Consider the following 230,686-nt stretch of genomic DNA (forward strand, 5'->3'; position numbering starts at 1 on the left):
GGAGTTTAGGAATAGTGTGCTCAATGAAATGCAATAATTGGGCGGGTGAAGTAGTTTCGTGATGAATGGCATAGTGTTTTTCAGGCACGTCCAATACTTTAAACACTCGTACTCTCTCTATGGTTTTATTAGTGTTTATAGTAGGTAAATAAACGTTTTGTAGCCATTCTTGCCACTGGGGGAATACCTCATCGCTTATCACCACTGTTAAATTATATACATACATTACCCATTTATTTTTTGCAAAGATAATAAATAATTCATAACTTTGCAACCAATTTATAAATAAATTAAAAACGTATGGCAAGTATTCGCAATTTAAAAAAGGACATTAACTACGTGTTGGGTGATATTATCGATGCAGTGTATTTCACAGGAAAGATGCAAACAGAAGGAGGTAAGGCTCTTGTAACCGAAATTCTCAACGATTTTGATACGCTTATCGATAAAGTAGCCGATAAAACAGTGGAAAACAGAGGCGCCCACCTCAAACAAGTGAGAAGAGACTTTGAACAAAAAGCGGGCGCTCTTATCGAGAAACTCAACGCACTACCGTAAGTTAGAAATATAGCTTAAACACTGAAAAAGTTTATTTGTAAGAGTATTGCAAAATACCCTTATGGGGTTGCTTGTGTCTGTTTTTGAGAAAGAGATACAGAAGATAAGTTTGGCAAAAAGTATGCAATAAGCCCCATCAAAGGCAAGAAAGAACATAGTTTATAAACGAAGTCAATATTGGTTATGTCTATCAATTTACCTAATACTGCCGAAGCCAATCCGCCCATACCAAAAGCAAAACCGTAGAAAAAGCCTGAAATCATTCCTATTTTCTGGGGCAAAAGTTCTTGTGAATAGACTAAAATAGAGGCAAAAGCCGATGAGATGATAAACCCTATCAGCACGATGAGTACTGCCGTAGTGGTAGCATCGGCGTAAGGCAACCAAAGCGCAAAGGGGGCAGCCCCTAAGATTGAAAACCAAATAATAAATTTTCTTCCTACTTTATCACCTAAAAACCCTCCAACAAGTGAGCCCGCAGCTACCGCTCCTAAAAAGTAAAATAGGTATACTTGTGCCTCAGCATTACTAAATCCGAATTTTTTAATAGTATAAAACTGAAAATAATTGTTGATAGCTGCTGTATAGAAGTTCTTGGAGAATACTAACAACATCAGTATAATCATAGAGTTGCGTATTTGTGCACGAGTGAGATTGGGCAACACTACAGGTTTTTTAGCTTTCTTTTTGAGCAATTTAAGCAGAATGCTACGCCATTTGCCTATGAGGAGCAGTATGAGCATTGCAAAGATAGAGAACCCTGCAAACCATACCAAATTACCTTGATGACTTTCTTCTACAACTCGTCCGTCGATTACTTTTTTGCTGAACAATAGTAATATCACCAATAGAGGGGCTAAGGCTGTTCCAAAGTTACCACCCAACTGGAAGATAGCTTGTGCGAACGAGCGCTTGCCTCCTGAGGCTAAAAACGCTACTCTGGACGATTCGGGGTGGAATACCGATGAACCTACCCCTATGAATACCACCGAGCACAGTATAGCTGTATAGCTACTCGCCAACGATAAACTCACGATTCCCATAGTAGTAAATGCCATTCCTAATACTTGTGAGTAGGGCTTAGGGTGCTTATCGGTATAATTGCCTACTAAGGGTTGCAATATAGAGGCTGAAAGTTGGTAACAGAGTGTAATCACTCCTACTTGCGTCATTGTGAGAGCATATTTGGTTTGCAGAGCAGGATAAATAGACGGAATGACCCCTTGAATGAGGTCATTGAGTCCGTGTGCTAAGGCGATAAGCAGTAAAATGCGATATTGTGGTTTGTTTTCTTGATACATTTTAAGCGTAGAACAACTGTGTGAGTACCGAGTTAGAAAGGATAATCACTATACTTGTCCATACAAACGAAACGGTACTTGCTTTCCCAACGTCCAGTGCACCTCCTTTCATATAATAGCCGTGATAGGACGGGATAGTAGCCAAGAAGAAGGCAAATACTATCGTTTTGGTGAAAGCGTATATCATACTGTAAGGTTTGAAGTCGTATTGTACTCCTTGCACAAATTCGGCAGAGGTGGTATAACCACTCATCACCGCTGAAGCCCAGCCTCCTAATACCCCTAAGTACATACCTAAGGCGATGAGAAAAGGCATTAACATTAGGGCTACTATTTTTGGGAATACTAGATAATTCACTGAATTTACTCCCATAATATCAAGAGCATCAATCTGTTCGGTTACGCGCATCGTACCTATACTGGAAGTGATAAACGACCCTATTTTTCCTGCTAAGATGATAGCTGTAAAGGTGGGGGCAAACTCCAATACAATAGATTGACGAGTGGCGAAACCTATGAGATATTTAGGAATAAAAGGGTTATCGATATTTAGGGCAGTTTGTACTGCTACTACCCCTCCTACAAAGAAAGAGATAAAAGTCACGATACCTATTGACCCAAATATTAAATCGTCTATCTCACGCAAGATAAGGTCTTTCATTATCGACCAGCGGGTGCGTTTACGAAAGACATCATAAAGCATTATAAAATAGCCTCCTACGGCTGCAATGTGTTTCATACGTTGTTTAAAAAGCGTTTATTAGTGTTTAAAATGTCGTACTCCTGTGAACACCATTCCCATTTGGTGTGCATCGCAATAATCGATGCTGGCTTGGTCTTTGATAGACCCCCCAGGTTGTATCACCGAGCGGATACCTTCGTTGTGAGCGATTTCTACACAATCGGGGAAGGGGAAGAAGGCATCGCTTGCCATTACTGCATCGTTGAGGTCAAACTGAAATTCTTTAGCCTTTTCAATAGCTTGTTTAAGAGCATCTACACGACTGGTTTGTCCTGTGCCACTTGCAATGAGCTGTTTATTCTTTGCCAATACAATGGTATTCGATTTGGTATTCTTACATATTTTAGAAGCAAAGAAGAGGTCTTCGAGCACTTCAGCTGAGGGTTTTACAGCAGTTACGTATTGTACATCTTCTATGCTATCGGTTTTGAGGTCTTTTTCTTGTACCAAATAGCCGTTGAGACACGAGCGCACACTTGTTGTAGGCATTTTGGCTTTCTTCTGTACTAAAATAATACGATTTTTCTTCTGTTCGAGTATTTTTAGGGCTTCATCGCTGTAAGAAGGCGCAATGATTACCTCAAAGAATAGCGAGTGAATGGTTTCGGCAGTAGCTGAATCTATCTTAGTATTAGAGATGAGAATGCCACCAAAAGCTGATACGGGGTCGCCTGCAAGAGCATCTTTATATGCCTCGTGGATAGTTTTGCGAGTTGCTACGCCACAAGCATTGTTGTGTTTCAGTATGGCAAAAGTAGGGTCGTCACCTACAAATTCAGCCATTAAGTTTACGGCGGCATCTACATCTAACAAATTGTTATAAGAGAGCTCTTTGCCGTGTAATTTATCGAAAAGGGCATCGAAATTACCGTAAAATTCTCCTTTTTGATGAGGGTTTTCGCCATAGCGTAATACTTGTCCGTCGCACTCGTTAATCGCTAAGGTAGGAATTTCTTCTGTTTGATTAAAATAGTTGAAGATAGCGGTATCGTAGTGTGAGGATACTCGGAAAGCCTTAGTAGCAAAGGAGTGGCGCTCTTCCAAAGTAGAGCTACCGTGCTGTTCGTTTAAGATGTACAAAAGGTCAGCATATTGGTTTGCTAATGCCACACAAAGTACATCTTTATAGTTTTTGGCAGCTGCACGAATAAGCGAAATACCTCCTATATCTATCTTTTCAATAATCTCTTGCTCGCTGGCACCGCTGGTTACTGTTTTTTCGAAAGGATATAAGTCTACAATCACTATATCGATTTGAGGAATAGCGTATTGCTTCATTTCTTCAGTATCTTGTGCATTATCCTGACGGTTGAGGATACCTCCGAAGATTTTAGGGTGGAGCGTCTTGACACGTCCGCCGAAAATAGGGGGATAATCGGTGATAGATTCGACGGGAACTACCTCTACGCCTAATTTCTTGATAAAATCTTCAGTACCTCCTGTGGAGTAAATAGTAATTCCTAAGGTTTTCATTCTGTGAATGATAGGCTCTAAACCTGTTTTGTCGAAAACAGATATTAAGGCAGATTTTGCTTGTTTTGCAGTGCTCATTTGGAAAAAAGGTTTCATTTTAGGCTACAAAAATACTACTTTTTATCAATACCAAGCAAACAAAAGATTAAAAAAATGCCAATAATACCAGGAAATGAGGAAATTAGAAAATGAGGAAATTGGAAAATGAGGTGTGAGGTTGAGTTAGAGGAATGAGGCTGTGCCTCAGAAATTAAATAAAAATTAAACAAAATCAAGGCTACGCCTTGTAAACCAGCAGAAGGATTGTTAGTTTGAGATGAAAAAGCGATGTATTGGGACTGTTAGGAGAATTCGGAAGGAAACGAAGATTTTCAGAAGGAGACTAGGAGGTCTTTTGATGAAAAAAGACTATAAGGAGGGTGTGGGTAGCTTATAGAAAGCTTATAGGAAGCTTATACGAATCTTGGACGATTGGTATAGAAAGGGTATACAAGTATTTGACTCATAGTATAATACAGCGATACAAAAAATGGTAAAAAGAGGGTTTCGAGGCGAAAGAAAGAGGAAGAGGTGCTAGGCCTTAGGTCATAGGCACTAGGGGAAGTATGACGGGAAAGGGGAAGTGTAGTGACGGAGAAAGTGAAGGTAATGTGGGGTAAATGTGGAGGAGATTTTAACTTTACTAAAGTTTTAAATTATGGAAAAGTTTGCGATGCAAAAGCGATTTTGAGACTTTTCAAGCATCTCCGGGGTAACGACACAAAGAAAAAAGGGTGAGTGCGGCAACGTTATAGTGAAGGGCTATTGTTTGTAAAATCTTGTGTTTTGGGAGTTGATTTTTTCGTAGATAGCAGTTAATTCAAAAAAAAGTTGTATTTTTGACCCCTCAATAAAACTATACAGAAAGAACTTTGTTACATTATAAACGTCAACTCACTTTCATTATCAGCTTATTAGTGGTAAGCTCCTGTCTTTGGTATGCGGAATCATTTGCCTTTAAGTCGGGTGGTTTTCACTATACAACTCCGTGGGCAGTGCGCGATACTATCAAAAAAGATACAGTAGAGCCTAAAAACGACCGCCGTGGGCGACGTATCAAGCCTAAGAAACCTTCGGAAAAAGCTAAAGATTCCCTTAAAAACGATACGATTAAAAAACCTAAGAATGCCTTGGAAGACATCGTGAAATACAAGGCTAAGGACAGTATTGTGTTCAACAAGGTGAAGAACGAAATCATTTTGTACAACGAAACTAATGTGCAATATACTGATATTGACATCACTGCGGGAATAGACGTGATTAACTATGAGAAAGGCGAAGTGTATGCCGGACGCCTAAAAGACAGCGTGGGAGAATATACCCAACACCCTGTATTTAAGCAAGGTAGTGATGTAATAGAGCCCGATTCGATACGTTTTAATTACCGCAACCAGAAGGCGATTATCCGCAATGCTTATACCAAGCAGGACGAAAACAACATAAAAGGCGAAATCATCAAGAAGGAGAATGACTCTACTTACTTTATGAGAAACGCGATTATCACTACTGCCGAAGACCTCGACGACCCTGATTATTACATCAAAGTGCGCAAAGCGAAGTTCGTGCCTAAGAAGAAGGTTATTGCAGGGTTTAGCAATATGTATATCGTGGATATTCCTACGCCTTTGGCTATTCCGTTCGCTTATTACCCTATGGTATCGGGACGCACTTCGGGGCTTATCTTCCCAACCTTTGGAGAAGTGAATAACCGTGGCTATTTTTTGCAGAACATAGGTTATTACTTTGTAATTAGCGACAATTTTGACCTTTCGCTTACGGGTGACTATTATACCAATGGTAGCTATGGGCTTAGGGCACAATCGGCTTATGTGAAGCGCTACAAGTATTCAGGGAACTTCAATCTTTCATTTGAGAATAACATATACAGTATGAAGGGTTTACCTGACTATTCAGGTAGCCGTATGTACAATATCCAGTGGTCGCATTCCAAAGACGGCAAAGCCAACCCTAATTCCAACTTTTCGGCTTCGGTGAACCTATCGAGCAACAGTAGATATTATCAAGAATCCTACAATCAAGCGAATACGTCGAACTTTTTAAACAACACGATGATGTCGTCTATCTCGTATTCCAAGACGTTCCCAGCGTATCCTTCGATTAACTTATCGCTATCGGCATCGCATTCACAAAATACGAATACGAAAAGTATTGATATGACACTCCCTTCGATGCGTGCGAGTATGGAGCGCATTTATCCTTTTGCCCGTGAAGGACAAACGAAGAAAGGACTTATCAAGAGTTTGAATTTCCAGTACAGTATGCAAGCTGATAACCGTTTTTCGACCTATGACAGTTTGTTCTTTACTAAAAAAATGTTTGACGAGGCGAGAAACGGGGTGCGACACTCTATACCAGTGAGTACAACTGCTAAGCTATTTAAATACGTTACCTTAGGGTTGAACTCATCAGTAAACGAGACGTGGCAATTTAAGACAATTCGCCGTAAGGACTTCAACAGCAATACGGGCAAGGTGGGTATTGACACCCTCAGCGGTTTTGACCGTTTTATGACGTACAACCTCGGGGCGAGTCTCGGTACGACTATCTACGGTACTTTCCGTTTTGGCAAGAACGCTAAAATACAAGCTATTCGCCACGTGATGCGACCCTCGGTGAGTTATGGTTATAATCCTTCTTTTGACCAGTATTACGATTATTATATTTCGGACGCTTATGGCAACCGCTCACAATACACCCGTTTTGAGGGGGGTATCTACGGTACGCCAAGTTTGGGTGAGTCGCAATCGATAGGGTTCTCATTGGCAAACACCTTTGAAGCCAAAGTGAAACAAAAAGATAGCACTGATGCTGAGCCGAAAAAAGTAATGCTCTTGAACAGTCTCAATTTCAGTTCTAACTACAACGTGATTACCAAGCAGTTTAGTCCGCTGAACATTACGGGGGGTACTTCGTTCTTCAACGGGAAGCTCGGGGTGAACTTTGGGGCAACACTCAACCCTTATGCAATAGACAACAACGGACGACAAATGGAGAAATGGAATATAGACAACGGCGGTAGTCTTTTTAGGCTTACTAACGCCAATATTTCTACTAACTATTCATTCTCGAACAAAGATAAAAAAGACAAGAATAAAGACAAACAGACGGGTAACGTAGCGGGAGGACGTACTGATGACCTCTTTGGGTCGTCGAAACCGCTAAGCGAAGTGCAGGATATGGATAAGAATCGCAAAGAAGGCGAGGATAAAGAAGAGAAGAAGACCTTTTACAAGGCAGTTATCCCTTGGGACATAACCTTAGCACACTCGCTTACTTATAGCAATCAGGCACGCGAAAATAAGATATCCAACAACTCGCTAATGTTCTCAGGGAACGTATCGCTCACGCCCAAATGGCAGGTAGGAGTTTCGAGCGGTTATGACTTTGTAAACCAAGGATTCACCTATACCCAATTACGTTTTGAGCGCGATTTGAGCAGTTTCCGTATGAGTTTTCAGTTCACTCCGTTCGGTTATCGCAGTTCGTGGTATTTCTTTATCGGCATCAAAGCCTCAATGCTTTCAGACCTAAAATGGGAGAAGAACAAAGAGCCAGATAGGGTCTTAAGGTAAAAGGTAAGAGGTAAAAGGTAACAAGGAAAATTATGAAAGAAAAGATACAACAACTTCGGGAGGAACTCAATGAGCACAATTATAACTACTATGTTTTAGACAATCCTACGATTTCGGATTATGAGTTCGACCAAAAGCTTAAAGAACTACAAGCCTTAGAGCAAGCATACCCAGAGTTTTACGATGAGAATTCGCCTACTGTACGCGTGGGAGGTTCTGTTACTAAAAGTTTTCCAACCGTAGTACACGAATACCGTATGTACTCGTTAGATAACTCTTATTCTAAAGAAGACTTAGAGGAATGGGAACAGCGTATTATCAAGACGTTGGGCAGTGACCAAATTAACTTTACTTGCGAACTGAAATACGACGGTGCTTCTATAGATTTGTTGTACGAAAACGGCAAGCTTAAACAAGCTACTACTCGTGGCGATGGTATTCAAGGTGACGATATTACCGCCAATGTGCGTACGATTCGTTCAGTACCCTTGCAACTAAAAGGCGATTACCCTGAACGTTTTTACATTCGCGGGGAGATAGTAATGCCTAAAAAAGCCTTTGAAAGCCTCAATAAAGAACGTATAGCAGCTGGCGAAGACCCTTTTATGAACCCTCGTAACACCGCCAGCGGTAGTCTCAAATTGCAAGATACTGCCGAGGTTGCTAAACGAGGTTTAGATTGCTTGTTGTACTTTTTGGTAGGGAACACAGGTATAAAGAGTCAGTTTGAGAGTTTAGAAAAAGCACGCGAATGGGGCTTTAAAGTACCTAATATTTCCAAATTGTGCCATTCTACTGCCGAAGTGATGGACTTTATCAACGAATGGGATACCAAGCGCCACACTTTGCCTTATGAAACTGATGGAGTAGTGGTAAAGGTAGATAGTATTTCCCAGCAAGAAGAGTTAGGATATACTTCAAAATCACCGCGTTGGGCAATGGCTTACAAGTTCAAAGCAGAACAAGTAGACACTGTTTTAGAGAGTATTTCCTACCAAGTGGGACGTACGGGAGCTATTACTCCGGTGGCAAATCTCAACCCCGTGTTATTAGCGGGAACCGTAGTAAAACGCGCTTCATTACATAATGCTGACCAGATTGAAAAGCTTGATATTCGCATAGGCGACTCGGTATATGTAGAAAAAGGCGGGGAGATTATCCCTAAAATTGTAGGCGTGAACTTAGATAAGCGCGAAGCAGATGCTCAGCCCGTGCAATATATCACCCATTGTCCTGAATGTGGTACCGAGTTGGTGCGTAACGAAGGCGAAGCGCAACACTACTGTCCTAATGCTTATGGCTGTCCGCCCCAGATTACAGGTAAGATTCAACATTTTATCTCACGCAAAGCAATGGATATAGAAGGCTTAGGTGAAGAGACAGTAGAACAACTCTTCCGTGCTGGTATTATCCATACTTATGCTGACCTCTATGAGGTAACCGTAGAGAAATTGCTCCCCTTAGAGCGTATGGCACAAAAGAGTGCTGAGAATATTGTTAAAGGTATTCAGAAATCAAAAGAAATACCTTTTGAACGCGTGCTTTTTGCTTTGGGGATTAGGTATGTAGGAGAGACTGTTGCTAAGAAGCTGGCACGCCACTACAAAACGATTGAAGCCCTAGAAAATGCCACTATCGAACAGTTGGTGGAAGTAGATGAAATAGGGAACCAAATAGCTAGCAGTATAGTAAACTTCTTCGCTGATGACTACAACCGTCAACTCATCGATAGGCTGAAAGGCTATGGCTTGCAGTTTTCGATTAATGAACAAGCTACCGAAGGTCAAACTGATACCCTCAAAGGGCTTACTTTTGTGGTCTCTGGAATCTTTCACTTGTATTCACGGGAGGAACTCAAAGCCCTTATTGAACAACACGGAGGTAAAGTAGGGTCATCTATCTCTTCTAAAACTAATTACGTAATAGTAGGCGATAATATGGGACCAAGTAAGAAAGAAAAAGCCGAGCAATTAGGTGTGAAGATGATTAGTGAAGAAGAATTTAATGCAATGATTTTGTAAGTAGAGTTGGATATCCTTTTATGCTATAGCCTTCTCTTTGTTTGTTAAAATAAATAATCCTTCTCATAAAAAGCAATGCCCCCAAAAGTATTATCTTTTGGGGGCATTTGTCATTATTATTCTAAATTGATTATACTTACTATTTCAATTCAAAAGTTGTTTTACGAGCTAACTGACGTGCTCTTGAAGAGTTCTTATCAACACTTGCATCTACGCCTTTTCCTTCGGCAGTAATACGAGAGCCATCAATACCTGCTTTCACAAGCAAATCTTTCACAGCATCAGCACGTTTTTGTGATAAAGTTTGGTTGTACTGAGTACCTCCTAATTCATCAGCATAACCATTAATATTAATGTGTGCATTAGGATTAGATTTCATATATTTAGCTACAAAATCTACAGCCCAAGAAGATGATATCTGTGGTTTAGATGAATTAAAATCAAAGTAAGCATTGATATAACCTTTTCTGATAAGGTCAGCAGCTACATCATCATCTTTTACTTCTCCGTTTTCACCTACTTTATCTTTTGCTTTATAATTGTCGTTTAAGTAGCTTTCAATTTCATCAGGAACGTTGTTGCCATTAGCATCGTTCATTTTGTTTTGCTTGTTAGCCACTTCGCTCTTCAAATCAGCAACATTATTTTCAAGGTTAGCTACGCGTTGAGCTACTTCTTCTAATTCGTCTTTTTTAGAAGTTGCTGCCCAATCAGCGTGTTTACCGTGTTTACCGAGAGCAATGTTTAAACCAGCAGTAAGGGTAAAGTGGTTTCCTTGGAAGCCTTGTTGTCCATTAGCTGACTTAGTGTCATAAGTAAGTTGTTGCTTACTATTGATGTACATTGACGCATCAAGCAAAAAGGCTATACGGTTAGAAATTCTCAGCTGAGGGGTAAGACCTACTGTAAGAAATGCTATTTGGTCGGGTTTAGAAATATAATCACTATTAAGCTGTGAATATCCAAAACCTGCGTGCAATAGTAATCCTAAGTCACTTGTCCATTCTTCAAAGCTAAGAACACTCGCAAGGTTTGCTACCCCTTGTAGGTTTACATTCCAAAGTCTAGATTCAAAATTAGGTGTATCGTCATCATTTTTAAAAACGTCGTAACCACCGCCTAAGCGAACCCCAAACTTGTTGTTTGCCATATAGCGCACACCTGCATTTGCGCTCCATAAATTAAGCGTATTAGTATTATACCCACTTGTAAAAGGAGTGGTAGGTTTATTAAACCCTCCATTTATATCAATAGACCATTTGTTATAGTCATTCTGTTGTGCTTGGACTCCAAAGAAAACCAATGAAGCCAATAGTAAAATGCTTCTTTTCATTACTTTCTGATTATATAATTATACAAAAACTGGGGCAAAGGTATAACTTTTTTTTGTATTCAAAAAGTTTTTAACAAACTTTAAAACTTCTGCTCTTCTCTATTGCATAAGTTTTTAGTGCTTATCTTTGTGTCTTAATAACATTCTTTCCAATGGTGTGATAGCACTATCAACCCCTTCTTCAAAAGTCTTAAATTGTTTCTTTACCACAAGACTTTCTCCTGGGATATGTACTTTCACTTCTACTATTTTATTTTCTTTGGTATTGGTATTTTCCAACTTCAAATGCACATCTGCTTCGATAATCCTATCGTAAAAATTATCGAGCTTATCAAGTTTTTTCTGAATAAAGTCTACTAATTTTTGGTCGACTGTAAAATCAACTGGGTGTACGTGTACTTTCATAATGTTTACAAATTTAAGGTTTAACAATTCAATTATTCTTCCTCATTGCTATTGCCGTTTGCCCGAGGGTGTGCTTTCTTATACTGCTTTTTGAGTTCAGCCAAGCTGGTGTTCGTATACACTTGGGTAGAAGCCAAGCTGGAATGCCCCAGTAGTTCCTTCACAGTATAAAGGTCTGCTCCATTATCTAACAAATGACTCGCAAATGAGTGTCTCAATACGTGAGGACTCACATCTTTCTTTGTTGTTACGACACTAAAATACGAATTAATAATTCTGTATACCAGCGTCGAATATATCTTTTTACCATTCTTTACTAAAAATAGATAATCCTGGCTTTTTTCATTCTTTACCTCTTCTCTTAAAACCAAATATTCTTTAAGAGTGTTTTCAAGCTCAGGAATAATAGGTATATACCGCTCTTTATCACCTTTCCCAAGCACTTTTATTTGCTTTTGTTCAAAATCCACATCGCTTACTTTCAGTCCAGCCAACTCTGAGCGACGTATACCCGTAGCATAAAGCGTCTCAATCACTGCCCTATTCCTCACTTCATCAAATGAGTCCTTCGATGAAAAAAAGGACAACACCTTTTCAATCTCAGCTTCCGAAAAAGGCAACTTGTGCTTCTTCTCCGTTTTCAATAAAAATATACCTTTCTCGAACGGACTTATTTCTATCTGTTTCGTCTTCTTCAAGAAATTGTAATAAGTCTTTAAAGCCGATAACTTCCTATTGATACTCCTAAATGAAATAGTTTCATCCGATAGGTGTATAATCCATTTCTTTATATCTTCTTGGTCAGCTTGTTCCAAACAGCAATCTTCCCCTTTTTCCTCATATAGATTCTTAATAAACTTCTCAAAACTCCTAAGGTCGTGTTTATAAGCCTCAACTGTATGGTCAGAATATTTCATCTCTATCGAAAGATAAATAATAAAGGCGTTGATAGACATAGGTTAAAAATTTAGTTGATTAGTAAACTCAGTTTCTCAAGCAAGGCTTTCACCTTTCTTCGCTACAAAATAAGTAAATATTTTTGACATACTCCATAAAAAAAGTGTTAAATTTTAAGATGAAGTGTTAATTATTTTTTTACTTGTAGAAAATGAGAGAGTTATATTTCTCTTTTTCTTCCTATAAAATTTCTTTTCTTCCTAAATATATTGAAATCACTTTACATTACTGTCCGGTTCTAATCGCTTCCACAGGATTGAGCCGTGCAGCCGACGATGCAGGTATAATACCCGAAAGCAAACCTACTACAAACGAGATTCCTAAGCCTATCGCTACGTTCTTAAACGATAGCACAAAGTTAAACCCATCACTACTACTCGGAATAATAAAAGTTAGTAACCACACAAAGAACAACCCAAAAAGTCCTCCGATGATAGCCAAAAGCACCGCTTCAAACAAAAACTGAAACAAGATAAACTGGTTTTTAGCTCCTAACGACTTTTGTACGCCTATAAGGCTCGTGCGTTCTTTCACACTCACAAACATAATATTAGCAATACCAAAGCCCCCTACCAAGATAGAAAAGCCTCCTATAATCCAGCCTACCACATTCATCATACTAATCGTCTCGTCTATCATATCGGTAAACGACGATATTTTATTGACAAAAAAGTTATCTATATCCTCAGGTTTGAGTCCGCGATAAGCACGGAATTTCTGGCGCAATACCGCTTCATACTCCGCCATATCTACTCCTTTTTTAGGCTTTAACACTACTCCACTGGGTAGCCCTTGTGGGCCTGTGTTCATAAATCCTCTTACAAAATTAGCTGGCACATAAGCATTATCATCGGGACCTCCCCCCAGTTCGCCATATTTTTTCAGTACCCCAATAACTGTGAGTCGGCGACCAAAAATGCGTATCTCTTTATTCATAGGGTCTTCCTCACCAAAAAGCTGTTCAGCCAGATTATGCCCTAATATAACTACCGCAGTACCGGCATTCGCTTCAGCTTCGTTGTAAAACCTACCTTTTTCTATCCTAATATCACTTATTTGTTCAACTCCTGCTGAAGTAGATTGTATAGTAGGCGACGGAATCGTTTTGCCATTGTATTTTATCGTCGAAAATACCCCAAACAATTCATACACCACAGCTTCAGTATTAGGTATTTCGCGTTTCATAAATTCGTATTCCTGATAGCTAACTTGCGGAAAGTTCAAGCGTTGCCAACGGGGTACATCGGTAGGAGCAAAAGAGAATTTAGAGACGTTTATCATATTCTTGTCTAACCCCGAAAGGCTCTCCTGAATACTTCTATTCAGCGAATCAACCGCCGCTAATACCGATATAATAGAGAAGATTCCCACCGTTACACCCAATAACGAAAGGAAAGTACGGAGCTTATTGTCTCGCAACGATTTGATTGCGAAGTTAAAACTCTCCTTTAATAGCTGCAAATAAATAAACATAGGTCAGTTATACTTGTATTTCTTTTTTGCAAATGTACATTATTTTTTTTAATTAAATACGAAATATTTTTTTCTTTCCTCCGCTTCTTCTTCACTACACTCCCCTTTTTGAAGATAGCCAGCGAGAAGTTTTCACCACATTCCCTTCATCTTTGCCGTCACCACATTCCCCTTTTGAAAATAGACAGCGACAGCTGGGTATGTGCCCCGCGAGAGCCGAGTATGTGTAAAGGGGGAGGTTTCTTTTGATTTTCCGTCACACTCCCTCCTAGTGCCTATAGCCTAAGGCCTAGTGCCTTTTCTCTTTCTTTCGACTCGAAACCCCATTTTTGGCATTTTTGGCATTGTTGTATTAAGCTATTAATCAATTTTTTACACACCCTTTCTATACCAATCATCCAAGATTCGTATAAGCTTCCTATAAGCTCTCTATAAGCTACCCCCACCCATCTTACACCCTTTTTTCATCAAAATCCCTCTTAACCTTCTTCCGAATCTCTCCGATATCTTCCGAAAGTTCAGAACCTCTCTAAGATTCTCCAAAAACTCCGACCAACCTCTCTCCCCATTTCACAAGGCGTAGCCTTGATTTTGTTTAAAATTTGTTCAATTTCTAAGGCACAGCCTCATTCCTCTAACTCAACCTCGCACCTCATTTCCTCATTCTCTCATTTCCTCATTCTCTCATTTCCTCATTTCCTCATTTTTTCATTTCTTGGTATTAAAAAATTATTTCTTATCTTTGCATTGCATTTACATCTACATTTGAGAAAGGAAAAACGATGATAACGCTCAAAAATATCAAAGCATTTATTAAAAAATCACTTGTGTTCAAGGTTTTAGCCTTTGCTGTAGCCTTAGTACTCATCTTGCAAGTATTTCCCGAAAAAGCGAAATTTAAATACGAATTTCGCAAAGGAGAGCTTTGGCAACACGAAAACCTATATGCCCCTTTTGATTTTCCCTTAAAGAAAACAGAAGAGCAAATAAAAGCCGAAAAACAACAAATAACCAACCAATCTACGGTGTATTACAAGCAAGATACTACCGCTTTTGTGAGTGCTAAGCAAAAGTTTGAACAGAAAAAGTACGCTTATTTCAAACATCTGCCCGATGATAAACGAGAACTCTTGCTTAAAAAAGCTGAGGCTTTTTTAGCGGAAAGCTATCGCAATGGAGTGATGCTCAATCAGCCTGCGTTTAGTCCTTCTGAAATCTTCATTATCAAGCATAACAATCAAATAGTAGAAGTACCTGCCGAACGTGTGTTATATCTTCAACAGTTGGCAACAGCTATTAAAAACTATTTCGATACCGCTCCTTATAATGAGTATCACAAAAATTACTACGACCTTTTCTTTGAAATCCTTACTCCTAACCTCGTAATCGACCAAAATTTCACTCAAAAAGCACTTACTCAAAACCTTAAAGAGATAGTCTATACGCGCGGTTGGGTAAATAAAGGGAAACTCATCATTGCCAAAGGTGAATTGGTAGAGGGCGAAAAACTGAATACCTTGCTGTCGCTCAAAGACGAGTACGAAACCCAAACGTGGAGTCAGAACAACTATAATTGGTCGCTTTTAGGTTATTACACGTTAGTAGCTATGGTATTGCTACTGATGGCGTTATACTTAAAAATATACGAAAATAAATTATATAAAAGCAACCTTAAATTGAGTGTTATTTTACTCAATATGCTCAGTATGATTCTTTTCGTAGGGCTCATTTCAAGGTATTTCCCCGATTATATCTATATTGTCCCCGTAGGAATGATGGTGCTCATTCTCAAGTCGTTTTTCGATTTGCGTACCGTCCTCTTTGTGTATATCAGCACCATACTCATCACAGGCTTTATTGTGCCCAATAGCTTCCAGTTTGTATTCATACAGATTGTGGCTGCTATGGCTATCATTCTCACCCCTAAGGGAATGCACTACCGATTGAGCAGTTTTGTATCGGCGGGGCTCATCACGGCTGCCTATTTAATTATTTATATCGCTTTCCATACCATTACCGAAGGAACACTCAAAGGACTCGATATCTCTCTACTTACGCTCTTTATCCTCAATGGTATTGGTATTCTCTTTTCGCAACCCTTTACGTATATCTACGAACGTACTTTTGGCTTAGTTTCCGATGTCTCTCTCTTAGAACTCTCCGATACGAATACCAAGCTCTTGCGTCAGCTTTCCGAAAAAGCTCCAGGCACCTTCCAGCACTCTATGCAAGTGGCTAATCTTGCCGAAGCTGCTGCTGCCGAGATTGGAGCTAATACCCTCTTGGTGCGTGTAGGTGCCCTCTATCACGACATCGGTAAGATGGAAAACCCTATTTACTTTACCGAAAACCAAAAAACAAGTCTCAACCCTCACGACCAGCTCACTCCTGAACAAAGCGCTAAGGTGATTATCAAGCACGTAGCCGATGGAGTAGAACTCGCTCATAAAAACAAACTGCCAAAACGCATTATCGATTTCATTAAAACCCATCACGGGCGCAGTCTTACTTATTATTTCTATCGCAAAGCCTTAGACTTAAATCCCGAAGGTACTAAGGAAGAAGATTTCCGTTATCCAGGTCCTATTCCTTTCTCCAAAGAAACTGCTATTCTTATGATGGCTGATTCGGTTGAAGCAGCTACTAAGAGCCTCAAAAATCCTACCTTCGAAGCTCTCAATGAGTTTGTAGACCGTATTATCAAAAAACAGTTGGACGATAATCAGTTTGCCAATTCCGATATATCTTTCAAAGAAATCGAAGCTATCAAACGCATATTTAAAAGCAAACTTACCAATATCTATCACGTACGCATCGAATACCCTGAATAACCCAATGAAGATAATAAAACTACCATCGGTGCTTGGCACTTGTATCTTACTTTTTTTTACGTGGGTAATCTACGGGCAAAACCCTACGGAATACTATTTTAAACGTATTTCCATTGAACACGGTCTCTCTCAATCGGGCGTTACCGCTATTGTACGTGACCATAAGGGAATTTTGTGGATAGGTACTCGTCAGGGTATCAATAGGGTAGACCGTAATCATATCAAAAGGTATACTGAGTCTTACATCTACCATCTTTATGAAGATACCCAGCATAACCTTTGGGCTGTAACCGATAAAGGTGTATGGCAATACGACCCAAATAAAGATACTTTTACCTCTAAAATCCAGCAACAACTTTTCTCTATTTGTGCTACTGAGCAAGGGGTTTACTTTGGTGGATATAGTGCTATCTACCAGTATAACTACAAAACTAAAAATATAGGGCGTTTGCCTTTGAGGAAAGAACCTAAAACAAAAGATAAAGAATGCCTCATTACCTATCTATGTCCTGTTGATAATACAACCTTTCTTGTAGGCACTGAAAACGATGGCATTTATAAGTATTCTCTTACCTCAGAACTGTTGAGTTTGTTTATTGAAAATACAAGTCCACTGAGTTCTTTGTATTATGATGCTCAACGCAAAGAAGTGTATTATTCTATTTTTCAAAAAGGGCTTTTTCGTGCTACCCTTGCAGGTGAATTACGCTCACATTACGATACTCACAATACTCTTTTGCCCAATGATATAATCTTAGATATCAAGCCTTATAAAGGCAATATATGGTTAGCCACCGATGGGGGAGGGGTATCGGTTTTTAGTCCTGAGAAGAACACTTTTTACAATATTCAGCATAGTGCCGGTAATATACATTCGTTGCCGGTCAATTCCATTACAGTGCTTTATGAAGATCCTAATCATAACCTTTGGGCAGGTACAGTGCGCGATGGTGTTTTTCTCTTTAAAGAAACCTATATCAAGACTTATACCGATAGTGCGTTAGGAAGTAGCAATGGGTTAAGTGAACGCGCTGTGATAAGTTTGTTCGAAGCTCCCAATGGCATCATATGGATAGGCACCGATGGAGGAGGTATCAATGCTTTTAATCCCAAAACAGAACAATTTGTACATCATACCAATACGTATAACGATAAGGTCTCTTCTATAACCTACTTTTCACCTAATGAGTTGTTAGTTTCTCTCTATGGCAAAGGTCTTTTCATATATAATATTCTGAGTCGTTCCTACACTCCTTTCTTGCTCATCGATGAAGCTACTGACCAGCAAGAGTGTCACGCGGGCTTTACTCCCTTTGTATATTACATTGATAAAGATAAAATACTCATTACAGCTAAAAATACCTATCTGTATAATCTTCAAAACAAAGAGTTTTATAAAATTTCTTTTGCCGAAGGACTTACTCCTAAAAATGCCCTACAACTCAAAGCACAACAAGGTGATACTTTATTTCTCTCCAAAGGAAATGTACTCTACCAAATGAAGTTATCGGAAGCTAAGATAACACGTTATCTAACCCTTAATGAGGGGTATACTATTAGTGCAGTATGCAATGATAAAGCTCATCACACCCTTTGGATTGCTACTTCCAACGGGTTGTTTAGCTATGCGATACCACAAAAGAAACTCAGTGCCGTAGGAACCGATAATATGTTCCACCAAATTAGCTATATGCAACTCGATACTGAACAGCGTTTGTGGATTAATGCTTCCAATGTGCTGTTTTCTTATCATATTCCCGATAAGAAGATAATGATTTGGGACGATTCCGATGGCTTTCTCCACAACGATGTGCTTACAGGCTATGTACAGTTGTTGCCTTCCCCTTACATCTATATGGGAGGAGTGGGTGGTTTTGTGAAGATAAATAAGAATATTCACACCGAAGAGAGTAGTACTCCTTTACTCTTTTTGCAAAATATAGAATTGAACGGCAAAATATACACCGCCGAAAACTTTCCAAAAGAAGTACCCCCTTATTTCAATACCTTAAAACTAAATGTAGGATTGAATGAAAAAGATATGTTTAGGCGCATACTCTTCCGTTTTAAGATTAAAAATAACGCCCAAACTTCGGTGATTGAAACTTATGACAATAGTTTAGATATCTCTTTGCTTTCAGTAGGAAAATACCAAGTAGAAGTCGCTTGTATGACTAAAAATGGCTATTGGACGAAAGATACCCCATTGCTCAACTTCGAAGTGCTTCCTGTGTGGTATCAGCGCACTTCTTTTTTGGTGGGAGTTTCTTTGCTTTTGTTGGCTATTATTGCAGGTGTAATGTGGGGTTATCTGCGTCGTAAAAAACAACAACTCAAATGGCAAATAGCTTTGCATCAGCAGGAACTCAATGAAGATAAAATACAATTCCTCACCAATGTAAGTCACGAATTGCGCACGCCTCTTACCCTCATTTATGCACCGTTAAAGCGTCTGCTTAATCATACCGAGAGTGGTAAACTCACGCGTTCACAGAAAACCCAGTTAGAGAGTGCTTTCCGTCAAGCTACTACTATGAAGAATATTATCAATTGGCTATTAGACTACAACCGTAATACTTCGTTAGAAAATACACTCACCAAAGCCTATACTGATTTGAATCACCTTATCACCGATAGTGCTAAAGATTTTGAACAAGAATTTGAAACAAAGCATATAAGTTTAGAACTACACCTCGATAAAAATCTACCTCCTGTAGAGTTAGATAGTGCCAAAATAAGGGTAGTCCTATCTAACCTACTAATGAATGCAGTAAAGTTTAGTAATGAGTATTCTACTATACACATTCGCAGTAGTTATAACGAACAAAAAGTGCGTTTTCAAGTAGAAAATACCGGTATAGGATTGCATAATATTGATATGGATAAGCTCTTTACTCGCTTTGAACAAGGAAAACACAACCAGCGAGGTAGTGGTATAGGGTTGGCTTATTGTAAAGAATTAGTAGAGAAACATCTCGGTACTATTGGGGCATATCAAGATGAAGAAGAGCAAACGGTTTTTTATGTAGAATTACCTTACTCTCATAGCACTGAGGGCGTCCTTCACAAGTTTGAAGGTGAAGAAGAACAAACTGAAGCCCCAGAGAAGATAGCAGTAACTATGGATACCTCTATGTATTCTGTACTCTTAGTAGATGATAATCCTGATTTTTTAAATTATCTTTATGATGAACTTCGTCCGTTGTTTAAAAGCGTTTTAAAAGCAGTAAATGGTGAGGAGGCTTTGTTGTTATTAAAAACGCATCAGCCCGATATTATTATCAGCGATGTGATGATGCCTGTAATGAATGGTTATCAGTTGTGTAAAGAGGTGAAAGAGCATTTGCAAATCAGTCATATTCCCGTAATATTACTCACGGCTAAAAGTGATACCGAAAGTCAAAAGATAGGCTATAAATTAGGTGCCGATGCTTATCTCTCTAAACCTTTTGATATAGACCTTTTGCTTTCAGTAATAGGTAATTTGCTCAAACAAAAAGAGCTTATTAAGCAACGTTATGAAAAAGAACTATTGATTCCTTCACCTGCACTTACTACTATCAGCAATGCTGACGAAGTGTTTATGATAAAACTTAATGAAATCATCAAAAAGCACTATAGTAATATTGACTTAGATGTAACAATGATTTCTGAAGCAATGGCAATGAGTCGTGCTTCGGTGTATAATAAAATGAAACAAATTACAGGCATTGGTATCAGTGAATATATCAATAAGTATCGTATAGAAGTAGCTTGCCAGCTCTTAAAACAAACAGAAAAATCAGTTACTGATATAGCTTTTGAAGTAGGATTTAACTCTTCTAAGTATTTTAGTACAGTTTTTAAACAAGCTACTAAAATAACACCACGTGATTATAGAGAAGGTATGAAGTGATAAAGAAAAACAAAAAAGAGAGGCTACCTCAAAACTTTTTGAGGTAGCCTCTCTAAATATGTAATACTATGAGTTTCTATTTCCAATCTTTTTTCTTAGAGGTCTTACCAATACCTGGGTTAAAGCTATTGGTAGGGTCAAGAGAGTTGTAAAAGTTCTTAAGGTCGTCGTTAGCGTGATATAAATGCCCTACATTGTGTTCTGCAGGATATTGTGCGCCACGAGTGTCTAATATTTTGAGCATCTCTTCTTCTATTTCCTCACAGTTGTAACCTTTCTTAATCACGTAATCTTGATGGAATACGTGGCACATAAAGTGACCATAGTACAATTTGTAAAGTATCTTAGCGTCGAGTTCAGGAGGAAGCTTTTCAAACCAATCTTCATCATTGCGACGCAAAGCGATGTCTAAAGCGACGATATCTTCTACCTCATCTTCGTGTACGGAACGATAGCGAATAGCTGCTGAAGCCACAGCAAAGCGCAAGAGCATTGCTACTTGTGCAAGTTTGGCATCACACTCTATATAAGCTCCTTTAGTGCTATCGGCAAATTCTTTTTGCAAATAAGCTCTAGCTTCGTCTACCCCTTTGCCTCCCATTTTTAAAATGAGATGGTGCTCGTATTGGTTGCGGTAATCCCACAATATTTTGGGGAGGTGTTGAGGCATTAGTTTAGAGGTGAATTGCAAGAATTTTTCACTGAAATGGTTGGGCATAAAAGGTAGTTTTTTGGCTACGCGGTCGCCCCACGCTTTGAGAGAAAAGAGCTTGGGTAAGTATTCAGTACCTACATTTTTGATATACCAAAAAGTATCTTTACCGTATTTAGCAGCGATATTAAAGGCGGTACGGTGAATATACTCGCCAGAGATAGGAATTTCTTCGAAAGTACCGAGCATATCACGGCGCAATTTGGTAAGTACCGCTGTGTTGTTAGTACCTATATAGAATACAGCTGTTTTTTTCTCGGCAGGGAAAGTATCCACGCGTACGGCAAAAACTCCTAAACGACCTGCACTACCTGAGGCTTCGTATAAGCGAGCTGGGTCGGCATTGAAGCGAGCAGGCGTATTGGCATTAATCTCACGTACGTGGTTACAATAGTCGTGATCGTGTCCTTTCTTATCAGAAGTGTGAATATCCTTTGCTTGGTATCTACCCTCTTGCAGATTGGTAAGTATTTCCTTAGGAGTACTTCCTAAATCAATACCTAAGTGATTAATAAGTTCTAATTTACCGTTAGCATTGCGTTGGGCATAAAGTGCCATTTCAGTATAAGCAGGACCACGTTGTACTAAAGAACCGCCAGAGTTGTTACACACGCCTCCAATAACTGAAGCCCCAATGCAAGAGGAGCCTATTACTGAATGAGGTTCGCGGTTATGGGGTTTTAACTCTTGTTCCAAGTGGTTGAGTGTTGCTCCTGTAAGACATATAGCTTGTTTAGCATCAAGTATAAGCTGAATGTTGTCATTACGCATCGTGTTGATGATTACTACATCGCGGTCGTAATCGTTACCAAAAGGATTAGATCCTCCCGTGATACCTGTATTGGCAGCTTGTGAAATTACAATCACATCAGCTGCTACACAAGCTTCCAGTACTTGCCATTGTTCCCACAAAGTAGCGGGACGCACCACGGCAATTGCATTTCCGGTACCAAAACGATACCCAGTGCGGTAACGTTCAGTTTTTGAAGGGTCGGTAATAACGTACTTTGCACCAACAATGTGGCGCAAGGTTTCTAATAGATTTTGTGTGGTCATTATTTCTTGGATTTATAGTTGAGTGTCAAGCCAAATTGGGGCTGTGTGAGGAAATCGTGTTGAATGAAAGGCTCTACTGTGAGGCGTTCATCTACATTGAATTGTTTGAGATGTGCATCGACATTCGCCTCGATGATATTCAGCGCATATAAGCCTATCCCTATAAGAATAGAAAGCTCTTTATTACGACGATAGAACTGTATGCCTCGTCTCAATCCATCGGTACTGAGACGCGGTTGTCCACTGGGGGTAGTGCCATAAAATTCATCATCGGTAAATCCTTGTTGACGACGTTTGTAGGCAGTGAGGTAACGATCGTATTCCTTAGAGTTTTGTATGTAGAAGTATATTGGGGTACCGATAGCAATATACACCAAAGGTACTTTCCAATAGCTCTTGTTGTATATCTGACCTAAACCTGGGATAACCGCTGAATAGAAGGCGGCTTTAGCAGGCGAAAGAGGGTCGGTATTCCAAGGAACTTTTTTCATATTGTCTTGCATAACAGCTATCTGCACAGAGTCTGAGGGTGTTTTCACCACTTCCTCTGTATCGTCTTGTGCATACGAAATACCCACTCCCATAAGTAGGGCTATTATCAAAACAATCTTTCTACTCATCCTTTTTGTGTAATAAACTTTGAATACGTTTGAAATCTTCCTCTGAACTAAAAGGAATGGTAAGGCTACCTTTGCCGTTCTTACTCATCTTTACAGTAACTTTAGTACCAAAAAAATGATTAAAACTACTCATATTTTCTTTGATATAAGTAGGTACTTCAGTTTTACTATTGCTTTTAGGGATTTGGATACTTACCACATTAGGTGTTTCGGAGTTTTGCAAGCGGCGCACTAACTCCTCGGTATCACGCACTGATAGGTTATCGGAAATGATACGCTGGTATACTTCTGCTTGTTGTTCAGGGTTTTCTATGGCGATTATTGCACGACCGTGCCCCATAGAAATGAATCCGTCACGTATGCCTGTTTGAATGATAGGAGCGAGTTTGAGCAAACGCAAATAGTTTGTAATGGTAGAACGTTTCTTGCCCACACGTTTGCTCATTTGGTCTTGAGTGAGATTCACCTGCTCGATGAGCTGTTGGTAAGAAAGAGCAATCTCTATGGGATCTAAATCTTGACGCTGAATATTCTCTACCAAAGCCATTGTGAGTGACTCGTTGTCATCAGCAATGCGAATATAGGCAGGAATGGTTTTTAGTCCAGCTAATTTAGAAGCTCTGAAACGGCGTTCGCCCGAAATGAGTTGATATTTGTTTTCTCCGTCGAGTTTGCGTACAGTGATAGGTTGCACTACCCCTAATTCCTCAATAGAGGAAGCGAGCCCTTGTAACTCTTCTTCATTAAAAGAAGTACGAGGCTGAAAAGGGTTCGTTTCTATCAGGTCGAGTTCAAGTTCTATGATATTTCCTACAATCTTATCGGCATTTTTATCTTTGATAGAATTAATAGCCACTTCGGGGCTATTGCCAAAAATAGCTGAAATGCCTCTCCCCAAGGCAGGTTTTTTAGCAGGTTTTGTCATTATACTGTTTTGTTTTTATCTATAATCTCTTGAGCTAAGTTGATGTGATTGGTAGCTCCTTTGCTGGTAGCATCGTAGTTGATGATAGTTTCACCAAAACTAGGTGCTTCACTAAGGCGCACATTACGCTGGATAATGGTTTTGAATACCATATCGCTGAAGTGTTTTTGTACCTCTTCTACTACTTGGTTAGACAAACGTAAGCGCGCATCGTACATAGTGAGTAATAAGCCTTCGATATCCAAATTGGGATTGAAGGTTTTTTGTACACTCTTGATAGTATTGAGGAGTTTACCCAACCCTTCCAAAGCGAAATACTCACACTGGATAGGTATAATCACCGAGTTAGCTGCTGTAAGAGCATTCAGGGTGATAAGTCCCAACGAGGGTGCACAGTCTATCAAAATGTAATCGTATTGGTCTTTGATAGGCTCTAAGGCTTTTTTGAGCATATATTCTCGTTGTTCTTTGTCTACGAGCTCAATCTCAATAGCCACTAAGTTGATGTGAGCAGCAATAAGGTCGAGATTAGGAGAGCTGGTGTGAACAATCATATCTTTAGCCTCCATAGTGTGTTCCAAAAGCTCGTAAGTACCGTGCTCAATAGAATCTACATCAATACCTATGCCAGAAGTAGCATTTGCCTGCGGGTCGGCATCGATAAGTAATACTTTTTTCTCCAATACGCCCAATGCGGCGGCTAAGTTCACGGAAGTAGTGGTTTTACCTACTCCTCCTTTTTGGTTTGCAATAGCTATTATTTTACCCATAGATTTATATTTTAAAAGTTAAACGGAAGCTCTTGTTTGGCTACTTCAGCCAAGGTAGCTTCATTTTTATCGGTAACACTCTTAATGTTTTTGTTTAAGGTAACTATCCAAAAGTCTTTGATTTCTTGGAGTTTGCCCACCATATCCATCATATTTTCAAACATAATATTTTATTCTTTCAGAGGGCAAAAGTACAACTTTTTTTGAAACGTCACACAAAAAATACAATCAATAATTGTGCTACCATTATTCGCAAGAATGTAGTAAGCGGATATACACTTGCATAAGTGAGTGCGGGAATCTCGGAGTTCGACATATCATTAGCAAAAGCCAAAGCTGGCGGGTCGGTTGAAGCTCCAGAGAGTAATCCGCAGATACCCAAATAGTCTAATTTTGCTTTAAATCGTGCTACTAAAGAGGTGATAATAAGTGGTATAAGAGTGATGAGTGCTCCTAAACACATCCAGTACAAGCCTTGTCCGTGCAAGATAGTTTCTATAAAAGTAGCTCCTGCGTCTAAGCCTACACTGGCAAGGAAGAGCACAATACCTATCTCTCGTACCATCAGGTTGGCACTTTGCGATACGTAGTGAGTTACTGAGAATTTACCGCCATAACGGCTGATGAGAATGGCAACAATCAGAGGGCCTCCCGCTAACCCTAATTTTACAGGTACAGGTATGCCAGGGATAGCAAACGGAATGCTTCCTAATAATACACCAAGAGTAATACCCATAAAGAGCTCGGCTATGTGAGGGGTTTGCATACGTCGTTTAGAATTACCGAACTCTTTGCTTACGAGTTGTATGTGCGATTCATCGCCTATTACAGTAATGGTATCACCAAACTGTAATTTGGTATCGGCAGCAGGTACAAACTCAATACCTGCACGATATACACGAGTGATAGTTACTCCAAAACGTTTGCGTACATCGAGCTCTGCAAGAGTTTTGGTGAAAATAGCACGTTGGGTAACGTTGATACGGCGTGAAGTATAGCGCATATCTTTTACATCAGGGAAATAATCCAAAATGGAAACGCTGTCACCTATTAGGGTCAAAAACTTCTCATTTTCTTTTTGGTTAGCTACTATCAGTACAATGTCTCCTTCTTCTATCAGTGTGTCGGCACTAGCTAATATAATCTCTCCTTTTCTACACATACGTGAGATGGTAAAGTCGAAATCAAGAGTTTGTTTGATAACGCTCAATTTTTTACCAAAGAGGGCAGGATTGCTTACTTTTATCGCGAATCGATTGATCACTACTTGGTCTTTAGAGTGACGTACAGAATTTAAACGTTTTTCAACATCTAAATTCACTTTTAAGAAAGCTTTGAGTCCTAACATTACCAAGATAATTCCTAACACCCCAAAAGGATAAGCAACAGCATAGGCGGTAGAGAGGTTCGGCATTGTAGCTGGGTCGCCTTTAAATACATCTTCTAAAGTAGCTTGAGCAGCTCCTAACCCTGGGGTATTGGTTACGGCACCTGACATTATACCTACCAAGGTACCCATATCGGTTTGGGTGATGTAGTGGATAGCAATTACAGTAAGTACACAACTCACAATAGAGAGCACTGCCAAGAGATTGAATTTGATACCTTCTTTTTGGAAGGAGGCAAAAAAGCCAGGACCTACTTGTAGTCCGATGGTGTAGACGAACAGAATCAATCCGAACTCTTTTACAAAATGTTGAATATGGGGGTTTACAGTGAATCCTAATTCGGCCATAGCGATACCTGCGAAAAGTACCCAAGCAATACCAAATGAGATGCCAAATATTTTAATTTTTCCTAAAGCAACTCCTACTGCGATGACCACGCTATACACTATCACAGTGTAAGCCACACTCTCGTGGTTAGTCATCAAGTTCCAAAGCCATTCCATTTAATGTCTAATGATTAATGTTTAGTGTTTAATGATTAATTAAGCCCCCGACCTCCGAAGAGGGACAATCCACAAGTACAAGTGTTTGTAAGGGAACTGTTTTTATATAGATTTAAGAGAAACTTTGCTAAAGGAGCGAGCTACACGGGCAGAAAACTTTGGCAAAGTTAAAATTTTATTTATTATCCTAAGAATGGATAACGATAGTCTACTGGTGGTACAAAAGTTTCTTTGATAAGGCGTGGCGATACCCAGCGTAATAGGTTTTGGGCAGACCCAGCTTTGTCGTTAGTACCTGAGGCGCGTGCGCCACCGAAAGGTTGTTGCCCTACTACGGCTCCCGTAGGTTTATCGTTGATATAGAAATTACCCGCTGCGTTTTCGAGTACTTTTACTGCTTCGTCTAACGCATAACGACAAGTACCAAATACAGCTCCTGTGAGTGCATAAACTGAAGTTTCATCAACGAGTTTCAAGGTTTCTTCCCATTTAGAGTCATCATATACATACACAGTTACTACAGGTCCGAAAAGTTCGGTTTCCATAGTGGTATAATGAGGATTGGTAGTAACAATAACAGTAGGTTCTATAAAGTACCCTTTGCTTTTATCATATCCACCACCTACAAATATCTCGGCATCTTTGTCTTTTTTAGCTTGGTCTATATATTTAGCTAATTTATCGAAAGAATGTTCGTGAATTACCGCAGTGATGAAGTTCTCAAAGTTTTCGGGAGAACCCATTTTGAAAGAGAGTACATCTTTTTTTACCAATTTCAGCGTTTCGTCAGCCTTCGATTTAGGTAAGTACACGCGAGAAGCAGCACTACATTTTTGTCCTTGATATTCAAAAGCTCCACGAGTAATAGCCGTAGCTACTTGTTTGGGGCAAGCACTTGGGTGGGCGATGATAAAGTCTTTACCACCTGTTTCACCTACAATTTTAGGATAAGAGCGATAGAGATGAATATTGTTACCTATCTTTTTCCAAATATCTTGGAATACTTCGGTTGAGCCTGTAAAATGAATACCTGCAAAATGAGGGCTTGCTAAAACAGTATCGGTAATCATAGCTGCATCGCCGTGCAATACGTTGATAACACCATCGGGTAAACCTGCTTTTTTGAGGACTTCTACTATCATTTCAGCCGAAAAAATTTGTGAAGTACTAGGCTTCCAAATGACTACATTTCCCATAAGGGCAGCACTGGTAGGGAGGTTACCTGAGATGGCGGTGAAGTTAAAAGGTGTAACAGCATATACAAAACCTTCCAACGGACGGTATTCTACACGATTCCATACGCCTTCGGAAGAGTTAGGTTGGTCGTTATAGATATTAGCCATAAACTGCACATTAAAGCGCAAGAAGTCTATCAGCTCGCAAGCAGAATCTATTTCGGCTTGGTGTACGGTTTTAGACTGCGCTATCATAGTAGCAGCGTTCATTTTAGCACGGTAAGGACCTGCAATAAGGTCGGCAGCTTTTAAAAAGATAGCAGCGCGTTCTTCCCACGCAAGATTAGCCCACTGAGTACGCGCCTTTAGCGCTGCTTCAATGGTTTGTTGCACGTGTTCTTTGCTCGCTTTGTGGTAAACACCCAATGAGTGCTTATGGTCGTGAGGGGAATGCATTTCACCTGTCTGACCTGTACGTACGGCTTCACCTCCAATATAGAGAGGGGCATCTACTTTAGTATTCCACAATTCTTTATAGGCTTGTAGTACAGCCTCACGCTCAGTACTTCCTGGCGCATAACTTTTTACGGGTTCATTGGTAGCTTTAGGAACCTTAAAAAATCCTTTTCCCATAGTATAGTTGTTTTTAGTTGTTGATACAATTCAAAAATTTCGGCTAAATTACAACAATTATTTGAATGTGCAAATTTTGATGAGATAATTTCTCAATTTGGGTGAAAGATAAAAGGTAGAGAGTAAAAGGTGTGTTATAACTTCATACAATTGTTTTAACTCGTTTGATAACTTTTTATGCTGTGAGCAAGTTGAGATATTTTAGTGAAAAGTAAAGAGAGAAAAATGTTTTGAGGAGGAAAATGTATCTGAATATCAATGTTTATTTGAAGGAAGAGCAAAGCTAAGACGAACAAAAGACGAACAAAAGACGAACAATGAACGGTGCAAAACACGCGGATAGATATAGAATGAACGGAGGGTAATAGGAGTAAAACGAGTATAAACTGTTTTTATTAGCTTTACTTATTGTTTAAAAAAGAGACTGTTCCTTAAAAAAGAACAGTCTCTTTTATTATTGCTAAGTGATATACACAAAATTATAAAAAGGTACCACTGCTTTCAGGAGAAAGATCAGAAGCTATAATGTCGTCTTGATCTTTTTTTATTTCGGCTTTACTAACGCCAAATTCGCGCATTGCATCTTCTACCGTCTTGTCTTCTCGCAAAAGGTCTGTGTAGATATGTATAGGTATTTTTACATCTAACACTTTATTAGCAGGCACAGTATTATAGGCTAGATTTGCGGGCTTGGTAGCGAAAACACCTAATACGATTTGCAAATCGAAGTTTATATAGGTTCTTTTTACTTCAAAAAAGCCTTTCAAGCCTATCTGCTCTTTACGAAGTACTCCTTTAGGGGCATTAGGGTTTTTATCAAAACCACCGCCTTTGATGTACAACTCTTCAGGATTAGTGTCACGATATTTGTAGTCGAGTGCTTCAGCTTGGGTAGGTACAGTTGTATTGCTGGCTACTGCTGCAAAATTATTGGCAATAAAGAAGAATTGGTAGTGATTGGGAGCATCACCGGTGCTCAGTTGTGCATTTACACGCTTGCCGTCTTTGTCGTAAAAAATCAATTCTATACCGTATAAGCTCACGCCTGCATTGTGCTGGTGATTGTGGAGCGCATCTTCGTCCTCATCTTCATCGTGGTGATTATCAGCCACTACATCAGTTCCTTCCCAGCGGATAGCAGTTGGGTTATCGGTGGCAGGGGTAGGCACTCCATTTATGTTATTAAAATAGAAACGTTGTACTGTTTTGAGGTATTTCACAGGGTAATCGGGGTTTCCGTGAAAATAGCCGTGAGAATGCCCTTTGGTAAAGCGCACTTCGAGTTTGCTCCACACAAATTCAGTAGGGTCTGTAATAATACGGTTTTCTGGGTCTTTGTCCTTACTGCAAGAATTTAGGGTTATTGTTACAAATAGTAAAAATAAACTGATTTTTAAGATATAATATATTCTTTTCATCGTTTTTTAATATTAAAAGTTATTGTTTTGTAAATAATGTATTAGCAAGGTATCACCTTTGCCAAAGTTTAAAATTTTGGCAAAGTTCATAATACACACAGCTAACGAATAATCTGTATAGGGAGTATCATATCAGAGTCTAATTGAAAGGCGTTAGAATACTCCACTACGTTGTATGGACGCTCTTCTTGAGTTTTAGGGTTGAGCTTATTAGCAATAAGAAAGTGTGCTAACTTGATGCGCAACTTGTAATCACCTGCGGTAGCCTCGTCTTTAATGTGAAAGACGCCTTTTAGTCCAATAGGGTCGCGTTGCTCAGGGTTGGTTTTATCCCAAGTGCGCAAGCGCAATTTCACTCCTTGTGTGCCGTAAGTACCATTTTCGGGGTCGGTATCCTGATATACATAGCTTACCGCTTTGTTCATAGCCGTTACCATAGCGGTTCTTCCTGCTTCATCTTTAGGATACTCTCCTTGAAATAACTGAAAGAAGTGCTGATGAATAGGAGCCATTTTGGCACTTACAAACTCGTGGTTCATACGAGCTCCATTGTTGTAATAGACAATCTCGAAACGATATTCGTGTCCCACTTGCCATTTTATAGGCTCGGTGATGTCATACACTATTCCTTTAGCTGACTTGTTGGCGGTGCGCTCTTGCACCTCGTTAGTTCCTAAATTGGTAATGATAAACTGCACTTTGTCGGGCATATCGTGCCCTCTGTCTTTGGTTTCATCGGTTGGAGGAGTGGGTTTAGTGTTGTCTTTACTACAACTGCCCATTGTAAAACATACTAATGCTATTAGACTAATAGCTTTTAAATGATAAGATGTCTTTTTCATTTTAATAGTGTTTAAAAATTGTAATTTATTCTTAAATATACGTTCCTACCCAAATCGTGGGCATAATACCTAAAACGATTGGTGTATTCCTTATATTCAGTATTAAAAAGGTTTTCGGCGGATAACCTTATGTCCAGGGTTTGGCGTTTTCCTATATCCAAAGTACCTCCTATGCTCGCCTCGAAAAGGTGATAGGCATCGGGTGTAGTAGGTACTAACTCTTGTGAGGGCTCAAAGCGTGTTTGCTTGGCTACAAAAGTATGCCCTATGCTAGCACTCATACGGCTTAATAAACTGTTGCGGTGCGTTTTGTTATATTCTAGCGACTGACTGAAACGAGGGGCAGGGATAAACGGAAAGTAACGCCCCGTTTTCACTTCGTTAGCCCATACTACTGAGGCTTTCAAATGGTAGTCTAAACTTGTAGGATTGCCTACTTGTGCTACTCTGTTTTTGTTTAACAAACGAACAGTAGCATCGAGGTCAGCACCTCTAAAAAACGCATTGGCTTGGGTGTACTGAAAGATAGGATACACGCCTGAAAAGAGGGTTTGCACTTCGCCGGTAGGATAATCGTAAATGTAATTCTTAATATATTGAATATAAAGGTCGAGATTTACATTCCAACGTTTATTCTCATTGTTTAGCAAAAGTGAGGTAACCCACTTCACTCCTGTTTCTGATTCGAGCTTATCGTCACCTAAATCATAAGTACCTGCGCCGTGATGAAGTCCGCTACTGTACAGTTCGTTCACCTGAGGAGCACGCCACGCCACGCCTATGTTAGATTTCAGTTGTGAAACTCGTGAAAGAGGCATTGTTCCTCCTAAGGTATAGGTGAAATTATGGAAGTTGTGTTCGCCTCCGTAACGCTGTGAGTACATATCGTAACCATCGGCATTGAGGTACTTATAGTCGTAACGTACACCTGCTTCTAATAACCAAGCATCTCGCTGAAAACGTTGTATTGCAAAAGCACCATAACTAAGAGAGGCATAGTTAGGGATTACAGGTACTACCCCCGTACCGGGTTGGTTGTAGTTGTCCTGCTTGTTGAAACTACCCCCTATGGTACTCTTCCATTTGCTGTAAGCGTTTTCCCAATACACATCGAGTGCGTGGGTAGTGAGCTCCATATTTAAGGCTGGGATGCGGGTTCTGTCCATTCGGCGAACACTGAACTCCTGACGAATATCTTTCTGAAAAGCGTATTGTGCGGTGAGTTTTCCTCCGAAGGGCAAGAAATAGAACGCTTTACCTTTTAACAGGTGGTGCACTACTTTTTGCTTGGGCGCATTGATGCTATACGAAAACGGATAGGTGGTAAGCGGTCTTCCAATTTCGAACCGAGCGAGCAAATCGTCTAAATTCCCAATATGCGAACCGTAGAACACACTGCTTTCGTTCTCATACCTACTGTAAAATATTTCAGCAGAACCTTTATCCTTCTGAACGCCTGTCGCTACTGAGAAATTGGCTTCACGAGCAGCAGTGTTATTCAGCAGGTAATTAGCTGTACTGATGTCGCCTGAACGTTTTAAAGTTCCTTGTACACGCCACGCCCAAGAAGGTAACTCGGGGACTGAACTTTCGACTTTTAACGTAGTACTCAATTTGTGTCCGTTAGAGCCAAACGAAGAAGCTAAGTTGGCGTGCAGACCATCGCTATAAGGGAGTTTTTTTTGTTCTATGAGAATCACTCCACCTAAGGCATCAGAGCCATAACGCACCGATTCAGCACCTTTTACCACCGTTATTTGGTCGGCTACCAAAGGGTCAATTTCGGGAGCGTGGTCGGCACCCCATTGTTGTCCTTCTTGGCGCACTTCGTTGTTGAGTATTAAGATACGATTGCTGTGCAAGCCGTGAATTACCGGTTTGGCAATAGTTGCGCCTGTTTGTATCATCGATACTCCCGATATAGAGGTGAGCACTTTGGCTAAATCGTCGCCTTGTTTCTCTATCAAGCTATTTCTTTTGAGTGAAATAGATATGATAGAAGGGGTTAAGCCTCTCACATACTGCTGAGTTGTATGCCCTGATACGGTAGTCCCTTCGAGTACGCTCACTGCTTCTTTCATTACAATCACAAGAGGTTGTGAGTGTGGAATGATGACAGTACTTTCGTAATCGTGATAGCCTAAATAGGTTACTTTGATAGGGTAAGAGCCCTTGCTGAGTTTTTTTATGGTTACCTTCCCATCGGCATCGCTTATAAAGTGCTTTCCAACGAAATGCACTACCGCATTGCCTAAGGGTAGTTTTTGAGTGTCTTCTATTTGTAGTTGCAAGGTTTCTTGCGCATATAGCGAGAATGCACAACTGAGTAGCAGAAGACTGAATATCTTTTGCATAAAATCAATTTGAAAATTTTGGGAATTTGAAAATTAGCAAGCTGGGTAAGAAGAGGAATGACTTCTCTTTTGCTAATTTACTAATTAACTCATCAGCTAATTACATCGGAGGACCTCTTGAAAAGATAGTAAAGGTGCTTTGAGGAAAGCCTTTTTCGATAAAGAAGAATACTGCTGTTGTACTTTGCTCTAAGAATTGATAGATAAAAAATGAAGGAGCAAAGAATTGATGCAGTTGTACAAAAATACAATCGTGATGAGTGTCTACCGCTGAAAGGTGAGCGTTGTGATGACACTTATCGCCGGTAGCTATGGTGCATAACTCTTCCTGAGTGTGGTGATTATGAAAGAATTCACCCACCGGAAAGGCTACTTTCAGCATACAAAACAGTAGCAGAAAGGCGAAGATGCGCGTGTGTAACGATTGTTTTTTCATAGTTTTCAAGATGCAAAATTACAAAATAATTATGAATTGCAAAAAAAAAATGTTAATAATGCCAATAATCAACTTTGCCAAAGGTGCGAGCCGCACAGGCAGTGTGAGCCACACGGGCAAAATTTTTGGCAAAGTGTATACCGCAAAATGACGTATAGGAGTTTTCGGAAGATATCGGAGAAGTTCGGAAGAGGGGAGGGAGGTTTTTTGATGAAAAAAGGCTATTAGATGGGTGGGGGTAGCTTATAGAGAGCTTATAGGAAGCTTATACGAATCTTGGACGATTGGTATAGGAAGGGTGTATAAGTATTTGAAAGTGAGTGATTAAAAGATGAGAGAAAGAGGTGGTTTTGAGGGTAATAAAACGAAGTGAAACGGAAGTGAAGAGGTGGTTGAGATATATGAAAACCATATTTGAACGATATGTGTGAATAATTTTGTATATTTGCCGAAAATTAGAATGTATGATAAAACTTATTGTAACGGATATTGATGGTACTTTGGTGAATAATCAGAAGGAGGTACCTGAGAGTTTTTGGGAAGTTTTTAAGGAGATACGAGCCCGTGGAATTAATTTTTGCGTGGCAAGTGGACGACAAATACAGAGTTTGCACGAGCTTTTTGCACCTATTAAAGACGAGATAGCTTTTGCTCCTGATAACGGAGCTTCGCTAATATACAAAGGGGAGACTCTTTTTGAAAACCCTTTGAACCCTAATGGTATTCGCCCCATATTGGAAACTTGTGAACAGATTGGGCAGATAGGAGTAGCGCTTTGTGGAAGAGAGAATGCCTATATTAAGACGGATAGTGTTACTATTTTTGATGAAATAGCCAGACATTATCCCGCTCATACAAAGGTGATGAACTTTTCGGAAGTGAATGATGACATCTTTAAGATAACTATTTGTGATGAAGGAATTTCAAGGATTAATAGCTATCCTCTTTTGAAGAAGTATGAGAATGATTTTAATGTGGTGGTCTCAGGTGAGATATGGCTTGATATTACCCGAAGTGATGTGAATAAAGGGGTGGCGGTAAAACGTCTGCAAGAGAAATTAGGTGTTTTGCCATCGGAAACAGTGGTTTTTGGCGACCATATGAACGATGTGGAAATGATACAAACCGCTGAGATGAGTTATGCGATGAAGAATGCCCAAGAGGCTTTGAAAGCTATTGCTAATTACGTGACTGAATACGATAATAACGAGGCGGGAGTAGTGAAAACTATTCAGCATTTGATAAAATAAAAGAAGAGTAGCAGAAAAGAAGGAGTACAAAACTCATAAAAAAACAGGAAAGGTTACCTGTTGATTTTCAATAGGTAACCTTCTTTTTTGCGAGAAAACTTCAAAATTGGACGTAAAAAAATACTACAAAATATATATAAGATACAAATATCTTTTGTATCTTTGCACCCAGAAATTACAAAAACACTAATATATTTTATTTATGACAGCTAAGAAATTATGGATTTGGCTTGGGGCAACAGTGGCTGCTTCATTCCTTGTGCTGATTCTCTTCGGTGTAGAAATATACCGTACAACACCTCCTTTTCCCGAAAGGATTGTAACGACCAATGGGGAAGTGCTCTATGAAGGGCAGGACATTAAAGATGGTCAGAATGTTTGGCAATCGATGGGCGGTCAGACCGTAGGTAGTATCTGGGGACACGGTGCTTATATAGCACCCGACTGGAATGCTGATTATCTACATCGCGAATCGGTATTGCTATTAGAGCTTTTTGCTCAGAAAGACGGTAAGGTGTACAAAGACCTGCCTGAAGATGAGCAAGCGAAGTACCAAGTGCAGTTGCGCAAAGAGTTGCGTACGAACACCTTTAACCAAGAAACAGGTGTGATTACCTTCTCGCCAGAGCGTGCTCAGGTGGCTAAAGAGTTGGCTGCGTATTACACCAAACTCTTTATGAACGACCCTTCGCTGAGTGAAACGCGCACTCATTATGCGATTCCGAAGAATGCTATCAAAGACCCTGTGCGTATGCAACAGATGAATGCATTCTTTACGTGGACTTCTTGGGTATGTAGCACTAATCGTCCTAATAGCGATGTAACCTATACCAATAACTGGCCTTATGACCCTGTGATAGGCAATCACCCCTCGACTTCACTACAAATGTGGTCAGGATTTAGCGTACTGATGTTGCTTTTTGGGGTAGGACTCTTGGTGTATTATCACGCAAGCAACAAAGAGGAAGAAGAAAATGAACATCTTCCTGCGGAAGACCCAATGCGCGGTATGAAACCTACACCTTCAATGAAAGCTACCCTTAAATACATTTGGATAGTATCGTTACTTATCTTGGTACAGATGGTGGCAGGGGTGATCACAGCGCACTATGGTGTAGAAGGGGGAGGTTTCTTTGGTATTCCCCTTGATATGATATTTCCACAGGCTATTTCGCGTAGCTGGCACGTACAGTTGGCTATTTTCTGGATAGCAACCTCTTGGCTGGCTACAGGGCTTTACATAGCTCCTGCGGTATCAGGACACGAGCCTAAATATCAAAAATTGGGGGTAAATATACTCTTTATTGCCCTACTGATAGTGGTGTTAGGTTCTTTGGCAGGACAATGGTTTGGCGTGATGCAAAAATTGGGCTTAGTAGAAAACTTCTACTTTGGACATCAAGGTTATGAATACCTCGAATTGGGTCGTTTTTGGCAAATACTATTGCTTGTGGGCTTATTCTTGTGGTTGTTCTTGATGGTAAGAGCTTTATTACCTGCTTTACGAAAGAAAGACGAAAACCGCCATTTGTTATTACTCTTTGTATTGGCTTCTATAGCTATTGCCGCTTTCTATGGAGCAGGCTTGATGTACGGTCGCCAAACACATATGGCTATCGCCGAATATTGGCGTTGGTGGGTAGTTCACCTTTGGGTAGAAGGCTTCTTTGAAGTATTTGCTACCGTAGTGGCTGCTTTCTTGTTCTCACGTATGGGCTTGTTACGCTTGAAAGTGGCGAGTGCTTCGGTATTGTTCTCTACCATTATATTCTTAGCAGGGGGTATATTGGGTACATTCCACCACTTGTATTTTAGTGCTACCCCTACGGGTGTATTAGCCTTAGGAGCTACTTTTAGTGCTTTGGAGATTGTGCCTTTGGTACTCATAGGATATGAGGCTTATCACAACTACAAGATTTCTAAATCTACTGAGTGGATAAAAGCCTACAAATGGCCTATCTATTGCTTTATTGCGATGTGTTTCTGGAACTTTCTTGGGGCAGGTATCTTTGGTTTTGCCATTAACCCGCCTATTGCCTTGTACTACATTCAAGGATTGAACACTACGGCAGTTCACGGACACGCAGCCCTCTTTGGGGTATATGGTATCCTTGGTATTGGACTTATCTTGTTTGTGCTTCGCGGTTTGTATCCTGATCGTCACTGGAATAACAAGATTCTTGGTTGGGCATTCTGGTTGATAAATATAGGGTTGCTTGTGATGTTGGTAGGAAGCTTACTTCCTATAGGTATTATGCAAGCAGTAGAAGCTATTCAAAACGGCTATTGGTCAGCGCGTTCTGAGGAGTTTATGCACACCGATTTGATGCAAACCATACGTTGGTTACGCATTCCAGGTGATATACTCTTAGCAATAGGTGAATTGCTATTGGTATACTTCATCATTGGACTTAAAACCGGTTGGTCATTAAGAGACAAGCGATAATTTACAAAATAAACTTGAAAAAGCCAAAGGGCTGTCCTCTTTTGAGGACAGCCCTTTGGCTTTTTGGGTATAAAAAAGAGCAAATCATAAGCCGGATTCTGTACCTACCCTTGCTGAGTAGGTGCTTATCATTTATCTCGGTTAATGATTGCTCATTAGCTCTAACCGCCTACCCTCCAACATCGGGCGAGCAACCCTCAAACGCTGGTTTACGCGACGTTGCACCTCATAGAGTTTACCTGATTTCACTATGGCATTACCCATACATTCTTTCTGTTGCACTTGTCCTCGCCTCACGGCGGACGGGTGTTACCCGCTATGATGCTCTGTGGTGTCCAGACTTTCCTCTACTTTCGTAGCGATAAGCTGATTTGCTCTTTTAATCTTTATTAGTAGTCTCCTAAAGTTTCAGGATTCTGTGCTAAGCCTTTGGCTAATTGCTCGTCGTTAGGAGCTTTACCGTGCCAAGCGTGAGTGCCCATCATAAAGTCTACCCCATTACCCATTTCGGTATGGAGTAAGATACACACGGGTTTGCCTTTGCCGGTTAAAGCTTTGGCATCTGCCAATCCTTTTAAGATAGAGGCGATATCGTTACCCTTTTCAATATCAATTACTTGCCAACCGAAGGCTTCCCATTTGGCGCGCAAGTTGCCCAAAGGCATTACTTTATCGGTAGGTCCATCAATCTGTTTGTGGTTGTAATCTACAGTAGCGATGAGGTTGTCTACTCCTTTACCACCTGCGTACATTGCTGCTTCCCATATTTGTCCTTCTTGCAGTTCACCATCGCCGTGGAGAGTATATACCAAGTGGTCATCGCCGTTAAGTTTTTTAGCCAAAGCTACTCCAATTGCTACTGAAAGCCCTTGTCCTAACGAACCCGAAGCCACGCGCACGCCTTCCAACCCTTCGTGAGGGGTAGGGTGTCCTTGTAAGCGAGAATTGAGCAAGCGGAAAGTGTTCAGTTCACTTACTGGAAAGAACCCACGTCGTGCTAATACACTGTAAAACACTGGCGATATATGTCCGTTAGAGAGGAAGAATAAGTCCTCGTTTTTACCTTCCATAGAGAAAGGTAGTTTGATATCCATTACCTCGTTGTAGAGGCATACAAGGAATTCAGCGCAACCCAAAGAGCCCCCTGGGTGACCTGAATTTACATTGTGAACCATTCTGAGGATATCTCTACGCACCTGCGTAGTAAGGTCGGTAAGTTGTTGGATATTCATTGTATTTCTTCAGTTTTACGTTTTTAATACCGCAAAGGTACAATTTTTAAAGACAAAAGCAACAACGAAAGGATAATAAATTTTATTTCTTCATATAATGAGCTTTCTTATACATTATCTTTGAAAGCAGGAAAGAGGGCATATATGAGAGGAAACGCATTAACCATTTCATTTGTTTTGGGAATAAAAGCAATGCTTTCTTTTCAGTAATAGCTTGCGTGATTTCCCTCACAGCTTGGGCTTCGGTTACAAGAAAAGGTTTCTTAGAGAGGTCGTTGTGGTTGAGGTCGCGTAGTTTTTGGGTGTCTACATAGCCTGGAGCAATGGTAGTAATTGCGATTCCATACCGACGCAAAGCACGGCGATAAGCATCGGCTATTTGCATTACACTACGCTTGGTCTTAGTGTATAGGCTTGACTCGGGGTAGTCTAAAATACCCGAAATAGATGCGAGTAAGACTATTTGTCCGCCTGTGTGGCACATTGCTTTTCGTCCAACTTCTAAGCAGTTCACCGTTCCCATAATATTGGTTTGAAGCATTGCCACAGCTTCTTCATAGCTAATATCATCTGCTACATCTTCAGCATAACTACCTGCACAATTGATGAGCAACGACAAAGTCCTCTCACCTACGAATTGCTGTATAACGTTTTGTAATTGCACTATATTGGTTACATCGGCTTGGTACTTCTCAAAACGCGATTCATCAGCGAGCTTTTGCAAATCTCTTCCACATACACCTACGCGATTGCCTTGTAGGTGATAATAGCTTGCCAATGCTAACCCTATGCCTGAGGTGCCTCCTATGATAAATACATTCATTGTTTAAAAGCGTTTATTGTAGTTTGATAACCGTAGTCCCATTGTTTTTCTACTTGTTCACGATAGTGAGCGTAGCTTTTTGGAAAGTGAATATCTACCGCACATCGCTTCCAGTTGATATACTTCTCTGAGTAAAATTCTTTTAAGACCATAGTAGCATCGCGGGTATTGATGAGACAAGCGGGATATTGTGCTACTTCGGCTAAACGCTCGTTGCCACTAAAACCTAAAACTGCACGCACTAACGCTTCTTCAGTAGAACTATAAGGCTGTTTTTCCTCTCTTATCACTTCTTGCGAAAGAGTATTTGCTAATTCTATAGGTAGTAAATCTATTGCGCCTCCTGCAAACACATTATCTGCTATATTTACCGGAGCTACGTAGAACATATCAGAAACTGAAATGCGGGCAGCAGTGAGCATTGGTATCTCTGTTTTAAGGAGAATATCTTTAGCAACTGCCGATTGTAAATAGTTATCAGAAGAGATTTGAATGGCTTGCAGATTTATATGTCTTGCAGTTTCTGTATCGGTAAAGAGTACTTTTTGGTAAAGCTTACGAGCCCCTCTCCGTTTGCCACATTCATCAGGAGTGAATAACATTTTAGAACCGACAATAATAGTAGGTAGGGTAGAGGAGAAGTGCACTTTCGAGACACTTGGCAATAGGTTAGAAAGGTCTTGTGCCATTGTTACCAAATAGCGATGATACACATCTTCAATATAAGGAGCGTGCCTCTTGTCGTATTGTTTTTTTAGAGCTAAAAAGCCTATACGGTATAATTGACTATAAGGGGTGAGAGAAAGACTCTTGATGAAGTTATAAAATTCTTCGGATTGCAGGTAGGCTTTGCGAGCAGTATGTGTAGGAAAAGCATTGATGATTAGAGTTGCAAAAGCACCTCCACAAGAGGCTATCAGTAGCGAAGGAGTTTTGCCTAAATCATCTAAAGCATTGTACATACCGCCATAAAGGGCAAAACGTGTACCTCCTCCTGAGAAGACTAAGGAGCGATGAAATGTTTTTACTGTACCCATAGAAAGAACCATATACTGTTAAACAAAAGGCTATCCATACGGTCTAAAAGTCCGCCGTGACCAGGAATAAGATTGCCAGTATCCTTTACGCCTGCTTTGCGTTTGAGAAAGGAAATACATACATCACCCCAAAAGCCGAAAAAGCTAATAGCTACCCCTAAGAGTAGCCACGTGTAAAGGGACGCTTGCAAACCGAGCGTATATGCCAAACACACGCTTACAAAAGGCGTGAGTAAAATTCCTCCTACGCAACCTGCTATAGTTTTATTTGGACTCACCTCGGGCAGTATTTTCCGTTTGCCAAAGCATTTACCTGATAAGTATTGAAACACGTCATTCAGTTCGGTGGAAACAACTAAAAAAATAACCCATAACAAGCCGTTAGGTACTGAAAGCAAAAAAAACAAATGTGGATAAGCGAATAGAACGATACCCAAAGAAAGAGCTATATAAAGTACTTTGTTTTTGGCTACAAAGAAAGTTCCTAAAACTGAAATAATGAGCAGAACTATAGCTCCTAATAAATAAATTTGATAATGAGGAAAACAGAAAAGCAAAACGCCGTGTAGTATAGCAATAACAATAGGTAAGTAACGGGTATTGAAAGAAAAGAGCCGTCCTAACTCTTTTAAACATTGAAAACTCACCCAACATATAAAAATACGCATTGTAAGTTTACTATATACAGCCCCGGCGAAGACAGCAATAATGAATACCCAACTCCTAATGCGAAGAGGTACATCGGCAAACTTACTATGGCTATTAGTGTTGGGCATAAAGTCCTTTTTTGAGACGAATAAAGGTACTGAGGAACAGTAAAACAATTATAATCCCGAAGACAATCGCTGAGTAGGAAGTGATAGAAACGCCCAAGAAAGCTAAAAGTCCGTAAATGCCTATCAGTAAGGCACGGTCGCTTTTACCCATAGGTCCTTCATAGCGTCTTTCACCGCCTAACACTTTGCCCATTACGCCTGCAAATTCATTAAGAACACTGAGCACAATAAAAATAACTACTAAATAAAGGCTTTCGGGGTGATATTTCAGCAAAGGGAAGAAGATAAACACATCAGAAACCACATCACCCAATTCGTTGAGGATTTCACCTAAATAAGTGGTTTGCTGGAACTCGCGAGCCATCATTCCGTCAAGTGCATTGAGAATCATACGCAAGAGTAAACCTATAGGTAAGGCTAAGAAGAAGTAACGACATTCAGAGGCTTGCCAAAAGAGCACTCCAATTATTAAAGAAAACAAAATAGCAACTATCGTTATTTGGTTTGCAGTTACTTTCTTACGATGCAAGAACAGCAAGATAGGGTGTAGCAACTGCTGAAATTTAGGTTTTAGTTTGTAAACCGAAATCATATACTGAACTATATAAACATTGATGAGGCAAAAGTAATAAAAAATAGTGAAAAACAAAACTTGCTTTTCACTATTTACTAATCATTTCTTAAGCCAATTGTTTTCAAACTTACAGTTCTTGTATTCTCCGTTTACTGAAATATAAGTTTTCTCAATATGTTCTTTCATCCACTTACTGATGGCTTTCAGTTGTTTTTCTTTCAGAGCTAAATCTTGTATCTTTACGTAATCCTTTACAAAGTCGGCTTGGTGTTCCTCAATACGGTTGGTGATTTGGTAAATCTTATAGGTCTTTTTGCCTGTTCTATCTTCGTCGAGGAAAGGTACTGATACCTCATTGTCTTTAAGGTCTGAAATGCGAGCGTAAAGAGTAGGTTCTATACGGGTAAGTTCAAAACGAGTAGAAAGATCTTCGGGGTTGATGAGCTGACCGCCATCGTTGCGGGTTTCTTTTTCATCGGAGAAATTACGTGCAGCCTCGTCGAAAGTAAGCTCTTTGTTTACAATACGGTCGCGTATTTTGGCTATCTTCTCTTTAGCTTCGTTGAGGGCTTCTTGAGGAATTTCAGGCATTAACAAGATGTGTCGTACACTTACTTCCTTACCGCGAATCTTGTCCATTTGGATAATATGCCAACCGAAGCTAGACTCAAAGGGCTTAGATATTTCTCCTTCCCGCAGAGTGAAGGCTACGTCTTTAAAAGCTTTATCAAAAGCAGAGTTACGGTTGAAGGTGAGTACTTGTCCGCCAGTAGCGCGGTCTTGGGAGTAGAGAATGGCTTTGGTAGAAAAACTCATACCGTTTTCCTCTACATCTTTTTTAATATCGTTGAGTTGGTCTATTACTTTTTGTACCGAACTCTTGGGAGCTACAGGATTGACTACAATTTGAGCGATTTCTAATTCAGTACCAAAGTGCGGACGTTCATCGGCTGGAATAGCGTTGAAGAAAGTACGTACTTCCTCAGGAGTTACTTCTATATCTTTTATAATTTGTTGTTTCATACGCTGAGCGAGCATACTCACTTTTAGGAGGTTGAAAAGCTCATCGCGCATAGATTGTTCGTCGTCTTTTTTATAGAACTCTAAAAGTTTCTTAATGTCTCCACCTAACTGAGCGGTCAAAAACTCAATACGTTGGTTCACTTGGTCACGTACTTCGCTATCGGTGAGCTTCACACTGTCTTGCACAGCTTGGTGAGCGTAGAGTTTGTCCTCCATCAGTTTGCCGAGCATCTGGCAACGGTTGATTTCACGAGTGTCTACCTCTTGCTGTTGCAAATCAATATACGCCTTGTCGATATCTGATTCTAAAATCAAATAATCACCTACTACCGCTGCTACACCATCTACCTTTCTGCGCTCATTGTTTTGGGCAAAAAAAGGAGTAGTGAACAACAATATTACAAGTACTGACCAAATTTTTGTTTTATTCATAAACTTCGTTATTAACTTTAAACGTTCTGTTATTATATCAAAAGATGTGCCTAATTGCACTAACTAATTTGCAAAAGTAGTATTTATATTGGAAAAACGAAACTTTCTACTTTATTTTATTTTAAAACTACCGATGAGCCACCCTATTGCGGGAAAGTAAAAAAGAGCAGTGAATGCCCATAACCATTCATAAAAATTACTGAAAATAGGATAGTTTACAATTACTGAAAAACCTTTATAGGTGATGAGTATCTCGGTGGTGATAAAAGCAAAGAGAAACAGATAAACGAGCCATCGGTTTACTTTGTATACTTCTTCTAAAAACAGCAAGAGACCTATGGTTACAATCCCTAGAAAATTAAAGTGCAAGTAACTTATCAACAGGTCGATGTTTTTAAACAAATAAGGCGTAAGAACAGGGAAAGCACCTGTGAACATCATCACTACTTTGGCGATAAAGAAACTGATAAATACAGTAGCTAAAAAACTCTTAGGTTGAGTTTTTAGGTATAAACGCAATATCATCACTACTGCAATGAGCCAAATAAGCACCGAAGCTCCTCCTACGATATAGTAAATAGGATAGCTAAAATAGCCTACCCAAGAGATGAAAAGCGAACCTATAATTCCCGCTTGAAACAGAATGAATATGCGCTTGATGAGCTGAGGATATTGAACGTTCCAACCGTATTTCTTTATAAAGAGTCCCATTAGGCTACTGAGCATAAAACCATTGTATTGAAAGTGCAAAAAGAAGGCAATGGCACACATATACATATCAGAGAACTTGCCATATTTCACTATGGTTACGGGCATTAGCCATATTCCCAAACTCGATAGGATAAGATACCAAATTCCCATTTTTACAAAAGGAGAAGTGGCATACTTCATAAAAAACTTCGCAAAAAAATAGGTACAGAAGATAAACACTGATGAAAAACTGATAGAAACAGCCCCATATCCTTGAAAAGGAAAGCTACATAACATACCTAATACCGATAACTGAGTGATGTAGAACAGCCATCGGTAATGTTTGTGAAGTTGAGCGTTAAGAGGAATGAAAGTTCGCACTAAAATAGCCGAGAGCAGTACGTATACAAACCCTAAAAGTGCTAAATGCGAATGAGTATGCACGATATTTCGATAATTGAAATAGAAAGGATAGTCCACTACTTGTACCGAGCGCATAAATATACCCAAGCACACTACTATAACGAAATAGGTGAATGCCCATCGTACATCAGTTCGTATGTTTAATTTAGTATTCAAAAGTACCATATTCGCTTTTTATAGTGAGACATTTATTATCTGATGAGGCTACCCTACCTATGATTTGCGCTTCTACATTAAATGATCTTGCAATAGTGATAATATCTTCTGCAACAGCTTCCTCTACATAGAGCTCCATACGATGCCCACAGTTGAACACTTGGTACATCTCTTTCCAATCGGTTTTTGATTCTTCTTGAATGAGTTTGAAAAGGGGTGGGGTAGGGAAAAGGTTGTCTTTGATAATATGCAAGTTATCTACAAAGTGCAATATTTTAGTTTGTGCGCCTCCACTGCAATGCACCATTCCACATATTTGGGTATTGTTGTACTTTTCTAATATCTTCTTGATGATGGGTGCATAGGTACGGGTAGGAGAGAGAACGAGTTTTCCAGCGTTTAACGGACTGCCAATTACCTTGTCGGTAAGTTGTTTCGTGCCAGCATATACGAGCTCACTGGGGACAGCGGCATCAAAACTTTCGGGGTATTTGTGTGCTAATACTTTTGCAAACACATCGTGACGCGCTGAGGTGAGTCCGTTGCTACCCATACCACCATTGTATTGGTTTTCGTAGGTAGCTTGACCGTAGGAGGCGAGTCCTACAATCACATTGCCCGCTTTGATGTTTGCGTTATCAATCACTTTACGGCGTTCTATGCGCGCTGTAACGGTAGAATCGACAATGATAGTGCGCACCAAATCACCTACATCGGCAGTTTCTCCCCCTGTAGAATGGATATGCACCCCAAAGGCAGAGAGTTCTGCAATCAGCTCTTCTGTTCCGTTGATAATAGCTGAAATGACTTCCGCAGGAATGAGGTTTTTATTGCGCCCAATGGTGGACGAAAGCATAATATTATCGACAGCTCCCACGCACAATAAATCGTCTATGTTCATTATGAGGGCATCTTGTGCAATGCCTTTCCACACGCTTAAGTCACCGGTTTCTTTCCAATACATATATGCCAAAGCCGACTTGGTACCGGCGCCATCGGCGTGCATTATAAGACAATAGTTGTCGTCGCCCGTAAGGTAATCGGGGACTATTTTACAAAAGGCTTTGGGGAATAATCCTTTATTAATATTTTTGATAGCTTTATGCACTTCGTCTTTGGCTGCCGAAACTCCGCGTTGTGCATAACGTTTGCTTACTTCCATTATAGTTTATTTTTGAGAGGCAAAGGTAAGAATAATTTATCAATTAGCAAATTTGGTACAGTGTGGTGTGAGCCACAAGGGTAGGTAAAGAATGAACGAACAATAGGTGAAAGAAGGCTTGTAGTTAATGATTAATGGTTAATGGTGAAATTGGGAGAGGATTATACAAAGCTTATAGGATAATCGAACAATGAGTGGCTCTACAGTGGCTCTACAGTGGCTCTACAGTGGCTCTACAGTGGCTCTACAGTGGCTCTACAGTGGCTCTACAGTGGCTCTACAGTGGCTCTACAGTGGCTCTACAGTGGCTCTACAATAGGGCAACAGTGATGAATAAACGAAGGAATAACGAAGAATGAACGAAGAATGAACGAAGAATGAACGAAGGAATAACGAAGAATGAACGAAGAATGAACGAAGAAACAATAAATCTAAGATGAATGGAAGGAGTAAATGTGTTGTGTATATGACGGTCTTTTGGTGCTGAAAAGGGGAATTTGTACAATTGTTTTTATTTTACTACTTTTGCCAAAAATTCTGTACTGATGGAAACAAATGTTATCAGAGCTGGAAATTACAACGTTTATTTTAATGAGGAAGGAACTGATTTCATCAATCGAATGGTTGCGGAAAAACGTCCTTCGAAGTTGTTTTTGTTGGTGGACAGTCATACCAATGAAAGATGTTTGCCTGTGTTTTTACCCACTCTCATTACTGATATTCCGATAGAAATTATAGAAATAGAAGCGGGAGAACTGCATAAAAACCTCGATACTTGTACGCAAGTGTGGCACGCACTTTCAGAATTAGGAGCCGACCGCAAGAGCTTGCTCATAAACGTAGGAGGAGGAGTGGTAACCGATTTAGGAGGCTTTGTGGCTTCTACCTATATGCGCGGAATGCCCTTTATTAATGTGCCGACGAGTTTACTGGCAATGGTAGATGCCTCGGTAGGGGGGAAGACGGGGGTGGATTTAGGTCCTTTGAAAAATCTTGTAGGAGTGATAAACAATCCGTTGGGGGTGGTGATAGACTCACAATATTTAGGAACGTTACCTGCTGAGGAATTGCGTAGCGGAATGGCAGAGATGTTTAAGCACGGACTTATTAGTTCGGAGGCTTATTGGAACAAAATGTGTGATTTGAGAAGCCTTTCGTTAGCTGATTTAGACAGTCTTATTCACGAATCGGTGGTGATAAAGAACGAGGTGGTAATGCAAGACCCGAAAGAATGTGGATTGAGAAAAATACTGAATTACGGTCATACGCTGGGGCACGCTATTGAGTCGTATTGTTTGGAAAACCCTAATCGCCAATGTTTGTTGCACGGAGAAGCTATTGCGATAGGAATAGTGTTGGCTACTTACCTATCGGTGAAAAAGTTAGGATTCCCTAAGGATAAATGCGATAAGGTGAAAAGCGTGTTGGGTGAGTATTTCAGCAAACAAACTTTTCATAAAGAAGATATTGAGGATATTTGTGAGTTGATGCGTTTTGACAAGAAGAATGTAGCGGGCAGAGTACACTTTGTGCTTTTGGAGGAGATAGGTAAGCCTAAAACGGATTGTGTAGTGCCTGAGGAAGAGATTTACGAGGCGTTTGAGTACTATAGTGCGAGCCACACGAGGAGATAAAAGGTAGGACGTAAAAGGTAAAAGGTAAAGCCAGTGAGGGCTAACAGCTGGGTGTGTGGAGGCGGATTAATTAGCAAATGAGGAAATGAGAAAATGAGGGAATGGGAAAATGGGGAGATGAGAAAATTTGACTAATAAAACAATAATTAATTATGACAACCTTTTTTAGGACGTGACAGTGATTTTTTTGGTGAATATTAAGTGAGGAAGCAAAAGAAATTAAAAATATATAAAGAATTAAACATTGAGATATAGCAATTACAATAGTATTTTTTGGTTATTTATTTTGGTGGTGTTACAAGGGTCGGCACAGAGTTATTGGCGCAAAGCTGATTTCTCCACTCAGCGCAGTGCAGCAGTAACTACTAATAACCCCAATTATCAGTATTTTACACTGAATAAAAAGGCGTTTGCACGTGCTTTGGAAACCGATAGTAGACGCAGTGAGGCTACCGTTCAGATACCTGATGCCAACGGAACACTCATTACTTATCGCATTGCACCTACGCAGGTTCTTTCGGAAGCAGTTGCACGCAAATATCCTTCTATTAAAACTTTTGTGGGTAAATCAGTAACTGACCCCTCTAAACATATTCGTTTTACGTGGAGCGATTATGGACTTGATGCTATTATGGAAGAAGAGTTGAGCTATTCGTTTATAGAAGCAGAAGATAAAGAAGGTGTTTATTACAGGGTTTATCGTCGTAAGGATGTTGAAAAAGCATTCATAGACTGTAAAACATTGGATGTGCCTACTCTTTTGCAAGAAAGTAAAGCGGCTCAACGCCCTTCATTTCAGACTAAACCTATGCAACGTACTTTTCGCATTGCAATTGCTTGTACCCACGAATATACTGATTATTTCTGGGGGAAGGCTTCAGCTTTTGCCCAAATAGTCAGTACGCTAAACCGTGTAAATGAGGTCTATGGGCAGCAGCTGTCGATTGTTTTTCAGTTAGTTTCGGATGATAGTGTAGTATATGAGACTAAAGATACTGACCCTTTTACTGGTATTAACTACGAAAAAGAATGGTACGACAATAAAGCTCTTGTATTGCAACAAGTTTTGGACAGCAAGATAGGTAATGCTAATTATGATATAGGGCAGTTGTTTCACAATGCCGCAGAAGGAGGTAATGCAGGTTGTATAGGGTGCGTGTGTACCAACGACCGCAAGGGACAGGGATTTTCGTCTTATCCGTTTGCTTACGTACGCAATAGAAGTGCTTTTGATATAGATGTGGTAGCTCACGAGATAGGACATCAACTGGGGGCACGGCATACTTTTTCTTATCGCAGAGAATATGGGTCGGGGTCGCAGATGGAACCAGGGAGTGGTACTACTATTATGAGCTACGCAGGAGTTACGCGATATTATGATGTGCAACAGAATGCTGACCCTTATTTTCATCACCGCACTATTTACGACATTACAGATAATCTACAAGGCAAGTCTTGTGCTACCGAAAATTCTACGGGCAATACCCCTCCTGAGATACCCGACTTGAAAAGCTATACTATTCCGTATGGAACTGCCTATTTATTAGAAGGTACTGCTACCGATACTGATGGCGATGCATTGCTTTATACGTGGGAAGAAAGCGACAATTATACAGAAACGGGTAATTATTATTTTTCACCTACAATACGTTCAGGAGCTACGGCACGCTCTATGAAACCCTCAGCACAATCATATCGCTATATTCCGCGTTTGGAACGTATAGTAGCGGGTACGCTCACCCAGCAGAATCCTAAAAAAGGAGATGCTTGGGAAACAGTGCTCAACATAGGGCGTACCTTGCATTGGACTTTTATGGTTATCGACCGTCCTTTAGCAAGCAATCAAACAGGGAATACAGCTTATAAAACCATTGATGTGGTAGTGAGTGCAGATGCGGGTCCGTTTAAAGTGAGTTCGCATACCGAGCAAAGCACTTGGTATGTAGGACAAAAAGTAAGTTTGCAGTGGGATGTAGCTAATACTGATAAAGCACCTGTGAACGCCGAAAAAGTGAAAATACTCTTTTCGACTGACGGGGGAGTTACTTTTTCGCATACCTTAGCTACGGGCTTACCCAATAACGGGAAAGCTGAAATAAGCGTGCCTGATGCTATTAAAACGCAGCAAGGAAGGTTTATGGTGAAAGCTGAAGAGAACCTATTTTTGGCGGTGAATGCAGGGAATATCACCGTAAAAGAAGATGATGATATGGATAATGACGGTATACCTTCGCGTATGGATAACTGTCCGACTGTAGCCAACCCTGACCAAGCTGATGCTGATAATGACGGTGTAGGTGATGTTTGTGATGACGATATGGACGGTGATGGAATTTTAAATGTTTTGGATAACTGCCCTACCGTGTCTAACACTACCCAACAAGACACTGACAACGATGGTATAGGAGATGCTTGCGATAACGATATAGATGGAGATGGTTTCTTAAATGACCAAGATAATTGTCCTAATGTATACAATCCAGACCAAGCTGATTTAGACGATGACGGTATAGGCGACGCTTGTGATGACGATGTAGATGGCGACGGAATCCCGAATGCACAAGACCCACAGGTGGATTATGTGCTTATCTCCAACGCTTTTACCCCTAATGGCGATGGGGTGAATGATACTTATGTGATAGCGCGCGCTGAACGATACCCTAATAACACCCTGTATATATTCAATACCTTAGGGCAATTAGTCTACTCGGCTCACGGGTATAAGAACCAATGGGACGGAAAGAAATCTGATGGTACCTTAGTGCCACGAGGTTCGTATGTAGCTATTTTCAGCATTGACGGCAGTGAAAAGAACAAGAAACAACTTTGGATTTACATTAATTATTAAGAAGAGAAAAACACAGAATCCTATGAAAAAGATATTATTAAGTATGTTGGTAATAGGCACAAGTGCTTTGCACGCACAAGCTACAGACCCTACATACATTTTTTATCAACAACACGAAAACCTAATAAATCCAGCGGCAGTGGGAATGGAGTTTGGACACACTATTTCGGTGGATATACGCAACCAGTGGCGAGGAATGACCGAAGCCCCACAAACACAAACCCTTTTTACTACGCATCGTTTGAGTGACCGCGTGGGGTTAGGTTTTTCATTGGCAAGCAACAAAGTATTTATACAGAAACAAGCAGGCATTTACGCCGATTTCTCGTATGCAATACCCATTTCGTACAACTCGCGATTGATAGGAGGAATTAAATTTGGCGGTGATTTCTATAATATAGACGGAAGTGATATGACGTATTATAACGGCTTGTATAACCAATATTACCCTAATGGCACACGTATGCACCCTACTTATTATTACGACCCCTATTTGCAAACCATTTCAGGAAAGTTCCAGACTAACTTTGGGGCAGGGCTGTATTATGACCATCCTAACTTTTACGTAGGTTTTTCTATCCCGAATATGCTTGCTACCGATAGGGTGCGAATGGATAACGACCAAATGACTTCTTTAGCCGAAACGATGTACTTCTATACCATAGCAGGCTATTACTGGCGTCTTACTCCTGATTTCACTATTAAACCGCGTTTGCAGATGCGCTTAGCCAAAGGCGAATATCCCTCGACCGATATTACAGTAGCAGGAAACTTTTTGGAACGAGCAGAATTAGGGATTACTTATCGCACAGATAAAGCTGTGAATGCTTATGTGTTATTTAACATTCCTAACTATTATGTATCTATAGGCTATGGTTTTGAGAGCTATTTTCAAACCCATATGAATTTACAGTCGCGCAATTCTCACGAGTTTTTGGTGCAATTTAAATGGTAAGGCTAAGAGGTGAAAATGAAACAAAGAGTGTTATTATAATTCAGAATTTAAGTGTTTGAGTTGTTTTTGTTTCTAATTGTTAGTTTATATTGCCTTTACTCAAATATTGGAGCTTTGTAGTTACAATTTGCTCTTATCCTTTATTAGAAGAAATTATTATCAGAATGAAAAGAAGATTACTTATCAGTGTTTTTTTGCTTATCGCAGGAGCACTACAAGCTCAATCTATAGATCCTACGTACATATTTTATCAACAACACCAAAACTTGCTGAATCCAGCTGTAGTGGGTATGGAAAAGGGGCATACTATTTCAGCAGACATTCGTAACCAATGGCGAGGAATGAATGAAGCTCCTCAAACGCAAACTTTCTTTACCACTCACAAGGTAACTGACCGCGTGGGCTTAGGACTTTCAGTAACCAATAATAAAGTATTTATTCAGAAACAAACGGGTGTTTTTGGGGACTTTTCTTATAGAGTGCCTATAAACGAGCATTCTAATATTGTAGGAGGAATTAAGTTTGGAGGAGAGTTTTTTAATATTGATATAAGCCAAATACGCACATATAATCACTTGTACAATGCGGGACAGAATGCTACGCGCTACGACCCCTATTTGCAAGATATCTCGGGGAAGTTCCAATTCAACTTTGGGACTGGAGTTTATTATGAATTGCGTCACTTTTATGTAGGGCTATCTATCCCCAATATGCTCGCTTCTGATAAAGTGGGTATGGAAAATGATGTAATGACTTCCGTCGCTGAGAATATGTTGTATTATGCAATGGCGGGCTATCATTGGCACATTTCCTCTGATTTTACTCTAAAACCAAGTGTACAAATACGTCTTGCTAAAAAACAAGAAGCCTCAACAAACTTCACTGTAGCTACTGACTATTTAAACCGTGCTGAGGTAGGGCTTACCTATCGCACTGATAAGGCTTTTAGCTCTTATGTGCTCTTCAATATTCCGAATTATTATATATCAGTGGGATATGGTTTTGAAACCTACTTTCAAACACATCTCAATTTACAATCGCGTAACTCTCACGAGTTTTTGGTACAAGTGAAGTGGTAGTGTGAGCTGCACGAGCAATTATTTTACTGTATATTGTAGCGTAGTATACTGTGCCACCCGAAAACCTCCAAGAGGGTTCTCACGAGAATTTCCTTTGTTCACAATATTACCTATGGGGCGCGTAGGAATAGTAAACGGACCTTGTCCTTCTGATAGTCTTATAAGCATTTGCACAAATTCTTTGTATTGAGGGTGAATCCGATAAAGTGTAATACCAACTATGTCACCCTTGTTTAGTTTATCATTGTTCAATCCCGCCATCGAAAAGAAAAACTTATGGTTAGCTATATAGTTATCATCCAAAGTCCCGTAAGTAATTTTTTTACTGCTACTTTGTGTTAGTCTTACTAAATAAGCATTGGCTACACCATCACTAATACCGTCAAAGTAGAATTTTAACTCTATTCGGTCACCTAAAAAGCCTCCGTTTTCTTTCTGTACTATTTTGTCAGAAGGTATTATAGGAGCTTCAAGCATTTTGCTCTTAGCAGTATAGGTTTGTCCGTTGAGTTCTATGATAAGTTCATAGTCCTTGCCTAATTTAGGAGTGATACCTGCGGGAAATACATAACGGCTACCGCCTTTTAATGTAGCTACGTTATCAGTGGTAATGGTAGAAGTACCGTCCCATAACGAGAGTTGGTACTCTTGTGTCTGGGTTTGAGTATGTGCTTTGATTTTTACAATGGCATTATCAATAGCAGGTGAAGGCGTATCGCCAAAATAGGCTTCCGTATAACTGATGTCCACTACAGGATAGGCTTTTGTTTCTCCTTTCTTCCAATCGAGAGATGCATCAATCACTAACTTTTGAGGAGCAGAGTCCAATTTTAAATCTATGACCTCTTCACAAGAAGTTAAAGCTAAAGCACTGAGAAGTATAATATAAATATTTCTTATTTTCATAGTAAATAGAGGTTTAAGCATTAGAAACTAAAATTATAAGTTACACTGGGTATAATACCAAAAATAGAGAGTTTAACGGCTTCATTTTTATGGGTGTCTAAGTTCTCACGGAAGGAAACGCTTACAGCATTCTTGCGGTTGTACACGTTGTAAATACCGAATACCCATTCGCTTTTCCAACGCTTGTTTGGGCGTTGTGGTGTATAGGTAGCCGAAAGATCCAAACGGTGATAAGTAGGCAAGCGGTATTCGTTGCGTTTGCTATAGTCAGGAACACTCATTCCTAAGTAGTTATAACGCCCTATGGGGTAATTAGTAGGTAAGCCTGATTGAAAGTTAAATACAGCTCCGAATGTCCATTTAGCAGAGAGCTCATAGGTAGCCGTAATCGAAACATCGTGAGGTTTGTCGTAGGGGGCGCTATACCAGTCGCCGTAGTTGATACCTATTTCTTCAGAGGTACGTCCTTTAGTTTGCATTTCCGATTTTGAGAGCGTATAAGCTATCCACCCAGTGAGTTTACCGGTGTTTTTACGCAATAACAGTTCTAAACCATAAGCTCTGTTTTCCCCTGTTAGCAATACTTGTTCAATCGCTTCGTTAGCAATGAGGTTCGCACCGTCTATATAGTCTAAGCGATTTTTCACTTTCTTGTAATAAGTTTCAACCTCTATGCTGTATTTATCGTCCGAGAAGTTAGAAGCATAACCCAACGCCACTTGGTCAGCTAACTGTGGTTTGATAAACCCATCACTCGGTGCCCATACGTTCAAAGGCGAAGGCGAAGCTGTGTTAGAAATCAAATGTACATATTGAGCCGTACGCGCATAACTTGCTTTTATTGATTTATTATCGTTGAAAGCATAACTCATAGTAAAGCGCGGTTCGAAGTTAGAGTACAAATTTATGATACGGTTACTACCGTAGTACTTCGTCCCAATAGGAGTCGCTTTCTGATAGATTTGTCGGCTAGCGTTAAATATCACAGGGTTGTCATCTTTATACACATTTACAGTACGCTTTCCTAAGTGATAAAAATTACTGAAGCGCAAGCCGTATGATACTGTAAGAGCTTCTCCTAATTTCTGTTCGGCATCAGCATAGAATCCCAATTCAGCAGCATATTTATTGTCTAATATTTTTTCTTTAATAGTAGAAGCAGGAGAGGTAGGTACTATTTTACCAGGTTTGAAGGTATAATATAGTCCTTGAAAACCGTAGGTAAATTTAAACTTCTCTGATACATAGTTCTTGAAATCATATTTTAGGTTGAAATTCTCTATCCCTGAAGTCCATATCATATCAATCCAGTTAAAGTCAAACTTATAGTCGTAATTGCTATAAATAGCAGATAAATTAGAGAAGAGCTTCTCAGTAAATAAGTGATTCCAACGCAAATTCACTAAGGCATTACCATAAGCATTAGTAAGGTTATCGCTCAGTTTAAAAAAGTCCCTACCAAAGTAACCCGAAAGATACAACGCATTGTTTTGGTTCAGTTGGTAAGAGAGTTTTGTATTGAGGTCGTAAAAGTACATCGAATTTTCATTGTCGCTCAGTTTGAGGAAGAGATGAGCGTAAGAGGCGCGACCTCCTACTAAAAATGAGGCTTTGTCTTTCACTATAGGACCTTCCGCAAGTAATCGTGAAGAGAGCACCCCTATACCCCCTGTAGCTCCAAACTTGTTCTTGTTACCCTCTTTCTGATAAATATCCAAAACCGAAGCGATACGCCCACCATAGCGTGCTGGAATTCCTCCTTTGTAGAGTTTCATATCACGTATAGCATCAGCGTTGAAGACACTCAAAAAACCAAAGAGATGTGATGCGTTGAAAATCGTTGCTTCATCAAGAAGTACTAAATTCTGGTCGGCAGCACCTCCACGCACGTTAAATCCTGATGATGCTTCGCCTGCGTTGCTCACCCCTGGCATCTGCATCAGCGTTTTGATAATATCTACTTCACCTACCAATACAGGCAGTTTCTTCACCGTAGCGATAGGAATAGAAGCTACACTCATTTCAGGCTTGCGTACTGCTGTTTTCTGGGTTGTGGCATTTGCAGTTACGTCTACTCCTGTAAGCTGAATAGTCTCAGGCTTCAGTTTGTAATCTTTGCGGATATTCTTGTTTAATACTATAGTTTCTTGGTAAGTCCCATAGCCTATATACTCAATGGTAATGGTATATTTGCCTTCGGGCAAGGTAATAGAATAGAACCCGTACTCGTTGGTAGAGGTACCCGTGTGCAGTTCTTTGATGATAAAGTTTACCCCTAAGAGCTTTTCGCCGTTAGAAGCATCAGCAATCGAACCACTAAGGGTGTATTTGTGCTGTGCAAAAACAGCAGTTGTAGCTACTAAAAACAATAGTAGCAAACATTTTCTTTTCATATGTTACTGTTTTTATTTTTCGGTACAAAAGTATAAGACAAGATGTTTATAGCACTTATCTATTTCTTTTAATAAGTTATCAATTTTGTGTCTTTTTGAGTGCAAAGGTATAACAATATTGTGATTTATACAAAAAACTAATCAATGATTAGTGAAATAATAACCAACGCTTGATTGTTTTTTTATGAAACTTACAACTTCAAAAATCTACTAATTTACCAATTTAAAAAATACCTATCGTGCTACGACTGCTTGTGTGGCTCGCACTTTCTATTCACTCTTCCATACAAAAAGTCAGCAATTAGCTTTACACTAACTGCTGACTCTTATCTCATTTGTTAATTCATTAATTGTTTGTGCGACTCGCACCGACTCGCACTATTTTCCTTTACCACCGATAGCAGGGTCTTTCATTCCCTCTTCAATCATAGTGTAGAATTGGTCAAGCTTAGGCAATATCACAATACGAGTACGACGGTTTAAGGCACGTCCGTTAGCATCACCATTGCTTGCTAATGGCACGTAGTAGCTACGTCCGGCAGCGGTCATACGCTCAGGAGCAACTCCAAAGTCTTTTTGTAAAACACGTACAATCTCGGTAGCACGCATTACGCTCAAATCCCAGTTGTCACGAATACAACTTGTTTTGATGTTTACGTTATCGGTGTGTCCTTCCACCATAAACTCAAAGTCAGGTTTATTTTTAACCACTTTTGCAACTTTTTCAAGTACGCTCTTTGCGTTTTTAGAAATAGTGTAGCTACCACTGCTGAAAAGCATCTTATCAGAGATATTGATAAATACCACACCTTTTTCTACTTTGATGTCTACATCTTGGTCGTCTAAGTTACCCAACACTCCTTTGAGGCTTTGTACCAAGGCGAGGTTTATTGAGTCACGACGGGTAACAGCATCGCGCAAATTCTTGATAGTTAAATCTTTTTCACGCAAGCTTTCCAATGATTTTTCAAGGTTCTCAGCACCTTTTTGGGTAAGCGTAGTAAGGTTACCCATATTGTTGATGAGCTGCTGATTGTTTTCTTTGAGCAAGTCGTTCTGATTTTTCATACTCTCCAACTTGTGAGTCAAGTTGTTCTTTTCGTCTAAACACATATTGAGTTTTACGGTAGCAGTGTTTAGCAAATCCTCAGTCTGTTTGTTTCTTGCTTCTAATTCAGCATACTTCTTTTTGGATACGCACGATGTGGTAATTAATCCCAACACCGACATTGCGATAATAAATTTTTTCATATAGTTTATGTTTTAAAATTAATCAATAGGCAAATGTACGCCTTTTTTTATTATTGTGCAATAAAAATGCCAACTTTTCGTCTTATTTGCTTTTTGGCTTCTCTTTAGCCTTCTCTTTCCCTGCCTTATTCTCTTTTTTAAGCGACGGATTTGCAAGCAGATTTTCCTCCTCGTCTATCTCCTCAGGAGTCTTCATTCCCTTAATTTTCTTGGGTTTTATTTTCTTCTCCGCATCGCTAAAAATCTCTTCTTTACTGCGGATACGTTCATCACCTCGCCATATAAATTCCTTAAACTTGCGGTCGTTCACGTGTAATTTATCGTCTGGGTATAAATTCCCCGATGGTTGTGTAATAAACACCGTTTGTTGTATTTGCTGGTCTTTGTTTAAATAGAGCTTAATATGACTACAAGTCAGTTTGTTGATACCTACCAGCTCCTTAGCGTCGTTATACACGTAATAAATAGACTCGGTATTCTGCAAAAAGTCTATTTGTCGCAAAACATTTTTCTTGAATTTGCCATACAAGAACTTACCTTTCACTTGGTTATAGCCATCGCCCAAACTGTCTTTCTCTACCACCAGTGCGTTGTTAAACACTTTCAAAGAGTCCAATTGCTCGGTCTTCGTATTGGCAATCAGGTGAATATTGTCACCCGTCATTTGGCTTTCGCCCGTCCACGCTACAGGTTTGCCCACCATTTGGGTCAGCCCATTAGCCTCGTCAGAGTGAATCGAATCGCACTTGGCTTGCATATCACTTTTGAAAATACGAGCATCGGGGTAAGCGCGAATCACGCGGTGTTGCGGTTTGCCAGTAACCAAAATGCGCTTGCCGTGCATATACATCGAGTCTTTCTCCACTAATGTGATTACCACTGCCTTTTTGGTGATAAACATCGAATCTTTTGCCTTGTGAATTTCGCCGTAATGCCCTCTTACAAAGGTCTTGTTTACCGTGTCCGAAATGAAGATATTGTTAGAACCCGAAGAAAACTGACGGCGTTTATCAAAATACAAACTATCGCCCACCAAGGTTTTCAGGTCGTATTCTATCTTGGCGTGCTTCATAAAATAACCCAATTGTCGACGCGTATCGTAAAAACCTCGCTCGCAATACACTTTGTAGTCAGCGCCCACAATGGTAGTTTTGCCGTAAAAATAGGCGTTGCCCGAATTGTGATAATAGTCCAACACCTGCGAATTAACCGTAAAATCTCTATTGACAATCTTTACCGAATTGGTAAATTGGTTTTTCTTGGTCGTTACGTAATACTTTCCTGTTTTACTGGTGAGCTCATTTTCAGGGTCAGTAATTTTCCCGAAATTGTTGTAATAAGCCTCCTGAGAGTTGCGGTCGAAGAAGAGTTCTTGGGTTTCCAGCGTCATATTCCCATTGCGCAATAGCACGTTCTCGCGGGCTACAGCTGTTTTAGTATTCCCTTTATACGATACGTACTGACTGTTCATTTGTAGCGTGTCGCCTTGTTGTAACACTACATTGCCGTGTGCAATCACCTCGTTTTTCTCCTCGTAGAGCACAGCCAAATCGCACCACACGTCTAACCCTTGATGTCGAAACTGTACCCGTTGTCCGTCCGATTTAAAGATAGTAGCCCCAGGGTATTTCTCATTGTCAATCGTAAATTCCCCCCGTAGATAATTTCGATACGGCGGGTCTTGCTATTGTCATTCTGAGCCCAAAGGTTAGTACAAAAGGTTAATAAACAAGTGAATAATATATAGTAATACGTTTTTTTCATTCAAATTCATTCCAATGATGGTGCAAAGATACGAAAATAATCATAAATGCCAATACATCTATGCCCCACACATCAATTTTTATACCATTCTCTTCCAGTTCACAGCCTTTACGGTTTCTATATTTCTCCTTTTTCGTCTCTATATACTTTCGTTTCTCCATTCTTTACCCTTCGCCTAATTAACACTTTTTAACTCTTTAATCTTCGCTCTTAATCCCTCATTCTTAACTACTTATATACCCCTTCTATACCAATCGTCCAAGATTCGTATAAGCTTCCTATAAGCTTTCTATAAGCTAACTATACCATAACCCTATCTTCGATACTTTCCGATTCCCTCCGAGATTCTCCGATAACACACCTTTACAATCCCTTCATAACCTTATCCATTTCCTCATTCTCACATTTTCTCATTTTCTCATTCTCTCATTCACCATTAATTTAAATTTGGTGGTTGAGTATTAAATTCGTACCTTTGCACTCTATTATATCACGTAGCAAGTAAATGAACAATAACACCTCCTATCATACTCCTGTACTCTTAACGCAAAGCATTGAGGGACTGAATATCAAAGATAATGGCACTTATGTCGACGTTACCTTTGGTGGTGGAGGGCATTCGCGCGAAATCTTAAAGCACCTCGGTAAAAACGGACGCCTCTATGCGTTCGACCAAGATACCGACGCCCTTAATAATACCATCGATGATGAACGTTTTACTCTTATTCAGCAAAACTTTAAGTATCTGCGTCAGTATTTGCGTTTTTACGGAGTAACACAAGTAGATGGGGTTTTGGGTGATTTTGGGGTTTCCTCTCACCAGTTCGATGTAGCTGAGCGTGGTTTCTCTACTCGTTTTGAAGGTACACTCGATATGCGTATGAACCAGCAAGCTCCTCTTTCAGCCCAAGAAGTCGTCAATGAGTATGGCGAGATAGAACTCACTCATATCTTTTTTCAATATGGCGAACTGAAAAATGCCAAAGCGATAGCCCGTGCCATAATCAGTTACCGAGAGCAGAAGCCAATACGCTTAGGCAGTGAACTACAAGAAGCAGTAAAAGCTCTCTTGCCTAAATTTAAAGAGAACAAAGTGTTAGCACAAATCTATCAAGCCATTCGTATAGAGGTAAATGCCGAAATAGAAGCTTTGGAATCATTTTTGCTACAACTCCCTGCCGTAGTCAAGCCCCAAGGGCGTATCAGCCTTATCAGCTATCATTCACTCGAAGACCGCTGCGTAAAACGCTTCATTCGAGACGGACAGTTAGAAGGAGCTCCTGAGAAAGATTGGTATGGCAATGTGTCAGTACCCTTTAAAAAAGTAGGCGGTCTCATCACTCCTGATGATACTGAAATAGCACAAAACAGCCGTGCCCGTAGTGCGAAACTCCGTATCGCCGAACGTTTAAACTCATAACTGAAAAAAATGGGAAAAGCCACTGATGAAATAAAGAATATATTGCGAGGAAAATTTTTGGTAGAAGGTAAAGAAGCTACCCGAAATTGGTTCTTCATAAGCTTTCTTTTTGCTTTGGGAGTTATAATGATAGCCAGCTCACATATGGTAGACCGCAAAGTACACCAAATAGCTAAGCTCAACGACGAAGTAAATGAGCTCAAAAGTGAATTCGTCGATGTGCGTTCGCGTTTGCAGAAAGTGCGTTTGGAGTCTACGCTTTTAGAACAATTAGAAAGCAAAGGACTCAAACAACCCGAAAAACCACCACAAAAAATAAAGGCAATTGTAGAAGAATAATCTTTGAGATAATAGATAATACAAGTAGAAAGAAGCATTGGAAAAAAACGATAAAAAGATAACATCGCGCACTTATTTGGTAACCATTATGATGCTACTGATGATAGGTGTCATTGCGGTAAAGCTCATAAAAATACAAATTGACGGTGATGAGTATCGCGCCAAAGTAGACGAAACTACCTTGCGAGAAGCTGATATTATCCCCAGTCAAGGTAATTTGTATTCTGATGATGGTAGTTTGCTTGCCACTTCGGTAACTCGGTATGATATCCGTTGGGACGGTATTGCGCCTTCCAGAGCTAATTTCAATAGGTATGTAAAACCCCTCAGCGATTCGCTTTCGCGTATGTTTGGAAAACCCAATAGCTATTACTTAAATCTCTTTAAAAAAGAACGTAGCTTAAAGAATCGCTATATGCTCGTAGCCACTAATCTGGGTTATAGCGAGTACTCCCGAATCAAGAAATTCCCCCTCTTCAATAAAGGTCCTTATAAAGGCGGTATTATCGTCGAGCGCAATATAAAACGCGAATATCCATTAGGAGGTATTGCACACCGCAGTATCGGTTATGCCCGTACTGATGAAACAGGCTATACTACCCGTGTAGGTTTGGAAGGTGCTTATGCCAGCTATTTATTAGGAACCAAAGGTCGACGCGTAGAACAAAAAATAGCACAAGGACAGTGGAAACTTGCCAGTGGTTTTAATATCATCGAACCTAAGGACGGCTACGATGTAGTATCTACTATCAATATTAATATCCAAGATATCGCTCACCACGCTTTGCTTACACAACTTAAAAAATACAAAGCTCAGCACGGTTGTGTGATAGTAATGGAGGTGAATACAGGTGAGATAAAAGCTATTTCTAACTTAGAGCTGAATACTAGAAACGATACGTATTCTGAGCGTTATAACTTTGCTATTGGTGAAGCACACGAACCTGGTTCAGTCTTCAAACTAATGACGGTAGTAGCCGCTATGGAAGCCCGCAATATCGATACGACTTATGTAGTAGATATCAAGGAAGGAAAACAACAGTATTACGATAAGACTTTTCAAGACTCTCAACATAGGTTTACAGGAAATATAAGTCTCAACAAAGCTTTTTCGGTCTCTTCTAATGTCGGAATGACTGAACTAGTGCATAGTCTTTTTTCAAAATCTCCTTCTGATTTTACTACCAAGCTCATTCAAATGAACCTAAATCAACCCTTAGGCTTACCTATTTTAGGCGAAGGTATTCCCTATATTCCTACACCTCGCGACAAAATATGGAGTGGGGTAACGCTTGAGTCAATGGCAATAGGTTATTCCGTAAAACTTACTCCTTTGCAAAGCTTGGCTTTTTATAATGCAATTGCCAACGGAGGAGTAATGGTCAAACCTCGAATGATAAAAGAAGTAAAGGAATGGAATAAAACAGTAGAGAAGTTTAATGTAGAAATTGTCAATGGTAAAATATGTTCTAAACAAACTGCTGACCGTGCCAAGGGACTATTGGCTAATGTAGTAGAACGTTCCTACGGTTCAGGGCATCGTCTCCATTCTCCCGATTTCTCAATGGCAGGTAAAACAGGTACAGCCCGTAAGAACTATGCCAGTGCCGATAAGAGTAAACTTAGCTATATATCTTCATTTGCAGGGTTCTTTCCTGTCGATAACCCTAAATACTCTTGTATAGTGGTAATTCACGAACCCGATAAGAGTGTAGGTTTCTATGGTGCCGATGTATCAGGGCCTGTATTTAAGAGTATTGCTCATAAAATCTATACCAATTCGCTGTTGATAGATACGGTAGAAAACGTAGATAAAATATCAGCCAGTACTACTACAAACTACGAAGATTATTATGCCAAAGCTGCTAAGTACAAAACCATAATGCCCGACCTTAGCGGTATGAATGTAATGGACGCTGTTGCTCTCTTGGAGAATATGGGCTTACGAGTGAAATTCTCAGGTGAAGGTAAAGTAAGTGCACAATCAATTGCCAAAGGCACTAAAGTACCCCGCAATATAGTAGTAGTGTTACAATGTGGCAAATTAGAGAATTAGCTGACGTGCTAATATACTAATTTTACACTCTGCATTCTATTGTACATTTGTACCCTATAAACTCCAACCAGTCCTACTGGTCTGTATTATCCGATTTAAACTAACAACTAAAAAATAATGCTTTTTGATGATTGGAAAGACAAAGACCCTTTAGAAGTTTCTCCTACTTTACTTTGGGATTACGACCTCTCTACCTTTGATTGGGAGAAAGGAAAAGTAATAGTCATACAACGCATTGTAGAAAGGGGGTGGGACAACGATTTTTATGCCGCTATGCAATTATATGGGGGCTTAGAAGCGTTTATAGAAATAGTAAAACAAGTGCCTTACCTAAACGAAAAGGATATGAATTTCGTTTCAAAGGCATTTCAAATAGATTTAAACGATTTACAATGTTACAAGAACAAACAGTACCGGGAGCAACTTTTGAACTCCTGAAAATCTTGATGAAAGATGAGAAGCTGAATGAATTCTATTTAGCTGGAGGTACTGCTATTACCTTGTATTTAGGGCATCGCATCAGTATTGATTTAGATTTATTTTCGTTAGAAGATTTCGATAATACTGAATTAGAGTCTTATCTATCTCAGCAATATAACTTTCTTACTGACAATAAGGCTCGCAGTACTCTAAAAGGAAGTATAGAAGGGGTTAAAATAGACTTTATTACTTTTAATACTCCTTTGTGTGAACAGATACAAAACATAGGAGGTATAAGGCTATTCAGTTTGCAGGATATTATTGCAATGAAACTCTTAGCTATTGCCGATAATGGTACGCGGTTGAAAGATTTTATTGATATAGCCTATTTGTCAATGCGATTTTCTTTTGATGAGATGCTCTCATTTGTAGCTTATAAATTTCCTAATAAAAATCTACAAATATACCGAAAAGCTCTTTTGTTTCATAATGATATTTATTTTGATGTTCCTATTCAACTCACTGAAAAGAAATATCAATGGGGAAAGATAGCAAAACGTCTCAAAGAAATGGTTTCCTCTCCTAAGAAAGTTTTTGAACATTCGCCTTTGTAAAATGACACTGACAAATAGAAAATCGGCTAATTAACTAATTAACATTATGAACTTAAAAACATTACTTAAAAATATCACTATAAAAACTTCCCTTTATGTGGAAGATAAAGATATCACTTCCGTTTGCTTCGACTCCCGCAAGGCGGAAAAAGGAAGTATGTTTGTTGCCATCACGGGTACGCAATCTAACGGACACGAATACATAGACCAAGCTATACGCAGTGGTGCTACTGCTATCGTATGTGAGCAATTACCTCAACAACCTTTGCCTAATGTAAGCTATATAGTAGTTCCTAATACCCATAGTGTTTTAGCCTTGATTGCAGCTAACTTCTATGGCAATCCTTCCGAAAAACTTACCTTAGTAGGTGTAACGGGTACAAACGGCAAGACTACTATTGCTACGTTACTCTACCAATTGTTTAGAAAAGCAGGACAAAAAGCGGGGTTACTCTCCACAGTGGCGGTATACGTAGACGATCAGCGTTTTGAAGCTACTCACACCACCCCCGACCCTCTTCAACTGAATCATTATCTGCATTTAATGGTAGAACAAGGGGTGAAATACTGCTTTATGGAAGTCAGTTCGCACGGCATCGACCAGCATCGTACCGAAGGGCTACAGTTCGCAGGAGGTATCTTCACTAACCTCACCCGCGACCACCTCGACTATCACAAAACCTTTGCTGCTTATCGCGATGTGAAAAAACGCTTCTTTGATGCGTTACCCGTTACCGCTTTTGCCTTAGTAAACAACGATGATAAGAATGGGGCTTTTATGCTACAAAATACCAAAGCTCAAAAGAAAACATACGCACTCAAAACTCACGCAGATTATAAGGCATATATCATCGAGAGCAGATTTGACGGCTTGCTGTTGCGTATCAATCAGCACGAGGTATGGACAAAACTCATAGGTGAGTTCAATGCCTATAATCTTTTGGCGGTATATGCTACAGCTACTCTATTGGGTATTGACGAACTCGAAGCGCTTACTCTTATCAGTGCCATAGAACCTGTGGCAGGACGTTTTCAGTATGCAGTATCGGCTACGGGAGTGATTACCATAGTGGATTATGCTCATACCCCCGATGCTCTTGAAAACGTTCTGAAAACCATCAACGATATACGCACTCACAACGAAACCCTCACTACCGTAGTGGGCTGTGGAGGCAATCGCGATAAAGGTAAACGCCCTATAATGGCTGATATAGCTACAACCCTCAGCGATAATGTAATCCTCACTTCCGACAACCCGCGCAACGAAGAACCTGAGACGATTCTTTCCGAAATGGAACAAGGGGTACAGCCACAACAATTCCACAAAGTACAAACCATCACCGATCGTCGTCAGGCAATACAATCCGTTTGCAAGAACGCTCAAAAAGGTGATATTATCCTCATCGCCGGTAAGGGACACGAAACGTACCAAGAAATTAAAGGCATTAGACACCATTTCGACGACTTTGAAATCGTACGGGAATACTTGGAGCTTTATAAGAAATAAAAATAGGTTTTAAGAGGAAAGTTTTTAAGTGTTTACATCATTATAAAAATAAACTTTTCCAAGAATTTAAAGCTCTTGGAAAAGTTTATTATGCCACTACTTTGTTTTAATATTTAAATTGTGTATATTTATTTTCCTTATACGACGTTCATTAAGATAAAAAAAGCTCCAACTTGGTTGGAGCTTTTTTCGTGACCTCGACAGGATTCAAACCTGTAACCTTCTGAGCCGTAATCAGATGCGCTATTCAGTTGCGCCACGAGGCCATTGTTGTTCTTGTTTTACGGGTGCAAAGGTACGACCTTTTTTGAAACCTGCAAACTTTTTCACAACTTTTTCACAAATTATTTTCTTCTTACTTTACTTGCACTCTCCAGCCGAAGGGATCTTCAGCCTTGTTATACTGAATGTTAAGTATCGCTTGTTTAATTTTATCGGTGTACAATTCTGCAGGACGATTTACGCTGTAATCTTTGCCCTTATAGCCAAATCCAGATATAGGGCTAATCACCGCAGCCGTTCCACAACCAAATGCTTCTTTCAATTCACCTTTTTCAGCTGCTTCGATAAGTTCGGTTACTTTCACTGGGCGTACTTCGGTTTTGATACCTAATCTTTCGGCTACTGCAATGATACTTTTACGAGTTACTCCATCGAGAATACGCTCACTAGTAGGGCAAGTAACAAGGGTGTTACCAAAACGGAACCATAGGTTCATTGTACCTGCTTCTTCTAAGAATTGGTGAGTAGCATCATCTGTCCACATTACTTGTTGGTAACCTTCATTGGCAGCTTCCTGAGTAGGGAAAAACTGACCTGCGTAGTTACCTGCAGCTTTAGCAAAACCAAAACCACCATTAGCAGCACGGCTATAATAGTCCGCTATTTTTACTTTTACATCGCCTTTGTAATAAGCTTGTACAGGGGCAGTAATAATCATAAAGAGGTAGTTTTTAGCAGGAGCCGCTTGCACGCCAGCAGTAGTAGCAATCATAAATGGGCGCAAATAGAGAGCATTGCCAAATCCGGGTTTTATCCACTCACTATCAATATCTACAAGAGTACGGAGAGCTTGGTCAAACCATTCTTCAGGAAACTCAGGCATTGCCAAGCGTGAGCAGGATTTATTGATACGTTTGTAGTTTTCTTGCGGACGGAATAAAAAAACGTGTCCGTTGTCATCTTTATAAGCTTTCATTCCCTCAAAAACAGCTTGTCCGTAATGAAATACGCTTGCCGAAGGCTCAAGGGTTATAGGAGCATAAGGTTTGATGGTTGGGTTTTGCCACTGTCCATCTTTGTATTCACAGATGAACATATGGTCAGCAAAAGTTTTACCAAAACTCAGTTTTGAAAAGTCTATCTGGTTAATACGACTTTCTTTTACTTTTTCAATCTTTAAATTCATATTGTTTTAGTTTTTGATTTTGTCTAAATTTTTGTCAAAGGTACAAAATATTTTTTAACTTTGTCGCGTAAAACACAAAAATCTTTACCTATATTTTTCAACACACTAACTATTAAACGATTACTTGTTATCTTTTATCTTTTACCTGAATAATGACTCACGAACTTATAAAAACCTCCGATGGCTCTACCAGCCTTTATATTCCACAGTTGGACGAGACCTATCACTCAGTACACGGCGCGCTTCAAGAAACTCAGCACGTGTTTATCAAAAACGGACTGCAACTATTTGACCACCAAAGCATCTCTATCTTAGAAATTGGCTTTGGCACGGGGCTTAACGCTTTGGCTACTTACAAGGAACACGAATCTTTGCAACTGAATATTCGTTACGAAACGGTAGAAGCCTACCCACTTTCGTGTGACGAAGCCTCGCAAATGAACTTTCCACAGATGCTTAACGCTCCAGCACTCGTGCCCGTTTTTGAGCAGATGCACCGTTGTGAGTGGAACAAACTCATTACCCTATTACCCTCTTTTAGTTTCAAAAAGCGATTACAACGTTTTGAAACTATCAACGATACCGATACTTTCGACCTTATTTATTTCGATGCTTTTGGGGCGCAAGTGCAACCTGAATTGTGGCAAGAAGCTATTTTCCAACAAATGTACACCGCTCTCAAAACTGGAGGCTATTTGGTAACCTACGCCGCCAAAGGCTCTGTGCGTCGTGCAATGCAGGCTTGTGGCTTTACGGTCGAGCGATTGCCCGGACCGCCTATGAAAAGGGAAATGTTACGCGCTCACAAGGATTAAAGCCTATATGTCCGTTTTCTACATACAAAGGAAAAGGTATATTGTTTGTATACAGCGTTCCCGTGCCTAAGCCTTGGGGCATTGGGTTGCGAAGTGTGTACGTCCATTGTGCAATGGCATTGAGCCCTATATTGCTCTCCAAAGCCGATGTTACCCACCAACCTATACCCAATGTTTCGGAGAGGGTTATCCATTCTTCAGAACCTCTATAACCTCCTATAAGCGAAGGTTTTAAAATGATATACTGCGGTTGTATCTCTCTCAGAAGTCGTTGTTTTTCTTCCCTTGTAAATACCCCAATCAATTCCTCATCAAGGGCGATAGGCAGAGGTGTTTGCTCACATAGTTCAGACATCGCTTCCCACTGTCCTGCCCGTATAGGTTGCTCAATAGAGTGTAATTGCAAAGTAGCCAAGCGTTCTAAATACCTCAGTGCCTCAGTTGCTTGAAACGCACCATTAGCATCTACCCGTATTTCTATATCGTTTGCTGAAAACTCATTGCGCAAGGCTTTCAAGATACGGTATTCTTCTTCAAAGTCAATCGCTCCTATCTTCATTTTGATACAGCGAAAACCCTGAGCGAGTTTCTCTTTTATCTGCGTTTTCATAAAGTCTGGAGAGCCCATCCAAATGAGCCCATTAATAGGTATAGCGTCTTTTCCCTTCGTAAAGTTCGAAGGAAAGAGCTCGTACCAGTGTGGAGCTGCTACCGACCTAAATGCTTGTTCCACCCCAAATTGTATAGACGGAAAAGTCTTGAGCTCTTCTAATAAAGCCTTTTCTCCCAAGTGTAAGTGTTGTTCTACCCATTGCAATTTAGCCTTATAATCAGGTACGTCATCGGCACTAAGCCCACGAAAGAGGTTGCATTCTCCTATGCCTTTTTTGCCCTCTTGTTCTATTACTAAAAAGAAGGTTTCTTTGGAGGTAAGAACTCCTCTTGATGTCCCCGAAGGACGTTTAAAATTGAGAATGTGTTTAATCATAATTTGTCGATTTGATGCGAGCCACACGGGCAATTTGCTAATTTTCTAATTGCTAACTACTAATTTTCTATGGTTTTTATCTATTTGTATCAATTCGACTGTGGTATAAGTATCAGGCAAGTATTTTTCAACCTTTTCCGCCCATTCAATAAAACACCAATCGCCCGAATAGAGGTATTCTTCAAAACCAATATCAAAAGCTTCTTCCTCGTTTTTGATACGGTAAAAATCAAAATGGTAAATACGACTATCAGCACCTTCATAAGGGTTCACAAGGCTAAAAGTAGGACTGCTCACATTGTCGGTACTACCTAAGGCACGCGCCAAGGCTTTGATGAGTGTTGTTTTGCCAAATCCCATTCCTCCTCTGAAAATCACCACTTTGCAGTGTAAGTGAGGCAGAAGTTTTTTTGCAATTGTATCAATGTCCGCTAAAGTGTAGGTAAATTCCATAACGTTATTTTTGAGGGCAAAGGTAGCAAATAATTGCGAATGACCTCCGTTCGACATTGAAAAGAATTTTTAATGTTATATACAGAAATCTTAAAAAATCAAAAAATGGAAATTAATTAAATTATAGAAATTAAGTTATTTTTAACTATTGTATATCAAGTGTTTATGTATCATTTCTATATCAATCGTCCAACATTCGTCCATCATTCCTATATCCTTTCTATAAGCTAAATATAGGTTATCTTCTAAATAAAAAAGTTCTTTTTATTTTAAAAAATATTCTTTTTTTCTTTTTTGTTTTCAAAAACTTTCGTATCTTTGACCCGAAATTAGTAGTTGTTAATTGTTATTGTCAATTATTCATTGAATATGATATATATAGAATTATTAATCGTACTCCTCGCTATCTTTGTAGGAGCCAGAGTAGGAGGTATTGGGCTCGGTATCTTCGGTATGATAGGTTTAGGAATTCTGGTTTTTTGTTTCGGACTCAAACCTGGCGATCCGCCTATTGATGTAATGCTTATCATTGTAGCAGTTATTACAGCGGCTGCTACCTTGCAAGCAGCGGGAGGTTTAGATTATTTGGTGAAGGTAGCCGAGAAAATTCTGCGCAAAAATCCCGCTATGATTACTTTCTTGGCACCCGTAGTCTGCTACTTTTTTACTTTGTTTTCAGGTACAGGTCACATTGCCTATTCGCTTTTGCCTATCATCTCCGAAATTGCTACCGATAGCAAGGTACGCCCTGAGCGTCCGCTTTCTATATCGGTAATAGCTTCGCAACAGGCTATTACAGCCAGCCCTATTTCGGCAGCTACAGCCGCTTTACTTTCAGCTGAGCTCTTAGGTAGTAAAGGTATTACGTTAGGCAATATCCTGATGGTATGTATCCCCGCTACGCTCATAGGGGTGATTGTAGGCGCCATAGCCGTGAGTTTTATGGGCGTTCCTCTCGAAAAAGACCCTGAATACCAACGCCGTTTACGTGAAGGTCTTTTAGAAAAAGAAAGTCATACCGCTTCACAAATGACCAGTAAAGACTTGCAAAGAGCCAAAACGTCAGTGATTATTTTCCTTATAGGAGTCCTCTCTATCGTACTTTTTGGTTCTATTGATAGCCTCCGTCCATCTTTTGAAGTAGGAGGTGAGAAAGTACAGATGGGAATGACCCAACTCATCGAAATTATAATGATGTCTATTGCTGGCTTGATGATTATCTTTGCTCGAGTAGACATCAATAAAGCAGTAAAAGGTTCGGTATTTATTGCAGGTATGCAAGCCGTGATAGCTATTTTTGGGATTGCTTGGATGGGAGATACTTTTTTCAATGGCAATATTGAGTTCTTCAAAATGCACATCGAACAAATAGTTACTCAATATCCTTTCCTCTTTGCAGTAGCTCTTTTTGTAATGTCTGTTCTTTTATTTAGTCAAGCCGCTACGGTACGAACTCTTTATCCGTTAGGGATTGCCTTAGGCATTCACCCAATGGCAATGATAGCAATGTTCCCTGCGGTGAATGGCTATTTCTTTATCCCTAATTATCCTACCGTAGTAGCTGCTATCAATTTCGATAGAACAGGCACCACTCGCATAGGCAAGTACGTGCTGAACCACTCGTTCCAAATTCCTGGTTTTGTAGCTACTATTGTAGCCATTGCAGTAGGTTACCTAATAATTATGTTTATGTGAAATATCTAATTTCTAATTCTTAACTTTCCATTTAAAACTAATAACTAAAATTATATATGATAACATTGATGAAAAAAATTGCCCTCTCATTGCTCTTAATGATGACTGTGGCAGTCTTTGCACAACAAAAGCCAAAGATTCGTATTTTAGCTACTGGCGGTACTATCGCTGGAGTAAGTAAATCGAATACTGAAACCAACTATAAAGCTGGTGAGCTCGGTATTTACCAACTCTTGGAAGCAGTGCCCGAAGTGAAGAATATAGCCAATATAAGTGGTGAACAGATTGTGAAAATCGGTTCACAAGATATGAACGATGAGGTATGGCTCACCCTTGCCAAACGCATCAATCAGCTCTTAAATAAAGAAGGATATGATGGTGTGGTAATCACTCACGGTACCGATACAATGGAAGAAACTGCCTACTTCCTCAACCTTACCGTACACAGCAAAAAACCTGTGGTAATGGTAGGAGCAATGCGCCCTGCTACCGGTATGAGTGCCGATGGACCTCTAAACCTCTATAACGCAGTAGTAACTGCTGCCGATAAGAATGCTATGGGGCGTGGAGTAATGGTGTGTATGAACGATATTGTACTTGATGCCAAAGATGTGATTAAAACCAATACTACAGCTGTCGAAACTTTCCAAGGAGCTAACTATGGCAAATTGGCATATATTCACAACGGTAAGGTATTCTTTAATCGCACTCCTGAAAACAAACACACTTATCAATCTGTGTTTAATGTGGACAATCTTAAAGAATTGCCTAAAGTAGGTATTGTATACAGTTATTCTAACGTATCCGAATTGCCAATGAAAGCTTTTATGGACGCTAAATTTGATGGTATTGTACACGCAGGAGTAGGTAATGGTAACCTCTATCACACTATCTTCGATTTGGCAGTAAAAGCCAGAGAGCAAGGTATTCAGTTTGTGCGCTCTTCACGCGTACCTACAGGAGCTACTACCCTCGATGCCGAAGTAGATGATGCTAAATATCAATTTGTAGCTGCACAAGCACTCAACCCACAAAAAGCCCGCGTACTACTGATGTTGGCACTCACTAAAACTAAGGATTGGAAACAAATCCAAAAATATTTCAATGAATACTAAAACAAGTAAGAGATAATAAGTAACAAGTAAAAAGTAAAAAATGCCTCTTATCTCTTACCTCTTACCTTTTACCTTATTATGAAAAGAATATTATTGGCAATGAGCCTTCTGGTAGGAGGTGTTGCCACTGCACAACAAGATTTGCAAGACCAAATCAACCAATTGAGGGCAGAAATCGACCAGTTAAAAGCTAATGCTCCTGCGCCTTTACCTATGTCACAAGATGAAGAGGAAAACCCTATTCATAAGAAGTTTAATATGTACTTCAACTTTCAATCGAGCTTTGATCTTGAAAAAGTAAAAGACCAAGATATGACCGCTCAATTCAAAGCGCGCCAATTGCGATTGGAGGTTCGAGGTGATATTACCGACCGTATTTTCTATCGCTTCCGTCATCGTTTGAACAAATCAAATGCAGCGACTTCTTTGGATAATCTCGCCAAAGCTACCGATATGCTCTATGCAGGTTTCCGTTTAGACGATAAATGGACACTTACTGCAGGTAAAATGTGCCAAGCGTGGGGAGGTTTTGAGTTTGACCTAAACCCAATGAATATCTATGAATACTCTGATTTCGTAGACCATATGGATAATTTTATGTTAGGTGCGATGATTACTTATGCCCCTAATAAAAATCACGAGTTTAACTTCCAAATTACCGATGTGCGTAATGATAGTTTTGAAAAACTATACGCAGGAAGTAGCTTTGAAGCAAGCAAATCACCACTTACTTATATTTTTAACTGGAATGGTAGTTTCTTTGATAATAAATTGCAAACACGTTGGGGAGCAGGGATTCAGCAAGAAGCTAAAAATATAGCCAATTCGATGGTTATGTTGGGTACTAAGCTAAACTTACCTAAGTTTCAAGTCTTCTTCGATTATATGATGGCTTATGAAAACTTAGACCGTTTGCAATACGCTTCTGTTTATACCACAACTGTCGTAGCTGTTCCTGCTTATTTAGAAGATACATCCTATAATTCTTTTGTAGTAAAAGCCGAATACCAGCCTATTCCACAACTGAATATTTTTGCACAAGGAATGTATGAAATGGCTGATGTGAAAAATAGTAGTCTCCCTTCTGGGGCTTATAATAACAACTATCGTTCTTATGGCTATTATGCAGGGGTTGAATATTTGCCTTTTGAAAAGCAAGATTTGCGTTTCTTCTTGGCTTATATAGGGCGAGCATATGATTATGAACACCAACCGCTTTCTCCTATGTTAGATAAAAATAGAGTAAGTATTGGTTTGATGTACCGTATTAAGGCATTTTAGTGAATAGTGGATATAGCTGTTAAACATATTACATTACAACAATTCTCCACACCTGCACGTGTGGAGAATTATTGTGTATTTATATTTCGAGGAGAAGGAACTATTGCCGTAGATACGGTGCCCTATTCCTATGAAGGTAATACACTACTTTTTCTATCACCTTATCAATATTTTCAATGGGTAGAAGGCACTGCCAATGATAGCCTACTGTTGGAATTCCACGGTGATTTCTACTGTATTGAGTACCACAAAAAAGAAGTAGCCTGTAACGGACTCCTATTTAACGCTATCTTCTTGCATCCTCATATCAAGGTTACTGATAAACGTTTTGCTGAAATAATAACTCTTTTTGAACGTATAGAAGACGAAAGCAAAACGCCTTCCCTTTATTCAGAACCAGTACTCAAATCATACTTGCAACTTATTTTGGCTTTAGCAAGTAAAGAAAAAAGCCTATTATTAGAGCATACCTCTCTTAAAACTGAACATCATTTAGCTAACGACTTCCAAAAACTCTTAGAAAACCATTTTATTACAGAACGCAACGTGTCCTTTTATGCATCAGCATTATGCCTTACTCCCGATAGTTTTAGCAAGAAAATAAAAGCACTTTTAGGGAAAACACCCAATAAACTCATACAAGAACGTGTAGTGCTCGAAGCTAAAAAACTGCTTCATCTCACCTATAAATCCATTAAAGAAGTAGCCTTTGAACTCAACTTTGAAGATGAGTTTTATTTCAGTAGGTTTTTTAAGAAAAATGTAGGTCTCTCACCTAAACACTTCCGAAAAAAGGTGGGAATCTCTATCGTTGCCCAGCCTAAAACGGAAAAGTCTATGAAATAACCTTTTTTATCCATTCGAGATACAAAATAATGCCGTATCTTTGCCCCCGCAAATAAAAAGTTAATTTTAAATATTAAATCACTATGCAAAAATTATTATCATTTTTAGCCGATAGCGAACGTTGCTTTGTAAACTTTATCAGGGTCGCTATCTTTATTGTAATGGCTTGGATTGGTGGACTTAAAGTGTGCCAGTACGAAGCCGATGGTATTGTTCCCTTTGTAACGAATAGCCCGTTTATGAGTTTCTTCTACAACAATTCAGGCAAAACTGCCATTGATGAGAACGGCGTGACAGGTGAAGCAAACAAAGGTAAAGAAGTAGCCCAATACAAGCTACACAAGAATCCTGAAGGGAAGATGGTAAAAGCTAATATTGAATGGCATAAAGAGAACGGTACTTATGTGTTCTCATATGGCTTAGGGGCTTTTATTTGTTTGATAGGGTTGCTTACCTTATTGGGTATTTGGTCGCCTAAAATAGGGGTGATAGGAGGATTACTCACTTTTGGTATGAGTATAGTTACCCTCTCTTTTCTCATCACGACTCCTGAGGTGTATGTGCCTAACTTAGGTGGAGATATGCCTACGCCTGCTTACGGATTCCCTTATCTATCGGGAGCGGGACGTTTAGTATTGAAAGATATTATTATGTCGGCAGGTGGATTGATAGCAGCCTCGGAAGCTGCTCGCCGATTGCTAAAAAAGAATTAGAATTAGGAGAATATTAATTCTATCATCTAATTATAAGGGCTGTCTACCGCAAGGTAGACAGCCCTTTATATAATAAGTAAAGTGGGATTATTTATCTTCAAAAGTCCAATCGCCACGCACTTTAAGCACTTGTTCTATAATATCGCGCACAGCTCCCTGTCCGCCTTCAAGATGCGAAATGTAATCGGATACGGCTCTTACTTCGGGCACGGCATCTACGGGGCAAATAGCCAATCCTGCTCGTTTCATTGGGGGGATATCGGGCATATCGTCACCCATATAAAGTATTTGTTCTCTTTTAAGATGTTTCTCCTTTTGGTATTTCAGAAAGGTTTCGAGCTTTTGGTGACGGAGCATAAAGATATCTTTTACACCGAGGTTTTCGAAGCGTTTTTGTACGCCTACGTTACCTCCTCCTGTAATGATACATATGTTGTACCCTTTGGCGATAGCTGTTTTTACCGCAAATCCGTCCTTCATATTCATACTGCGCAATAGGTCGCCGTCGTTATTTACAAACACTTGAGTATTGGTAAATACGCCATCAACATCAAAAATAAAAGTTGTGATGTTCTTTAAACGTTCTTTATAGTTCTTTCTTTCCATAGGTGTTTATTATTGATTTTGTAATTATATTGTATATTTTTCGTTCATAACCTGCAAGCAAAGCCAAATGGTTAGCAATAGTTTGAGTGTCGCCACGTCGTGCAGGTCCTGTTTGTGCTTCGAGGGCGGGCATTGTTTGGAGTTTTTTGAAAGTATTTTTTAGCAAAGGTTCTAATATTTCAAAAGGAATGGCGTGTGCCTCGCATATTCTTTGACTGATAGCCACCAAATGATTGGTGAAATTATTAACGAAAACAGCCGATAGGTGCAGTATACTGCGTTGGTAGCTACTGAGCGGATACACTTTTGTAGAAAGCTTTTGGGCTAATGGGTATAGAAATTTTTCCATATCCTCAGTATGTTCAGCCTCTAAACAAAAAGGAATGCTTGAAAAATTGACCTGAGTGCTTTTTGAAAAGGATTGTAAAGGGTAAAACACGCCACGTCGGTTTTTGGGTGAGAGTACCTCCATAGGGGTATTGCCAGAGGTGTGCACAACCAATTGCCCTTCGAAAGGAAGAGAGGCTGAAACTTCACTAATAGCTTCGTCTTTCACGGCTATAATACATATATCGGTGGGTCGCAAGTCGGTAAGGCTGTGAATTTTATCTACCTGAAAATCACTAAACTCAGGACTGAACTCACTGCGGTTATACAATTGCCGAAGGTGCACCTCAGGGAGCTGATAGAGGGCTTTGGTGAGGTGATAAGCCACATTGCCTCCTCCTATGATACTAATATTAATAGCCATATTGACTGCAAAAAAAATGTTAAAAATTGCTTTTTCGCGAATATTCTTCAAAAAAAGACAAGGTTCTGTTTTTTCACCTCAAAAATACAAAAGGTTGATAATCAATGAATGTTTTTAGTTCTTATCTTTTACTTTACCTCTACTTTACTCGAACCTAAGACGAAGGTAAGACGAACCTAAGACGAACCTAAGGCGAAGGAAAGAGGGTATTAAGCTGAATATCAAACGGAAAAAAGCTGTTTTTAGTTTATTGAGAAAAAAATGTTAAAATTGCGTTTTTGGCGAAAAAAACGCAAAAAATAAATATCATATATTCAGTAAGGGCACAAAGGTAGGAAAATAAAAGCAAATGACAAATTTTATAGAAAAAGTATATAGATTCATTTATTTTGTATATATTTGCAAAAAAATAGGGCTCATTGTATTATCTGCTGGGCAGATATGAATGGAATAAAATACTTCTTTTGTTGATTTTCAACGAATAAGAAGATTAAGTATTAGTTAGATTGCCAATTGTAAAAAACGGATTGTCAATGAATTTATTTAGAAGATTATTTAAAAGAAATGATATAAAAAGTGAAGATGAAGCACGCAAGTTAAATGAACAGCTTCCTGCTGATGAGCAATTTGCGATGAATTTTACTAAAAATGGCGGAAAGTTTATTTATTGCACTACCGAAATACAGGTGCAAGAGGTTTTTCGGCATATACTGAAAGAGTTGGGCGTATATGTGAAGATGAGTAGTAATGCTTCTCACACTATTAAGACGATGTTTGAAGAACACACGCCATTGTTTACTGCTGATATCGAAACTTCGAACGTGTATTTGACGGATTGTGAGTATCTTATCACTACTTTGGGCGGGATTATGCTCTCTTCGCATCAGTTGAGGCATAAGAATATCAATGAATTACCTGAAATATTCATTGTCTTTGCCAAAACGAGTCAGATGGTGAGAGATATTCCCGAAGGAATGAGAGGTATAAAGAACAAATACCCGCAACAATTTCCTACGGGGCTCATTACACTACAAAGTTTTACTGATGACCCTGAGGAGAAAACTATCAACCATTACGGCACGAGTTCTAAGAGGACGTACCTGATACTCTTAGAAGATTTACCTATTGATAAATAATAATTTATGAACGAACTCTTCAAAAGAACCATTACAGGCTTTATTTATGTTTTTCTATTGCTATCGGCGATTATGCTCAATGCTGATGCTTTTGACTTCTTGTTCTTATCCTTTGGTATTATTTGTTTATTTGAGTTTAAAAGGCTTATCAGATTAAAGGAATTGCATATATTTTTGCTTTTTTTGTTGGTTTGGTGGCTGTTTATTCACTTAAAAACTTATCCTTTCTCGGTTTATATACTGCTTTTGGCTACTTTGCTTACTAATATATACCTCACGATGATGCTTTTCAACGAAAAAACGCCTATCCGCAAGCAAAGTAACAATACTAAACTGCTTATTAGCCTACTGTATATAGGAGGAGGTTGTATATTTATGCCTCTGATTTACAAATATGAGAATAATCCGAATCCTAATTATTTTTATCAGAATATATTCAACAACGAGTCGCAAATTACGATGATAGGACTGTTGTGTATTATATGGGCGAGTGATAGTTTTGCGTATCTTACAGGCAAAGCCTTTGGCAAACACAAGCTCTTTGAGCGCATTTCGCCTAAGAAAACTATTGAGGGTTTTGTGGGCGGACTCATAGGGGCGATGCTTATCGCTACGGCTATTTCGTATTACAGTGGCAGACCACTATGGCAATGGCTTATATTGGCAGTGATTTTGGTAGTTACCGGTGCGGTAGGCGACCTGGTAGAGTCTAGCTTTAAACGAACTGCTAAGGTAAAGGACAGCGGGACGATACTGCCAGGACACGGAGGTTTACTCGACCGCCTGGATAGCCTTATTTTTGCCTCGCCTTTTGCGTACTTAACGCTACTAATTTTTGACCTTTTTTAAAGGTAAGAGGTAAAAGGTAAAAGGTAAAAAAACAGAGGCGGATACAAATTTAAATAAAAAATAGAGAACTTGAAGTTTGTTATGTGAGTAGGAAAAAAGAAGAAAAGAAGAAAAGAATTTGAAAACTACTAATAAAAGACCAACAAAATGAGTAAAAGCATTGTAAGAGAAAAATCGAAAGATTTTGCAGTGAGGATTGTGCATTTATATCAATACTTGAAAGAAACGAAGAAAGAGTTTGTTATGTCCAAACAATTGTTGAGATCAGGGACAAGTGTTGGAGCAAACTTATCAGAACAAGAATTTGCTATTTCAGATGCTGATTATTTAAGTAAAACTAGTATTGCACTGAAAGAAGGAGCAGAGACAATTTATTGGTTAGAACTTTTGTTTAAAACAGAGTATTTAACAGAAAAAGAATATAATACAATTAATAATGATTGTAAAGAAATTGTAAGTATGCTTGTACAATCAGTTAAAACAAATAAAGAAAGACTCAATAGAGTTTAAGTTTTTACTTTTTATCTAAATAAGATGAAATTCTATAAATATCAAGGAACAGGGAATGATTTTGTGATGATAGACAATCGCAAAGGGGTATTTCCTAAAAATAACGAAACGCTTGTGGCACAATTGTGTCATAGGCGTTTTGGCATTGGAGCCGATGGATTAATATTGCTTGAGAACGACCCGCAGTATGATTTCCGTATGGTGTATTACAATTCTGACGGGCGTGAAAGTACGATGTGTGGCAATGGCGGGCGCTGTGTGGTGGCTTTTGCAAAACAATTGGGTATTATAGAACACGAAACACTATTTATAGCTGTAGATGGGGAACATCGTGCTACGATTGAAGGCGATAGCTACGTGCGCTTGCAAATGAAAAATGTAACTGAGGTAGAAGAACACAAAGGCTACGTATTCTTAAATACAGGGTCGCCTCACCACGTGCAGTGGGTGGAAGAGGTAGAAACCGTAGACGTGAAAAATGAAGGAGCTACTATACGCTATGGAGAACTTTATGCTGATAAAGGCGGTAGTAACGTGAATTTTGTGAGCAAAGGAGAGAAAGGCTTTAAAGTACGCACCTATGAGCGCGGAGTGGAAGATGAAACTTACTCTTGCGGTACAGGGGTTACAGCTGTAGCGATTGCTCTTTATCACATAGGAGAAACTGATGCACAACAGATTACCCTGCACACTCGAGGAGGTGACTTGCAAGTGGCTTTCGATAGGGTAGGAGAGGGGTATGAGAATATCTATTTGAGTGGTAGCACTCAATTTGTGTTTGAAGGAACGATAGACGAGTTAAAAGGTAAAGAATGATAAAGTTAAGAGCGTTAGAACCTGAGGATATAGATTTCTTGTATCAGTTAGAAAACGAAGAAACCTTGTGGGAGGTGAGCGACACCCAATTGCCTTTTGCCAAGCATTTGCTACAAGATTATATACGGAATGCCCAACAGGATATTTACGAAGCCAAGCAGTACCGCTATGTGATATCGCTTGACGAAGGAACGCCTATGGGCTGTATAGATTTATACGATTTTAGTCCGAAGCACCGTAGAGCAGCTGTGGGGATAGCTCTTTTGCCCGTCTATCGAGGGAAAGGTTATGCCAAAAAAGCCTTGCAACAGTTGATGGCTTATGCGCAACAATACTTAGACTTACACCAACTGATTGCTTATATCCCTGCGGATAATGAGGTGAGTATACGCCTTTTTGAGGGAGTAGGATTTAGTTGCAGTGGTGTACAAAAAGACTGGCTTTACAGTCAAGGAGTTTATAAAGATATGTTATTATACCAAAATATTTTCAGATAAGTCATAAAATGATACGAGATATTATCACTTATTTAGAGACTATTAACCCTATACTTGCTGCCTTATATGCTACCATTTTTACGTGGAGTGTAACAGCTTTGGGGGCTACAGTGGTATTCTTTTTTAAGAAAGAAAACAAGACCGTGTTAGATGGTATGTTAGGCTTTACAGGAGGGGTGATGCTGGCAGCCAGTGTGTGGAGTTTGATAATACCCTCAATTAATATGACGGGAGGTGAAGGTTTTATAAAGGTTCTTCCTGCTACGGTAGGGATATTTATGGGAGCACTTTTTCTTTACATATTAGATAAGTTATTACCACACTTTCACGCCAACTTCAAACAAACAGAAGGCATTAAAACCGATTGGCAAAAAACTACTTTGCTTATTTTAGCTATCACCTTGCACAACATTCCCGAAGGATTGGCGGTAGGGGTACTCTTTGGAGGAGTAGCCGCTGGTATTCCCGAAGCTTCTATTGCCGGAGCAGTAACTCTTGCCATTGGTATTGGGCTACAGAACTTTCCTGAAGGAATAGCCGTAGCGATGCCACTCAGACGTATGGGGGTGAGCAGGTGTAAGAGCTTTTTTTATGGGCAGCTTTCGGCTATTGTAGAGCCCATAGCAGGAGTATTGGGTGCCTTTGCAGTACTCTTTTTTACCCCGATACTTCCTTATGCCCTTGCTTTTGCGGCAGGAGCTATGATTTATGTGGTCATAGAAGAGGTAATACCTGAAGCCCAGCAAAATGAGAACACCGATGTTTCTACCATAGGCTTTTTAATAGGTTTTGTAGTGATGATGGCAATGGACGTGGTATTGGGCTAACAAATATTTCTTTACAGATGTTTGTGTGATACTGAAAAAAAGCATATATTTGCCCAGAAATAGAAGCAATGAGAAGAGTATTAAACATTAAATAATTTTAATATGCAAAGAGACATTGATATTTTTGAACTAATTGAAGACGAAAGAGAGCGCCAAGAGTTGGGGATTGAGCTCATCGCCTCCGAAAACTTTGTAAGCGACCAAGTAATGGAAGCCGCAGGGTCTGTACTTACTAACAAATACGCCGAAGGTTATCCCGGCAAGCGTTACTATGGTGGTTGTGAAGTGATTGACGAAATCGAACAAATAGCTATTGATCGCGCTAAAGCGCTTTTTGGTGCTAAATATGCCAATGTACAACCTCATAGCGGTTCGCAAGCTAATGCGGCAGTTTATGCTACTTGTCTTAAACCAGGTGATAAAATTCTCGGCTTTGACCTCTCACACGGTGGACACCTTACCCACGGCTCACCTGTGAATTTCTCAGGTAGGTTGTATGAGCCCGTATTTTATGGGGTAGAAAAGGAAACAGGAAGACTCAATTACAACAATATATTAGAAATAGCGGAACAAGAGCGCCCTAAAATGATAGTAGCAGGAGCTTCGGCGTATTCTCGTGATATCGATTTTAAATGCTTTAGGGAAATAGCCGATAAGGTAGGTGCTATTCTCTTTGCTGATATTGCACACCCTGCGGGGCTTATAGCCAAAGGACTCTTGAACGACCCTATCCCGTATTGTCATATTGTAACTACTACTACTCATAAAACACTGCGAGGGCCTCGAGGAGGACTTATCTTGATGGGTAAAGATTTTGAGAACCCTTTTGGTATAAAGACTCCTAAGGGAGAAGTGCGAATGATGTCGTCACTTATAGACAGTGCGGTATTCCCAGGTAACCAAGGAGGTCCTTTGGAACATATCATCGCAGCAAAAGCGGTTGCCTTTGGCGAAGCTCTTTCTGATGATTTTCTCTATTACGCTATACAAGTGCAAAAGAATGCGCGTAAATTAGCATCTGTACTTTTAGCAAAAGGTTATGATATCATCTCTAAGGGAACTGACAATCACTTAATGCTTATTGATTTGCGTAATAAAGATGTAAGCGGTAAAGAAGCAGAAGAAGCCCTTGGTAAAGCAGATATTACTGTGAACAAGAATATGGTGCCTTTTGATACTCGCTCGCCTTTTATAACCAGTGGTATTAGGGTAGGAGTATCAGCAATCACTACTCGTGGACTGAAAGAAGCTGATATGGAACGTATTGCCGACTTTATAGACCGTGCGATTACTAATCGAGATAATGACGAAGTGCTTGAAGAAATAGCAGAAGAAGTGAACAAGTTTATGGAAGATAGACCTTTGTTTGCATATTAGTAAATTAAAGGCTACTTATATAAAAAGTATAAACATAGGCTCTTACTAAGTTTTTAGGATTTAGTAGGAGCTTTTTTGTTGCAATACTTCGTAGACTGTAGGCGATACCCATATCTGCACCTTCAACCGGAACTAATGGTGCTAACAATGTGATTGACGTATTGCAAAACGATACTTCCCCGGAAAGTCTAAAAAGTCCAACTACTTTACTCACTTGCCTATCGTGCTACGACCTCTGGCAAAGATGATTATTGGTATTTTTGATATTACTGGTGGTAAGTTAAAAAAGTTAGTTGCTAATTGTGAATTATGAATTATTTATTATCTTTGCACCATCAAATTTGTTATAAAAGATAAAAACAACAAAGCAACGATGGAATCATCACAAGATGAAATGTCCTTTTTAGACCATTTGGAAGCCTTGCGCTGGCACTTGATACGTGCTATTATAGCTGTTTTAGCAGTGGGTGTGGTAGCGTTTGTGTGTAAGGATTTTATTTTCCAAATCATCTTTGCTCCTAAGAATGGCGATTTCTTTACTTACAGAATGTTCTGTAAGATAGGTCATCTTTTTGGATTTGAAAGTGCTTTTTGTGCCGAACAATTGCCTTTTACGATTCAAAGCCGTACAATGGCAGGGCAGTTTTCAGCTCATATCTGGACGTCTATTTGGACAGGAGTGATTCTCGCATTTCCTTATGTACTTTATGAAGTGTGGAAATTCATCAGTCCAGCACTCTATGAAAACGAACGCAAGCTGGCTCGTGGCTTTATTCTCATTGCTTCTTTGCTGTTTTTTATAGGAGTTTTGTTTGGCTATTATCTTATTACTCCACTATCAGTGAATTTCTTAGGGTCTTATTCAGTAAGTCCCGAAGTGAGAAACCAAATAGATTTAAACTCTTATATTTCGGTAGTACGCTCATCAGTCATTTCGTGTGGCATTATTTTTGAGCTACCTATTGTTGTTTATTTTCTTACCAAATTAGGAGTGATAACACCTGCTTTTATGCGAAAATATCGCCGGCACGCAGTCATTGTAGTGCTTATCATTGCAGCAATTATTACCCCTCCTGATGTAGTAAGCCAAATTATCGTGTCGATACCGATAATGCTCTTATACGAAATAAGTATTTTTATTTCAGCTTACGTTTTAAAAAAGAACAAAACAAGGTAATTTAATATTTTTAATGGATTGTAATACCTACTTACAGCACCTACCCAACGTGAAAACGTTGAAACAGCTTTGCAAAGGCGAAGCCGTATTAGATTGGATTATTTGTGGTCACGAGTTTGAAGTTTATCATACCTACTACAAAGTAAATGAAGAAGAATACGAAGGCTATGAAGCCCAATGGGGGCACGGCTTTGAAGATGAAGACGGTTCGTCGCTGTCGTTTTATTTTATTGATAAAGCCTGCTTAATCGTTCCCTCTTCGAGCGCCGAAGATAGCAAAGGGGGCGATAATCACGATTTCGAGAAGCGTATCCCGAAAGTGTTCTTGCCGTACTATCGTAAAAACTTTTCAGAAAGTGATATTCCTTTCGTGATATACTCTTTAGATGGCGAAACGTGGCAATGTGTAGAGAACTTCCCTGTGGAAGAACATATCGATAAGTTTGAGTATATTTCTACTGACCCTATGAAATACAAAGAATGGGCAGTAGAATATTTGGGCGACGAAGGCTTCTTGCAAGAAGTAATGAGCGAACAAACCATTACCGACCTTTACGAAGGGAAAGTGCTTACCGAAGAGATGGTGTACAGTATCGTAACCGAAGTGCACGATTGGGTAGATTTAGAAACAGAACTCAACGAAATGCCTTATCGCTTTTCGTTTTAAGATTATATGAAATTAGTAGTAAATAACATCATCAAAATATACAAAGGAAGAAAAGTAGTAAAAGGCGTTTCGCTGGAAGTAAACCAAGGCGAAATCGTAGGACTCTTGGGACCTAACGGAGCAGGAAAAACGACTTCCTTTTATATGATAGTGGGACTCATCAAGCCCAACGGTGGTACTATTTTTTTGGATAATACCGAAATTACCAGTTATCCGATGTACAAACGTGCTCAAAGCGGTATTGGATATTTGGCACAAGAGGCTTCGGTATTTAGAAAGCTGAGTATTGAGGACAATATCAAAAGTGTCCTACAACTCACCAAACTCTCTAAGGCAGAACAACAACGCAAAACCGATGAGCTGATAGAAGAGTTTGGCTTAGGACATATTCGTAAAAATCGTGGAGACTTGCTTTCAGGGGGAGAACGTCGTCGTACAGAAATTGCACGTGCTTTGGCTACCAGTCCGAAGTTTATCTTGCTCGACGAGCCTTTTGCAGGGGTAGACCCTATAGCGGTGGAAGATATCCAACGCATTGTAGCACAGCTCAAAGACAAGAATATAGGTATTCTCATCACCGACCACAATGTACAGGAAACACTAGCCATTACCGACCGCACTTATTTGATGTTCGAGGGAGGAATCCTCAAATCAGGGGTGCCTGAAGAATTGGCAGCTGATGAGATGGTAAGAAAAGTATACCTTGGAAGAAACTTTGAATTGAGACGCAAGAAAATATTAGAAGATTAGCCAATTAACAATAAAAAGAAATAACTAAAAACTATAATATAATGAAAAATTTAGTAGACCGTTTTATTAAGTATATAAAAATAGACTCTCAGTCCAACCCTGAGAGCGAAACAACTCCTAGCACCGAAAAACAATGGAATATGGCAAACCTATTGGTAGAAGAATTGAAAGCTATTGGTTTGCAAGACGTAACTGTAGATGAAAACGCCTACGTGATGGCTACGTTGCCATCGAATGTAGATTACCCAGTGCCTACCATTGGTTTTATTTCTCACTTCGATACATCACCTGACTTCTCTGGTGAAAACGTAAATCCACAGTTTATAGAAAATTATGATGGGGGAGATATCGTCCTCAACAAAGAACAAAACATAGTGTTATCACCTTCTTATTTTGAGGATTTGTTGCTCTATAAAGGCAATACCATTATCACAACCGATGGTACTACCCTTTTAGGAGCTGACGATAAGGCGGGGATTGCCGAAATCGTAACCGCTATGGAATACCTTGTGCAACACCCCGAAATCAAACACGGCAAAATACGCGTAGGCTTTACCCCTGATGAGGAAATAGGACGTGGAGCACATAAATTCGATGTGAAAAAATTCGCTGCCGACTGGGCTTATACAATGGACGGCGGACAAATAGGCGAACTTGAATATGAGAGTTTCAATGCAGCTGGGGCTAAAATTCACTTCAAAGGAAAGAACGTGCATCCTGGTACTGCCAAAAACAAAATGATAAACTCAATGCTCGTAGCTACTCAGTTTATCAATGCACTACCAGCCGATGAGATTCCAGCGCGCACCGAAGGTCGCGAAGGGTTCTACCACATTACCGATATTTCTGGAGATGTAGAAAATACGGTAGTACAGCTTATCATCCGCGACCACGACCGCGACCTTTTCAACAAACGCAAAGCCGTAGTACAGCAAATTGTAGACGACCTTAACAAGCAAATTCCTAATGTGGCAGTGGCCGAAATAAAAGACCAATACTACAATATGGGTGAAAAAATCAAACCTGTGATGCATATTGTGGAAGTAGCCGAACGTGCGATGAAAGAATTAGGTATTACTCCTATTACCAAACCTATCCGCGGTGGTACCGATGGTTCTCAACTTAGCTTTATGGGATTGCCTTGCCCTAATATCTTTGCAGGCGGACATAATTTCCACGGTAAATACGAATTTGTACCTGTAGAAAACCTCGAAAAAGCTACCGAAGTGATTATTCGCATTGCTGAATTAGTAGCAAAAAAATAATATAATTAGCCGATTTATCAATTAGCCAATGTGTTAATTGACAAATTGGCTAATTTGCTAATTTTTCATTAACCATTAATAATTAAAAAAATGCCTACAATATCACATAGAGCGCAAATATTGCCTCAGTCACCCATTAGAAAACTGACCCCTTACGCTGAAAAAGCAGCTAAGGAAGGGAAGACTATTTATCACCTCAATATCGGTCAGCCTGACATTAAAACCCCTGAAATAGCCGTACAAGCCGTAAAAGATTTTACCCCTAAGGTATTGGAATATACCAAAAGTGAGGGAATCGATTCTCTTAGAGAAAAGGTGGTGGAATACTACAAAAAACACGATATTAGGGTCAATAGCAATGATATTATCATCACTTGTGGAGGTTCTGAAGCTCTTACTTATGTAATTGCTACTGTTGCCAATGCCGATGATGAAATTATCATTCCAGAACCTTACTATGCGAACTATATTAGCTTTTCAGAAGCCTTTGATGCAGTGTGTGTGCCTATCACTTCTTCTTTTGATGATAACTTTGCCTTACCTCCTATAGAAGAGTTTGAGAAAAAGATAACTCCTAAAACCAAAGCTTTTCTCATTTGTAACCCCGGAAATCCTACAGGCTATTTGTATTCTAAAGAAGAAATCTTGCAATTGGCAGCAATAGCTAAAAAATACGATATTTTCCTTATTTTCGATGAGGTATACCGAGAGTTCGTGTACGATGGTGCTACCCATTATTCCATTATGCAAGTAGAAGGCATTGAACAAAATGCTATAATGATAGATTCGGTATCTAAACGTTTCAGTATGTGTGGAGCGCGCATCGGGTGGGTAGTCTCTAAGAATAAGGACGTGATGATGTCTGTTTTGAAGTTCGCTCAAGCCCGCTTGTCTCCTCCTACTTATTCACAAATAGGAGCCGAACGCGCTTTTGATGTACCCGAAACTTATTTTGAAGAGGTATTAAAGGAATATACTCAGCGTAGGAACGTGCTCATTGAAGAACTCCGAAAAGTAGAAGGTGTACGTGTATCGATGCCTAAGGGGGCTTTCTATTGTATAGCCGAATTGCCTGTAGAAAATGCAGAAGACTTCTGTATATGGCTTTTAGGCCATTTTTCAGTAAATAACGAAACGGTAATGTTAGCCCCTGCTGAAGGTTTTTATGCTACCGAAGGTTTAGGGTGCAACCAAGTGCGTATAGCTTATGTGCTCGAGAAGGAGAAGATAGTAAAAGCCATTCACATATTAGGTGAAGCTTTAAAGGAATACAACAAACATTAAGATTTAATGAAGATTTTATAAAACTAACTTTTAACACCTATTTTCTAATTCCTAATAAACTAAATAGTTATATTTTTTAGTGTTAAAAAAACACATAAAATTATTGCTATATCAAAAATATTTTGTACTTTTGAGGCGGAAAATTAAAAACAGACAATGTCAGTAAAAAAAATAGCAGTATTAACATCAGGAGGAGACGCTCCTGGTATGAACGCCGCCATTCGTTCAGTGGTACGTACTTGTGCATATCACAACATCGAAGTGGTAGGTGTATATCGTGGCTATCAGGGAATGATAGAAGGCGATTTCGAACCAATGAACGCTCGTAGCGTTCGCGATATTATCAACAGAGGGGGTACTATTTTAAAATCAGCCCGCTCTAAAGACTTTAGAACTCCTGAAGGGCGCAAAGTAGCCTATGAAAAATTAAAAGCAGCAGGAGTAGATTCTTTAGTAGTAATAGGAGGTGACGGCTCTTTTACCGGAGCACTCTTGTTCAACAAAGAATTTGGCTTCCCCGTAATGGGAATCCCTGGTACCATCGATAATGACATTTATGGTACTGATTTTACTTTAGGCTATGATACAGCTCTCAACACTGTAATTGAGGCTATCGACAAAATTAGAGATACAGCAAGCTCTCACAACCGCTTGTTCTTCATCGAAGTAATGGGGCGTGACGCAGGACACATCGCTCTCAACTCTGGAGTAGGAGCAGGAGCTGAAGAGATCTTGATCCCAGAAGAGAATATAGGACTTAAAAAACTACTTGAATCTTTGGAAAAAAGTCGTATGACTGGTAAAACTTCTAGCTTGGTAGTGGTTGCTGAAGGCGATAAAATAGGTAAAAACGTATTCGAACTTAAAGAATACGTAGAACAACATCACCCCGATTACGATGTGCGTGTATCTGTATTAGGGCATATGCAACGTGGAGGTGCTCCTTCTTGCTTCGACCGTGTATTGGCAAGCCGTATGGGGGTAAAAGCAGTAGAATCACTCCTTGAAGGAAAATCTAACTATATGGTAGGAATCCGCAATAATAAAATGGAACTCACTCCGCTTGAAAAAGCTATCAAAGGCAGTTCTAAAATAGATACGGAACTCCTCCGTGTAGCCGAAATAATGGCAACTTAGTAACGTAACAAACTTAAAATTAAATAACGAATAAATTAAATTTAACAGAATTATGTCAGTAAAAATTGGAATTAACGGTTTCGGACGTATTGGTCGTCTCGTATTCCGTGCTGCTTATGAAAGAGCCGACGTAGAAATCGTTGGTATTAACGATCTTTTGGATGTAGATTACATCGCTTACCTTTTGAAATACGATTCAGTTCACGGAACTTTTAAAGGTGATGTGAAAGTAGAAAATGGTCACTTAGTAGTAGATGGCAAAAAAGTGCGTATCACTGCTGAAAAAGACCCTAACAACCTTAAATGGAACGAAGTACACGCCGATGTAGTTGCTGAATGTACTGGTATCTTCACTACCTTAGAAAAAGCACAAGCTCACATCAATGCAGGGGCTAAAAAAGTAGTTATTTCTGCTCCATCAGCTGATGCTCCTATGTTTGTAATGGGTGTGAACCACAAATCAGTAAAACCTACTGATACTATCGTGTCTAACGCTTCTTGTACAACTAACTGCTTGGCGCCTATCGCTAAAGTATTGAACGATAACTTCGGTATCGAAGAAGCCCTAATGACTACAGTTCACGCTACAACTGCTACTCAGTTAACAGTAGACGGTCCTTCTAAAAAAGATTGGAGAGGTGGACGTTCAGCTCTTTGCAACATCATTCCTTCAACCACAGGTGCTGCTAAAGCTGTAGGTAAAGTAATTCCTGAACTCAACGGTAAACTTACTGGTATGGCATTCCGTGTGCCTACTGCCGATGTTTCAGTTGTTGATTTGACTTTCCGTACTAAAAAATCAACTACTTTAGAGGAAATCAACGCTGCTATGAAAAAAGCATCTGAAGGTGAATTGAAAGGTATCCTTGGATACACTGAAGATTTGGTTGTTTCTCAAGACTTCGTAGGTTGCAAAAATACATCTATTTTCGATGCTAAAGCTGGTATCGGCTTGAGTGCTAACTTCTTCAAAGTAGTTTCTTGGTACGATAATGAAACTGGTTATTCAAACAAATTAGTAGATTTAGCACAACACGTTGCTAAATTGTAATTCTTAAAGAAAGAAGGTGAGTTGCCTATGGGCATACTCACCTTTTTTAATAGTATTAAAAACAACTTAATAAAACCGAAACGATATGATTTTAATTGTAGACAGTGGTGCTACTAAGGCGGATTGGACTGCCTTAAATAGCAAAGGTGAAAAAATATTTTTTACGCAAACTTTAGGGTTGAACCCCGAAGTACTTACAGAAGAAATTCTTGTAGAGCGTATTACCACCAATTATCAATTGTTTGAAAATAGAAATTCAGTATCCGAAATTTATTTCTATGGTGCTGGTTGTGGTACTGAACGCATTCGTTACTTTGTAGAACGCAGTTTGGCAACTATCTTCAAAAATGCTAAAATAGATGTGAAAGAAGATACTTATGCAGCTGTGTTTGCCACTACAGCCCCTACTGATAAAGCTATTGTATGTATCTTAGGTACAGGTGCTAACTGCTCTTATTGGAATGGTAAAGAATTATACCAAGCAGTAGATTCATTAGGCTATATTTTGATGGACGAATCGAGTGGGAACTTTTATGGTAAACGATTGATTATCGACTATTACTTCAAGAAAATGCCATCAGACCTTGTACAAAAATTTGAAAACCAATATGAATTGGGCTCAGATGTGATTAAAAATCATTTGTACAAGATGCCAAATCCTAACAGTTACTTGGCTACTTTTGCGAAATTTGTAGTAGAAAATAAGAATCACGAATATTGCCGTGAGATGGTGAGAAAAGGTATGCAACTATTTGTAGACCACTGGATTTCTCAGTATGAAGACCGTTACGAAGTGCCTATCAACTTTGTAGGTAGTATTGCTTTCTTCCTCCAAGATATTTTGGAAGAAATATTGACAGAAAACAACCTTAAATTGGGTACAGTGCTAAGAAAACCAATTGATGGTTTGGTTGCTTTCCACGTAAACAAATTCTTTTAATAACGAATAAAAGATAAAATAAAAAAGACACTCACTATTGTGGGTGTCTTTTTTATTTTAGAACAGTCCGTAGAGGAGAGCATCTATTTTATTGATGATTTCACCTAAATCTTCAGGGTTGTTTACGAAATCAATGTTGTCTACTTCTATAATGAGTAGTTTCCCCTTGTCGTAACTTTTTATCCACTGTTCGTATCGCTGGTTGAGGCGGTTGAGATAGTCTATCGAGATTGTATTTTCGTAATCTCGACCGCGCTTTTGTATTTGGTTTACTAAGTTGGGTACTGAGCTTCTGAGGTAAATCAGTAGGTCTGGTGGGAGAACAAGGCGCTCCATCAGAGCGAATAGTGACTTGTAATTATCGAAATCACGAGAGCTCATCAGTCCCATTTCGTGTAAGTTAGGGGCAAAGATGTGAGCATCTTCGTAAATAGTGCGGTCTTGAATGATGTTATTTCCTTTCTCTCTAAAATCCAAAATCTGTCGGAAGCGACTGTTTAGAAAGTATATTTGTAAATTAAAACTCCAGCGCTCCATTTGGTGATAAAAATCATCTAAATAAGGGTTATCTACCACATCTTCGAAATGGGCTTCCCATTGGTAGTGTTTGGCTAATAGAGAGGTAAGGGTAGTTTTTCCAGCTCCTATATTTCCTGCAATTGCTATGTGCATTTTTAATTAGTTTTTTCAGCTTCCTCACGTAGACATTTAATCATAGAGGTGTTCTTGATTTCTTGTATTACGAAAGAGCTTTGAATGTTAGAGATAATTTCTAATTTAGATATTTTGTGTACTACAAATCTCTGATAATCCTCCATATCGTTGAGCATAACTTTTAGCAGAAAGTCGTAGCCTCCTGCCATATACGAGGCTTCTAACACTTCATCTAAAGTGCTTATATATTTTTCGAACTCATTAAATAATTCGGCACTATGCTTAAGAAGTTTTACTTGACAATAAGCTACCAATTTTTTTCCGAGAGCTTTAGGATTGGCTACCGCTACATATCTTTGAATTATTCCTAGTGATTCTAATCGTTTGATACGTTCGTGAACTGGAGTGATTGATAGGCTTACTTTTTCGGATAATTTTTTAATAGATTGTTTGCTATCTTGTTGTAATTCATCTAAAAGTGCTAAATCAATACGGTCTAATGCATACATACTTTTATAAATTTATTGGGGGTAAAATTAGAAAATATTTTTGATATAGCAGGGGAAAAGACAAAATATTTTTTCTGTTTTTTTATAAAAGGCTCATAATCATTATTATTTTTAGATGAATAATTGGGTTGCAAAAGGCTAAAACTATAGAAATATTTTCTGAGTAAAGTATATTTTACAGAATAGGTTATTTTCAATAATGGTTTGTATTGTCTTTAAATTGATTATCAATTGAATCAGCTTTGCCAAAGTGTGTGTCGCAAAAAGGACACATTAGAGTTTTTGGAAAGACACAGAATCATCGAAGGGAAACGAAGAATATCAAAAGATGATTGGAGGGGTTTTTGGTGAAAAAAGGGTGTAAGGAGGGTGAGGTTAGCTTATAGAGAGCTTATAGGAAGCTTATACGAATCTTGGACGATTGGTATAGAAAGGGTATATAAGTAATTGATTCATACTGTAATACAGCAAGACTAAAAATGCTAAAAACGGGGTTTCGAGGCGAAAGTAATGGAAAGGTAAAATGAGAATAGAGCGATGGTTTGGTAATTGCCGACAACCCCAATGAGGGTGAATTGTAGCAATGAAAATATAAGATTTTACATTTAATTTTGCTCATTTCGTTTAATTATTGTAGCTTTGCCACTGCTATTAAAACAATATTACATTTAAGATGAACGAAATAGACTACAAATTTGTACATAAAGATTTTAGAATCAATGGATTTCCTATAGATAGAGAACGACTTATTATCTTGGCGGTAGCCTACGTGAAAGATGGTTTGCCTTACCGCAAATCGGTGGGGAGGTTTCTTTTGGATTGGCTTGACGACAGGGATTATATAGAAGCGACAACCTCTGGTTCTACTGGCATTCCTAAGCAAATTCACCTTAAGAAACAAGGTATGGTTAATTCGGCTTTGGCTACGGGTGAATACCTTAATCTTTCACCTAAGAATCGTGCTTTGTTGTGTTTGCCAGCTGACTTTATTGCAGGTAAGATGATGCTTATTCGCGCCATTATTTTAGGTTTACACCTTGATATTATTCGCCCTTCGTCTATGCCTTTATCGCTTACCAGTAAGGATTATGATTTTTGTGCAATGATACCTTTGCAAGCGGCGAAATCTCTTACTGATTTACCTCGTGTGAAGAAGGTAATATTAGGAGGAGCTTCTATTGATGGAGAATTAGAGGCTAAATTGCAGAATATTCCCACAGAAGTGTATTCGTCTTACGGAATGACTGAAACTATTTCGCATATTGCGATGCGCAGGGTAAATCACACGATGGAGCACGAAACTACCTATAAAGCAATGCCTAATGTTACGTTTACCCAAGACGACCGCAATTGTTTGGTAATAAATGCACCTTTGATTGCTGACCACCCTGTGATTACTAATGATATTGTAAATCTCATATCGCATAGTGAATTTGAGTGGTTAGGGCGTTTTGACAATATTATCAATTCGGGAGGCTTTAAAGTCTTTCCAGAAAGTGTAGAGCACAAGATTAAGAAGTACATCAAAGGTGATTACTTTATTACTAAAGAACCTGATGATGAATTAGGACAACGAGCAGTGCTTTACGTACAGGGTGAGGAGAAGGATTACCCTACTTTGGCACACGATATTTATATGGATAAAGATATACTGAAATACGAAGTGCCTCGCCAAATCTATTTCGTTCCTAAGTTTGTGTATACCGATAATCAAAAGCTAAGAAGGGACGAAACGGTTAAGAAATACAAGAAATAAGATGAAACTCAAGAGATTTATCCCTTATATATTGCCTTATAAGAAACAGGCAATACTGAACATATTTTTCAATATTCTTTATTCACTCTTTAGTGCACTTTCGTTTGTGGCACTTATCCCGATGCTTGATGTACTTTTTGGCAAAGCGCAAACAGTAGCTGAAGCTCCTGTATATTCGGGTAATTTGTTGGATTTAGGGAGTTATGGTAAAGCCTACTTAAACTACAAAGTAGGAATTCTTGCGGGAGAAAATACTATTTGGGCTCTTGGAATAGTGATTGCTTTGGTAATTTCACTCTTCTTGCTGAAGAATATGTTTAGCTATTTAGCTTCTTTTTTCATCACTTACCTTCGCAATGGTGTATTACGCGATTTGCGTGATGCACTTTACAAAAAAGTTGTAAGCCAACCGATAGCATTTTTCTCAGAACAACGCAAAGGCGATATTATGTCGCGTATGGTAGGTGATGTAAACGAAGTACAATACTCATTGCTCTCGGGATTGGAGGCTTTTGTGAGAGAACCTCTTACTATTCTCTTTTCTATTTTGGTGATGCTAGGTATTAGCGTGAAACTCACAGTATTTACCTTTGTATTTATTCCTATTGCAGCAGCAGTAATTTCGAGGATAGGCAAATCACTAAAAAAGAATTCAATAGCTTTACAACAAGAACAAGGGCGATTTCTTTCGCTCATAGAAGAGACTATAGGAGGATTGCGCATTATAAAGGCATTTAATGCTGAGGGTATTTTCTCTAAGAAATTTAAGGAATCTAGCAATACTTTTAACCGATTGAGCAATAAGGTAATGAACCGTCAGAACTTAGGGTCGCCAATGAGTGAGTTTCTCGGTATCCTGATGATTGCTATTTTGCTGTGGTTTGGAGGCTCGTTAGTTTTGGTAGATAAAACATTAGAGGGCACTCAATTCATTGCCTTTATGGGATTGGCGTACAATATTCTCACTCCCGCAAAGGCTATCAGTAAGGCATCATACGATATGCGAAAAGGGAATGCAGCAGCCGAACGTATTTTGGAAATTCTTGATTACGAGAATCCTATTAAAGAGTGTGAAAATCCTGTTGTAATTTCTGATTTTACCACTGCTGTAGCTCTGAAAGATATTACTTTTGCGTATGCTGAACTGCCCGTACTCAGTCATTTTTCTTTGGAAATACCTAAAGGAAAGACAATTGCCTTAGTAGGACAATCGGGGAGTGGCAAGAGTACTATTGCTAATCTTATCACTCGTTTTTACGATGTAAATCACGGAGAGGTACTTATCGATGGGGTGAATGTAAAAGATATGCAAACTGCCTCCTTGCGAAAGCTCATAGGGGTGGTGTCACAAGATTCTATTCTTTTTAATGATACGGTAAAGAACAATCTGCTGATAGGAAAGCCCGATGCTACTGATGAAGAACTAGTGACAGCGGCTAAAATAGCCAATGCTTATGAATTTATAAAAGACCTTCCCAAGGGTTTCGATACCAACATAGGCGATGCAGGTAGTAAACTGAGTGGCGGGCAAAAACAACGCCTTAGTATTGCTCGTGCAGTACTGAAAAACCCACCTATAATGGTACTCGATGAGGCAACTTCGGCACTTGATACTGAAAGCGAACGTTTGGTACAGAATGCCTTAGAAAATATGATGAAGAACCGCACTTCGGTAGTGATTGCACACCGCCTTTCAACAATCCAAAATGCTGACCAAATAGTAGTAATGCAAAAAGGGCAAATAGTAGAGCAGGGTACCCATACTGAACTGATACAAAAGAACGGTATGTATAAAAAGTTAGTGGAAATGCAATCGTTTGAGCAATAAGCTTAGGGTATAGGTGCGAGTCGCACGGTCAGATAAACAAAAGACGAACAAAAGACGAACAAAAGACGAACAAAAGACGAACAATGAACGAACAATGAACGAACAATGAACGAACCTAAACCGAAGAAAAGGCGGATAATAAAACAACTACAAACAGATATTTATACTTACATATTTAGAACTTTAGCAAGAAGAGAAGAGTGTTTTTACTTTTTTCGTACCTTTGCCCAAATTATAAATTATAAACGAACAAAAACTAATGAAGAATTTTATAGAAGAATTGCGTTGGCGTGGTATGATTCAGGATATAATGCCTGAAACGGAACAACACCTTATGGAAGGATTACGCGCCGCTTATGTGGGGTTTGACCCTACAGCCGATTCGTTACATATCGGGAACTTAGTGAGCGTGATGATGTTGCGCCATTTCCAAAATTGCGGTCATAAACCTTATGCACTCGTAGGAGGTGCAACAGGTATGATAGGTGACCCTTCAGGTAAATCGGTAGAACGCAATTTGCTCACCGAAGAAGTATTAGCACACAATATAGCAGGTATCAAAAAACAATTGGCAAAGTTTCTTGATTTTGAAAGCACTGCACCTAATCGTGCTGAACTCGTGAATAACTACGATTGGATGAAAGAGTTCTCATTCCTTTCATTCATTCGCGATATCGGTAAACACATCACCGTAAATTATATGATGGCTAAGGATTCAGTAAAAAAACGCTTCGACCCTAATGAAAATACTGATGGGATGTCGTTTACTGAGTTCTCATACCAACTCTTGCAAGGTTATGACTTTTTGCATCTCTATCGTGAGAAAAACCTCACCTTGCAAATGGGTGGCTCTGACCAATGGGGAAACATTACCACAGGTACTGAGCTCATTCGCCGTATAGCAGGAGGGAAGGCGTATGCCCTTACTTGTCCGCTGATTACTAAAGCCGATGGTACTAAATTCGGTAAGAGTGAAGGAGGTAACGTATGGCTCGACCCTGAGAAAACTTCACCTTACAAGTTCTTCCAATATTGGATTAATACTTCCGATGCCGATGCCGAACGCTATATTAAAATCTTTACAATGCTCAGCAAAGAGGAAATCAATAGTCTCATCGCACAGCACACCGAGGCACCTCACTTGCGTGTATTGCAAAACAAATTGGCAGAAGAACTCACCCTATTAGTACACGGACGCGAAGAGCTTGAGAAAGCTAAAAAAGCATCACAAATCCTCTTTGGTAACTCTACTTCTGCCGATTTGCGTACTTTAGACGAGAAAACTTTCTTAGAAGTGTTTGACGGCGTACCTCAAGCCGAAGTAAGTGCCGCCGATATTACTGGTGGACTTGATATGATTGCCATTCTTTCAGCAAAAACGGGCTTCATTAGTTCTAACTCCGAAGCACGTCGTGCCTTGAAAGAGAACTCTATTTCCGTAAATAAAGAGAAAGTAGGTGAAGACTATCAAATAGGGGAAAAAGACCTTGTAGATGAGAAATTTATCTTATTACAACGTGGAAAGAAAAACTACTTTATAGTGAAGAAAGTGTAGCTCTCTATAATATTCAACTTTGCCAAAGGTACTAGCCGTGCAGACAGAAAAACTTTGGCAAAGTTTTTAACTTCTAGCTCTTAACGATGAAACTCCTCTTACTCTTTATTTTATGCTTCTTACTTATCGCTTGTAAAACAGTAGATATGACTGTGCTAAACGATGTGCCTTTTTGGTATACCAACAACAAAAGGCAGTAGTAAAAAGCTTTCGGTTGCATTTTTTAAAAATAGATACAAATAGACAATCAATGAAAGTAAGCACCCAAGAAAAGAAACACCCTAATCTTCTTCTATTATATGTACCCCAAAGAGATTACTAAAAATCTCTTTTACTTTTATAAAATCACTTTGTCGTACGGCTAAATGTAGCACGCAGTTTTCGGTGAGCAGTTGATGAGTGATGGTGAGGTTCTGCTCTTTTACTACCCGCATTACTTTGTTCATCAGTGGATATTCAAAACTGATGATAAGTTCCTCGGTAATGAGCTTTTCTACAATTTCTACTTCTTGCAAGGTGAGTTGAGCAGTAGTTTTGTAAGCCTGCACCAATCCGCCTACCCCTAATTTAATCCCTCCGAAATAACGCACTACTACCACCAGTACGTTAGTAAGCTCAAATGACTGTATTTGCCCATAAATAGGAATCCCTGCTGTATTGTTAGGTTCACCGTCGTCGTTAGTGCGATAACGCTGGGTAGTGCCATATCCCAACTGCCACGCATAACACCAATGCCGTGCCGAGAAATGTGCTTTCTTCACAGCTTCGAGATGCACCTTTATCTCCTCTTCAGAAGTAATCGGGAAAGCATAGCCTAAAAACTTACTGCTTTTCTCCTTAAAAATCACCTCTTCTACCGAGGTTGCTATGGTTTTGTAGGTATCCAAATCAGCTAATTATTGAAAGGTATATTTCACTGAAAGTCCTGTGCGAATAGTCGTCATTGGGAAGGCAGTTGAGATAGCCGATTTAGAGAAATTGTATTGGAAATAATACGATGCCAAAAGGTTACGAGTAAGAGCATATTCGGCAGTGAGGTTACCCAACCACGAGGTTTGTCCTGCCGTTACTTGGTTGTTGAATATTTCCATATTGCGTATTACCGTAAACTCATTGAGGTAGGAAAGAGTGCCTTTCAGTACCAAATCGCTCTTCAAGGTAGTAAGATTACCATTTACTCGGGTAACAAAGCGCAAATCTTTAAATCGGTATCCTACCCCGAATTTGTATTCGCGTTTGAGAATCTCAGTTAGGTAATCATTATCTAAACTGATAGAAATAGTACGGTCTCGGTTGAATTCTGCCAAGAAGCTCATAGAGTTTTTGAATTCCATATCTGCCCTAATAAGCGGATTGAATTGCTCAGCGAGCGTAACAGTAGAATAGAGTTTCTCATTGAGAAAATCACCTGCTACGTTCGTTTTATTAGGGTTAGCCGGTTCATATTCTAAGTTAGTGCGAAACTCACTAAGCGAGTAGCTAGCACGATAACCGTGTGCCAATGAGAAACGACGGAAAGTATTCTTGATAAACTCTACGCGCATTAGTCCGGTATAGCGTATATTCCATTCAGGGATAGGAATATTCTTGAAAGCGTCAAGCGATACGCCACTGGCGCTACTTCCTGAATAGGCTGCAAAGAAAGCAGGTATCATCACTGCTTGGCTCTTTTTGCTATAACCTATAGGGTAACCTTCTGCATCTACGCTACCTGGATTCAAACCGCGCGCCTCAGCCAAACGACGTGCTACGGTAAGTCGGTTTTCTTTGAAACGTTCAAAGGCTTCCGACTTGTATTCATCAATCTTATTAAAGGTAGTAGCTATCAAGTTGGTAGAGATATTGAAGCTACCTACTTGGTTACCTACTAATGGATTATAAACAAAGTTCCGCACTTCAAAGGTTTCAGTATAGTTCTCGGTATACTGACGATTAGCCTTTAAATTGATTTGCAAATCAGGAACAGGTTGCAAATTAGCCGTAAGCAATAGTTGTCTTTCTTGTGATTTGATGTATTGGTCGTTGAAATCAGGAAACTCAGTAAGGTAACCGCGTTTTGCCATCTCGTAACGCAAGTCAGTTTGGTCGCCAAACATAAAGCCTGCCGATGGTTTAAAGGTGCCTAAGAAGCCTACTTGTTGCGTATATCCTGGTATGGTGCGAGCATTGGTAACTGAGTAGTTCACTCCTACTGTTTTGAGCATTGTCAAGAAAGTTTTAGCTACACTGGCTTTTTCTCCTCTTGGAGTAGCTTTTACGCCTAAGTAACGATACAGCTGGTCGAAAGTAAGGTTTGCTGTAAAGTTATGCGTATTGCCGTTTTGCAAGGTGTTTACTTCTTGGCGTGCCAATTGTAAGAGAGTTTGTGAACCGCGCTGATAATCGAAATCACCAGAATAAGTATAGTTAGCTTTCATAAATTCAAAGAAAGGAAACTTACTAAAAGGCAAATCGTAGTTCACTTGGAACTTCGAGAAGAAGTGGTCTGGAGTTCCTAAATCCCAGAAATCTGACCAAAGTGATACTTCTTTATTAATGCCTGATATATCGCCATTGCCATCGTACACATAGTAGTTGCGAATGATACTGTTATTAGTAGCGTTGAAGTTCAATCGCAATGATTTAGTCAAATTGTAGTTGATAGCGTATTGGTGATTCATCTGGTAATTGCGCTGTTGTAGCTCAGGGAGTGCTTTTTGCTGATTTGCATTCACACCATCAAAATGTACATCGCGGAACAATTGCTTGGTAAAAGAACGATTGATATCAGTAGTGAACATAATGCTGGTAGGCAGAATGTTCAAGTTTACATCTGCTAACCATTGCCAATAGCGCTTATTAGCAAACTTACTACTTTTCTTGAAAGGCTCTACGGCAGTAGGTTTGAAAGTATAGTTGTACATAAAGCCTGCGCGCACTTGTTGTTCATCTTCGTAACGCAACTCGTAATCGCGGTGGTTCTTCTCGTTGTAAGCGTAGTTAAAAGTAAAGTTCTCTATGTTGTAAATACGGTTTTTCTGTCCTTCGCCTAAGTTTTTCTTCACCCCGATGAGGTTAATACCGCGTCTTAGTGTATAATCTTCCGCTTGTTCTTTAATAATTTCTCGCTCGCGTGCGTTTTGTGCTACGTCCAATCGGTCTTCTAATTTGATGTCTTGATATACGGGGTCGTACTCTGGGGTCGAGAGTTTCTGCGAGTGATTCAAACCTACTGGTATTTGCATATTCCACTTAGGAGGGAGCAGTTTTCCCGCATTGATGTTCATCATTACATCGTATTCGCGGGTACTTTCTAAGGCGCGCTGATTAGGAGCTTGGTCTACCGCTCCAAAACCTACGGTATGCATACGTCCTGTAGCCGAGATGTTCATTAGTTCAGAGGCATTCGCATCAAGAGAGCCTACGGCTGCCCAACCGCCGTGGTTTTCCAATTCGGCTACACGCAATTCGTTGAACCAATATTCCCCACTCAGTCCATTACTGCCCGATACGTTTTTCACCCCTATCATTACGGCTCTTACACTACCGAGCGATGGATTCCCTTTGATTACATAACGGTTTTGTCCCGCTACGTGTGGCGCACTCTCAGGTACTACATTGAAGTTTGCATCGTAGTATACCGCATCACTCATTGTTTGGTTGCGTATGCTTATAGCTTTTAACTTGGTGAGCACGTCCATTGGGATAACCAATTGGTTGTTTTGCGGCCATATCAGTTGCTCTGTCGAAGCACCCGCAGGCGTTACCTGTAAGGGTACTTCCACTTGATAATAGTTGTCGTTAAAGTCAGTACCTACCCGCAAGAAAGCCACTGCCTGATTATCGCTCAGCGGTTTGTTCTTATAGGCTTCAGCGTGTACAAACATCTTGATATACTTGTATTGTCGCAAGTCAAAGCGCATTGCCTTGTATACCGCCCTACTATCGTTGTTTTCAAGGTTATCCACTATGTAAGATAAAGCCTGCTCGTTTTGTTCTACCAAGGTATTGTTGGTATTAATACGCTCACGGCGTACCCCTGGTGGCATACGGTAAGGGATAGGCTGACGGGTTTCGTTCTCAATTAAATTTACTGAATTGATTTCTACTTTGGTGCCGTCATCACTTGGGTCGTCCTTATCAGTGCTGAGGGTATAGTTGTAATAACGCCAATCACCGCGAATAAGGTCAAGTGTACCAAAGCGTAATAGCATTTCTTGAGGGAAGCCTGTAAGGTACATACGCATATGGGTCATCGAGTTGATGATATCCATCTTGTCGTTGTTGTTCAATGGGTATTGGAACCCTTCTCGCCACATCTCACCGCTGGCAATCGGTATTTTAAACTGTATCCAGCGGGCACTTACTTGTTGTCCGTTAGGTGCTTCTACCGATACCACGCGAATATCATTCACATAAGGGTCAGCAGTGGTGATATTAGGTTTAATACGCACTCTGTATTCAAGGTAGTTGTTGGCGGTGTTCATCGTATAATCACCGTTGATATCTTCATAATCAGGAATTGTGGTCGAACCTCTGTTCGTATTAGTCACTGCCACAGGCGAGTTTCCTTGCGTACCATTGTAGTTGTAATAACGGTTTAAGATACCACCACTACGCGCCAAAAAGTATTCGTAGTTATCCATCGCAGGGTCGTTAGGTGAGGTAGCTACGTTATTGTTGTATATTCTCGATTCTTCGGCGTCGTTGAGTCCATCTAATCCTATATCTTGCAAGGCACGGTTAGATGAGTTGTCATCAAAAGCATAGATCAGTGATTGTGCCGCAGGTACTTTACCCCAAGACGAGGTATTAATACTTGAAGTAGAAGAAAGTCCTGGTAAGCCGTTTTCGTATTGTTTTCTACCGTCTTTAAGCACGTCTTCTGATATATTTCCTAAGTTGAAAACCAATTCTCCATTACCACTGTATTCACCTGAATAATAAGGATCCATTACCCAGAACTGCAAGAACTCTATGTTACTTTCTTGAAAATCCGAATAGCTCATACCGCGCATAATCCCTGCCCATTTGTCGTTTTGGGTACGTGAAGCAAAACTTGGGTCGTTGTTATAAGGCCCTTTTACATTAGGGTAATAAGCTAAGTCTAAGGTAGTTTGTACTAACGATTGTCCTTGGGCTAATTGCTGTTGTGGGAAGATTTCTTCTATAAAAATGCGACGCGTACTATTCTTAGAGATTTCGCTACTGCTTATCTCCGAAGGCTTTTGGTTTGAATAGAACACAGGGTCTATGGTATACCACGACAGTTTAGCACGCCCATAACCATTGCGTAGGTTATCGGGGTCATCAGGCCCATTACCGTATAGGGTGCGCGAAGCTGTACCACTGCCTTGTCCAAATTCCAAAGGTGTGCTCGCCAATTTCCACGCAAGAGGCGAACGCATATCAATAGTGGCTTGCGCTGCCTCAAAGTCGTCTAAGTACACGGTAGTTTCCCCGTCAAAATCATCTGCCTTAGGGGTGCCGGCTCTTAGGTAAGCAAATTCACCTCGTATAGATAGATTCGACGGCGCATCGCTCTTAATAGTAGGAATGCGGTTTACCCAGCGAGTAAGGAAAGGTAGCTCAGTAGAGTAGGTTCCTCCAAAACCGAAGATAGTATTGTTTACGGCTTCTTGTCCGTAGCTGGTCTTTTGGGTATAAGGTCGTTCGCGTAGGTTCACGATAGAACCCCCGATGATAAATTTATCGTTGAATTTGTGTTCCACATTCACGCCCATAAAGCGAGTGGTTTGTCCACCAAAAATCAGGTTGTTCTCTACTGAAACCTGTATAGGCAAGTTGCTGGCTTCAAGACTCGGATTGATAATCTCCACAATTCCTGATTGATAGTCTACTAAATAGTCTAACCCTTCTACCAGTATACGCCCACCTGCAATCACGGTTACTGAACCACGAGGCACATTGAAAGCCCCTAACGAAATCCCTCTTCTTCCCGATGACTTATAGCGTCCTTTCATTTGGAACTTATTCTTATCACCGTCCATCTGGGCTTGGGTTTTCGTATTTTTGTATAATGAAGTATAAACGTATTTTCGTTGGTTGTCATTATAAGTTGCAGGGTCGTCGTAATTTGCACCACCACCTAAGGTGTTGTAGAGGTATTCACCAAAAGGCTCTACTTTGGTAAAGAATATTTTTCCGTATTGTTCGTCTACGGTAATGCCCGGAACAAAATCAAAGAACCCGTCACCACCTGGCTGAGGGTCGTTGTATTTGTTGAGGCGGTCGAAGTTGAAGAGATTTAACAAAATGCGGTCTTCCAATCCTGTGGGCCAACCGTTATTGTTTACTTTTTCGATATAGTTAATAGGGGAGGGGTTGGAGTAGAAGATATTCATACGGAAATCTTCTGGTGAAAGCTGTGCTGAACCTACTGAATACACGTTCTTCATCATCAAATCCCAAATAGGGTCTTTCACATTTAGGCGGTTACTTTTAAGCATCTTCAACACCAAAAGGTTGTTGGTAATTGCATTGTTACCACCTCCGTAGAACTGATTGGTAGTTGCCGAGATACCGTCGTTGGCAAACTCACCCACTTGATACACTTGGCTACCGTAGGTATATTGATAAGCCACCGCCAATACCTCATCGCTACTAAGGGCTGTGTTCAGCGATATATAACCGAGTTTGGTATCTACTTTATAGTCCACTCCCTCTTCAAGTTTACGAGCGTTCTCTATAACGGCGTAGTCGTAACCCTGACTCACGTAGGAGCTGTTCGTACCAAAACCTTGTTGTACCGTAGCCACATCGCGAATAGCGCTGGTAAGTACCGAATTTGGCGTGCCCAAACGTGTAGGGTCGTATTTGTTAGCCCCATTGGCAGGCATATTATTGGTAGTAGCATTAAAGAAACTGGCTCCTGCTTTATTTCCCAAACGTGTATTCTCCATTTTGGGTTCACCTAAGTCTTGTACAGCCAAGATATTGCGGATATTCCCCATACGGCTATTGCGGTTGGTTACCCACACCTCCAAACGGGTAATTTGCACTTTACTATTGATAAATGGGTAGTTTTCTAAAGCGCGGTCGTAGTTATCACGGAAGAATTGTGCGAGGAAGTAGTTGCGGTTTTCATCGTAGTCAAGAGCCGAAAATTCAAACTCTGTAATAGTACCACTGCCTTGGGCACTTACGGTCTTTCGCTCCGATTTCTGTTCAGAGAAAACACCCGTGATAGTAGTACGCCCAAATTTAAGTTCTGTCTTCACCCCGAAAAGGCTCTGCGAACCTGTGATGAGTGAGTTAGACATCGGCATTGAGATATTACCCAATTCTATTTTTTGTACGATATCGTCTTCATCAGGGGTATATTCTAATTTAAATACATTTTGGAAATCAAAAGAGGCTTGTGTGTCGTACTGAGCGTTAAGCGTTAGGCGTGTACCTATCTTACCGGTAAGCCCTAAGCTGATGCGCTGTTCAAAATCTAAGCCCCACGAACTGCGGTAACGCGGACTCACTACGGGGTTGTCGTTGCGCGTATAGCGTACACCTAAATCTACCCCTACACTTCCCTGCGGAACCAGTTCTATATTGCGCCCCCCGAACACGCTTTCAAAAAAGTCAGAATTTACGTATAATTCGGGCAAGAGGTCGCGTTGCGTTTTTTTCTTATCGGCAGTATTGCTTTGGGTATCGCCTATGGCGTCCAATTTAGTTCGGTAGTATTCCTTCATACGCTCACGCAAAACCAAGTTTTCATATTGTTGCACTGTGAGAAACATAGGGGTAGAAAGGTCGTAATTCCCTAATTTCTCAGTGTATACATAGCGGTCGAGCGTCGGGTTATAGGTGTACTGATACACAATGCTTTTAGGTTGCTCTAACCCTATACGCCCAATGCCATTCCGCACAGTCGTCTCAGTTTGAGTACTCGTAGCGGTTTGGGTCGTAGGGGTTACTTGTGCTTGAACACTGAATCCTGCTAAAAGTAGTAGAAATAAGGTTAAACGTTGCTTTACTGACATCTTATAAGAAATAATTAAACACCTATAAACCAAATTATTGCTATAACGTTATAACCTCTTTTTTGGCAGATAGGTACATTATGAGATAATGTAATTTGGTGCAAAAATATAAAATAAAGTATAATTAGCAAAGGATATCACTTTTTTTCTACACCAAATGTGTAAATTATTTTTTTAAATATACTTCACCTTCACCCTATCTTATCATTATCCTACCTTCGCCTTTCAAACGGATAACCACCCCAGTTGAAATCACCTTCCTCCTCCCAACTCGCTCTTCACTTTCGTTTTTCCCCTCTTTACTCTTCGCTTAATTAACATTTTTTAACTTTTTAATATCTACTCTTACCCTCTCATTATTAACTGCTTATATACCCTTTCTATACCAATCGTCCAAGATTCGTATAAGCTTCCTATAAGCTTTCTATAAGCTAACTATACCATAACCCTATCTTCGATATCTTCCGTGTGTATCCGAAATACTCCGATAATGTACTTTTGTAAATCCCTCTCTTTTGCAAAAAATAAGGCAATGGTTTTTCATACCATTGCCTTATAGCAGTTACTCTTTATATTTCTTTTTTACGTTTATCTATTAACTCTCACCTGCCCTTGTGGCTCGCACTTTTACATCAAACTACCGTCAAAAAGGAAAGGTAGTAAATCTTTGATAGAAGCTGTTCTGATGATATTCCCTTTTGCTCCCATAAAATAAACAGGTATTAGCTTTTTCTGCTTAGTCTCGTATTCTGAAAGTGATTGCCTACACGCTCCACACGGAGAAACAGGGTAACAAGTAGGGTCTTCGGCAGTGCCCGAAATAGCAATCATCTCTATTTCTTCATCAGGACATTGGGTAGAAGCCTGATAAATAGCCACTCTTTCAGCACATAACCCCGACGGATAAGCAGCATTCTCCTGATTAGAACCTATGAAAATCTGTCCGTTTTTAAGACGAACCGCCGCTCCTACTTTAAATTTGGAGTAAGGAGCATAAGCATTTTCTCTAGCCATAATCGCTTGTTGCATTAGTTCTTGTGCTTTTTTTGGCAGGTCAGTAACCCCCTCAAAAATGCTATATTTAATATTTAATTGTTTTTCCGTTTTCATAAGTGAATATTCAATATTTGATTTATGGGGCAAATATACAGAAAATAATCAAAACTAATACACTTTTGTTATGGTTTCAGCATTTTAAAATCTTCTCTACTCTCAATAGGCGTATTTTGGTACTCTAACGTCCAGCCCACAGCTCGGGTAGCAAAAATAAGATTAGAAAGTTCGGTAAGTAATCGATTTTCGGCATTGCTCCTTAGGGTTGAAGCATTCACTTTGCGTTCCAACTCGGCTTTTACCTTCTTCTGTATCTTCTCTACATCGGTAGGAGTAAAAGGGTTCACCTGACTCTGGCTCACGTCGTAATATTTCATCGTTGGGTATATCTTTACCTCTGCCTCTGGTAGCGATTTAATGATGACTTTCTTTTGCTCTTCGTTTACCTCATAGCTGATTTTGTGCAGGTCGTAAGCTACTGTTACATCAGCATTTACTACTGTGAGGATTTTCTTATCAAACGAAAGCAAATCCATAAAGTACTTTTGAGTATCGGTATACGAGAGTACTTCTGCAAAATGTCCTTCAGTAACAACCAACTTGCTTACGTTGGCTATTTGCGTTTGTATCAGAGCCGTATCAGCCTCCAATCTCTCTTTGTCTTCTTTCTTATCAGTAAAATACTTTATTAATAGCAAGGCTACTACAGCCACAGCTACTCCTAACAAAAATTTCTTCATTGTCGTATATATCTCTTAATGTATAAACTTCTTATTTAAATACCAGCTATTGCTAGCTTAATCTATTACCTTTTATCTATTGCCTATAATGTATCCCAAAAAGCACGCCAAAATTCCTAATCCTACGCTTCCTACTATATAAAAAGTAGCTTTTAGTAGTTCATTTTGCTGAAATAATTGCAGTACTTCCAATGAAAAAGTAGAAAACGTGGTGAAGCCTCCCAAAATGCCTGTCATTAGTAATAAAACTAAATAGCTATCTACTTCTTTATTCTTGAAATAACCGTAGAGTATTCCTATCAAGAAACACCCCAATATATTTACCATAAAAATACTTATGGGGAAGGACAATATTTTACCCCATCTGCTCAATCCTACTGAAAGCACATAACGAAAAACTCCGCCCATAAAGCTCCCAAGCCCTACTATTAAAACTGATTTTATCATACTTACAATTATTTGTTAATACTGTTAGATTTGTTTATCGCCTGCCCAACTCACAAAAACCGTCATTAAATGAGTTTCGAGGGCTTCGCAATAGCCTACAAAGAAGAAATCTTCTCTGTCCACTAGCTCTTCGGAGAACTTTATATTTTCCACTTGTTTTATTTTTATCTTCTCTTGATAGTTCGCTGTGATGTTGTTTGTTTACTTGTAATAATAATACCAATTTCCGTTCCACTCTTTGTCGCAATCTTCCTGAGAGGCAAAAGTACAGTCCTTTATACCTTCCTCAGGGTATTGTTGCTCACGCAATAGTTTTTGGTGATAGTTGTTTATCTTTTGCAGTAAGCCTGTTTCCTTTGCTTTGCTCAGTTCTTCCTCTGTTTTAAAGATGTAAGACACAAAGTAATCTTTCGGGGCTATATAAGCTCCGAAATCTACAGAAGCGTATAGTTCTTGAAAAGTTGCCTTTACTTCTTCTTGTGTTTGGGCAATGATATTTTTCCATATTTTGCTCATAATTTTTTATTTATTACTCTATCAGCCATTGTTCATCAGTAAAACCTTTGCGGTAAGCCTTGCCGTGTACATCAATCACAGCGTGCCATTCTTGGCAGGTTTCTAAGGGAATTTTAGCCACTAAGGGCATACACTCTTCGCGGAGAGCTTTATAGGTTTGTGCAGAAGAGAGATTCAGGCGGTTCAAAAGTCGTATAGCGTACTGGTCGGCTATGAACACTTTTCGCTCAAAAATGTACAACAACATTGCATCGGCAGTTTCTTCGCCTACACCTTTGATAGAGAGCAGTTCCTTGCGAAGCTCCTCAGTAGTAGCGTTTTCAAACACTGTTAAAGAAGCCCCGTGCGACACATACCATTCTATAAGGGCTTTGATGTAAGTGCTTTTCTGCTTGTAGAAGCCTGCCGGACGTATATATTCCTGCAAAGTGTTCAGTTCCATAGCGTGTAAAGCCTCTACTGATAAGTTACCCTCTAAGTTAGCAAGGGCTTTTTCGGTATTCTGTTGGGTGGTTTGCTGAATGAGAATCATCGAAATCCAGTCGGTAATGCGATTGGGGTCATTCCACCAATGTTGCTTGCCGTAATGGGCTAATAATTTATTAAAAACTTTGATTTTTTGAGGCATAAAATAATTTGCCGATTTACCGATTTGTCGATTTGCTGATTTGTGATGAGGCAAAAGTACAAAACAATTGACAATTGGCAATTGATAATTAGCAAATTATTATTATCTTTGTACCTAAAAAAAACATATTATGGAATTGCAAGTAGGAAAGAGCTATCGGGTAAAAAATGATATTTTCAGCTTTAAAGCGGGTGAAGTTTGGTCGTTAGTAGATGAGGGATACCAAGCGTACTTCGGCGAACACAATTTTGTATTCGTTAATGCCGAGAAAAATTGTCACTTTATGGTATTACGAAATACTTCCGATGAAGATATGGAAATAGGATGCCATTTGGATAGGTATTTTGAGGAAATTGAAGAGTAGAATATCAGTAATTGTCAATTATGAAATTATCACTATCTTTGCACCCTTTAAAAAAAGTACACAAAAAGATGAAGAAAAGATTTTTGATAGCAGCGTTATTCACGCTATTTTTAGGAGGTATTGCCACAGCACAGTCTCAAGAGCAACCCTCAACCCTTGCCGAGCTACAAGCCGAAAAAGAAAGATTGGAAGCAAAACTTGCTAAAGTCCTCGAAGACAAAGAAAATGCAAAAAATTCTTTAACAGGCAAATACGCGGATGTAGCGTTTGCTTTTAATAGGCATATCAGCAAAAAGCAAAAAAAGTTTGCTAAGACTCTCGAACGAGGTGCCAAACGCCAAGAAAAACAAATCAAAAAGAAATTGAAAAAACTCAACAAACGCATTGAGGAAATTAGCAAATTAGAGAAGTAACAAATAAAAAAACCTCCCCACTTGTAACAAGCAGGGAGGTTTAATTTTACATTTCTAATGAATAGGTTACTATTAGCTTAATCTCCACTTATACGTATTTTCTCTATTTCTGCTTGCTCTAATAGTTTTATTATAGGAAAAAGTTCAGGAAGTGAAAGCGTTTTAAGGTCTTCAACAAAGTTTGTAAGTGTTTTCCCCATAAAAATAATATCTGTAAGGTAATAATCCTTGATTTTATAGAGCTCTCTGCATCTACCTTGTTTTATAGCGTCCTGAGAAAACATCAATTGATGTAGTTTTTCATCAATTGACACATATTCTTTCTCCTTTCCTTGCTTAAAAATAACAATATCCAATGGCATAATAGAAAATAGTATAAATAGTTTTTGAGACTACAAAGGTACAAAACAATTGATAATTGATAAAACCTTCCTCATAAGTAAGGTTTTCTAGCAATGAGGGCAAAACGATTCCGCTAATTTGTCAAAAGTTTGTGCAGTTGAGCGTTGAACGAGGGCTGTTCGGTTGCCAAAATACTGAAAAATTCATCGTCGAAAGCCTCGACCTTAGCGACAGCTTGCGCGATGAGTTCGGCACCTTGAGCGGTGATAGCAACTACTTTGGCGCGGGTGTCGGTCTTGTGTTCTTCCCTTGTAATGAGGTCTTTGCTCTGCAAAGTACGCACCACTTGCGAGATGGTCATTGGGTCTATCTTGGTGAAATTTGCCAAAGATACTTGCGTGATTTCCTTTCCTTGTTGGGCAAACCACTGAGCACTCGCCAAGAGTACAAATTGGGGATGTGTGAGGTCGAAAGGTTGCAACACTTTTTTGATTCCGCGTTGCCATAACATACTTACCTGCCAAAGTAAAAGCCCTGAGCTTTCTTCGGCTCTTAAACTAAAAATTGAGTGCTGAGAGGTCATTGTGTAACATTTTAGAGGCTATAAGTTTAAAATCGTTCTCGGATATTTCCAAAATACCAAAGCGAAAAGGATATCCCCACGCCTTTTTGTTAGGGATAAAGTCCAATAGCTCGATAAGGTCGGCTATGGGCGTTTCTTCGCAGTCTACAAAAATAATATTTCTCCTAAACGGACAGAAATTTTCACTCATCTGAAAGGCATAGACTTCCTCGTCTTTCACTTTGCCAATAGCTGTGAAGGCTTGGCATTTGTCTTCCTTTCCAAAATAGCGTTTGGAAGAGTAATAGAGAATACCGTCTCCCTCCTGCATACGTTTCAAAGGCTGTGCCTTGCCGTGGCAAGCTTGGGCAAATCCTCCCGCAACGCCCATTTGTACGTGGTCTTTGCTCGCCACGATAATCCAATATTTGATAGGTCTGTTTTTCATTTATAAATGGAATAAAAACCGTGTGACACACTGCCACACGGCGATTTTTATCAATTGCAAAATTAGTTTAATTCTTTGATTTTCGCAACCAATCGAGCGGCGTGATCTTTGGCTCTTTGTTGTAAGATTGTAAGTGCTTCTTTGGGCATTACCTCTGGAATGTACTTCATTCCATAAGAGATTACAGGCTCTTGGAATAGCAGTTTGCAGTGATTGGCAGTTTGGCGGTGAATATTGAGAAAATCGGTAAACGGATAGTTCTGTGCGCCACCGTGTTGGTAAGCCTCTTCAGGTGCTCCGGTGGTAAAAGAAAGGATGAGTTTCTTGCCCATCAGCTTGTTGTCGCCATAAGCAAAGCCGTGTGAAAACACGTTGTCTAACCATTTTTTCAGCAAGGCAGGAAGCGAATACCAATTCACAGGGAATTGCCATACAATTACATCTGCTTTTACAAGTTTAGCTTGTTCGGCAGTTACATCAATTTGATAGTTAGGGTAGAGAGCTTGCAAGTTACTTACTTCAGCCTCAGGGAGCAAGCGTTTTACTTCTTCTAAAATAGCCTTATTGGCGTTAGACGTCTCCATAGTAGGATGCCCGTTGATAATTAAAATTTTCATATAAAATTTAAATTTACTTCTTTATTCGGGTGCAAAAGTAATATGTTTTTATATAATAAGCAAACTTACTATATATTATTTTATAAATATTTTTTTAAGGTGTAGGTATTACTATGAGTTAGGGATATAAAAACTCCCCGCCGGTAGATTTCTCTACAAGTGGGGAGGTTTTTATTTATCGTTAATACCTTACTCAGGTGCGGAATAGGTTACGATATCAATACCGATGCCGTTGGGGTCTATAATGGCAAAATGGCGATCGCCCCAAGGTTCTTCGCGTAAGTCTATGGCAATGGGTACGCCCTGCTCTTTTAACTTGTGGTAATACTCGTCTACATTCTCTACTTCAATGGTGAGGTATACGCCCTGTTGGGTAAAAGGTTTTTGGAAGAGAGGCTGTTGAGAAGGGTGGTTAGGTAATAAAAAACTGATTTCTGCTTCGTGATTAGGAGTGTGCAACAGCAAATAAAAGTCGTTTTCAAAAGTAACACCAAATTGCAATACTTGGGTGTAGAAAGCCTTGCTCTCGGCTAATTTCTCGGTGATAATACCTGCGTTTAATTTCATTCTGATAATGTATTTGTTATTTGGGGGCAAAAGTACTGCAAGCACAGGGAATACGATTGTAAAAAACGGACATTCTTCAGCCTAACACCTTACTCGGGGTATCGCCATAGAATGTTTTAAACGATTTGATAAAGTGGGCTTGGTCGTAATAAGTGTCTAAAAAGGAATGGTTGTGGTAGGATTTTGTGCTTAGTATATGCTGAAAACGCACAATGTTGCTAAAAGTCTTAGGACTATCGCCTATGTAGTAGTCGAAAAGGCGGCGCAACTGTCGGGTACTTATACCGGTATCTAACTGACTGATGTGCATCGTGCCTTTGCTCTGTAATATCTGCAAAAGTGCCGAGAAAAAGCGCTTGTCTATCTGCAAAGAGCGTTGTGATAGGTGACGGAGAAAATAGTTGTCCAAGCGTTGTGCTATGGTAGCTAACGAAAGGGGAGCTTCCAACTGCTGAGTGATAAAAATAGCTAGTGAGGGTACTACCTCGCGTAAGGGGATTTCTTGAGCGCTGATTTCAAAAGCATCCTGACCAAAAAGCAGCGGAAAGGCACTGGGCAGAAAGCGCACTCCTACATAGTGGAAAGCCCCCGTTATAGGAAACTCTATGTATGTATTGCAATAACCCATAACGGAACTCATCTGCGGGGCGTTGCAGTCAAAAAATAGGTCTATACAACCATCGGCAACTACTCGGTAAAAGAAAGGTGTGTTACGCAGAGGAGATTTCAGTTCCCAATAGCAATAGATAAACGGACGCAAAGCCTCACACGGAAGAAACTCGGTATAGGTAACCTCTTTTTCTTCCGCAGGTATAACCGATTGCATAGGGTGATAATAGGGGTGAAGTGATAACACGTTGTTTGCTATTGATGAAGTGCAAAAATAGGAATAATTTGCTAATTTGTTAGATTTGCTAAAATTTTTGCTTGCTATCTTACTTGAAAAGTTCTAAAGCGATATGTGCACAAGCCTCGGCATCGGCTAAGGCGTGGTGATGTTGCTTTAAATCAAACCCAAAATAAGCGGATACAGTGTCTAACTTATGATTAGCAAGCTGAGGGAGGAGTTTGCGCGCTTTTCGGTAGGTGCAAAAGAAAGGATTAGTGTGTTGTGGGAGTTCATAATAAGCTAATACAGCCCTCAAACAGCCTTCATCAAAAGTACTATTATGAGCTACAAGGGGTAAATCTTTTATTTTTGGCAATATGTCTGTCCATACTTCAGGAAAAAGTGGTGCTTTTTCGGTGTCTTTCTGCGAAAGACCGTGTATTTGGGTATTGAAATAACTATAAAAGTTTGGTGCAGGTTTAATCAGTTGGTAATAAGTGTCAATAATCTCATTATTTTCTACAAAAACAAGTCCGATACTGCATACGCTACTGCGGTATTGATTAGCGGTTTCAAAGTCTAAGGCTGCGAAAGTGTTCATTTTATTCAGGTAACAAGTAAAGTCAGTGTTATATTGAACTCACGTTATTTAAGTTGTTTTTTCATCCATTGACTTACCTCGGTGGCGGGGATATCTTCTTGGTTAGAGAAAACGTGGTCGGCTTTTGGGATGATTACTAATTCGGCGTTTTTGTAGAAATACAGAAGATATTCACTATACGAGTAAGGTACGGCTCTATCACCTGTTCCGTGAATGATTTTTACCTTTCCTTTGTAATGTTTAGCGGCTTCAAAAGGCTTTATGCGTTGCCCTGAAAGAATATAGTCCTTGCCTACGGTAATTTTGCCTGAGAAGAGGCTCACCTTATCGGGGACATTTAGGGGGTCGAAGGTAGTGCCAAAAAAAGACCCTTGTAACATATTATCGTGAATGATAACCGCTGGAGCCAGCATTGCCACTGCCTTGATTTTACTCTTGCCGAGTTCTGAACTAAGCAGTATTGAGATCAGCCCTCCTTGTGAATGGCCATAGATGCCTATTTTACTCACAAAAGGCAGTTGTTCAACATACTGAACAATACGGCGTGCATCTTCTAATTCGTTATCGAGGCTCATTTTTTCGAAGTCGCCATCGCTTTTCCCGTGTCCGTTGAAGTCGAAGCGCACAGAAGCAATGCCTTCTTTGGCAAGGGTTTCGGCTATAGTAATGTTTATTTTCTCGTTGATATTTCCAGTAAAACCGTGAAACATAATCACCACGGGGATTTTCTTTTGGTTGAAATTGTCGGGAGTAGTAAGCACCCCTCGGAGTTTGCCTACGGCTCCTTGTATTTCTATGGGTTCTGTTTTAGCATTGACTACTATAGATGTCATAAGGAATAATGAAATTAGTATTCTTTTCATCTTTCTATTTGTAAATTTAGGAGACAAAGATACAACAAATTAGCTAATTGACTAATTAGTTGTCATTTATTATTGATCTCTATCAAAAGATTTTATCAAGAGTAAAAGTATATATACCCTTATTCGCAGTAGCAACTTCTTTACGCATTCTCTCAGCAAGAACAGCTGTTGACATAGGGCGGTAACGTTTGAAGAGTCCTATTTTGTTGAGGAGAACAATCATTTTGAGTCCAAATTGCTCTCCTTTTCTATCCGACCCTTTGCGCACTAATACTGAGGGTTGGAAAATGAGCAAGCACGAGAAACCAAGCGCTTTCACAGCGTCTTCCAACTGTCCTTTCATACGGTTGTAGAACATTTTAGATTGCGTTGTAGCTCCTGCAGCCGAGACGAGTACAAAAGTAGGTACTCCATTGGCTTTACACTGCTGGGCAAAGGCATACTGATAGTCGTAATCCACACGCCATTGGGCTTCCTTACTGCCGGCAATGGCTAAGGTAGTACCCAAACAAGAGAAAGCTACATCGCCGTGCAACAAATCTGACCACGCCTCAGGGGTATCAAAATCAACCACGTGAGCGTGTAGCTTGGGGTGACTGATACTCATAGGCTTACGCACAAAACTATGTATTTCGCTAAAAGCCTCATCTTCTAACAGCTTAGCTAATAAATCTTTTCCGGTAGCGCCCGTAGCGCCAATAATAAGTCCTTTCATAATAATTAATTTATTAGTGCAAAGATACAAAAAAAATACTTATCAATTATGATTAAAAAGTATTTTTTACTATTTTTGTCGCCTCATAATTAATGAACTATGGTGCAATACTTCCCTTACTTATTACTTTTGATGGTGGCTATTATGCTGCTGATTATGCTGGCTAACCGACTTAAAGTAGCGTACCCTATTCTCTTGGTTTTAGGAGGTTTAGCGATAAGTCTTATCCCTAATATGCCAGCTATTACACTCAACCCCGATTTGGTACTCATCATTTTCTTGCCCCCTCTTTTATATGCTGATGTTTTTTCGCTATCGCTAAAAGAGATGTGGAAATGGCGACGCATTATCTTTAGTTTTGCCTTTATTGTAGTTTTTATCACAGCTGCTGCCGTGGCGTGGGTAGCTAATATGGTATTCCCTGGGTTTTCATTGGCGTTAGGTTTTCTTTTGGGGGGAGTAATAGGCTCTACCGATGCGGTGAGTGCTTCAACGATTATGAAGTTTGTAAAGGTGCCCAAACGCATTTCAACCATCATAGAGAGTGAGAGTTTGCTCAACGATGCCTCTTCACTAATAGTATTTAGGTTTGCAGCTTTGGTGGTTACTACCGGTCAGCTGGTGTGGACGGATATGGTGCTAAATTTCCTTTGGGTAGTTATTGGCGGGGCGCTTATAGGTTTGGCAGTAGCGTGGGTGATGCGCAAGCTGCACAGATTTCTTCCCACTGATGCTAATATGGATATTATCCTTACCCTTATTGCTCCTTATATAATATATATTGTAGCTAACGAGGTAGGGGCGTCCGGAGTGTTGGCAGTAGTGGCTGGGGGTATGTATATGTCGCTCCACCTTACTAGCATTTTTCCTGCCTCCACACGCAACAAAGGGGTGGCGGTATGGGATATTTTAGGTTTTGTACTGAATGGTTTGGCTTTTATGTTGATAGGTCTTGATTTGCCTGAGGTGCTGAAAGGTATAGAAGCTGAAGGAATGAGTCTTACTACTGCTACAAGTTATGGACTGCTCATCACAGGGGTAGTGGTAGGAGTACGGCTACTATCATCTTATGGGGCGCTTGTAACAACTCAAATAATGAAACGCTTTATCACCGTTGCCGATAGGCGAAACCCTGGTACTCGGGTGCCTTTGGTAATGGGCTGGGCGGGGATGCGTGGGGTGCTTTCACTTGCCGTAGCGCTTTCTATCCCTCTTACCTTAGAGAATGGCGAGCCTTTCCCGCATCGCAACCTCATTCTCTACATTACTTTTATAGTGATATTGGTAACTCTACTCGTGCAAGGGCTTAGCTTGCCAGCACTTATCCGTTGGGCTAAATTCCCTGATTATGAAGACCATATTCCTGAAGCTGAAGCCGAGAGTTTTATACGCAAAACCTTAGCACAAGCGGCTTTGGATTATATGCAAGAGCATTACAAAGAAGGAATAACTGATAGTTTTTTGTTACAGAATCAAAAAGATATATGGCAATACCAACTCGATATGCCAAAGTGCAATACCACGCCCGAAGTGCGAAAGAAATACATCGCTATTTTGCATCATCAGCGGGAGATATTGCACCAACTGAACAAAAATCCACGTATTGATGAGGAACAAATACGCAATTTCCACCGACAATTGAACTTAGAGGAAGAAAAATGGGAAGTGTGGGAGGTTTAAGTAATTATAAACACAGTAATACTTCCTATTACTAACGGCTTATTATCGGGTTTATTCTTTCAAACTCTTCAATACTTATAGGCTCGGTGCAGCGAATAAGATAGATATAGGTTTCGTAGCGAAATATCTTCAGGGTTGTTTCTTCATAACAAAAGATGTTATACGAAAAGTCGTATAGGTCGTATTTGTACTGCGAAAAACCTTTGCGCTTAGTGAGTTCGTACACCAACTGGAAAAGATAATACACGGTTTCTTGCGAAGACCCAAAAGAGGCTTGTTCATAGATAAAGGTACGACCGCCTTGCTTGAATTTTCGCAAAATATGGTCTTTACCAAAAGGAAGCCAGTGCTCTTCGCGTTTGCGAAATAGTACACTAAAGAGGATAATGCCGACTATTAATATAAAAACTGCCATACTTTTACAACGTTTAATTTCACGCTGCAAAGATACGGCAGTGATGAGGGTGTTTGCATTGAAGTAGTTCAATAAATGCGAGCCACGTAAGCAATTTGCTAATTAGCAAATTTGCTAATTCTTTTTCTAATCTTGCTTACAAACTCGTGGGTTACCCCCAGATAAGCTGCTATTTGTATGTTCGTAAGGCGGTGAGCTATATGCGGATATTGGCTCAGGAAGTCGTGGTAACGCTCTTCGGCGGTTTTGCTAAGGGCATCAATCATACGGCGCTGTAGAGCAATATGCGTGCGGAGGGTCATCAGTCTAAAAAGTCGCTCGGTAATAGAGATATGCTCAAAAGCATAGCGTTTGTCTTCGGGAGTGATGATGAGTAGTTCGCTATCTTCTAAGGCTTGGATATAGAGCCGAGAGGGTGTTTGGTGCATAAAGCTATCAAAATCGGTTACCCACCAGTCTTCAGCGCCAAAGAAAAGCACTTGCTCATTGCCATTGCGGTCGATATGGTAAGTGCGCAAAAGTCCTTTGGTGATAAAAGCCTCAAACTTACAAGTTTCTCCTTCTCGCAAAAGATATTCTTTCTTTTTAAGAGTACGCTCACTAAAAAGCGCACAAAGGGCTTCTATTTGCTCGGTTTCTCCAAAAATGTATTTAGCAAAGTATTGTTGTAAAGTCATAAAAATTGATTAATAGAATTAAATGACGCAAAGATACCAAAATTGTGTGTGATGTTATTATTTTACCATATAGAAATTGTCTTTTACTCTTAGCAGTTGCTACTCTTATTCCCCACTTGCCCGAAGAAGAGTTGGTTACCAATTTTTCCCGAAGACCCTTCTGTTAGGCAGATGTTTTTTATTTTTGCCATAGTTTACTTAGAGGTTAGGTTTAAAGAATTAGATTAGTGGTACAAAGGTAAGGACAAATTTTCAATTGATAATTAACCATTGACAATTAACCGTTTGAAATAGTGATTGCATTCCAGTGGTATTTGCTATAACTTCGCTTAGTGTTCGGTGTAGAGCCACTGTAGAGCCACTGTAGACCCACTGAAGACCCACTGAAGACCCACTGAAGACCCACTGAAGATTCGGTGTAGCTTCGGTGTAGGTAGTAATAAAAAGGACACGAGCGTTTTGTTCGCATCAGCTTGTGGAGAGATTCTTTGCTAATTGAATAGCTTCTGAATATTCTTATACGAATCCTTCACCAACTCTCGTACCTCTGCCTCGTCTTTCCAACACGCTTTTTCTATATCTTCTTCGGTTTGAGGTACTAATTTCTTCTTAAAAGTAGTAGTCATATCATACCAATAGGTCTCTTTCAAAAAATATTGTCCATCGCGTTTGAATATGTGATAAGTAATCATTCGGAAGCGTTGAATAAGCAGTTTTTTAACACCTGTTTCTTCCTCTACCTCACGCAAAGCACAAGTAGCGATATTTTCGCCCTTTTCTTTCTTCCCTTTGGGCAAATCCCACTTGCCGTGACGCTTAATCATCAACACTTTTCCATCCCGATTATACACAATACCACCCCCTGCTTTTATGGTAGGAATAAGTTGCTTAAATTTCTTCATAAGTTTCTCTTCCTTAGGGTGATATAAGTATATTTTTTCTACCTCTTTTCGCTTGAGTTCCTCCAAGATAACATCAAGAGTAATGTCTTTTATTGAAAAACATTTGACGTTTTCAATATTTTCTCGTACATTTGTCAAAATAATCGACTTTTCGTCTAAAAATATTTCATACATAACCTATGATTTTAGATAGTATTACGGCACAAAATACCGCTGAATTTTTATTGCAAATTAACGCAATTAAATTGAATTCTGAAAATTATTTTACTTGGGCGAGCGGTTGGAAGTCACCAATTTATTGCGATAACCGTATAATCCTCTCATTCCCAGAGGTTCGTTCGTACTTTGCAAGCGTATTGGCAAGAGGCGTAAAAGAGAAATTTCCTGAAGTACAAGTCATTGCAGGGGTAGCTACGGGAGCTATTGGTATCGGTATGTTGGTAGCTAATGCACTCCAATTGCCTTTCGTGTATGTACGCCCTGAACCTAAAAAACACGGCAGACAAAATCAAATTGAAGGTTTTTTGCGCCCTGAACAAAAGGTAGTAGTGGTAGAAGACCTGATAAGTACCGGAATGAGTAGCCTTAATGCGGTAAAAGCCCTGCGCGATAGTGGTGCTGAGGTGTTGGGAATGATAGCCCTTTTCTCTTACAATTTTGATGTAGCCAATAAGCGTTTTACCGAGGAAAAAGTACCGCTTTACACTGCCGGCGATTACAACAGTCTATTAGAAAAAGCCTTGCTTTTTGGTCGTATCAAAAAAGAAGATTTAGAGATGCTCCAGCAATGGCGCAAAAGTCCGGATACTTGGAAACAGTAAAATATTCATAGTAATTTTATGAAATATCTAACAATTATATGGTTGTTTTTTAGTGTAGGAGTCTTTGCACAAAAACAAGTACGTGGTAGAGTGATGCGTGATACAATACCTTTGTCAGGAGCGCACGTGATGAATCTTTATACTAATGCTGTTACTACTACTGATGCTAATGGTTATTTTACACTGAAAGCAAGTGAACGTAATACTTTACAAATTACTTTTGTAGGAATGCAAACTGTTTATCGCACTCTTACAAAAGCTGATTTTGGTTTCGGAGGAGTTTTAATACAGATGAAAGAACAGGTCAATCAGCTTGATGAAGTTGAAGTATCAAAATATCAAGGGGTTTCTGCTCAAAGGTTAGGGATTTTACAGCATACTCCTGTAGAGCGTACTTTTGCTGAAAAACGTTTGTATAGTGCTACTCATAGTGCAGGAGGAAATTTATTAAGCATTGATTTACTCATTAATACTATAAGTGGACGAAAGAAGCTCTTAAAGAAAATTGTAGCCAATGAACAGAACTTAGCTGTCGCTAGCTATATACGTGAAAATATGAAAGTCTTTCTACAAAAAGAACTCAAACTAAACGAAGAGGAAATAGACGTTTTAGCCTATTATGTAATGGAGAGAGCCGAGTTCCACGATCTTGTAAGGAAGAAGGAAAATAAGCAAATGGAGTTTATGCTTATAGAAGCGTGGGGTGAGTATCAAAGATTAGCAAAAGCAGAAAAATAAAGAATAAAAAAGATGTATCAAACTCTCTTTGATACATCTTTTTTATTGTAATTACGATACAACTTCTGAGGATTTATCTTCTTCCTCCTCAATAATATCGTGTGGGTCTTTAAATTTGCGCTTACCAAAGATATTTTCAAGATCTTCACGGAAGATTACTTCACGTTCTAAGAGCAAGTTAGCCAAAGTAGTAAGCTTATCCTTATTCTCGGTGAGAATATCAATAGCACGCTGATATTGTTCTTCTATAATTTTAGAAATCTCTTCATCTATTAGGTGTGCTGTTTTCTCACTATAAGGTTTGGTAAAACTATAATCGGCCTGGGCTGAATCGTAATAAGTAAGGTTACCTATCTTGTCATTAAGCCCATAAATGGTTACCATTGCACGCGCTTGTTTGGTTACCTTCTCAAGGTCGCTGAGAGCACCTGTAGAAATCTTATCGAATATCACTTTTTCTGCAGCTCTACCGCCAAGGGCAGCGCACATCTCATCGAGTATCTGTTCAGTACGCACTATTTGGCGTTCTTCTGGCAAATACCAAGCTGCGCCTAACGACTGTCCGCGAGGCACGATAGTTACTTTTACAAGTGGTGCGGCGTGTTCTAAGAGCCAACTTACAGTAGCGTGACCTGCTTCGTGGAAGGCTATTGTCTTGCGTTCTTCGGGAGTAAGGATTTTAGTTTTCTTCTCCAAACCACCTACAATTCTATCCACTGCATCAAGGAATTCTTGTTTGCTTACCGCTGTTTTCCCTTTACGTGCTGCAATAAGAGCAGCTTCATTACATACATTAGCAATATCAGCGCCAGAGAATCCTGGGGTTTGTTTTGCCAAGAAGTCTATATCTAATGTTTCTGCTGTTTTGATAGGTCGCAAATGTACTTCAAATATCTGTTTGCGCTCATTTAAGTTAGGAAGCTCTACATAAATCTGACGGTCGAAACGTCCTGCCCGCATTAGTGCTTTATCGAGGATATCAGCGCGGTTAGTAGCTGCCAATACGATAACATTAGTATGTGAACCAAAACCGTCCATCTCGGTAAGGAGTTGATTGAGAGTATTCTCACGCTCATCATTAGCTCCCGTCATTACATTTTTACCACGAGCACGACCTATAGCATCAATTTCATCGATAAAGATAATACAAGGAGACTTTTCTTTAGCTTGTTTGAAAAGGTCGCGCACACGAGAGGCACCTACTCCTACGAACATCTCTACAAAGTCAGAACCAGAGAGTGAGAAAAAAGGTACTTGAGCTTCACCTGCTACAGCTTTCGCAAGAAGAGTTTTACCTGTACCAGGAGGACCTACTAATAGGGCTCCACGCGGTATTTTACCTCCTAATGAAGTGTATTTATCGGGGTTTTTGAGGAAGTCTACAATCTCTTGTACTTCTTCTTTTGCTCCCTCTAAGCCTGCTACATCTTGAAAAGTTACACGCGTTTCTTTCTTTTCATCGAATACGCGCGCTTTAGATTTGCCAATGCTGAAGATACCACCAGCTCCTCCGCCTCCTGCCATACGGCGCATTATGTAAATCCACAAGCCTATGATGACTATAAAAGGCAAAATAGAGAACAGCAAATCGCCGAAGATGTTTTGCTCGGTTTTGTTCTCACGAGTAGTGCTGAGGTTGTTATCTTTTACAATTTGGTCGAATCGATTTTCGAAGTTACTCAAATCGCCTAATTCAAAACGGTATTGAGGTACATCACCTGCGTTAGCGCCCTGCATAAACGTATTTCCCGTAGGTTTTACCTCTTTGTGCTCTTCTTTTTTAAGAGCATCGGGGGTGAGATATACATTAGCCTCTTTATGGTTTAAGATGATGATTTTAGACACATCGCCATTGCTAAGGTATTCCTCAAATTTAGATTGCGGAATCTCTTTGGGTTGTGACCAAAAACTGGCTCCTGAATAATAATTAAAACCTATAAGTATCAGCAGTAATATGGCATATAACCAATAGGCTGAAAAACGAGACCCGTTGCTTTTATTGTCCGACATATTTTTAATAGTTAGTTTCTAAGTTGATAATTTTAGCGTCTCCCCAAAGTCCTTCGAGGTCGTAATGCTCACGTATTTTTGTTTGGAAGATATGCACCACTACATCCACATAATCGATGAGTACCCACTCGGCATTAGCTTCACCTTCTACGTGCCAGGGGTGTTGATGACCTTCGGCTTGACTCACTACCTTTTGAATAGCACCAGAGATAGCCGACACTTGGGTATTAGAAGACCCATTGCACAAAATAAAATAATCGCACACGGTATTCTCTACCTCGCGCAAATCCATAATGGTAATATCGGTTCCTTTTACTTTTTCTATACCAGCTATAATATTACTAATAAGCTGATTTGATGATATTTCCTTATTCAATGTTCTTTATTTTTACAGTTTAAACTTGTTGTATCTCTCTTGAAAGCGCGCAAAGATAAAACATTCCTTTTAGAAAAGCAAAAACATTGCCATTATTCTTCTGTCAGTTAGTTTCAGACATTTTGTCACGTAGTTAAAAATGTGGAGGTGCGAGCCGCACGAGCAGGTGTAATTAGCAAATTAGTAAATTTGATAATTAGCAAATAAGAAATGAAGGATGAAAAGTTTTTAGAGAAGGGGAATAAGATTGAAAATCAAAGACTATTTGAAGCTAAGACGAAGGAAAGACGAAGGAAAGACGAACGATGAACGAAGAAAGAACGAACAATGAACGAACAATGAACGAAGAATGAACGAAGAATGAACGAAGAATGAACGAAGAATGAACGAAGAATGAACGAAGAATGAACGAAGAATGAACGAAGAATGAACGAAGAAATGACGAAGGTGAGGCGAAGTTATCTAAACGATACGATATTAGGCAAGCGTTGAGAAAAGCTGTGTAGCCTGAAATCGTCGTTGGTAACGCCTGTAAATTTGAAGATATTGTTACCTGTACCTGGGATATTAGGATAATACCCAAAGGAGAATTGTATGGCTCCAAAGGGAAAATAGTCGTTGGATATATAAAAACCTATGGAAACCTTAGAGTATACTTCTGTTTTTAGAAAGGCAGTGTTTTCCCTACCTATAAAACCTATATCGGCTGAGAGAAACGGACTAAACCTAAAGCCTATCAGCTGAAAAGGGGCATATACTTGCGTTTGTGAGGTGAGTATAAGCTTGCGTGTGCCGTATACTTCACGACTACTGAAGCCTAAAATACCATTAGATTCGTTTAAGTTGATTCTGTCTCGCTGGTATACATTTCGGTTAAAACCTACTACAAATGAGGAGCGCAAGAACTGACGAAAATGCCAATCGCCTATGTCGAACAATTTACTGAAATAGGTGCCTTCACCTTTTAGCACAGTTTCTTTGTTCGTGCCGTCCTTAAAGAATGTGCCTACCTCAAAATTGATAGAATGATAACCACGCTTTGTATAGTTTGCCTCAGCAAAGCCTATACCGAGATAGGGCAAAGTAGCGTAGTTCTTTCGCAGTATCCCTGAGGTGAGAAACAAAGAGTGCCCTATGCCTACGTCCTCGATATCGCCGTTGCGAAATATATAGCGGTCTTTTATAAAACCTGTACTATTGAGACTGAATTGGGTGAGATATAGGTTCTCGTTGCCGTAATATTGTTCGGGGTCTATCTCGGGAGAAGGTTTCTCGTAATAATTTATATTGCGAAAACGCCCAGCTATGATAAAGTTATTGATGCGCTTATTTTCTACTTTTCTGAGGGGCTTTACCCAACTACCAAAAGCATCGAAGGTGCGTGTCATTAGGATAGGAATATAGATAGAGTCGCGATAACTAATACCTTCGTCTTCATATCGGTATTCGTAGTACCCTAAGCGCCCCGACCAACGTGCCAAAGGTGAATACAGCGGTCGCTCTACCTGTATGCTCTTTGAAAAATAGTTCTCGTAATCAGAATAATAACCGGTTCGCACATTGATGTAAGTGTTTTTGATGTTTCTCACCACATAGTTAAAACCTTTGCCATTGTTTCCGATTCCTGAAAAGTATTGTTGATAGGTGAGCGAGAGTTCGTGTCCTATCCCAAAGAGATTTTGCTCGGTAAGTCGTGTCCAGCCTCTACTTCCTGCCAAGTCGCCGTCGACGTATATAGACCAGCTATCGAGCACATTCACTTGCACATCTACTGAATCGGAGGTTTGACTCACAGGGATAGCACGCACTTGTGCCCTACGGATATACCGCTGATTGCGCAATACGCGCTCGGTTTCACTCAGCAAAAGGGTATCTAAGGGCTTGTCCTTTTTAAACAGAAGAAACTTACGTACCGTGCTTTCGCGGGTTTTCACGTGAAGTGCATTGCCAAAACGCTCCAAACGAGTGTTAGGTACTTTGCTTAAATCTTTCTCGTCAAACCCAAAAGGGTCTAAGGTAGTAATAACGATATTTCTAATGATTTTCCCTTGATAAGAAGGGGCTTTTATATGGGTAACCGTAGTAGTAACAGTAGCTGTGGGGGTGAGTGTTCTACCGGTTGCTTTTTCCTCAATTACAATAAGATTGTTGAGATTTTTAGTGAGCTTATATTTGCTAAAGAAGTTTTTGATTCTCTCATAAAATACTCTGTTTTTAGCTTCTCTTTCAGGTGAAATGCCTTCTAATAGCGAGTCTTTTACCTTTAAAGTATCTATTTCTTGAGAAAGAAGATAATTCATTCCCAAGAGAAAGAGTGCTATAAGAGTAAAGGTTTTTCTCATTTCCTTTTTTGCTGAAAGAACTGTTTTAACAAGGCTGTAGCTTCCTGGCTTAAAATGCCGGTAACTACTTCGGTTTTTGGGTGCAGTTTGCCCCCCATTACACTGTAGCCTCTATGGGTATCGGGGGCAGCATAGACCAAACGCGATAACTGACTCCAATACAAAGCACCTGCACACATTGCACAAGGCTCTAACGTGAGGTACATAGTGCAACCTGTGAGGTATTTACCTCCCAAATAGTGAGCTGCCATAGTAATGGCTTGCATTTCGGCGTGTGCTGTCACATCGTTGAGGCGTTCGGTAAGGTTATGGGCTTTAGCGATAATTCTGTTATCAATGGTGATAATGGCTCCTACGGGAATCTCGTCTTCCTCGAAAGCTAATTGTGCTTCTTCTAAAGCCTTTTGCATAAAGTATTCGTCAGTATTCATTGAAATAAAAATTACTTTGGCAAAGTACAAAAACTTTGCCAAAGTAATGTTAAAAATACGGTTATAAGGTAATTATTTATTACCGCCAAAGAGGTTGCCAATACCTCCCATAATATCATCCATTACATTTCCGTCTTTGTTTTTGTCGAAGAAAGAGTTCATCATTTCACTGATGTTACCTCCTTTACCTGAGAAAAAGTTGGATATCATTGGGGTTAAGTTTTGGAAAATCTTGCTTACATTATCCAATGAAACACCTGTTTTCTCACTGATAGCTTTTAAGGTAGACGATTGCCCGTCGCCTGTGAGTTTGTTTAAAATCTCACTACCTTCGGCTTTGCCGAGCATCGATTTGAGTGAATCCATTACCGAGCTTACTTTATCACTGCCGATACCTGTTTTCTCGCTCAATCCTTTTACGAGTTGTTGAAGGTTATCACCTCCTAAAAAATCTAACATTCCTGCCATATAATAATTATTTAAATAAGGTTATAATTTGTGAGGCTAACTCAAAACCTATGCGGTTCTGAGCTTCGTTAGTAGCTGCCCCTATGTGTGGGGTAAGCGATACCTGAGGGTGCATTAACACTTGTATAGCGGGGTTGGGTTCGTTTTCGAATACATCTAAACCTGCAAAAGCTACTTTGCCACTATCTAAGGCTTCTATAAGTGCTACTTCATTTAAAGCACCTCCACGTGCTAAATTGATGACTCCTACACCATCTTTCATCAAGGCAAACTCTTTTGCATCGAGTATATAACCTCCTTCTGCTGGGCTGTTGTTGAGAGTGATAAAATCAGCTTTTGCCAGTAGGTGTTCTTTTTCTACGGTTTTGATAGTGAAAGGCAAGGTTTGTCCGTCGAAAAAGTCGAGGGTTATTACTGCCTCAGTTACTTTGGGGTCGTAAGCCATTACCTTCATACCTAAACCGATAGCAATGCGAGCTACCGCTTGTCCGCTACGCCCGAACCCTATAATACCTATGGTTTTACCGCGCAATTCGGCGCCATTGTTATAGTTTTTTTTAAGTTCGTTAAACTGAGTGTCGCCTTCCAAAGGCATATTGCGGTTGGCATCGTGTAGAAAGCGTACGCCACTGAAAAGGTGAGCAAAAACGAGCTCGGCTACCGAATTAGCCGAAGAGGCTGGGGTATTAATCACGTGTAGGTTTTTGCTTTTGGCGTATGCCACATCTATATTGTCCATTCCTACGCCTCCTCTACCGATGAGTTTGAGTGACGGACAGCTATCGATGATATCTTTTCGCACTTGTGTGGCTGAACGCACTAAGAGCACATCGATTGCGTGTTTGTTTATATAGTCTATCAATTGGTTTTGAGCTACCTTAGTAGTGATAACTTCAAAACCTTCTTTTTCTAACGCTTCTTTTCCTGAATCGGAAATTCCATCGTTTGCAAGTATCTTTATCGCCATTATATTAATTTAATTAGTAAATTAGTGAATTAGCAAATCGCCAATTTCAATTATACCCTTCTCTGTACAACCTCAAAGATGCGTTCGCCATCGCATTTTAGGGTTTTGGAAGGGAACTTGAGAATGAGGGCATAGTCGTGAGTTGCCATCAGTATGGTTCGTCCCGAGGCGTTGATTTCTTTGAGAACTTGCATTACTTCTACACTGGTCTCGGGGTCTAAGTTACCTGTGGGTTCATCGGCTAAGATGAGTTCGGGGTTGTTGAGCAAGGCACGTGCGATAGCTATGCGTTGTTGTTCGCCTCCTGATAGCTCGTGAGGGAACTTAAAACCTGTATTCTGCATTTTTACTTTTGCAAGTACCTCTTCTATGCGTTGTTGTATTTTTGCTTTATCAGTCCATCCGGTAGCTTTCAGCACAAAAGCGAGATTATCGTGCACGCTTCTATCGGTAAGCAGTTTGAAATCTTGGAATACAACTCCCAGTTTACGGCGGAGCAGAGGGATTTCATCTTCGGTGAGTTTATTTAGGTTGAAACCTACGACTTTTCCTTTTCCTTTGGTAAGGGGTAAATCGCCGTAGAGCAACTTGATTAAGCTACTCTTTCCTGACCCTGTTTTGCCGATAAGGTACACTAATTCACCTTTTCCAATGGTGAGATTTACATTGGAGAGAATGAGGGTATTCTTTTGATATACTGATACTTCTTTTAAATCTAATACTGGTTCTTCCATTGATATAAGTTCAGTAAGGCAACTATTTACCTTACAAAATTCCTGCAAAGGTAGAAAAAATATTTGGATGATGGAAATTTTTTCGAGAAAAAGTGAAAAAAGGAGGTTATATAGAAAATAGCCGTAGCACAGTAGGCGGTCGTAACACGATGACAGGGAAATGAGAAAATGAGAGAATGAGAAAATTAGAAAATGAGAGAATGAGAAAATTAGAAAATGAGGAGATGAGTTTATTTGAAATTCTTGGAGAGATAAATAAGTTAATTTTACAGATTGTAGAGGGTTAAAATGTGTTAAATATTATAGTTTGTGTTATTGAAAAAAATACAATGATTTGACTTAAACTTTGAGTTTTCAGCAATGTTTGGACAAAATGATTAAGAAAAAAATGTTAAAATGAAGGATTTACCCTATTTTTCAGCAAAGTTTGAAAGAGGGACAAAATGTTAAAATTTACTTTTACCTATTGACTTTTAAAGAAATACATTATACTTTTGGGGCAAAAATAAAATTAAATAAACTATGAGAAAAAGAACTTTCAAATTTGGAATGTTGGCATTGATAGCCCTTGCGCTTACTTATTGCCAACGTGAAGATGCCCCTGAGGCACCACAACAAGACCCTGTTCCTGCCGTAGTAGACCCACAAGCGGTAGTGAGCTTAGACGAAGCCAAGAGCCTTTTTGAGGCTTCGGAAAACCAGAAACGCACTGCCAACAGTGTAAGCCGTAGGAAGTACCCGTTTATTGAATTAGAAACCGATTGGCGGTATTTTGAGCAAATGAAAGACTTTGAGGAAATGCCTTATGCCAAAGTGCCTGTGAGGATCTCTAAAACAGAACTCAATGGAGAAGTACTCTTCCTTAAAAAAGATGGGAAGACTAAGCAATATCTTTTTCTTACTCAGATAGATAGTATTATGGCAGATCGTCGTATTATAAATGCTGATTTTTATTTGCTTGATACTAAAGGGGTCTTTCTTTCGGCCTACCGAATGACAGATGGAGTTATTACTCATAAAATAGTACCCAAACGCAAAGGAAGTTATCGAATTATAGATAATAACGAGTCCTCAGCAACCGCAGAAAAGCCTATATGTAGAAGTTGTCCTCTTATTATTGCTCCTCTGCCTTTTTCCATAGATGATGAAGGAGATGACCCAAAGGAAAGAGGCGAAGGTGGGGGTGGAGGAAAAGACTACTTTGTGTTAGAGCCTGTTACTGTTTATGGTAGATTTCCTAGAAAAAGTAGAAATAATTCTGACTTTCCTCATTATACGTATTATGATTATTCACCATATGGTTATGGCGACTTTTATGATGATAGAGATAGAGAAGATAGGAGAATAGCTCTTGAAGAGCTAAGAGATAGAAGAAGAGCCATAGGTGGCGGAGGTAGCAGTAGTAATGTAGGAGCAGGTATGGCAAAAGAGGAAGAGAAAAAAGAAGAGAAAAAGCAAGACAAAAGAGAAGATACTATAAAAGACTCTCTTACCAACCCGTGTGCAAAAGCTCTTTTAGCACAAGCTCCTAATTTAAATAATGATATAGCGAGATTGATGCGGAATACTTTTGGGACAAGTGATAAGTTTAATATTACTGTAAGTAATAAATACTTAATAGGAGCGACAGGAAGCTATAATGGACAGAAAAATGGAGATGTTATAAATTGTAATATCTTTTTGGATAATAATATGCTGAAAACAGCTACTCAGGAATATATTTTAGTAACCCTTTATCACGAGGTTTTACATGCTTTTTTTGATGTAGAAAGAAATCGGTTGGGAGAAGAAGGGTTTAAACAGAAATACCCTTCTATTAGAGAAACATACCTTTCCATAGGAAATGGAGATCAAGAAAGAAGGTATCTATTAATGAATGATCACAGTAATTTCAATTCTTTTATAGAAACTTTAGCTCAAAGTATTCTTTCTTTTAATCGTAGTTTTCCTCTTGAAAAAGCACGTGCTTTGGCAAAAGAAGGTATTGTAGAAAGTTATACTATTCCTTCAAGTGAAAAAGAATATATAAATGAACAAAAAACTATTGGAGGTTGCAAATAAGTATGAAAAATGTATTTTACATACTACTTTTTTGTTCTTGTGCCATAATGGCACAAGAACAAAAATATATACTATTAGATAGTATTACAAATAATTATACCGTAAAAAAATATACTCTTAGCACTTTGCCTTATAAGGTGGATTATGAAATAGAAATCTACAATGTGTTTTCTAAAAACTATGGCAAAGACTTGGATAGTGATTTTATAGTCTTGTTTTCAGTACTCCCTGACCTTGAAAGCAAGAATAGTTGGCAAGAAATCCCCTTCGATATGTTACAAAAAAAGTATATGCCTGCTAAAAAACTGTTTGATAGAATATATAGAAGGACTTATGAAATGGATAGTAAAAAAGATGATAATACAACATTATCTTTGGTGAAAAAGGTGAAAAATAAATATTTTGTAGCTAAAAATTGTAGGATAAATGAATTTTTCTGCACAAATATACCTTCAGAGATGAGTGTTGCCACAGGAAGATATATTATAGATACCAATCAGGCTACGATGCCTGTAAGTGTGCTAAGGTCTCTATATAAAAAACGATACCCTAACGAAGTGTTTCCATTAGACGATAAGCATTGGATTGTACCTAAATATTTAGAACATATTTACTTAGAGAATGTAGAGGAAAAGGAAGGAGATACCATATATTATTTTTATCTTTACGCTACTTACTTTGTAGAAAGTTTTGATAAGTTTGCTTATATCAAAGATAGAGGTATTGTTGCTGCTTCTTATTATGAATTTTTTTTCCCAATAGGGTGTAAAACGCCTATATCTGGAGATTGGATAAAATTAAGAACTCCTTATAAAAAGGAACTCTTTTGGGCTGAAGAACTGAAAAAAGAATGGGCTGAAAAGGAGAAGGCTTGGAAAAAAGAACGAGAACGAGAAGAAAAAGAATTTAATAGGCTATGAAAAGATTAATTGCAATTATTATTCTCTTACTGTTTCAATATTCTTTTTCACAGAAATATTTAGTTTTAGAGGATTTAGAAAAGAACTATCAAGTAAAACACTATACATTACGCCCTCATTCTTTTTATGAAGGAAAAGAAATTGAGATGTATAATGTATTCAATCAGGGAGTTTTCTTTGGCTATAATTATTTAACCCTCATCTCGGTATTACCTGATATGAACAATGCTAACTCTTGGGTAGAAGTCTCTAAGGAAGAGGTCGAAAAAGCTGCTGTTAAGATAGAAGAGGTTCGCAGAAGTAATAAAAATAAATTCTTAAACTTCTTCTCTTTAGTAAAAAAAGAAGACGACAAGTATTATAAAGCAAGATGCTGTTTAGTAGAAGTTTTTCAGTTGATGGATTATTCTTCAAAAGTACACTTGAACGATAGTAACATCATCAATACAAAACAAGATTTTGTCACTTATGCTGAGTTAAAAAAAGAATTGAACAAAGGAACACATATTAGTAAATATGCTCAGCCAATGGAAGATAAAGAATCTTTCTTAGATAGTTGTTTTGAAAGTATTTACCTATCGGGTACAGAAAAACGTGGAAAAGATACTGTTTATCTGTTTTGGACGTTCACTGCTTGGAATAATCGCTCGGGGTTAGAGGCTTATCATCGTGGCATTGAGCGCTTTGCTTATATAGAGGGCAAAGGCATTGTAGCGGGAAGTTATGATTTTTTGTTCGACACTCAAAGTCCGCGTCACTCACATAACAGTGAACCTGCTATAAAAAAAGAAGTAGGTAGAGAGCTAATATGGGCTGAAGAACTGAAAAAGGAATGGGCTGAAAAGGAGAAGAATAAAATATAAGCCTATGAAACAGGTATTATTATACTTATTAGTTCTTGTGATGTAATGCTACAAGAACTGAAAAAGAAATGAGCAAAGAAGAGAACAAAAAATAATTATTATAAGGCAATGGTATGAAAAACTATTGTCTTATTTTTTTCAATAGAATGGTGATTGCAAAGGTGTGTTATCGGAAAGTATCGGATAGACTCGTAAGATATCGAAGATAGGGTTATGGTATAGTTAGCTTATAGAAAGCTTATAGGAAGCTTATACGAATCTTGGAAGATTGGTATAGAAAGGGTATATAAGTAGTTAATAATGAGAGATTAAGAGCGAAGATTAAAGAGTTAAAAAGTGTTAATTAGACGAAGGGTAAAGACTGGAAAAACGAAAGGTTTAAAGTGAAAAATGGATAGGAGGGCGAAGGTGATTTCAACTTTGCCAAAATCTCAAACATTGGCAAAGTATGTGGGGATAGTAAATAATGTGAGTTTGAAGTAGAGATGTGAGGCTGTGCTTCAGAAATTAAACAAAATTGATTTCAAATTTAAAACAAAATCAAAGATGTGCCTTGTAAAATGGCTATTCAAGGCTTCATTTTATACAGAAGGGTGTAGCACGATAAACAGTTCTTTTTAGTCAAGAGAGTACTGTAAAAAGCGAGTTAATAAAGCGTTTTAATTGTATAGAAAAGATGTTTGTTAGAAAGCAAAAAAGCGAATGGTGTTTTTATATGAACAAAAAAAGTATTACTTTTGCCTCACGCAAAACAATTTATTGAGAATGAAAACAGAAGAAATTATAACCATTGCCAAACAAACTATCAGTGAAGAAGCTCAGGCAGTTGCTAAATTAGTAGACTATATAGATGACGATTTTACTAAATCGATGGAGTATATACTGCAATCGAAGGGGCGTGTGGTGATTACGGGTATCGGGAAGAGTGCTATTATTGCTAATAAAATAGTGGCGACAATGAATTCTACTGGTACGCCTGCTATCTTTATGCACGCTGCTGATGCGATTCACGGTGACTTGGGCATCATACAACAGGACGATGTGGTGATATGCATTTCAAAAAGTGGTAATACGCCCGAAATAAAAGTATTGGTACCATTGCTCAAACGCGGTAATAACAAATTGATAGCGATTACTTCTAACAGAAATTCGGTTTTAGCCCAACAGGCTGATAGTGTGCTTTACGCTCACGTAGAGAAAGAGGCTTGCCCTAATAACTTAGCTCCGACGACTAGCACTACCGCTCAGTTGGTTTTGGGTGATGCCTTAGCAGTGTGTTTGCTTGAAATGAAGCATTTTGGTAGCAGTGATTTTGCTAAATATCACCCCGGTGGAGCATTAGGGAAACGCTTGTATTTGAAAGTGGCTGACATTGTAGTGCACAACCAAAAACCCGAAGTGGCTCCGGATACTGATATTAAGAAGGTGATTGTGGAAATATCGGAAAAGATGTTGGGGGTAGCAGCTGTGATTGATAATGGACGAATTGTGGGGGTAGTGACTGATGGGGATATTCGCAGAATGCTCAGTAAAACAGATAGTATAAAAGGATTGGTGGCTAAAGATATAATGAGTGCTAACCCTAAGACGATTGACTTAGAGAGTTTGGCTATTGATGCGTTACACCTAATGGAGAAGAATAAAATTACGCAGTTATTGGTAACGCGTGAAGGGCAATACGAGGGGATTATACACTTGCATAATTTGATACAAGAAGGTTTAATATAGGTTTTAAGAAAGGTGAGAGAGTTGTGATAATTATTCATTGTCAGGTATTTGGATATTATTTTGTAAAAAATATTGCGGATTATTTGGTCAGGTAAAATAATTGTAGTACTTTTGCACCTCGAATTAAAAATTAATCATTTTATTTATGAATCAATACGAAACTGTTTTCATTTTGAATCCCGTTTTATCTGATACACAGATAAAGGAAGCAGTAGAAAAGTTTGAGAATTTTCTTACTTCAAGGGGTGCAGAATTTGTAGCAAAAGAGAATTGGGGCTTGAAGAAATTAGCTTACCCAATCCAGAACAAGAAAAGCGGATTTTACCACCTCTTCGAGTTTAAAGTAGCTGGTGAAGTAATTGATGCTTTTGAATTGGAATTCCGTCGTGATGAGCGCGTGATGCGTTACCTGACTGTGAAATTAGACAAGCACGCCATTGAGTGGGCTGAAAAGAGAAGAGCAAAGTTAAACACTAAAAAAGCGTAAGAAAATGGCAGTAGAACAAAAAAAAGGAGATATCAAATATCTTACTCCGCTAAACATCGACACTTCAAAACAAAAGAAATATTGTCGTTTTAAAAAATCAGGTATTAAATACATTGATTACAAAGATGCTGACTTCCTCTTGAAGTTTGTAAACGAGCAAGGTAAGTTGTTACCTCGTCGTCTTACTGGTACTTCATTGAAGTTCCAACGCAAGGTGGCTACCGCTGTGAAGAGAGCACGCCACTTGGCATTAATGCCTTATGTAGCCGATTTATTAAAATAATAACAGGAGTAGAAACTATGGAAATTATACTAAAACAAGACGTACATAATTTAGGTTTTAAGGACGATGTCGTTACAGTAAAGAACGGCTACGGACGTAATTACCTCATTCCGCAAGGATTTGCAATTTTGGCTACTCCCTCAGCAAAAAAGGTATTAGCTGAAAATTTAAAACAGAAAGCTTACAAAGAACAACATATTATTGATGAGGCTAAGAAAACAGCTCAAGCACTTTCGTCATTGGTGGTAAAAATTATTGCCAAAGTAGGTGCTGGAGATAAGCTTTTTGGGTCAATTAATAATGGTGATTTGGCACAAGAATTAGCCAAAGCGGGTCACGATATTGATAAGAAATTTATTTCTATCGCTGGTAACACCCTCAAACGTGCTGGGAAATACAATGCTTCTATCCGTTTACACCGTGAAGTAATTGTTGATTTTCCATTTGAAATTGTAGCAGAAGTAGCAAAAGTAGAGACAAAACCTGCAGAAAAGGCTGAAGAGCCCAAAGCGGAAATTGCTACTGAGCAACCTGCTGGAAACTAATAAATTATAAGGATTTAAATAGTTCATATCAATTATAATTTTTGATACCTATAAGGGAAATTTGCCTTTGTAGGTATTTTTTTTACAATAAAATTTTTGTATATTAAAAATAATGTGTACTTTTGTACCAATTTTAGCAGAATCTCAAAAAATACTATGGAATCCAAAATTAATACAATAGGTCTAACAATATGGGGTTACAAGCAGGGATGCAAGGTGTTAGCCTCACAAGGAGTTAACTTTCAGCTGCAAGAAGTAAAGGACAGATTGAAAGATATCAGTGCCTTTATACGGATACACACCCCGCGTGTAGATTTTTACACATTGCAGTTTAGCAATAGTTACAAGATATACACACAATACCGTTCTTCAAAAGAAGTGAATGGACAGAGCGGTGTGTATATAGCCATTTCATTGTATATACCACATTTTTTACAATGGAGAGGGGTACGACAAGTATTGAACTTGTTAATGGATATGTACTTTGCAGAGCATATCAATTACGAGAACAATATTCCGTTACTCAATGAAAAAGAGGATATATTTCCATATTTTAATCTTCTGAGAGGGTATGAAAAGCAGTTGGTAGAGGAACCAGTAACGGCTTCTTTTGCATTAGACCAAAGCTATATGCCTAAGGTTTTCCCTTATATGGATATTTATGAGGTAGATAAGTACTTCAATATGCCTTACCGTCCTGAGTTTGAGAAATACCAAGACCTTGTGTTCTTGCGCAAAGAATTTGTGGAAGACCCTCGAGCTTATAGTATTGACTTCCTTTTTCCAGAATACGCAATACCTAGAACAAGTGCTTCTACTTTCCAAACAACCAATGCAGGAGGAAGTAGCGGAGCTTCTCGGTTTGTGCCTTCTAATGCTAATATTAAGATATTAGCTTTTATGAAGAATGGTAAAGACGTGGGAGCTACCTATATGAACGAAGTCTTCTCGGACGATGATACTATTGAAGTGCTTCTTGAAAAATCGAGATACCACGAGATGTTCTCTTATCACGATACAATTAAGAAAGCGATAAAAAGAGGTTATATCAAGAAAGTACAAAACAATTATACTTTTGATTTAATTCCTTTTGCCCCAAAAGAGTTTAAAGTGTACGTAGAAACTCCTCAACGAGAGTTTGAGAAATACATTTCGTTCTTATCATTAGAGAGTACGACTTTTAAAGCTAAGCTATACTCTAATACAAAGGGATATTACTTTTTACTAAAAGGAGATGAGGCACGTAATGTATTCAACCTTAGTTACAATGGTATTGTTTTCAAGAGTAACTATATGGTAGATGATAGGGTGGCCTTATCAGTACCTTTTGAGAAATATCAGTTTACGATTATTTCGAGCACTATAACTTCAGTATCTCTAAAAATCAATGGTATTGTATTCAGTAAAAACTTGCGCAGTGATTCGCCTGTAGAGATTGTTTTACCTGAGAACTTATACCATTTTGAGTTTGAAAATCAAGATACAGGAAGAGTTATTAGTATATCGAAGAGCGGAGAGGTTAATTTTGATAGAGCTAAAGGTGCTTACAATCCACAAATGATTGCCTCAGAGAGTCCTGAGTTTTCTAATGGTTTATCAGTAGTAAATAGAGGGGTTGCTACCACTGAACGAGGCGAAGCGATAGAGATGAACACTAAGTCTCGTGTGTTTTGGATAAAGATTGCTTCGGCTGTTGCTTTTGTTTTAATATTAGTAGGTGTAGGCTATTGGTTTATTTTCCCGATGCTTAAAAATCCTGTGAAGGCTTATGTAGCAATCAATTCGGAGAGTGAAATAGACGAAATGCACTTCTTAACCAATATAGATGAGCGCACTTACGAGATTGAGGATTCTTATATTAGGTTAAAAAAGAGCTTGCCTATCGCTGAGACAAAATTGGTTGTTAGCTTCAAAGAAGAGGGGAAAGACACTCTGTTATTAAATGAAGAACAACTCAATAAGTTAGCTCGAATGGTGGAAGCAAATAGCAAAGATACTCTTAAAATAGATTTGATTTCACCTGCAATGGCATTTCTTTTGGATGTGAATAATTGGAAAGAAACTCACGCAGACCCTAAGGGAAGTCTTTTTATAGCAGAAGCCCAAAAGCGCAATTTCCTTACAGATAAATTACGACCTGAGTTTGAAAAAGCCGTATGGGAAAATTTCTTAAAGGATTTTGATTATTCTGCTTATAATAGTGAACAAGTAGATAGCCTTTTACGTCCTTATTTAAAAGGAGGTAGTTCTGAATTGAAGTCTTATCAAACAGATTTGCAAAGAATAATTAGAGAAAGTAAAGCGCGTGACCAAGTGGAAGTGGCTGTAGAAAGACCTAAGAGAGAAGAGCAACCTGCTACCAAACCTGAAGCAACTGTTGTTAATAGAAATGAAACTACGGTAGGAAGAACACCTAAAACAGTTACCCCTTCTTACAATACTGAAAGACCTGTAACTATAAGTGAGCCACGTGATCCTAAAACAGTGAAACGAGGAGAGAATACTACTCGACCTATCGCTAAAAATGTATCGCTTACAGAAACCTTTGTTACAGATATGAAACGCTTTAATTCACAGGCTTGTTCTGAAGAAGTTGTAGATAGAGTGAAAATGAATTTAAAACGTTTGGAAGGCAATGATTGGAGTGTGGTAATGTTTGAATTTAACCAAGGTAGAAGAGAGATAGAGGAACGCGCGAACCAATATAGTATGTTCTTTACAGCACTTAAAAATGGTACTTCTATTGACCAAGTTAAACCTTCTTACTTTGGAGGACAGACTAGCTTGATTAATTACCTTAAAAAAGGAACCAACTACGAATTGGTAAAAGGGAAGGCTAATCTCAAAACTTTTGCTGATATTCGCCAAGCGATTGTGAATATGGGGGTAGACCCTAAAACAATTCGCTAAGAGATATTTCCTTTTATACTAAAACCTATGCTTATGTTAGAAGTTTTCGATAACCTCGATACTTTACTTAAAGGCTTTTGGTTAGTAGCTATTCCCGTAACGGTGATATTTGTAGAACAATTATAATTATAAAATAAATAATAAAAACTAAGGCGTCATCAATTTGGTGACGCCTTAGTTTTTATTACGTATTGATAGACCGAATAGCTTGTTCTAAGTTCTTCGCTAATCCAAACAGATAGTTGAACTGTTCTCCATAGAATTGTGTCTCACGCATTGAGATAGGTGAGGAACTATCTGCATTTTGAGGGGTATCCATTATTTCCCTAATAGCTTGATTGAATTGTTCAATAGGCGTTTTATAATCAGTTTGAGTAGTAGCCGTAGATTCAACAAGCAACGCCAAAGAGTGTTGCAAGGCTGCTATAAGACTCTCAATTGCCTCGTTAAATACCGATTTAGGAAAGGTTACCTTCTTGCTGTTCAACCTAATACCAAACGAAGCCACAGACGCTAAGAAAGTTTGCTGTATCACAATAATTCCGTATACCGATGGATTTTTATACTGCATAAACTTCGGCTCTTGTAACATTCGTTGGAAAGTGGCATTTAGGTTTGAGAGAGCTAACACAGCTTCTTTGCGTGATACTTTATAGGCAGTGGTAATCCCTTCTCCGGTGTTAAAAATCTCTTTTACTTGCTGTAAGTAACCGATATTAGCTTTTACTGATTTGGTAACCGCTTCCCTATAAGTATTGTGTTCCCACGTAGGCAAAATGAGATAATTCCCTGCAAACGATAGCCCAACCCCTATAACGGTATCCAATAGGCGGTCATAAATAAGGCTGTAAACATTAGGTGTAATCAGTGCAAAAATAAATATCGCACTGATAGTGATGAATATAGAGGCGTACATATAGTTCTCTTGAATCAACCCAAAAGCAATAGGCATACACAAAATAGCGACATAGAGGTACAAACTAGGGTAGGGGAGTAGGTAAATCACTGCAAACGAGGCAACCCCACCAATCATAGTGCCATAAACCCTGCTGAGCGAACGCTCTTGTGTGATACCAAACCCAGGGCGCATAATAATGAAGATGGTAAGGATAATCCAGTAGGCATTGTTGATAGGGAATATATCACCTATGAGGTAACCTATAAATACCACTATAGATAGACGCATTGCGTGCCTAAAAAAGGTAGATTTTAAGGATATATGGTCTTTGAGCCGTCGCCACGAGTAGTTTTGGTAACTCACAAACTTGCGATAAGTACTCTCATCGCGTACCCCTGCATCGTTGCTATAATAGTTCTCAAAAATATGTCGGATATTTTCAATAGAATGATACTGACTTTCTATATAGATATAAAAATTTCGCAACAGCAAAGCACGTTCTTTATCTTCTTCCGATACTTCTGAAAGCGCTTTCAAGGCTTCGTTCTTCTCTTTGGTTTGCGCTAATAAGTCTTTTAAACAGTTGTCTAATTGTATCTTCTTGCGTGACCCAATGTATTCGGACATTTGTTGTAGCTGCCTCGATAGCTCTTTGAGGAAATCTACATAAGTTTGTAAATATTCGCGATGCTCAGCAAAAGCCTTGTCCACTTTCTCATATTGTACAGGATTGGCTAAAGCTAACTCGAAGATATCCACTAGCTCTATAAACATCAAAAATTGGCGTTGCAGATAATCGGTTTTACCTGATTTGCTTCGTGAATCGAGTACGGCTTCACGGAGCTTTTCATATTTTTCGTTGAGGCTTGTTTGCAGGTTGATGAGCTTTTTGAGTCCCTCGCTTCTGTCTTTGGCGATGAGTAAGTCAGCTCTTACCGAAAAAAACTCTGCCGTAAGAGCAAAGCACTTCCCTAACAGCTGTTCACTGTACAAACGCGGACGTATTTTTAGGAATATATACACTAATACACTGTACCACAAACCTCCTAATAACACACAACCGCTGTACAACACGATACCCCACCCTGTTTGCAAGTGGGCTAAAGTAGAGGCTATCTCAAACAATCCCGCGAAAGCTACCATTGTAGCGCGATGTCCGTATAACGAAATATAAGCATTGCCGAAGGTGAGTAGGAATATGGTAGGCAGTAATAAGTACTCGTAAGGAGCCGTGAGGTTTACCAAAGTAGAACTGATAGTTGCTAGTAATGTTGCTATGAAAAGACCTCCATAGAGGTGTTTTTGATTCCCTGGAATATCGCTGGGCGAAATCGCAACAATACTCAAAGCTATGGGTAAGCCAATATCCATTAGGTCAAACCAATAGCCCAACCCTAAGGGAATAAGCACCGCAATGGTTTTGAGGCACCCTTTGAAGAAAGAAAAACTTTTAAAGAATGATATGATGGAGGTATACATTTTTTACATATATTTGCGGGCAAAATTACAAAACTAATGGCAAATAACCATCTGATAACTGAAATATTAAAGGCAGGAAAGATAATTCTATACCCCACCGATACCGTTTGGGGTTTGGGGTGCGATGCTACAAATCCTAAAGCGGTAGCTAAAATTTTCCAAATAAAACAACGCAGTGAGAGCAAAAGCCTCATCATTTTAGTGAGTGATACAGTGATGTTACAGCACTATGTAACTGATATACCTCCTAAGGTGCTTACCTATCTTCAAACCTTGCAAGAGCCTACCACTATTATTTATAGTCACCCTTTGCATTTGGCTAAGAATGTGATAGCTGCTGATAATACAGTAGCCATTAGGGTCGTACAAGATGTGTTCTGCCAACAGATGATTGCCGATTTTGGCAAACCCATAGTCTCTACTTCTGCTAATATCAGTGGAGAGCCAACACCTTTGTATTACCAACTCATTAATCCCCAAATTATTGCGCAATGTGATTATGTAGTACCTTACCGTCAAGACGATACCCAAATAAAAAATCCCTCACGTCTGATTAGGTTTGATACAGACGGAGAGATTCAAATATTAAGATAAATAGTAAGTTACTCTACTATTTTCACAGGTGTTCCGTTATCTATATTAATTTGTCCACTGGTAATCACTTCTTCACCAACAGTAAGTCCGCTGATGATTTCTACCTTATCACCAAAGTTGCGACCGCTTTTCACATTTGCCATTTCAGCTTTAAGCACCTCCTGACCTTTAGCATTTTTGCTACTTACTATTTTGAAAATTTTATTTTGGCTCACACTACCCACGAAAGCAGAATGAGGTACTACAAGAGCTGTAACCTCATCATTACCACTGCCAAACTGTGCAGTCGCATACATTCCCGCTTTTAGCTTTTTGTCTTTGTTGGCTACCAATATTTCTACGGGGAATTTGAGAGCTCCATTAGATTTCGGTGCGATAAAAATAATCTTTCCGTCTACTAATTCTGAGGAAGTACTAGGTTTTATTTTGATGACTTCACCCACTTTTAGTTCTCCTACTTGACTTTCATCTACGGTAATTTTCAATTTCAAATTGTCGATATTTACCACGTTGAATAACGTCTGTCCGGCACTTACAAGTGTTCCTTCTTCTACCTCTTTGCTAGTTACAATCCCGTTAATTTTACTACGCACCGCTGTATCACCCGATACGATAGCTGCCGAATTGTAGTTCGCTTGGGCGTTTTTGAGTTGCAAGCGCGCTTGTTCCAATTGTTGAGCCGTAACTCCTCCTGTTTGGTAAGCACTTTCAAAGCGCTTTAAATCCGATTTTGCAGTTTCGAGTACCGCTTTGGCATTGTCTAACTGCACATTGGTTCTGTCGGCTTTTGTTTGCGCCAATACTTGCCCTGCTCTCACAAAATCACCCTCTTTTACGTAAATTTTTATGACTTGTCCTCCTACTTCTGAAGATACATTTAGGTCTTGTTCCGCTACAAAAGTACCGTTAGCCGTAAAAAGGTCGGCTACTTTTTCTTCTGTTACTTTGGCAGCACGCACGGCTACTTGGGCTTCTTTTTGGGCTACAATAGCCACCTCTTCAGCATTTTTCTGTTTGTTAGAATATAGGCGGAGCCCCATTAATCCTACAAGGACTATTATGATAACTGTAGTAATTATTTTTTTCATTTTTCTTAAATTACTGTATTAAGTGTTCTAAATCGGGGGCAAAGGTATAACAAAAAACTTAATAAACAAAAAAAGTTTCCATATTTTTATCTTCATTCACTTTTTTCTCATTCTTCATTGGGTTGTTTTATTTGCTATTAAATGAAGTGAACGCTCACTCTATCAAGGTAATTGATGTCTAATAAAGAAGAAGCTCCCCCTACTGTATGAGTATCACTTTTGTAAACACTACACTGCAAATAGTCGAGGTCGTTAAACAGAAGCATTCGTTTTCCATCAGGAGCGCGAAGGTCGAGAGGAACACTAAAATCAATAAATTCGCTGTATTGGTTATAAATCTTTTTGAAGGTATACATATTAAAAATAACCTCAAAAGCTCTATCTTGCCTTATTTCTTCAAATAATTTCCTACTGATATTGCTCACTGCATTGCCATAGTGGTCAATATAAATAATCGTACCGTAAACGAAACGTTTATCAGCAGATATCTCTGGTTTAAAATGAGTAGCCTCTAAATACGTATCGGTTTTCTTGCCTATTTTGTTAAGGGGGATATTTCGACATATTTTCTCAGCAATCAAAGGAAATGAATACAGCGTAGGGAAAAGTTCAGTGCTTTGTTCGCCTTTTATTTCGTACAGTTCAGCGTTCTTTTTATCTTCTGCTAAAAGATGAAAAATACCGTTATCAGCCCCGATAAAATAATGTCCGTTCAGTTTCATTACCATATGCCTTTTCTCAGGAGTGCGCTCCGCATCTACCCCTATGATATGTATACTTCCTTTGGGATAATGCATATAGGCATTTTTTAAGATAAAGGCAGCTTGAAACACATCAAAAGGTGATATCAAATGCGAGATATCTACCACGCAAGCTTCCGGGCACTTACTATAAATAGTACCCTTTACAGCTCCCACCGAGTAATCTCGTAAACCAAAATCAGTAGTTAATGTAATGATTTTCATTCCTTTTGTTATAATGATATCAAGTTTAAAACAGCATAAATGTATAAGTATGAAGTTAGGTCAAACACCTCAAATTTCAAATAACCAATCTCGGAGTTTTCTCCCATTATCCTTCATTATTTCTTCCCTCATTCTTCGTCCTTCCTTCGTCTTTTGTTCGTCTTTTGTTCGTCTTTTGTTCGTCATTTGTTCGTCATTTGTTCGTCCTTCCTTCGTTCATCGTTCGTCTTTCCTTCATCTGCCCGTGCGGCTCGCACCGTCTTTTATATAAGCTTTTTATAAGCTTCTCCCAAATTAACCATTAATCATTAATCATTAATCATTAACCATTAATCATTCTCACTCCCTTTAATTCTTCAATTTGTTGTAATAGCCTATGAATAATCTCCAACCCAGCCATATTCACTTCAAGGTCGTAATGCCAATTAGTAAAGCGTTCAAAAGCCGAAAGCTGGTCGTAATGCAGGTAAGTAGTGTTGTCAATCACTTCCGTTTCTATAAGTCCACTTGATTCTAAATCGTCAAAGAATGTGATTTCTATATTGTACAAACGAACGATGTCTTCTCTTGAAATTCTATCTTTCATAATTATGAATTTTTAAGTTGTTCAAATAATGCTTTTTGTTGTTCCGTAAGGTTTTTAGGCAATTGTACTTGATAGGTTACAAAAAGGTCGCCAAACGTGCCTTCTTGCTTGTACACAGGAAAACCTTTACCTTTTAAGCGCACCGTAGTGCCATTTTGTGTCTCAGGAGCTACTTTCATTTTCACTTTACCACTGAGAGTATCTATCTGCACTTCGCCACCTAACATAGCTGTATATAGGTCGATATTTACAGTAGTTTTCAAATCGTTACCATTGCGTTCAAACTGAGCATCGGGTTCAATATGGAAAGTGATATACAAATCACCGTTAGGTCCTCCGTTATATCCTTCGTATCCGTGACCTTTTAGCTTAATTTGCAACCCTTCATATACCCCCGCAGGTACTGTAATGCGTATGTTCTTGCCGTTCACTGTAAAAGTACGTTGCTGAGCAGTTGCCACTTCTCGTAGTGGTAGCGACATATCCGCAAAAATATCCTGTCCCTTAAACTTACCTGAGGCACTACCGTAACCTCTACCAAATCCCGAAGTGCGTCCACCAAACATATCTTTGAAGAAATCAGAATAGTCTCCCTCAGAATAGTTACCTCCACCAAAGCCTTCAAAGCCTCCAAAGCCACCTTGGGAGCGTTGCTGTTGTTGGGCTTTTTCGTACTCTTCTCCGTATTTCCAGTGTTCGCCATACTTATCGTATTTAGCACGGTTTTCAGGATTGCTAAGTACTTCGTTAGCCTCGTTAATCTCTTTAAATTTCTGCTCTGCCGTCTTATCGTTGGGGTTCATATCAGGGTGATACTTGCGCGCCAACTTGCGGTAAGCTTTCTTTATATCGTCTTGGGTAGCAGTTTTTTCTACCCCTAAGGTTTTATAGTAATCTATCATCTCTAATAATTTAACAGTCGCAAAGATACTACTTTATTTGATATATTTTGTATACAAATAATAAAAAAATAGGAAGAGATGGACTTATCTCTTCCTATGATTGTGTTTTTGCTTAGGTTCTAAGGCAAGCGTTGGTATAAACAGCAGGGGGGTAACTTATTGTACACTTCGTCGTCAGCGCGTTCTTTGCCTGCGTCGTGTCCTACTTTGGCAATGGCTTTTTGTACATCGCTTTCGCTACATTTGCGTTCGTCAAAAATAAGAGTCATATTCCCACTCTTGATGTTCCAATTAGCGCTCTTTACGCCTTTTACGCTGTAAGCTGCTTTTTCTATGCGCGCTTTACACTGTTCACAATTGCCTCCTACGGCAAACTCTACTTTCTTGTTTTTGTTAGGTGCTTGTTGTGCACTTGCGATAGTGAGTCCAAAAAAACTCAAAGCTATCCATAATAAAATACGTGTTTTCATTTTATAATAATTTAAATCTTAATCCTGCATAATACATCTGTCCAAAGGCAGGAGCGTACTGCATTGTACTATCAAAATACGCACCAAAAGGGTCGTTGGCAGCCAAAATTCCGTTCTCTTGCTTATAATTGGTGATGTTTTCACCTCCTATATATACCTCAAATGTCTTAGAAAATACTTTGGTGATTTGGGCATTGAGTGTAGCAAATGATGGCGCATAATCGTCTAACCTATAGGCTATAGGGTTCGTAGCGGTTGTAGGCAAGCGTTGTTCTCCTAACCAGTTGAAGGTTACATCAAACTTCCATTGAGAATTCTTGTTCTCGTGGCGCTCAGGAGTCTCGTAAGCTACATTGGCAAACCAGCGATGCTTTGGGGTAAGGGTCTTCTCCATTTGTCCTTTAGTAAACTGTGTTTGCACATCGTAATACTTGTAGGCTGCTTTAAAGTCCAACCCTTTGGCAGGAGTAATACTAAATTCTGCTTGTAGAGAGTTGGCAAAACTATTCCCATTGAGGTTGTAAAACAAGGCTTGTTGGGGTGAGTTATCCAAATCTACTACTACTTGATTGTCAAAATCAGTGCGATAAAAGTCTATGGAGAACTCAGCGTTCTTGCCCAATACTTTAAACGCTTGCAAAAAGCTCACGCCGTAATTCCAAGCGATTTCAGGGTTCAAACCGTAGAGCTTACCACCATCACCTCCTATAATAGTAAACTCTCGTGCAGAAGCTAAGAGCTGTTGGTTCTCAGCAATCACATTAGCAGCTCGTTTGCCTCGTCCTGCCGATACTCTAAAAGTAGCTTGCTTCCAAGGATTGTAACGCACGTGTAAGCGTGGAGTGATAAAGTTTCCTAAATGATTATGACTATCAGCGCGTACTCCTGCCACAAAACTGAAGTTACTCAAATTGTCATAAGTGTATTCAAAGAAGGCACCTACCGAGCGGTCTACACGTGAAAAATCCCCTGTGAGAGCCCTAGTACTAAGCATCTCGTTGTAATCGTCGTAAGTACCGTTGAGCCCTGTGGCAAACTTGTGTTTGGTATCGGTGATGATAGAGTTGTATATCAAATTACCATACCAACTCTTTTGCTGTATATCATAGCGGTTCAACCCAAAATAAGAATCTTGACGATGCGACTGAAAAGAGTTCTGCAACCCTATACTCTTATGAGGTGTGTCAGGAAATACATACCCTATTTTATTTGAAACACTAAAACGTTCGGAGTTTACTTCACTACCCCACGCATTGGTAGTTCCTTTGTCAGTCAGCGGATTAAAGCGCAATTCGCCTGCCTGGCGCTCATCTTTCATATAATGGAGGTTCAAAAAGCCTACCCAACCCTTTTGAGCATCGGCGTACTGCCAACGGTTCAACAAGTTAATTTGGTTACCTATGGGGTTATCTATAAAACCATCGTGATTGTGGTCGGCTTTTTGCTGACGCACATTGCCGTGAGCGAAAAGAGTGGTTGCCCATTTATCGGAGAGCTTTTTATTGGTATGTGCGTTGATTTCGTAGCGGTTATCCTCCGATGCGTATAAGTTCAAGAAAAAAGGAATGGCACTGATAGGCTTCTCTATTTCATAATTGATTTGCCCCGAAATACTCTCATACCCGTTAATCACACTCCCTGCTCCTTTGGTAATCTGGATACTCTCAATCCACGTACCAGGCACAAACGAGAGTCCGTAGGCTTGCGAAGCTCCGCGCATCGTAGGGATATTCTCCTCTGCCATTAGTATGTACGGACTGGTCAAACCTAACATCTTTATCTGTTTGTTACCCGTAACGGCGTCCGAGAAGTTCACATCAATCGACGGATTGGTAGAGAAACTCTCCGATAGGTTGCAACAAGCGGCTTTCAGCAGTTCCCCACTGCTCATTGTGTGCACATCGGCTACTTGCCACTGCGATTTCATTGTATTAGCACGTTTGTGGCTTACTACTACTTCTTCCAAAGTAGTTTCGGGCTCTAACTGAATGTGTAAGGGTGTGTTACCACTTACTTTCACAGTTTTCTTTTTATACCCTACATAGCTTACTACTAAAGTAGAACTTCCCTCAGGTCGTTTCAAGGTAAAAGCTCCTTCGTTATCGGTAGAAGTCCCTATTTGGGTACCTTCCCAATATACATCAGCACCTATAAGTGGTGTGTTGTTTTCATCTACTACACTCCCTTTGCTAAAATTTTGAGCAAAGAGTGACAAGGGCAACAACAGCCCTAATAAAAAGATATATTTTTTGTACATTATTGTTCTGTTTTATTCAATTCAGGAATTAGAATTTAAGGATTAGAAAACAAAGGTAAAGGAGTTTACCTCTTACCTTTTATCTTTTACCTGTTACTTGAATAAAACACTCTCTGGCAGTACAATTCGTACAGAGGCGGAGCATTCAGTTGTGTAAAAAAATCAGTAGTGATAGATTTCTTTACCGTCTCACTAATGCTTACCTCTTCTAAAATAGGTAGGGTAGGGGTAGCTATTACAAAGGGTTGTAATTGCAACTCCAATACCTTTACTACCGATGTACTATCAGAAATAGAAGAAGTGATAGATATGTCGTCACAACATTTTTTATGTGAAGTTTCTGTTTCGTCCTCATCGTCATCCGAAGCACAGCAAGAGTCCATTGTAGTACAGTCTTCCTCTTCCTCACTCGCAGAAGTAGGGTACTCTAAGGACACTGACGATAAGGTGTCTTTACAATAATGAAAAGTAATCGCCCACCCTGAATTGGAGAACAGGATAAGCGCTGATAATAATATGTTGATAAGTTTTCTTTTCATTGCGGGGGCAAAGATACGACAATTTTTTATATTTCGTTTCTAAAGATAGTATTTTTTAATAAAAACTCAAGAAGTAATAAAACCACAGCAATTATCGCTAAGGGTCTGAATTTCTCATCTACCTCAGTGTATTTAAACTCTTCAATCTTGGTAGTCTCCATCTTGTTGATTTCATCGTAAATCTGTTGGAGCTTCTGGTTGTCAGTGGCACGAAAGTATCTCCCGTGTGTTACTTCAGCTATCTTTTTCATTAGAGGCTCATCTATTTCCACTTGTAACATACGGTACATTATGCTACCGTCAGGATTGAGTGCGTAAGGAGAGAGCGCCGTTCCATTGGTGCCTATCCCTATTGTATATACTCTAATACCGTACTCAGCAGCTAACTCAGCTGCGGTTTGCGGGTCTATAAACCCTGTGTTGTTCACCCCATCAGTAAGGAGGATAATAACTCTACTCTTGGCTTTACTTTCTTTGAGTCGGTTTACAGCCGTTGCCAGTCCCATACCGATGGCTGTACCGTCTTCTATTTGTCCATAAGTAAGTTCCGAAAGAGCGTTTAAGATAATACCTTTATCCGTAGTCACAGGAGTTTTAGTATAGCTTTCTCCTGCGTAGATAACAAGTCCAATACGGTCATTAGGACGGTCTTTTACAAATTGTGAAGCTACCTTTTTTAGTGCTTCAAAACGGTTAGGCTTTAAGTCTTTTGAAAGCATACTCGCCGATACGTCTATTGCCATTACAATATCTATCCCATCAGTAATCTTTGTGTGTGCATTTTCTGAATGGGTTTGTGGGCGTGCTAATGCTATAATTAGTAAGGCTACTGCCAATAAGCGCAAGGCAAATAAAGAATGGTATAAATGGTCTTTCCACGAACTCATCTTCTTAAAAGCGATAGTGGAAGATATAGTTACATTCGGTTTAGATTTCTTATTCCAATACCAATACCACGCCACCATTAGTGGTAAGACTAATAGTAACCAAAAGAACTGTGGATTGGCAAAAGTAATATTTTTAAGCATATTATTCTGTTTTAAATACAATAGAATTGATAACTCTTTGTGCTATCTTATCGGCGTTAGGTTCGTCTATATGGGTGATAAGAACTTGTTGGAGCGCATTGTTTTCAGTAAAACTGTACAACTCATAAGAAGCGCTAAAGTATTTACCTTTCTCATTAGGAATACTCATTTTGCCAAAAACTTTTATACCTTTTGCACCGCTGGGCGAGGTGTATTCTTCCTGCAAGGTAGTGATGTTCTTCGCCTTAGCTTTATCCAATTGCGAAAGCACTATTTCATTCACCTTTTGTGGGTCTAAGGTAAGTCCACCGCCTTGTTCCTCTTGTTGAGGTGCTGTATGTTGGGCGTCTTTCTTAAAGGTAATGATATTGGTCATTATGTATAAAGGTGAATTAAGACTGCCGTAATAGAAAGTATATTGCTTATCTATAATCGATTTGTATTCCGCTACGTCTACTATTTGCTTGCGAATGAGTATCTCTGGCGTAGTGAGCTCAGTAATAGGATAACCGTAATCACTTGTTACCCACTCGCTGCGATTGATACTCGCATAAGTATTGAAATATTTGTTGTACAAGATACTATATCCCATAAGCAATACAGGAGCTAATACTACAAAACAAAGCGCGACGATAAGAGCCACTCGGTTGCGTCTTTTTCTGCGTTCTCTTATTTTCAGTACGCTCATTGCGAAAGCGTCTTGTGTAGGCACTTCCCCTTCGGCTACTACCACAGGGATAGCCTCTTTGGTTTTGATAACCACATTCTCAATGGTCTCACGGTCGTATTCAGCATTGTTGTCCGAGGGCTTACTCTTGGCAAATTTCACTAAGTCGGCATTTTGTAATACCCGTTTGAGGTTGCTGATAGTCTCTTCCGATAAGTGTAGCTTTCCTGCTTCTTGCAAAACATTAATTTTAGCCAGAAGCTCATCTGTGGTACTCTCTTTGGCTAAAATATGCACCTCGTCTTCCAAGTATTCTTTTACAATATCGGTAAGCCGAGTATAATAGGCTTTGTGTTGCGATTCTATAAGGTATTTAGAATTTTGTAAGTCTTTTAGGTCTTGTATGGCGCGCTCAAAAGGAGGTAACTTTTTGCGCTCTTCTTCAGCCGTTAGTTTTCTCTTGCGGAAGACGAAGAAGTATAATCCACCTGCTACTAAAAGGAGTCCTATAATTCCTAAAATAATCCATAACCACATACGTGAAGCCGTAGGTGAGGCTACTTCCGTAATAGGTTTAATGTCGTATAAAGGCTGTTTGAGCGTATCTACCGCTACGGTATGTACTTCTACGAGTAGCGAATCGGTATAGTAGTCTTTGTTACTGATGTGTATCCTTTGTCGCGGAATAGTGTACTTCCCTTCATCAAATTGAGTAAGGTAGTAGGCTTTTTCCAAACGAAACTTACCTCCCTCTTTCAGGGTATCAGTAGGGTCGGCTTTTACCATTTCTAGCGGACTAAAACTCTGTCCTTCCGGAAATGCCACAGCCGCATCAGCAGGGGCTTCTACCGATATCTTGTATTCTATCTGTTCTCCTATTTTTATGTTCTTTGTATTAGTCTCTACCTTCACCTCTTGTGCGTAAAGAGTAGGAAATACAAATAATATTAATATGAAATATAATATTCGTCTCATTTTACCGCTTAATACTTAATTTAGTCTCTTACCTCTTACCTCTTATCTCTTATCTATTTTTAAAGTATCCCAACAGCTTTTGGGTATAACTCTCATCGTCCCTACAGCTCACTACCCCTGCACCCGATTTTTGCCAAAGTGTCTCAAAATAGTTCACCGTCTCGTGATATTGTTTTGCATATTCATTTCGCACTGCCGATGAAGCGGTGTTCACACGCATCAGCGCTCCCGTTTCAGCATCTTTTACCATCACATAACCTAAGTTAGGTAGTTCAGTTTCTTTTTTGTCATAAATGCGAATACCGGTAATATCGTGTTTTCTGGCAGCTATCTGTATAGGTTTCTCATAGCCTTTATCCATAAAGTCCGAGAGCATAAACACAATCGCCTTTTTCTTCGTTACCCTACTGAGGAACTGCAAAGCCTCCGAGATATTAGTCTTAAAACTTTTGGGCTGAAATTCTATAAGCTCTCTGATGATGCGCAACACGTGCGATTTCCCTTTTTTAGGTGGAATATACAGTTCTATTTGGTCAGAAAAGAGTATCAATCCCGTTTTGTCGTTATTCTGTAAAGCTGAGAACGCCAAGGTAGCTGCTATTTCGGTAATCACTTCACTTTTGAACTCTTGTTTCGTACCAAAAAGCTCACTACCGCTCACGTCTATCATCAGCATTAGCGTAAGTTCGCGTTCCTCTTCAAATACTTTCACAAAAGGCTCGTTGTAGCGCGCCGTTACGTTCCAGTCGATATTGCGAATATCATCACCAAATTGGTACGGACGTACTTCACTGAAAGTCATACCCCGACCTTTGAAGGTAGAGTGATACTCCCCTCCGAAAATATTATCGGAGAGCTTGCGCGTTTTTATCTCTATCTTGCGTACTTTCTTTAATAGTTCTTTAGTATCCAAAATTAATTAACTATTTTAATGCCATTTAAAACTCTCGTAATTGTCTTGTACATCAGCAATGAGTTGTTCATTGATGCTTTGTATATCAAACTTTTTTTCGTCCCACGGCAAGTCGTAACCACACCGAGAAAGTCTCTCCTTGTAGTTTTTTACCTCTGCTTTAGGTTCGCCTGTTTCAAGTACTTCTATCATTGTTTGATACCCCAAATACTGCTACTCATTCACATACCCAACTGTGAGCCTTCGCTGGCTTTATCTTTTACCTTTTATTCACATACCACCCAACTGTGAGCCCTTGCTGGCTTTACCTTTTACCTTTTACCTTTTACCTGCTATGGTACTTCAATAGTATTCACTATCTTGTGAATCATCTCTACTGAGGTAATATTCTCAGCCTCTGCTTCATAGGTAATACCGATACGATGGCGCAATACGTCAAATACTACTGCACGTACGTCCTCAGGAATTACATAACCACGACGTTTGATGAAAGCATAACATTTTGCCGCCATTGCCAAGTTGATACTACCACGAGGCGATGCCCCAAAGCTAATAAGTGGTTTAAGCTCTGCCAAGTTGTATTTTTCAGGATAACGAGTCGCAAAAACAATGTCTAAGATGTATTTCTCAATCTTTTCGTCCATATACACCTCGCGCACGGCTGTCTGTGCTTTTAGGATTTGTTCCAAACTCACTGTTTGGTTCACCACTGCGTAACTGTTGCTGAGGTTGTCGCGCATAATCCGTTGCTCTTCGTCCAATTTAGGATAGTCGATAACCGTTTTAAGCATAAAACGGTCTACTTGTGCCTCAGGCAGTGGGTAAGTTCCTTCTTGCTCTACAGGGTTCTGAGTTGCCATTACCATAAAAGGAGCGTCTAACTTAAAGGTCGAATCACCAATGGTTACTTGTCGCTCTTGCATTGCTTCCAATAAGGCAGACTGCACTTTGGCAGGCGCACGGTTAATCTCGTCAGCCAGTACAAAGTTCGCAAAGATAGGTCCCTTTTTTATAGAAAACTCGTTTTGTTTGATGTTGTAGGTCATTGTTCCTATCACATCGGCAGGCAATAAGTCCGGTGTAAACTGGATACGGCTAAACGACCCGTGTACTGATTTAGCAAGGGTGTTGATGGATAGCGTTTTTGCTAGCCCAGGTACCCCTTCCAAGAGGATATGCCCTTTGCCTAATAACCCGATAAGCAGGGCATTTACCATATGTTTTTGCCCTACAATCACCTTGTTCATCTCATTGGTGAGCGCATCGATAAACACACTTTCACGCTCTATCATTTCGTTTATCTGACTGATATCTACAGATGTTCTTTGTTCCATAGTACAAATTATTTTTTTAGCGTTTTTCTTTAATACAAATACTGTGCCGTCTTGTTATTAGTACGGGTTACAAAAGTATTTTTTTCTTACTAAACTGACAAATATTTTTGTAAAATAATTTTCTAAGCTGTGTTTAATCTCCCTTTACCTTATCTTACATCTTGTCATTGCTTTTACGTCCTATACTTTGCCAAAGTTTTCACTTGCCCATCGTGCTACGACCTTTTACAAAGTTTATTTTTTCTTTACCTTACCTCCACCTTACATTCATCTTACATTTATAATTTGTTCATTTCTCTTTCATTCATTAATCACTTTTCACCTACTGTAGAGCCACTGTAGAGCCACTGTAGAGCCACTGTAGAGCCACTGTAGACCCACTGTAGAGCCACTGTAGAGCCACTGTAACCCCACTCTTTATCCATCTATCCTATAAGTTTCCTATAATCTTTGTATAATTCCCTACCCCTAATTCACCACTAACCATTTACCATTAACCATTTACCATTAACCATTAATCATTAATCATTAATCATTAATCATTAATAATTAACTTTTTTTGCGTAGCATATAAAAAAGTACTACTTTTGTCGCTCTAATAGCAAAGATATAAGAAATGAAGTTTGAAACTAAAGCCATTCACGGCGTAAGAACAGCCAATAAAAATACAGAAAACTGGGGAAGCACCATCAATATGGCTTCTACTTTCCCTATTGAAGAATACGGTGTAGAACAAGAGTTTGAATACGGACGCGTTTCAAACCCTACTCGTAAAGATTTTGAAAGTCTTATAGCTCAATTAGAAAGTGGCATACACGGATTCGGATTCTCATCGGGTATGGCTGCCATTTCTTCTGTTTTTACAATGTTTAAAACAGGCGACCATTTTGTGTTAGGCTTAGATATCTATGGAGGAACTTATCGCATTATGCACGATATTTTCAATAAATTTGGTTTTGAAGCTACTTTTGTCGATATGACCGACCTAACCAAGATAGAGAAAGCCATTCGCCCTAATACAAAAGCTATCTTTATAGAAACACCTTCCAACCCTCTGTTAGACGTTACCGATATATGCGGAGTAATAGAAATCGCCAAGAAACATAATCTGCTCACTATGGTCGATAATACCTTTATGTCGCCCGTGTTACAACGCCCTTTAGAGTTAGGAGCGGACATAGTATTACACAGTGCTACCAAATATTTAGGAGGTCATAACGATATCATCGCAGGAGCTGTGGTGGTAAATGATGAAACCTTAGCCGAGAAAATACGTTTTGCACAAGTAGCCATAGGGGCATTGCTTTCTCCGTTTGATAGCTGGTTGCTCTTGCGCAGTATGAAAACCCTTAAACTAAGAGTCGAAAAAGCTCAAGCCAATACCCTTAAACTATTAAATTTCCTTAAAACGCACCCCGAAGTAGAAAAGGTGTATTATCCTACTGATACACAAAATAAAGGGAAAGCAATACAAGAACGCCAAGCTTCTGGTGGAGGCTCAGTATTTTCTTTTACAGTAAAAACCGAAGCCAAAGCCAAAAAGTTTTTCGAGAGTCTAAAAGTAGTCCTTTTTGCAGTGAGCTTAGGAGGAGTCGAAACATTGGTAACCCACCCCAGTTCGCTTACTCACACCGAGTTTCCCGAAGAAGAAAAAGTAGCACGAGGCGTTACCCGTACACTCATCCGCGTAGCAGTAGGAATTGAAGATTCTGACGACCTTATCGCCGATTTTAAACAAGCCTTAGAAAAATAATTTGTAAAAAATTTGCTGTTGATTCATTATTTATTTGTATCTTTGCCCGCTGGAAGAAAAAGAAGCTAACTTGTGAAGACACCCTATTTTAAACAATCTTTTCTTATTGTTTTATTTGCAACACTCATTTTCATTGGATTTAAGAACTGTTTGCCCGCACGTATTTTTCCCGAAACTAAAGCCTCAGGAAGCAATGTAGTAGTAGATAGCTTAATGTTGGAAGCCATTTCAGGTAAAGAAATCGACAAAGTACTCAGCCAAGCCAATGATTCTTTAGCACAAGAACAACGACTTAAAAAGTCCGACCAGTATCTTTTTTCTTTCTTTAAAAAATTAGAAGAGTTAGAACAAACTAAAAATGGTAAAATAAGAATCGCTTATTACGGCGATTCGATGACTGATGGCGACCTCATCGTGCAAGATTTGAGAGCTCTTTTCCAAAACGCTTTCGGGGGGTTAGGAATTGGCTTTTTGCCCATTGCTTCTGAGTCGGCTAAATCAAGAGGAAGCGTATTTCATTCTTATTCCAATACTTGGAAAACCCAATCTTATGTGAATGTAAAACGCCCTAAGCGTCCTTTTGGTGTCTCTGGGCAAGTGTTCTTTACACAAGGCAATGGTACGTGGGTACAATATAGGTCATCAAACCAAGCTCATATTAGTCAGTTGTATGCACCAGCATTGTTCTATGGTGCTTCTGGTAATAAAGAAGCAAAAGTAGAAATTGCCTATAACGATACTGTAAGAGTAGTAAAATCATTAGACACTGATAAATTGCTGAATGTATTGCCTTTAACCGAAGGTGCAAACACTAAATCAGTGCGTATTACTTTCTATAAGTCCGATTCTATTCCTATTTATGGAGTGGGCTCAATGCAAGGTAAAGGCGTATATATAGATAACTTTTCAAGCAGAGGTAACTCAGGCTTACCCTTATCGCTCTTTAATCCTGATTTAATGAGAGCTTTCGATAGAGCGTTAGGCGGATATGACCTTGTAGTATTACACTTTGGTGCTAATGTACTCAATTACGGCACACTCGATTATTCGTGGTATGAACGCGGAATGACAAAGGTGATTAACCAGATAAGAGCTTGCTTCCCTCATACCTCAATTCTTGTTATCTCTACCGCCGATAAGTCTACTAAAGTAGATATGGAGATGCAAACCGATAAAGCAGTAGTACCTTTGGCAAATGCACAACGGAAATATGCACAAGATACTCGCTCTGGTTTTATCAATTTATATGAACTGATGGGGGGAGAGGCTCTATGAAACAATGGGTAGAGGCAAATCCATCATTAGCAGGTAAAGACTATACTCACTTTAATCCAAGAGGAGCTAAAAAAGTAGCCCACCTCATCTATAATAAACTTATGGAAGAGTATGAGCACTATAAAGATCCTCGTAATAGTGAAAAAGCTGATGTGTTCCAAGAAAGAATAAAAGAAATTCAAACAGTACGAACCGTTACTCCTACTACTCAACCTAATGTAAATAGAACACGACCACAAGCGGTAGTGACTCAGCAAGTACAAAGTACAACCACTCAGCGAGTACAAACTGCAACCACTCAACGAGTACAAAGTACAACTATTCAACGAGTACAAAGTACAACCACTCAACGGGTACAAAGTACAACCACTCAACGGGTACAAAGTACGACTACTCAGCGAGTGCAATCACCAACGACTCAACGAGTACAACCATCAACAATTCAGGCAGTACAGAATATTACAAATAAAGTGCATAAAGATACTATTAAAGAAAAAAAAGACAATTTACATAGATAACATAACAAGATAGATAACACACTAAAAAAATAGAACAATGAAAAAGCGAACGCCATTCATAAAGAAACTAATAGCTCCTGTATTGTTTATCATTACAGTAGCCCTCTATTTTAATGTTAATTATACTACAGCTATTAATTTATCTTCACTTACTTCAAAGATAGTAAATATAGAGAATAAAGAAGGAATTGATAAAGATGCCTTCAAGGAAGCTATTCCGCAGCCTTTGGCATATGCTGCAGGTGATGATGAGTCTCCTAAGGAGTACAATAATCTGTACAATGCCTCAGCCTTGAACCCTTTTTTCGAAAAGCTTGCTGCTTTGGAGAACTTGAAAGATAGGAAGATTAATATTGTTCATATTGGCGACTCTCACATTCAAGCCGATGTAATGACTAATATTGTAAGACAACGCTTGCAAGAAGAGTTTGGAAATGCTGGTTTAGGTTTAGTATTCCCGTATTCACTTATTAGAACTAATGGGGGACATAATGTGAGCTTCACTTCCAATATCTCTTGGAATAGTGAGAAGAATACTTCTTCTGCAACTGTTGGTATTACAGGTTATTCTCTTTCTACCAGTAACAAGAATTTTGTTATTGAACTGGACTTAAAAAATAAAAACTACACCTTTAATACGGTAAAGATTATTACCCCTAATAACGAACGTTTGTTCGAATTGGCTACCAATGTAGGTAAAGTAGCTCGTTTGAGACCTAGTGTACCTAAAACACTTTCACACAAAGTAGAGCAAGGACAAACACTTTATGGTATTTCAAAGAAATATCACACTTCAGTAGAAAAAATACAACAAGCTAATAACTTAAAAAGCGCACAAATAAGAATTGGGCAAGTATTGCGTATCCCTACTAAAGAAATGGTAGCTTCTACCCCTAAACAAAAAGTAGATTTATCTAATGCTACCATTTTAAACGGTAATTCTTTATATAGCTATTATTCTTATGATAATCTAATCCCTTCCGATAAGGTTTATCTCACAGCCAATACCGAGAGCTCTTCATTTACGCTTAATGGAATTGTCTTAGAAAATGATAAAAACGGAGTTATATATCACAGTATAGGGGTAAATGGTGCTCATTTCTCTGATTATAACAAATCGCAGCTCTTTTTCGACCAAATCAAAGCCTTAGAACCCGATTTAATCATTATATCTTTGGGTACTAATGAAGCTTATTGTCGAATGTCTGCAACTCGTTATGACGAAGAGGTAAATAAATTTATAAAAGCAATTCGCTCTCAATATGGTCAATGTCCTATATTGCTTACTACACCTCCGCCTTCTCTTTACAAAAAGAAAAGTCCTAACCCCTTGTGTATGGAATACGCCGATACTCTCATCGATAATTCAGTAAAAGATAATTACAGTGTTTTCGACCTTTATCGAGCTGTAGGAGGAAATGAAGCGATTCAACGCTTTATTCAGCAAAATCTTATTGCTGGTGATCGCATACATTACACAAGAAGTGGCTATACTGAGCAAGGCGCTCTCTTTTATGATGCTTTTATGAGCAATTACTTGAATTATAAAAAACAATATAAACTACCTTTAAAACCCTATCTAAATTGAGTATAGATGCCTTACTCCAATGGTTTATTGATACATTCACAACTGAAAACATCTCTAAATGGTTTGTTGATAATTTCTCATTCACAACCGAACAAGTAAGACAATGGTTCATTTATGACCCTAATCATCCACTATTATTTAATAGTAGTTTGTTTTTAGGGTTATTTTTGGTGTTTTATTTGGTGTATATTATTACCAAAAAACACGCTCATTTCCGTACTGTTTATGTTACCTTATTTTCCTTATTCTTCTATTATAAGGCAGGAGGTAACTTCTTTGTGTTGCTGATAATCTCCTCATTGTTAAATTATTTCTTTGCAGGACAAATCTATAGAAGACAGAATGCCTCATTGCGCAAGTTCTTCCTGGCAGTGAGTATGGTTGCCGATTTGGGTATTTTAGCCTATTTTAAGTATACTAACTTTTTAATTGATAGTCTCAATACACTACTTCAAAGCAACTTTGCCTTACAAGATATCATCTTGCCTATAGGTATCTCGTTCTATACATTCCAAACAATGAGCTACACTATTGATGTATATCGCCGAGAGATAGAACCTGCTAAATCATTCTTAGATTTTACTTTCTTCGTATGTTTTTTCCCTCAATTAGTGGCAGGGCCTATTGTGCGTGCCAAGGATTTTATACCACAGATATACAAAAAAATAAGCTTAACGAAAGAAGAAACTTCTTTTGCTTTATTCCTTATCATTGGAGGACTGATTAAAAAAGCAGTTATTTCCGATTATATTTCCCTGAACTTTGTAGATAGAGTTTTCGATGCTCCTAACAGCTATACAGCTTTTGAGAACTTAATGGCAGTATATGGCTATTCTTTACAAATATATTGTGACTTCTCAGGCTATTCCGATATGGCTATAGGCTTAGCGCTACTAATGGGCTTTACTCTCCCTATAAACTTCCGTACTCCTTACCAGTCTAAAAATATCACTGAGTTTTGGAGACGTTGGCACATTTCCTTATCCACTTGGCTAAAAGATTATCTTTACTTTTCAGTAGGAGGAAACCGCAAAGGTACTTTTTGGGGCTACTTCTTCCCAACCGTCTTTTTTGCTTCCACTTTGCTATGGGCATTTCATATGCAAGAAAAAACAATGTTGCCTCTTTACATTACCTTAGGGGCTATCGTTGTGTTTGTGTTGGCTATACTTATCTCTAAAAACCGACAAAAATCAGTGCGTAGCCATTTCAACCAGATGACGACAATGCTCCTAGGTGGTTTATGGCACGGAGCTAATTTGCGTTTCATTATTTGGGGAGCATTACACGGTTTAGCTTTGGCTGTTCATAAAACCTTTACAGAGTTCTTCCCTAATAAGAATCCCGAGAAAAGAACTTTTTTTAAAGGTATCGCTAATATCATTTTTGTAGTGATTACTTTCCACTTTGTGGCTTTTTGCTGGATATTTTTCAGAGCCAAAGATTTCGATATCGCTTTAAGTGTAATTTACAATATCCAGTCTATAACCTATGATCTTCATCAATTTCAAGTCATTGCTGAAGGCTATCAAAATGTCTTTTTATTAATGGCAATAGGCTTTGTTTGGCACTTTTTCCCTGCAAGTTTAAACGAATGGCTTAAAAAGGTATTTGGTGCAATGCCTATTCTCTTTAAAGCAATTATTTTGGCACTTACTTTTTGGGTGGTATATGCCACAGCTTCAAGTGGAGCACAACCTTTTATTTACTTCCAGTTTTAGAAGATATACCCTAAGTAACACTTAGTTTTTTACTCGAATAGAACAAATAAAAAAAGTGATTACTTTCTCTTGAAAATAATCACTTTTTTAGTGTTTATATAGTTGTTCTACCCAACTATAATACGCTTGCCAACGCTTTGTTTACTTCGCGTACTGCTCCGGTACTTTCAGCAAATTTCGCTTTTTCAGCCTCGTCGAGTTTTACCTCTACAATTTTTTCAATACCATTTTTGCCAATAATTACAGGTACACCTACGCACACATCTTTTTGTCCGTATTCACCTTCGAGCAATACTGAGCAAGGGAAGAGTTTCTTTTGGTCGCAAGCAATTGCTTGTACTAAAGCTGATACGGCAGCCCCTGGTGCATACCAAGCCGAAGTCCCCAAGAGTTTAGTAAGAGTCGCGCCACCTACTTTGGTGTCTTCTGCAACCTGATTGAGGCGGTCAGTACTTAAAAACTCAGTTACAGGCACACCACGATAGCTTGCCAAACGAGTAAGAGGTAGCATACCACTATCGCTGTGAGCAGCAATTACCATACCATCTACGTCTGAAATCGGACTGTTAAGCGCTTCTGCCAAACGATATTTAAAGCGAGCGCTATCGAGTGCTCCACCCATACCAATGATGTGGTTCTTAGGTAACTTAGTGGCTTTATGTACCAAATAAGCCATAGTGTCCATAGGATTGCTCACTACAATCACAATCACATTAGGTGAGTATTTTACCAATTGTTCTACAACCGATTTCACAATGTTTGCATTGGTGCCGATAAGCTCTTCACGAGTCATACCTGGTTTACGAGGAATACCTGAGGTAATCACTGCTACATCACTGCCCGCAGTTTTTGAATAATCGTTAGTAACCCCTACAATACGAGTGTCAAACCCGTTAAGCGAAGCGGTTTGCATCAAATCCATAGCCTTACCTTCGGCAAAACCTTCTTTGATGTCAATTAAAACTACTTCAGACGCGAAGTCTTTAATAGCAATGTACTCTGCGCAACTTGCTCCTACGGCACCAGCGCCTACTACTGTAACTTTCATATAATCTATTATTTAAGTCAGGAGAAGCCTCCTGATGGTTATTTTCAAGCAACAAAAGTAAGGACTTTTAGCAAATCCTCCAAATTATCTTTAAAAATATTTTTAACATTCTTTTTACTTTTTCATTTTATGCTATGTGCTTTTTATGTACTTTTGCACTTTTAAAACTAATAAACCATTCAAAATGAAAGACACTTATTTTGTGGTGGGCATCTCCACCGAAGTCGGTAAAACCATCGTTTCCGCTATACTTACCGAAGCCCTTCAAGCTGATTATTGGAAACCAATTCAATCTGGCGATTTAGAAAACTCCGATACTCATAAGGTAAAATGCCTCATTAGCAACTCCCGCACGGTATTTCACCCTAATAGTTATGGGCTACACACACCTGCCAGTCCACATCTTTCTGCTCAGTTAGATGGCATTCGCATTGAGCTTTCCAAAATTGTGCGTCCTACCACCTATAACACCTTAATTATTGAAGCAGCAGGAGGTCTCTATGTTCCTTTAAATGATGAAGATACTATGCTCGATCTTATCCTCCCCACCGATAAGGTAGTGCTTGTCTCTCGTCACTATTTGGGTAGTATTAATCATACAATGCTCACTTATGAAGCCCTTAAAAAAAAAGGACTCAACGTTCACGGCATTATTTTTAGTGGTACCCCCACACCGTCTACTGAGGAGTTTATTCTTCATAAAACAGGACTCCCCGTGCTTTTACGTATAGATGAAGAACCTTATTTCGATAAACAAGTTGTTAAAGAATATGCTGGCAAACTAAAAATATAATACAAAATGTTATATTTTTGTAGTAAAAAATAGATTTGTAATCTAATGATAATCAATGTGTCATATACCCTTTGTATAATAATCTTCCAAGATTTGTTCAAGTTTCCTATAAGCTTTGTATAGGTTAAGGATAAATTGAGAAGAGGAAAAATCTATCTATAAATTTGCACAGCTTATAAAATCTTTTTATCTTTGCGCCCGAAAAAAAATGTACATAATAATCATTAAATTAATATTGGAATGTATTTAACAAAAGAAGTAAAAGCGGAAATTTTTAAAAAGTACGCAGGTTCAGAAACCAACACAGGTTCAGCAGAAGGGCAAATCGCTCTTTTTACCCTTAGAATCAATCATCTTACAGAACACTTGAAAGTAAATCGTAAAGATTTCAATACCGAGCGTTCTTTGGTAAGATTGGTAGGTAAACGCAGAAGTTTGCTCGACTATTTGAAAAACACTGATATTGAAAGATATCGTGCGATTATCAAAGAGTTAAACATCAGAAAATAAGCAATACTAAGGAGGCTTTGTGCCTCCTTTTGTTTATTACAGCAGTTTTTCATTGGTTAAACCCTAAAGCCCACAACACAACAATTATTAATTATTAATTAACAATTAAAGAATGATTCCAGAAGTAAAAAAAGAAATCATCGAATTAGGTGATGGTCGTACCATCACTATCGAAACTGGCAAGTTGGCTAAACAAGCCGACGGTGCTGTTGTGGTGCAAATGGGGAATGCGATGCTATTGGCAACTGTAGTATCGGCTAAAGAAATCAATCCTGAAACTGATTTTTTACCTCTTACTGTAGACTATCGTGAGAAGTTTGCAGCAGCAGGTCGTTTCCCTGGAGGCTTCTTCAAACGTGAAACGCGTCCTAGCGATCAAGAAATCTTGACAATGCGCTTGGTAGACCGCGTATTGCGTCCGCTATTCCCTAAAGATTATCACGCTGAAACACAAGTGATGATCCAGCTTATCTCTCACGACGAGAATGTAATGCCCGATGCTTTAGCTGGTCTTGCTGCCTCTGCTTGTTTGGCAGTGTCCGACATTCCGTTTGATGGTCCTATTTCTGAAGTACGCGTAGGTCGTGTAAACGGTCAATTTATCGTAAACCCAAGTCGTGAACAATTAGAAGCTTCTGATATTGATATTATGGTAGGTGCTTCTAAAGACTTTGTGGCAATGGTAGAAGGTGAAATGGACGAGGTAAGCGAAAAAGATATGGCTGAAGCGATCAAATTTGCTCACGAGGCTATCAAACCTCATATCGAAGCTCAGTTGCGTTTGGCTGAAAAAGTAGGTAAGACCGAAAAACGTACTTATGAGCCAGAGGTTGAAAACGAAGAGGTAAAAGCAAAAGTATATCCTTTGGCTTACGAAAAATGCTATGCAATTGCCAAAGAAAATACTACCAAACAAGAACGTGGCGAGAAGTTTAATGCGGTAAAAGAAGAATGCTTGGCACTCTTCACCGAAGAAGAATTAGAAGAGCTTACTCCTATCATTACTCGTTATTTTGACGAGGCTGAAAAAGAAGCCGTGCGTAACCTTATTCTAAACGAAAATATCCGTTTAGACGGTCGTAACACTACCCAAATACGTCCTATTTGGTGTGAAGTAGGTTACTTGCCATCAGCACACGGTTCATCTATCTTTACACGTGGTGAAACCCAATCGCTTACTACCGTTACGTTGGGAACTTCACGCGAAGCAAACGTAATCGATTTGCCTTCAGAACAAGGTGAAGAACGTTTCTACTTGCATTACAACTTCCCTCCTTTCTCTACTGGTGAAGCACGTCCATTACGCGGAACATCGCGCCGTGAGATAGGTCACGGTAACTTAGCACAACGCGCCCTCAAACGTATGATTCCTGAGGATTGCCCTTATACCGTACGTGTAGTTTCTGAAATCTTGGAGTCTAACGGTTCATCTTCAATGGCAACTGTGTGTGCAGGTACTTTAGCCTTGATGGATGCAGGGGTACAAATGGTAAAACCTGTATCGGGTATTGCTATGGGGCTCATCACCGATGGTGAGCGTTATGCAGTACTTTCGGATATCTTAGGTGATGAAGACCACTTAGGTGATATGGACTTTAAGGTAACCGGTACCGCCGATGGTATTACCGCTTGCCAAATGGATATCAAAATAAAAGGTCTTTCTTACGAAATACTCGAAAAAGCTTTGAACCAAGCCCGCGAAGGACGTATGCACATCTTGGGCAAAATCACTGATACGATTGCAAAACCTAACCCTACTGTGAAACCTCACGCTCCTAAAATCGTTAAGATGGATATGCCTAAGGAATACATTGGGGCATTCATCGGTACGGGTGGTAAAAATATTCAAGATTTACAAGCGCGCACCAATACTACTATTGTGGTAGAAGAAGTGGGCGAATTGGGCATCATAGAAATCTTAGGTACTGACGAAGCAGGCATTCAAGAAGCTATTGAGGCAGTAAATGCAGTGAAATTTGAACCTGTAGAAGGAGAAACTTATACTGTGAAAGTAGTGCGTTTAGTAGAGTTCGGTGCTTTTGTAGAGTTTGTTCCTGGCAAAGACTCTTTGCTCCATATCTCAGAAGTATCTTGGGATAGAGTGGATAAAATAGAAGACGCTCTTAAAGAAGGTGATATCATAGAAGTGAAATACCTTGGTATCGACCCTAAAACTAAGAAAACAAGAGTATCACGCAAAGCCTTGTTGCCACGTCCACCACGCGAAGAGCGCCCTGACCGTCCAGCGAGAGAAGACCGTCCTAAGTCTGATAAGCCTTACAACGGTAAACCTCGTAACGACCGCCCTAAAGGACACAATAATAACCAAAAACCACGTCAAGAATAGACGTATGTTATAGAATTTTTGTATTCATAATATTTTTAAAACCGAAGATTTTGTACTTTTATAGTATAAAGTTTTCGGTTTTTCTTTTTTTTAGTATCTTTGCCTTCAGATAAAAGATTTCAAAAATGAAACCCTTTCTAATTTCAATAATAACTGATGTGATTGATGCGCCTATAACATTGGTATATAATATTGTTACTGATAACAAGAACTTTCAGTGGCGAAAGGAAGTGGAAAACATTGAGTTATTAGAAGATGGTTTTATTGAATATTACAAAGGTGGGGGACACACGCTTTTTAAGAATATTCAGAAGAAAGAATATGATTATTATGCCTTTACAATGCAACACAAACTATTCAATGGAGAATGGGAAGGAAAGTTTGAATCGTATAACGGACGTACTAAAGTTTACTTTCAAGAGAAAATACATATCAAAAACTTCTTTTTAAGACTTATTGTGCCTTTCTTTTGGAATTTAAAACGGATACAACAAAACTATATTACCGCATTAAAAGCAGAAGTATATGGAAAGCAATAGATACATACATTTGTGGCTACCCATAATGGGACTACACGCTTTGCATCAAGTAGAAGAGAGTATTTCTTTCTGGCAATGGTATATTGACTTTGTAGATAAGATACCCTCTTGGTTGCAGTTCTCAAGAATTTTAGAGAATGCTCATTTAGCCAATGAACACCCTGAATATTTTATAGGAGCTTCTATAGGACAACTCACTTTGGTAGCGGTCATTGCTTTTTTATGTCAAAAGAGCGAAAAAGCCACGAGAATTGCTCTTGGTTTATACCTTGCAGGATTGAGTTTTTTCTTAGTATATCATATCCTAATAAGCTATTTTACCCATTCCTATTCTCCCGTAATGGTAACCTGCCTCATAGGTGTTTACCTCATTCCAAAATGGGGGTATCAGTTGTTTAAAAGATAAAAATAATAGCTATATCAGAAATGATACAAACTTACAGAGCTCTTGGTTTAGAAACCTCGTTGAACTTCGGTCAGTATGCTAAGCTTTTGCAAAATGAGGTAGCCAAAGAAAAGAAATTTAGAGAAAAAGAAGACAAAACCATAAAATAAAAATTTTAAAAATAGAAATACAATGAAAAAATGGATTATAGGAGCGGTGATTACTGTGATTGCCGTATTAGGTTTCTTTATTTACCGCGCTGTACTGGTGAGCAATACAGCTTTTCAAACCCAAGAAGAAATAGTATATATCCCTACAGGAGCCGATTTTAGCGATGTGTTGCACGTGATGAGTCCCTTGTTGAAAGACCGTACTTCTTTTATCCAAGTAGCTAAGCGTATAGGTTATGCCGATAAAGTAAAAGCAGGTAAATACATCATCAAAAAAGGGGCAACCAATATAGATATCGTACGCACTCTTCGCAATCGCAATACTCCTGTGAAACTCAAATTCAACAATCAGGAGCGATTAGAAGACTTTGCAGGACGTATCGCTGCTCAAATAGAACCCGATAGTGCTACTCTAATGCGTGCTTTCTTAAACCCTAACTTCCTCAAAGAGAACGGTTTCACCGATGCTACTGCATTGGCAATGTATATCCCCAATACGTATGAGTTCTATTGGAATACCTCTGCCGAAGAATTTCGTGACCGTATGCTCAAAGAATATGAGCGTTTTTGGACGCCTGAACGCAAAGCCCAAGCCCAAAAGCAAGGGCTTACGCCCATAGAAGTGAGTATATTGGCATCAATTGTACAGAAAGAAACGGCTAAGGTAGACGAGCGTCCGCGCATAGCAGGGGTTTACTTGAACCGCTTACATATCAATATGAAATTGCAAGCTGACCCTACTGCTATCTTTGCTATGAAAAACCATACAGGTGATTACAATATGGTAATAAAACGCGTTACCGAGGTACATACAAGTTTGCAAAACCCCTATAATACTTATCGGAATTACGGTTTACCTGTGGGACTTATCACGATGCCTGACATATCGAGTATTGAAGCTGTGCTCAACCCTGAGCAACACGATTATCTCTTTTTTGTTGCTGATACTGAAAATTACGGTTATCACAAATTTTCGCGTACCTATATGCAACACCTACAAGGGAAAAAGCAATATACAAGATGGGTTGATGACAAAGGAATTAAATAGAAGATGATTAATGGTTAATGGTTAATGATTAATGGTTAATGGTTAATGATTAATGGTGAAATTAGGGGTAACTTATACAGAGCTTATAGGATAAATGAACAATGAGTGGCTCTACAGTGGGTCTACAGTGGGTCTACAGTGGGTCTACAGTGGGTCTACAGTGGGTCTACAGTGGGTCTACAGTGGGTCTACAGTGGGTCTACAACGAACAAAAGACGAACGATAAACGAAGGAACAACGAATGTAAAGTGGAAGTAAAGTGAAGGAGAGATATATTAAAAAGGTTTCTTTGTTCACTTATTTTCCAATTGCTGATACCTGCTAAGCGGGTACTGTAATGACAGTTATTATAGATGAATAATATATTTATTGGGCACTCATAAAAAATAAATGTTAAAAATCTTGTGTTTTTATGGGTGAAGACCTAATTTTGCCTTGTAAAATGAAGTTTTTTAAGGCTTAATAATGATGTTGGATTTTAAACGAACAGCAAATGTATTTACTCTAATACTACTACTTATACTCTTTTCTTCAACAGAGATTCTTAAAGCACAGCAAATAAAAACTGTAATTTCAGAGAATGTAAAATTTACTACTTCTGGTTTTCAAGAAGGCACTTATATTTCCGTGAGAATTATTTTTCCTAAAGATAAAGAAAAGATAGATATACGATTCACTTTTCCTGAAGGAATTGAATATGCGGGATATACTCTTGAAAAGAACAGTGCCATACGAAAAGTTATTCCCAAAGATATAAATTTACCTAATAACCCTGTGCTTACTGTACTAAGTAGACCAGGAAGTACAACACATCTTTTAGTGAAACGGAGAATTACTAAAAGAGGGTACAGCTATCTTAAAACACATTTATCTCTTCAAGATGAAGTGGGGGTAATGATTGATGAGGTAACGGTTGCTACTAAAAAATCTAATGAATATTTTTTGAATACTCCTAATCTGCAAATTACGACACAAAAGGTGAAAGAGAATCCTATGGAGGATTATTCGAGAGTGTTTGGTATTGAGAATAAAACCATAGAAGGAAAAAGAGTAGGTATCATAAACGATATTTATTTTTCGGTGAAACACCCATTAGGGGTTAAAACACGAAAAATGATTTACAATAAAAAAGTACTTACTCCCATAAGTAAAGTGCCACAGCATATGGGGCAAAATGGAGGAGAGGATTTGTATGTGATACGAATTTCGGAAGGATTAAAAGAGAAGGATGGAGTTTGGATTACAGAAGAGTATACGGCGAAAGGTTGTAAAGCCAATGGGGAGGTGCGTTATGAGGCTTATTGGGGAGAAAATCCTTTGGAATTATATGAAGTGAGTAGTGCTGTTCAATCGATTACAATGCAAGTGGCAACTGATGAAAACCCTAATGTTATTTTAAATCGACAGAGTACAGCAACTTATTTTAAATGGAGTGAAGGCTTCTGTGGAAATACTTTGGGAATGTTTACTACACAATACATTAATAAAGGGAATGCAACGGCTTATGATCTTCAACTGACCCTTTATGAAGAAGAGGATTCGGTGAAATTTAAGGCTTATAAACCTACGAATTTTCGTATTATAGATAGTGAGAAAAAAGAAATTATTATCCCTGATAAAGCCATACAAATGCCTGATGGTGTGTTAGGAAAACGCATCATTAGCTTTGCTGAATTAGAAAGCTTTAAGAATTTAGCATTAGGACAACGCAATATAGGTCTTACTGATGAAGATGGTGATGGGGTAAGAGATGATTTGGCACCAGAAGAAAAGTTAGAGATACGGTTTGATTTAGTTAGAAATGATAATATTCCCTGCTTATCATCTACCGAAGGGATATTTGCAGTAAGTATTATTACTGAGCTTTCTTACCATAGCTTGTGTGGTATTTCTTTTCATAAACAAGAGTCATTAAGTGACCATACTTTTAAACGAAAAATAAAAGATGTGAAAGACACTTCAAGATTTCCTGCCTTATTAGCATTTAACCAACCTATACCGGCTTCAATATCTTTTACTGCTTCTGTAACTTCACAAGACAATATTCAACAATTACAATCACATCACAAAGAAATAGCAGAAAGGAAGTATCGTTATGAGCTGTTGTTACCCGAAGGAATGGCAATGATGAATATAAAGTTTTATAAAACCGATGCTTATGGGGGTTCGGTAGCACCTGCAATAACTCTGCCTGATGTCTCTTCGGGAGGAACATTCAGTTATACCACAGCAGATGAGGTTTGGGGATATATCACTTTTGATATGATTTTAACAACTTGCAAGGCAAACAAGGTTTCTTTGCAATATTCAATTTGGCAAATGGATAAGAATAGGTATAATACTTATTGCAAAATACCCTATATCTGTACACAAAGGACGATAGTTGCCAAGTGTCCTGATGTGTGCTTTGAGAATGCCCCTAAAACACTTTCAACAACAATAGAAAGGGCTGATAATTCGTATGGTTGGACAGATTATACAATGACCAAATGGCAAAAACGCGCTAAACTGAGGCAAGAAGACCGCAAGCGAGCTCTTTACTTAGACGATATTGAAATAATATCAGAGGGTGTACAATTAGGGGGCTCTACTAAGAATCTTTATTATTATGTGCAGGTACCTAAAACAGTGGAATTATTGCCTAAACAGGTTAGTTTAAAGATAGGAGAGCATCTCATAACATTGCTTGCCAAGCAGGGTGTCCTTCGTGAGACTACCGATAATGAAAATAATTATTTCTTGTGGAATTTAACAGAGGCATTACCTTCTCGAGGAGTTTTAGCAGATGAGAAATTTACTGCTGTTGTTACTTATCAAGTGGAGAGTTGTACTGGCGAAGATGTTACTTTAACCTCTCAATTAAAAGAAGAGATAGGTTCTTTTTTTTATAGAATTGATGGAACAAAAGAACAAACCATAAATGAAAGAGGTTATCATACGGAGGAATTATATTGTGGAGAAGAGAGTAAAAGTGTATTTTATATTGTAAATATACCTGATGAAGATGTTTATTCTTGCTATAAGATGAAAGATTGTATGTTATTTCCTTTACGAAATAAGGCAGGGAAGAGTGTTATTCAACAGACTACCGATAGAATATTTAAAGATGAATATCGCCCTAAGAGGCTTGTAAAGATTATAGAGATAAAAGTGCCTAAGGGTTATGATTTGGTAAAGCCGGTGGCGTATCATTATTTAGAAAACACGGCAACTAATGTAGTGCATATTCCGTTAGAAAGCTTTACAACAGAAGAAGATAAGGATTTTAAAGTGTATACTTATACTAACCCTATGAAAGGAACGGAGGGGTATTTACCTCCAGAAATTATTTCGGGACAAAATGATGAGACTCAGTATATAGAAGTTTTTGTACAGCCTACTTGTAAAGCAAAAGTATGTACAAGCGAAGAAGAAGCCTTTAACCATAATCAATTAGTAATTATGGGGGTAACCTATGAAGGTTTTTATTATCATTATGCTAATAGTGGACAGACAAAGATTACGAAACAGAATACATCGAATACTTTGCTTTATGGGGGACAGCGCTCTATTACTTTGCAGTCTATCACCCCTCAGAATATAAAAATACATAACACGACCTTTTTTATAGACTTTAAGTTACAAAATTTGAACAGGGAGCCCATAGATAATATTTGGCTTATGCTCCGCAATATACAAGGTATAGAAGTATTGAGATTGTTAGCAATAGACCCTATTAAACAGAAAGAGCAAACAGTTATCACAGCCCAAGATGTGCAAGGGAAGAAGTATTATTCTTTAAGTGAGCTACGAGCCCATACAGATATGGTTTATCGATTAGAATACCGAGTGACCAACTGCGATATGACACATTTTACCGTTGAGGTATATGTAGGCAGGAGTTGTAATGATAATTTAATGGAATGCAATATGCAACAACTTGTGTATAATGTAGAAAGTGAAGAGGGAGTAACACCTGATATTGTTGTTGTAACACAACCTGAGAGTCAAGTGTTATGCAATGGAGAAAGAGCTGTATTTACTTCTGAAGCTAAACTTATCTCAGCAAGTGCTACGGGAAAAAACATCGGCTATCAGTGGCAAGAATTAACTAATAAAAGCACCCAATGGAAGGATATAGATACAGAAAAGGGCTCTGTTAGAAGTGGAGATAAAGTAACCTTATTTTTTGATGCTATCAATGCTGATTTAAACGACAATAAGTATAGGGTGAAATATAGTTATACGGACGTAAGAACTGCTACCGTTCAGTATTCTGAAGAGGCAATATTGAAGGTGAATTATTTAACTATCAAGCAACAACCTACCTCAGCTGTTTATATTCAGAAAGCTTTACCATCGCCTTTGTTTGTGATAGTGAAGGGTACCACTACACCTGTGTATCAGTGGTATGAAAGTACTAAGAACACAAAAATTAATGGTAAGGCAATAGATTCTCGTGCGAATAGTTATACACCTTCGACAGAAGCAGTAGGGGAGAGGTATTATTATGTGACTATAACCGATAGATGTGGCACTGTAACGAGTTCAGTAGCCAAAATAGAGGTAAAAGCAGATACTTTTACAACAACAAGTGAATTGAAAAGAATTACTGTTTACAATGGTTTATCAGTAAACGGAGATGGAAAGAATGATTGTTTTTATATCAGAGGAATAGAGCATTACCCCAATAATAGAGTTAAGGTATACAATCGGGCAGGTGAAAAAGTGTTTGATATAAAAGGATATGACAATACTTCTCACGTATTAAAAGGAGATAAAATGCCCTTAGGAACTTACTACTATGTGTTAGAATATTACGATGCTCAACGGAAAGAAACACAAATAGGGTGGCTGTATATACAAAAATAATAAGGGTATAGATATAAAATATTGTGTAAAAAGTGGTAGAAATGTAAAAAAGTTGTACTTTTGCCGAAATAAAAGTTAGTTAGATTTACTATCTACCTGATTAACAGTAATGAAGAAAAATAGTTAAGTAATACACAGTTTAAAAATGATTAAAAAAGCGTTTATTTTAGTATTAACAATGTTTAGTGTAGGGATATATGGACAACAAGAGTCGCAATATACCCAGTATATGTACAACACTATGATGTTTAACCCAGCTTATACAGGCTCAAGAGAGGTAGGCAGTTTCTTTGGTATGTTTCGTACCCAATGGGTAGGCATCAAAGGAGCCCCTACTAATGGAAGCATTAGTTATCATCAACCAATGGAGAGCTTACGCAATGTAGGTTTGGGAGGAAGTATTTTTAGAGAGAGTATAGGACCTCAAAATCAAACGGATTTAACGATTGATTTTTCATATACTTTGAACTTTGAGAACTCCAAATTAGCTTTTGGAATCAATGGCTCGGGGAGCTTATTTCAAATAAATTATGATGAGCTAACTAAACAAGACCAAGCAGACCCTAACTTATCGGGCAGTGAGAGTGTTTTTTCACCTAATATAGGAGCGGGTATTTATTGGTATACTGATAAGTATTATTTAGGGTTTTCAGTGCCTAATATGTTAGAAACCACTCATTACAACAAGAGTTCAGTGTCTGTGTTGAAGAATACACAACATATGTATTTAATCGGTGGTTATGTGTTCAACTTGTCAGAGAACACAAAATTCAAACCCGCAGTGCTTTCTAAGATAGCTTTTGGAGCACCCTTGCAATTGGACTTATCGGCAAACTTTATGTTTAATGAGAAGTTTGTGTTGGGGGCAGCTTACAGATGGTCGGCAGCAGTGAGCGTAATGGCAGGTTTTCAGATAAGCGAACGTTGGTTTGCGGGATATGCTTATGACTTTGAGACGACTGAATTATCAAAATATAACTCAGGTTCACACGAAATCTTTTTGCGTTATGAACTGCTCAAAACCTATAAGAAAATAGTGTCTCCTCGTTTCTTTTAGTTAGGAAGGAGAACAGAGAGTATAAGCCTTTATAAATTACTTAAAATTGAATTGTTGATGAGAAAATACACTTTTATAATAGCCTTATTTTGTGGAATATCTGTACTGTTTGCCCAGAATGAGAAAGAGTTGCAAAAGGCAAAGGAAATGTATAAAAACTTTGCTTATGTTGATGCTATAAAAATATATGAAAGCATTGCTAAGAAAGGATTTGTGAATCAAGATATATTAGAAAACCTTGGTAATTCATACTACTACAATGCCGAATACAAGAAAGCATTACCTTGGTACAAACAGCTATTTGAGAATAAGAAATATAAAATCAAACCTGAATATTACTATCGCTATGCACAAGTACTAAAATCAGTAGGGAAATATGACGAAGCAAATAAGCTAATGTCTCAGTTTGCTGAGCTTACAGGTAATAATGATACGCGTGCTGTACTTTATGAAGAGAATAAGGACTATCGGGAAGTGATAGAGAGTAATTCAGGACGTTTGCAATTGCACCCAGTAGCTATTAACACGGAATATTCAGAATATGGGACAGCTTTTTATGGTGATAAAATAGTTTTTGCAGCAGCTAATAGCGGTAGAGCTTCTAAAGGAGGAATTTCACAATGGACAGGAGAGAGTTTTTATGACCTGTATATAGCAGACCGCAATAAGCAAGAATTAAGTAATAAGAAACCTTTTTCATCAGCTTTAAATACAAAGTTTAATGAATCTACGGCTGTATTTACAAAAGATGGAAAAACAGTGTATTTTACCCGTAATAACTATATAAATAAAAAGATAGGAACGAATGGAGAAAATACTATCTTACTAAAAATACTTAAAGCAACCAAAGATGAAAAAGGTGATTGGGGAAATGTAGTAGAGGTGCCATTTAATAGTAACCAATACAATGTGGCACACCCAGCCTTGAGTCCTGATGAAAAATATCTTTATTTTGCTTCAGATATGAAAGGGACCTTAGGGAGTTCGGATATCTTTCGCGTAGAGATTTTAGGAAATAACAAATACGGTAGACCCGAAAATTTAGGAGATGTTATCAATACGTCGGGACGTGAATCTTTCCCTTTTATCTCTAAGAATAATGTGTTATATTACTCATCAGATGGCTTTCCAGGGTTAGGAGGTTTGGATATCTTTGCAGTAAAGTTTTATGAAGACGGAACAGTATCAAAACCTATTAATATAGGTAAGCCAGGTAATAGTGCTGATGATGATTTTTGTTTTATAATGGATAGTGACAGTAGGATAGGATTTTTAAGTTCTAATAGAGCTGGAGGAAAGGGTAAAGATGATATTTACAGCTTTTATGAAGAGAAACCTTTATCCTTTGACTGTGAGAAAATGCTGAAAGGAGTACTGAAAAATGCTAATACAAAAAGCGTTATCGTAGATGCTCTTATAGTACTATCAGATAGAACAATGAAACAGATAGATACTCAAAAAACTAAAGAAGATGGTACTTTTGCATTCAAGAAGGTGGATTGTAAAGAATTATATTATTACCTAAGAGCTGAAAAAGATAAATATGAAACCACAGAAGTGAAAGTATTAACGGATAAAGAAGGAGATATCTTTTACGAGTTCTTGTTAAAACCGAGAGAAATAGCTATCTCAAAGGATACTGATTTAGCTAAAGTATTTGAGATAAAAGAAATATACTTCGATTTAAACAAGTCGAACATCAGACCAGATGCAGCGGTAGAATTAGCTAAGATTGTGGAAGTGATGAAACAATATCCTAAGATGAAGATAGATATTCGTTCGCACACCGATAGCCGAGCTACAGATTCTTATAACTTAGCTTTATCTGACCGTCGGGCTAAATCAACTCTTGAATGGATAGTTAAGCAAGGTATTGACCGCAAGCGATTGAAAGCGAAAGGCTATGGAGAAACGCAATTAGTAAATGGTTGCTCAAATGGAGTGCCTTGCACTGAAGAACAACATCAAGCTAACCGCCGTAGTGAGTTTATTGTGGTAAGTATGGATTAATAGAAATATTGTAATGGAAGATTAGGAGTTATAAATTAACTCCTATTTTTCTATTTACCCAGTTGATATTACAAACCTTCTTTTTTATAATTTTTTCCTTTTATTGATTTATGAAGAAACAAATACCTTTCTATTTATTAGCCATTCTTGTAAGTACTTTCACACAAACTATTTGTGGACAAAGTGAAAAAGAAGCTTTACAGAAAGCAGCTAACTATTACAAGAACTTGGATTATGTACAGGCTATTAATGCCTATGAAAGTATTGCCCGTAAAGGAGTAGAACCCCAAGAGCTATTAGAAAATTTGGCTAATGCTTACTACTATAATGCCGATTACAAACAAGCAAATAAGTGGTATGCAAAACTCTTTGCAAATACTGATGCTAAGACACGAAAACCTTATAATATTAATCCTGAATATTACTATCGTTATGCGCAAACTTTAAAATCAGTGGAAGATTATGAAGCCTCTGACAAAATGATGGATAAGTTTGTGGCTCTTAAAGGGAATAGTGATTCGCGTGCAGAACTCTTTCAAAAGAATAGAGATTATCAAGCAGAAATTAAGCGAAATTCTGATAGAATGGTATTACACCCTTTGCAGATTAATACTAATAAATCAGAGTATGGGACAGCTTTTTATGGTAATAATATAGTATATGCTACTAGCAAAGGTGGTATTTTAAGGAAGCGTGCAGATTGGACAGGAGATAATTTTTATAGTTTATATGAAGCAACTACCGATAGCTTGGAAGTTTTTAAGAAAGGAAAGCTCAATGGTATCAATACTAAGTTTAACGAATCGACAGCTGCGTTTAGCAAAGATGGAAACACGATTTATTTTACTCGTAATAACTTTATCCACAATGAAGTAAAGACTAATGGGGACGAAACAGTATTGTTGAAGATATTTAAAGCTACCAAAAATAAGAGTGGTAAGTGGGAAGATGTAAAAGAAATGCCTTTTAATAGTAATATTCATAGTGTAGCTCACCCTGCTTTAAGTCCTGATGGCAAATATATTTATTTTGCGTCGGATATGAAAGGCACTATTGGAGCATCGGATATTTATCGTGCTAAAATACTGAAAAACGGTTATGGGAAGCCAGAGAATTTAGGAGCACTTATCAATACACAAGGTAGAGAGTCTTTCCCATTTGTTTCAGATGATAACATATTGTATTATTCATCAGATGGTTTTCCAGGTTTAGGGGGATTAGATATTTATGCCGTAAAATTAGATGAGGAAGGCAATCCTATTTCTAAACCTGTGAATGTAGGTCGCCCTGCCAATAGTGCTGAAGATGATTTCTGTTATGTAATTAACACTCATACTAAAATAGGATATCTTACTTCGAACAGACCAGGAGGTAAAGGGAGTGATGATATTTATAGTTTTTATGAGGAAGCCCCAGTACAGTTCTCGTGCAAACAAGCCATTAATGGGATCGTTAAAAATGCAAAAAGTTTAGAAGTAATAGCAGATGCTAAAATTACTTTATTAGATAAGTCATTGAAGTTAATAGAAGAACAAATCTCGAATAAGGAGGGGACTTTTAGTTTTCTTTATACTTCCAATTGCAAAGATGAACAACTAATAATTAAAACAATAAGGGAAGGTTTTTCTTCTGATGAGCAAAATGTTACTTTAACAGGATTAAAAGACGCGTATGCTGAAGTATTGTTATCTCCTATTGTTGAGAAGAAACCTATAAAAATAGGAGATGATTTATCAAAGGAATTAAAAATAGATAATATATACTTCGACTATGATAAAGCTAATATTCGTCCTGATGCAGCTGAACAGTTGGCTAAAATAGTAAAAGTAATGGAAGAGTACCCTACTATGAAAATAGATGTGCGCTTGCATACTGATAGTAGAGGTTCTGATAGCTATAACTTAGCTTTGTCACAAAGACGTGCAAAATCAACTATTAAGTGGCTTATAGCTCACGGTATTCACAAAGATAGGATTACGGGTAAGGGATATGGAGAAACGCAATTAGTAAATGGTTGCTCAAATGGAGTACCCTGTACTGAAGAACAGCATCAAGCAAACCGTCGTAGTGAATTTATTATTATATCAATGTAAGAAAAGAATATTTCTATAAAATAGGAGGGAGGTTATCATTTTGATACCTCCCTTTTTTATTCTTTATAATGTTGCTTCAAAGATTTCTTTAAAATGAGTTAGGATACGTTGTTTTACTTCTTGAGTATCCACCTTATCTTTTGCTAATTCTACATTTAGGGACGTTACTGCTTTACCGCGAATACCACAAGGTATGATATTATCAAAATAGCCTAAATCAGTATTTACATTTAGGGCAAAACCGTGCATTGTTACCCAACGAGAACAACGGACTCCCATTGCGCAAATTTTACGAGCAAAAGGCGTTCCTACATCAAGCCAAACCCCTGTCTCACCTTCACTGCGTTCACCTTTGAGACCATAATCGGAAAGAGTACGGATAATCACTTCTTCTAAAGAACGCAAATATTTGTGGATATCGGTGAAAAAGTTTTCTAAATCTAAGATAGGATACCCCACAATCTGTCCAGGTCCGTGATAGGTGATATCTCCACCACGATTGATTTTGTAAAAAGTAGCACCTTTATTTTTTAGTCCTTCTTCATCAATGAGCAGATTCTCTATATGACCGCTTTTGCCAAGTGTATATACGTGAGGGTGTTCTACGAAAAGAAAATAATTAGTAGTAGGCAAGGTTGTGCCATTAGCTTTGTTATTTGTTTTTTGCGCGACTATTTCTTCAAACAGCGACTCTTGGTAGTCCCACGTTTCTTTGTAGTCTTTATTACCTAAATCCTTAACGATTACTTGTTTGTTCATAAATAGTTTGAATATTACCCTGACGGATATCTCCAGTATTGTACCCTTTGGTAAACCAATATTTACGTTGTTCAGAAGTACCGTGAGTGAAAGAATCGGGTACTACGTGTCCTTGCATACGTTTTTGTATAGCATCATCACCTACAGCGTTAGCCGCACTAAGAGCTTCGTCAATATCATCGGCATCTAAATATTTTTGGTTGTGATGTGCCCATACTCCCGCATAGAAATCGGCTTGTAATTCTTGTGCTACCGACCATTTATTGGCAGCTGCTTTGGAGAGCCCTTGTTGTTTTTGGCGTACTTGTTGCGAAGTGCCTAAAAGCGTTTGGATATGATGCCCTACCTCGTGTGCCATTACGTAGGCAATAGCAAAATCGCCACCTTTAGCTCCGAAGCGTGTTTTGAGTTCTTCAAAGAAATCCATATCCATATAGAGCTTTTGGTCAGCAGGACAATAGAATGGACCTACTGCAGAAGAGGCAGTTCCACAGCCTGTATTTACATTAGCGGTAAAGAGTACCAAGGTAGGTTTCTTATAGGTTCCTAAACCATTTTGAGCAAATATTTTATCCCATACATCTTCGGTATCGGCGAGTACTGTAGCGGTAAACTCACCTATTTTCTTTTGTTCGGCAGTGAGTTCCACGCGTTCTACCGCTTGTTGAGTTTGGTTACCACCTGCTACTTGACTTACTACAGAGGCTACTTGTTGTCCTGTTTCGCCTCCAAAGAGTTGTAACAATACTACGATGATACCTACGATACCACCGCCTGCTATAAGACCACCTTTAGCACTTATTCCGCGACGGTCGTCTACATTGCTACTTTGTCTTCTTCCTTCCCATTTCATAGTTTATCTTGTTATATTTTGGTGCAAAGATACATCTTTTCTCAATATGTACAATATCTGTTTACAATAAATGAATTCCGTTCTTATCGCATAACTGAACCATATCATCTGTCCATATGGATGCTTGTACTTCACCGATATGAGCTTTTTGCAAGAGTAGCATACAGATACGAGATTGACCGATACCTCCCCCAATAGTTAAGGGTAATTCACTGCGTAATAGCATCTGATGATATTCTAACTTCTCGCGTTCTTCTGATTTTGAAGCTTTCAGTTGAGAATGTAGAGAGGCTTCGTTTACTCGAATACCCATTGAAGAAAGTTCTAAAGCGCTGTTTAGTAAAGGATTCCAAATAATAAGGTCGCCATTGAGTTCCCAATCGTCATAATCGGGGGCTCTATTGTCGTGTTTTTTTCCTGAAAGAAGTGTTTTGCCTATTTGAGTAATAAAAATAGCTCCTTTTTCTTTGGTGAAATTATGTTCGCGTTCAGAAGGTGATAAGTTAGGATACATATCTTCTAATTCTTGTGAACTTATGAATGTTACTTCACGAGGTAGAAAAACCTTACACTTGTTATATTCTTTTACTAATATCGCTTCTGTTTCGAGAAAGGCATTATATAGCTGTTTTACGGTTTGTTTGAGATAAGATAAAGTGCGCTGAGAGGGAGTTATCACTTTTTCCCAATCCCATTGGTCTACATAAATAGAATGGGTATTATCTAATTCTTCATCTCTACGGATAGCATTCATATCAGTATAAATGCCTTCGCCTGCTTTAATACCATAGCGTTTCAGGGCTAAACGTTTCCATTTAGCAAGTGAATGGATAATTTCTATCACTTCACCTTTGTAATCTTTCATTTCGAAGCTAACAGGGCGTTCTATTCCGTTGAGGTTATCATTAAGACCTGTGGAACGCTTCACAAATAAAGGAGCCGAAATACGTGTGAGGTTTAAAGCACGCGCCAAAGCCTGCTCAAAAGAGTCTTTGATTAGTTTTATAGCTCGCTCGGTATCCATTATTCCGTAGGGAGTTGAGTAGTTTTTAGGGATAATAATAGTCATAATCAGACGATAATAAGCTGTTTGTTAATTTAGTAGCTTGCTTTGAGTTAATAGCATTAGTTCTCGTACAGCTTTGGTAGTTATAGGGTGTTCATCGGCACGAACATCAAAACCATTCATTTCGCCTATATTCCACAAACCTATACCATCAGGGAAGGCTTGAGAATCTTTAATTTTGGAGGCAATCTTCTCAAACCATTTAGCTCTCTCAGCATCATTTCCTTCGTATTTTTTTCCTGTTTCCTCAATAACCAAAGGTTTACCAATGCTATGGCAAAAGGCAACTAATTGGGGAATGCTATTAATAGCGTCGTCGTCGTATACGTGTATGGTGGGGATATCAATCTCGGGCAACGACCATATTTCTTTAAAACCTAAATCGGCATCGGTACCCCAGCCGTCTTTGCCTTGATGAAGGAACGCACCTGCTGAAATAGGACGAGTTACTCCCATTCTCTTTAACTGAAGGGCTAACCGTTTATAGAAGGCAATGAGATTAGCTTTATTACCCGCTTTCTCTATTGGATTATCATTGTATTTACTAAAAGGCTCGCCTGCTATGGCTATGAAAGCAAGGTGAGGGTCGTTTTTATAAGTATATCCCTTTATGGGGGTTCTGTTTAAAACAACTTCTAAATACGGAGTCCAATCGGTAGAAGGTGAATAAGGGTTGATACCTTCTTTTATGAGTTGATTTCGTATGTAGGATAAATCTAAAACATAAGTCATACCGCTGGCGACTATTTTGGCTACTTTTTTATCCATTTCGTCAAACTTATGTTCAGGATCACTGGTTAAATCTTGCAAATGACCTTTATCTTTTTGTATCATATCAGTCAATCGCATACAATTAATACCCATAGCTTTAGCATTAGCAATCCATTTATCGACATTAGGAGCTCCATAAGCAGTAGCAATTCTTAATCCTACTCCTGCTTTTGGTTCTTTGTTTTCAGGATTTGATTTTTCGTCTTTACAAGCGATTAGTAAAACAAAAAATAGGAGTAAATATTTTCCTTTCATATTGTGTAAGTTTTTTTAATTTTAGAATCAAAGAAACTACACTTTGCTAAACTTGCTGTTTAACAAAGTGTAGAAGCTATGAAAATTAATGAAAAAAGTATTTTATTTTTCGATAATAATAAATTCTACGCGTTTATTGGCTTGGTGTTCTTCTTCGCTACAAGGCACTCCGTTTTCGCAACCATTTACCAATTGTGTTTCGCCATAACCTTTGGCAGTTAATCGGTTAGGAGAAATACCTTTGCTTACAAGCCATTGATAGATAGATTGCGCTTGAGTTTCGGTGAGGTTCATATTGTAACCGTCTTCTCCTCGGCTATCGGTGTGCACTTTAATTGCTATCTTTACAGTAGGATTGGCTTCCAAAAAAGCCACAATTTTAGCTAATTGCACAGAGGCGTCATATCGGATATTGGTTCTTCCGTAGTTGAAATGAATATTATCAATGGCAAAAACAGGGGCTAAATCATCGCCCTCGTTAAGGCTTATTGTGTGAGGGGCTAATGATATTGTTTTTTTGAGAGTGTTATTGTTCTCAAAAACGATAGGAACATCGGCAATATCATAATCTTTTTTTACGATTTCCACAAAGCCATTTTGGAAGTTACAGTTCAGTTTTTTGGTAGTAAAAGAGCCTTTACTATCAGTTGTATTGCTGGAAAGAGCTCCCATAGCACTATCGAATATATAAACTTGAGCACCAGAAATTTTGGCACCTGTTTCGGCATCGGTTACAGTGCCTATAATTTCACGAGAGCAATCTGGTGTAGGGTTAGTTTGAGGAGCGTCACCTTTTTTTGTGAGTACCTCAAATAGGTTAAATTGTTTTTTAGCTTCGTCTTTTTTACCTAAGGCTTGCAATACCACTGCATAGCGGTAACGGTTGATGGGTTGAGGAGAGTAGTTGCCGTCTTTCATCAGTTTTTCATACCAATGGAACGCTTTAGGATAATCTTTACTAGCATAGTAATAATCGCCTAATCGTTCTACAACTTCTTGTATTTCATATCCTCTATCTACTACTGTGTTATAAATTTCAACAGGAGATACTTTTATTTGTGAAAAACCTAAGGAGCAACCTCCTAAGAATAGCGCAAATAATACTTTTATCTTCATATTTTTCATTTCAAATTAAGGCACAAATGTACAAAAACTTCTTAAAAGTTGTACAGTTTTCCTTTTTAATTTAACATTTTTAACAATTTCTCTCTTAGTTAGAGTTAGGTAACATATATCTTATTTCTACCTTTACAAAATTAGTGCCAATTTTTTGATTAGCAAATTAGATGTAAGCTGTACGGGCAGTTGTGGCATAATGGACAGTGCGAGCTACGCAGGTGATTAAGTTAGCAAGCTGAGAGAGTTGGATTATCGAAAGATTTCGGAGAGGTTCGGAAGGAGTAAATTGGCTAAAAAGTGAAAAATAGGGGGTAAATGGGTATGCTTAGCTTATAGAGAGCTTATAGGAAGCTTATACAAATCTTGGAAGATTGGTATAGAAAGGGTATATAAGTGATTGATAATGAATAGTTAAAAGTGAATGGTAAAAAGAGGTTTTAGCGAAGGAAAAGTGATAAAAAGCGAAAGCGACCTGCCTTCTGGGAGAGATTGTAGCAACGCAAAAGTGATTGAAGAGTACTACTTTGTTATATTGAACTGATGTAAAAATACAAAAGGTCTATACGATTCATTTTCTGTATTATTTTGTTACTTATTATTCATCATTTGTAATTCATAATTATTTCCTACCTTTGCACCCTCATAACATTACAATGGACATTCAATTCAATACAAACGAAGATTACAATAAATTAGCCCTTAGTCAGCTACGCAAACGCTTGAAAAAAATAAAAGAAGGCGGGGGCAAAAAGAACCTCGAAAAGCTTCATAGCCAAGGCAAACTCTCGGCTCGTGAACGCATAGAGTATCTGTTAGACAACGATAAACCCCAAATAGAAATAGGCGCTTTTGCCGGTGATGGAATGTACGAAGAACACGGCGGTTGCCCCTCGGCTGGTGTAGTGGTGGTGATAGGCTATGTAGCTGGTAAACAATGCATAGTAGTAGCTAACGACGCTACTGTAAAGGCGGGAGCGTGGTTTCCTATTACTGCCAAAAAGAACCTACGCGCTCAAGAAATTGCAATGGAGAACCGATTACCTATCATCTATTTGGTAGATAGTGCGGGGGTGTACCTGCCTTTGCAGGACGAGATTTTCCCCGATAAGGAACACTTTGGTCGCATCTTTCGCAACAACGCCCTGATGAGTAGTATGGGCATCACCCAAATAGCCGTAGTAATGGGCAGTTGTGTGGCAGGTGGGGCTTACCTACCAATAATGAGCGATGAGGCACTGATAGTAGATAAAACGGGCAGTATCTTCTTGGCAGGTAGCTATTTAGTAAAGGCAGCGATAGGCGAAAACATCGACAATGAAACCTTAGGCGGGGCTACTACTCACTGCGAAATTAGCGGGGTAACCGACTATAAGGCAACTGATGATAAAGACGCTCTCGACCGTGTACGTCGTACAATGGCTAAACTCGCCGATGCCGAAAAAGCGGGCTTTAACCGCATTGAAGCACACAAACCTCTGAAAGACCCTAATGAGATTTACGGTATCTTGCCTAAATTACGCTCAGAGCCTTATGATATGAAGGAAATTATCCTTCGATTGGTAGACAATTCAGAATTTGACGAATATAAAGAAGGTTACGGACAAACCATCCTCACGGGGTATGCGCGTATTGAGGGTTGGGCAGTAGGTATTGTTGCCAACCAGCGCAAAGTGGTAAAAACTAAGAAAGGGGAAATGCAGTTTGGAGGAGTAATCTACTCGGATAGTGCCGACAAGGCGACCCGTTTTATAGCCAATTGCAACCAAAAGAAAATACCTCTGCTTTTCTTGCAAGATGTTACGGGCTTTATGGTAGGCTCCAAATCAGAGCACGGAGGAATTATCAAAGATGGGGCTAAACTTGTGAATGCTGTTGCTAATTCGGTAGTGCCTAAATTTACTGTGGTCATAGGCAATTCGTACGGGGCAGGTAACTACGCAATGTGCGGTAAGGCTTACGACCCGCGTCTTATCGTATCGTGGCACAGTGGAAATATCTCGGTAATGGGAGGCGCGCAAGCTGCCAAAGTGCTCTTGCAAATAGAAACTGCCAACCTAAGGAAAAAAGGTGAAGAACTTACCCCTGAAAAAGAAGCCGTGCTTTTTGCTCATATCAAAGAGCAATACGACGAGCAAATATCACCTTACTACGCCGCTGCTCGCCTTTGGACGGATGCTATTATAGCCCCATTAGAAACCCGCAAATGGATAGCAATGGGTATAGAAGCCGCTAATAATGCCCCTATTGAAAGAACATTTAATTTGGGTGTGATACAAGTATAAAATGGATAAACAATAAAAAATCCCTTAAAGTAACATCATACTTTAAGGGATTTCTTCTATATAATTGTTATTTGTTTAATCAAATAAAGTGCCTTGCCTCGTAGGATTTACTCTACCTAAGTGTTTATAAGCTAAATCGGTTACTTCGCGTCCGCGAGGAGTACGCACGATGAATCCTTCTTGAATGAGGAAAGGTTCATACACCTCTTCAATAGTTTCAGCACTTTCGGAAACGGCAGTCGCCAAAGTGGTAATTCCCACAGGCCCTCCTTTGAACTTATCAATAAGAGTTGAGAGAATTTTGTTGTCCATCTCGTCTAATCCGTGAGCATCTACATTTAAGGCTTTGAGCCCGAAACGGGTAATAGCAATATTTATTTCACCATTACCTTTTATCTGAGCAAAGTCACGAATACGGCGCAAAAGAGCATTGGCAATACGTGGGGTACCTCTACTTCTGCTCGCTAATTCTATAGCAGCTTCCATAGAAATCGGTACTTTAAGGATAGAAGCACTGCGCTGAACGATATCAGCCAAAAGTTCGGTAGAATAATACTGCAATCGACTTTGAATACCAAAACGTGCACGCATAGGAGCTGTAAGTAAACCTGAACGGGTAGTTGCCCCTATAAGCGTAAATGGATTGAGATTGATTTGCACTGTGCGGGCGTTAGGGCCTGATTCTATCATTATATCAATCTTGTAGTCTTCCATAGCCGAGTAAAGGTACTCTTCGACTACCGGACTCAAGCGGTGTATCTCGTCGATGAAAAGCACATCACGCTCTTGTAAATTAGTGAGTAACCCTGCCAAATCACCAGGTTTATCAAGTACAGGGCCTGAAGTAATTTTGATACCTACGCCTAATTCGTTAGCTAAAATATGAGCAAGGGTAGTCTTTCCAAGTCCAGGAGGTCCGTGAAAAAGGGTATGGTCGAGTGCTTCGTGACGCATATTAGCAGCTTTTACGAATACTTTTAGGTTTTCTAAAACTGCTTCTTGCCCTGCAAAATCATCAAACGACAAAGGGCGCAAGGCTCTTTCTATATCGAGTTCTTGCGCCGAATAATTTTCTTTATTTGGGTCTAAGTTTTTATTCAAGCTTTTAGGATTTAAGGGATAGGAGTTAGGAGATAGTATCACTTCATATTGCGAAGATTGATTACTTCTTGCTGAGTGAGGCGACGCCAATGACCACGAGGTAAATCTTTTTTAGTGAGCCCAGCAAATACTACACGATCGAGTTTTTCTACTTGATAACCTAAGTGTTCAAAAATACGACGTACAATGCGATTGCGACCACTGTGAATTTTGATGCCTATTTCATTCTTAGGTTTGTCGTTCACATAGCTGATTTCATCTACTTCGATTAAACCGTCCTCTAACTCCAAGCCATCTTGTACCTTCATAAAGTCTTTGTAGTCGAGTTTGCGGTCGAGAATTACGTGGTATATTTTGCGCACACCGTGAGTGGGGTGAGTGAGTTTTTTGGTAAGCTCTCCATCATTGGTAAGCAATAACAAACCTGTAGTAGCTCTGTCTAAACGACCTACAGGCAAGATGCGTACATTGGTAGCATTTGCGACCAAATCCATTACAGTTTTGCGTCCTTTTTCATCGTTGGTAGTGGTGATAAAACCTTTGGGTTTGTTGAGCAAGATGTATTCTTTCTTTTCGGAAGAAAGGAGTTTCCCATCAAAACGCACTTCATCGGTAGGCTTTACGCGATAGCCGAGCGTGGTCATCACTTCACCATTCACCGTTACATTTCCTGCCGAAATATACATATCGGCATTACGGCGTGAGCAGATACCAGCATCGGCAATATACTTATTTAAACGCACTTCCGCTGGAGCAACAGCAGGATAGTCTATAGGAGCGTTGTTTTGAGGTTTGTAGGTACTATTATAAGGTTTTTTATTGAAAGATTTTTTATAATTGTCATTTCGGTTGTAACCTTCATTACGGTTGTAGTTGTTAGGCTTACTATATCCCTCATTCTTTTTGAAGTTAGGATTGTAAGATTTTCTGTTTTCGGAGTTGTAACTATTGTTACTATTGTTGTAACGATTGCCACCGTTATTTTCATAACGATTACCGTTATTATTTTCATAACTGTTGCCACTGTTATTGCTGTAACTGCGTCCTTCGTTCTGCCCGTAAGTTTTCTTTTTGAATGAACTATTGCCGTTGTTGTTGCGATTGTTACCGCTGTTGTAAGAAGAATTGTAAGGCTTTTTCTCTGAATTCCCATTAGAGGAATAGCTATTCTTCTTGTAGTTATTAAATTTTTTGTTTTCCATATAAATTAAATCTCTCTATTATGTATGCCGACGCATTATATTATGCTAAGGCTTCTGAACCTCCTACGATTTCTATAATCTCACCGGTAATAGTAGCCTGACGGGCTTTGTTGTAGGTGAGTATGAGTTCGTTCTTAAGGTCTTGAGCATTGTCGGTAGCTTTGTGCATAGCTGTCATACGAGCACCGTGCTCAGCAGCTACTGAGTCGCGTAAGGCTTTGAAAATCTCTGTTTTTAACGAACGCGGAATGAGTTCTTCTACAATCTCTTGCTTAGAAGGCTCATAAATATAATTTGTGTTTAGTTCTTTGCCTTTTGCTTTAGTCGCTATAGGCTGAATAGGCAAAAATGTTTCTTCGGTAAGAATTTGAGTAGCTGCATTCTTAAAGCTGTTGTACACCAATACTATCTGGTCATATTTACCCGAAGTGTACAATTCCATTAGTTCTTCAGCCAAAGCAGCAGCTGTAGCAAAGGTGAGCTTATCGAAAATCTCGCTGTTATGAGCTATAATATTGTCGTATTTTTTCAACACATCATTGCCTTTTTTACCTATGGTGTAGAGTCGTACCTGCTTGTCTTTATAGGTAGTTTGTTCTAACTCTAACGCTTTTTTAATTACGCTGGCATTGAACGCCCCGCAGAGTCCTCTATTGGAGGTGATAGGTACTAAAAGTACTTTTTTTACCTCTCCTTTGCGCGGGTTATAAACATTCTCATCACCCAAGGCAGCACTAAGATGTTCTAATAACTGCTTGAGTTTATAAGCATAAGGCTTCATCGCTACAATAGCATCTTGAGCCTTTTTCAGTTTGGCTGCCGATACCATTTTCATCGCTGCTGTGATTTGCATCGTTGAACTTACCGATGAAATTCTGCTTCGTATTTCTTTTAAATTCGCCATTTTATCAATTAACAGTTAGCAATTTTATCATTGCTGTTAAAAAGAATACCTTTGATAAACATCTATTCCTTCTATCTTCCTTAATGAAGGTGATTTGCTATGGAATAGTTGAGAGGTTAGAATAATAAGGTTTTCCAAATCAAAACCCTGAATAGTACGTCCTAAAAGGAAAGATATGGTATATTCTTGCCAATTCTTGCCTTGTTCTTTTGCTGTATCGGATACTTTTTGCAATATATCCCACATTTCAGTTTCAGTGATATATTGGCACCAATAACACCATTTAGCCAAAGAAGCTGCTCTACACAAATCCCACGCATAAGCCGATTTTACTGCTTCTACTTGTGCTAATTCTATCTCCAAACCTTTGGCTATTTGTTTCTGTATTTTGCTAAGCTCAGGTGAGGTTTGCGTTAGCAGATGTCGGAACTGTAACGAACGTTTCTCTGCTAATAAGTCACTTATAGTTTCTTTAGCAGATGCTGTATCTGTTATTTCCCATTGTCGACGTAACCCTTTCTGATATGTTTCTAATATTTCAGTAGGTATCAGGTTTAGTAGATTTTCACCACGGTAATACGTTAGTATCGCTCCAAAAGTAAGCAATCGTATCTGTTCCTCTGTTAAAGGGTTTTGATTGATGTGCCCTATTTGTTTTTGCAAATGTTTTTTTGTATAAACTTTATTTACATAAATCTTTAGCGCAAATAAAAAGACGGCTACAATAATTATCCATATAATAACACTCATAAGAATAAATGTTTAAAAAGATGTATTTACTATTTCGCGTATTTTTCACTCAAATCTTTCGCTACTTTTTCGAGAGTAGCTGTAATCTCATCGGTGAGTTTGCCAGCTTTTAGCTCGTCTAAAATGTCACGATGGGATACATTAAGGAACTCTAAATATTCTCTCTCAAATTCTTTTATCTTGTCCACAGGCACTTGTCTTAATAAGTTTTTAGAACCTGCATAGATAATCGCAATTTGGTTTTCTACGGGGTAAGGGTCGTTTTGTGGTTGTTTTAAGATTTCCACATTGCGCTTCCCTTTCTCAATAACCCCCATAGTAGCTGCATCGAGGTCAGAGCCGAATTTGGCAAAAGCTTCGAGTTCGCGGTATTGTGCTTGGTCTAATTTGAGGGTACCCGCTACTTTCTTCATCGATTTAATCTGTGCTGAACCTCCCACACGCGATACCGAAATACCCACGTTGATAGCTGGACGTACCCCTGAGTTGAACAAATCAGACTCCAAGAATATCTGTCCGTCGGTAATAGAAATCACGTTAGTAGGGATATAGGCTGATACGTCACCCGCTTGAGTTTCGATAATTGGCAAAGCAGTGAGAGAACCTCCCCCTTTTACGAGTGGTGCAATGCTTTCGGGTAGGTCGTTCATCTGGCGTGCGATAGTATCATCATTAATTACTTTGGCAGCGCGCTCTAATAAGCGAGAGTGCAAGTAGAACACGTCACCAGGGTAAGCCTCACGTCCAGGTGGACGGCGTAATAGAAGTGATACCTCACGGTAAGCTACCGCTTGTTTAGAAAGGTCGTCGTAGATAATAAGAGCTGGGCGACCTGTATCACGGAAGTATTCCCCAATAGCAGCTCCTGCGAAAGGTGCATATACCTGCATAGGAGCTGGATCGGAAGCATTAGCCGCTACAATGGTAGTATAAGCCAAAGCACCCGCATCTTCTAAGGTTTTAGTGATACCTGCTACGGTAGAAGCTTTCTGACCAATAGCCACATAGATACAATATACTGGTTTACCCGCATCGTAAAATTCTTTTTGGTTGAGGATAGTGTCGATACACACGGTAGTTTTACCCGTTTGTCGGTCACCAATCACTAACTCACGTTGTCCGCGACCGATAGGAATCATTGCGTCGATAGCCTTGATACCTGTTTGTAGAGGTTCGTTTACAGGCTGACGGAAGATTACCCCAGGGGCTTTGCGTTCCAACGGCATTTCGTATAGCTTGCCGGTAATAGGTCCTTTTCCATCAATAGGTTGTCCTAAGGTATTTACCACACGCCCTACAATGCCTTCACCTACATTGATAGAAGCAATAAGCCCTGTACGTTTTATGGTATCCCCTTCTTTAATATCGGTAGAGGGACCTAAGAGAGTAATCCCCACGTTGTCTTCTTCGAGGTTGAGGACAATCCCTTGTAGTCCGTTGTCAAATTTCACTAATTCACCGTATTGTGCATTCGATAGCCCGAAGATACGCGCAATACCGTCTCCCACTTGTAATACCGTTCCTACTTCTTCTAAAGAAGCATTGGCGTCGAAGTGAGCTAATTGTTCTTTTAAAATTGCTGAAATTTCAGCGGCTTTTATTTCTGCCATTTTTTCAGTTGTTATTTCTTAGTCGTTAGTTTTTAGTTGTCAGTCTTATTTATATCAATATTTAAACAATTCTTTCTCCTTACCTTTTCGTCTCTTGCTTACAGAAACAGTTTCTCTTGAAACTCTTGTTGTAATCTGCTAAGTTTATGCGCTACACTGGCGTTGTATTGCACATCATCTACACGAAGAATAAAGCCCCCAATAATATTTTTATCTATCTTGTTCTCAAGGGTAACATTTTTATTTTTAGTAAGCATCATTACCTTTTCGAGTATCTCTTTGCGGGTAGCTTCATTAAGCGGAGTTGCCGTAGTTACTACTGCTGTTTTGTTATGCTTATAATCGTTGTACAATACAACAAACTTCTCGGCTACTGCTCCGAGTATTGGCAAGCGTCGGTTCTGAATAAGCAAATCGAACAAACGTTGCGTTTCAGGAGTAACCATTGTAAATATTTCAGTAAGGACATTCTTCTTTACCGTTGTTTTCACAATAGGCGAAATGAGCATACGCTCCAAGTCCTTATTCATTTTTATTGTTTTATCTATCAAGGTCATATCAGCGAAAACCCCTTCTAATGCATTTTGTAGAAGAGCGTATTCCAAGAGTGCCTTGGCATATCTATTTGCTACTCTCAATCCGTACATAACCTATTTTAGTTTAATGTAACACCTTTTAGATAATCGTTGATGAGGGCAGTTTGTTTCTTCTCGTCTGAGAGTTCGCTCATCATCACTTTCTGAGCCATTTCAACAGAAAGAGCTGCCACTTGGTCTTTCAGCTGAGCCAAGGCTACTTTCTTCTCACTGTCAATCGCTTGTTGCGCTTGCTTGATAAGTTTTTCGCCTTCGCGTTGTGCTTCTTCTTTGGCTTCTGTTACTATTTTATCTTTAACATCTCTTGCCTCTTTCAAGATTACATCTCTCTCGGCACGTGCTTCAGCTAAAAGACGCTCATTATCGGCTTTGAGATTTGCCATTTGTTTTTGAGCTTCTTCAGCAGCTTCCAAAGCCTTATTGATAGAGTCTTCGCGTTGCTTTACCGCATTCATTATGGGCTTCCAAGCATATTTTGCTAAGAGGAAAAGCAATATCAGAAATATGAGAGTATTCCAGAATAATAAACTTTCGGGGTGTGCTAAATTCATTTCTTTAGTTGTTATTTAGTCTTTAATAATATGATTATTTTATTCTCTTTTGTGTCCCTTTATGTAGGAATAAAAGGCAATTCACCATTAGTGGCATACGCCCTAATTTTATAAAACCGTTGTGTAACCAACCGTTGCACAACGGTTTTGTCGTCCTATTTTGCGATGAGTGCTACTACCACAGCAAAAAGGGCTACCCCTTCAATAAGTGCTGCAGCAATAATCATCACAGTTTGAATTTTTGAAGACACTTCGGGTTGGCGTGCTACTCCTTCAACAGCAGAAGCACCAATTTTACCAATACCGATTCCAGCTCCAATGGCTGCTAATCCAGCCCCAATTCCTGCTAAAACCATATATATAAAATTAATTAGTTACTTGTTAATTGTCAATTGTTAATTATCAATTGATTAGTGTTCTTCTTCCACTGCTTGTCCTATAAACAAAGCTGATAACAGTGTAAACACATAGGCTTGTAAAACAGCTACCAATAGCTCCAAGATACAGATAAACAAGGTAAAAACTATCGACACAGGCGATATATACACTGTTCCAAAGATGAAAATGAGTGAAATCAAGCTCAGTACAATGATGTGCCCTGCCGTCATATTGGCAAATAAACGTATCATCAAGGCAAAAGGCTTAGTAAAAACACTCAACATTTCAATAGGTATCATAATTGGTAATATCCAAGTAGGAACTCCTGGGGGAGCAAAAATATGCTTCCAATAGTGTTTGTTACTGCTAAATAAAGTGAGAATAAGGGTAAAGATAGCCAACATACCTGTGAAAAGAATATTGTTAGTTACCGTACCAGCAAACGGGAAAAACGGAATTAATCCGAAGAGGTTTCCTATCCAAATCAAGAAAAACACAGTAAGCAAATAAGGCATATACCTATTGTAGTACTTTTCACCTATATTAGGAATCGCTATCTCATCGCGCACAAAGAGCACTATAGGTTCTAAAACTCCTGTTAAGCCTTTAGGAGCTTTGGGGTTCTTCTTGTAAGAACGTGCCATAGAGGTGAAGATGAGCACCATCAATACCGATACTAAAAGCAATGAAAACACGTTCTTAGTAATAGAAAAGTTTAACGGACGTGTATTGGTTACTTCTCCTTTCTCGTTGAAAGAGAGAGGTGTATCAGCATTTGCGTAGTAAATATCTTCTTTGTAGCGCACAAATCGCTGTCCGTCTTTATCTACTACTACTGTACCTTTGTTGTCGTGATGGAAGGCACTCGATAGGAAAGTCACTAATCCTTTATCAGTATAAAGAATGATAGGCAAGGGTAACGAATAAGTGTGCCCTTTATAATCAAACAAGTGAAAATCGTGTGAATCGTTGATGTGTTCATCAATCAAATCGTTGATTTGAAAAGGCTCTCCTTCCTCATTTTCAGTTGCAAAACCTTGTAGAGGAATGAGTGAGGTTACAAATAAAGTGATATATAGAATGTAATTCTTTATTTTCATTACTTGTTTTGTTTTTATTCGTGCAAATGTAGGAGTTTTTATTTAAGTGACGAAATTATTTAACACATTTTTTTACTTAATATAATATAACCTACTGAAATACAGAAGTTATATTTTAGCAGTTGAAATTTAGGTTTCGCTCTAATTATTAACTTCTAATTCTTATAAAATGCTATACACAGGGTGTCCTTTGAGTTTCTCTCTGCCGTTCAGAAAATGGAGTTCCATCAAGAAATCTAGTTGTACAATATCGCCACCGAGGCGTTCTACAAGTTTTACTACCGCTTCAGCAGTACCACCGGTAGCGAGGATATCGTCGTGAATGAGGACTTTTTCACCTTTCATAATAGCGTCTACGTGAATTTCCAATACGTCTTGCCCGTACTCCAAATCGTAGGTTTGCGAGAGGGTTTTGTAAGGTAATTTCCCTTTTTTGCGCACCGGTACAAAGCCAGCCCCCAATCGTTGTGCAAGCAACATTCCGAAGAAGAAACCTCTACTTTCCATACCCACTACTTTGTCTATTTTCTGTCCGTGCAGGTTCTCCACGAGCAAGTCGATTACATATTGCCCTGCTTTCACATCCATTAGCAATGGTGTAATATCTTTGAAGATAATTCCCTCTTTTGGAAAATCTTTAATATCTCTAATTTTACTTTTGATATATTCTTTTTTGTCCATTTTTTTACTTGTTACCTAATTACGTGGATTAAACACTTCTGCTAGCATACACCTCGCACTGCCTCCTCCACAAGTCTCAATGGTCTCTAAATTGCTGTGGAGTATCTGGGTATATTTCTCAATCGTCTGTATCTGTTGAGGGGTAAGGGCGTTATAAGCGGCATCACTCATCACCAAATAAGTACTGTTCTTACCCTGCACTTGTAGCATATTGCCTGCGTACTGACACATCTGCTCAGGGGTGATGCTGATAATCTCTTTCTTGTCTTCTTTTAGGTGATGCAAAAGGTTCTTGCGCTCACTCTTGTCGGTGATAGTATCTAAGCACACCACCGCAAAATTTTCACCTAAAGCCATCATCACATTGGTATGATAGATGGGTACTTGCTTACCATCTACCTTTTGGTAAGCCTTGAAAATTACAGGCGTATACTCAAAATCTTCACAGAACTCAATAAATAGTTCCTCATCAGCACGAGGCGAGAGCGCACAATAAGCCTTGCGATGCACGCGGTCGAGCACCATAGCTCCCGTACCTTCCAAGAAGATGTTTTCTTGCTCAGCATCAGTATAGTCATACACATTTTCGATGAGAAAACCTTCTTCCTCTACCTTATCCAAAATATCCTCACGACGCTCACGACGCCGATTTTCGGCAAACATAGGGTAAATTGCTACGTTGCCATTTTGGTGAAAGGTAATCCAATTATTCGGAAATACCGAATCAGGAGTGTTTTGCTCGTAAATATCGTCTACGCCAATCACTTTTACTCCTACCTCACGTAGTTTATGCACAAAGGCATCAAACTCTTGTTGCGCTTGGCGATTGATTTCCTCGTTCTTCAAATCCATTTCCTCCTGGAAATAGTTGTTCACAACGGTTTCTTCGTTCATACGGAAGCGCACAGGGCGCACCATTAGTACAGTATTGGTAATTTGTTTTTTCATCAGTAAACAATGGTTAGCACTCAAAGCGACAAAGGTACAAAATAATCAGTAATTAACAATGAAGCAAGAAAAATTATTTTTTCAAAAACGCTACAATTCCGATTTTATCAAGCTCCATTTTAATTTCACCTTGTCTCTATTTTATCTCCCTTTTATCTTCACCTTATCTTCGTTCATTGTTCGTCTTTTGTTCGTCTTTTGTTCGTCTTTTGTTCGTTGTAGAGCCACTGTAGAGCCACTGTAGAGCCACTGTAGACCCACTGTAGACCCACTGTAGACCCACTCATTGTTCGTTTATAGTTTAAGCCTTGTATAAGCAACCTTCTTAATTTACCCATCTACCCTTGCGACTTCCTCCCTTCATCATTTGTTCAAGTTTCAATTTATCTTTTATTTTTTATCTTTTACTTTTAAAAAATGCTATTACTTGGTATTGTAGTATTGGTACTAAACTACTGCTGAGACACACTTTTTTTATATACAAATTCCTTCTATCAGATATGGAGAAGAGACATAGTGTTATTAAAAATGTTGCTAAACACTTAGATGTTATAAAAGTAGCAGAAATGGTTTAACTTGTAAATAATACCATAAAAAAAGCTGTATAGCGAAACGCTATACAGCTTTTTTGTCTCTACACAGCATCACTACAATACAGCAATGCAAGAAATCTCTACTTCTACGGATTTAGGCAATTGTGCTACTTGTACGGTTTCGCGTGCAGGTGCTGTTGCCTCGTTGAAATAGCGTGCATATACGCCATTTACTTGTGCAAACTGCCCCATATCGGCTAAGAAAATAGTAGTTTTTACTACATTCTCAAAAGTACCTCCTGCTTCGGTAAGGATAGCTTTGAGATTTTCCATTACTTGTTTGGTAGCGGCTTCTATGCCTTTCACTACTTCTCCTGTTGCAGGATTTACCGGTATTTGTCCTGATACGTAGAGTGTGTTGCCAGCTTTTACGGCTTGTGTGTAAGGACCAATAGGTGCTGGCGCTTTTTCTGTAAAAATGATATGTTTCATATAGCTATTAGTTATTAGTTGTTAATTGTTTGTCGTTAGTTTTGTAAAGTTGGCTTTCAGAGTTCCTACGTTGCCTACTCTGTCTTTGGCGTTTACAATGAGTTCGTATCTATTGGTTTGGGTAGTATCAATATCGCTGAAATGAAAGGTGAGGCATCGATTTTTAGGTTCATATTCAAAAAGAATCCACTGTCCATTTAGGGTGGCAGAACAAGATTCAAATCCGGTAAGATTATCGCTTACTAAAATCTTGAGAGTATTACCTTTCACAATGCCTCCGTTCCTAAAATTCACTGCTTTAAGAGTGGGCGGAATAGTATCCTTACGCAAATAGAACTTTCCTAAGTTACGCGATTTGGCTGTAAACACACCATCTTTATAGACCGTTGGTTCATAGCCCCCGTTCGAACGAGCTATAAATACCTTAGAAGTATCTTCATTGGCATAAGTATCACTTTTGATAGTTACAGTAAAGAACTTTTGAGCAGGAATGAAGGAACTACCTACGGTTAAAGTATCCTTAGTGCTAGTAATATTCATCAAATAGTCTTTATAAAAAGTATCTTCGGGGAAGTATACACTTCCGTATTCCATTTCGTAATAATTATCACGAGTAGCAACTACTTGCTTATTGCCTTTAGGTTCTGGTCGAACTGTTTTTAAAGGCTCTCGTTTGCCTTCTATAGGAATATTGATTTTAGTAGTATTCCCTTTAAAATCTTCTGCAATAATAGATACGGTGTATTGTTTACCTTCTTCAATAGTAAGATAACCTTTATTAGGTTTTAAGGTAGGATATACTGATTCGAGTTTGTTGTTAGGCAATTTGTACAAAAGCTGTACAAACCCTTTGTGTTGTGCATATCGTTCGTAGTCTATAAGTGCATTAAGGTAACGTGTTTCGTCATAGTTTACTTTATCAAAGACAGTTTCTAACTGGGTCTCTCCGTTGAGAAGTAAACTCACCTTGTAGATACCATTGCGGTGCATTGTTTCATCTTGACGGTCATAGCCCAAAATACCAAAACCTATGGTGCCAATAGCATTAACTTTTTCGGTGAGGTAAGTGCCGTCTATCTGTTTATTTTTATTGAGCTGGCGTGGCAACTGTGTGTTATCTACTTGTGCATCATTACTTAGTGAATAAGCATATACAAGCAATACATCAGGAGGAGTGGTGTCTTGTATTTCTTGAAAACCAAAAAGCAGAGGGTTCCAACCGTTATTGTGAATATCGCGTACCTCGAAATGCAAGTGTGGCCCCCTACTTCCGCCTGTATTACCACTGAGAGCTATCCAATCGCCTTTTTTTACGACAAATTGTTTTTCGGGAAGAAGTATATCAATATCATAGCTTTGCTTTTCGTATTGTTTTTGCTTTACGTAAGCTTCTATTTCAGGGGCGTACTTTTGTAAATGCCCATAAGTAGTTACGTAACCATTAGGGTGGGTGATAAACAACATTTTGCCATAACTGTAAGGACTTACTTTGATACGAGACACATAGCCATCTTCGGCAGCAAACACCTGTAGTCCTTCACGACCTTCGGTTTTTAGGTCGATGCCACCGTGAAAGTGGTTGGGACGCAATTCAGCAAAATTACCTGCGAGCAAAGGTTTAGTGTTGAGAGGCATTGCGACCTGGAAAGACTGAGCTTCTAAGGTAAGAGGTAAGAGGTAAGAGGTAAAAAGTAAAAGATTGGATAATAAGCAAGCGATAAGTTTTTTCATTGTTTCCGTTTAAAATATTTTGCTTTTGTAAAAACGGCGCAAAAGTAAGAATAATTTGTTAATTAGCCAATTTGTAGATTAGTAAATTAGCAATTTTTTGTTAGTGGTTAGATATTTTAGGTATGAAAAAAACTTTGCCAAAGTTCTATGGCTTTGGCAAAGTTCGTGTGATAAGATTTCTTAAAGCGTGCTGATGTTCAAAATCTTTTAAATCAAGAGTAGCACCTATTTCTAAGAGGTGTAAGCGACGGTGGTCATCTTTGAATTTGCGTTTAGCCGCTTCTTTATCAATTTTAATTACAGGGAAAGTGTCGTAATGCACGCCCAACACATTGCCTACTTCTACAAAACGAGCCGCTGTAAGAGCATCGCGAACCCCCATTGTATAGTTGTTGCCGATAGGAAAAATAGCTAAATTCACCTTGTATTGGTGAGGAATAATTTTCATATCGTAATGAAGAGCTGTGTCTCCTGAAATGTAGATAGTATTATCGTTGTAATCAATCAAGAAACCAGCAGGATTGCCTCCATAAGAGCCATCGGGGAAGGAAGATGAGTGTTCTGCCTTAATCATCTTTATTTTTATCTTGCCATCTACGAAGCGGTGAGAGCCTCCGAGGTTCATTGCGTGACCACTAAGCCCTAATTTTTCGTAATGAGCGAGAATTTCGGGATTGGTAATTAGTTGAGCGCCTGTACGTTTAGCAATAGCTCCTACATCGGCAATATGGTCGCCGTGGGCGTGGGTAATGAGAATGTAATCCGCTTTGATAGAGTTTATATCAATGTGTGAAGCCAAAGGGTTAGGCGTAATAAATGGGTCGACGAGGAAATGAGTGCCATCAATGTCTATATTCACGCAAGCGTGACCTAAGTAAGTTACTTTCATAGTTGTTTTATTTATTTGTTGTTTAAGGCTACAAATGTATAGATAAAAAACAAATAAAGCAAATAAATTTCAGTTTTTATTTTAATGCCACTTCCACAACCAAGTAGAATTTTTAAAATTAGTAAATAATCCTTACTTTTGCATTTTAAACTGAAAAGAATGAAAAATACGTATATATTAGCTATAGAATCTTCTTGCGATGACACTTCTGCCTCAGTACTTTGCAATGATAAAGTGCTTTCTAATGAGGTAGCAAATCAAGAAGTTCATAAACAATTTGGTGGGGTAGTACCCGAACTAGCTTCGCGCGCTCACCTGCAAAACATAGTGCCCGTAGTGGCTCAAGCACTCAAAAAAGCGGGAGTAAGCAAAGAAGAGCTTTCGGCTATTGCCTTTACAAGAGGGCCAGGCTTAATGGGGTCGTTATTAGTCGGTACATCGTTTGCTAAATCAATGGCAATGGGGCTGAACATCCCACTTATTGAAGTGAACCATATGCAGGCACATATTTTGGCACATTTTATAAATGAAGGTCAGCCGAAACCAGAGTTTCCTTTTCTCGCGATGACTATCAGCGGAGGGCATACCCAAATTGTGAAGGTAAACAGCTTTTTTGATATGGAAGTATTAGGTGAAACTCTTGACGATGCAGTAGGGGAGGCGTTCGACAAAACCGCTAAAATATTAGGACTTCCTTACCCTGGCGGGCCTCTCATTGATAAATACGCCCAAGAAGGTAATCCTAAAGCCTTTACCTTCTCCAAACCTAAAATATCTGGTCTTAACTTCAGTTTTTCGGGACTTAAAACAGGTATTCTCTATTTCGTACAGAAAAACACTGAGGAAAATCCTAATTTCATAACTGAACATTTAGCCGATATTTGCGCTTCAGTACAACACACTATTGTGGAAATACTGATGAGCAAACTCAAAAAAGCTGTAAAAGAAACAGGTATCAAGCAAGTGGCTATTGGGGGAGGGGTATCGGCTAATTCGGGTATTCGCAATGCCCTCACAGCTTTAGGACAGCAGTACGGTTGGCAAACCTTTGTGCCTAAATTTCAGTATTGTACCGATAATGCAGCGATGATAGGCATCGTAGGATACCACAAGTTTTTGGAAAGAAATTTTGTAGCACAAGAAGTAACTGCCCAAGCGCGACTTTCTTTTAATTAGCAGATTTGTTAATTTATTTTGAAACATTCAAAATAAATTCGTACTTTTGTCTCCTAAATTATAAAAACCATTGAAAAGATGAAGACAGAAACATCATTAAATGAAAAACAAGGGCACTGGATTCTCGCCAAGCTCGGCAAGAAAGTGTTACGCCCAGGAGGAAGAGTACTCAGCGAATGGTTAGTGAAAAACTTAGAGATTACCTCCAAAGATGATATTGTAGAGTTTGCCCCAGGCTTAGGATTCACGGCTAATATAGCTTGTTCTTATAAGCCTTTCAGCTATACGGGAGTAGATATGAATGAAGCAGCCGCTACTTTGGCTAAAAAGAATATTCACTATGAAAATGCGCGTGTGATTGTAGCTGATGCTGCAGCTTCTACACTTCCCGATGCTTTTGCTAATAAAGTGTATGGAGAGGCAATGCTCACAATGCAACCTCTTGAACACAAAAAAGCTATTATAGCAGAGGCTTTTAGGATACTCAAACCAGGAGGTTATTACGCTATTCACGAATTAGGTTTACAGCCAGACAATGTGAGCGACGAGGTGAAAAACGATGTTTTTAAAGAACTAAGTGCCAATATACGTGTACACGCACGCCCTATGACCCCCAGTGAGTGGAAAGCTCTTTTTGAAGAGCAAGGTTTTAAGGTGGTGAAAGAACAGCACAACGCAATGCTCCTACTTGAAAACAAGCGTGTATGGCAAGATGAGGGGATATTCCGCACGCTTAAATTCTTCTTCAATCTCTTCACCCACCCCGATTTGCGCAAACGCGTGATGAATATGAAGAAAACGTTTAGAAAACACCAAAAGAACTTAGATGCTATTGCTCTTGTTGTTCAAAAACCCCTTTAAACGATTTTACAAAAAAGCTCATATCTTTATAGGAATTCTCCTGTAAAAATATGAGCTAAAAAAAGTAACAAATAAAAATAATTTTCTTCGCTTTATTGATCTTTTACAATTACGAGTTGTGCTTTTGAGCCTGTTGCTAAATCCCAACGGTTGCGTATAATGGTGTTGCCTTTGTCGTCTAGCACCATAAACTCGGCGGTATTAGGTCCTGATTCACCTTGGTTGAGCGCCAAAAACTCTACTTTGTTGAAGCCAGGTTTCAATTCTACTTTAAAACCTCTGAACTCTCCAAGGAGAAAAATATCGCGAACTTCTTCTACTCCATTCACATATAAACTCACTCGATCGCCATCAATAGCTGCGAAGTCGCGACAATATACATTTACAAACTTTCCATTATTGGTGAAGTCGCCAAAGAATTGGTCGCCTTTTGGAGCTTCGTAATCTTCCCGTTTATGGTCGTTGAGTACCTCATAATTAGGTTTGAACTCTATTTTACGCTGTACCAAATTACTCTTTCCCGTAAAATCAATGCTCTTTTCAGGCATCTTCATCCAGGGGTTATTCTCTTTTTTAGGAGCTACCCGCAGATTGATGAGACTACCTTTGTACTCTATCTCAGGTGATTTTTCTAACGGAATGACTACCTTCTCATCTTTTTTACGTGTTTCAAAAGGTTGAGCTTGAGCTACTAATCCCCCTAATAAAAGTAATATGTATAGACATAAATGTTTCATATTGTTTGAGCATTTACTTTTTTATAGCGATAACTATGCCAAATTTGCTATTTTGCCAATTGTTTTATACTTTTGCGCTTCATTATAAAGTATTTTTTTATGAAAAACATTACATTATTTGTAGCGCTGTGTGCTTCTTTTGTAGCAACAGCACAAGACGACCTAATCAGATCGGTAGCAGGAAATCAATCGGCTAATGCTGGATTTCAGTTTACTACCATTATTAACCTCGAACGCACCGACGTGAAAGACCAAGGTAGTAGTGGCACTTGCTGGAGCTATGCAGGGGCTTCGTTTATAGAAAGTGAGATGAAGCGTATGGGTAAAAAGCCTATTGACCTTGCTGAAATCTACACTGCTCGCAACTGCTATATCGAAAAAGCTAAACAATATGTGCGTATGCACGGCAATTTAGATTACGGACAAGGAGGTGAACTCCACGATGTAATCAATATGTACGCCAAATATGGTGCTGTACCTCAAAATGTTTATACAGGCTTGCACTATGGTACTACTCGCAATGATTTTGGTGAACTGTACGCTATCTTACAAGGCTTTTTAAAAGGAATGATAAGAAATGGTGAAAAGAAGAAAAAACTCACCCCTAACTGGCTACCTGCTTTCACAGCTACTATCGATGCCTATTTAGGTGCAGTGCCCGAAAGTTTTATGTATGAAGGTAAAAAGTACACTCCTCAGAGCTTTGCTAAAGAGCGCGTAGGTATCAATCCTGCCGACTATATAGAAATGGTATCGTATGCCGACCAGCCTAAATACCAAAACGTATTTATGGCAGTACCCGATAACTGGAGCTTTGATTATGCTTACAATATCGCAATGACCGACCTTACAAAAACCATTGACAACGCTCTTAAAAAAGGTTATACTGTAGCGTGGGCAGCCGATGTGAGTGAGCGTTATTTCAGTTGGAAAAACGGAGTGGCTTTTGTGCCTGAAAAAGAAGTGAGTGAGATGAGTAACGAGGAAGCCTTGTATCTTTTTTCTAATCCTCCTACTGCCGAGAGAACCATCACCCCCGAGATGCGTCAGCGTGATTTTGATAACTATCAAACCACCGATGATCACGCAATGCACATCGTAGGGCTTGCCAAAGACCAAAACGGACGTGAGTACTACATCGTGAAAAACTCTTGGGGATTGCGCAACGACTATGAGGGCTACTTATATGTAACTAAAGCCTTTGTAGAGTTTAAAACTACTGCAATTATGCTTCACAAAGGAGGAGTGCCGAAAGAGGTGCTTTCAGGTAAGAGATAAGAAGTTAATACTAAAAATTGTTCATTATTTATTGCTAATTAATAAATTGTTTCGTATCTTTGCCGAATAGTTACCAAATCATTCTCGTATGAACTTACACGAATACCAAGGAAAGGAAATCCTTTCGAGTTTTGGGGTACGCGTACAACGTGGTATCGTTGCTCACACCCCTACCGAAGCCGTAGAGGCTGCTAAACAACTCACCGAAGCCACTAATACTCAGTGGTACGTGGTAAAAGCACAAGTACACGCCGGAGGGCGTGGAAAAGGCGGTGGCATTAAGTTAGCTAAAGGTTTAGACCAAGTAGAGCCTATAGCTTCTCAAATTATAGGTATGCAACTCGTTACCCCTCAAACGCCACCCTCAGGGAAAAAAGTACATCAAGTGCTTATAGCCGAAGATGTATATTACCCTGGAGAAAGCGAACCCAAAGAGTTCTATATGTCGGTACTATTGAACCGTGCCAAAGGTAAAAATATGATTATGTATTCTACCGAAGGCGGAATGGATATTGAGGCAGTAGCCGAAAAAACACCTCACCTTATCTTCACCGAAGAAATCGACCCTGCCGTAGGGCTCTTGCCTTTCCAGGCTCGCCAGATTGCTTTCAACTTAGGAGTTACTGGTGACGCTCAAAAAGAAATGGTGAAGTTCGTAACAGCACTCTACAATGCTTATGTATCTTCTGATGCTAGCTTGTTTGAAATTAACCCTGTTCTAAAAACTTCTGATAATAAAATAATGGCAGTAGATGCCAAAGTAACTCTTGATGACAATGCGCTTTTCCGTCACCCTGAGTATGTGGCTTATCGGGACATACGGGAGGAAAACCCAGTAGAAGTAGAAGCTAAAGCAGTTGGGCTCAACTATGTAGCTCTTGATGGCAACGTAGGCTGTATGGTAAACGGTGCCGGACTCGCAATGGCTACGATGGACTTGATTAAACAAGCGGGTGGTTCACCTGCTAACTTCCTTGATGTAGGAGGTACCGCCGATGCCAAACGCGTAGAAGCTGCTTTCCGCATAATCCTCAAAGACCCTAATGTAAAGGCTATCCTTATCAATATCTTTGGTGGTATTGTGCGTTGCGACCGTGTAGCACAAGGGGTAGTAGATGCCTACCAAAATATGGGCGACGCTATCAAAGTGCCTATTATCGTGCGCTTGCAGGGTACGAATGCCGAGCTTGCTAAAGAAATATTAGACAATTCAGGCTTAGCCGTTCATTCAGCAATCCTATTCCAAGAAGCCGCTGATAAAGTAAAAGAAGTATTACAATAAACAACAGATAATCATTTTAGCTTTTCTGTTTTGAGGTTTATTTTTAGGAAAATATTCTAAATTCATATCGGTATACAATTTTTATTATTAAAAATTTGTGTACCGATATTATTTTTCATATCTTTGCGCCCAATTAAAATTTCAATAAAAATATATGAAATCAAACGTATTAGGTTATCCTCGTATCGGTGAAAAACGAGAACTTAAAAAAGCCAATGAGTCTTTCTGGGCTGGTAAAATATCAGAAGAAGAACTCCTTGCTGTGGCTGAAAATATTCGTGTTCATAACTGGACACTACAAAGAGAAGCAGGGGTAGACTTGATCCCTTCTAACGACTTTTCTTTCTATGACCAAATGCTTGACTTTTCGTTTACAGTAAGCGCTATTCCTGAGCGTTTTACACCAATTAAACATTTGCGTGATTTAGAACGTTATTACGCTTTAGCACGTGGCTATCAAAAAAATGGTATCGATATTACCGCTATGGAAATGACCAAATGGTTTGATACCAATTACCACTATATCGTACCCGAATTTACTAAAGACCAATCTTTCAAAATTCTTGTAAACAAACCTTTGCAAGAGTATAACTTGGCTAAAAAACACGGTTTCGACACTAAGCCTGTACTTATCGGCTTGGTAACTTACTTGCTTCTCGGTAAAGAAAAAGAACAAGGATTCCACCGCTTAGACTTGGCTGAGCGTCTATTGCCTGTGTATGTACAAATCCTACAAAGTTTGGTAGATGCAGGTGCTAAAACTATTCAAATAGATGAGCCTTACTTAGTTCTCGACCTTCCTGAAGGTGCTGCTGATGTATACAAAAAAGTATATACCGAACTAAGGAGCAAATTCCCTACTACCGAATTTATCCTCACTACCTACTTCGGAGCTTTGGATAACAATACCGAATTAGCTGTTTCATTGCCTTTCAACGTATTGCACATCGACTTAGTGCGCGCAGCGGCTCAGCTTGACAAAGTACTCAAAGCACTTCCTGCCAATAAAAAACTATCGCTTGGAGTAGTAGACGGACGTAATATTTGGAAAAATAACTTCGAACACTCATTAGCATTGATTGAGAAAGCCAAAGAAGCTATCGGGGCTGACCGCCTATTGATAGCTACTTCTTGCTCATTATTGCACTCTCCTTGCAATCTCGAACTCGAAAACAACGAGAAAGTGCTTACCCCTGAAATCAAACAATGGTTGGCTTTTGCTAAACAAAAAGTAAAAGAAGTAACTACTTTGCAAGCCCTTGCAACAGGTCACGTAACCCCTGAGGTAAAAGCCGTTTTTGAAGAAAACAAAAAAGCAGCTGAAACTCGTAAAACTTCACCGCTTATCCACGACAACAAAGTGAAAGAACGCGTGAACAACATCACTGCTAAAGACGATGTGCGCCACAGTCCGTTCAATGAACGTAAAGTAGCACAACACAAAGCGTTGAACTTACCTCTTTTCCCTACAACTACTATTGGGTCATTCCCTCAAACCGATGAGGTACGCAGCTGGCGTGCTCGCTTCAAAAAAGGAGAACTCACTCAAGCCGAATACGACAAGCTATTGGAAAAAGAAATTGAAGAGTCTATCCGTTTCCAAGAAGATACCAATATAGATGTACTTGTACACGGAGAGTTTGAACGCAACGATATGGTGGAATACTTTGGTGAATTGCTCAAAGGATACACCTTCACTAAATTCGGTTGGGTACAAAGCTATGGTTCACGTTGCGTAAAACCACCGATTATCTTTGGTGATATTTCACGCCCTGAACCAATGACTGTACGCTGGAGCAAATACGCACAATCGCTTACTAAATTGCCAGTAAAAGGTATGCTTACAGGACCTGTAACTATCTTGCAATGGTCGTTCGTACGTGATGATCAACCTCGTTCTCAAACTTGTTTACAAATAGCCTTGGCTATCCGTGATGAAGTAGTAGACCTCGAAAAAGCGGGCATCAAAGTCATTCAGATTGACGAACCAGCTATCCGCGAAGGATTGCCATTGCGCAAAAGCGAGTGGAAAGCCTACTTCGATTGGGCAATCAAAGCGTTCCGCATTTCTGCCTCAGGTGTGAAAGACGAAACACAAATCCACACCCATATGTGCTATTCCGAGTTCAACGATATGATTGAAGCTATCGCCGATATGGACGCCGATGTGATTACCATAGAATGCTCACGTTCACAAATGGAACTCCTCGATGTATTTGGCGACTTCAAATATCCTAACGAAATAGGACCTGGAGTATACGATATTCACTCACCACGCGTACCTTCACAAGAAGAAATGACCAACTTGATGAAGAAAGCCATTTCGGTAGTGCCAAAAGAGCAATTGTGGGTAAACCCCGACTGCGGACTCAAAACGCGTCACTGGCCAGAAACCAAGGCAGCTCTTCACGCAATGGTCGATACCGCTAAAGAACTTCGCAATCTTTATAAATAAGAAATAAGAAGTAATAAATAAAAAAAGCAATGCGCAGAAGAAGTGCATTGCTTTTTTGTTGTTTCTCACATACTTTGCCAAAGTTGGTAACACATTTTTTTGTCAAAAAAAATTCCTTTATTTTGTAGGAATGATATTTTTTTGTACATTTGCCTCATTAAACCAAAATAACTATTATAAGAGGTACTAACTTGTATAGTTTTTAAAACAGTATTATAAAATAACATATAGCGTTTCGCTTTACAGTTTCCTAATTTCTGAAAACGACCAATTTTTTTAGATGTAAATAGGAAAGTAAAAGTGGAAATGCCTGCGGTTACGTGGGCATTCCTTTTGCTTATTTACATCAGCCTTTGGTCGGGCTTCAGAAATTGAGCAATAAGGAATGTTCCCACGTTTTTTTATTGCTCTGTTATAGTGAAACCTACTTAAAAGGCGGTAACCGAAAAGCCTGAACAGAGTAGGTATAAACTTAATTTTATGTAACAATAGCAATGAAAAACAAAAACAAAAACGTAGTGTGGGCGACCTTTCGCACTGCTACACAGCTAGTAGCCATTATGGCAGTAATTTTAGTAACCCTTATCGCTTGTGTTAAAAGCGACAGTGGAGGAAGTGTACAAAACAAGGATTTGATTGGCACTTGGAAATTAGAAAGTATGACTATTGATGGAAAAAGCATAGAGGATTTTTTTTCTGATAATGGAAAAGAAGTGTCAGTTTCTTCAAAAAAATGCCGAAATAACTCTACCGTTACTTTCTTAGAAAAAGAAGGAGTATCAAATACTTGTGATGATAGCCACCCAAATAATAAAAAAGAATGTAAATGTGAGTCTATACCATTTATCTATACAATATCTGGTAATACAATTGCTTTAAAATCAACAAAAGGGGCTGATTCTAGAACATTTTCTATAATAGGGAATAAACTGACTTTTAGTTACTCAAGAGAAGATGAAAAAGGTAAAAAGCATACTTTAGTAGAAACCTATATAAAGCAGTAAACTTCCCGTATCATTACCTTAGAAACTTATTTAAGGAATAAAAAGAGCAAAGCACTTTAACGCGCTTTGCTCTTTTTTAATCTGCTAACTCCAAAAATCTTAACTTACTCTGTTGTAGTTTTTTCAGGTAATTCATTATGTTCTTCGCGTTTAAATACAAAAGTATCGTAGTAAGTATTGAAAAACTGTACAAACATAACCGCACCTTGTCGGTCTTTGTAGACTTCTACTAACAAATCCCCATCTTTATTAGGAGCTATGCGTATTCTATCAATATCTACTCCTAAATAAATAGGAATAAACGGATAGATTCTAAACCTATTATACCGTTGCCAAAAATTCTTCTTCTGTTTGCCTTTAAAACCAGCTACCATTCTCACAGTAGTCGTGCTATCCTTTACTTTTTGGTAACTCACGTACAGCGAATCTGCTTTTACTTGCAGTTTAAACCTACTTAAAGGTAGCGCTGTTTCTTGGTATTCTTTGGGCAGTAGCGGAAAGAACAAGGGAGCTTGCTTTTCCATAGGCTCAGAATACACATAATACGTCCCTTCATTAAGGGTCTTAATAGCAGCTTCATCCATAAGAGCTGTCATTTTAGGGCGCTGTACTGTTTTACACGAAAACAGCAATAACGATAGTAAAACAAAAGTAATGGTTCTCATATAAAATTATTATTAATCATTCACCATTTATCATTCACCACTAATCATTCACCATTAATCATCAGTTTCTCTCTTTTAGCATCGGTACAAACTGAAAAGTCCCGTGCGTAGTCTTGTGAAATTCTTTTTCCGAAATGCGCTCGTAAAGCGTCATTGTTTGAGTTTCTTCTCCTATCGGAATTACTAAACGTCCTCCTACCGCCAATTGTGCAAGCAACGCTTTCGGTACATAAGGAGCGCCTGCCGTTACCAAAATGCGGTCAAAAGGCGCTTCGTTAGGAATCCCTTTATAACCGTCGCCAAAGTACATATGCACAGTACGATTCATTAGTTTGGGGAGTAGTTTTTGTGTTTGCTTAAAGAGTTTCTGTTGTCGCTCAATAGTGTAAAGCTGTACCCCTAAATATAGCAGTACACTAGCTTGATAGCCACTGCCCGTACCTATCTCCAATACTTTTTGTCGAGGTGATACTTGTAGCAATTCCGTTTGGAAAGCTACGGTATAGGGTTGAGAGATAGTTTGCCCTTCCTCTATCGGGAAAGCCTTATCTTGGTAAGCGTGGTCTTCAAAACTGCTATCCATAAACAAATGGCGTGGTATCGTGCGAATAGCCTCCAATACACGCTTGTCCTTTATGCCTTTTTCTCTCAATAAATCAGCTAATTGATTCCGTAATCCTTTGTGTTTTAATGTGTCTTTCAGCGGTAGCATCTTCTTGTATTTTCGGGTACAAAATTCAACCTTTTTTTTCAACTAAAAAAGTATTTGTGTTATTTTTTTGCTAAAAAGTTGATTAGTTTAAAAATTATTTATACTTTTGTGGCGGAAAAAACTAAATTAGGAAAGAGATGAAGCGTTTAAAACGTAACTTGCATTTCATCTTTGTCTTCCTTTTAGCTACGGCTTGCAGAGTGAGCGATACCTCCTCTGAAGCCACTCAAGTAGTGAAAGTTGAAGATAGATATGAAATGACACTACCTAACTCTCTTACCAGCCAAAATAATCTTTATGAAGAAGCCTCTCTGCAATATGGCAACGGTAAGTCCGAGCTTTTTGTTGCAGTAATCGATGAAGACCGCAAGGAGCTTAATGAGGTACTTTACCAAGTGTTAAAGGACTCTTTGCATATTAAAAACAAAAAAGCCTTTGTTAAATCCTTCGGATTAAAGGACTATTTTAGCATCTGCAAAAAAGGTTGGGCAGAAGCCAAGATGATGCGCCCTACTGATAAACAAATTACCGAAACTACCATTAATAAATATCCTGCTGTAGTAGTTGAAACTACCGAAACCGTCAATGGTATCGGAGTCTTTTACGTGGTGGCTATTGTCGAAACTAAAAAGACCTACTACCAAGTTTTTACCTGGACGTTAGCTAGCAAAAAAGAAAAGAATTACCAGCAGATGAAGGACATTATCAATTCCCTAAAAGAATTATAAATACTTATCTAATGACTATTAATGTAGCCCTTGCCAGCTTTGGTATGAGTGGACGGGTATTTCACGCCCCTTTCATAGCACAACACCCACAGTATCACCTCTATGCGATAGTAGAACGCCATCGTTCCGATTCGCACGCTCTATATCCTGGTGCTAAACTTTATCGCTCAGTGAACGAAATGCTACAAGACCCTGCGGTAGATTTGGTAGTGGTCAATACCCCCGTGCAAACCCATTATGAGTATGCCAAAGAAGCGTTATTAGCAAATAAGAATGTATTAGTAGAAAAGCCTTTTACGGTTACTGTCGAGCAGGCTGAAGAACTCAATACATTGGCTACAAAACAAGGCAAGCTACTTTCCGTTTACCAAAATAGGCGTTATGATGGCGATTATTTAAAGGTAAGAGAAATAGTAAACAGTGGTGTACTGGGCGAACTTAAAGAAGTAGAAATCCGCTTCGACCGTTTCCGAAGTGAAATTAGTGCCAAGGCTCATAAGGAAACTCCCGAACGTGGGGGAGGGGCTCTCTACGATTTAGGAGCACATCTCATAGACCAAGCGCTCCAGCTATTCGGTACTCCTAAAAACGTGTATGCCGATTTGGGTTACCTTCGCAAAGGTACTCAAACCGACGATTATTTTGAACTGATTTTCTTTTACGAAAACGAACTACGCGTCCGCCTTAAATCCACTACCTATGCTTTGGAACGCCAATGGGAGTACACCTTGCACGGCACTAAGGGTTCCTTCCTTCAACAGCGGTTCGACGGACAAGAAAATGCCTTAGTAGCGGGCACTATCCCTTCAGCCTCTCAGTGGTTGCCTTTTGTTGCCGAGCCTAATGGCATTCTCCATACACTTGAAAAACGTTTGTTTACCACTGCCCAACACGGTAACTATTGGCTTTTTTATAACGACCTTTACCAAGCTTTAACACGCAAAGGTACCAATCCCGTACCTGCCACTCAAGTCGTTGAAATTATCAAAATTATTAGTCAATTTAGCCAATAACACAATCTGCTAATTCTCTAATTTTCTAATTTGCAAATTACAACCTTCCTTGCAAGAATTTCTTTACTTTCTTCACATCATACCCCTTCCCCGATTCTAAATCTTCACTTTTTTGAGTGAAAAGCACATCTCCTTTTTCATTGAGAATCAAAAAAGAGGGATAACCATATTGTGCACCAGGGTTTCCGTACTTTTTAAAAGCCTTTTCATTCTTGTTTTCAGGTGAGAAGTTTAGGTGATAAAAAATATATTTCTTATCCAAAATACTTTTCAGTTCAGGCGTAGTAGTCACCAAATGGTTAAAGCGCAAGCACCACACACACCAATTCCCACCTATTTGCACCAACACTTTTTTGTGTTCTTTTTTAGCTTGTTTTAGCAGTTGTGTAATACGTGCATCACCGTCTTCCTCAGGGTGATAAGGTTGTTCATAACCAGCGCGTTCTTTACTTATTTCCTCACTGTTTTGAGACCAAAGAGCAGTACCTCCCCAGCAGAGGAGTGCTATAAAAAAGTATTTCTTCATAAAAACCAAATCTTTTGAAAATATATAATTACAAAAAAAGTGCCAAGATATTTCAAGAGCTACATTGAGGCTGTTCCAAAAGTCTTAAATTGCATTTGCGTCGCTACACTTTGCCAAAGTTGCCTGTGTGGCTCGCACCTTTGGAAAAGTTGATTACCTTGATAATCAAATTCTTTTAGTTACATTGTAGAGGCGATAGGCAAATCGCCTTCACAAAACAAAACTTTTCGGACAAGCTCCATATCCCTACATTTTCAGAATAAACATTACTAAATTTCCTCTTTTCAATAGATTTTATCTATCACAAATGGCTCTTATAAACATCTAATATATAGGTTATTAATAATGTTCCTTCGTCTTTTGTTCGTCTTAGCTTCGTCTTAGCTTCGTCTTAGGTTCGCTTTAGCTTCGGTCAAACTCCCTCTAAAATGGCTCTTTTTTCCTCATTTCTCATAGATAATATCTATATAAAGAAAACTATCCGCTTAATGAGTTGATATTTTTTTAATATCATAACTATTTTACAGTTTCATTTTTTATTGATTTTTAAGATTTCCATAAGGTCAGATATTCCTTTTTTATTCTGAATTCTCATTTGCTAATTTTCTAATTAGCTAATTCCCAAATTACTAATACATTATCTTAAAAATATTTCATAAAAAGTATGGTTATTCCAAAACAAAACATTACCTTTGCCTATCATTAATGAAAAATAAACGAAACAATTGCTTTTTATGGATAAGTATTCTTTTTTGAATGCCGCAAGTACGGCTTATTTTGGTGATTTATATGATAAATATCTCGAAAACCCCGATGCGGTAGAACCCAGTTGGCGCGCTTTCTTTCAAGGTTTCGATTTTGCTCAAGAGCAATACAGTACTCCGGTAGAAGAAGCAGTACCTGTAATGGTACAACAAGTGGTGGGTAACGAAAACCCTGCGCTTCCCGAAACTGTCAAGAAAGAGTTTGCCGTGCTTAACCTCATCAATGGGTATCGCACTTACGGTCACTTATTCGCACAAATTAATCCGCTACGTCCTCGTGAGCCATATACACCTACTTTGGCTATCGAAAACTACGGGCTTACGACGGCTGACCTTAATACTACCTTCGATGCTGCCCGTGAAATAGGCTTAGCTCCCTCGCCTTTAAGTGCAATTATTGAGGCGTTGAATACTACTTATTGTAAGTCGATAGGGGTAGAATATCAGTATATTCACAATCCCCAAGAACGCGATTGGTTCACCAAACGATTACAGCAAAATCACAATAAACCTCAGTTTTCTAAGGAAGAAAAACTGCAAATCCTTAACAAACTTAATGAAGCCACTTCTTTTGAGAACTTCCTTCATACTAAGTATGTAGGTCAAAAACGCTTTTCGCTTGAAGGCAACGATGCGCTCATCGCAGGTCTCGACTTTATGGTGGAAGCTGCTGCCGAGCAAGGTGTAAAACACGTAGTACTCGGTATGGCGCACCGTGGGCGATTAAATGTATTAGCCAATGTGTTCGGCAAGAATCCAAAGGATATCTTTTCCGAGTTCGACGGTAAGGATTACGAAATGGACGATTGGTTCGACGGTGATGTGAAATACCACTTGGGCATCACCACCCAACGCACTACTCGTGCCGGAAAAACCGTAGATATGAATTTGGTACCTAACCCTTCGCACCTCGAAGCTGTAAATGCGGTCGTAGGAGGTATTACTCGTGCGAAACAAGACCATTATTGTCAAGGGAATTTCCGACAAGCCTTGCCTATCATCATTCACGGTGATGCTGCTGTGTCAGGGCAGGGTATCGTCTACGAAACGGTGCAGATGTGTGGCTTGAGAGGCTTCACCAATGCGGGTACCGTGCATATAGTGATTAACAACCAAGTAGGGTTCACTGCTAATTTTGCCGACTCGCGTTCGTCGTTGTACTGTACCGATATTGCAAAGATGAACGATTCGCCTGTGCTTCACGTAAATGCCGACGATGCCGAAGCCGTAGTGCGCACTTTTCTCTTGGCAATCGATTACCGCCAAGCCTTTGGCAAAGACGTGTATATCAATCTCTTTGGCTATCGCAAATACGGTCATAATGAGGGCGATGAACCGCGTTTTACGCAACCTCTTTTGTACAAAATTATAAGTAAGCACGACAATCCCCGCAATATTTACGCACAGAAGCTAATCGAAGAAGGGCTCATACAGCAAAGTTATGTTGCCGAGATAGAGAACGCTTATAAAGCTACTCTTGATGCCGACCTCGAAGCATCTCGTCGCGAACCACTTACGATATTAAAGCCCTTTATGCAAACCGAATGGCAAGGCTTTGAAATAGCATCGCCAAAACAAATGTTACAAAAGGTAGATACGACTATTAGCAAAGGAAAACTCGACACAATAGCCAAGGCACTTACTGAATTGCCTGCTGATAAACCTTTTATCAGTAAGGTGAAAAAGATTGTAGCCGACCGTAAAGAGGCATATGCACACAACCATATCGATTGGGGAATGGCAGAGCTCTTGGCGTATGGTTCACTCCTTACTGAGGGCTACGATGTACGTATTACTGGGGAAGATGTGCAACGCGGTACATTCTCGCACCGTCACGCGGTACTCAAAACAGAAGATACCGAAGAAGAAATATGCTTCTTGCAAGACCTCAAAGCCAAACAATTGGCAACAGGTACTTTCCATATCTACAATTCGCTGTTATCCGAATATGGGGTCTTGGGCTATGAGTACGGTTATGCAATGGCAAGTCCGCGCACGCTCACCATATGGGAAGCACAGTTCGGCGACTTCTCCAATGGCGCGCAAATAATGATTGACCAGTATATCTGTTGTGGTGAAGACAAATGGAAAGTGCAAGACGGATTGGTAATGTTACTCCCTCACGGTTATGAAGGACAAGGAGCTGAGCACTCTTCAGCGCGCATAGAACGCTATTTGCAACTCTGTGCTGAGAACAATATGTATGTAGCCAATTGTACTACCCCCGCTAACTTTTTCCACCTATTCCGTCGCCAAATGAAGACTACTTTCCGTAAGCCGTTGGTAATATTCACTCCTAAAAGCTTATTGCGTCACCCCCAAGTGATTTCAACTGTAGAAGACTTAGCTGGCGGACAGTTCCAAGAGGTGTTAGACGACCCTATCGCTAAAACTCAAAAAGTAAAACGCGTAGTATTTTGCTCTGGTCGCTATTACTACGACCTCTATGCCGAACGCGAAAAACTTGGCAGAGACGATATAGCCTTAGTGCGCATCGAGCAGTTGTTCCCGCTACCGCTAACACAGCTCAAAACCATTATAGCGAAGTACAAACACGCCACCGACTTTATTTGGGCGCAAGAAGAACCTAAAAATATGGGCGCTTATGGTTATATGTTAATGAACTTCGATTTGGTAAAATGGCGTTATGTAGGTACTCCCGCCTATGCAGCCCCTGCCTCTGGTAGCCATACCCGTGACCGCAAACGCCACAACAAAGCTATCGCAACTGTATTTGAATAATAAAAAACTAAAAATACCAATTGATATGAAACGAATTATTACATTACTATTACTGATAACCACTTATGCGCTATCAGCCCAAAAAACAGTTACCAAAATTGTGTCACGAGAACAGAATTCACCCTTGTATGTAGTGAATGGCGTTCTGATAGACGATAATAAGGTAAGTAGTATCTTTTTAAACGCAATTGATCCTAATGATATTGAGAATATCAACGTACTTAAAAGCGCACTTAAAGATCCTTCTGCTACTGTTTTATGTAGCAGTAAAGCCGAAAAAGGAGTGGTTATCATTACTTTGAAGAAAAGCAAAGACACTTCTAAGAAAGATAACCTATCAGGAATAGAAAATCCTAATAAAGCTTTTCCTCTGGTTGTTGTCAATGATGTAGAGTTTTCAGATCCTGAAGTAGGAAAGCTTTTTATGAACAATGTCAGCCCTAAAAGAGTAGAGAGCATCGTAGTGCTAAAAGACAAAAAAGCTACTGAAAAATACGGTGAGAAAGCTAAAAACGGAGTGATTTTAGTTACTCTAAAAGGAAATCCTGAAAAGTTAGATATACCACCTTATGAACCTAAGTCGTAGTACGACGAGCTATTCGTCGCAAACTTTGGTAAAGTTCAACCCCTATGGGGAATGCAGCTTTCTAACACATAACACCTAAAAAAATGAGTCGAACTTTTTACATTAAAAACACACAAACACCTGAAGAAATGACTCCTCAGCAATTGCTCGACCTCCAGCGTGAGGGATTTGTACAATACTCTATTGATGATAACGACGAGCATTACTCCCAAGTGATGAACGCACCGCTCAGTGATTGGGGCTATATGCTGATGGGACAAGAAGGTATTAGCGGTCGTGGTTTTGAGGTCTCTTACGACACCGAAACCCAAGACTACGGTGTGCGCGTCTTTACTCCTAGTACCGAAGCCGATTGGTTAGGTGCGTATGAGTTTATTGGCAAAGTAGCCACCACATTGGGTAGCAAAGTAGTTGATGAAGAAGGAGAAGTTTATGAACCTAATGCCATTACGTACGATTATAGAAACGATATTAAATTTGGTATCAAATGTTATGAAGGTGAGAAAGGAGGATCTTATCTGTTCGGTGTCTACCGTCCTATATGTTTGTCAGACGAAATGATAAACGAGTTATTAGCTGCCGAAGATAAGGTTAAAGCCTTTAGTCAGCTCATAGAAAAACAACTATATGAGCACCCTGATGCATATATTGCACGTCAGCAGTTTTTTAGAAATGACAAAGGAGAGGTGATGGGAGCTTATGCCCTTACAGAGGGCGTTCCTACTATCTTGCCATATGAATATCCACCTTTTGTAGATTTCACCCAAGTAAACCTCAGTCAAGATGATATAAAGTTATGGCGCATTAGTTTGGTAGTTATCAACGGCGATGAAAACGACCCTGATGCTTATGAGGTACTCGATGGACTCGATTACCAAACCTTTTTAGAGCGATTGCCTCAAGAGAAAATACAAAAACTCGATGGTCACTATATGCTTATAACCCTCAACCGACAAGAACTTGAAACTCTCTTGCAAAATGATAAACAAGAACGCAAAGGATTCTTAGCAAAATTGAAAAACTTTTTAACGACGAAATAACTAATACCTAACACCTAAAACTAAACGATATGTTGGAAATGAAAGTCCCTTCACCTGGGGAATCTATCACTGAAGTAGAAATAGCCCGTTGGCTTGTAAAAACAGGTGATTATGTAACCAAAGACCAAGCTGTTGCCGAAGTGGATTCGGATAAGGCAACCCTCGAACTTCCCGCTGAAGCCAGTGGAGTTATTACACTGCAAGCCGAAGAAGGCGAAGCTGTAAAAGTAGGACAAGTGGTATGCTTGATTGATACTAAAGCAAAAGCACCAGCAGGAGCTTCATCAGCAGGTACTTTACCATCACAACCAGTCAAACAGGAAGCTCCTGTGGCACCCAAATCTACAGCTTCCGCACCTTCCACAGCTCCAATAGCACCTGCCTCTTCTGCAAAGCAAGTTCCAAGTCCTGCAGCTCGTAAAATATTAGCAGAACGCGAGATTCCTGCATCAGCAGTAGTGGGTACAGGCAAAGGAGGTCGGATTACCAAAGAAGATGCACTTAAAGCCTCCAAACCTTCGATGGGAACTCCTACGGGTGGCGTGCGCAAAGAAGTGCGTACTAAGATGAGTATGTTGCGCCGCAAAGTAGCCGAACGCTTGGTGAGTGCTAAGAATGAAACCGCTATGCTCACTACCTTCAATGAGGTGGATATGACGGCTATTTATGATTTGCGCGCCAAATATAAGGACGCTTTCAAAGAGCGCCATAATGTGAGTCTCGGCTTTATGTCGTTCTTTACTTTAGCCGTCGTGCGCGCCCTTAAACTCTTCCCCGATGTCAATTCGATGATTGACGGACAAGAGAAGGTAACTTACGATTTCTGCGACATCTCTATAGCCGTTTCAGGTCCTAAAGGCTTGATGGTTCCCGTGATTCGCAATGCCGAGAACCTTTCGTTTAGAGGTGTGGAAGCCGAAGTAAAACGCTTAGCCACCCGCGCTCGAGATGGACAAATTACGGTAGATGAAATGACTGGTGGTACTTTTACGATTACTAATGGGGGCGTGTTTGGCTCTATGCTTTCTACCCCTATCATCAATCCGCCACAATCAGGGATTTTGGGTATGCACAACATTGTAGAGCGTCCTATCGTGCGCAACGGACAGATAGTGATTGCTCCTGTAATGTATGTCGCTCTTTCATACGACCACCGTATCATCGATGGGCGTGAATCAGTAGGATTTTTAGTAGCTGTAAAAGAAGCTCTCGAAAATCCTGTAGAAATTCTAATGAATGGCAATCCTAAACAAGCTCTTGAGCTCTAAGGAATTAGAGAAAAAGATATAGAAAACTCCCTGTAAAACTATTAGCTTTACAGGGAGTTTTAATAATTAGTAAATTATGAATCAGTTACTTCACAAAAGCAACGGCTTTCATTTCTTCAATAAAACGCAGAGCGAGTTCATCGGCTTTTGCTTGACTTTTAGCTTCAGTGTAAATGCGAATAATAGGTTCAGTATTAGATTTTCGCAAGTGTACCCAGCTTTGAGGAAAATCAATCTTTAAGCCATCGATAGTATTGATTTGCTCGTGTGCGTACTTCTTTTGCATTTCACGTAGGATATTATCGGGGTTAATGTCTTTGGTAAGTTGTATTTTGTTCTTGCTCATATAATAAGCAGGATAACTATTGCGCAAGGTCTTTACACTGCATTTTCTTTCAGCAAGTAAGGAAAGGAATAATGCTACACCTACCAAAGCGTCACGACCATAGTGTAGTTCAGGATAGATAATACCTCCATTGCCTTCACCACCTATGATTGCGTGCACTTCCTTCATTTTAGCAACTACGTTTACCTCACCTACAGCTCCTGCTGCATACTGTACTCCGTGTTTTTCGGCTATATCTCTCAATGCACGAGAAGAAGAGAGGTTAGAGACTACATTTCCTTTGGTTTTTCCTAAAATATAATCGGCGCAAGCAACCAAAGTATATTCTTCGCCGAACATTTCACCTTCTTCCGTAATAAAAGCTAATCTATCTACATCGGGGTCTACTACGATACCAAAATCAGCTTTTTCTTCAAGTACTTTTTTACAGATGTCTCCCAAATGTTCTTTTAAAGGTTCGGGGTTATGAGGAAAATGTCCGTTTGGTTCACAATACAAACGAACTACTTCTACGCCAAAACGTTCTAATAACTTTGGAATTGCAATACCTCCTGTGGAGTTCACCGCATCAACAACCACTTTGAATTTACAATTGCGTATGGCTTCGATAGTGGAAGATGTTAGCAACCCTAACACTGCCTCAATATGTTTTTGAATATAGGTATTATCGTGAGAAATGCTTCCTAAAGCTTCTACGTCAGCAAAAACCACCTTGTTCTCTTGAGCGATGGTCAGAATTCTTTCACCTTCTTTAGCACTGAGGAACTCTCCCTTATTATTGAGAAGTTTTAGGGCGTTCCACTGTTTAGGATTATGACTTGCAGTGAGAATAATGCCCCCATCGGCTTTTTCCATTGTAACAGCTACTTCGACGGTAGGAGTTGTACTTAGCCCGATATCCACTACATTAATACCTAATCCTACAAGGGTGTATTGTACTAAGTTCTGTATCATTTCGCCCGAAATACGTGCGTCTCTTCCTACAACTACCTTTATATTTGCTTTGTTGAGGTTTTCTTTGAGCCACGTACCATAAGCGGCAGCGAATTTTACGGCATCGATAGGGGTTAGATTTTCATCGGGTACACCTCCAATAGTACCACGAATACCTGAGATTGATTTGATTAATGACATAATTTTAGTGATTATACTCTCTTCAAAAGATAATGATAACATAGAAGAGAGAGTGTTTTTTCGCGACAAAAATAGGATAAAAAAATGATATATAAAAATTTGAAATCATAAAGATTAATGGTTAATGGTTAGTGATTAATGGTTAAATTAAAGAAGGCTTATGGGATAAACGAACAACAGGCGAATAAAGAATGGTTCTACAGTGGGTTTACAGTGGGTCTACAGTGGGTCTACAGTGGGTCTACAGTGGGTCTACAGTGGGTCTACAGTGGGTCTACAGTGGGTCTACAATGAATAAAAGACGGTACGACCTGCACGGGCAGATAGAGAAAAGACGAACAATGAACGAAGAAAAGACGAACAATGAACGAACAATGAACGAAGAAAGAACGAAGAAAGAACGAAGAAAGAACGAAGAAAGAACGAAGAAAGAACGAAGAAAAGACGAACAATGAACGAACAATGAACGAACAATGAACGAACAATGAACGAACAATGAACGAACAATGAACGAACAATGAACGAACAATGAACGAACAATGAACGAACAATGAACGAAGAAAAGATGAAGGAAAAGTGAAGGAAAAGTGAAGGAAAAGATGAATGACGAATGACGAAAGCCCCCGAACCCCCGAAGGGGGACAAGCTTTAAAGAGAAATTAGTGAAGACTATCAATCTGAAAAACAAGACCTATTTGAAGAGAAAGCGAAGCTAAAGTAAACCTAAAACGAACAAATAACGGTAGGAGCCGCAAGGGTGGATAAAGAATAAATGAACAAAAAGCGAATTTAAAGTAAATGAAATTGCGATTTTCTATGGCTTTATAGAAAAGATATTTGCTTATACTGATTTGCGATAGGAGCGCCACCAACGTTCGGGGATAGTGCCACTAATGGCTTCTTCGTAGTCTTGAGGTAGACAAGGAATAAGTCCGGAGGGTATGTGGTTTTGAGGTCCGGAGTATTTATCGCCTCCGGGTTTCATCCACCAGCGTTCGGTTTGTGTACTTTTGAAGAACTCTATTTGGATATCTTCAATGGGTACGATGTATTTAGTGTAATTCTCGTCGTTTATCACAGGTAGTTCTTTGATACGGAAGTTAAATCCTTCGTAGAAATACCAAAGCATTTCGGCGAGTAGCTGACTTGCCAAATCGGTATTGGGGATATCGAAAATACCTGCCACTTGCACATTACTACTGATACCTGCATAACGCGTGATAGCACATATTTCCCTACTATTGAAGCCGTTTACATTACCTTCTGTTAACATATCTTTTGCCTGCACACAGGTCATATCGACGCTTACGATATCGGCATCACGCATTGCGGGCTCGATAATCTTCAAATCATTCACTATATTGCCCAAGCGGTGTACCTCAAAACACATTTTTTCGAGCAAATCGAGCTCTTCTTGAGCTACGTAATAAGACTGATAGCCGAGATTGGTAAAATCGAGTAAATTCACGGGAGGTTCTGAAATGAGTTTACTCATATAGGAGCTTTCTACAAAGAGTTCTTCGGTATCGCCGAAATCGAACTTAGCATCTACACACACTACATTCACCATTTGTTCGAGACTATCGAAAGCACGGTAGAGGGAATAAGTAAAGTCTTGCGAACCGCCCAGCACCACAGGGATAACGTCTTGCTTAATAAGCTCGGCTACAATTTCTTTGATAGCAAAATGAGTATCGTCGTCGGTTTCGCCTAAGGGCAAGTTACCCAAATCGGCAATGGCAAAATTCCAATTTCCCATAAAGAGAGAATACAGATGCTGACGAAAGCGATAGAATGACTGTTCTTCTGTTTCGATACAGAAAAAGGCAATTTTCACGTCGGTAAGGTCAGGTAAACCAATGGAGGGGAGGTGTTTATGGAGTTGGAAACCTACTTGTTGTGGCTTGTAATCGTCTAAGGTAAAAGCTTCATCAACGGGTTGTAAATAGGATAGTGACATAATTTTTCTTATTAATAAACGGCAAAGGTAGGAGATAATTAGCAAATTAGCAAATTTGAGGATTAGCAAATTATTTGTGGTTCTTCACTTGTAGTTCGTAATTATTTATTATTTTTGCAAAAAATTAAGACCTCTATTAGGCTCTTTATATTTAAAGATAAAAAAGGATTCACTTTAAAATGAAGATATTACATATAGACAGAAACCACCCCTTGATGCTTTCACAACTCGCAGCACAGGGTTTTGAAAATTACGAAGACTATACAAGCTCTAAAGAGTCTATTGAGGCTAAAATAGCTGATTACGATGGAATTATTATACGCAGTCGTTTTACCATAGACAGAACATTTTTAGACAAGGCTACTCGATTGAAATTCATAGGCAGAGTAGGTGCAGGGCTTGAAAATATAGATGTAGCTTATGCTGAAAGTAAAGGCATAACACTCATCGCAGCCCCTGAAGGCAATAGAAATGCAGTAGGCGAACACGCACTCGGTATGCTTTTGGCATTGCTAAACAAGTTTAAGAAAGCCAATAACGAAATTAAAAACGGCAAATGGTTGCGTGAGGAGAACAGAGGTTGGGAGCTCGACGGCAAGACGGTAGGTATCATAGGCTACGGCAATATGGGAAAGAGTTTTGCTAAGAAATTGCGCGGTTTTGACTGTAGTGTGATTTGCTACGATATACTCCCCAACAAAGGTGACGAGAATGCCAAGCAAGTAACCTTAGTAGATTTTTTTCGTCAGGCAGATGTAGTGAGCTTGCACACACCTCAAACCCCACAAACTATAGGTATGGTGAATGAAGTGTTTATCAATAGTTTTGCTAAGAGTTTTTGGTTCTTAAACACCGCACGTGGGAAGAGCGTAGTTACCGATGATTTGGTACACGCCTTGCAAAACGGGAAAGTATTAGGGGCAGGTTTAGACGTGTTAGAATATGAAAAGGCATCGTTTGAAGACTTCTTTAGCGACGAACAAATGCCCGAATCGTTTAAATACCTATTGGAAGCGGATAATGTGATTCTCACTCCTCATATTGCAGGCTGGACTTTAGAAAGTAAAGAAAAGCTTGCACAGATAATAGTAGACAAGATAATTAGCAAATTTGGAAAATTAGCAAATTGACAAATCAACAAATTAAATAGAAATGAAAAAGAATTATTTACTCATTGGAGTAGTAGCTTTACTGCTCGGCAGTTGCTGTGCTACTAAAAACATTACCACAACGCAAACTACTACGCAAGAAAGTGCTCTCATTGCCAACGGCAAATTGTGGTCGTCTTACTTTCAGCAAAACGCTGCTGAATACGAAGCTTTGTGTTTGCAAGCCTTCAACGTGGCACAATTGCGATTGGACGAAGCCCTCGCTAAAAAGGGCGATAAACCGCTGGCAATTGTTACCGATATAGATGAAACCTTTTTGGATAATTCGCCCTTTGAAGCCTATTGTGCGAAACAGGGTATTAGTTATTCACAAAAAGCGTGGGAAGAATGGACAGTTTTAGGTGATGCCAAACCGCTAACAGGCGCGTTAGAGTTCTTTAAATACGCCGATAGCAAGGGAGTAGCTATTTTTTATGTGACTAATCGTCGTGACAACGAACGTGAAGGTACGACTAAGAACTTGCGCAAGTACAATTTTCCTTTGCCTTCAGACAATCGGCTTATCTTGCGTTCTGCTGAGAAGAGTAAAGAAAACCGTCGATTACAAATTGCAAAAGACTACGACATCGTGCTCTTAATGGGCGACAACCTTTCCGACTTTTCCAAAGATTTCGATGGTGGTACTCCAAAAGAACGTTCAGAGGCAGTACATAAGAACAAAACAGAGTTTGGCAAGCGTTTTATTGTGCTCCCTAACTATTCTTACGGCGATTGGGAAGGAGCTGCTTATGGTCATAAATACTCCATTCCAGAAGCCGAGAAAGAAGCGATTATTAAGAATAATACAAAGGCATTTAAATAGGTAAGAGGTAAAGCTAGGGTTCTGGAATTGGCGTGTATGTGAATAAGAGACAAAAATATTGTCAATTGAAAATTAATTTCTATCTTTGCAAAAAATTAAGCACTATATGCCTAAGAACACTGTTACGCCCTATCAAGATTCAGCACAGGGTAAAAAAGAACAAGTTACCCAAATGTTTAACACTATCTCAGATACTTATGATGGTTTGAACCGTGTGATTTCGTGGGGCTCAGATGTAAAATGGCGTAAATTTGTAGTACAAAAAGTAGCAGAGATACACCCTACTACGGTGCTTGATGTAGCTACGGGCACAGCCGATTTAGCAATTGCTCTTACTACTATTCCAAATGTAAGGATTACAGGATTAGATATCTCAGAAGGAATGTTGGAAGTAGGGCGCGAAAAGATAACTAAGAAAAAACTTACTGACCGTATTAATTTAGTACACGGAGACAGTGAGCAACTACCTTTTGCTGATGCTACTTTCGATGCTGTAACGGTAGGCTTTGGAGTACGCAACTTTGAAGATTTAGAAAAGGGACTAAGTGAAATTCTCAGAGTGCTGAAACCTAAGGGGCGCTTGGTGGTATTAGAGACTTCTGTACCCGAAAAATTCCCTTTCAAACAAGGGTATCATCTATATACAAATTATATGATGCCCCTCATTGGAAAGCTCTTTTCTAAAGACAGGTCAGCTTATCGATATTTATCTGATTCGGCTATCCATTTTCCTTACGGGAAGAAGTTTCAAGAGATATTAGATAGAGTAGGTTATCAGAAAACTGAATATTATCCTAAAACCTTAGGAGGAGTAGTCACCATTTACATAGCTAATAAATAGAACTTTAACAATAAAAAATGAATAAGAAAACATTTAAAAAGAGTCTTATAGGGTTGTTCTTATTTTTAGGAGCATTGAATTTGTATGGGCAAATCAAAGAGCCTATTATGAACTTAGAACATTTTGATGACAAACGCTTTCAATGGGGATACTATTTTGGTACCAATGTGTTTGACTTCAAAATAGATTACCGCGACTTAAATTATCGCACAGCTAATCTGCGAGAAATACAAACTGACCGTAAATTAGGTTTTAACGTAGGTCTTACAGGCTCTGTACGATTAGTGAAATATCTCGATTTGCGAATTGAGCCAGGTTTGGTGTACAACAAGCGTATTCTTATCTTCCCTGGATTCTCCGATTCGAGAGATTCGATGCGCGATGTTCCTTCTACTTATATTTATATTCCATTATTGCTAAAGTATAGTGCTAAGCGTTGGTATAACGTAAAACCCTACGTAACGGCAGGAGCTTCGATGGTGTTTAACTTGAGTAGTAATGCAAATCTAAATGTTGATAACTCCGAAAAGACTTTCCGTGCTACAAGAAATGTTTTCTTCTATGAATTAGGTTTAGGTATTGACTTCTACACTCCTTATTTTAGAGTCTCTCCTTCTCTGAGAGCCTTATTTTCAGTTAATAATGAGTTGATACCCGATAATAATCCCAATAGCCCTTGGACAAGTAACCTTAATGGTTTAAAGAGCCGTGGGTTCTTATTAAATCTAAACTTCGAATAATATGAAGAAACTAATCCTTATAGTAGTTTTTTTGATAAGTCTTGCGTCTTATGCGCAGAACTTTAGCTACCCTATGGCAAGTCCACGTCAGGTAATCACTCAACAGTTTTCTGTGAGTCAAATCACAGTAGATTACGGTCGCCCAAGTGTGCGCGGGCGTAAAATATTTGGCGAATTAGTCCCCTATGGGAAGATTTGGCGTTTAGGAGCTAATCAAGCTACTAGTATTAGTTTTCTTCAGCCTGTGAAATTTGGAGGTAAATCGGTAAAGAAGGGCGATTATGCTATTTTTGTAACTCCTGAAGCTCACCAGTGGACGGTAGTTCTCAATTACGATGCCGATGCGTGGGGAGCTTATAGCTATGACCCTAATGAGAACGCTATTGAATTTACAGTGCCTGTTACTCAAACCAAAGATTTACAAGAAGCTTTAGAGTTCTCATTTGAGAACATTTCTAATGAAAAAGTAAATTTAGTAATTCGTTGGGAATATACTAAAGTGGAAATCCCTATTGAAATAGACAAAAAAGAAACTATTGATAAGATTATAGAGCAACTCAAAGAAGTAAAGCAATTTGAGAGAGACTTGGAAGGTAAAGACGATAAGAAATAATGGAAAGGAAACAAGTACGGAAATATAGTGTTTTTGCTATTTACATAGTTATTTGGCTTGTTTTTCGTACCTTCCCTACCGTTACAGAACATATTTATAGTAAAGGTATCTACCCGTATATAGCTAAAGTGTTGCACTTTTTATTCGGGTGGATACCTTTTTCTATGGGTGATATTCTATACACGTTGTTCATTATAGGTATATTTTTTGTCGTAGTAAAACACTTCAAAAAGTTATGGCAAGACCCCTTAAAAATCTTAGATAAAATATTTTCAAAAATAATACGTATTGCCTTTGCGTTTTTCTTCCTTTGGGGGTTCAACTATTTTAGGGTACCTTTATCGGAATCTTTGCACATTTCTAAAGAATATACCCAAGCCCAACTGCTGAAAGCTACACAAACGTGTATTGACAGAGCCAACACAATCCATTCCCGATTGGCAACCAATGATACTACTAAAGTAGACTTTTGGCTTTCACAAAAAGAAATATATCGCATTGCTTATAACGGCTATCCTTTGGGGAAACAAGGTGTTACAGACTTTAAAGCAATGAAAAGTGTAAAACCTTCTCTTTACAGTAAATTGCTTACCTATATGGGATATAGTGGGTATTTGAATCCGTTTACTAATGAAGCCCAAGTAAACAGAAAGATGATAGGTTATAGTGTGCCTATTACTGTTTGCCACGAGATAGCACATCAAATGGGGTATGGTGCCGAAGAAGAAGCAAATTATTTAGGGTATTTGGTAGCTCTAAAAACTGATAATCCTTATTTTAAATACAGTGCAGAACTCTTTGCCTTGCGCTATTTCCTCAATGAAGTAGCTCAAGTAGCCCCTACTGAATATGAAAGCCTTCACTCTCAAATTCACAAAGGTATCTTTGAAAACTATAAAGAAGTGCGTTTGTTTTGGCAACAATATGAGAACAAAGCTGAGCCTGTTTTTAAAGCAAGCTACGATGCGTTCTTGAAAGCAAACAAACAATCACAAGGTATCAATAGTTATGATTTAGTGGTGGGATTACTAATTCCTCATTATGCTGGAAATTAGGAATTAGAACTAACCGTTAATTATTGACCTTTAATCATTAATTACAGAAATTTGTTAAGTTCCATTAGTAAAACTTCACTGTCTTGAAAGCCTTCTCCCCGCCAAATAAGATTCATATTATTAAAGATAATAACAGTAGGCAAGGCACTTATCTTCAATGCCTTACTTAATTCTTTATTCTTGTTAATGTCTACTTTCACAACCTTTACTCTATCTTTCAAAATAGTAACTACTTCGCGTAATACAGCATTCATATGTAGTGAAACTTCAATACCTTCAGAATAAAAACAAATGAGCACAGGTGTATTTACATTGATGATATCACCAAATTTCTCCATAATTTTATGTTTAAAATAATGGCACAAAAATACAAAGTTTTTTTTAATTACAAATAGAAATAAACAAAATATATTATTTTTTATTTTTAAAAAGCTATTAACGCTATCTTATCTTCCTCTTCTCTTTAGCATTCCTTCGTCTTTTGTTCGTTGTAGAGCCACTGTAGAGCCACTGTAGAGCCACTGTAGACCCATTCATTGTTCGTTCTTCCTATAAGATTCGTATAAGCTAAGTATAAGATTGCTTCAAACAAAAACTGTCTTTCTTTGTTGTTTATAGATTCGTTTTTCTATCGTCAGTAAAGTTTCTATTTTTTGGAATTCGTGGAAGATTAAAAAAAACAGCGAAACTACCTATTTGTAATTGCTTGTCGTGCTAAGAATTTCTGTAGTGTAAGTCATACTATCTCTTATGTCGAACTCATATTAAAATTAAAAAATATCTAAAAAAATTTGGTAGTAACAAATATTCTTTCTACTTTTGCCATTATTACTCCGCAAAGGGGTAAGTTTTGTCATTTAAAATATATAAAAATATGAAGTTTATAGTATCAAGTTCTTACTTATTAAAGAAGTTACAAGTATTTGGCGGTGTAATCAATAACAACAATACAATGCCTATACTCGATAACTTTTTGTTTGAACTGTCTACCAATTCTTTAACTATCTCTGCTTCCGATTTGGAAACTACTGTAAGAGGTACTTTGGAAGTAGAATCAGATTCAGAAGGGAGCATAGCAGTATCAGCTAAATTATTGACAGATATTCTTAAAACCTTTTCAGAACAACCCCTTACCTTTTTGGTAAAAGAGAATAATGTAATAGAAATTAGCTCTACTACCGGTAATTATACCTTAGCTTATTTAGATGGAGAGGAGTTCCCTCGCCCTGTAGCTTTGCCTGAAGCAAGCAAAGTAACGATGATAGGTGATGTATTAGCAACTGCCGTGCAAAAGACTATCTTCGCAGCAGGAAATGACGATTTACGTCCTACAATGAGCGGTATTTTATTCCAATTCAGTGAAAACGGACTTACCTTTGTAGGTACTGACGCTCATAAATTAGTGAAATACGAACGCTTAGACATCAAAGCTAATGAAGCGGCTGATTTCATTATGCCTAAAAAACCGTTGAACATTCTCAAAGGTATTTTAGCAGGTAGCGAAACAGAAGTAACAATAGAATACAACGAGAGCAATGCAAAATTCTCTTTTGACGATATGGAATTCATCTGCCGCCTTATAGATGGTAAATATCCTAATTACGATGCGGTAATTCCTAAAGAAAATCCTAACAAACTTATCTTAAATCGTTCGCAATTCTATAGTTCTATTAACCGTTTGTCGTTGTTTTCAAATAAAACCACCCACCAAGTGCGCTTGAAAATAGCTGGTTCTAGCTTGGTAATTTCAGCTGAGGACGTAGATTATAGCAACAAAGGTGAGGAGCGTTTCACTTGCAACTATCAGGGAGACGATTTAGAAATAGGCTTCAACTCTAAGTTCTTGAAAGAGATGATTAATAACTTAGACTCTGATGAAATCTTGATAGAAATGTCGTTGCCAAATCGCGCCGGACTTATCACGCCTGTTGATGGACTTGATGAGGGAGAGAAAGTACTAATGTTGGCAATGCCAATTATGCTTAACACAAATCAATAAATAAAGAATTTTTCATTTTTAAAATGAAACGCCTTATGAGTCTTTTTAAGGCGTTTCTTTTTTTAAGAGAGAAATCACAATGTTTATCATTCAAAAAATAACTATCTATGAAGTCCATTTTAGAAAGAATAAAGCCTTTTACTTATATAGCTGCCTTATACCTAATCGTATCATTTGTGATGCGCATCGTTTTTATGGTGCACCCTATCACTACTACCACATTTTCGGTGTGGAGTGTGTTTAAGATGCTTTTCATAGGCTTACTATCCGATGCTTTTGTGATAGTATTGGCAAGTAGTATTTTAATGCTTTATTTCCTCTTTATCGCCAATGTGAAGTACAAAAAACCTTACGGAGGCATTATTTTAGGAGCATTTATCCTCATACTACTCTATATACAGTTTTATCCTAACAATATATTTGCTCAATACGGAGGTGTGATTCCCGAAATCGCATTAGCTTTCTTCGGCTTTAAAACGCTGTGTTTTGCCTTGTTACTCTTTTTGCCTAAGTACAGAGCCCAACTGCGCAATGCATTGTATTTTATTACGTTGGCTATCTATGTATTTGCCATAGTAATGAATGCAGTAAGCGAATATTTCTTTTGGAATGAATTTGGTATTCGCTATAACTTTATTGCAGTAGACTACCTTATTTACACCAATGAAGTGATAGGTAATATAATGGAGAGCTACCCTATAGTACCTTTGTTTTCAGGAGTGTTTGTAGTAGTTTTGGCTATTACTATTTATTTATTTATCAAGACTAAGAGTGCGCTCAAAACAATACCTACCCTCTTTGAAAAAATGGTTATAGTAGTGCCCTATTTGCTGTTAGTGCTTATAGGAATGTGGAGATTACCCCAGCTTGATGCTATGACTGCCGAAAATACTTTTGCTCAAGAAATACAAAGCAATGGTGTTTACAAGTTTTATTACGCTTTTACTCATAGTGAGTTAGATTTCTTTCAGTTTTATCCTACCTTGCCAGAGAAAGAGGCTGAAAGCATTGTGCTCAAACAACTAAATGCTCCTGCCCTCGAACGCCAGATTGTAGGCGATACTACCGAAGTGCACCGTAATGTAGTACTCATTTCAATAGAAAGTCTTTCGGCGGAATACCTTACAATGTATGGTAATACTGATAACCGCACACCTTTTTTAGATAGCTTAGCCAATAACAGTCTGTTTTTTACTAATTTGTATGCTACGGGTAACCGCACTGTGAGAGGATTGGAAGCCTTAACTCTTTGTATACCACCTACTCCAGGGGAAAGCGTGGTGAAGCGCAAAGACAATAAAGATAAGTTTACCACAGGTAGCGTGTTCAAAAGTAAAGGTTATGATGTGAAATATCTCTATGGAGGCGATAGTTATTTTGATAATATGAAGGATTTCTTCACAGGTAATGGCTACGATATTGTAGATAGCAAGAGCTTTACACCCGAAGAAGTTACTTTCTCTAATATTTGGGGCGTTTGCGATGAAGATATGGCAAACAAAGCTATAAAGGTGATGAATGAACAAGCTAAAGCTGGAAAACCGTTCTTCAATCACTGGATGACCGTGAGCAATCACCGCCCTTTTACTTATCCTGAAGGTAAAATTGATATTCCTCCTACTGAGAAACGACGTGCAGGTGGAGTAAAATATACCGATTATGCGCTCAAACGATTCTTTGAGATGGCAAAACAACAAGATTGGTACAAAAATACTCTTTTTGTGATTGTAGCCGATCACTGTGCATCGAGTGCAGGTAGTACCGAATTGCCTTTAGATGGTTATCGCATTCCTTGTTTTATTGTTGCCGATTTTATCACTCCTAAGAAAATAGATATAATGGTATCACAAATAGATGTGATGCCTACCGTTTTTGGTTTGCTAAATTTCAATTATACCTCTAAGTTCATAGGGCAAGATGTACTAAAAGAAGGCTATCAGCCACGCGCTTATATTGCTACTTATCAGGATTTAGGTTACTTAACCCCTGATAAACTCACTATTATATCACCTTTGAGAAAAACCACTCAATACAGTTTGCACAAAGAAACAGAACAACCCTCACAAGAGTATCCCTTGTTTTATGAGCAAATAAAAGAAAATAATGTGAATAAGGAACAAGCCGATGCTTGTATTGGTACTTATCAAGCTACTGCCGAGTGGTTAAAAAACAAACAGTTCAATGCGCTCAAGAAATAAGCTAAAAATTATCAACGACCCTATTTATGGGTTTATCCATATCCCCAGCACTTTAGTGTTCGACATTATTGAGCACCCCTATTTTCAGCGGCTCAGGCGTATCAATCAAATGGGACTTTCGTATTTGGTATTTCCAGGGGCTAAACACACTCGTTTTGAGCACGTATTGGGGTGTGTGTTCTTGATGCAGAAAACAGTAGAGATGCTCCGTTTCAAGGGAATACAAATCTCTGAAAAAGAAGCTGAAGGACTCTATATTGCCATATTGTTGCACGACATAGGGCACGGACCTTTTTCTCACGCAATGGAACACAGCATTGTCGAAGGTATTTCGCACGAGGAGATCTCCCTGCGTTTTATGCAAGAACTTAACAAGGTTTTCAATAGCAAATTAGATACCGCTATAGCAATATTTCAAGGCACTTATCCTCGTAAGTTTATGCACCAACTCATCTCTGGTCAGTTAGATATGGACAGAGCCGATTACTTAAAACGCGATAGCTTTTACACAGGAGTAGCCGAGGGGAATATCAATTCAGAACGCCTTATTTCAATGCTTAATGTTCGCAACGACGAATTAGTAGTCGAAGAAAAAGGCTTGTACTCAGTAGAGAAATTTTTGATAGCTCGTCGCTTAATGTATTGGCAAGTGTATCTGCACAAAACTAGCGTAGTAGCCGAGCAGATACTCATCAGGTTGCTCAATCGCGCCAAAGAGTTGGTGCAACAAGGGCAAGAACTGACTATGTCCACCGCTTTAGCTTTCTTTGTGAAAAACAAGATATCCAAAAATAATTTCTCACAAGAAGTACTTGAGATGTTTGCTCGTTTAGACGATACCGATATTATTTCAGCAATGAAAGAATGGCAGTTCCACCCCGATGTAGTCCTTTCTAAACTCAGCAAAATGTTGCTCAATCGCGATTTGCTAAAAATAAAAGTCCGCTTAAACGATTTTGAAGAACAGAAGATAAAGAGACTGCAGAAACTATCAGTTGCCAAAGGAGTAGAAGAAAAGGATATTAAGTACTTTGTCTTTACAGGAGTGATGACTAACAGAGCATATAATCCAGGAAAGGAAATAATTAAGATTCTCACCAAAAATGGAAGAGTAGTAGATCTTACTAAAACCTCTGAAGCCATCAATTTAGAACCTCTTTCACAAGTAACCGAACGATACTATATTTGCTATCCAAAGTAAGGTAGAAAAGGAGGGAGTAAAATTACCCAATAGAGAAAAAAAAATAGTAAAAAGAGTGCTATATGAAATAATTTTTATATTTTTGTTGCGAAAAACAACCTTTTTTTAAGACAAAAACATATAAATATTGCTTTATATCGTTTTGATTATAAACTAATTAAATGAAATTTACAGCATTACAAATAGCCAATGTACTCGGCGGTGAAGTAGAAGGAAATCCCCAAATTGAAGTCTATAAACTTTCAAAAATTGAAGAGGGAAGTGAAGGGAGTATATCTTTTTTGGCAAACCCTAAATACAAACATTTCATTTATACTACTCAAGCATCTATAGTGATTGTAAATAAGGACTTTGAGGCTGAAGATAAAATATCAGCAACTTTAGTGAGAGTGGACGATGCTTATGCCGCTTTTACTAAACTCTTAGAATTTTACAATCAAGTGAAAATGAATAAAGTAGGTATAGAACAACCTTCGTTTATCGCTTCATCTGCTAAAATAGGACAAAATGTATATATAGGAGCTTTTGTGTATATTGGCGAAAATGTAGTGATAAGCGATAATGTGAAAATCTATCCTAACACTTACATAGGTGATAACTCATCAGTAGGTGAGGGGACTACTATTTTTGCAGGCTGTAAAATATATTCCGAAACTGTCATAGGCAAAAATTGTATGCTCCACAGTGGAGTAGTATTAGGTGCTGACGGATTTGGCTTCCAGCCCAATGAAAAAGGAGAGTTCAGCAGAGTGCCACAGATAGGTAATGTCGTTATTGAAGATTCTGTAGATATAGGTGCAGAAACAGCTATAGATCGTGCAACTTTAGGTTCTACTATCATTCGTAAGGGAGTAAAGTTAGACAATCAAATACATATTGCCCACAATGTAGAAATAGGTAAAAATACAGTGATTGCTGCCCAAACAGGTATCGCTGGCTCAACTAAAGTAGGCGAAAATTGTATGATAGGTGGTCAAGTGGGAATCGTAGGTCACTTAGTAATAGGCAATCGCGTGAAAATACAAGCCCAAACAGGGGTAGGTCGCAACCTTAAAGACGACGAAGCGATACAAGGCTCTCCCGCTTTGGGGCACGCCGAATACAACAAAGCTTATGTCATTTTTAGAAAATTACCTAACTTGCTTAAACGCTTAGAAGAATTAGAAAAAAAATTAAAATAAATACACTATGGTAAAGCAAAATACTTTATCCAAAGAAATTACCTTAGAAGGTATTGGGTTACATACTGGTAAACAAGTAAAAATGGTGCTCAAACCTGCACCAGTAGGCAATGGTTTTACCTTTGTACGTACCGATTTAGAAGGAAACCCCGTTGTCGAAGCTGATGCTACCTATGTAGCAAGTACAGAACGTGGCACCGTTTTAGAGAAAAAGGGGGTGAAAATCCAAACCTGTGAGCACATCTTAGCAGCGCTCGTCGGTATGGATTTGGATAATGTGATTATTGAGCTCAACTCCTCCGAACCTCCCATTATGGATGGTTCTTCTAAATATTTTGTAGAAGCTATAGAAAAAGCGGGTATCACTCCTCAAGATGCAGAGCGTGATGAGTATATAGTAAAACAAGTAATTACTTACGTAAATGAAGAAACAGGCAGTGAGATTACTCTCATTCCTGCCGAGGAATACCAAGTGACTACAATGGTAGATTTTGGTACTAAGATTTTGGGCACTCAAAATGCTTATCTCAATAAACTTTCCGAATTTAAAACCGAAATAGCTGATGCTCGTACTTTTAGTTTCTTGCACGAGCTCGAAGCTTTACTTGATCACGGTTTGATTAAAGGAGGAGATTTGAATAATGCTATCGTATATGTAGATAAAGAAATTTCTGATAGTACGATGCAGAAACTTAAAAAGATTTTCAACAAAGATAATATTTCAGTGAAACCTAATGGAGTGCTTGATAATCTTACTTTGCATTACCCTAACGAAGCTGCTCGTCATAAACTATTGGATGTAATAGGCGATTTGGCATTGGTAGGCACACGCATTCGTGGTAAAGTAATTGCTACTAAACCTGGGCATTTCACCAATACTCAATTTGCTAAAAAACTTTCTAAGATTATAAAAAATGAACGTCGTAACAACGTTCCTTCTATAGATATCAATCAACCGCCGTTACTCAATACTGTTGATATAATGAAGTTGTTACCTCACCGTCCGCCATTCTTGTTGGTAGATAAAATCTTTGAACTTTCTGACAAACACGTCGTAGGTTTAAAGAATGTAACAATGGATGAACCTTTCTTTGTAGGGCATTTCCCCGGAGCTCCTGTAATGCCTGGAGTGCTCCAAATAGAAGCAATGGCACAAACAGGAGGTGTATTGATACTTAGTACCGTACCTGACCCTGAAAATTATCTCACTTACTTTATGAAAATAGACAATGTGAAGTTCAAGGTACAAGTAGTGCCAGGGGATACTCTTATATTCAAGTTAGAATTACTAACGCCTATTCGCCGTGGTATTTGCCATATGCAAGCTTACGCTTATGTGAACGGGAAGTTGGCTACTGAAGCTGAGTTAATGGCTCAAATTGTTAAAGTAAAATAAAAGTATATGATTCAACCTTTGGCTTATGTCCACTCCGATGCCAAAATCGCTAAAAATGTAGTGATAGAGCCTTTTACTACTATCAGTAAAAATGTAGAAATAGGTGAGGGCACTTGGATAGGACCTAACGTAACCATTATGGAGGGAGCGCGTATTGGGAAGAACTGCAAAATTTTTCCTGGAGCTGTAATTTCAGCCATTCCACAAGACCTCAAGTATAAAGGTGAAGAAACCACTACTCACATAGGCAATAATACTACTATCAGAGAGTGTGTAACCAT

The 230,686-nt window shown here is 39.0% G+C and carries 200 protein-coding genes, 1 tRNA gene, 1 other RNA gene and 2 pseudogenes (2 of these 204 running past the window's edge); 97 read left to right on the forward strand and 107 right to left on the reverse strand.

The window, feature by feature from the left end:
* Window positions 1-226, reverse strand: the 5' portion of a protein-coding gene (locus HW279_RS07285; RefSeq protein WP_178958492.1) for a DUF4286 family protein. Its footprint begins 80 nt before the window's first position; the window shows 226 of its 306 coding nt (coding positions 1-226); its start codon is at window positions 224-226; its stop codon lies beyond the left edge, outside the window.
* Window positions 227-300: 74 nt separating this feature from the next.
* Here HW279_RS07285 and HW279_RS07290 point away from each other — a divergent pair, with 74 nt between their 5' ends.
* Complete coding sequence (locus HW279_RS07290) at window positions 301-558, forward strand: hypothetical protein (RefSeq protein ID WP_009411745.1); 258 nt, start codon at window positions 301-303, stop codon at window positions 556-558.
* A gap of 59 nt (window positions 559-617) precedes the next feature.
* Here the strand turns inward: HW279_RS07290 and HW279_RS07295 are convergent, their stop codons facing one another.
* From HW279_RS07295 to purH, 3 genes are read right to left on the reverse strand one after another with little or no spacing between them, the layout of a single operon-like run.
* A complete protein-coding gene (locus HW279_RS07295) occupies window positions 618-1,859 on the reverse strand; it encodes an MFS transporter (RefSeq protein WP_178958493.1) in 1,242 nt (413 codons plus the stop codon).
* A 1-nt stretch (window position 1,860) separates the two neighbouring features.
* Window positions 1,861-2,598 (reverse strand): MlaE family ABC transporter permease, encoded by a 738-nt coding sequence (locus HW279_RS07300; RefSeq protein ID WP_009411747.1) that lies wholly within the window; start codon window positions 2,596-2,598, stop codon window positions 1,861-1,863.
* A gap of 21 nt (window positions 2,599-2,619) precedes the next feature.
* Complete coding sequence (purH, locus tag HW279_RS07305) at window positions 2,620-4,152, reverse strand: bifunctional phosphoribosylaminoimidazolecarboxamide formyltransferase/IMP cyclohydrolase (RefSeq protein WP_178959040.1); 1,533 nt, start codon at window positions 4,150-4,152, stop codon at window positions 2,620-2,622.
* 878 nt (window positions 4,153-5,030) lie between these two features.
* Here purH and HW279_RS07310 point away from each other — a divergent pair.
* Complete coding sequence (locus HW279_RS07310; RefSeq protein ID WP_178959041.1) at window positions 5,031-7,706, forward strand: putative LPS assembly protein LptD; 2,676 nt, start codon at window positions 5,031-5,033, stop codon at window positions 7,704-7,706.
* Between the two features lie 32 nt (window positions 7,707-7,738).
* Window positions 7,739-9,727: an NAD-dependent DNA ligase LigA gene (gene ligA / locus HW279_RS07315; protein ID WP_178958494.1), complete on the forward strand. Its 1,989-nt coding sequence runs from the start codon at window positions 7,739-7,741 to the stop codon at window positions 9,725-9,727.
* A 139-nt stretch (window positions 9,728-9,866) separates the two neighbouring features.
* On the opposite strand, the gene HW279_RS07320 is transcribed toward ligA, so the two are convergent.
* The 4 genes from HW279_RS07320 to HW279_RS07335 all read right to left on the reverse strand — a co-directional run bounded on the left by HW279_RS07320 (window position 9,867) and on the right by HW279_RS07335 (window position 13,895).
* Complete coding sequence (locus HW279_RS07320; protein WP_178958495.1) at window positions 9,867-11,060, reverse strand: OmpA family protein; 1,194 nt, start codon at window positions 11,058-11,060, stop codon at window positions 9,867-9,869.
* Window positions 11,061-11,174: 114 nt separating this feature from the next.
* Window positions 11,175-11,465, reverse strand: coding sequence for a ribosome hibernation-promoting factor, HPF/YfiA family (hpf, locus tag HW279_RS07325; RefSeq protein WP_048747261.1), 291 nt, complete (start codon window positions 11,463-11,465; stop codon window positions 11,175-11,177).
* A gap of 32 nt (window positions 11,466-11,497) precedes the next feature.
* On the reverse strand, window positions 11,498-12,421 hold the full coding sequence (locus HW279_RS07330) for a tyrosine-type recombinase/integrase (protein WP_178958496.1): 924 nt from the start codon (window positions 12,419-12,421) through the stop codon (window positions 11,498-11,500).
* 226 nt (window positions 12,422-12,647) lie between these two features.
* On the reverse strand, window positions 12,648-13,895 hold the full coding sequence (locus HW279_RS07335; protein WP_106095689.1) for an ABC transporter permease: 1,248 nt from the start codon (window positions 13,893-13,895) through the stop codon (window positions 12,648-12,650).
* A gap of 782 nt (window positions 13,896-14,677) precedes the next feature.
* On the opposite strand from HW279_RS07335, the gene HW279_RS07340 reads away from it, so the two are divergent.
* Window positions 14,678-16,726, forward strand: coding sequence for an HD family phosphohydrolase (locus HW279_RS07340; RefSeq protein ID WP_178958497.1), 2,049 nt, complete (start codon window positions 14,678-14,680; stop codon window positions 16,724-16,726).
* A gap of 4 nt (window positions 16,727-16,730) precedes the next feature.
* Window positions 16,731-20,621, forward strand: a complete 3,891-nt coding sequence (locus HW279_RS07345) for a response regulator (protein ID WP_178958498.1) — start codon at window positions 16,731-16,733, stop codon at window positions 20,619-20,621.
* Window positions 20,622-20,697: 76 nt separating this feature from the next.
* On the opposite strand, the gene dld is transcribed toward HW279_RS07345, so the two are convergent.
* The 11 genes from dld to HW279_RS07400 all read right to left on the reverse strand — a co-directional run bounded on the left by dld (window position 20,698) and on the right by HW279_RS07400 (window position 33,399).
* A complete protein-coding gene (gene dld / locus HW279_RS07350; RefSeq protein ID WP_178958499.1) occupies window positions 20,698-22,389 on the reverse strand; it encodes a D-lactate dehydrogenase in 1,692 nt (563 codons plus the stop codon).
* The gene (locus HW279_RS07355; RefSeq protein WP_009411757.1) at window positions 22,389-23,009 is read right to left on the reverse strand and encodes a DUF5683 domain-containing protein; all 621 of its coding nucleotides are present in this window, start codon (window positions 23,007-23,009) and stop codon (window positions 22,389-22,391) included. The genes dld and HW279_RS07355 overlap by 1 nt, the downstream gene beginning before the upstream one ends.
* Window positions 23,002-23,934, reverse strand: coding sequence for a ParB/RepB/Spo0J family partition protein (locus tag HW279_RS07360; protein ID WP_009417469.1), 933 nt, complete (start codon window positions 23,932-23,934; stop codon window positions 23,002-23,004). Before HW279_RS07360 ends, HW279_RS07355 begins: the two co-directional genes overlap by 8 nt.
* Window positions 23,934-24,704: a ParA family protein gene (locus HW279_RS07365; protein ID WP_002671062.1), complete on the reverse strand. Its 771-nt coding sequence runs from the start codon at window positions 24,702-24,704 to the stop codon at window positions 23,934-23,936. Before HW279_RS07365 ends, HW279_RS07360 begins: the two co-directional genes overlap by 1 nt.
* 11 nt (window positions 24,705-24,715) lie before the next feature.
* Window positions 24,716-24,868, reverse strand: coding sequence for a hypothetical protein (locus tag HW279_RS07370; RefSeq protein WP_178958500.1), 153 nt, complete (start codon window positions 24,866-24,868; stop codon window positions 24,716-24,718).
* Window positions 24,869-24,915: 47 nt separating this feature from the next.
* Window positions 24,916-26,595 (reverse strand): putative transporter, encoded by a 1,680-nt coding sequence (locus tag HW279_RS07375; protein WP_009411760.1) that lies wholly within the window; start codon window positions 26,593-26,595, stop codon window positions 24,916-24,918.
* Between the two features lie 182 nt (window positions 26,596-26,777).
* Window positions 26,778-28,403, reverse strand: a complete 1,626-nt coding sequence (pruA, locus tag HW279_RS07380) for an L-glutamate gamma-semialdehyde dehydrogenase (RefSeq protein WP_178958501.1) — start codon at window positions 28,401-28,403, stop codon at window positions 26,778-26,780.
* A gap of 479 nt (window positions 28,404-28,882) precedes the next feature.
* Window positions 28,883-29,821: a hypothetical protein gene (locus tag HW279_RS07385; protein WP_178958502.1), complete on the reverse strand. Its 939-nt coding sequence runs from the start codon at window positions 29,819-29,821 to the stop codon at window positions 28,883-28,885.
* 101 nt (window positions 29,822-29,922) lie between these two features.
* Window positions 29,923-30,663, reverse strand: coding sequence for a hypothetical protein (locus HW279_RS07390; RefSeq protein ID WP_178958503.1), 741 nt, complete (start codon window positions 30,661-30,663; stop codon window positions 29,923-29,925).
* Between the two features lie 11 nt (window positions 30,664-30,674).
* Window positions 30,675-33,017, reverse strand: a complete 2,343-nt coding sequence (locus tag HW279_RS07395) for a TonB-dependent receptor (protein ID WP_178958504.1) — start codon at window positions 33,015-33,017, stop codon at window positions 30,675-30,677.
* A gap of 100 nt (window positions 33,018-33,117) precedes the next feature.
* Window positions 33,118-33,399, reverse strand: coding sequence for a hypothetical protein (locus HW279_RS07400; RefSeq protein ID WP_178959042.1), 282 nt, complete (start codon window positions 33,397-33,399; stop codon window positions 33,118-33,120).
* 518 nt (window positions 33,400-33,917) lie between these two features.
* On the opposite strand from HW279_RS07400, the gene HW279_RS07405 reads away from it, so the two are divergent.
* A complete protein-coding gene (locus tag HW279_RS07405; RefSeq protein WP_178958505.1) occupies window positions 33,918-34,703 on the forward strand; it encodes an HAD family hydrolase in 786 nt (261 codons plus the stop codon).
* Between the two features lie 202 nt (window positions 34,704-34,905).
* Complete coding sequence (locus tag HW279_RS07410) at window positions 34,906-37,149, forward strand: nitric-oxide reductase large subunit (protein WP_178958506.1); 2,244 nt, start codon at window positions 34,906-34,908, stop codon at window positions 37,147-37,149.
* Between the two features lie 72 nt (window positions 37,150-37,221).
* On the opposite strand, the gene rnpB is transcribed toward HW279_RS07410, so the two are convergent.
* The 9 genes from rnpB to HW279_RS07455 all read right to left on the reverse strand — a co-directional run bounded on the left by rnpB (window position 37,222) and on the right by HW279_RS07455 (window position 45,477).
* Window positions 37,222-37,527: RNase P RNA component class A (rnpB, locus tag HW279_RS07415), an RNA gene on the reverse strand.
* Between the two features lie 11 nt (window positions 37,528-37,538).
* Window positions 37,539-38,381 (reverse strand): transketolase, encoded by an 843-nt coding sequence (locus tag HW279_RS07420; RefSeq protein ID WP_178958507.1) that lies wholly within the window; start codon window positions 38,379-38,381, stop codon window positions 37,539-37,541.
* Between the two features lie 82 nt (window positions 38,382-38,463).
* On the reverse strand, window positions 38,464-39,204 hold the full coding sequence (locus HW279_RS07425) for an SDR family NAD(P)-dependent oxidoreductase (protein WP_178958508.1): 741 nt from the start codon (window positions 39,202-39,204) through the stop codon (window positions 38,464-38,466).
* Complete coding sequence (locus HW279_RS07430) at window positions 39,201-40,241, reverse strand: patatin-like phospholipase family protein (RefSeq protein WP_178958509.1); 1,041 nt, start codon at window positions 40,239-40,241, stop codon at window positions 39,201-39,203. The genes HW279_RS07425 and HW279_RS07430 overlap by 4 nt, the downstream gene beginning before the upstream one ends.
* The gene (locus HW279_RS07435; RefSeq protein ID WP_178958510.1) at window positions 40,229-41,017 is read right to left on the reverse strand and encodes a phosphatidate cytidylyltransferase; all 789 of its coding nucleotides are present in this window, start codon (window positions 41,015-41,017) and stop codon (window positions 40,229-40,231) included. Before HW279_RS07435 ends, HW279_RS07430 begins: the two co-directional genes overlap by 13 nt.
* Window positions 41,004-41,609 (reverse strand): CDP-alcohol phosphatidyltransferase family protein, encoded by a 606-nt coding sequence (locus HW279_RS07440; protein WP_178958511.1) that lies wholly within the window; start codon window positions 41,607-41,609, stop codon window positions 41,004-41,006. Before HW279_RS07440 ends, HW279_RS07435 begins: the two co-directional genes overlap by 14 nt.
* Window positions 41,610-41,690: 81 nt before the next feature.
* A complete protein-coding gene (locus HW279_RS07445) occupies window positions 41,691-43,046 on the reverse strand; it encodes a peptidylprolyl isomerase (RefSeq protein WP_178958512.1) in 1,356 nt (451 codons plus the stop codon).
* Between the two features lie 111 nt (window positions 43,047-43,157).
* The gene (locus tag HW279_RS07450) at window positions 43,158-44,324 is read right to left on the reverse strand and encodes a hypothetical protein (protein ID WP_178958513.1); all 1,167 of its coding nucleotides are present in this window, start codon (window positions 44,322-44,324) and stop codon (window positions 43,158-43,160) included.
* Window positions 44,305-45,477 (reverse strand): AIR synthase related protein, encoded by a 1,173-nt coding sequence (locus HW279_RS07455; protein ID WP_178958514.1) that lies wholly within the window; start codon window positions 45,475-45,477, stop codon window positions 44,305-44,307. Before HW279_RS07455 ends, HW279_RS07450 begins: the two co-directional genes overlap by 20 nt.
* Window positions 45,478-45,667: 190 nt before the next feature.
* Here HW279_RS07455 and HW279_RS11170 point away from each other — a divergent pair, with 190 nt between their 5' ends.
* The 5 genes from HW279_RS11170 to HW279_RS07475 all read left to right on the forward strand — a co-directional run bounded on the left by HW279_RS11170 (window position 45,668) and on the right by HW279_RS07475 (window position 51,993).
* A complete protein-coding gene (locus HW279_RS11170) occupies window positions 45,668-45,796 on the forward strand; it encodes a hypothetical protein (protein WP_015781899.1) in 129 nt (42 codons plus the stop codon).
* A gap of 226 nt (window positions 45,797-46,022) precedes the next feature.
* On the forward strand, window positions 46,023-47,111 hold the full coding sequence (gene aroB / locus HW279_RS07460; protein ID WP_178958515.1) for a 3-dehydroquinate synthase: 1,089 nt from the start codon (window positions 46,023-46,025) through the stop codon (window positions 47,109-47,111).
* Window positions 47,112-47,355: 244 nt separating this feature from the next.
* Window positions 47,356-49,959, forward strand: a complete 2,604-nt coding sequence (locus tag HW279_RS07465) for a thrombospondin type 3 repeat-containing protein (protein WP_178958516.1) — start codon at window positions 47,356-47,358, stop codon at window positions 49,957-49,959.
* A gap of 22 nt (window positions 49,960-49,981) precedes the next feature.
* On the forward strand, window positions 49,982-50,914 hold the full coding sequence (locus HW279_RS07470) for a PorP/SprF family type IX secretion system membrane protein (RefSeq protein WP_002677100.1): 933 nt from the start codon (window positions 49,982-49,984) through the stop codon (window positions 50,912-50,914).
* 164 nt (window positions 50,915-51,078) lie between these two features.
* Complete coding sequence (locus tag HW279_RS07475; RefSeq protein ID WP_178958517.1) at window positions 51,079-51,993, forward strand: PorP/SprF family type IX secretion system membrane protein; 915 nt, start codon at window positions 51,079-51,081, stop codon at window positions 51,991-51,993.
* Window positions 51,994-52,011: 18 nt separating this feature from the next.
* Here HW279_RS07475 and HW279_RS07480 read toward each other — a convergent pair whose 3' ends face one another.
* From HW279_RS07480 to HW279_RS07495, 4 genes and pseudogenes are all read right to left on the reverse strand, one after another.
* The gene (locus tag HW279_RS07480; protein ID WP_178958518.1) at window positions 52,012-52,899 is read right to left on the reverse strand and encodes a DUF4249 family protein; all 888 of its coding nucleotides are present in this window, start codon (window positions 52,897-52,899) and stop codon (window positions 52,012-52,014) included.
* A 20-nt stretch (window positions 52,900-52,919) separates the two neighbouring features.
* On the reverse strand, window positions 52,920-55,292 hold the full coding sequence (locus HW279_RS07485; RefSeq protein ID WP_178958519.1) for a TonB-dependent receptor: 2,373 nt from the start codon (window positions 55,290-55,292) through the stop codon (window positions 52,920-52,922).
* Window positions 55,293-55,670: 378 nt separating this feature from the next.
* Window positions 55,671-56,543, reverse strand: a complete 873-nt coding sequence (locus HW279_RS07490) for a flagellar motor protein MotB (protein WP_009410200.1) — start codon at window positions 56,541-56,543, stop codon at window positions 55,671-55,673.
* Between the two features lie 82 nt (window positions 56,544-56,625).
* Window positions 56,626-58,307, reverse strand: a pseudogene (locus tag HW279_RS07495) (OstA-like protein).
* Between the two features lie 505 nt (window positions 58,308-58,812).
* Between HW279_RS07495 and rsmH the strand changes: the two are divergent.
* The 6 genes from rsmH (at window position 58,813) to HW279_RS07525 (ending at window position 64,663) form a co-directional block, all read left to right on the forward strand.
* Complete coding sequence (gene rsmH / locus HW279_RS07500; RefSeq protein WP_178958520.1) at window positions 58,813-59,727, forward strand: 16S rRNA (cytosine(1402)-N(4))-methyltransferase RsmH; 915 nt, start codon at window positions 58,813-58,815, stop codon at window positions 59,725-59,727.
* Window positions 59,728-59,736: 9 nt separating this feature from the next.
* Window positions 59,737-60,066 (forward strand): FtsL-like putative cell division protein, encoded by a 330-nt coding sequence (locus tag HW279_RS07505; protein ID WP_015782684.1) that lies wholly within the window; start codon window positions 59,737-59,739, stop codon window positions 60,064-60,066.
* 88 nt (window positions 60,067-60,154) lie between these two features.
* Window positions 60,155-62,122: a penicillin-binding protein gene (locus HW279_RS07510; RefSeq protein WP_255493818.1), complete on the forward strand. Its 1,968-nt coding sequence runs from the start codon at window positions 60,155-60,157 to the stop codon at window positions 62,120-62,122.
* Between the two features lie 117 nt (window positions 62,123-62,239).
* Window positions 62,240-62,560, forward strand: coding sequence for a DUF6922 domain-containing protein (locus HW279_RS07515; RefSeq protein ID WP_178958522.1), 321 nt, complete (start codon window positions 62,240-62,242; stop codon window positions 62,558-62,560).
* Window positions 62,515-63,156 (forward strand): nucleotidyl transferase AbiEii/AbiGii toxin family protein, encoded by a 642-nt coding sequence (locus HW279_RS07520; protein WP_178958523.1) that lies wholly within the window; start codon window positions 62,515-62,517, stop codon window positions 63,154-63,156. The genes HW279_RS07515 and HW279_RS07520 overlap by 46 nt, the downstream gene beginning before the upstream one ends.
* Window positions 63,157-63,202: 46 nt before the next feature.
* Window positions 63,203-64,663 carry a UDP-N-acetylmuramoyl-L-alanyl-D-glutamate--2,6-diaminopimelate ligase gene (locus tag HW279_RS07525; protein WP_178958524.1) on the forward strand — a complete coding sequence of 487 codons (1,461 nt, stop codon included), beginning with the start codon at window positions 63,203-63,205 and terminating at the stop codon, window positions 64,661-64,663.
* 192 nt (window positions 64,664-64,855) lie between these two features.
* On the opposite strand, the gene HW279_RS07530 is transcribed toward HW279_RS07525, so the two are convergent.
* Together HW279_RS07530 and HW279_RS07535 are read right to left on the reverse strand one after the other, a co-directional pair.
* Window positions 64,856-64,929: transfer RNA gene (locus HW279_RS07530), tRNA-Arg, on the reverse strand.
* Window positions 64,930-65,018: 89 nt separating this feature from the next.
* On the reverse strand, window positions 65,019-66,071 hold the full coding sequence (locus tag HW279_RS07535) for a branched-chain amino acid aminotransferase (RefSeq protein WP_178958525.1): 1,053 nt from the start codon (window positions 66,069-66,071) through the stop codon (window positions 65,019-65,021).
* Window positions 66,072-66,223: 152 nt separating this feature from the next.
* Here HW279_RS07535 and mnmD point away from each other — a divergent pair, with 152 nt between their 5' ends.
* Window positions 66,224-66,886 carry a tRNA (5-methylaminomethyl-2-thiouridine)(34)-methyltransferase MnmD gene (mnmD, locus tag HW279_RS07540; protein ID WP_178958526.1) on the forward strand — a complete coding sequence of 221 codons (663 nt, stop codon included), beginning with the start codon at window positions 66,224-66,226 and terminating at the stop codon, window positions 66,884-66,886.
* Here the strand turns inward: mnmD and HW279_RS07545 are convergent.
* Both HW279_RS07545 and tsaE read right to left on the reverse strand, forming a co-directional pair.
* Window positions 66,849-67,874, reverse strand: a complete 1,026-nt coding sequence (locus HW279_RS07545) for an o-succinylbenzoate synthase (protein ID WP_178958527.1) — start codon at window positions 67,872-67,874, stop codon at window positions 66,849-66,851. The genes mnmD and HW279_RS07545 overlap by 38 nt on opposite strands.
* A 45-nt stretch (window positions 67,875-67,919) precedes the next feature.
* Entirely contained in the window at window positions 67,920-68,384 is a 465-nt protein-coding gene (tsaE, locus tag HW279_RS07550) for a tRNA (adenosine(37)-N6)-threonylcarbamoyltransferase complex ATPase subunit type 1 TsaE (RefSeq protein ID WP_178958528.1), read from the reverse strand.
* Between the two features lie 312 nt (window positions 68,385-68,696).
* On the opposite strand from tsaE, the gene HW279_RS07555 reads away from it, so the two are divergent.
* The 5 genes from HW279_RS07555 (at window position 68,697) to HW279_RS07575 (ending at window position 73,977) form a co-directional block, all read left to right on the forward strand.
* A complete protein-coding gene (locus HW279_RS07555) occupies window positions 68,697-70,022 on the forward strand; it encodes an anaerobic C4-dicarboxylate transporter family protein (RefSeq protein ID WP_178958529.1) in 1,326 nt (441 codons plus the stop codon).
* 56 nt (window positions 70,023-70,078) lie between these two features.
* The gene (ansB, locus tag HW279_RS07560) at window positions 70,079-71,137 is read left to right on the forward strand and encodes an L-asparaginase 2 (protein WP_178958530.1); all 1,059 of its coding nucleotides are present in this window, start codon (window positions 70,079-70,081) and stop codon (window positions 71,135-71,137) included.
* 78 nt (window positions 71,138-71,215) lie between these two features.
* Window positions 71,216-72,418, forward strand: coding sequence for an OprO/OprP family phosphate-selective porin (locus HW279_RS07565; protein WP_178958531.1), 1,203 nt, complete (start codon window positions 71,216-71,218; stop codon window positions 72,416-72,418).
* Window positions 72,419-72,424: 6 nt separating this feature from the next.
* On the forward strand, window positions 72,425-73,264 hold the full coding sequence (locus tag HW279_RS07570) for a helix-turn-helix domain-containing protein (protein WP_178958532.1): 840 nt from the start codon (window positions 72,425-72,427) through the stop codon (window positions 73,262-73,264).
* Window positions 73,265-73,347: 83 nt separating this feature from the next.
* Window positions 73,348-73,977: a DUF417 family protein gene (locus tag HW279_RS07575; protein ID WP_015782697.1), complete on the forward strand. Its 630-nt coding sequence runs from the start codon at window positions 73,348-73,350 to the stop codon at window positions 73,975-73,977.
* 87 nt (window positions 73,978-74,064) lie between these two features.
* Here the strand turns inward: HW279_RS07575 and HW279_RS07580 are convergent, their stop codons facing one another.
* Both HW279_RS07580 and HW279_RS07585 read right to left on the reverse strand, forming a co-directional pair.
* A complete protein-coding gene (locus HW279_RS07580; protein ID WP_009421968.1) occupies window positions 74,065-74,583 on the reverse strand; it encodes a KdsC family phosphatase in 519 nt (172 codons plus the stop codon).
* Window positions 74,564-75,334: a Rossmann-like and DUF2520 domain-containing protein gene (locus HW279_RS07585; RefSeq protein WP_178958533.1), complete on the reverse strand. Its 771-nt coding sequence runs from the start codon at window positions 75,332-75,334 to the stop codon at window positions 74,564-74,566. Before HW279_RS07585 ends, HW279_RS07580 begins: the two co-directional genes overlap by 20 nt.
* A gap of 533 nt (window positions 75,335-75,867) precedes the next feature.
* Here HW279_RS07585 and HW279_RS07590 point away from each other — a divergent pair.
* The 15 genes from HW279_RS07590 to HW279_RS07660 all read left to right on the forward strand — a co-directional run bounded on the left by HW279_RS07590 (window position 75,868) and on the right by HW279_RS07660 (window position 89,617).
* Entirely contained in the window at window positions 75,868-76,470 is a 603-nt protein-coding gene (locus HW279_RS07590; RefSeq protein ID WP_178958534.1) for an LUD domain-containing protein, read from the forward strand.
* A 6-nt stretch (window positions 76,471-76,476) separates the two neighbouring features.
* Window positions 76,477-77,319: a phosphatidate cytidylyltransferase gene (locus HW279_RS07595; RefSeq protein ID WP_178958535.1), complete on the forward strand. Its 843-nt coding sequence runs from the start codon at window positions 76,477-76,479 to the stop codon at window positions 77,317-77,319.
* Between the two features lie 147 nt (window positions 77,320-77,466).
* On the forward strand, window positions 77,467-77,829 hold the full coding sequence (locus HW279_RS07600) for a four helix bundle protein (RefSeq protein ID WP_178958536.1): 363 nt from the start codon (window positions 77,467-77,469) through the stop codon (window positions 77,827-77,829).
* 24 nt (window positions 77,830-77,853) lie between these two features.
* The gene (gene dapF / locus HW279_RS07605; protein WP_178958537.1) at window positions 77,854-78,645 is read left to right on the forward strand and encodes a diaminopimelate epimerase; all 792 of its coding nucleotides are present in this window, start codon (window positions 77,854-77,856) and stop codon (window positions 78,643-78,645) included.
* Window positions 78,642-79,142, forward strand: a complete 501-nt coding sequence (locus HW279_RS07610; RefSeq protein ID WP_178958538.1) for a GNAT family N-acetyltransferase — start codon at window positions 78,642-78,644, stop codon at window positions 79,140-79,142. Before dapF ends, HW279_RS07610 begins: the two co-directional genes overlap by 4 nt.
* Window positions 79,143-79,150: 8 nt before the next feature.
* Window positions 79,151-79,969, forward strand: coding sequence for a ZIP family metal transporter (locus HW279_RS07615; protein WP_178958539.1), 819 nt, complete (start codon window positions 79,151-79,153; stop codon window positions 79,967-79,969).
* A gap of 102 nt (window positions 79,970-80,071) precedes the next feature.
* On the forward strand, window positions 80,072-81,346 hold the full coding sequence (gene glyA, locus HW279_RS07620) for a serine hydroxymethyltransferase (protein WP_178958540.1): 1,275 nt from the start codon (window positions 80,072-80,074) through the stop codon (window positions 81,344-81,346).
* Between the two features lie 373 nt (window positions 81,347-81,719).
* Window positions 81,720-82,523, forward strand: coding sequence for a twin-arginine translocase subunit TatC (gene tatC / locus HW279_RS07625; protein WP_178958541.1), 804 nt, complete (start codon window positions 81,720-81,722; stop codon window positions 82,521-82,523).
* A 13-nt stretch (window positions 82,524-82,536) separates the two neighbouring features.
* The gene (locus HW279_RS07630) at window positions 82,537-83,190 is read left to right on the forward strand and encodes a hypothetical protein (protein ID WP_009410049.1); all 654 of its coding nucleotides are present in this window, start codon (window positions 82,537-82,539) and stop codon (window positions 83,188-83,190) included.
* A gap of 6 nt (window positions 83,191-83,196) precedes the next feature.
* Window positions 83,197-83,940: an LPS export ABC transporter ATP-binding protein gene (gene lptB / locus HW279_RS07635; RefSeq protein WP_009410048.1), complete on the forward strand. Its 744-nt coding sequence runs from the start codon at window positions 83,197-83,199 to the stop codon at window positions 83,938-83,940.
* Between the two features lie 41 nt (window positions 83,941-83,981).
* Window positions 83,982-85,205: a peptidase T gene (gene pepT / locus HW279_RS07640; RefSeq protein ID WP_178958542.1), complete on the forward strand. Its 1,224-nt coding sequence runs from the start codon at window positions 83,982-83,984 to the stop codon at window positions 85,203-85,205.
* A 90-nt stretch (window positions 85,206-85,295) separates the two neighbouring features.
* A complete protein-coding gene (locus HW279_RS07645) occupies window positions 85,296-86,489 on the forward strand; it encodes a pyridoxal phosphate-dependent aminotransferase (protein ID WP_178958543.1) in 1,194 nt (397 codons plus the stop codon).
* A 156-nt stretch (window positions 86,490-86,645) separates the two neighbouring features.
* The gene (gene pfkA, locus HW279_RS07650) at window positions 86,646-87,626 is read left to right on the forward strand and encodes a 6-phosphofructokinase (RefSeq protein ID WP_009412376.1); all 981 of its coding nucleotides are present in this window, start codon (window positions 86,646-86,648) and stop codon (window positions 87,624-87,626) included.
* Between the two features lie 52 nt (window positions 87,627-87,678).
* Window positions 87,679-88,677: a type I glyceraldehyde-3-phosphate dehydrogenase gene (gap, locus tag HW279_RS07655; protein WP_009421957.1), complete on the forward strand. Its 999-nt coding sequence runs from the start codon at window positions 87,679-87,681 to the stop codon at window positions 88,675-88,677.
* Window positions 88,678-88,762: 85 nt separating this feature from the next.
* Window positions 88,763-89,617: a hypothetical protein gene (locus tag HW279_RS07660; protein ID WP_009419361.1), complete on the forward strand. Its 855-nt coding sequence runs from the start codon at window positions 88,763-88,765 to the stop codon at window positions 89,615-89,617.
* Window positions 89,618-89,674: 57 nt separating this feature from the next.
* Here HW279_RS07660 and HW279_RS07665 read toward each other — a convergent pair whose 3' ends face one another.
* Window positions 89,675-90,289 carry a deoxynucleoside kinase gene (locus HW279_RS07665; RefSeq protein WP_002671237.1) on the reverse strand — a complete coding sequence of 205 codons (615 nt, stop codon included), beginning with the start codon at window positions 90,287-90,289 and terminating at the stop codon, window positions 89,675-89,677.
* Between the two features lie 2 nt (window positions 90,290-90,291).
* Window positions 90,292-90,780, reverse strand: a complete 489-nt coding sequence (locus HW279_RS07670) for an Lrp/AsnC family transcriptional regulator (protein WP_002671239.1) — start codon at window positions 90,778-90,780, stop codon at window positions 90,292-90,294.
* A gap of 673 nt (window positions 90,781-91,453) precedes the next feature.
* Between HW279_RS07670 and HW279_RS07675 the strand changes: the two genes are divergently transcribed.
* The 3 genes from HW279_RS07675 (at window position 91,454) to tyrS (ending at window position 95,919) form a co-directional block, all read left to right on the forward strand.
* Window positions 91,454-92,536 carry an AMP-binding protein gene (locus HW279_RS07675; RefSeq protein WP_002671241.1) on the forward strand — a complete coding sequence of 361 codons (1,083 nt, stop codon included), beginning with the start codon at window positions 91,454-91,456 and terminating at the stop codon, window positions 92,534-92,536.
* 1 nt (window position 92,537) lies between these two features.
* Window positions 92,538-94,364 carry an ABC transporter ATP-binding protein gene (locus HW279_RS07680; RefSeq protein WP_111973078.1) on the forward strand — a complete coding sequence of 609 codons (1,827 nt, stop codon included), beginning with the start codon at window positions 92,538-92,540 and terminating at the stop codon, window positions 94,362-94,364.
* A gap of 259 nt (window positions 94,365-94,623) precedes the next feature.
* Window positions 94,624-95,919, forward strand: coding sequence for a tyrosine--tRNA ligase (gene tyrS, locus HW279_RS07685; RefSeq protein WP_178958544.1), 1,296 nt, complete (start codon window positions 94,624-94,626; stop codon window positions 95,917-95,919).
* Between the two features lie 281 nt (window positions 95,920-96,200).
* On the opposite strand, the gene HW279_RS07690 is transcribed toward tyrS, so the two are convergent.
* The 8 genes from HW279_RS07690 to HW279_RS07720 form a co-directional block, all read right to left on the reverse strand.
* Window positions 96,201-96,806, reverse strand: a complete 606-nt coding sequence (locus HW279_RS07690) for an IMPACT family protein (protein ID WP_002671250.1) — start codon at window positions 96,804-96,806, stop codon at window positions 96,201-96,203.
* 9 nt (window positions 96,807-96,815) lie between these two features.
* Window positions 96,816-103,898: a cell surface protein SprA gene (gene sprA / locus HW279_RS07695; RefSeq protein WP_178958545.1), complete on the reverse strand. Its 7,083-nt coding sequence runs from the start codon at window positions 103,896-103,898 to the stop codon at window positions 96,816-96,818.
* Window positions 103,899-104,525: 627 nt separating this feature from the next.
* Window positions 104,526-105,023 carry a cytidine deaminase gene (gene cdd, locus HW279_RS07700; RefSeq protein WP_410493748.1) on the reverse strand — a complete coding sequence of 166 codons (498 nt, stop codon included), beginning with the start codon at window positions 105,021-105,023 and terminating at the stop codon, window positions 104,526-104,528.
* A 53-nt stretch (window positions 105,024-105,076) separates the two neighbouring features.
* Complete coding sequence (locus tag HW279_RS07705) at window positions 105,077-105,691, reverse strand: DUF4230 domain-containing protein (protein ID WP_002671253.1); 615 nt, start codon at window positions 105,689-105,691, stop codon at window positions 105,077-105,079.
* A gap of 72 nt (window positions 105,692-105,763) precedes the next feature.
* Window positions 105,764-106,138: a fluoride efflux transporter CrcB gene (gene crcB / locus HW279_RS07710; protein ID WP_178958547.1), complete on the reverse strand. Its 375-nt coding sequence runs from the start codon at window positions 106,136-106,138 to the stop codon at window positions 105,764-105,766.
* 24 nt (window positions 106,139-106,162) lie between these two features.
* Window positions 106,163-106,291, reverse strand: a complete 129-nt coding sequence (locus tag HW279_RS11175) for a hypothetical protein (RefSeq protein WP_255493615.1) — start codon at window positions 106,289-106,291, stop codon at window positions 106,163-106,165.
* Between the two features lie 48 nt (window positions 106,292-106,339).
* Complete coding sequence (locus HW279_RS07715) at window positions 106,340-106,654, reverse strand: hypothetical protein (RefSeq protein WP_178958548.1); 315 nt, start codon at window positions 106,652-106,654, stop codon at window positions 106,340-106,342.
* A 13-nt stretch (window positions 106,655-106,667) separates the two neighbouring features.
* On the reverse strand, window positions 106,668-107,282 hold the full coding sequence (locus HW279_RS07720) for an endonuclease III domain-containing protein (protein ID WP_178958549.1): 615 nt from the start codon (window positions 107,280-107,282) through the stop codon (window positions 106,668-106,670).
* A 130-nt stretch (window positions 107,283-107,412) separates the two neighbouring features.
* Here HW279_RS07720 and HW279_RS07725 point away from each other — a divergent pair, with 130 nt between their 5' ends.
* Both HW279_RS07725 and HW279_RS07730 read left to right on the forward strand, forming a co-directional pair.
* Window positions 107,413-107,646 carry a phosphohydrolase gene (locus HW279_RS07725; RefSeq protein WP_095898835.1) on the forward strand — a complete coding sequence of 78 codons (234 nt, stop codon included), beginning with the start codon at window positions 107,413-107,415 and terminating at the stop codon, window positions 107,644-107,646.
* Between the two features lie 68 nt (window positions 107,647-107,714).
* On the forward strand, window positions 107,715-108,059 hold the full coding sequence (locus HW279_RS07730) for a hypothetical protein (protein ID WP_178958550.1): 345 nt from the start codon (window positions 107,715-107,717) through the stop codon (window positions 108,057-108,059).
* A 77-nt stretch (window positions 108,060-108,136) separates the two neighbouring features.
* Here the strand turns inward: HW279_RS07730 and HW279_RS07735 are convergent, their stop codons facing one another.
* From HW279_RS07735 to HW279_RS07775, 9 genes are all read right to left on the reverse strand, one after another.
* Complete coding sequence (locus HW279_RS07735) at window positions 108,137-108,421, reverse strand: hypothetical protein (RefSeq protein WP_178958551.1); 285 nt, start codon at window positions 108,419-108,421, stop codon at window positions 108,137-108,139.
* A 113-nt stretch (window positions 108,422-108,534) separates the two neighbouring features.
* Window positions 108,535-108,984, reverse strand: a complete 450-nt coding sequence (locus HW279_RS07740; RefSeq protein WP_178958552.1) for a MarR family winged helix-turn-helix transcriptional regulator — start codon at window positions 108,982-108,984, stop codon at window positions 108,535-108,537.
* Window positions 108,959-109,411 (reverse strand): EVE domain-containing protein, encoded by a 453-nt coding sequence (locus HW279_RS07745; RefSeq protein WP_178958553.1) that lies wholly within the window; start codon window positions 109,409-109,411, stop codon window positions 108,959-108,961. The genes HW279_RS07740 and HW279_RS07745 overlap by 26 nt, the downstream gene beginning before the upstream one ends.
* A 62-nt stretch (window positions 109,412-109,473) precedes the next feature.
* Complete coding sequence (locus tag HW279_RS07750) at window positions 109,474-110,028, reverse strand: NAD(P)H-dependent oxidoreductase (protein WP_178958554.1); 555 nt, start codon at window positions 110,026-110,028, stop codon at window positions 109,474-109,476.
* A gap of 189 nt (window positions 110,029-110,217) precedes the next feature.
* Window positions 110,218-110,595 (reverse strand): VOC family protein, encoded by a 378-nt coding sequence (locus HW279_RS07755; protein ID WP_178958555.1) that lies wholly within the window; start codon window positions 110,593-110,595, stop codon window positions 110,218-110,220.
* 76 nt (window positions 110,596-110,671) lie between these two features.
* Window positions 110,672-111,421, reverse strand: a complete 750-nt coding sequence (locus HW279_RS07760) for a helix-turn-helix domain-containing protein (RefSeq protein WP_178958556.1) — start codon at window positions 111,419-111,421, stop codon at window positions 110,672-110,674.
* Window positions 111,422-111,530: 109 nt separating this feature from the next.
* On the reverse strand, window positions 111,531-112,025 hold the full coding sequence (locus HW279_RS07765) for a 3'-5' exonuclease (protein WP_009419385.1): 495 nt from the start codon (window positions 112,023-112,025) through the stop codon (window positions 111,531-111,533).
* A gap of 44 nt (window positions 112,026-112,069) precedes the next feature.
* Window positions 112,070-112,888, reverse strand: coding sequence for an alpha/beta hydrolase (locus tag HW279_RS07770; protein ID WP_178958557.1), 819 nt, complete (start codon window positions 112,886-112,888; stop codon window positions 112,070-112,072).
* A gap of 82 nt (window positions 112,889-112,970) precedes the next feature.
* Entirely contained in the window at window positions 112,971-113,603 is a 633-nt protein-coding gene (locus HW279_RS07775) for an NAD(P)H-binding protein (protein ID WP_178958558.1), read from the reverse strand.
* 99 nt (window positions 113,604-113,702) lie between these two features.
* On the opposite strand from HW279_RS07775, the gene HW279_RS07780 reads away from it, so the two are divergent.
* Window positions 113,703-115,283 carry a Na+/H+ antiporter gene (locus tag HW279_RS07780; protein WP_178958559.1) on the forward strand — a complete coding sequence of 527 codons (1,581 nt, stop codon included), beginning with the start codon at window positions 113,703-113,705 and terminating at the stop codon, window positions 115,281-115,283.
* Between the two features lie 31 nt (window positions 115,284-115,314).
* On the opposite strand, the gene HW279_RS07785 is transcribed toward HW279_RS07780, so the two are convergent.
* The 3 genes from HW279_RS07785 to HW279_RS07795 all read right to left on the reverse strand — a co-directional run bounded on the left by HW279_RS07785 (window position 115,315) and on the right by HW279_RS07795 (window position 117,451).
* Window positions 115,315-115,698, reverse strand: a complete 384-nt coding sequence (locus HW279_RS07785) for a hypothetical protein (RefSeq protein ID WP_178958560.1) — start codon at window positions 115,696-115,698, stop codon at window positions 115,315-115,317.
* A gap of 98 nt (window positions 115,699-115,796) precedes the next feature.
* Entirely contained in the window at window positions 115,797-116,375 is a 579-nt protein-coding gene (locus tag HW279_RS07790; protein ID WP_178958561.1) for a Crp/Fnr family transcriptional regulator, read from the reverse strand.
* Window positions 116,376-116,866: 491 nt separating this feature from the next.
* Entirely contained in the window at window positions 116,867-117,451 is a 585-nt protein-coding gene (locus HW279_RS07795; RefSeq protein WP_178958562.1) for an NUDIX hydrolase, read from the reverse strand.
* 5 nt (window positions 117,452-117,456) lie between these two features.
* Between HW279_RS07795 and pyrE the strand changes: the two genes are divergently transcribed.
* Window positions 117,457-118,098 (forward strand): orotate phosphoribosyltransferase, encoded by a 642-nt coding sequence (pyrE, locus tag HW279_RS07800; protein WP_178958563.1) that lies wholly within the window; start codon window positions 117,457-117,459, stop codon window positions 118,096-118,098.
* Window positions 118,099-118,116: 18 nt separating this feature from the next.
* Complete coding sequence (locus tag HW279_RS07805) at window positions 118,117-118,836, forward strand: carboxypeptidase-like regulatory domain-containing protein (protein WP_178958564.1); 720 nt, start codon at window positions 118,117-118,119, stop codon at window positions 118,834-118,836.
* Between the two features lie 51 nt (window positions 118,837-118,887).
* Here the strand turns inward: HW279_RS07805 and ftsH are convergent, their stop codons facing one another.
* The 7 genes from ftsH to HW279_RS07840 all read right to left on the reverse strand — a co-directional run bounded on the left by ftsH (window position 118,888) and on the right by HW279_RS07840 (window position 126,164).
* Window positions 118,888-120,846, reverse strand: coding sequence for an ATP-dependent zinc metalloprotease FtsH (ftsH, locus tag HW279_RS07810; RefSeq protein WP_048745353.1), 1,959 nt, complete (start codon window positions 120,844-120,846; stop codon window positions 118,888-118,890).
* 4 nt (window positions 120,847-120,850) lie between these two features.
* Window positions 120,851-121,222, reverse strand: coding sequence for a ribosome silencing factor (gene rsfS, locus HW279_RS07815; protein ID WP_002671325.1), 372 nt, complete (start codon window positions 121,220-121,222; stop codon window positions 120,851-120,853).
* Between the two features lie 458 nt (window positions 121,223-121,680).
* On the reverse strand, window positions 121,681-123,564 hold the full coding sequence (locus tag HW279_RS07820; protein WP_178958565.1) for a hypothetical protein: 1,884 nt from the start codon (window positions 123,562-123,564) through the stop codon (window positions 121,681-121,683).
* Window positions 123,561-123,995: a nucleoside deaminase gene (locus tag HW279_RS07825; RefSeq protein ID WP_034554431.1), complete on the reverse strand. Its 435-nt coding sequence runs from the start codon at window positions 123,993-123,995 to the stop codon at window positions 123,561-123,563. The genes HW279_RS07820 and HW279_RS07825 overlap by 4 nt, the downstream gene beginning before the upstream one ends.
* Before the next feature lie 72 nt (window positions 123,996-124,067).
* The gene (locus HW279_RS07830; protein ID WP_009409989.1) at window positions 124,068-124,463 is read right to left on the reverse strand and encodes a DUF937 domain-containing protein; all 396 of its coding nucleotides are present in this window, start codon (window positions 124,461-124,463) and stop codon (window positions 124,068-124,070) included.
* Window positions 124,464-124,470: 7 nt separating this feature from the next.
* Window positions 124,471-125,430: a D-2-hydroxyacid dehydrogenase gene (locus HW279_RS07835; RefSeq protein WP_178958566.1), complete on the reverse strand. Its 960-nt coding sequence runs from the start codon at window positions 125,428-125,430 to the stop codon at window positions 124,471-124,473.
* A gap of 50 nt (window positions 125,431-125,480) precedes the next feature.
* On the reverse strand, window positions 125,481-126,164 hold the full coding sequence (locus HW279_RS07840) for a cell division ATP-binding protein FtsE (protein WP_009419397.1): 684 nt from the start codon (window positions 126,162-126,164) through the stop codon (window positions 125,481-125,483).
* A 522-nt stretch (window positions 126,165-126,686) separates the two neighbouring features.
* Between HW279_RS07840 and HW279_RS07845 the strand changes: the two genes are divergently transcribed.
* The 8 genes from HW279_RS07845 (at window position 126,687) to HW279_RS07880 (ending at window position 135,961) form a co-directional block, all read left to right on the forward strand.
* Window positions 126,687-128,225 carry a hypothetical protein gene (locus HW279_RS07845; RefSeq protein ID WP_178958567.1) on the forward strand — a complete coding sequence of 513 codons (1,539 nt, stop codon included), beginning with the start codon at window positions 126,687-126,689 and terminating at the stop codon, window positions 128,223-128,225.
* 2 nt (window positions 128,226-128,227) lie between these two features.
* Window positions 128,228-129,145: a hypothetical protein gene (locus tag HW279_RS07850; RefSeq protein ID WP_178958568.1), complete on the forward strand. Its 918-nt coding sequence runs from the start codon at window positions 128,228-128,230 to the stop codon at window positions 129,143-129,145.
* Window positions 129,142-130,008 carry a hypothetical protein gene (locus HW279_RS07855; protein WP_178958569.1) on the forward strand — a complete coding sequence of 289 codons (867 nt, stop codon included), beginning with the start codon at window positions 129,142-129,144 and terminating at the stop codon, window positions 130,006-130,008. The genes HW279_RS07850 and HW279_RS07855 overlap by 4 nt, the downstream gene beginning before the upstream one ends.
* Window positions 130,009-130,773: 765 nt before the next feature.
* Window positions 130,774-131,736, forward strand: coding sequence for an SIS domain-containing protein (locus tag HW279_RS07860; RefSeq protein WP_009410800.1), 963 nt, complete (start codon window positions 130,774-130,776; stop codon window positions 131,734-131,736).
* Between the two features lie 145 nt (window positions 131,737-131,881).
* Window positions 131,882-132,223 carry a 30S ribosomal protein S6 gene (gene rpsF, locus HW279_RS07865; RefSeq protein ID WP_002671370.1) on the forward strand — a complete coding sequence of 114 codons (342 nt, stop codon included), beginning with the start codon at window positions 131,882-131,884 and terminating at the stop codon, window positions 132,221-132,223.
* 4 nt (window positions 132,224-132,227) lie between these two features.
* Window positions 132,228-132,506, forward strand: coding sequence for a 30S ribosomal protein S18 (gene rpsR, locus HW279_RS07870; RefSeq protein WP_002671374.1), 279 nt, complete (start codon window positions 132,228-132,230; stop codon window positions 132,504-132,506).
* A 17-nt stretch (window positions 132,507-132,523) separates the two neighbouring features.
* Window positions 132,524-133,051, forward strand: coding sequence for a 50S ribosomal protein L9 (gene rplI, locus HW279_RS07875; RefSeq protein WP_009419399.1), 528 nt, complete (start codon window positions 132,524-132,526; stop codon window positions 133,049-133,051).
* 156 nt (window positions 133,052-133,207) lie between these two features.
* Window positions 133,208-135,961, forward strand: a complete 2,754-nt coding sequence (locus HW279_RS07880) for a hypothetical protein (RefSeq protein ID WP_178958570.1) — start codon at window positions 133,208-133,210, stop codon at window positions 135,959-135,961.
* Window positions 135,962-136,145: 184 nt separating this feature from the next.
* Here HW279_RS07880 and HW279_RS07890 read toward each other — a convergent pair whose 3' ends face one another.
* Window positions 136,146-138,338, reverse strand: a complete 2,193-nt coding sequence (locus HW279_RS07890; RefSeq protein ID WP_178958571.1) for an FUSC family protein — start codon at window positions 138,336-138,338, stop codon at window positions 136,146-136,148.
* 36 nt (window positions 138,339-138,374) lie between these two features.
* Here HW279_RS07890 and HW279_RS07895 point away from each other — a divergent pair, with 36 nt between their 5' ends.
* A complete protein-coding gene (locus HW279_RS07895) occupies window positions 138,375-138,932 on the forward strand; it encodes an L-threonylcarbamoyladenylate synthase (RefSeq protein WP_178958572.1) in 558 nt (185 codons plus the stop codon).
* 8 nt (window positions 138,933-138,940) lie between these two features.
* Here the strand turns inward: HW279_RS07895 and HW279_RS07900 are convergent, their stop codons facing one another.
* The 12 genes from HW279_RS07900 to HW279_RS07955 form a co-directional block, all read right to left on the reverse strand.
* A complete protein-coding gene (locus tag HW279_RS07900; RefSeq protein ID WP_034554435.1) occupies window positions 138,941-140,020 on the reverse strand; it encodes an efflux RND transporter periplasmic adaptor subunit in 1,080 nt (359 codons plus the stop codon).
* Between the two features lie 137 nt (window positions 140,021-140,157).
* Window positions 140,158-140,985: an S-adenosyl-l-methionine hydroxide adenosyltransferase family protein gene (locus HW279_RS07905; protein WP_178958573.1), complete on the reverse strand. Its 828-nt coding sequence runs from the start codon at window positions 140,983-140,985 to the stop codon at window positions 140,158-140,160.
* Between the two features lie 322 nt (window positions 140,986-141,307).
* Window positions 141,308-141,571: a chaperone modulator CbpM gene (locus HW279_RS07910; protein WP_178958574.1), complete on the reverse strand. Its 264-nt coding sequence runs from the start codon at window positions 141,569-141,571 to the stop codon at window positions 141,308-141,310.
* 2 nt (window positions 141,572-141,573) lie between these two features.
* Window positions 141,574-142,473, reverse strand: coding sequence for a DnaJ C-terminal domain-containing protein (locus HW279_RS07915; protein ID WP_178958575.1), 900 nt, complete (start codon window positions 142,471-142,473; stop codon window positions 141,574-141,576).
* 119 nt (window positions 142,474-142,592) lie between these two features.
* A complete protein-coding gene (locus HW279_RS07920; RefSeq protein WP_178958576.1) occupies window positions 142,593-142,943 on the reverse strand; it encodes a heavy-metal-associated domain-containing protein in 351 nt (116 codons plus the stop codon).
* A gap of 1 nt (window position 142,944) precedes the next feature.
* Window positions 142,945-145,200 (reverse strand): TonB-dependent receptor, encoded by a 2,256-nt coding sequence (locus tag HW279_RS07925; RefSeq protein ID WP_178958577.1) that lies wholly within the window; start codon window positions 145,198-145,200, stop codon window positions 142,945-142,947.
* 86 nt (window positions 145,201-145,286) lie between these two features.
* Window positions 145,287-145,739 carry an HYC_CC_PP family protein gene (locus tag HW279_RS07930; protein WP_178958578.1) on the reverse strand — a complete coding sequence of 151 codons (453 nt, stop codon included), beginning with the start codon at window positions 145,737-145,739 and terminating at the stop codon, window positions 145,287-145,289.
* A gap of 26 nt (window positions 145,740-145,765) precedes the next feature.
* Complete coding sequence (locus HW279_RS07935; protein WP_178958579.1) at window positions 145,766-146,767, reverse strand: vWA domain-containing protein; 1,002 nt, start codon at window positions 146,765-146,767, stop codon at window positions 145,766-145,768.
* A 1-nt stretch (window position 146,768) separates the two neighbouring features.
* Window positions 146,769-148,409: a hypothetical protein gene (locus HW279_RS07940; protein WP_178958580.1), complete on the reverse strand. Its 1,641-nt coding sequence runs from the start codon at window positions 148,407-148,409 to the stop codon at window positions 146,769-146,771.
* Window positions 148,410-148,458: 49 nt separating this feature from the next.
* On the reverse strand, window positions 148,459-149,322 hold the full coding sequence (locus HW279_RS07945) for a DUF58 domain-containing protein (protein ID WP_009411879.1): 864 nt from the start codon (window positions 149,320-149,322) through the stop codon (window positions 148,459-148,461).
* A gap of 15 nt (window positions 149,323-149,337) precedes the next feature.
* Window positions 149,338-149,514: a hypothetical protein gene (locus tag HW279_RS07950; RefSeq protein WP_178958581.1), complete on the reverse strand. Its 177-nt coding sequence runs from the start codon at window positions 149,512-149,514 to the stop codon at window positions 149,338-149,340.
* Window positions 149,515-149,654: 140 nt separating this feature from the next.
* Window positions 149,655-150,656 (reverse strand): AAA family ATPase, encoded by a 1,002-nt coding sequence (locus tag HW279_RS07955; RefSeq protein ID WP_002671404.1) that lies wholly within the window; start codon window positions 150,654-150,656, stop codon window positions 149,655-149,657.
* A 616-nt stretch (window positions 150,657-151,272) separates the two neighbouring features.
* Here HW279_RS07955 and HW279_RS07960 point away from each other — a divergent pair.
* From HW279_RS07960 to HW279_RS07975, 4 genes and pseudogenes are all read left to right on the forward strand, one after another.
* On the forward strand, window positions 151,273-152,409 hold the full coding sequence (locus HW279_RS07960; protein ID WP_178958582.1) for a trans-sulfuration enzyme family protein: 1,137 nt from the start codon (window positions 151,273-151,275) through the stop codon (window positions 152,407-152,409).
* 72 nt (window positions 152,410-152,481) lie between these two features.
* Window positions 152,482-154,202: pseudogene (locus HW279_RS07965) on the forward strand (GDSL-type esterase/lipase family protein).
* Window positions 154,203-154,239: 37 nt separating this feature from the next.
* A complete protein-coding gene (locus HW279_RS07970) occupies window positions 154,240-155,790 on the forward strand; it encodes a LysM peptidoglycan-binding domain-containing protein (RefSeq protein WP_178958583.1) in 1,551 nt (516 codons plus the stop codon).
* The gene (locus HW279_RS07975) at window positions 155,787-157,511 is read left to right on the forward strand and encodes an MBOAT family O-acyltransferase (RefSeq protein ID WP_178958584.1); all 1,725 of its coding nucleotides are present in this window, start codon (window positions 155,787-155,789) and stop codon (window positions 157,509-157,511) included. Before HW279_RS07970 ends, HW279_RS07975 begins: the two co-directional genes overlap by 4 nt.
* A 115-nt stretch (window positions 157,512-157,626) precedes the next feature.
* Here the strand turns inward: HW279_RS07975 and HW279_RS07980 are convergent, their stop codons facing one another.
* Window positions 157,627-158,559, reverse strand: coding sequence for a malate dehydrogenase (locus tag HW279_RS07980; protein WP_178958585.1), 933 nt, complete (start codon window positions 158,557-158,559; stop codon window positions 157,627-157,629).
* A gap of 184 nt (window positions 158,560-158,743) precedes the next feature.
* On the opposite strand from HW279_RS07980, the gene bioD reads away from it, so the two are divergent.
* The 11 genes from bioD to HW279_RS08030 all read left to right on the forward strand — a co-directional run bounded on the left by bioD (window position 158,744) and on the right by HW279_RS08030 (window position 174,362).
* Complete coding sequence (gene bioD, locus HW279_RS07985) at window positions 158,744-159,352, forward strand: dethiobiotin synthase (RefSeq protein ID WP_178958586.1); 609 nt, start codon at window positions 158,744-158,746, stop codon at window positions 159,350-159,352.
* A 240-nt stretch (window positions 159,353-159,592) separates the two neighbouring features.
* Complete coding sequence (gene rpsO / locus HW279_RS07990; protein ID WP_015782751.1) at window positions 159,593-159,862, forward strand: 30S ribosomal protein S15; 270 nt, start codon at window positions 159,593-159,595, stop codon at window positions 159,860-159,862.
* A gap of 112 nt (window positions 159,863-159,974) precedes the next feature.
* On the forward strand, window positions 159,975-162,209 hold the full coding sequence (locus HW279_RS07995) for a polyribonucleotide nucleotidyltransferase (RefSeq protein ID WP_178958587.1): 2,235 nt from the start codon (window positions 159,975-159,977) through the stop codon (window positions 162,207-162,209).
* 125 nt (window positions 162,210-162,334) lie between these two features.
* Window positions 162,335-162,748, forward strand: a complete 414-nt coding sequence (locus HW279_RS08000; RefSeq protein ID WP_178958588.1) for a hypothetical protein — start codon at window positions 162,335-162,337, stop codon at window positions 162,746-162,748.
* Window positions 162,735-163,154: an HXXEE domain-containing protein gene (locus tag HW279_RS08005; RefSeq protein WP_178958589.1), complete on the forward strand. Its 420-nt coding sequence runs from the start codon at window positions 162,735-162,737 to the stop codon at window positions 163,152-163,154. The genes HW279_RS08000 and HW279_RS08005 overlap by 14 nt, the downstream gene beginning before the upstream one ends.
* 20 nt (window positions 163,155-163,174) lie before the next feature.
* Window positions 163,175-163,303 (forward strand): hypothetical protein, encoded by a 129-nt coding sequence (locus HW279_RS11180; RefSeq protein WP_255495804.1) that lies wholly within the window; start codon window positions 163,175-163,177, stop codon window positions 163,301-163,303.
* 22 nt (window positions 163,304-163,325) lie between these two features.
* A complete protein-coding gene (mltG, locus tag HW279_RS08010) occupies window positions 163,326-164,351 on the forward strand; it encodes an endolytic transglycosylase MltG (RefSeq protein ID WP_178958590.1) in 1,026 nt (341 codons plus the stop codon).
* Between the two features lie 465 nt (window positions 164,352-164,816).
* Window positions 164,817-169,202 (forward strand): gliding motility-associated C-terminal domain-containing protein, encoded by a 4,386-nt coding sequence (locus HW279_RS08015; protein ID WP_255495805.1) that lies wholly within the window; start codon window positions 164,817-164,819, stop codon window positions 169,200-169,202.
* Between the two features lie 145 nt (window positions 169,203-169,347).
* A complete protein-coding gene (locus tag HW279_RS08020) occupies window positions 169,348-170,259 on the forward strand; it encodes a type IX secretion system membrane protein PorP/SprF (RefSeq protein ID WP_178958591.1) in 912 nt (303 codons plus the stop codon).
* Window positions 170,260-170,316: 57 nt separating this feature from the next.
* Window positions 170,317-172,269, forward strand: coding sequence for an OmpA family protein (locus HW279_RS08025; RefSeq protein WP_178958592.1), 1,953 nt, complete (start codon window positions 170,317-170,319; stop codon window positions 172,267-172,269).
* 110 nt (window positions 172,270-172,379) lie between these two features.
* Entirely contained in the window at window positions 172,380-174,362 is a 1,983-nt protein-coding gene (locus tag HW279_RS08030) for an OmpA family protein (RefSeq protein ID WP_178958593.1), read from the forward strand.
* 63 nt (window positions 174,363-174,425) lie between these two features.
* Here HW279_RS08030 and lipB read toward each other — a convergent pair whose 3' ends face one another.
* The 5 genes from lipB to HW279_RS08055 all read right to left on the reverse strand — a co-directional run bounded on the left by lipB (window position 174,426) and on the right by HW279_RS08055 (window position 179,191).
* On the reverse strand, window positions 174,426-175,121 hold the full coding sequence (gene lipB, locus HW279_RS08035; protein WP_009422319.1) for a lipoyl(octanoyl) transferase LipB: 696 nt from the start codon (window positions 175,119-175,121) through the stop codon (window positions 174,426-174,428).
* Window positions 175,099-175,974 (reverse strand): neutral zinc metallopeptidase, encoded by an 876-nt coding sequence (locus tag HW279_RS08040; RefSeq protein ID WP_009420053.1) that lies wholly within the window; start codon window positions 175,972-175,974, stop codon window positions 175,099-175,101. The genes lipB and HW279_RS08040 overlap by 23 nt, the downstream gene beginning before the upstream one ends.
* 61 nt (window positions 175,975-176,035) lie before the next feature.
* A complete protein-coding gene (gene asnA / locus HW279_RS08045) occupies window positions 176,036-177,043 on the reverse strand; it encodes an aspartate--ammonia ligase (protein WP_178958594.1) in 1,008 nt (335 codons plus the stop codon).
* A gap of 24 nt (window positions 177,044-177,067) precedes the next feature.
* Complete coding sequence (locus tag HW279_RS08050) at window positions 177,068-178,066, reverse strand: glycosyl hydrolase family 5 (protein WP_178958595.1); 999 nt, start codon at window positions 178,064-178,066, stop codon at window positions 177,068-177,070.
* A gap of 102 nt (window positions 178,067-178,168) precedes the next feature.
* Window positions 178,169-179,191 (reverse strand): OmpA family protein, encoded by a 1,023-nt coding sequence (locus HW279_RS08055; protein WP_053580470.1) that lies wholly within the window; start codon window positions 179,189-179,191, stop codon window positions 178,169-178,171.
* Between the two features lie 647 nt (window positions 179,192-179,838).
* On the opposite strand from HW279_RS08055, the gene HW279_RS08060 reads away from it, so the two are divergent.
* A complete protein-coding gene (locus HW279_RS08060; protein ID WP_178958596.1) occupies window positions 179,839-181,467 on the forward strand; it encodes an acyl-CoA carboxylase subunit beta in 1,629 nt (542 codons plus the stop codon).
* A gap of 75 nt (window positions 181,468-181,542) precedes the next feature.
* On the opposite strand, the gene ruvB is transcribed toward HW279_RS08060, so the two are convergent.
* From ruvB to HW279_RS08130, 14 genes are all read right to left on the reverse strand, one after another.
* Window positions 181,543-182,568 carry a Holliday junction branch migration DNA helicase RuvB gene (gene ruvB, locus HW279_RS08065; protein WP_002671455.1) on the reverse strand — a complete coding sequence of 342 codons (1,026 nt, stop codon included), beginning with the start codon at window positions 182,566-182,568 and terminating at the stop codon, window positions 181,543-181,545.
* 38 nt (window positions 182,569-182,606) lie between these two features.
* Complete coding sequence (locus HW279_RS08070; protein WP_178958597.1) at window positions 182,607-183,770, reverse strand: pseudouridine synthase; 1,164 nt, start codon at window positions 183,768-183,770, stop codon at window positions 182,607-182,609.
* 40 nt (window positions 183,771-183,810) lie between these two features.
* Window positions 183,811-184,674, reverse strand: a complete 864-nt coding sequence (gene atpG / locus HW279_RS08075) for an ATP synthase F1 subunit gamma (RefSeq protein ID WP_178958598.1) — start codon at window positions 184,672-184,674, stop codon at window positions 183,811-183,813.
* A gap of 36 nt (window positions 184,675-184,710) precedes the next feature.
* The gene (locus tag HW279_RS08080) at window positions 184,711-185,424 is read right to left on the reverse strand and encodes a DUF1266 domain-containing protein (RefSeq protein ID WP_178958599.1); all 714 of its coding nucleotides are present in this window, start codon (window positions 185,422-185,424) and stop codon (window positions 184,711-184,713) included.
* 29 nt (window positions 185,425-185,453) lie between these two features.
* Window positions 185,454-187,034, reverse strand: coding sequence for a F0F1 ATP synthase subunit alpha (gene atpA, locus HW279_RS08085; RefSeq protein WP_002671460.1), 1,581 nt, complete (start codon window positions 187,032-187,034; stop codon window positions 185,454-185,456).
* Window positions 187,035-187,132: 98 nt separating this feature from the next.
* A complete protein-coding gene (gene atpH, locus HW279_RS08090; protein WP_016478794.1) occupies window positions 187,133-187,681 on the reverse strand; it encodes an ATP synthase F1 subunit delta in 549 nt (182 codons plus the stop codon).
* An 8-nt stretch (window positions 187,682-187,689) separates the two neighbouring features.
* The gene (locus HW279_RS08095) at window positions 187,690-188,181 is read right to left on the reverse strand and encodes a F0F1 ATP synthase subunit B (protein WP_002671464.1); all 492 of its coding nucleotides are present in this window, start codon (window positions 188,179-188,181) and stop codon (window positions 187,690-187,692) included.
* A 155-nt stretch (window positions 188,182-188,336) separates the two neighbouring features.
* Window positions 188,337-188,537, reverse strand: coding sequence for an ATP synthase F0 subunit C (atpE, locus tag HW279_RS08100; protein WP_002671466.1), 201 nt, complete (start codon window positions 188,535-188,537; stop codon window positions 188,337-188,339).
* Window positions 188,538-188,591: 54 nt separating this feature from the next.
* Complete coding sequence (gene atpB / locus HW279_RS08105) at window positions 188,592-189,659, reverse strand: F0F1 ATP synthase subunit A (RefSeq protein WP_009420066.1); 1,068 nt, start codon at window positions 189,657-189,659, stop codon at window positions 188,592-188,594.
* A 162-nt stretch (window positions 189,660-189,821) separates the two neighbouring features.
* Window positions 189,822-190,340 (reverse strand): adenine phosphoribosyltransferase, encoded by a 519-nt coding sequence (locus tag HW279_RS08110; protein WP_178958600.1) that lies wholly within the window; start codon window positions 190,338-190,340, stop codon window positions 189,822-189,824.
* A gap of 15 nt (window positions 190,341-190,355) precedes the next feature.
* Window positions 190,356-191,288, reverse strand: a complete 933-nt coding sequence (gene ctlX, locus HW279_RS08115; protein ID WP_178958601.1) for a citrulline utilization hydrolase CtlX — start codon at window positions 191,286-191,288, stop codon at window positions 190,356-190,358.
* Window positions 191,289-191,935: 647 nt separating this feature from the next.
* The gene (locus HW279_RS08120; protein WP_009418275.1) at window positions 191,936-192,313 is read right to left on the reverse strand and encodes a RidA family protein; all 378 of its coding nucleotides are present in this window, start codon (window positions 192,311-192,313) and stop codon (window positions 191,936-191,938) included.
* Between the two features lie 21 nt (window positions 192,314-192,334).
* On the reverse strand, window positions 192,335-194,044 hold the full coding sequence (locus tag HW279_RS08125) for a M23 family metallopeptidase (RefSeq protein WP_178958602.1): 1,710 nt from the start codon (window positions 194,042-194,044) through the stop codon (window positions 192,335-192,337).
* Window positions 194,045-194,189: 145 nt separating this feature from the next.
* Window positions 194,190-194,933 (reverse strand): metal-dependent hydrolase, encoded by a 744-nt coding sequence (locus HW279_RS08130; RefSeq protein WP_178958603.1) that lies wholly within the window; start codon window positions 194,931-194,933, stop codon window positions 194,190-194,192.
* Window positions 194,934-195,092: 159 nt separating this feature from the next.
* On the opposite strand from HW279_RS08130, the gene tsaD reads away from it, so the two are divergent.
* Together tsaD and HW279_RS08140 are read left to right on the forward strand one after the other, a co-directional pair.
* Window positions 195,093-196,109 carry a tRNA (adenosine(37)-N6)-threonylcarbamoyltransferase complex transferase subunit TsaD gene (gene tsaD / locus HW279_RS08135; protein WP_178958604.1) on the forward strand — a complete coding sequence of 339 codons (1,017 nt, stop codon included), beginning with the start codon at window positions 195,093-195,095 and terminating at the stop codon, window positions 196,107-196,109.
* A gap of 78 nt (window positions 196,110-196,187) precedes the next feature.
* Window positions 196,188-196,970, forward strand: coding sequence for a class I SAM-dependent methyltransferase (locus HW279_RS08140; protein WP_178958605.1), 783 nt, complete (start codon window positions 196,188-196,190; stop codon window positions 196,968-196,970).
* Between the two features lie 92 nt (window positions 196,971-197,062).
* Here HW279_RS08140 and HW279_RS08145 read toward each other — a convergent pair whose 3' ends face one another.
* Window positions 197,063-197,707, reverse strand: coding sequence for a hypothetical protein (locus HW279_RS08145; RefSeq protein ID WP_178958606.1), 645 nt, complete (start codon window positions 197,705-197,707; stop codon window positions 197,063-197,065).
* Window positions 197,708-197,806: 99 nt separating this feature from the next.
* Here HW279_RS08145 and HW279_RS08150 point away from each other — a divergent pair, with 99 nt between their 5' ends.
* The 4 genes from HW279_RS08150 (at window position 197,807) to HW279_RS08165 (ending at window position 203,726) form a co-directional block, all read left to right on the forward strand.
* Window positions 197,807-198,985, forward strand: a complete 1,179-nt coding sequence (locus HW279_RS08150) for an aminopeptidase C (RefSeq protein ID WP_178958607.1) — start codon at window positions 197,807-197,809, stop codon at window positions 198,983-198,985.
* A gap of 88 nt (window positions 198,986-199,073) precedes the next feature.
* Window positions 199,074-200,267, forward strand: a complete 1,194-nt coding sequence (sucC, locus tag HW279_RS08155; RefSeq protein ID WP_178958608.1) for an ADP-forming succinate--CoA ligase subunit beta — start codon at window positions 199,074-199,076, stop codon at window positions 200,265-200,267.
* 154 nt (window positions 200,268-200,421) lie between these two features.
* The gene (metE, locus tag HW279_RS08160; protein ID WP_178958609.1) at window positions 200,422-202,722 is read left to right on the forward strand and encodes a 5-methyltetrahydropteroyltriglutamate--homocysteine S-methyltransferase; all 2,301 of its coding nucleotides are present in this window, start codon (window positions 200,422-200,424) and stop codon (window positions 202,720-202,722) included.
* 494 nt (window positions 202,723-203,216) lie between these two features.
* Window positions 203,217-203,726 carry a lipocalin family protein gene (locus tag HW279_RS08165; protein WP_178958610.1) on the forward strand — a complete coding sequence of 170 codons (510 nt, stop codon included), beginning with the start codon at window positions 203,217-203,219 and terminating at the stop codon, window positions 203,724-203,726.
* A 104-nt stretch (window positions 203,727-203,830) separates the two neighbouring features.
* Here the strand turns inward: HW279_RS08165 and HW279_RS08170 are convergent, their stop codons facing one another.
* Window positions 203,831-204,391: a hypothetical protein gene (locus tag HW279_RS08170; protein WP_002671498.1), complete on the reverse strand. Its 561-nt coding sequence runs from the start codon at window positions 204,389-204,391 to the stop codon at window positions 203,831-203,833.
* A gap of 61 nt (window positions 204,392-204,452) precedes the next feature.
* Window positions 204,453-205,103, reverse strand: a complete 651-nt coding sequence (locus HW279_RS08175; protein ID WP_002671501.1) for a protein-L-isoaspartate(D-aspartate) O-methyltransferase — start codon at window positions 205,101-205,103, stop codon at window positions 204,453-204,455.
* A gap of 137 nt (window positions 205,104-205,240) precedes the next feature.
* Between HW279_RS08175 and HW279_RS08180 the strand changes: the two genes are divergently transcribed.
* On the forward strand, window positions 205,241-205,831 hold the full coding sequence (locus HW279_RS08180; RefSeq protein WP_002671504.1) for a hypothetical protein: 591 nt from the start codon (window positions 205,241-205,243) through the stop codon (window positions 205,829-205,831).
* Between the two features lie 11 nt (window positions 205,832-205,842).
* Window positions 205,843-206,844: a Gfo/Idh/MocA family oxidoreductase gene (locus tag HW279_RS08185; RefSeq protein WP_178958611.1), complete on the forward strand. Its 1,002-nt coding sequence runs from the start codon at window positions 205,843-205,845 to the stop codon at window positions 206,842-206,844.
* Between the two features lie 37 nt (window positions 206,845-206,881).
* Here the strand turns inward: HW279_RS08185 and HW279_RS08190 are convergent, their stop codons facing one another.
* Window positions 206,882-207,370 carry a thioredoxin family protein gene (locus HW279_RS08190; RefSeq protein WP_009411346.1) on the reverse strand — a complete coding sequence of 163 codons (489 nt, stop codon included), beginning with the start codon at window positions 207,368-207,370 and terminating at the stop codon, window positions 206,882-206,884.
* A 734-nt stretch (window positions 207,371-208,104) separates the two neighbouring features.
* Here HW279_RS08190 and HW279_RS08195 point away from each other — a divergent pair.
* The 4 genes from HW279_RS08195 to odhB all read left to right on the forward strand — a co-directional run bounded on the left by HW279_RS08195 (window position 208,105) and on the right by odhB (window position 213,770).
* Window positions 208,105-210,876, forward strand: coding sequence for a 2-oxoglutarate dehydrogenase E1 component (locus tag HW279_RS08195; RefSeq protein ID WP_178958612.1), 2,772 nt, complete (start codon window positions 208,105-208,107; stop codon window positions 210,874-210,876).
* 25 nt (window positions 210,877-210,901) lie between these two features.
* Window positions 210,902-211,462 carry a TonB-dependent receptor plug domain-containing protein gene (locus tag HW279_RS08200; RefSeq protein ID WP_178958613.1) on the forward strand — a complete coding sequence of 187 codons (561 nt, stop codon included), beginning with the start codon at window positions 210,902-210,904 and terminating at the stop codon, window positions 211,460-211,462.
* 83 nt (window positions 211,463-211,545) lie between these two features.
* The gene (locus HW279_RS08205) at window positions 211,546-212,502 is read left to right on the forward strand and encodes a DUF4299 domain-containing protein (RefSeq protein ID WP_178958614.1); all 957 of its coding nucleotides are present in this window, start codon (window positions 211,546-211,548) and stop codon (window positions 212,500-212,502) included.
* A 29-nt stretch (window positions 212,503-212,531) separates the two neighbouring features.
* Window positions 212,532-213,770 carry a 2-oxoglutarate dehydrogenase complex dihydrolipoyllysine-residue succinyltransferase gene (gene odhB / locus HW279_RS08210; protein ID WP_178958615.1) on the forward strand — a complete coding sequence of 413 codons (1,239 nt, stop codon included), beginning with the start codon at window positions 212,532-212,534 and terminating at the stop codon, window positions 213,768-213,770.
* Window positions 213,771-213,855: 85 nt separating this feature from the next.
* Here the strand turns inward: odhB and glmM are convergent, their stop codons facing one another.
* A complete protein-coding gene (gene glmM / locus HW279_RS08215; RefSeq protein ID WP_178958616.1) occupies window positions 213,856-215,250 on the reverse strand; it encodes a phosphoglucosamine mutase in 1,395 nt (464 codons plus the stop codon).
* 290 nt (window positions 215,251-215,540) lie between these two features.
* Here glmM and HW279_RS08220 point away from each other — a divergent pair, with 290 nt between their 5' ends.
* Complete coding sequence (locus HW279_RS08220; protein ID WP_178958617.1) at window positions 215,541-215,705, forward strand: hypothetical protein; 165 nt, start codon at window positions 215,541-215,543, stop codon at window positions 215,703-215,705.
* Between the two features lie 386 nt (window positions 215,706-216,091).
* Here the strand turns inward: HW279_RS08220 and HW279_RS08225 are convergent, their stop codons facing one another.
* Window positions 216,092-217,210, reverse strand: a complete 1,119-nt coding sequence (locus HW279_RS08225; protein WP_178958618.1) for a formimidoylglutamase — start codon at window positions 217,208-217,210, stop codon at window positions 216,092-216,094.
* A 179-nt stretch (window positions 217,211-217,389) separates the two neighbouring features.
* Between HW279_RS08225 and HW279_RS08230 the strand changes: the two genes are divergently transcribed.
* From HW279_RS08230 to HW279_RS08255, 6 genes are all read left to right on the forward strand, one after another.
* The gene (locus HW279_RS08230) at window positions 217,390-218,340 is read left to right on the forward strand and encodes a 2-hydroxyacid dehydrogenase (RefSeq protein WP_178958619.1); all 951 of its coding nucleotides are present in this window, start codon (window positions 217,390-217,392) and stop codon (window positions 218,338-218,340) included.
* 22 nt (window positions 218,341-218,362) lie between these two features.
* Window positions 218,363-219,181, forward strand: a complete 819-nt coding sequence (locus HW279_RS08235; protein ID WP_009411356.1) for a 5'-nucleotidase, lipoprotein e(P4) family — start codon at window positions 218,363-218,365, stop codon at window positions 219,179-219,181.
* Between the two features lie 106 nt (window positions 219,182-219,287).
* Window positions 219,288-220,022, forward strand: coding sequence for a bifunctional demethylmenaquinone methyltransferase/2-methoxy-6-polyprenyl-1,4-benzoquinol methylase UbiE (ubiE, locus tag HW279_RS08240; protein ID WP_178958620.1), 735 nt, complete (start codon window positions 219,288-219,290; stop codon window positions 220,020-220,022).
* Window positions 220,023-220,039: 17 nt separating this feature from the next.
* Complete coding sequence (locus HW279_RS08245) at window positions 220,040-220,762, forward strand: porin family protein (protein ID WP_009418404.1); 723 nt, start codon at window positions 220,040-220,042, stop codon at window positions 220,760-220,762.
* Between the two features lies 1 nt (window position 220,763).
* Window positions 220,764-221,375, forward strand: coding sequence for a DUF2911 domain-containing protein (locus HW279_RS08250; protein ID WP_002671558.1), 612 nt, complete (start codon window positions 220,764-220,766; stop codon window positions 221,373-221,375).
* Window positions 221,375-222,430: a DUF3810 domain-containing protein gene (locus tag HW279_RS08255; protein ID WP_178958621.1), complete on the forward strand. Its 1,056-nt coding sequence runs from the start codon at window positions 221,375-221,377 to the stop codon at window positions 222,428-222,430. The genes HW279_RS08250 and HW279_RS08255 overlap by 1 nt, the downstream gene beginning before the upstream one ends.
* A 41-nt stretch (window positions 222,431-222,471) precedes the next feature.
* Here HW279_RS08255 and HW279_RS08260 read toward each other — a convergent pair whose 3' ends face one another.
* A complete protein-coding gene (locus HW279_RS08260) occupies window positions 222,472-222,768 on the reverse strand; it encodes a thioredoxin family protein (protein WP_009418423.1) in 297 nt (98 codons plus the stop codon).
* Window positions 222,769-223,304: 536 nt separating this feature from the next.
* Between HW279_RS08260 and dnaN the strand changes: the two genes are divergently transcribed.
* The 6 genes from dnaN to lpxA form a co-directional block, all read left to right on the forward strand.
* Window positions 223,305-224,429, forward strand: a complete 1,125-nt coding sequence (gene dnaN / locus HW279_RS08265) for a DNA polymerase III subunit beta (RefSeq protein ID WP_002671565.1) — start codon at window positions 223,305-223,307, stop codon at window positions 224,427-224,429.
* A 107-nt stretch (window positions 224,430-224,536) separates the two neighbouring features.
* A complete protein-coding gene (locus HW279_RS08270; RefSeq protein WP_178958622.1) occupies window positions 224,537-226,627 on the forward strand; it encodes an LTA synthase family protein in 2,091 nt (696 codons plus the stop codon).
* Entirely contained in the window at window positions 226,611-227,828 is a 1,218-nt protein-coding gene (locus tag HW279_RS08275; protein WP_178958623.1) for an HD domain-containing protein, read from the forward strand. The genes HW279_RS08270 and HW279_RS08275 overlap by 17 nt, the downstream gene beginning before the upstream one ends.
* 161 nt (window positions 227,829-227,989) lie before the next feature.
* Window positions 227,990-229,009 carry a UDP-3-O-(3-hydroxymyristoyl)glucosamine N-acyltransferase gene (gene lpxD / locus HW279_RS08280; protein ID WP_053580502.1) on the forward strand — a complete coding sequence of 340 codons (1,020 nt, stop codon included), beginning with the start codon at window positions 227,990-227,992 and terminating at the stop codon, window positions 229,007-229,009.
* A gap of 7 nt (window positions 229,010-229,016) precedes the next feature.
* Window positions 229,017-230,405, forward strand: a complete 1,389-nt coding sequence (locus tag HW279_RS08285; RefSeq protein WP_009411366.1) for a bifunctional UDP-3-O-[3-hydroxymyristoyl] N-acetylglucosamine deacetylase/3-hydroxyacyl-ACP dehydratase — start codon at window positions 229,017-229,019, stop codon at window positions 230,403-230,405.
* 6 nt (window positions 230,406-230,411) lie between these two features.
* Window positions 230,412-230,686: the beginning of an acyl-ACP--UDP-N-acetylglucosamine O-acyltransferase gene (gene lpxA / locus HW279_RS08290; protein ID WP_009419333.1), read on the forward strand. It continues 520 nt past the right edge of the window; the window shows 275 of its 795 coding nt (coding positions 1-275); it begins with the start codon at window positions 230,412-230,414; its stop codon lies off the right edge, out of view.

It is taken from the genome of Capnocytophaga sp. oral taxon 903 (assembly GCF_013394785.1).
Classification (GTDB): Bacteria; Bacteroidota; Bacteroidia; order Flavobacteriales; family Flavobacteriaceae; genus Capnocytophaga; species Capnocytophaga ochracea.

Coding starts and splice junctions, on each gene's coding strand:
- HW279_RS07290 (WP_009411745.1), top strand. CDS start 301: ATGGCAAGTATTCGCAATTTAAAAAAGGACATTAACTACGTGTTGGGT.
- HW279_RS07295 (WP_178958493.1), bottom strand. CDS start 1,859: ATGTATCAAGAAAACAAACCACAATATCGCATTTTACTGCTTATCGCC.
- HW279_RS07300 (WP_009411747.1), bottom strand. CDS start 2,598: ATGAAACACATTGCAGCCGTAGGAGGCTATTTTATAATGCTTTATGAT.
- purH (WP_178959040.1), bottom strand. CDS start 4,152: ATGAGCACTGCAAAACAAGCAAAATCTGCCTTAATATCTGTTTTCGAC.
- ligA (WP_178958494.1), top strand. CDS start 7,739: ATGAAAGAAAAGATACAACAACTTCGGGAGGAACTCAATGAGCACAAT.
- HW279_RS07320 (WP_178958495.1), bottom strand. CDS start 11,060: ATGAAAAGAAGCATTTTACTATTGGCTTCATTGGTTTTCTTTGGAGTC.
- hpf (WP_048747261.1), bottom strand. CDS start 11,465: ATGAAAGTACACGTACACCCAGTTGATTTTACAGTCGACCAAAAATTA.
- HW279_RS07330 (WP_178958496.1), bottom strand. CDS start 12,421: ATGTCTATCAACGCCTTTATTATTTATCTTTCGATAGAGATGAAATAT.
- HW279_RS07335 (WP_106095689.1), bottom strand. CDS start 13,895: ATGTTTATTTATTTGCAGCTATTAAAGGAGAGTTTTAACTTCGCAATC.
- HW279_RS07340 (WP_178958497.1), top strand. CDS start 14,678: ATGATAACGCTCAAAAATATCAAAGCATTTATTAAAAAATCACTTGTG.
- HW279_RS07345 (WP_178958498.1), top strand. CDS start 16,731: ATGAAGATAATAAAACTACCATCGGTGCTTGGCACTTGTATCTTACTT.
- dld (WP_178958499.1), bottom strand. CDS start 22,389: ATGACCACACAAAATCTATTAGAAACCTTGCGCCACATTGTTGGTGCA.
- HW279_RS07355 (WP_009411757.1), bottom strand. CDS start 23,009: ATGAGTAGAAAGATTGTTTTGATAATAGCCCTACTTATGGGAGTGGGT.
- HW279_RS07360 (WP_009417469.1), bottom strand. CDS start 23,934: ATGACAAAACCTGCTAAAAAACCTGCCTTGGGGAGAGGCATTTCAGCT.
- HW279_RS07365 (WP_002671062.1), bottom strand. CDS start 24,704: ATGGGTAAAATAATAGCTATTGCAAACCAAAAAGGAGGAGTAGGTAAA.
- HW279_RS07370 (WP_178958500.1), bottom strand. CDS start 24,868: ATGTTTGAAAATATGATGGATATGGTGGGCAAACTCCAAGAAATCAAA.
- HW279_RS07375 (WP_009411760.1), bottom strand. CDS start 26,595: ATGGAATGGCTTTGGAACTTGATGACTAACCACGAGAGTGTGGCTTAC.
- pruA (WP_178958501.1), bottom strand. CDS start 28,403: ATGGGAAAAGGATTTTTTAAGGTTCCTAAAGCTACCAATGAACCCGTA.
- HW279_RS07385 (WP_178958502.1), bottom strand. CDS start 29,821: ATGAAAAGAATATATTATATCTTAAAAATCAGTTTATTTTTACTATTT.
- HW279_RS07390 (WP_178958503.1), bottom strand. CDS start 30,663: ATGAAAAAGACATCTTATCATTTAAAAGCTATTAGTCTAATAGCATTA.
- HW279_RS07395 (WP_178958504.1), bottom strand. CDS start 33,017: ATGCAAAAGATATTCAGTCTTCTGCTACTCAGTTGTGCATTCTCGCTA.
- HW279_RS07400 (WP_178959042.1), bottom strand. CDS start 33,399: ATGCTGAAAGTAGCCTTTCCGGTGGGTGAATTCTTTCATAATCACCAC.
- HW279_RS07405 (WP_178958505.1), top strand. CDS start 33,918: ATGATAAAACTTATTGTAACGGATATTGATGGTACTTTGGTGAATAAT.
- HW279_RS07410 (WP_178958506.1), top strand. CDS start 34,906: ATGACAGCTAAGAAATTATGGATTTGGCTTGGGGCAACAGTGGCTGCT.
- HW279_RS07420 (WP_178958507.1), bottom strand. CDS start 38,381: ATGAATATCCAACAACTTACCGACCTTACTACGCAGGTGCGTAGAGAT.
- HW279_RS07425 (WP_178958508.1), bottom strand. CDS start 39,204: ATGAATGTATTTATCATAGGAGGCACCTCAGGCATAGGGTTAGCATTG.
- HW279_RS07430 (WP_178958509.1), bottom strand. CDS start 40,241: ATGGGTACAGTAAAAACATTTCATCGCTCCTTAGTCTTCTCAGGAGGA.
- HW279_RS07435 (WP_178958510.1), bottom strand. CDS start 41,017: ATGCCCAACACTAATAGCCATAGTAAGTTTGCCGATGTACCTCTTCGC.
- HW279_RS07440 (WP_178958511.1), bottom strand. CDS start 41,609: ATGATTTCGGTTTACAAACTAAAACCTAAATTTCAGCAGTTGCTACAC.
- HW279_RS07445 (WP_178958512.1), bottom strand. CDS start 43,046: ATGAATAAAACAAAAATTTGGTCAGTACTTGTAATATTGTTGTTCACT.
- HW279_RS07450 (WP_178958513.1), bottom strand. CDS start 44,324: ATGGTACTTTTGAATACTAAATTAAACATACGAACTGATGTACGATGG.
- HW279_RS07455 (WP_178958514.1), bottom strand. CDS start 45,477: ATGGAAGTAAGCAAACGTTATGCACAACGCGGAGTTTCGGCAGCCAAA.
- HW279_RS11170 (WP_015781899.1), top strand. CDS start 45,668: ATGAGTGGCTCTACAGTGGCTCTACAGTGGCTCTACAGTGGCTCTACA.
- aroB (WP_178958515.1), top strand. CDS start 46,023: ATGGAAACAAATGTTATCAGAGCTGGAAATTACAACGTTTATTTTAAT.
- HW279_RS07470 (WP_002677100.1), top strand. CDS start 49,982: ATGAAAAAGATATTATTAAGTATGTTGGTAATAGGCACAAGTGCTTTG.
- HW279_RS07475 (WP_178958517.1), top strand. CDS start 51,079: ATGAAAAGAAGATTACTTATCAGTGTTTTTTTGCTTATCGCAGGAGCA.
- HW279_RS07480 (WP_178958518.1), bottom strand. CDS start 52,899: ATGAAAATAAGAAATATTTATATTATACTTCTCAGTGCTTTAGCTTTA.
- HW279_RS07485 (WP_178958519.1), bottom strand. CDS start 55,292: ATGAAAAGAAAATGTTTGCTACTATTGTTTTTAGTAGCTACAACTGCT.
- HW279_RS07490 (WP_009410200.1), bottom strand. CDS start 56,543: ATGAAAAAATTTATTATCGCAATGTCGGTGTTGGGATTAATTACCACA.
- rsmH (WP_178958520.1), top strand. CDS start 58,813: ATGAACAATAACACCTCCTATCATACTCCTGTACTCTTAACGCAAAGC.
- HW279_RS07505 (WP_015782684.1), top strand. CDS start 59,737: ATGGGAAAAGCCACTGATGAAATAAAGAATATATTGCGAGGAAAATTT.
- HW279_RS07510 (WP_255493818.1), top strand. CDS start 60,155: ATGATGCTACTGATGATAGGTGTCATTGCGGTAAAGCTCATAAAAATA.
- HW279_RS07515 (WP_178958522.1), top strand. CDS start 62,240: ATGCTTTTTGATGATTGGAAAGACAAAGACCCTTTAGAAGTTTCTCCT.
- HW279_RS07520 (WP_178958523.1), top strand. CDS start 62,515: ATGTTACAAGAACAAACAGTACCGGGAGCAACTTTTGAACTCCTGAAA.
- HW279_RS07525 (WP_178958524.1), top strand. CDS start 63,203: ATGAACTTAAAAACATTACTTAAAAATATCACTATAAAAACTTCCCTT.
- HW279_RS07535 (WP_178958525.1), bottom strand. CDS start 66,071: ATGAATTTAAAGATTGAAAAAGTAAAAGAAAGTCGTATTAACCAGATA.
- mnmD (WP_178958526.1), top strand. CDS start 66,224: ATGACTCACGAACTTATAAAAACCTCCGATGGCTCTACCAGCCTTTAT.
- HW279_RS07545 (WP_178958527.1), bottom strand. CDS start 67,874: ATGATTAAACACATTCTCAATTTTAAACGTCCTTCGGGGACATCAAGA.
- tsaE (WP_178958528.1), bottom strand. CDS start 68,384: ATGTCGAACGGAGGTCATTCGCAATTATTTGCTACCTTTGCCCTCAAA.
- HW279_RS07555 (WP_178958529.1), top strand. CDS start 68,697: ATGATATATATAGAATTATTAATCGTACTCCTCGCTATCTTTGTAGGA.
- ansB (WP_178958530.1), top strand. CDS start 70,079: ATGATAACATTGATGAAAAAAATTGCCCTCTCATTGCTCTTAATGATG.
- HW279_RS07565 (WP_178958531.1), top strand. CDS start 71,216: ATGAAAAGAATATTATTGGCAATGAGCCTTCTGGTAGGAGGTGTTGCC.
- HW279_RS07575 (WP_015782697.1), top strand. CDS start 73,348: ATGCAAAAATTATTATCATTTTTAGCCGATAGCGAACGTTGCTTTGTA.
- HW279_RS07580 (WP_009421968.1), bottom strand. CDS start 74,583: ATGGAAAGAAAGAACTATAAAGAACGTTTAAAGAACATCACAACTTTT.
- HW279_RS07585 (WP_178958533.1), bottom strand. CDS start 75,334: ATGGCTATTAATATTAGTATCATAGGAGGAGGCAATGTGGCTTATCAC.
- HW279_RS07590 (WP_178958534.1), top strand. CDS start 75,868: ATGAATTTATTTAGAAGATTATTTAAAAGAAATGATATAAAAAGTGAA.
- HW279_RS07595 (WP_178958535.1), top strand. CDS start 76,477: ATGAACGAACTCTTCAAAAGAACCATTACAGGCTTTATTTATGTTTTT.
- HW279_RS07600 (WP_178958536.1), top strand. CDS start 77,467: ATGAGTAAAAGCATTGTAAGAGAAAAATCGAAAGATTTTGCAGTGAGG.
- dapF (WP_178958537.1), top strand. CDS start 77,854: ATGAAATTCTATAAATATCAAGGAACAGGGAATGATTTTGTGATGATA.
- HW279_RS07610 (WP_178958538.1), top strand. CDS start 78,642: ATGATAAAGTTAAGAGCGTTAGAACCTGAGGATATAGATTTCTTGTAT.
- HW279_RS07615 (WP_178958539.1), top strand. CDS start 79,151: ATGATACGAGATATTATCACTTATTTAGAGACTATTAACCCTATACTT.
- glyA (WP_178958540.1), top strand. CDS start 80,072: ATGCAAAGAGACATTGATATTTTTGAACTAATTGAAGACGAAAGAGAG.
- tatC (WP_178958541.1), top strand. CDS start 81,720: ATGGAATCATCACAAGATGAAATGTCCTTTTTAGACCATTTGGAAGCC.
- HW279_RS07630 (WP_009410049.1), top strand. CDS start 82,537: ATGGATTGTAATACCTACTTACAGCACCTACCCAACGTGAAAACGTTG.
- lptB (WP_009410048.1), top strand. CDS start 83,197: ATGAAATTAGTAGTAAATAACATCATCAAAATATACAAAGGAAGAAAA.
- pepT (WP_178958542.1), top strand. CDS start 83,982: ATGAAAAATTTAGTAGACCGTTTTATTAAGTATATAAAAATAGACTCT.
- HW279_RS07645 (WP_178958543.1), top strand. CDS start 85,296: ATGCCTACAATATCACATAGAGCGCAAATATTGCCTCAGTCACCCATT.
- pfkA (WP_009412376.1), top strand. CDS start 86,646: ATGTCAGTAAAAAAAATAGCAGTATTAACATCAGGAGGAGACGCTCCT.
- gap (WP_009421957.1), top strand. CDS start 87,679: ATGTCAGTAAAAATTGGAATTAACGGTTTCGGACGTATTGGTCGTCTC.
- HW279_RS07660 (WP_009419361.1), top strand. CDS start 88,763: ATGATTTTAATTGTAGACAGTGGTGCTACTAAGGCGGATTGGACTGCC.
- HW279_RS07665 (WP_002671237.1), bottom strand. CDS start 90,289: ATGCACATAGCAATTGCAGGAAATATAGGAGCTGGAAAAACTACCCTT.
- HW279_RS07670 (WP_002671239.1), bottom strand. CDS start 90,780: ATGTATGCATTAGACCGTATTGATTTAGCACTTTTAGATGAATTACAA.
- HW279_RS07675 (WP_002671241.1), top strand. CDS start 91,454: ATGAACGAAATAGACTACAAATTTGTACATAAAGATTTTAGAATCAAT.
- HW279_RS07680 (WP_111973078.1), top strand. CDS start 92,538: ATGAAACTCAAGAGATTTATCCCTTATATATTGCCTTATAAGAAACAG.
- tyrS (WP_178958544.1), top strand. CDS start 94,624: ATGAAGAATTTTATAGAAGAATTGCGTTGGCGTGGTATGATTCAGGAT.
- sprA (WP_178958545.1), bottom strand. CDS start 103,898: ATGTCAGTAAAGCAACGTTTAACCTTATTTCTACTACTTTTAGCAGGA.
- HW279_RS07705 (WP_002671253.1), bottom strand. CDS start 105,691: ATGAAGAAATTTTTGTTAGGAGTAGCTGTGGCTGTAGTAGCCTTGCTA.
- crcB (WP_178958547.1), bottom strand. CDS start 106,138: ATGATAAAATCAGTTTTAATAGTAGGGCTTGGGAGCTTTATGGGCGGA.
- HW279_RS07715 (WP_178958548.1), bottom strand. CDS start 106,654: ATGAGCAAAATATGGAAAAATATCATTGCCCAAACACAAGAAGAAGTA.
- HW279_RS07720 (WP_178958549.1), bottom strand. CDS start 107,282: ATGCCTCAAAAAATCAAAGTTTTTAATAAATTATTAGCCCATTACGGC.
- HW279_RS07725 (WP_095898835.1), top strand. CDS start 107,413: ATGGAATTGCAAGTAGGAAAGAGCTATCGGGTAAAAAATGATATTTTC.
- HW279_RS07730 (WP_178958550.1), top strand. CDS start 107,715: ATGAAGAAAAGATTTTTGATAGCAGCGTTATTCACGCTATTTTTAGGA.
- HW279_RS07735 (WP_178958551.1), bottom strand. CDS start 108,421: ATGCCATTGGATATTGTTATTTTTAAGCAAGGAAAGGAGAAAGAATAT.
- HW279_RS07740 (WP_178958552.1), bottom strand. CDS start 108,984: ATGACCTCTCAGCACTCAATTTTTAGTTTAAGAGCCGAAGAAAGCTCA.
- HW279_RS07745 (WP_178958553.1), bottom strand. CDS start 109,411: ATGAAAAACAGACCTATCAAATATTGGATTATCGTGGCGAGCAAAGAC.
- HW279_RS07750 (WP_178958554.1), bottom strand. CDS start 110,028: ATGAAAATTTTAATTATCAACGGGCATCCTACTATGGAGACGTCTAAC.
- HW279_RS07755 (WP_178958555.1), bottom strand. CDS start 110,595: ATGAAATTAAACGCAGGTATTATCACCGAGAAATTAGCCGAGAGCAAG.
- HW279_RS07760 (WP_178958556.1), bottom strand. CDS start 111,421: ATGCAATCGGTTATACCTGCGGAAGAAAAAGAGGTTACCTATACCGAG.
- HW279_RS07765 (WP_009419385.1), bottom strand. CDS start 112,025: ATGAACACTTTCGCAGCCTTAGACTTTGAAACCGCTAATCAATACCGC.
- HW279_RS07770 (WP_178958557.1), bottom strand. CDS start 112,888: ATGAAAAGAATACTAATTTCATTATTCCTTATGACATCTATAGTAGTC.
- HW279_RS07775 (WP_178958558.1), bottom strand. CDS start 113,603: ATGAAAGGACTTATTATTGGCGCTACGGGCGCTACCGGAAAAGATTTA.
- HW279_RS07780 (WP_178958559.1), top strand. CDS start 113,703: ATGGTGCAATACTTCCCTTACTTATTACTTTTGATGGTGGCTATTATG.
- HW279_RS07785 (WP_178958560.1), bottom strand. CDS start 115,698: ATGGCAGTTTTTATATTAATAGTCGGCATTATCCTCTTTAGTGTACTA.
- HW279_RS07790 (WP_178958561.1), bottom strand. CDS start 116,375: ATGACTTTACAACAATACTTTGCTAAATACATTTTTGGAGAAACCGAG.
- HW279_RS07795 (WP_178958562.1), bottom strand. CDS start 117,451: ATGTATGAAATATTTTTAGACGAAAAGTCGATTATTTTGACAAATGTA.
- pyrE (WP_178958563.1), top strand. CDS start 117,457: ATGATTTTAGATAGTATTACGGCACAAAATACCGCTGAATTTTTATTG.
- HW279_RS07805 (WP_178958564.1), top strand. CDS start 118,117: ATGAAATATCTAACAATTATATGGTTGTTTTTTAGTGTAGGAGTCTTT.
- ftsH (WP_048745353.1), bottom strand. CDS start 120,846: ATGTCGGACAATAAAAGCAACGGGTCTCGTTTTTCAGCCTATTGGTTA.
- HW279_RS07820 (WP_178958565.1), bottom strand. CDS start 123,564: ATGAGAAAAACCTTTACTCTTATAGCACTCTTTCTCTTGGGAATGAAT.
- HW279_RS07825 (WP_034554431.1), bottom strand. CDS start 123,995: ATGAATACTGACGAATACTTTATGCAAAAGGCTTTAGAAGAAGCACAA.
- HW279_RS07830 (WP_009409989.1), bottom strand. CDS start 124,463: ATGGCAGGAATGTTAGATTTTTTAGGAGGTGATAACCTTCAACAACTC.
- HW279_RS07835 (WP_178958566.1), bottom strand. CDS start 125,430: ATGGCGATAAAGATACTTGCAAACGATGGAATTTCCGATTCAGGAAAA.
- HW279_RS07840 (WP_009419397.1), bottom strand. CDS start 126,164: ATGGAAGAACCAGTATTAGATTTAAAAGAAGTATCAGTATATCAAAAG.
- HW279_RS07845 (WP_178958567.1), top strand. CDS start 126,687: ATGAGAAAAAGAACTTTCAAATTTGGAATGTTGGCATTGATAGCCCTT.
- HW279_RS07850 (WP_178958568.1), top strand. CDS start 128,228: ATGAAAAATGTATTTTACATACTACTTTTTTGTTCTTGTGCCATAATG.
- HW279_RS07855 (WP_178958569.1), top strand. CDS start 129,142: ATGAAAAGATTAATTGCAATTATTATTCTCTTACTGTTTCAATATTCT.
- HW279_RS07860 (WP_009410800.1), top strand. CDS start 130,774: ATGAAAACAGAAGAAATTATAACCATTGCCAAACAAACTATCAGTGAA.
- rpsF (WP_002671370.1), top strand. CDS start 131,882: ATGAATCAATACGAAACTGTTTTCATTTTGAATCCCGTTTTATCTGAT.
- rpsR (WP_002671374.1), top strand. CDS start 132,228: ATGGCAGTAGAACAAAAAAAAGGAGATATCAAATATCTTACTCCGCTA.
- rplI (WP_009419399.1), top strand. CDS start 132,524: ATGGAAATTATACTAAAACAAGACGTACATAATTTAGGTTTTAAGGAC.
- HW279_RS07880 (WP_178958570.1), top strand. CDS start 133,208: ATGGAATCCAAAATTAATACAATAGGTCTAACAATATGGGGTTACAAG.
- HW279_RS07890 (WP_178958571.1), bottom strand. CDS start 138,338: ATGTATACCTCCATCATATCATTCTTTAAAAGTTTTTCTTTCTTCAAA.
- HW279_RS07895 (WP_178958572.1), top strand. CDS start 138,375: ATGGCAAATAACCATCTGATAACTGAAATATTAAAGGCAGGAAAGATA.
- HW279_RS07900 (WP_034554435.1), bottom strand. CDS start 140,020: ATGAAAAAAATAATTACTACAGTTATCATAATAGTCCTTGTAGGATTA.
- HW279_RS07905 (WP_178958573.1), bottom strand. CDS start 140,985: ATGAAAATCATTACATTAACTACTGATTTTGGTTTACGAGATTACTCG.
- HW279_RS07910 (WP_178958574.1), bottom strand. CDS start 141,571: ATGAAAGATAGAATTTCAAGAGAAGACATCGTTCGTTTGTACAATATA.
- HW279_RS07915 (WP_178958575.1), bottom strand. CDS start 142,473: ATGATAGATTACTATAAAACCTTAGGGGTAGAAAAAACTGCTACCCAA.
- HW279_RS07920 (WP_178958576.1), bottom strand. CDS start 142,943: ATGAAAACACGTATTTTATTATGGATAGCTTTGAGTTTTTTTGGACTC.
- HW279_RS07925 (WP_178958577.1), bottom strand. CDS start 145,200: ATGTACAAAAAATATATCTTTTTATTAGGGCTGTTGTTGCCCTTGTCA.
- HW279_RS07930 (WP_178958578.1), bottom strand. CDS start 145,739: ATGAAAAGAAAACTTATCAACATATTATTATCAGCGCTTATCCTGTTC.
- HW279_RS07935 (WP_178958579.1), bottom strand. CDS start 146,767: ATGCTTAAAAATATTACTTTTGCCAATCCACAGTTCTTTTGGTTACTA.
- HW279_RS07940 (WP_178958580.1), bottom strand. CDS start 148,409: ATGAGACGAATATTATATTTCATATTAATATTATTTGTATTTCCTACT.
- HW279_RS07950 (WP_178958581.1), bottom strand. CDS start 149,514: ATGATAGAAGTACTTGAAACAGGCGAACCTAAAGCAGAGGTAAAAAAC.
- HW279_RS07955 (WP_002671404.1), bottom strand. CDS start 150,656: ATGGAACAAAGAACATCTGTAGATATCAGTCAGATAAACGAAATGATA.
- HW279_RS07960 (WP_178958582.1), top strand. CDS start 151,273: ATGAAGTTTGAAACTAAAGCCATTCACGGCGTAAGAACAGCCAATAAA.
- HW279_RS07970 (WP_178958583.1), top strand. CDS start 154,240: ATGAAAAAGCGAACGCCATTCATAAAGAAACTAATAGCTCCTGTATTG.
- HW279_RS07980 (WP_178958585.1), bottom strand. CDS start 158,559: ATGAAAGTTACAGTAGTAGGCGCTGGTGCCGTAGGAGCAAGTTGCGCA.
- bioD (WP_178958586.1), top strand. CDS start 158,744: ATGAAAGACACTTATTTTGTGGTGGGCATCTCCACCGAAGTCGGTAAA.
- rpsO (WP_015782751.1), top strand. CDS start 159,593: ATGTATTTAACAAAAGAAGTAAAAGCGGAAATTTTTAAAAAGTACGCA.
- HW279_RS07995 (WP_178958587.1), top strand. CDS start 159,975: ATGATTCCAGAAGTAAAAAAAGAAATCATCGAATTAGGTGATGGTCGT.
- HW279_RS08000 (WP_178958588.1), top strand. CDS start 162,335: ATGAAACCCTTTCTAATTTCAATAATAACTGATGTGATTGATGCGCCT.
- HW279_RS08005 (WP_178958589.1), top strand. CDS start 162,735: ATGGAAAGCAATAGATACATACATTTGTGGCTACCCATAATGGGACTA.
- HW279_RS11180 (WP_255495804.1), top strand. CDS start 163,175: ATGATACAAACTTACAGAGCTCTTGGTTTAGAAACCTCGTTGAACTTC.
- mltG (WP_178958590.1), top strand. CDS start 163,326: ATGAAAAAATGGATTATAGGAGCGGTGATTACTGTGATTGCCGTATTA.
- HW279_RS08015 (WP_255495805.1), top strand. CDS start 164,817: ATGATGTTGGATTTTAAACGAACAGCAAATGTATTTACTCTAATACTA.
- HW279_RS08020 (WP_178958591.1), top strand. CDS start 169,348: ATGATTAAAAAAGCGTTTATTTTAGTATTAACAATGTTTAGTGTAGGG.
- HW279_RS08025 (WP_178958592.1), top strand. CDS start 170,317: ATGAGAAAATACACTTTTATAATAGCCTTATTTTGTGGAATATCTGTA.
- HW279_RS08030 (WP_178958593.1), top strand. CDS start 172,380: ATGAAGAAACAAATACCTTTCTATTTATTAGCCATTCTTGTAAGTACT.
- lipB (WP_009422319.1), bottom strand. CDS start 175,121: ATGAACAAACAAGTAATCGTTAAGGATTTAGGTAATAAAGACTACAAA.
- HW279_RS08040 (WP_009420053.1), bottom strand. CDS start 175,974: ATGAAATGGGAAGGAAGAAGACAAAGTAGCAATGTAGACGACCGTCGC.
- asnA (WP_178958594.1), bottom strand. CDS start 177,043: ATGACTATTATTATCCCTAAAAACTACTCAACTCCCTACGGAATAATG.
- HW279_RS08050 (WP_178958595.1), bottom strand. CDS start 178,066: ATGAAAGGAAAATATTTACTCCTATTTTTTGTTTTACTAATCGCTTGT.
- HW279_RS08055 (WP_053580470.1), bottom strand. CDS start 179,191: ATGAAAAATATGAAGATAAAAGTATTATTTGCGCTATTCTTAGGAGGT.
- HW279_RS08060 (WP_178958596.1), top strand. CDS start 179,839: ATGGACATTCAATTCAATACAAACGAAGATTACAATAAATTAGCCCTT.
- HW279_RS08070 (WP_178958597.1), bottom strand. CDS start 183,770: ATGGAAAACAAAAAATTTAATAACTACAAGAAGAATAGCTATTCCTCT.
- atpG (WP_178958598.1), bottom strand. CDS start 184,674: ATGGCGAATTTAAAAGAAATACGAAGCAGAATTTCATCGGTAAGTTCA.
- HW279_RS08080 (WP_178958599.1), bottom strand. CDS start 185,424: ATGAGTGTTATTATATGGATAATTATTGTAGCCGTCTTTTTATTTGCG.
- atpA (WP_002671460.1), bottom strand. CDS start 187,034: ATGGCAGAAATAAAAGCCGCTGAAATTTCAGCAATTTTAAAAGAACAA.
- atpH (WP_016478794.1), bottom strand. CDS start 187,681: ATGTACGGATTGAGAGTAGCAAATAGATATGCCAAGGCACTCTTGGAA.
- HW279_RS08095 (WP_002671464.1), bottom strand. CDS start 188,181: ATGAATTTAGCACACCCCGAAAGTTTATTATTCTGGAATACTCTCATA.
- atpE (WP_002671466.1), bottom strand. CDS start 188,537: ATGGTTTTAGCAGGAATTGGGGCTGGATTAGCAGCCATTGGAGCTGGA.
- atpB (WP_009420066.1), bottom strand. CDS start 189,659: ATGAAAATAAAGAATTACATTCTATATATCACTTTATTTGTAACCTCA.
- HW279_RS08110 (WP_178958600.1), bottom strand. CDS start 190,340: ATGGACAAAAAAGAATATATCAAAAGTAAAATTAGAGATATTAAAGAT.
- ctlX (WP_178958601.1), bottom strand. CDS start 191,288: ATGAAAAAACAAATTACCAATACTGTACTAATGGTGCGCCCTGTGCGC.
- HW279_RS08120 (WP_009418275.1), bottom strand. CDS start 192,313: ATGAAACATATCATTTTTACAGAAAAAGCGCCAGCACCTATTGGTCCT.
- HW279_RS08125 (WP_178958602.1), bottom strand. CDS start 194,044: ATGAAAAAACTTATCGCTTGCTTATTATCCAATCTTTTACTTTTTACC.
- HW279_RS08130 (WP_178958603.1), bottom strand. CDS start 194,933: ATGAAAGTAACTTACTTAGGTCACGCTTGCGTGAATATAGACATTGAT.
- tsaD (WP_178958604.1), top strand. CDS start 195,093: ATGAAAAATACGTATATATTAGCTATAGAATCTTCTTGCGATGACACT.
- HW279_RS08140 (WP_178958605.1), top strand. CDS start 196,188: ATGAAGACAGAAACATCATTAAATGAAAAACAAGGGCACTGGATTCTC.
- HW279_RS08145 (WP_178958606.1), bottom strand. CDS start 197,707: ATGAAACATTTATGTCTATACATATTACTTTTATTAGGGGGATTAGTA.
- HW279_RS08150 (WP_178958607.1), top strand. CDS start 197,807: ATGAAAAACATTACATTATTTGTAGCGCTGTGTGCTTCTTTTGTAGCA.
- sucC (WP_178958608.1), top strand. CDS start 199,074: ATGAACTTACACGAATACCAAGGAAAGGAAATCCTTTCGAGTTTTGGG.
- metE (WP_178958609.1), top strand. CDS start 200,422: ATGAAATCAAACGTATTAGGTTATCCTCGTATCGGTGAAAAACGAGAA.
- HW279_RS08165 (WP_178958610.1), top strand. CDS start 203,217: ATGAAAAACAAAAACAAAAACGTAGTGTGGGCGACCTTTCGCACTGCT.
- HW279_RS08170 (WP_002671498.1), bottom strand. CDS start 204,391: ATGAGAACCATTACTTTTGTTTTACTATCGTTATTGCTGTTTTCGTGT.
- HW279_RS08175 (WP_002671501.1), bottom strand. CDS start 205,103: ATGCTACCGCTGAAAGACACATTAAAACACAAAGGATTACGGAATCAA.
- HW279_RS08180 (WP_002671504.1), top strand. CDS start 205,241: ATGAAGCGTTTAAAACGTAACTTGCATTTCATCTTTGTCTTCCTTTTA.
- HW279_RS08185 (WP_178958611.1), top strand. CDS start 205,843: ATGACTATTAATGTAGCCCTTGCCAGCTTTGGTATGAGTGGACGGGTA.
- HW279_RS08190 (WP_009411346.1), bottom strand. CDS start 207,370: ATGAAGAAATACTTTTTTATAGCACTCCTCTGCTGGGGAGGTACTGCT.
- HW279_RS08195 (WP_178958612.1), top strand. CDS start 208,105: ATGGATAAGTATTCTTTTTTGAATGCCGCAAGTACGGCTTATTTTGGT.
- HW279_RS08200 (WP_178958613.1), top strand. CDS start 210,902: ATGAAACGAATTATTACATTACTATTACTGATAACCACTTATGCGCTA.
- HW279_RS08205 (WP_178958614.1), top strand. CDS start 211,546: ATGAGTCGAACTTTTTACATTAAAAACACACAAACACCTGAAGAAATG.
- odhB (WP_178958615.1), top strand. CDS start 212,532: ATGTTGGAAATGAAAGTCCCTTCACCTGGGGAATCTATCACTGAAGTA.
- glmM (WP_178958616.1), bottom strand. CDS start 215,250: ATGTCATTAATCAAATCAATCTCAGGTATTCGTGGTACTATTGGAGGT.
- HW279_RS08220 (WP_178958617.1), top strand. CDS start 215,541: ATGAATAAAAGACGGTACGACCTGCACGGGCAGATAGAGAAAAGACGA.
- HW279_RS08225 (WP_178958618.1), bottom strand. CDS start 217,210: ATGTCACTATCCTATTTACAACCCGTTGATGAAGCTTTTACCTTAGAC.
- HW279_RS08230 (WP_178958619.1), top strand. CDS start 217,390: ATGAAGATATTACATATAGACAGAAACCACCCCTTGATGCTTTCACAA.
- HW279_RS08235 (WP_009411356.1), top strand. CDS start 218,363: ATGAAAAAGAATTATTTACTCATTGGAGTAGTAGCTTTACTGCTCGGC.
- ubiE (WP_178958620.1), top strand. CDS start 219,288: ATGCCTAAGAACACTGTTACGCCCTATCAAGATTCAGCACAGGGTAAA.
- HW279_RS08245 (WP_009418404.1), top strand. CDS start 220,040: ATGAATAAGAAAACATTTAAAAAGAGTCTTATAGGGTTGTTCTTATTT.
- HW279_RS08250 (WP_002671558.1), top strand. CDS start 220,764: ATGAAGAAACTAATCCTTATAGTAGTTTTTTTGATAAGTCTTGCGTCT.
- HW279_RS08255 (WP_178958621.1), top strand. CDS start 221,375: ATGGAAAGGAAACAAGTACGGAAATATAGTGTTTTTGCTATTTACATA.
- HW279_RS08260 (WP_009418423.1), bottom strand. CDS start 222,768: ATGGAGAAATTTGGTGATATCATCAATGTAAATACACCTGTGCTCATT.
- dnaN (WP_002671565.1), top strand. CDS start 223,305: ATGAAGTTTATAGTATCAAGTTCTTACTTATTAAAGAAGTTACAAGTA.
- HW279_RS08270 (WP_178958622.1), top strand. CDS start 224,537: ATGAAGTCCATTTTAGAAAGAATAAAGCCTTTTACTTATATAGCTGCC.
- HW279_RS08275 (WP_178958623.1), top strand. CDS start 226,611: ATGCGCTCAAGAAATAAGCTAAAAATTATCAACGACCCTATTTATGGG.
- lpxD (WP_053580502.1), top strand. CDS start 227,990: ATGAAATTTACAGCATTACAAATAGCCAATGTACTCGGCGGTGAAGTA.
- HW279_RS08285 (WP_009411366.1), top strand. CDS start 229,017: ATGGTAAAGCAAAATACTTTATCCAAAGAAATTACCTTAGAAGGTATT.